Origin of the sequence: Streptomyces argenteolus (genome assembly GCF_042902585.1) — a bacterium.
Lineage (GTDB): Bacteria > Actinomycetota > Actinomycetes > Streptomycetales > Streptomycetaceae > Streptomyces > Streptomyces argenteolus.
Map to the genome: position 1 here is coordinate 571,095 of NZ_JBIBEG010000002.1, position 223,294 is coordinate 794,388.

Annotated in this window: 206 protein-coding genes, 4 tRNA genes, 1 other RNA gene and 6 pseudogenes (1 of these 217 running past the window's edge); 92 read left to right on the forward strand and 125 right to left on the reverse strand. The window is 72.5% G+C overall.

Annotated features, from left to right (window positions below):
• The 3 genes from ppdK to ACFY8O_RS09095 form a co-directional block, all read left to right on the forward strand.
• Positions 1-186 carry the final stretch of a pyruvate, phosphate dikinase gene (gene ppdK, locus ACFY8O_RS09085; protein ID WP_145801636.1) on the forward strand. The gene continues 2,526 nt to the left of window position 1, outside the view, so the window shows 186 of its 2,712 coding nt (coding positions 2,527-2,712); the start codon falls outside the window, past its left edge; the stop codon is at positions 184-186.
• A 476-nt stretch (positions 187-662) separates the two neighbouring features.
• On the forward strand, positions 663-1,679 hold the full coding sequence (locus ACFY8O_RS09090) for an ArsR/SmtB family transcription factor (RefSeq protein ID WP_387900215.1): 1,017 nt from the start codon (positions 663-665) through the stop codon (positions 1,677-1,679).
• 157 nt (positions 1,680-1,836) lie between these two features.
• On the forward strand, positions 1,837-2,253 hold the full coding sequence (locus ACFY8O_RS09095) for a VOC family protein (RefSeq protein ID WP_387900217.1): 417 nt from the start codon (positions 1,837-1,839) through the stop codon (positions 2,251-2,253).
• 58 nt (positions 2,254-2,311) lie between these two features.
• On the opposite strand, the gene ACFY8O_RS09100 is transcribed toward ACFY8O_RS09095, so the two are convergent.
• From ACFY8O_RS09100 to ACFY8O_RS09115, 4 genes are all read right to left on the reverse strand, one after another.
• Positions 2,312-3,478, reverse strand: a complete 1,167-nt coding sequence (locus ACFY8O_RS09100; protein ID WP_145801639.1) for an alkaline phosphatase PhoX — start codon at positions 3,476-3,478, stop codon at positions 2,312-2,314.
• Between the two features lie 116 nt (positions 3,479-3,594).
• Positions 3,595-3,954, reverse strand: a complete 360-nt coding sequence (gene nirD, locus ACFY8O_RS09105; RefSeq protein ID WP_145801641.1) for a nitrite reductase small subunit NirD — start codon at positions 3,952-3,954, stop codon at positions 3,595-3,597.
• Positions 3,954-6,539, reverse strand: a complete 2,586-nt coding sequence (gene nirB / locus ACFY8O_RS09110) for a nitrite reductase large subunit NirB (RefSeq protein ID WP_387900220.1) — start codon at positions 6,537-6,539, stop codon at positions 3,954-3,956. Before nirB ends, nirD begins: the two co-directional genes overlap by 1 nt.
• Positions 6,539-7,804 (reverse strand): NAD(P)/FAD-dependent oxidoreductase, encoded by a 1,266-nt coding sequence (locus ACFY8O_RS09115; protein ID WP_145801643.1) that lies wholly within the window; start codon positions 7,802-7,804, stop codon positions 6,539-6,541. Before ACFY8O_RS09115 ends, nirB begins: the two co-directional genes overlap by 1 nt.
• A gap of 149 nt (positions 7,805-7,953) precedes the next feature.
• On the opposite strand from ACFY8O_RS09115, the gene ACFY8O_RS09120 reads away from it, so the two are divergent.
• A complete protein-coding gene (locus ACFY8O_RS09120) occupies positions 7,954-8,745 on the forward strand; it encodes a sulfite exporter TauE/SafE family protein (RefSeq protein ID WP_387900222.1) in 792 nt (263 codons plus the stop codon).
• Between the two features lie 148 nt (positions 8,746-8,893).
• Here ACFY8O_RS09120 and ACFY8O_RS09125 read toward each other — a convergent pair whose 3' ends face one another.
• The 4 genes from ACFY8O_RS09125 to ACFY8O_RS09140 form a co-directional block, all read right to left on the reverse strand.
• Positions 8,894-9,526, reverse strand: coding sequence for a class F sortase (locus tag ACFY8O_RS09125; protein WP_387900224.1), 633 nt, complete (start codon positions 9,524-9,526; stop codon positions 8,894-8,896).
• 29 nt (positions 9,527-9,555) lie between these two features.
• Positions 9,556-10,284, reverse strand: coding sequence for a hypothetical protein (locus ACFY8O_RS09130; protein WP_387900226.1), 729 nt, complete (start codon positions 10,282-10,284; stop codon positions 9,556-9,558).
• A 452-nt stretch (positions 10,285-10,736) separates the two neighbouring features.
• Complete coding sequence (locus tag ACFY8O_RS09135) at positions 10,737-11,219, reverse strand: DUF5990 family protein (RefSeq protein WP_387900228.1); 483 nt, start codon at positions 11,217-11,219, stop codon at positions 10,737-10,739.
• Positions 11,220-11,251: 32 nt separating this feature from the next.
• Positions 11,252-12,046: an aminotransferase class IV family protein gene (locus ACFY8O_RS09140; RefSeq protein WP_387900230.1), complete on the reverse strand. Its 795-nt coding sequence runs from the start codon at positions 12,044-12,046 to the stop codon at positions 11,252-11,254.
• Positions 12,047-12,107: 61 nt separating this feature from the next.
• On the opposite strand from ACFY8O_RS09140, the gene ACFY8O_RS09145 reads away from it, so the two are divergent.
• The 3 genes from ACFY8O_RS09145 to ACFY8O_RS09155 all read left to right on the forward strand — a co-directional run bounded on the left by ACFY8O_RS09145 (position 12,108) and on the right by ACFY8O_RS09155 (position 13,637).
• Entirely contained in the window at positions 12,108-12,683 is a 576-nt protein-coding gene (locus tag ACFY8O_RS09145; protein WP_387900232.1) for an NADPH-dependent FMN reductase, read from the forward strand.
• Between the two features lie 58 nt (positions 12,684-12,741).
• The gene (cutA, locus tag ACFY8O_RS09150) at positions 12,742-13,080 is read left to right on the forward strand and encodes a divalent-cation tolerance protein CutA (protein ID WP_145801651.1); all 339 of its coding nucleotides are present in this window, start codon (positions 12,742-12,744) and stop codon (positions 13,078-13,080) included.
• Positions 13,081-13,160: 80 nt separating this feature from the next.
• Positions 13,161-13,637, forward strand: a complete 477-nt coding sequence (locus ACFY8O_RS09155) for a gamma-glutamylcyclotransferase family protein (RefSeq protein ID WP_387901065.1) — start codon at positions 13,161-13,163, stop codon at positions 13,635-13,637.
• Here ACFY8O_RS09155 and ACFY8O_RS09160 read toward each other — a convergent pair.
• Positions 13,600-15,675 carry a molybdopterin oxidoreductase family protein gene (locus ACFY8O_RS09160; protein ID WP_145801652.1) on the reverse strand — a complete coding sequence of 692 codons (2,076 nt, stop codon included), beginning with the start codon at positions 15,673-15,675 and terminating at the stop codon, positions 13,600-13,602. The two genes, ACFY8O_RS09155 and ACFY8O_RS09160, sit on opposite strands and share 38 nt — an antisense overlap.
• Positions 15,676-15,742: 67 nt before the next feature.
• Complete coding sequence (locus ACFY8O_RS09165; protein ID WP_387900235.1) at positions 15,743-16,522, reverse strand: SanA/YdcF family protein; 780 nt, start codon at positions 16,520-16,522, stop codon at positions 15,743-15,745.
• A gap of 177 nt (positions 16,523-16,699) precedes the next feature.
• On the opposite strand from ACFY8O_RS09165, the gene ACFY8O_RS09170 reads away from it, so the two are divergent.
• From ACFY8O_RS09170 to ACFY8O_RS09190, 5 genes are all read left to right on the forward strand, one after another.
• A complete protein-coding gene (locus tag ACFY8O_RS09170) occupies positions 16,700-17,605 on the forward strand; it encodes a sirohydrochlorin chelatase (protein WP_387900237.1) in 906 nt (301 codons plus the stop codon).
• Between the two features lie 36 nt (positions 17,606-17,641).
• Positions 17,642-18,952 carry a deoxyguanosinetriphosphate triphosphohydrolase gene (locus ACFY8O_RS09175; protein ID WP_387900238.1) on the forward strand — a complete coding sequence of 437 codons (1,311 nt, stop codon included), beginning with the start codon at positions 17,642-17,644 and terminating at the stop codon, positions 18,950-18,952.
• Between the two features lie 118 nt (positions 18,953-19,070).
• The gene (locus ACFY8O_RS09180) at positions 19,071-20,330 is read left to right on the forward strand and encodes an NAD(P)/FAD-dependent oxidoreductase (protein ID WP_387900240.1); all 1,260 of its coding nucleotides are present in this window, start codon (positions 19,071-19,073) and stop codon (positions 20,328-20,330) included.
• A 288-nt stretch (positions 20,331-20,618) separates the two neighbouring features.
• A complete protein-coding gene (dnaG, locus tag ACFY8O_RS09185; protein ID WP_387900242.1) occupies positions 20,619-22,529 on the forward strand; it encodes a DNA primase in 1,911 nt (636 codons plus the stop codon).
• A gap of 178 nt (positions 22,530-22,707) precedes the next feature.
• Positions 22,708-23,784 carry an RNA polymerase sigma factor gene (locus ACFY8O_RS09190; protein ID WP_387900244.1) on the forward strand — a complete coding sequence of 359 codons (1,077 nt, stop codon included), beginning with the start codon at positions 22,708-22,710 and terminating at the stop codon, positions 23,782-23,784.
• A gap of 1 nt (position 23,785) precedes the next feature.
• Here the strand turns inward: ACFY8O_RS09190 and ACFY8O_RS09195 are convergent, their stop codons facing one another.
• From ACFY8O_RS09195 to ACFY8O_RS09210, 4 genes are all read right to left on the reverse strand, one after another.
• Positions 23,786-25,711: an ABC transporter ATP-binding protein gene (locus tag ACFY8O_RS09195; RefSeq protein ID WP_387900246.1), complete on the reverse strand. Its 1,926-nt coding sequence runs from the start codon at positions 25,709-25,711 to the stop codon at positions 23,786-23,788.
• Positions 25,711-27,444, reverse strand: coding sequence for an ABC transporter ATP-binding protein (locus tag ACFY8O_RS09200; RefSeq protein ID WP_387900249.1), 1,734 nt, complete (start codon positions 27,442-27,444; stop codon positions 25,711-25,713). Before ACFY8O_RS09200 ends, ACFY8O_RS09195 begins: the two co-directional genes overlap by 1 nt.
• A gap of 108 nt (positions 27,445-27,552) precedes the next feature.
• On the reverse strand, positions 27,553-28,998 hold the full coding sequence (locus ACFY8O_RS09205) for an FGGY family carbohydrate kinase (RefSeq protein WP_145801662.1): 1,446 nt from the start codon (positions 28,996-28,998) through the stop codon (positions 27,553-27,555).
• Positions 28,999-29,092: 94 nt separating this feature from the next.
• Positions 29,093-29,395, reverse strand: coding sequence for a YtxH domain-containing protein (locus ACFY8O_RS09210; protein ID WP_145802741.1), 303 nt, complete (start codon positions 29,393-29,395; stop codon positions 29,093-29,095).
• A gap of 182 nt (positions 29,396-29,577) precedes the next feature.
• Here ACFY8O_RS09210 and ACFY8O_RS09215 point away from each other — a divergent pair.
• From ACFY8O_RS09215 to ACFY8O_RS09225, 3 genes are all read left to right on the forward strand, one after another.
• Positions 29,578-29,650: transfer RNA gene (locus ACFY8O_RS09215), tRNA-Asn, on the forward strand.
• Between the two features lie 5 nt (positions 29,651-29,655).
• Positions 29,656-29,728: transfer RNA gene (locus tag ACFY8O_RS09220), tRNA-Asn, on the forward strand.
• A 210-nt stretch (positions 29,729-29,938) separates the two neighbouring features.
• A tRNA-Ile gene (locus tag ACFY8O_RS09225) sits at positions 29,939-30,012 on the forward strand.
• Between the two features lie 144 nt (positions 30,013-30,156).
• Here the strand turns inward: ACFY8O_RS09225 and ACFY8O_RS09230 are convergent.
• A complete protein-coding gene (locus ACFY8O_RS09230) occupies positions 30,157-30,417 on the reverse strand; it encodes a hypothetical protein (RefSeq protein ID WP_387900251.1) in 261 nt (86 codons plus the stop codon).
• A gap of 217 nt (positions 30,418-30,634) precedes the next feature.
• Between ACFY8O_RS09230 and ACFY8O_RS09235 the strand changes: the two genes are divergently transcribed.
• The gene (locus ACFY8O_RS09235; protein WP_387900253.1) at positions 30,635-31,903 is read left to right on the forward strand and encodes an MFS transporter; all 1,269 of its coding nucleotides are present in this window, start codon (positions 30,635-30,637) and stop codon (positions 31,901-31,903) included.
• Positions 31,904-31,910: 7 nt separating this feature from the next.
• Here the strand turns inward: ACFY8O_RS09235 and ACFY8O_RS09240 are convergent.
• The 4 genes and pseudogenes from ACFY8O_RS09240 to ACFY8O_RS09255 all read right to left on the reverse strand — a co-directional run bounded on the left by ACFY8O_RS09240 (position 31,911) and on the right by ACFY8O_RS09255 (position 36,771).
• Positions 31,911-32,707: pseudogene (locus ACFY8O_RS09240) on the reverse strand (VOC family protein).
• 77 nt (positions 32,708-32,784) lie between these two features.
• Positions 32,785-34,116 carry a carboxyl transferase domain-containing protein gene (locus ACFY8O_RS09245; protein WP_387900255.1) on the reverse strand — a complete coding sequence of 444 codons (1,332 nt, stop codon included), beginning with the start codon at positions 34,114-34,116 and terminating at the stop codon, positions 32,785-32,787.
• Between the two features lie 19 nt (positions 34,117-34,135).
• Complete coding sequence (locus ACFY8O_RS09250; protein ID WP_387900257.1) at positions 34,136-35,599, reverse strand: acyl-CoA synthetase; 1,464 nt, start codon at positions 35,597-35,599, stop codon at positions 34,136-34,138.
• 32 nt (positions 35,600-35,631) lie between these two features.
• On the reverse strand, positions 35,632-36,771 hold the full coding sequence (locus ACFY8O_RS09255) for a nitrate/nitrite transporter (protein ID WP_387901068.1): 1,140 nt from the start codon (positions 36,769-36,771) through the stop codon (positions 35,632-35,634).
• A 229-nt stretch (positions 36,772-37,000) separates the two neighbouring features.
• Between ACFY8O_RS09255 and ACFY8O_RS09260 the strand changes: the two genes are divergently transcribed.
• Positions 37,001-37,432: an Lrp/AsnC family transcriptional regulator gene (locus tag ACFY8O_RS09260; protein WP_145801675.1), complete on the forward strand. Its 432-nt coding sequence runs from the start codon at positions 37,001-37,003 to the stop codon at positions 37,430-37,432.
• Here ACFY8O_RS09260 and ACFY8O_RS09265 read toward each other — a convergent pair.
• The 3 genes from ACFY8O_RS09265 to ACFY8O_RS09275 all read right to left on the reverse strand — a co-directional run bounded on the left by ACFY8O_RS09265 (position 37,410) and on the right by ACFY8O_RS09275 (position 40,675).
• A complete protein-coding gene (locus tag ACFY8O_RS09265) occupies positions 37,410-38,915 on the reverse strand; it encodes a sensor histidine kinase (RefSeq protein ID WP_387900259.1) in 1,506 nt (501 codons plus the stop codon). The two genes, ACFY8O_RS09260 and ACFY8O_RS09265, sit on opposite strands and share 23 nt — an antisense overlap.
• 16 nt (positions 38,916-38,931) lie before the next feature.
• Positions 38,932-39,969, reverse strand: a complete 1,038-nt coding sequence (locus tag ACFY8O_RS09270; RefSeq protein WP_145801678.1) for a rod shape-determining protein — start codon at positions 39,967-39,969, stop codon at positions 38,932-38,934.
• A 133-nt stretch (positions 39,970-40,102) separates the two neighbouring features.
• Complete coding sequence (locus ACFY8O_RS09275; protein ID WP_387900261.1) at positions 40,103-40,675, reverse strand: hypothetical protein; 573 nt, start codon at positions 40,673-40,675, stop codon at positions 40,103-40,105.
• 123 nt (positions 40,676-40,798) lie between these two features.
• Here ACFY8O_RS09275 and ACFY8O_RS09280 point away from each other — a divergent pair, with 123 nt between their 5' ends.
• A complete protein-coding gene (locus ACFY8O_RS09280) occupies positions 40,799-41,494 on the forward strand; it encodes an SCO2400 family protein (RefSeq protein WP_387900263.1) in 696 nt (231 codons plus the stop codon).
• A gap of 122 nt (positions 41,495-41,616) precedes the next feature.
• Here ACFY8O_RS09280 and ACFY8O_RS09285 read toward each other — a convergent pair whose 3' ends face one another.
• The gene (locus ACFY8O_RS09285; RefSeq protein WP_387900265.1) at positions 41,617-42,054 is read right to left on the reverse strand and encodes a MarR family winged helix-turn-helix transcriptional regulator; all 438 of its coding nucleotides are present in this window, start codon (positions 42,052-42,054) and stop codon (positions 41,617-41,619) included.
• A 114-nt stretch (positions 42,055-42,168) separates the two neighbouring features.
• On the opposite strand from ACFY8O_RS09285, the gene ACFY8O_RS09290 reads away from it, so the two are divergent.
• The gene (locus tag ACFY8O_RS09290; RefSeq protein ID WP_145801681.1) at positions 42,169-43,191 is read left to right on the forward strand and encodes an NADP-dependent oxidoreductase; all 1,023 of its coding nucleotides are present in this window, start codon (positions 42,169-42,171) and stop codon (positions 43,189-43,191) included.
• Between the two features lie 69 nt (positions 43,192-43,260).
• Here the strand turns inward: ACFY8O_RS09290 and ACFY8O_RS09295 are convergent, their stop codons facing one another.
• Positions 43,261-43,731, reverse strand: a complete 471-nt coding sequence (locus ACFY8O_RS09295) for an MSMEG_6728 family protein (RefSeq protein WP_145801682.1) — start codon at positions 43,729-43,731, stop codon at positions 43,261-43,263.
• Between the two features lie 115 nt (positions 43,732-43,846).
• On the opposite strand from ACFY8O_RS09295, the gene ACFY8O_RS09300 reads away from it, so the two are divergent.
• The 3 genes from ACFY8O_RS09300 to ACFY8O_RS09310 all read left to right on the forward strand — a co-directional run bounded on the left by ACFY8O_RS09300 (position 43,847) and on the right by ACFY8O_RS09310 (position 46,558).
• A complete protein-coding gene (locus tag ACFY8O_RS09300; protein WP_145801683.1) occupies positions 43,847-44,275 on the forward strand; it encodes an organic hydroperoxide resistance protein in 429 nt (142 codons plus the stop codon).
• A gap of 183 nt (positions 44,276-44,458) precedes the next feature.
• Positions 44,459-45,976: an arabinosylfuranosidase ArfA gene (arfA, locus tag ACFY8O_RS09305; protein ID WP_387900268.1), complete on the forward strand. Its 1,518-nt coding sequence runs from the start codon at positions 44,459-44,461 to the stop codon at positions 45,974-45,976.
• 105 nt (positions 45,977-46,081) lie between these two features.
• Entirely contained in the window at positions 46,082-46,558 is a 477-nt protein-coding gene (locus ACFY8O_RS09310; protein ID WP_387900270.1) for a hypothetical protein, read from the forward strand.
• Between the two features lie 171 nt (positions 46,559-46,729).
• Here ACFY8O_RS09310 and ACFY8O_RS09315 read toward each other — a convergent pair whose 3' ends face one another.
• The 7 genes from ACFY8O_RS09315 to ACFY8O_RS09345 all read right to left on the reverse strand — a co-directional run bounded on the left by ACFY8O_RS09315 (position 46,730) and on the right by ACFY8O_RS09345 (position 55,245).
• Entirely contained in the window at positions 46,730-47,887 is a 1,158-nt protein-coding gene (locus tag ACFY8O_RS09315; RefSeq protein ID WP_387900272.1) for an aldose epimerase family protein, read from the reverse strand.
• Positions 47,888-47,915: 28 nt separating this feature from the next.
• Positions 47,916-49,160, reverse strand: coding sequence for a multiple monosaccharide ABC transporter permease (mmsB, locus tag ACFY8O_RS09320; RefSeq protein ID WP_145801688.1), 1,245 nt, complete (start codon positions 49,158-49,160; stop codon positions 47,916-47,918).
• The gene (mmsA, locus tag ACFY8O_RS09325) at positions 49,157-50,707 is read right to left on the reverse strand and encodes a multiple monosaccharide ABC transporter ATP-binding protein (protein ID WP_145801689.1); all 1,551 of its coding nucleotides are present in this window, start codon (positions 50,705-50,707) and stop codon (positions 49,157-49,159) included. The genes mmsB and mmsA overlap by 4 nt, the downstream gene beginning before the upstream one ends.
• A 33-nt stretch (positions 50,708-50,740) precedes the next feature.
• Positions 50,741-51,850, reverse strand: a complete 1,110-nt coding sequence (chvE, locus tag ACFY8O_RS09330; RefSeq protein WP_145801690.1) for a multiple monosaccharide ABC transporter substrate-binding protein — start codon at positions 51,848-51,850, stop codon at positions 50,741-50,743.
• Positions 51,851-51,980: 130 nt separating this feature from the next.
• The gene (locus ACFY8O_RS09335) at positions 51,981-52,964 is read right to left on the reverse strand and encodes a hypothetical protein (RefSeq protein ID WP_145801691.1); all 984 of its coding nucleotides are present in this window, start codon (positions 52,962-52,964) and stop codon (positions 51,981-51,983) included.
• Positions 52,965-53,074: 110 nt separating this feature from the next.
• The gene (locus tag ACFY8O_RS09340; protein ID WP_387900276.1) at positions 53,075-54,094 is read right to left on the reverse strand and encodes a zinc-dependent alcohol dehydrogenase; all 1,020 of its coding nucleotides are present in this window, start codon (positions 54,092-54,094) and stop codon (positions 53,075-53,077) included.
• Positions 54,091-55,245: a mandelate racemase/muconate lactonizing enzyme family protein gene (locus ACFY8O_RS09345; RefSeq protein WP_145801694.1), complete on the reverse strand. Its 1,155-nt coding sequence runs from the start codon at positions 55,243-55,245 to the stop codon at positions 54,091-54,093. The genes ACFY8O_RS09340 and ACFY8O_RS09345 overlap by 4 nt, the downstream gene beginning before the upstream one ends.
• Before the next feature lie 272 nt (positions 55,246-55,517).
• On the opposite strand from ACFY8O_RS09345, the gene ACFY8O_RS09350 reads away from it, so the two are divergent.
• On the forward strand, positions 55,518-56,303 hold the full coding sequence (locus ACFY8O_RS09350; protein ID WP_387900278.1) for an EI24 domain-containing protein: 786 nt from the start codon (positions 55,518-55,520) through the stop codon (positions 56,301-56,303).
• 19 nt (positions 56,304-56,322) lie between these two features.
• Here the strand turns inward: ACFY8O_RS09350 and ACFY8O_RS09355 are convergent, their stop codons facing one another.
• On the reverse strand, positions 56,323-57,321 hold the full coding sequence (locus tag ACFY8O_RS09355; RefSeq protein ID WP_208765919.1) for an aldose epimerase family protein: 999 nt from the start codon (positions 57,319-57,321) through the stop codon (positions 56,323-56,325).
• 5 nt (positions 57,322-57,326) lie between these two features.
• Positions 57,327-58,244, reverse strand: coding sequence for an SGNH/GDSL hydrolase family protein (locus ACFY8O_RS09360; RefSeq protein ID WP_387900281.1), 918 nt, complete (start codon positions 58,242-58,244; stop codon positions 57,327-57,329).
• 361 nt (positions 58,245-58,605) lie between these two features.
• On the opposite strand from ACFY8O_RS09360, the gene ACFY8O_RS09365 reads away from it, so the two are divergent.
• Positions 58,606-59,100, forward strand: coding sequence for a DUF3145 domain-containing protein (locus tag ACFY8O_RS09365; protein WP_145801698.1), 495 nt, complete (start codon positions 58,606-58,608; stop codon positions 59,098-59,100).
• A gap of 336 nt (positions 59,101-59,436) precedes the next feature.
• Here the strand turns inward: ACFY8O_RS09365 and fabF are convergent, their stop codons facing one another.
• The 5 genes from fabF to ACFY8O_RS09390 all read right to left on the reverse strand — a co-directional run bounded on the left by fabF (position 59,437) and on the right by ACFY8O_RS09390 (position 64,339).
• The gene (fabF, locus tag ACFY8O_RS09370; protein ID WP_145801699.1) at positions 59,437-60,699 is read right to left on the reverse strand and encodes a beta-ketoacyl-ACP synthase II; all 1,263 of its coding nucleotides are present in this window, start codon (positions 60,697-60,699) and stop codon (positions 59,437-59,439) included.
• A 79-nt stretch (positions 60,700-60,778) separates the two neighbouring features.
• Positions 60,779-61,027: an acyl carrier protein gene (locus tag ACFY8O_RS09375; protein WP_014045780.1), complete on the reverse strand. Its 249-nt coding sequence runs from the start codon at positions 61,025-61,027 to the stop codon at positions 60,779-60,781.
• Between the two features lie 63 nt (positions 61,028-61,090).
• A complete protein-coding gene (locus tag ACFY8O_RS09380) occupies positions 61,091-62,122 on the reverse strand; it encodes a ketoacyl-ACP synthase III (protein ID WP_145801700.1) in 1,032 nt (343 codons plus the stop codon).
• 13 nt (positions 62,123-62,135) lie between these two features.
• Complete coding sequence (locus ACFY8O_RS09385) at positions 62,136-63,050, reverse strand: ACP S-malonyltransferase (protein WP_387900283.1); 915 nt, start codon at positions 63,048-63,050, stop codon at positions 62,136-62,138.
• Between the two features lie 89 nt (positions 63,051-63,139).
• Entirely contained in the window at positions 63,140-64,339 is a 1,200-nt protein-coding gene (locus ACFY8O_RS09390; RefSeq protein ID WP_167526120.1) for a PucR family transcriptional regulator, read from the reverse strand.
• An 81-nt stretch (positions 64,340-64,420) separates the two neighbouring features.
• On the opposite strand from ACFY8O_RS09390, the gene ACFY8O_RS09395 reads away from it, so the two are divergent.
• The gene (locus ACFY8O_RS09395) at positions 64,421-65,089 is read left to right on the forward strand and encodes a pirin family protein (protein ID WP_145802747.1); all 669 of its coding nucleotides are present in this window, start codon (positions 64,421-64,423) and stop codon (positions 65,087-65,089) included.
• Positions 65,090-65,270: 181 nt separating this feature from the next.
• On the opposite strand, the gene ACFY8O_RS09400 is transcribed toward ACFY8O_RS09395, so the two are convergent.
• Entirely contained in the window at positions 65,271-65,708 is a 438-nt protein-coding gene (locus tag ACFY8O_RS09400) for a hypothetical protein (protein WP_387900286.1), read from the reverse strand.
• 161 nt (positions 65,709-65,869) lie between these two features.
• On the reverse strand, positions 65,870-67,153 hold the full coding sequence (gene eno, locus ACFY8O_RS09405; protein ID WP_387900287.1) for a phosphopyruvate hydratase: 1,284 nt from the start codon (positions 67,151-67,153) through the stop codon (positions 65,870-65,872).
• 142 nt (positions 67,154-67,295) lie between these two features.
• Between eno and ACFY8O_RS09410 the strand changes: the two genes are divergently transcribed.
• Positions 67,296-67,748, forward strand: a complete 453-nt coding sequence (locus tag ACFY8O_RS09410; protein ID WP_387900289.1) for a MarR family winged helix-turn-helix transcriptional regulator — start codon at positions 67,296-67,298, stop codon at positions 67,746-67,748.
• 194 nt (positions 67,749-67,942) lie between these two features.
• Here the strand turns inward: ACFY8O_RS09410 and ACFY8O_RS09415 are convergent, their stop codons facing one another.
• The 6 genes and pseudogenes from ACFY8O_RS09415 to ACFY8O_RS09440 all read right to left on the reverse strand — a co-directional run bounded on the left by ACFY8O_RS09415 (position 67,943) and on the right by ACFY8O_RS09440 (position 71,333).
• Positions 67,943-68,494: an EF-hand domain-containing protein gene (locus tag ACFY8O_RS09415; protein ID WP_145801706.1), complete on the reverse strand. Its 552-nt coding sequence runs from the start codon at positions 68,492-68,494 to the stop codon at positions 67,943-67,945.
• Positions 68,495-68,587: 93 nt separating this feature from the next.
• Positions 68,588-69,085 (reverse strand): GNAT family N-acetyltransferase, encoded by a 498-nt coding sequence (locus tag ACFY8O_RS09420; RefSeq protein ID WP_387900291.1) that lies wholly within the window; start codon positions 69,083-69,085, stop codon positions 68,588-68,590.
• A 141-nt stretch (positions 69,086-69,226) separates the two neighbouring features.
• Positions 69,227-69,628 carry a hypothetical protein gene (locus ACFY8O_RS09425; protein WP_387900293.1) on the reverse strand — a complete coding sequence of 134 codons (402 nt, stop codon included), beginning with the start codon at positions 69,626-69,628 and terminating at the stop codon, positions 69,227-69,229.
• 60 nt (positions 69,629-69,688) lie between these two features.
• Positions 69,689-70,213, reverse strand: a complete 525-nt coding sequence (locus ACFY8O_RS09430) for a hypothetical protein (protein WP_387900295.1) — start codon at positions 70,211-70,213, stop codon at positions 69,689-69,691.
• A gap of 46 nt (positions 70,214-70,259) precedes the next feature.
• Positions 70,260-70,526, reverse strand: a complete 267-nt coding sequence (locus tag ACFY8O_RS09435; RefSeq protein WP_387900297.1) for a DUF397 domain-containing protein — start codon at positions 70,524-70,526, stop codon at positions 70,260-70,262.
• A pseudogene (locus ACFY8O_RS09440) lies at positions 70,486-71,333 on the reverse strand (helix-turn-helix domain-containing protein). The gene ACFY8O_RS09435 and the pseudogene ACFY8O_RS09440 overlap by 41 nt, the downstream one beginning before the upstream one ends.
• A gap of 150 nt (positions 71,334-71,483) precedes the next feature.
• On the opposite strand from ACFY8O_RS09440, the pseudogene ACFY8O_RS09445 reads away from it, so the two are divergent.
• Positions 71,484-71,765: pseudogene (locus ACFY8O_RS09445) on the forward strand (ATP-binding protein); the annotation flags it as partial.
• Between the two features lie 83 nt (positions 71,766-71,848).
• Here the strand turns inward: ACFY8O_RS09445 and ACFY8O_RS09450 are convergent.
• Positions 71,849-72,670 (reverse strand): serine hydrolase domain-containing protein, encoded by an 822-nt coding sequence (locus ACFY8O_RS09450; RefSeq protein ID WP_387900299.1) that lies wholly within the window; start codon positions 72,668-72,670, stop codon positions 71,849-71,851.
• Between the two features lie 87 nt (positions 72,671-72,757).
• Between ACFY8O_RS09450 and ACFY8O_RS09455 the strand changes: the two genes are divergently transcribed.
• Together ACFY8O_RS09455 and ACFY8O_RS09460 are read left to right on the forward strand one after the other, a co-directional pair.
• Positions 72,758-73,219: a MerR family transcriptional regulator gene (locus ACFY8O_RS09455; protein WP_145801714.1), complete on the forward strand. Its 462-nt coding sequence runs from the start codon at positions 72,758-72,760 to the stop codon at positions 73,217-73,219.
• A gap of 4 nt (positions 73,220-73,223) precedes the next feature.
• Positions 73,224-74,240, forward strand: a complete 1,017-nt coding sequence (locus ACFY8O_RS09460; protein WP_387900301.1) for an aldo/keto reductase — start codon at positions 73,224-73,226, stop codon at positions 74,238-74,240.
• A gap of 26 nt (positions 74,241-74,266) precedes the next feature.
• Here ACFY8O_RS09460 and ACFY8O_RS09465 read toward each other — a convergent pair whose 3' ends face one another.
• From ACFY8O_RS09465 to ACFY8O_RS09480, 4 genes are all read right to left on the reverse strand, one after another.
• Positions 74,267-75,076, reverse strand: a complete 810-nt coding sequence (locus ACFY8O_RS09465; RefSeq protein WP_387900303.1) for a MerR family transcriptional regulator — start codon at positions 75,074-75,076, stop codon at positions 74,267-74,269.
• On the reverse strand, positions 75,054-75,614 hold the full coding sequence (locus tag ACFY8O_RS09470; protein ID WP_387900305.1) for a VOC family protein: 561 nt from the start codon (positions 75,612-75,614) through the stop codon (positions 75,054-75,056). The genes ACFY8O_RS09465 and ACFY8O_RS09470 overlap by 23 nt, the downstream gene beginning before the upstream one ends.
• A gap of 118 nt (positions 75,615-75,732) precedes the next feature.
• Positions 75,733-76,941 carry an acyltransferase family protein gene (locus ACFY8O_RS09475; RefSeq protein ID WP_145801719.1) on the reverse strand — a complete coding sequence of 403 codons (1,209 nt, stop codon included), beginning with the start codon at positions 76,939-76,941 and terminating at the stop codon, positions 75,733-75,735.
• On the reverse strand, positions 76,941-77,981 hold the full coding sequence (locus tag ACFY8O_RS09480; protein WP_387900308.1) for an alpha/beta hydrolase: 1,041 nt from the start codon (positions 77,979-77,981) through the stop codon (positions 76,941-76,943). The genes ACFY8O_RS09475 and ACFY8O_RS09480 overlap by 1 nt, the downstream gene beginning before the upstream one ends.
• A 535-nt stretch (positions 77,982-78,516) precedes the next feature.
• Between ACFY8O_RS09480 and ACFY8O_RS09485 the strand changes: the two genes are divergently transcribed.
• A complete protein-coding gene (locus ACFY8O_RS09485; protein ID WP_387900310.1) occupies positions 78,517-78,975 on the forward strand; it encodes a DUF1877 family protein in 459 nt (152 codons plus the stop codon).
• A gap of 185 nt (positions 78,976-79,160) precedes the next feature.
• Here the strand turns inward: ACFY8O_RS09485 and ACFY8O_RS09490 are convergent, their stop codons facing one another.
• From ACFY8O_RS09490 to ACFY8O_RS09510, 5 genes are all read right to left on the reverse strand, one after another.
• The gene (locus tag ACFY8O_RS09490; protein ID WP_145801722.1) at positions 79,161-79,841 is read right to left on the reverse strand and encodes a response regulator; all 681 of its coding nucleotides are present in this window, start codon (positions 79,839-79,841) and stop codon (positions 79,161-79,163) included.
• The gene (locus ACFY8O_RS09495) at positions 79,838-81,190 is read right to left on the reverse strand and encodes a sensor histidine kinase (RefSeq protein ID WP_387900312.1); all 1,353 of its coding nucleotides are present in this window, start codon (positions 81,188-81,190) and stop codon (positions 79,838-79,840) included. The genes ACFY8O_RS09490 and ACFY8O_RS09495 overlap by 4 nt, the downstream gene beginning before the upstream one ends.
• Before the next feature lie 146 nt (positions 81,191-81,336).
• Positions 81,337-82,248 (reverse strand): DUF4429 domain-containing protein, encoded by a 912-nt coding sequence (locus ACFY8O_RS09500; protein ID WP_145801724.1) that lies wholly within the window; start codon positions 82,246-82,248, stop codon positions 81,337-81,339.
• Positions 82,249-82,365: 117 nt separating this feature from the next.
• The gene (locus ACFY8O_RS09505) at positions 82,366-83,577 is read right to left on the reverse strand and encodes an alpha/beta hydrolase (protein ID WP_145801725.1); all 1,212 of its coding nucleotides are present in this window, start codon (positions 83,575-83,577) and stop codon (positions 82,366-82,368) included.
• Positions 83,578-83,813: 236 nt separating this feature from the next.
• Positions 83,814-84,482, reverse strand: coding sequence for a TetR family transcriptional regulator (locus tag ACFY8O_RS09510; protein ID WP_387900315.1), 669 nt, complete (start codon positions 84,480-84,482; stop codon positions 83,814-83,816).
• Between the two features lie 238 nt (positions 84,483-84,720).
• On the opposite strand from ACFY8O_RS09510, the gene ACFY8O_RS09515 reads away from it, so the two are divergent.
• Both ACFY8O_RS09515 and ACFY8O_RS09520 read left to right on the forward strand, forming a co-directional pair.
• A complete protein-coding gene (locus tag ACFY8O_RS09515) occupies positions 84,721-86,208 on the forward strand; it encodes an MFS transporter (protein WP_387901072.1) in 1,488 nt (495 codons plus the stop codon).
• Positions 86,209-86,418: 210 nt separating this feature from the next.
• Positions 86,419-86,844, forward strand: a complete 426-nt coding sequence (locus ACFY8O_RS09520) for a peptidase inhibitor family I36 protein (RefSeq protein ID WP_387900317.1) — start codon at positions 86,419-86,421, stop codon at positions 86,842-86,844.
• Positions 86,845-87,057: 213 nt separating this feature from the next.
• Here ACFY8O_RS09520 and aceE read toward each other — a convergent pair whose 3' ends face one another.
• Complete coding sequence (gene aceE / locus ACFY8O_RS09525; RefSeq protein WP_145801730.1) at positions 87,058-89,790, reverse strand: pyruvate dehydrogenase (acetyl-transferring), homodimeric type; 2,733 nt, start codon at positions 89,788-89,790, stop codon at positions 87,058-87,060.
• 481 nt (positions 89,791-90,271) lie between these two features.
• On the opposite strand from aceE, the gene ACFY8O_RS09530 reads away from it, so the two are divergent.
• The 6 genes from ACFY8O_RS09530 (at position 90,272) to ACFY8O_RS09555 (ending at position 95,010) form a co-directional block, all read left to right on the forward strand.
• Positions 90,272-90,709: a DUF3052 domain-containing protein gene (locus ACFY8O_RS09530; protein ID WP_145801731.1), complete on the forward strand. Its 438-nt coding sequence runs from the start codon at positions 90,272-90,274 to the stop codon at positions 90,707-90,709.
• A gap of 169 nt (positions 90,710-90,878) precedes the next feature.
• Positions 90,879-91,337, forward strand: a complete 459-nt coding sequence (locus tag ACFY8O_RS09535) for a peroxiredoxin (RefSeq protein WP_145801732.1) — start codon at positions 90,879-90,881, stop codon at positions 91,335-91,337.
• 262 nt (positions 91,338-91,599) lie between these two features.
• Positions 91,600-92,175 (forward strand): TerD family protein, encoded by a 576-nt coding sequence (locus ACFY8O_RS09540; protein ID WP_124276684.1) that lies wholly within the window; start codon positions 91,600-91,602, stop codon positions 92,173-92,175.
• 153 nt (positions 92,176-92,328) lie between these two features.
• Positions 92,329-92,904 carry a TerD family protein gene (locus ACFY8O_RS09545; protein ID WP_073747245.1) on the forward strand — a complete coding sequence of 192 codons (576 nt, stop codon included), beginning with the start codon at positions 92,329-92,331 and terminating at the stop codon, positions 92,902-92,904.
• A gap of 70 nt (positions 92,905-92,974) precedes the next feature.
• Positions 92,975-94,111 carry a DUF475 domain-containing protein gene (locus ACFY8O_RS09550; RefSeq protein ID WP_387900320.1) on the forward strand — a complete coding sequence of 379 codons (1,137 nt, stop codon included), beginning with the start codon at positions 92,975-92,977 and terminating at the stop codon, positions 94,109-94,111.
• Between the two features lie 164 nt (positions 94,112-94,275).
• The gene (locus ACFY8O_RS09555) at positions 94,276-95,010 is read left to right on the forward strand and encodes a TerD family protein (RefSeq protein WP_145801734.1); all 735 of its coding nucleotides are present in this window, start codon (positions 94,276-94,278) and stop codon (positions 95,008-95,010) included.
• A 33-nt stretch (positions 95,011-95,043) separates the two neighbouring features.
• On the opposite strand, the gene ACFY8O_RS09560 is transcribed toward ACFY8O_RS09555, so the two are convergent.
• Complete coding sequence (locus ACFY8O_RS09560; protein ID WP_145801735.1) at positions 95,044-95,916, reverse strand: TerD family protein; 873 nt, start codon at positions 95,914-95,916, stop codon at positions 95,044-95,046.
• Positions 95,917-96,127: 211 nt separating this feature from the next.
• Here ACFY8O_RS09560 and ACFY8O_RS09565 point away from each other — a divergent pair, with 211 nt between their 5' ends.
• The 4 genes from ACFY8O_RS09565 to ACFY8O_RS09580 all read left to right on the forward strand — a co-directional run bounded on the left by ACFY8O_RS09565 (position 96,128) and on the right by ACFY8O_RS09580 (position 101,424).
• Entirely contained in the window at positions 96,128-97,288 is a 1,161-nt protein-coding gene (locus ACFY8O_RS09565) for an HpcH/HpaI aldolase/citrate lyase family protein (RefSeq protein ID WP_387900323.1), read from the forward strand.
• A gap of 62 nt (positions 97,289-97,350) precedes the next feature.
• The gene (locus tag ACFY8O_RS09570) at positions 97,351-99,855 is read left to right on the forward strand and encodes a phosphoribosyltransferase (RefSeq protein ID WP_387900324.1); all 2,505 of its coding nucleotides are present in this window, start codon (positions 97,351-97,353) and stop codon (positions 99,853-99,855) included.
• A gap of 86 nt (positions 99,856-99,941) precedes the next feature.
• Complete coding sequence (locus ACFY8O_RS09575; RefSeq protein ID WP_387901075.1) at positions 99,942-100,706, forward strand: HAD family hydrolase; 765 nt, start codon at positions 99,942-99,944, stop codon at positions 100,704-100,706.
• 58 nt (positions 100,707-100,764) lie between these two features.
• A complete protein-coding gene (locus ACFY8O_RS09580) occupies positions 100,765-101,424 on the forward strand; it encodes an O-methyltransferase (protein ID WP_387900326.1) in 660 nt (219 codons plus the stop codon).
• A 33-nt stretch (positions 101,425-101,457) separates the two neighbouring features.
• Here ACFY8O_RS09580 and ACFY8O_RS09585 read toward each other — a convergent pair whose 3' ends face one another.
• From ACFY8O_RS09585 to ACFY8O_RS09600, 4 genes are all read right to left on the reverse strand, one after another.
• Positions 101,458-101,673, reverse strand: coding sequence for an FmdB family zinc ribbon protein (locus tag ACFY8O_RS09585; RefSeq protein ID WP_145801740.1), 216 nt, complete (start codon positions 101,671-101,673; stop codon positions 101,458-101,460).
• A 9-nt stretch (positions 101,674-101,682) separates the two neighbouring features.
• Positions 101,683-102,291 (reverse strand): DUF4383 domain-containing protein, encoded by a 609-nt coding sequence (locus tag ACFY8O_RS09590; protein ID WP_387900328.1) that lies wholly within the window; start codon positions 102,289-102,291, stop codon positions 101,683-101,685.
• Between the two features lie 466 nt (positions 102,292-102,757).
• Positions 102,758-104,125, reverse strand: a complete 1,368-nt coding sequence (locus tag ACFY8O_RS09595) for a hypothetical protein (protein WP_387900330.1) — start codon at positions 104,123-104,125, stop codon at positions 102,758-102,760.
• A gap of 70 nt (positions 104,126-104,195) precedes the next feature.
• The gene (locus ACFY8O_RS09600) at positions 104,196-104,969 is read right to left on the reverse strand and encodes a DUF4097 family beta strand repeat-containing protein (RefSeq protein ID WP_387900331.1); all 774 of its coding nucleotides are present in this window, start codon (positions 104,967-104,969) and stop codon (positions 104,196-104,198) included.
• A 215-nt stretch (positions 104,970-105,184) separates the two neighbouring features.
• Here ACFY8O_RS09600 and ACFY8O_RS09605 point away from each other — a divergent pair.
• Positions 105,185-105,259, forward strand: a tRNA-Val gene (locus tag ACFY8O_RS09605).
• 103 nt (positions 105,260-105,362) lie between these two features.
• Here the strand turns inward: ACFY8O_RS09605 and ACFY8O_RS09610 are convergent.
• A pseudogene (locus ACFY8O_RS09610) lies at positions 105,363-105,578 on the reverse strand (site-specific integrase); the annotation flags it as partial.
• Between the two features lie 796 nt (positions 105,579-106,374).
• On the opposite strand from ACFY8O_RS09610, the gene ACFY8O_RS09615 reads away from it, so the two are divergent.
• Positions 106,375-106,572: a hypothetical protein gene (locus ACFY8O_RS09615; RefSeq protein WP_387900333.1), complete on the forward strand. Its 198-nt coding sequence runs from the start codon at positions 106,375-106,377 to the stop codon at positions 106,570-106,572.
• A 234-nt stretch (positions 106,573-106,806) separates the two neighbouring features.
• Here the strand turns inward: ACFY8O_RS09615 and ACFY8O_RS09620 are convergent, their stop codons facing one another.
• From ACFY8O_RS09620 to ACFY8O_RS09630, 3 genes are all read right to left on the reverse strand, one after another.
• On the reverse strand, positions 106,807-106,974 hold the full coding sequence (locus tag ACFY8O_RS09620) for a hypothetical protein (RefSeq protein ID WP_387900335.1): 168 nt from the start codon (positions 106,972-106,974) through the stop codon (positions 106,807-106,809).
• A 489-nt stretch (positions 106,975-107,463) separates the two neighbouring features.
• Complete coding sequence (locus tag ACFY8O_RS09625; RefSeq protein WP_387900337.1) at positions 107,464-108,090, reverse strand: class I SAM-dependent methyltransferase; 627 nt, start codon at positions 108,088-108,090, stop codon at positions 107,464-107,466.
• A gap of 380 nt (positions 108,091-108,470) precedes the next feature.
• Positions 108,471-109,550, reverse strand: coding sequence for an LUD domain-containing protein (locus ACFY8O_RS09630; protein WP_387900339.1), 1,080 nt, complete (start codon positions 109,548-109,550; stop codon positions 108,471-108,473).
• A 151-nt stretch (positions 109,551-109,701) separates the two neighbouring features.
• On the opposite strand from ACFY8O_RS09630, the gene sigJ reads away from it, so the two are divergent.
• A complete protein-coding gene (gene sigJ / locus ACFY8O_RS09635; RefSeq protein ID WP_387900341.1) occupies positions 109,702-110,640 on the forward strand; it encodes an RNA polymerase sigma factor SigJ in 939 nt (312 codons plus the stop codon).
• Positions 110,641-110,703: 63 nt separating this feature from the next.
• On the opposite strand, the gene ACFY8O_RS09640 is transcribed toward sigJ, so the two are convergent.
• The 4 genes from ACFY8O_RS09640 to ACFY8O_RS09655 form a co-directional block, all read right to left on the reverse strand.
• Positions 110,704-111,294, reverse strand: a complete 591-nt coding sequence (locus ACFY8O_RS09640) for a hypothetical protein (RefSeq protein WP_387900343.1) — start codon at positions 111,292-111,294, stop codon at positions 110,704-110,706.
• 252 nt (positions 111,295-111,546) lie between these two features.
• The gene (locus tag ACFY8O_RS09645) at positions 111,547-112,275 is read right to left on the reverse strand and encodes an SDR family oxidoreductase (protein ID WP_387900345.1); all 729 of its coding nucleotides are present in this window, start codon (positions 112,273-112,275) and stop codon (positions 111,547-111,549) included.
• 61 nt (positions 112,276-112,336) lie between these two features.
• Positions 112,337-112,882 carry an MOSC domain-containing protein gene (locus ACFY8O_RS09650; protein ID WP_387900347.1) on the reverse strand — a complete coding sequence of 182 codons (546 nt, stop codon included), beginning with the start codon at positions 112,880-112,882 and terminating at the stop codon, positions 112,337-112,339.
• A 35-nt stretch (positions 112,883-112,917) separates the two neighbouring features.
• Complete coding sequence (locus ACFY8O_RS09655) at positions 112,918-113,484, reverse strand: flavoprotein (RefSeq protein ID WP_387900349.1); 567 nt, start codon at positions 113,482-113,484, stop codon at positions 112,918-112,920.
• A 315-nt stretch (positions 113,485-113,799) separates the two neighbouring features.
• Between ACFY8O_RS09655 and ACFY8O_RS09660 the strand changes: the two genes are divergently transcribed.
• The 5 genes from ACFY8O_RS09660 (at position 113,800) to ACFY8O_RS09680 (ending at position 116,615) form a co-directional block, all read left to right on the forward strand.
• Positions 113,800-114,015, forward strand: a complete 216-nt coding sequence (locus tag ACFY8O_RS09660) for a hypothetical protein (RefSeq protein ID WP_145801753.1) — start codon at positions 113,800-113,802, stop codon at positions 114,013-114,015.
• Positions 114,016-114,020: 5 nt separating this feature from the next.
• A complete protein-coding gene (locus ACFY8O_RS09665; protein ID WP_387900351.1) occupies positions 114,021-114,365 on the forward strand; it encodes a hypothetical protein in 345 nt (114 codons plus the stop codon).
• Between the two features lie 113 nt (positions 114,366-114,478).
• The gene (locus tag ACFY8O_RS09670; RefSeq protein WP_145801755.1) at positions 114,479-114,910 is read left to right on the forward strand and encodes a DUF7144 family membrane protein; all 432 of its coding nucleotides are present in this window, start codon (positions 114,479-114,481) and stop codon (positions 114,908-114,910) included.
• 1 nt (position 114,911) lies between these two features.
• Entirely contained in the window at positions 114,912-116,279 is a 1,368-nt protein-coding gene (locus ACFY8O_RS09675; RefSeq protein ID WP_387900353.1) for a DUF1254 domain-containing protein, read from the forward strand.
• 111 nt (positions 116,280-116,390) lie between these two features.
• Positions 116,391-116,615: a DUF2277 domain-containing protein gene (locus ACFY8O_RS09680; RefSeq protein ID WP_145801757.1), complete on the forward strand. Its 225-nt coding sequence runs from the start codon at positions 116,391-116,393 to the stop codon at positions 116,613-116,615.
• A gap of 10 nt (positions 116,616-116,625) precedes the next feature.
• On the opposite strand, the gene ACFY8O_RS09685 is transcribed toward ACFY8O_RS09680, so the two are convergent.
• The 4 genes from ACFY8O_RS09685 to ACFY8O_RS09700 form a co-directional block, all read right to left on the reverse strand.
• Positions 116,626-117,273, reverse strand: a complete 648-nt coding sequence (locus ACFY8O_RS09685; RefSeq protein WP_145801758.1) for a DedA family protein — start codon at positions 117,271-117,273, stop codon at positions 116,626-116,628.
• A 195-nt stretch (positions 117,274-117,468) separates the two neighbouring features.
• A complete protein-coding gene (locus tag ACFY8O_RS09690) occupies positions 117,469-117,927 on the reverse strand; it encodes a DoxX family protein (RefSeq protein ID WP_387900355.1) in 459 nt (152 codons plus the stop codon).
• A gap of 110 nt (positions 117,928-118,037) precedes the next feature.
• Positions 118,038-119,714: an alkaline phosphatase D family protein gene (locus ACFY8O_RS09695; protein ID WP_387900357.1), complete on the reverse strand. Its 1,677-nt coding sequence runs from the start codon at positions 119,712-119,714 to the stop codon at positions 118,038-118,040.
• A 121-nt stretch (positions 119,715-119,835) separates the two neighbouring features.
• Entirely contained in the window at positions 119,836-120,480 is a 645-nt protein-coding gene (locus tag ACFY8O_RS09700; RefSeq protein ID WP_145801761.1) for an HNH endonuclease family protein, read from the reverse strand.
• A 234-nt stretch (positions 120,481-120,714) separates the two neighbouring features.
• Here ACFY8O_RS09700 and ACFY8O_RS09705 point away from each other — a divergent pair, with 234 nt between their 5' ends.
• Positions 120,715-121,449: an ABC transporter permease gene (locus tag ACFY8O_RS09705; RefSeq protein ID WP_387900359.1), complete on the forward strand. Its 735-nt coding sequence runs from the start codon at positions 120,715-120,717 to the stop codon at positions 121,447-121,449.
• Positions 121,450-121,879: 430 nt separating this feature from the next.
• On the opposite strand, the gene ACFY8O_RS09710 is transcribed toward ACFY8O_RS09705, so the two are convergent.
• Positions 121,880-122,542 carry an HAD-IA family hydrolase gene (locus ACFY8O_RS09710; protein ID WP_387900361.1) on the reverse strand — a complete coding sequence of 221 codons (663 nt, stop codon included), beginning with the start codon at positions 122,540-122,542 and terminating at the stop codon, positions 121,880-121,882.
• 203 nt (positions 122,543-122,745) lie between these two features.
• Positions 122,746-123,771, reverse strand: a complete 1,026-nt coding sequence (locus ACFY8O_RS09715) for a peptidoglycan-binding domain-containing protein (protein ID WP_387900363.1) — start codon at positions 123,769-123,771, stop codon at positions 122,746-122,748.
• A 132-nt stretch (positions 123,772-123,903) separates the two neighbouring features.
• Here ACFY8O_RS09715 and ACFY8O_RS09720 point away from each other — a divergent pair, with 132 nt between their 5' ends.
• On the forward strand, positions 123,904-125,955 hold the full coding sequence (locus tag ACFY8O_RS09720) for an MDR family MFS transporter (RefSeq protein WP_387900365.1): 2,052 nt from the start codon (positions 123,904-123,906) through the stop codon (positions 125,953-125,955).
• Between the two features lie 16 nt (positions 125,956-125,971).
• Here the strand turns inward: ACFY8O_RS09720 and ACFY8O_RS09725 are convergent, their stop codons facing one another.
• Positions 125,972-126,448, reverse strand: a complete 477-nt coding sequence (locus ACFY8O_RS09725) for a GNAT family N-acetyltransferase (protein ID WP_387900367.1) — start codon at positions 126,446-126,448, stop codon at positions 125,972-125,974.
• Between the two features lie 336 nt (positions 126,449-126,784).
• On the opposite strand from ACFY8O_RS09725, the gene ACFY8O_RS09730 reads away from it, so the two are divergent.
• Positions 126,785-128,950: a bifunctional glycosyltransferase 87/phosphatase PAP2 family protein gene (locus ACFY8O_RS09730; RefSeq protein WP_387900369.1), complete on the forward strand. Its 2,166-nt coding sequence runs from the start codon at positions 126,785-126,787 to the stop codon at positions 128,948-128,950.
• 154 nt (positions 128,951-129,104) lie between these two features.
• On the opposite strand, the gene ACFY8O_RS09735 is transcribed toward ACFY8O_RS09730, so the two are convergent.
• Positions 129,105-130,466, reverse strand: coding sequence for an MFS transporter (locus ACFY8O_RS09735; RefSeq protein WP_387900371.1), 1,362 nt, complete (start codon positions 130,464-130,466; stop codon positions 129,105-129,107).
• Between the two features lie 218 nt (positions 130,467-130,684).
• Complete coding sequence (locus tag ACFY8O_RS09740; protein WP_387900373.1) at positions 130,685-131,344, reverse strand: TetR family transcriptional regulator; 660 nt, start codon at positions 131,342-131,344, stop codon at positions 130,685-130,687.
• Between the two features lie 179 nt (positions 131,345-131,523).
• Between ACFY8O_RS09740 and aroQ the strand changes: the two genes are divergently transcribed.
• From aroQ to ACFY8O_RS09755, 3 genes are read left to right on the forward strand one after another with little or no spacing between them, the layout of a single operon-like run.
• Positions 131,524-131,994 carry a type II 3-dehydroquinate dehydratase gene (gene aroQ / locus ACFY8O_RS09745; protein ID WP_387900375.1) on the forward strand — a complete coding sequence of 157 codons (471 nt, stop codon included), beginning with the start codon at positions 131,524-131,526 and terminating at the stop codon, positions 131,992-131,994.
• Entirely contained in the window at positions 131,991-132,854 is an 864-nt protein-coding gene (locus ACFY8O_RS09750) for a shikimate dehydrogenase (RefSeq protein ID WP_387900377.1), read from the forward strand. The genes aroQ and ACFY8O_RS09750 overlap by 4 nt, the downstream gene beginning before the upstream one ends.
• A gap of 25 nt (positions 132,855-132,879) precedes the next feature.
• On the forward strand, positions 132,880-134,673 hold the full coding sequence (locus ACFY8O_RS09755) for a bifunctional sugar phosphate isomerase/epimerase/4-hydroxyphenylpyruvate dioxygenase family protein (protein WP_387900379.1): 1,794 nt from the start codon (positions 132,880-132,882) through the stop codon (positions 134,671-134,673).
• Between the two features lie 70 nt (positions 134,674-134,743).
• Here the strand turns inward: ACFY8O_RS09755 and ACFY8O_RS09760 are convergent, their stop codons facing one another.
• From ACFY8O_RS09760 to ACFY8O_RS09780, 5 genes are all read right to left on the reverse strand, one after another.
• A complete protein-coding gene (locus ACFY8O_RS09760; RefSeq protein ID WP_387901077.1) occupies positions 134,744-135,517 on the reverse strand; it encodes an ECF transporter S component in 774 nt (257 codons plus the stop codon).
• Positions 135,518-135,768: 251 nt separating this feature from the next.
• On the reverse strand, positions 135,769-137,520 hold the full coding sequence (locus tag ACFY8O_RS09765; protein ID WP_387900381.1) for an ABC transporter ATP-binding protein: 1,752 nt from the start codon (positions 137,518-137,520) through the stop codon (positions 135,769-135,771).
• Positions 137,517-138,662 carry an energy-coupling factor transporter transmembrane protein EcfT gene (locus tag ACFY8O_RS09770; protein ID WP_145801775.1) on the reverse strand — a complete coding sequence of 382 codons (1,146 nt, stop codon included), beginning with the start codon at positions 138,660-138,662 and terminating at the stop codon, positions 137,517-137,519. Before ACFY8O_RS09770 ends, ACFY8O_RS09765 begins: the two co-directional genes overlap by 4 nt.
• Complete coding sequence (locus tag ACFY8O_RS09775) at positions 138,659-139,342, reverse strand: SCO2322 family protein (RefSeq protein WP_387900383.1); 684 nt, start codon at positions 139,340-139,342, stop codon at positions 138,659-138,661. The genes ACFY8O_RS09770 and ACFY8O_RS09775 overlap by 4 nt, the downstream gene beginning before the upstream one ends.
• On the reverse strand, positions 139,339-140,601 hold the full coding sequence (locus ACFY8O_RS09780) for a prenyltransferase/squalene oxidase repeat-containing protein (protein ID WP_145801777.1): 1,263 nt from the start codon (positions 140,599-140,601) through the stop codon (positions 139,339-139,341). The genes ACFY8O_RS09775 and ACFY8O_RS09780 overlap by 4 nt, the downstream gene beginning before the upstream one ends.
• Before the next feature lie 272 nt (positions 140,602-140,873).
• On the opposite strand from ACFY8O_RS09780, the gene ACFY8O_RS09785 reads away from it, so the two are divergent.
• Complete coding sequence (locus ACFY8O_RS09785) at positions 140,874-141,392, forward strand: hypothetical protein (RefSeq protein WP_387900385.1); 519 nt, start codon at positions 140,874-140,876, stop codon at positions 141,390-141,392.
• 262 nt (positions 141,393-141,654) lie between these two features.
• Here ACFY8O_RS09785 and ACFY8O_RS09790 read toward each other — a convergent pair whose 3' ends face one another.
• Positions 141,655-143,136 carry an extracellular catalytic domain type 1 short-chain-length polyhydroxyalkanoate depolymerase gene (locus ACFY8O_RS09790; protein WP_387900387.1) on the reverse strand — a complete coding sequence of 494 codons (1,482 nt, stop codon included), beginning with the start codon at positions 143,134-143,136 and terminating at the stop codon, positions 141,655-141,657.
• Positions 143,137-143,387: 251 nt separating this feature from the next.
• On the opposite strand from ACFY8O_RS09790, the gene ACFY8O_RS09795 reads away from it, so the two are divergent.
• Together ACFY8O_RS09795 and ACFY8O_RS09800 are read left to right on the forward strand one after the other, a co-directional pair.
• Positions 143,388-144,173, forward strand: coding sequence for a 3-hydroxybutyrate dehydrogenase (locus ACFY8O_RS09795; protein WP_145801779.1), 786 nt, complete (start codon positions 143,388-143,390; stop codon positions 144,171-144,173).
• A gap of 42 nt (positions 144,174-144,215) precedes the next feature.
• Positions 144,216-146,192, forward strand: a complete 1,977-nt coding sequence (locus ACFY8O_RS09800; protein WP_387900389.1) for a helix-turn-helix domain-containing protein — start codon at positions 144,216-144,218, stop codon at positions 146,190-146,192.
• 35 nt (positions 146,193-146,227) lie between these two features.
• Here the strand turns inward: ACFY8O_RS09800 and ACFY8O_RS09805 are convergent, their stop codons facing one another.
• The 7 genes from ACFY8O_RS09805 to ACFY8O_RS09835 form a co-directional block, all read right to left on the reverse strand.
• The gene (locus ACFY8O_RS09805; protein WP_387900391.1) at positions 146,228-147,151 is read right to left on the reverse strand and encodes an alpha/beta fold hydrolase; all 924 of its coding nucleotides are present in this window, start codon (positions 147,149-147,151) and stop codon (positions 146,228-146,230) included.
• Positions 147,148-148,242, reverse strand: a complete 1,095-nt coding sequence (locus tag ACFY8O_RS09810; protein WP_387900393.1) for a branched-chain amino acid ABC transporter permease — start codon at positions 148,240-148,242, stop codon at positions 147,148-147,150. The genes ACFY8O_RS09805 and ACFY8O_RS09810 overlap by 4 nt, the downstream gene beginning before the upstream one ends.
• Positions 148,239-149,126 (reverse strand): branched-chain amino acid ABC transporter permease, encoded by an 888-nt coding sequence (locus ACFY8O_RS09815; protein ID WP_145801784.1) that lies wholly within the window; start codon positions 149,124-149,126, stop codon positions 148,239-148,241. Before ACFY8O_RS09815 ends, ACFY8O_RS09810 begins: the two co-directional genes overlap by 4 nt.
• Positions 149,126-149,869 (reverse strand): ABC transporter ATP-binding protein, encoded by a 744-nt coding sequence (locus tag ACFY8O_RS09820; protein WP_387900395.1) that lies wholly within the window; start codon positions 149,867-149,869, stop codon positions 149,126-149,128. Before ACFY8O_RS09820 ends, ACFY8O_RS09815 begins: the two co-directional genes overlap by 1 nt.
• Complete coding sequence (locus tag ACFY8O_RS09825) at positions 149,866-150,657, reverse strand: ABC transporter ATP-binding protein (protein ID WP_387900397.1); 792 nt, start codon at positions 150,655-150,657, stop codon at positions 149,866-149,868. The genes ACFY8O_RS09820 and ACFY8O_RS09825 overlap by 4 nt, the downstream gene beginning before the upstream one ends.
• Positions 150,658-150,660: 3 nt before the next feature.
• Positions 150,661-151,896 carry a substrate-binding domain-containing protein gene (locus tag ACFY8O_RS09830; RefSeq protein WP_387900399.1) on the reverse strand — a complete coding sequence of 412 codons (1,236 nt, stop codon included), beginning with the start codon at positions 151,894-151,896 and terminating at the stop codon, positions 150,661-150,663.
• A 128-nt stretch (positions 151,897-152,024) separates the two neighbouring features.
• Positions 152,025-152,630 carry a TetR family transcriptional regulator gene (locus tag ACFY8O_RS09835; RefSeq protein WP_387900401.1) on the reverse strand — a complete coding sequence of 202 codons (606 nt, stop codon included), beginning with the start codon at positions 152,628-152,630 and terminating at the stop codon, positions 152,025-152,027.
• 233 nt (positions 152,631-152,863) lie between these two features.
• Between ACFY8O_RS09835 and ACFY8O_RS09840 the strand changes: the two genes are divergently transcribed.
• Genes ACFY8O_RS09840 through ACFY8O_RS09850 form a run of 3 tightly spaced genes read left to right on the forward strand, consistent with a single transcriptional unit; the run spans position 152,864 to position 156,031 of the window.
• Positions 152,864-154,177 (forward strand): glycosyltransferase family 4 protein, encoded by a 1,314-nt coding sequence (locus ACFY8O_RS09840; protein WP_387900403.1) that lies wholly within the window; start codon positions 152,864-152,866, stop codon positions 154,175-154,177.
• A gap of 52 nt (positions 154,178-154,229) precedes the next feature.
• Positions 154,230-154,961, forward strand: a complete 732-nt coding sequence (locus tag ACFY8O_RS09845; RefSeq protein ID WP_014156527.1) for a class I SAM-dependent methyltransferase — start codon at positions 154,230-154,232, stop codon at positions 154,959-154,961.
• Positions 154,958-156,031, forward strand: a complete 1,074-nt coding sequence (locus ACFY8O_RS09850; RefSeq protein ID WP_145801791.1) for a prenyltransferase — start codon at positions 154,958-154,960, stop codon at positions 156,029-156,031. Before ACFY8O_RS09845 ends, ACFY8O_RS09850 begins: the two co-directional genes overlap by 4 nt.
• Here the strand turns inward: ACFY8O_RS09850 and ACFY8O_RS09855 are convergent.
• Positions 156,028-156,321 (reverse strand): hypothetical protein, encoded by a 294-nt coding sequence (locus tag ACFY8O_RS09855; RefSeq protein WP_145801792.1) that lies wholly within the window; start codon positions 156,319-156,321, stop codon positions 156,028-156,030. The two genes, ACFY8O_RS09850 and ACFY8O_RS09855, sit on opposite strands and share 4 nt — an antisense overlap.
• A gap of 244 nt (positions 156,322-156,565) precedes the next feature.
• On the opposite strand from ACFY8O_RS09855, the gene ACFY8O_RS09860 reads away from it, so the two are divergent.
• Positions 156,566-157,345: a maleylpyruvate isomerase family mycothiol-dependent enzyme gene (locus ACFY8O_RS09860; RefSeq protein ID WP_387900406.1), complete on the forward strand. Its 780-nt coding sequence runs from the start codon at positions 156,566-156,568 to the stop codon at positions 157,343-157,345.
• 64 nt (positions 157,346-157,409) lie between these two features.
• Here the strand turns inward: ACFY8O_RS09860 and ACFY8O_RS09865 are convergent, their stop codons facing one another.
• From ACFY8O_RS09865 to ACFY8O_RS09890, 6 genes are all read right to left on the reverse strand, one after another.
• The gene (locus ACFY8O_RS09865; protein WP_387900408.1) at positions 157,410-158,219 is read right to left on the reverse strand and encodes a DUF5336 domain-containing protein; all 810 of its coding nucleotides are present in this window, start codon (positions 158,217-158,219) and stop codon (positions 157,410-157,412) included.
• A 185-nt stretch (positions 158,220-158,404) separates the two neighbouring features.
• Positions 158,405-159,334, reverse strand: coding sequence for an N-acetylmuramoyl-L-alanine amidase (locus ACFY8O_RS09870; protein WP_387900410.1), 930 nt, complete (start codon positions 159,332-159,334; stop codon positions 158,405-158,407).
• A gap of 22 nt (positions 159,335-159,356) precedes the next feature.
• Positions 159,357-160,055 carry a class I SAM-dependent methyltransferase gene (locus ACFY8O_RS09875; protein ID WP_387900411.1) on the reverse strand — a complete coding sequence of 233 codons (699 nt, stop codon included), beginning with the start codon at positions 160,053-160,055 and terminating at the stop codon, positions 159,357-159,359.
• A 92-nt stretch (positions 160,056-160,147) separates the two neighbouring features.
• Entirely contained in the window at positions 160,148-161,455 is a 1,308-nt protein-coding gene (locus ACFY8O_RS09880; RefSeq protein WP_387900413.1) for a M20/M25/M40 family metallo-hydrolase, read from the reverse strand.
• Positions 161,452-162,843 carry a cytosine permease gene (locus ACFY8O_RS09885; RefSeq protein WP_387900415.1) on the reverse strand — a complete coding sequence of 464 codons (1,392 nt, stop codon included), beginning with the start codon at positions 162,841-162,843 and terminating at the stop codon, positions 161,452-161,454. The genes ACFY8O_RS09880 and ACFY8O_RS09885 overlap by 4 nt, the downstream gene beginning before the upstream one ends.
• The gene (locus tag ACFY8O_RS09890) at positions 162,843-163,796 is read right to left on the reverse strand and encodes a DUF1177 domain-containing protein (protein WP_387900417.1); all 954 of its coding nucleotides are present in this window, start codon (positions 163,794-163,796) and stop codon (positions 162,843-162,845) included. Before ACFY8O_RS09890 ends, ACFY8O_RS09885 begins: the two co-directional genes overlap by 1 nt.
• A 148-nt stretch (positions 163,797-163,944) precedes the next feature.
• Between ACFY8O_RS09890 and ACFY8O_RS09895 the strand changes: the two genes are divergently transcribed.
• Together ACFY8O_RS09895 and pepE are read left to right on the forward strand one after the other, a co-directional pair.
• Positions 163,945-164,772 carry an IclR family transcriptional regulator gene (locus ACFY8O_RS09895; protein ID WP_145801801.1) on the forward strand — a complete coding sequence of 276 codons (828 nt, stop codon included), beginning with the start codon at positions 163,945-163,947 and terminating at the stop codon, positions 164,770-164,772.
• A gap of 64 nt (positions 164,773-164,836) precedes the next feature.
• On the forward strand, positions 164,837-165,565 hold the full coding sequence (gene pepE, locus ACFY8O_RS09900; RefSeq protein ID WP_145801802.1) for a dipeptidase PepE: 729 nt from the start codon (positions 164,837-164,839) through the stop codon (positions 165,563-165,565).
• On the opposite strand, the gene ACFY8O_RS09905 is transcribed toward pepE, so the two are convergent.
• On the reverse strand, positions 165,531-167,066 hold the full coding sequence (locus ACFY8O_RS09905; RefSeq protein ID WP_387900419.1) for an MFS transporter: 1,536 nt from the start codon (positions 167,064-167,066) through the stop codon (positions 165,531-165,533). The two genes, pepE and ACFY8O_RS09905, sit on opposite strands and share 35 nt — an antisense overlap.
• A gap of 233 nt (positions 167,067-167,299) precedes the next feature.
• Here ACFY8O_RS09905 and ACFY8O_RS09910 point away from each other — a divergent pair, with 233 nt between their 5' ends.
• Entirely contained in the window at positions 167,300-168,739 is a 1,440-nt protein-coding gene (locus ACFY8O_RS09910; protein ID WP_387900421.1) for an MFS transporter, read from the forward strand.
• Between the two features lie 21 nt (positions 168,740-168,760).
• Here ACFY8O_RS09910 and ACFY8O_RS09915 read toward each other — a convergent pair.
• Together ACFY8O_RS09915 and ACFY8O_RS09920 are read right to left on the reverse strand one after the other, a co-directional pair.
• Positions 168,761-169,195, reverse strand: a pseudogene (locus tag ACFY8O_RS09915) (response regulator); the annotation flags it as partial.
• Positions 169,196-169,957: 762 nt separating this feature from the next.
• Entirely contained in the window at positions 169,958-171,844 is a 1,887-nt protein-coding gene (locus tag ACFY8O_RS09920) for a hypothetical protein (RefSeq protein ID WP_387900423.1), read from the reverse strand.
• Positions 171,845-172,100: 256 nt separating this feature from the next.
• Here ACFY8O_RS09920 and ACFY8O_RS09925 point away from each other — a divergent pair, with 256 nt between their 5' ends.
• Genes ACFY8O_RS09925 through ACFY8O_RS09940 form a run of 4 tightly spaced genes read left to right on the forward strand, consistent with a single transcriptional unit; the run spans position 172,101 to position 175,735 of the window.
• The gene (locus ACFY8O_RS09925) at positions 172,101-172,937 is read left to right on the forward strand and encodes a Nif3-like dinuclear metal center hexameric protein (RefSeq protein ID WP_145801805.1); all 837 of its coding nucleotides are present in this window, start codon (positions 172,101-172,103) and stop codon (positions 172,935-172,937) included.
• On the forward strand, positions 172,934-173,677 hold the full coding sequence (locus tag ACFY8O_RS09930; protein ID WP_208765947.1) for a zinc ribbon domain-containing protein: 744 nt from the start codon (positions 172,934-172,936) through the stop codon (positions 173,675-173,677). Before ACFY8O_RS09925 ends, ACFY8O_RS09930 begins: the two co-directional genes overlap by 4 nt.
• Positions 173,677-174,939 carry a bifunctional RNase H/acid phosphatase gene (locus ACFY8O_RS09935; protein ID WP_387900425.1) on the forward strand — a complete coding sequence of 421 codons (1,263 nt, stop codon included), beginning with the start codon at positions 173,677-173,679 and terminating at the stop codon, positions 174,937-174,939. Before ACFY8O_RS09930 ends, ACFY8O_RS09935 begins: the two co-directional genes overlap by 1 nt.
• A 10-nt stretch (positions 174,940-174,949) precedes the next feature.
• On the forward strand, positions 174,950-175,735 hold the full coding sequence (locus ACFY8O_RS09940) for a sulfite exporter TauE/SafE family protein (protein ID WP_145801809.1): 786 nt from the start codon (positions 174,950-174,952) through the stop codon (positions 175,733-175,735).
• A gap of 96 nt (positions 175,736-175,831) precedes the next feature.
• Here ACFY8O_RS09940 and eda read toward each other — a convergent pair whose 3' ends face one another.
• Together eda and yaaA are read right to left on the reverse strand one after the other, a co-directional pair.
• On the reverse strand, positions 175,832-176,482 hold the full coding sequence (eda, locus tag ACFY8O_RS09945) for a bifunctional 4-hydroxy-2-oxoglutarate aldolase/2-dehydro-3-deoxy-phosphogluconate aldolase (RefSeq protein WP_387900427.1): 651 nt from the start codon (positions 176,480-176,482) through the stop codon (positions 175,832-175,834).
• 71 nt (positions 176,483-176,553) lie between these two features.
• A complete protein-coding gene (gene yaaA, locus ACFY8O_RS09950; protein WP_145801811.1) occupies positions 176,554-177,354 on the reverse strand; it encodes a peroxide stress protein YaaA in 801 nt (266 codons plus the stop codon).
• A gap of 221 nt (positions 177,355-177,575) precedes the next feature.
• Here yaaA and ACFY8O_RS09955 point away from each other — a divergent pair, with 221 nt between their 5' ends.
• From ACFY8O_RS09955 to rnpB, 3 genes are all read left to right on the forward strand, one after another.
• On the forward strand, positions 177,576-179,015 hold the full coding sequence (locus tag ACFY8O_RS09955) for an RNB domain-containing ribonuclease (protein WP_387900429.1): 1,440 nt from the start codon (positions 177,576-177,578) through the stop codon (positions 179,013-179,015).
• 158 nt (positions 179,016-179,173) lie between these two features.
• Positions 179,174-179,707 (forward strand): TetR/AcrR family transcriptional regulator, encoded by a 534-nt coding sequence (locus tag ACFY8O_RS09960; protein ID WP_145801813.1) that lies wholly within the window; start codon positions 179,174-179,176, stop codon positions 179,705-179,707.
• Between the two features lie 18 nt (positions 179,708-179,725).
• Positions 179,726-180,125: RNase P RNA component class A (gene rnpB / locus ACFY8O_RS09965), an RNA gene on the forward strand.
• Between the two features lie 44 nt (positions 180,126-180,169).
• Here rnpB and ACFY8O_RS09970 read toward each other — a convergent pair.
• The gene (locus ACFY8O_RS09970; RefSeq protein WP_145801815.1) at positions 180,170-180,598 is read right to left on the reverse strand and encodes a pyridoxamine 5'-phosphate oxidase family protein; all 429 of its coding nucleotides are present in this window, start codon (positions 180,596-180,598) and stop codon (positions 180,170-180,172) included.
• A gap of 91 nt (positions 180,599-180,689) precedes the next feature.
• Here ACFY8O_RS09970 and ACFY8O_RS09975 point away from each other — a divergent pair, with 91 nt between their 5' ends.
• Positions 180,690-181,496 (forward strand): inositol monophosphatase family protein, encoded by an 807-nt coding sequence (locus ACFY8O_RS09975; protein ID WP_387901080.1) that lies wholly within the window; start codon positions 180,690-180,692, stop codon positions 181,494-181,496.
• Positions 181,497-181,570: 74 nt separating this feature from the next.
• Here the strand turns inward: ACFY8O_RS09975 and ACFY8O_RS09980 are convergent, their stop codons facing one another.
• Together ACFY8O_RS09980 and ACFY8O_RS09985 are read right to left on the reverse strand one after the other, a co-directional pair.
• A complete protein-coding gene (locus ACFY8O_RS09980; RefSeq protein ID WP_387900432.1) occupies positions 181,571-182,137 on the reverse strand; it encodes a GNAT family N-acetyltransferase in 567 nt (188 codons plus the stop codon).
• 56 nt (positions 182,138-182,193) lie between these two features.
• Positions 182,194-183,639: an MFS transporter gene (locus tag ACFY8O_RS09985; RefSeq protein ID WP_387900434.1), complete on the reverse strand. Its 1,446-nt coding sequence runs from the start codon at positions 183,637-183,639 to the stop codon at positions 182,194-182,196.
• Between the two features lie 107 nt (positions 183,640-183,746).
• Here ACFY8O_RS09985 and ACFY8O_RS09990 point away from each other — a divergent pair, with 107 nt between their 5' ends.
• Together ACFY8O_RS09990 and ACFY8O_RS09995 are read left to right on the forward strand one after the other, a co-directional pair.
• On the forward strand, positions 183,747-184,358 hold the full coding sequence (locus ACFY8O_RS09990; protein ID WP_145801822.1) for a TetR/AcrR family transcriptional regulator: 612 nt from the start codon (positions 183,747-183,749) through the stop codon (positions 184,356-184,358).
• 63 nt (positions 184,359-184,421) lie between these two features.
• Positions 184,422-185,420 (forward strand): aldo/keto reductase, encoded by a 999-nt coding sequence (locus ACFY8O_RS09995; RefSeq protein WP_387900436.1) that lies wholly within the window; start codon positions 184,422-184,424, stop codon positions 185,418-185,420.
• Between the two features lie 362 nt (positions 185,421-185,782).
• Here ACFY8O_RS09995 and ACFY8O_RS10000 read toward each other — a convergent pair whose 3' ends face one another.
• The 3 genes from ACFY8O_RS10000 to ACFY8O_RS10010 form a co-directional block, all read right to left on the reverse strand.
• Positions 185,783-186,637: a PhzF family phenazine biosynthesis protein gene (locus tag ACFY8O_RS10000; protein WP_387900438.1), complete on the reverse strand. Its 855-nt coding sequence runs from the start codon at positions 186,635-186,637 to the stop codon at positions 185,783-185,785.
• A gap of 150 nt (positions 186,638-186,787) precedes the next feature.
• A complete protein-coding gene (locus ACFY8O_RS10005) occupies positions 186,788-187,252 on the reverse strand; it encodes a lamin tail domain-containing protein (RefSeq protein WP_387900440.1) in 465 nt (154 codons plus the stop codon).
• 241 nt (positions 187,253-187,493) lie between these two features.
• Positions 187,494-188,249 carry an SDR family oxidoreductase gene (locus ACFY8O_RS10010; RefSeq protein WP_387900441.1) on the reverse strand — a complete coding sequence of 252 codons (756 nt, stop codon included), beginning with the start codon at positions 188,247-188,249 and terminating at the stop codon, positions 187,494-187,496.
• Positions 188,250-188,392: 143 nt separating this feature from the next.
• Here ACFY8O_RS10010 and ACFY8O_RS10015 point away from each other — a divergent pair, with 143 nt between their 5' ends.
• Positions 188,393-190,060 (forward strand): alkaline phosphatase D family protein, encoded by a 1,668-nt coding sequence (locus ACFY8O_RS10015; RefSeq protein ID WP_387900443.1) that lies wholly within the window; start codon positions 188,393-188,395, stop codon positions 190,058-190,060.
• A 12-nt stretch (positions 190,061-190,072) separates the two neighbouring features.
• On the opposite strand, the gene ACFY8O_RS10020 is transcribed toward ACFY8O_RS10015, so the two are convergent.
• Entirely contained in the window at positions 190,073-191,080 is a 1,008-nt protein-coding gene (locus tag ACFY8O_RS10020) for a Gfo/Idh/MocA family protein (protein ID WP_387900445.1), read from the reverse strand.
• An 85-nt stretch (positions 191,081-191,165) separates the two neighbouring features.
• Between ACFY8O_RS10020 and ACFY8O_RS10025 the strand changes: the two genes are divergently transcribed.
• Both ACFY8O_RS10025 and ACFY8O_RS10030 read left to right on the forward strand, forming a co-directional pair.
• Complete coding sequence (locus ACFY8O_RS10025; protein ID WP_387900447.1) at positions 191,166-192,548, forward strand: multidrug effflux MFS transporter; 1,383 nt, start codon at positions 191,166-191,168, stop codon at positions 192,546-192,548.
• Positions 192,549-192,636: 88 nt separating this feature from the next.
• Positions 192,637-193,419, forward strand: a complete 783-nt coding sequence (locus ACFY8O_RS10030; RefSeq protein ID WP_145801836.1) for a phosphotransferase enzyme family protein — start codon at positions 192,637-192,639, stop codon at positions 193,417-193,419.
• Positions 193,420-193,469: 50 nt separating this feature from the next.
• Here ACFY8O_RS10030 and ACFY8O_RS10035 read toward each other — a convergent pair whose 3' ends face one another.
• Positions 193,470-194,774 (reverse strand): hypothetical protein, encoded by a 1,305-nt coding sequence (locus tag ACFY8O_RS10035; RefSeq protein ID WP_387900449.1) that lies wholly within the window; start codon positions 194,772-194,774, stop codon positions 193,470-193,472.
• A gap of 168 nt (positions 194,775-194,942) precedes the next feature.
• On the opposite strand from ACFY8O_RS10035, the gene ACFY8O_RS10040 reads away from it, so the two are divergent.
• Positions 194,943-195,941: a small ribosomal subunit Rsm22 family protein gene (locus ACFY8O_RS10040; RefSeq protein WP_387900451.1), complete on the forward strand. Its 999-nt coding sequence runs from the start codon at positions 194,943-194,945 to the stop codon at positions 195,939-195,941.
• Here ACFY8O_RS10040 and ddaH read toward each other — a convergent pair.
• Positions 195,938-196,780, reverse strand: a pseudogene (ddaH, locus tag ACFY8O_RS10045) (dimethylargininase); the annotation flags it as partial. The gene ACFY8O_RS10040 and the pseudogene ddaH sit on opposite strands and share 4 nt — an antisense overlap.
• Positions 196,781-197,046: 266 nt before the next feature.
• Between ddaH and ACFY8O_RS10050 the strand changes: the two are divergent.
• Positions 197,047-197,691, forward strand: coding sequence for a TetR/AcrR family transcriptional regulator (locus ACFY8O_RS10050; RefSeq protein ID WP_145801841.1), 645 nt, complete (start codon positions 197,047-197,049; stop codon positions 197,689-197,691).
• Positions 197,692-197,827: 136 nt separating this feature from the next.
• Complete coding sequence (locus tag ACFY8O_RS10055; RefSeq protein WP_387900453.1) at positions 197,828-198,571, forward strand: bifunctional DNA primase/polymerase; 744 nt, start codon at positions 197,828-197,830, stop codon at positions 198,569-198,571.
• A gap of 15 nt (positions 198,572-198,586) precedes the next feature.
• Here ACFY8O_RS10055 and ACFY8O_RS10060 read toward each other — a convergent pair whose 3' ends face one another.
• The 4 genes from ACFY8O_RS10060 to efeO all read right to left on the reverse strand — a co-directional run bounded on the left by ACFY8O_RS10060 (position 198,587) and on the right by efeO (position 202,917).
• Positions 198,587-199,585: a hypothetical protein gene (locus tag ACFY8O_RS10060; protein ID WP_145801844.1), complete on the reverse strand. Its 999-nt coding sequence runs from the start codon at positions 199,583-199,585 to the stop codon at positions 198,587-198,589.
• Positions 199,497-200,432, reverse strand: a complete 936-nt coding sequence (gene efeU, locus ACFY8O_RS10065; RefSeq protein WP_145801846.1) for an iron uptake transporter permease EfeU — start codon at positions 200,430-200,432, stop codon at positions 199,497-199,499. Before efeU ends, ACFY8O_RS10060 begins: the two co-directional genes overlap by 89 nt.
• A gap of 63 nt (positions 200,433-200,495) precedes the next feature.
• Positions 200,496-201,767, reverse strand: coding sequence for an iron uptake transporter deferrochelatase/peroxidase subunit (gene efeB / locus ACFY8O_RS10070; protein WP_387900456.1), 1,272 nt, complete (start codon positions 201,765-201,767; stop codon positions 200,496-200,498).
• A gap of 13 nt (positions 201,768-201,780) precedes the next feature.
• Positions 201,781-202,917 (reverse strand): iron uptake system protein EfeO, encoded by a 1,137-nt coding sequence (gene efeO, locus ACFY8O_RS10075; protein WP_387900458.1) that lies wholly within the window; start codon positions 202,915-202,917, stop codon positions 201,781-201,783.
• Positions 202,918-203,301: 384 nt separating this feature from the next.
• Between efeO and ACFY8O_RS10080 the strand changes: the two genes are divergently transcribed.
• A complete protein-coding gene (locus tag ACFY8O_RS10080; protein WP_145801848.1) occupies positions 203,302-203,973 on the forward strand; it encodes a PhzF family phenazine biosynthesis protein in 672 nt (223 codons plus the stop codon).
• A gap of 32 nt (positions 203,974-204,005) precedes the next feature.
• Here ACFY8O_RS10080 and ACFY8O_RS10085 read toward each other — a convergent pair whose 3' ends face one another.
• Positions 204,006-204,668 (reverse strand): biliverdin-producing heme oxygenase, encoded by a 663-nt coding sequence (locus tag ACFY8O_RS10085; protein WP_387900460.1) that lies wholly within the window; start codon positions 204,666-204,668, stop codon positions 204,006-204,008.
• A 168-nt stretch (positions 204,669-204,836) separates the two neighbouring features.
• Entirely contained in the window at positions 204,837-205,694 is an 858-nt protein-coding gene (map, locus tag ACFY8O_RS10090; protein WP_145801850.1) for a type I methionyl aminopeptidase, read from the reverse strand.
• Between the two features lie 58 nt (positions 205,695-205,752).
• Between map and ACFY8O_RS10095 the strand changes: the two genes are divergently transcribed.
• Positions 205,753-205,989 carry a hypothetical protein gene (locus tag ACFY8O_RS10095; protein WP_145801851.1) on the forward strand — a complete coding sequence of 79 codons (237 nt, stop codon included), beginning with the start codon at positions 205,753-205,755 and terminating at the stop codon, positions 205,987-205,989.
• On the opposite strand, the gene ACFY8O_RS10100 is transcribed toward ACFY8O_RS10095, so the two are convergent.
• A complete protein-coding gene (locus ACFY8O_RS10100) occupies positions 205,986-207,266 on the reverse strand; it encodes an MFS transporter (RefSeq protein ID WP_145801853.1) in 1,281 nt (426 codons plus the stop codon). The genes ACFY8O_RS10095 and ACFY8O_RS10100 overlap by 4 nt on opposite strands.
• A gap of 70 nt (positions 207,267-207,336) precedes the next feature.
• A complete protein-coding gene (locus tag ACFY8O_RS10105; RefSeq protein ID WP_145801855.1) occupies positions 207,337-207,939 on the reverse strand; it encodes a hypothetical protein in 603 nt (200 codons plus the stop codon).
• A gap of 203 nt (positions 207,940-208,142) precedes the next feature.
• Between ACFY8O_RS10105 and npdG the strand changes: the two genes are divergently transcribed.
• Both npdG and ACFY8O_RS10115 read left to right on the forward strand, forming a co-directional pair.
• The gene (gene npdG / locus ACFY8O_RS10110) at positions 208,143-208,853 is read left to right on the forward strand and encodes an NADPH-dependent F420 reductase (protein WP_145801857.1); all 711 of its coding nucleotides are present in this window, start codon (positions 208,143-208,145) and stop codon (positions 208,851-208,853) included.
• An 82-nt stretch (positions 208,854-208,935) separates the two neighbouring features.
• Positions 208,936-209,124, forward strand: a complete 189-nt coding sequence (locus ACFY8O_RS10115; protein ID WP_145801859.1) for a hypothetical protein — start codon at positions 208,936-208,938, stop codon at positions 209,122-209,124.
• Here ACFY8O_RS10115 and ACFY8O_RS10120 read toward each other — a convergent pair.
• Complete coding sequence (locus tag ACFY8O_RS10120) at positions 209,121-209,933, reverse strand: site-2 protease family protein (protein ID WP_145801860.1); 813 nt, start codon at positions 209,931-209,933, stop codon at positions 209,121-209,123. The genes ACFY8O_RS10115 and ACFY8O_RS10120 overlap by 4 nt on opposite strands.
• 136 nt (positions 209,934-210,069) lie before the next feature.
• Between ACFY8O_RS10120 and ACFY8O_RS10125 the strand changes: the two genes are divergently transcribed.
• Positions 210,070-213,402 carry a BTAD domain-containing putative transcriptional regulator gene (locus ACFY8O_RS10125; protein ID WP_387900464.1) on the forward strand — a complete coding sequence of 1,111 codons (3,333 nt, stop codon included), beginning with the start codon at positions 210,070-210,072 and terminating at the stop codon, positions 213,400-213,402.
• Positions 213,403-213,456: 54 nt separating this feature from the next.
• Here the strand turns inward: ACFY8O_RS10125 and ACFY8O_RS10130 are convergent, their stop codons facing one another.
• The 3 genes from ACFY8O_RS10130 to panB all read right to left on the reverse strand — a co-directional run bounded on the left by ACFY8O_RS10130 (position 213,457) and on the right by panB (position 216,331).
• Positions 213,457-214,314 (reverse strand): ABC transporter permease, encoded by an 858-nt coding sequence (locus tag ACFY8O_RS10130; RefSeq protein ID WP_145801864.1) that lies wholly within the window; start codon positions 214,312-214,314, stop codon positions 213,457-213,459.
• Positions 214,311-215,333: an ATP-binding cassette domain-containing protein gene (locus ACFY8O_RS10135; RefSeq protein ID WP_387901083.1), complete on the reverse strand. Its 1,023-nt coding sequence runs from the start codon at positions 215,331-215,333 to the stop codon at positions 214,311-214,313. Before ACFY8O_RS10135 ends, ACFY8O_RS10130 begins: the two co-directional genes overlap by 4 nt.
• 110 nt (positions 215,334-215,443) lie before the next feature.
• Positions 215,444-216,331 (reverse strand): 3-methyl-2-oxobutanoate hydroxymethyltransferase, encoded by an 888-nt coding sequence (gene panB, locus ACFY8O_RS10140; protein WP_387900467.1) that lies wholly within the window; start codon positions 216,329-216,331, stop codon positions 215,444-215,446.
• A 199-nt stretch (positions 216,332-216,530) separates the two neighbouring features.
• On the opposite strand from panB, the gene ACFY8O_RS10145 reads away from it, so the two are divergent.
• The 5 genes from ACFY8O_RS10145 to ACFY8O_RS10165 all read left to right on the forward strand — a co-directional run bounded on the left by ACFY8O_RS10145 (position 216,531) and on the right by ACFY8O_RS10165 (position 223,129).
• Complete coding sequence (locus ACFY8O_RS10145; protein ID WP_387900469.1) at positions 216,531-218,138, forward strand: MFS transporter; 1,608 nt, start codon at positions 216,531-216,533, stop codon at positions 218,136-218,138.
• A gap of 96 nt (positions 218,139-218,234) precedes the next feature.
• Positions 218,235-218,960 (forward strand): TetR/AcrR family transcriptional regulator, encoded by a 726-nt coding sequence (locus tag ACFY8O_RS10150; RefSeq protein ID WP_387900471.1) that lies wholly within the window; start codon positions 218,235-218,237, stop codon positions 218,958-218,960.
• 156 nt (positions 218,961-219,116) lie between these two features.
• A complete protein-coding gene (locus ACFY8O_RS10155; RefSeq protein ID WP_387900473.1) occupies positions 219,117-220,148 on the forward strand; it encodes an endonuclease/exonuclease/phosphatase family protein in 1,032 nt (343 codons plus the stop codon).
• Positions 220,149-220,543: 395 nt separating this feature from the next.
• On the forward strand, positions 220,544-221,731 hold the full coding sequence (locus tag ACFY8O_RS10160) for a Cmx/CmrA family chloramphenicol efflux MFS transporter (RefSeq protein WP_387900475.1): 1,188 nt from the start codon (positions 220,544-220,546) through the stop codon (positions 221,729-221,731).
• Positions 221,732-221,908: 177 nt separating this feature from the next.
• Positions 221,909-223,129: an MFS transporter gene (locus tag ACFY8O_RS10165; protein WP_387900477.1), complete on the forward strand. Its 1,221-nt coding sequence runs from the start codon at positions 221,909-221,911 to the stop codon at positions 223,127-223,129.
• The last annotated feature ends 165 nt before the right edge of the window (positions 223,130-223,294 follow it).

A 223,294-nucleotide genomic window follows, 5' to 3' on the forward strand; every position in this document is an offset into this window, starting at 1 on the left:
GGCCGGGCCACCCGCCCCGACCTCAAGCTCGGCATCTGCGGTGAGCACGGCGGAGACCCCGAGTCGGTGCACTTCTTCCACGAGGTGGGCCTCGACTACGTCTCCTGCTCGCCGTTCCGCATTCCCGTCGCGCGGCTGGAGGCGGGCAGGGCCGCCGCCGAATCCAGGGGCAGCGACAGCCGCTGAGACCGGGCCCCACGGCCCCGGCACGACTCCGGTGCCGCCGCCGGACGACATCGACCCTCATCGGTCCGACGGCGGAGCCGGATTACCAGGAAGCGGCGGCACCCTGTGCGGGGGTGCCGCCGCTTCGTCAATTGAATGGCGAACCGTTCACGTTTGATTCTTTTCAGCGTTCGGTGCGCAAATCCGGGACGCCTCACAGGGGTGCGGCCCGGGGATCCCCATCCCCGGGCCGCACCCGCTTACCGCCGCCGGGTACGGAGCCGCACCGGCGCTCACCGCCGCCGAACGGGCGAAGCCCCCCACGGCCCTCACCCGCTCATTCGGTGACGCCGGATGCGTACCCGACGTCGTACAGCTTTTCGGGTGGCGCCGATGCGGGCGAGGCATTTCAACTGTGGCCGAAACCCCGTGGTGACCTCCTGTGACGCCCCGCATACCCTTCGACAGGGGGAATTGCGGGTGCAACAGGGGGTTCGGTGCTGCGTATCCATGTGTCCGGGGTGGACCTTTCGCGTGTGCGGATGGCCACGAGGCCGGACGCGATGTGGGAAACCGTTCTCAGTTTCCACCGACTGAGGGACAGGCGGGGTTCCACGGTGTTCGGGAAATGGCGAACGGAATCCCGTGCCCGGTTGAATGGTGAAGCACGTCTGCTGGCCACGGTCGTTCCACCTCGCGGTTATTTCCCCGACTTCCTGACGCCTTCTCGGGGCGGCGCCGAGCCATTCGGTCTCGACGCGGGAATGGAGGCGCTGCGCGACACTCCTGCGGACCGCATCCGCGAGGAAGCCGCCCTCCTGGCCGAACAGGCTCCCCGGGCGCGGCGGGGGTCCGCGGGGGCCCCGTCCGGCGCCGCGCTGCTGGAGGCGCTCGCCGAGGGCCGTGCGGAGCCCCTGGGCCGCCTCATCACCACGCTGCGGGACTACCACCGCGCGGCGGTCGAGCCCTACTGGCCGCACATCCGCGCCTGCGTCGACGCCGACCGGGCCGTCCGGGGACGCGCGCTGCTGGACGGCGGCGCGGACGAGCTGCTCGCCGGCCTGCCCTCCATGATCCGCTGGCGCGCGCCCGTGCTGGAGGCCGACTACCCCGTCGACCGGGAGCTGCGGCTGGACGGACGGGGCCTGCTGCTCCAGCCGTCGTACTTCTGCCGTGGCACGCCCGTCGTCTACCGCGACCCGGGCCTGCCGCCGGTGCTCGTCTACCCCGTCACCCACCCCGGCGCCCCGGTCTTCGCCGAGCCGGGCCCGTGGCTCGGCCGGCTCGTGGGCCACACCCGCTCGACCGTCCTGCGCTCCATAGGCCAGGGCTGTACGACGAGCGAGCTGGCCCGCAGGACCGGGGTGTCCCTCGCCTCGGCGAGCCAGCACGCCTGTGTGCTGCGCGAGGCGGGGCTGGTCCGCACCCTGCGCCACGGCAGCTCGGTCCTGCACACGCTCACCCCGCTGGGCGCGGCCCTGCTCAGGGGCGGGGCGCCGCTCGCCGTGTCCTGACCCGGCGGGCTCGTGAAGTGGCTGGGGGCCGCCCCGGGAGGATCTTCCGCGCCCGGAGCGATGAGTTCTGCGGGCCGCCGCCGTCTACCCCTCGTGAGCGCTCGCAGGGAGCGCCGGGGGAGCACCGCAGGGTGCCGGACGGAAGAGTGGAACGATCATGACTCAGCCTCAGATGATCTTCGTGAACCTGCCGGTCAAGGACCTGGAGGCGTCGAAGAACTTCTTCTCGAAGCTCGGCTTCGGCTTCAACCCGCAGTTCAGCGACGAGACGACGGCGTGCCTGGTCATCAGCGACACGATCTTCTCGATGCTCATCACCGAGCCGCGCTTCAAGGAGTTCACGAAGAAGGAGATCGCCGACGCCGGGAGGACGACCGAGGTCCTTCTCGCCCTGAGCGCCGAGAGCCGCGAGAAGGTCGACGAGATGGCCGACACCGCGCTGGCCAACGGCGGCTCGCCCGCCAACGACCCCATGGACGAGGGCTTCATGTACGGCCGCTCGTTCCAGGACCCCGACGGCCACATCTGGGAGGTCGTGTGGATGGACCAGGCCGCCGTCGAGGGACAGGCCTGAACGCCGGTACGGGGAGGCCGCCGCCGGGTGGAGCCCGTGCCGGCCTCCCCGCCTCCCGTCAGGACCGGAACGGCCCCGTGACCTCGTAGGTGATGCCGCCCGACGAGCTGCCGCTCGTCCCGCGCTGCGAGGAGAAGTAGAGCCGCTTGCCGTCCGGGGAGAAGGCGGGGCCGGTGATCTCCGAGGAGGACTGGCCGTTGATCCGCAGGAACGGGGCGACGGTGTCGTCGGGGGTGATCAGGCAGATCTCCATGCTGCCGCCGTCCTCCGCGACGTACAGGTCGCCGGAGACGGCGCGGGTGACGTTGTCGACACCCGTCAGCGGGGCGCTGCCGCTCGTGACGAGCGAGTCGTCGTAGACGAGCGAGAGGGACGAGGTGTTCGCGTCGTACGCCCACACCCGGTTGTCGCCCTTGGTGGTGAACCAGCAGGTGCCCGCCGCGTAGAAGCAGCCCTCACCACCGTTGAAGACCTTGGCGCCGGAGACCTGGTAGCGCGTCTGCGTGGGGGAGCCGTCCGGGTCGGGGACCGTCGTCCAGGTCACCGGGCCGCTGGTGCCCGTCCCGGCCACCAGCACCTGGAGCGTGCCGCTCGCGAGGTTGCCCCAGGTGGTGGGACGGAAGCGGTAGAAGCGGCCGTCCGTCTCGTCCTCGGTCAGGTAGACGTAACCGTGGTCGGGGTCGGCCGCCGCCGCCTCGTGCTTGAAGCGGCCCAGCGCGGGGCGCTGGACCGCGGCGTTCACGCCCCACGGGTCGGTCTCGTGAACGTAGCCGCGCGTGACCTCCTCGCAGGACAGCCAGGTGTTCCACGGGGTCCTGCCGCCCGCGCAGTTGTTGTTGGTGCCGGACAGGATGCGGTAGGCGGAGGTGACGTTCCCGGAGGAGTCGAAGCGCACCGCGCTCGCCCCGCCGCCGCTGCCCGAGGACACCTCGGCGTTGGAGACGTAGATCCAGCCGCTGCCGTCGGTGAAGGTGGCACCGCCGTCCGGTGCGCTGTGCCAGGTGTACGAGGTCCCGGGGACGGTCTGCCCCGAGCGGGCGATGATCCTGCTGGTGAAGCCGCTCGGCAGGAGGATGCCGTTGCTGTTGGCCGCCTGCAGCGCGCCGTAGGGCCCGGTGGCGGGCTGGGCGGGATCGGCGAAGGCGGCACCCCGCCAGAGGGTGCCGCCGAATGCTGCTGCCGAGCTGCCGATCACGGCCGTGCGCAAGAAGGTCCGACGTTCCACGATCACTCCACGGGTGACGTGCCGGCCCGCCGGTCCGGTCGGCCCGGCGGGTGGAACGTCAGGACAGTAGAGGGACCCAGTTGACGCAGCGTCAACTCCAGGTGAACGGTCCGCAGTCAGTCGGCGCGGACCGCGAAGACCGGCACCGTGACCTCGTCGTCGTCCAGGCAGGCGCCCGTCTCCAGGTCGAAGCGCTGCTTCAGGAGGGGGGACGCGACGAACGGCCGGCCCGCCGCGGAGCCGATCAGGCCCCGGGACAGGACGTACGCCCCGGTGAACGGGTCGCGGTTGTCGATCGCGTACGCGCGCCCCGCCCGGTCCACGAACAGCGCCACCTGCCGGCCGTCCGGGAGGAGCGCCGCCACCCCGCGGCCCGGAGTCAGCAGCGCACGGTCGCAGACCGTGAGCCAGCCGTCCCCGTCCGCGAGCTGGATCGTCCGGGTGTCCTGCGCCGTTTCCATCGTCTGGGTCGTCATCAGGAAGAGGTCCCTTCAAGGGTACGGATGGCGAGCACCGGGCCCGCGAGGATCTCCAGGTCGGGCTTGACCTGGTCGCGCTCCGGGACGAACTTGACCGAGGGGTCGGGGGCGTCCGGGGCGTTGACGAAGGTCACGAAGCGCCGCAGCCGCTCCGGGTCGTCGATGGTCGCGGCCCACTCGTCCCGGTAGCCGGCGACGTGGTCGGCCATCAGCCGCTCCAGCTCGTCGCAGAGGCCGAGCGAGTCGTGGACGACGACGTCCCGCACGTGGTCCAGGCCGCCTTCGATCCGGTCGAGCCAGGTCGAGGTGCGCTCCAGGCGGTCCGCCGTGCGGATGTAGAACATCAGGAACCGGTCGATGAGGCGCACCAGTTCGGCATCGGACAGGTCCTGGGCGAGCAGGTCCGCGTGGCGCGGGGTGGCGCCGCCGTTGCCGCCCACGTAGAGGTTCCAGCCCTGGGCCGTGGCGATGATGCCGAAGTCCTTGCCGCGCGCCTCCGCGCACTCACGGGCGCAGCCCGAGACCGCCGACTTCAGCTTGTGCGGGGAGCGCAGGCCGCGGTAGCGCAGCTCCAGATCGATGGCCATCCTGACCGAGTCCTGCACGCCGTAGCGGCACCAGGTCTCTCCCACGCAGGACTTGACCGTGCGCAGGGACTTCCCGTACGCGTGGCCGGATTCGAACCCGGCGTCCACCAGCCGGGTCCAGATCAGCGGCAGCTGGTCCACCCGGGCGCCGAAGAGGTCGATCCGCTGCCCTCCCGTGATCTTGGTGTAGAGACCGAAGTCGCGGGCCACCTCGCCGATCACGATCAGCTTCTCCGGGGTGATCTCACCGCCGGGGATGCGGGGTACGACGGAGTACGAGCCGTTGCGCTGGAGGTTGGCCAGGAAGTGGTCGTTGGTGTCCTGGAGTGCCGCCTGCTCGCCGTCCAGGACGTAGCCGCTCGCACCGACCGTCGGGGCCAGCGAGGCGATGATCGAACCGACCGTGGGCTTGCAGACCTCGCAGCCGTCACCGCCGCGTGCCGCCTCACGGCCGTGCGAGTCGAGGAGGGAGGCGTACGTCGTGACCCCGAGGGTGCGGACGATCTCGTACAGCTCGCTGCGGGTGTACGCGAAGCAGCCGCACAGCCCCTGGTCCTCGGGCTGCGGCAGGAGCTGTCCGATGACCTTCACGCAGCTGCCGCAGCCGGTACCGGCCTTGGTGCACTTCTTCACCTCGGGCAGCGTGGTGTGCTCGCAGATCGCGCCCTTGGTGACGTTGTGGCAGGAGCAGATCACGGCCTCGTCGGGAAGCGAGGACGGGCCGAGGGTGACCGGGCCGCCCGCGCCGGCCGGGAGCACGAGCTGCTCGGGAGCGACCGGGAGGACCGTGCCGGTCATCGGCCGCAGCGTGCCGTACTGGTCGGCGTCGCCGACCAGGACTCCGCCGAGCAGGGTGCCGTCCTGGCCGATCACCAGCTTCTTGTAGACCCCGGAGCGGGAGTCGGCGTACACCACGTCGAGGCAGCCCTCGGCGGTGCCGTGCGCGTCCCCGAAGGAGGCGACGTCCACCCCGAGCAGCTTCAGCTTGGTCGAGAGGTCGGCGCCGGTGAAGGAGCCCGCGTCGCCCGCGATGACGTCGGCGACCGCCAGCGCCATCTCGTAACCCGGCGCCACCAGTCCGTAGACCCGGCCGTCCGAGGCCAGCGCGCACTCACCGATCGCGAAGACGTGGCTGTCGGAGGTGCGGCACTCCTCGTCGACGACGATGCCGCCGCGCGGACCGACCGCCAGACCGCAGTCGCGGGCCAGCTGGTCCCGGGGGCGCACGCCGGCGGAGAAGACGACGAGGTCGGTCTCCAGCGAGGAGCCGTCCGACAGGGACATGCCGTCGACCCTGCCGTCCTCGCCCGCGGTGACCTCCTGGGTGCCGACACCCGTGTGGACGGTCAGCCCCATGTTCTCGATGGTGCGCAGCAGCGCGGCGCCACCGCCCTCGTCGACCTGGACCGGCATCAGCCGGGGTGCGAACTCCACGACGTGCGTGTCGAGTCCGAGCCCCTTCAGGGCGCCCGCCGCCTCCAGGCCGAGGAGCCCGCCGCCGACGACCGCACCGGTTTTCGCGGTCTTCGCGTACTCCTCGATCGCGAGGAGGTCCTCGATGGTGCGGTAGACGAAGCAGCCCTCGGCGTCCTTGCCGGGGACCGGCGGGACGAAGGGGTACGAGCCGGTGGCCAGCACCAGCGTGTCGTAGGAGAAGGTCTCACCGGAGCGGGCGGTGACGGTGCGCGCCTTACGGTCGACGCTCTCCGCCGGGTCGCCGACGCGCAGCTCGATGCCGTGGCGCTCCATGAAGCCCGCCTCGACCAGCGAGAGGTCCTCCGGAGTCTTCCCGGAGAAGTACGAGGTCAGCTGCACCCGGTCGTACGCGGGGCGGGGCTCCTCGCAGAGCACCACCACCCTCGCGGTGCCCGCGGCGGAGGTCAGGCCGCGGTCGGCGAGCGCTTCCAGGAACCGCTGTCCGACCATGCCGTGCCCGACGACCACGATCGTCGGCACGCCTGCGGTGGGGGCGGTCGGGGGAGTGGACACCGGCATCAGAAGCCTCCGTCGTTGGTGAGCAGGTGGAGCAGGGACATGTCGGCGGGGAGGGGTTCGTCGTCCTGCCAGGTCCGGGCGAGGGTGCCGACCGCGGCGAGATCGCCGAACAGCACCCCGCCCGCCAGCCGGTCGCCCCGGACGACGACCGTGCGGTACGCGCCCCGGGTGGCGTCGGCCAGCCGGATCACGTCGTCGCCGGGCATCGGCCGGGAGTCGCCGAAGGCGGCCAGGTCGAGTCCGCCGGGCGTCCCGGAGACGACGGCGGCTCCGGTGGTTCCGGCAGGGACGGGCGCGGCGGAGGGGGAGCGCAGGGTGAGCCGGGTCAGGGCCCGGGTGCCCCCGTAACGCGCGGGCCGTCCCGCCAGCACCTCGGCCAGCACGTCGGCCTGTTCGAGCGCCGCGCCCGCCAGCCCGTAGACCGTCCCGTCGTGTTCGGCGCAGTCGCCGACCGCGTGGATGTACGGGTCCGAGGTGCGCAGCTCGTCGTCCACGACGACGCCCTTGCGGACATCGAGCCCGGCGGCCTGCGCGAGACCCGTCCGGGGACGGACGCCGCAGGTCAGGACCGTGATCTCGGCCTCCAGCTCGTAGCCGTCGGCGAGTTCCACGGCCCGCACCGCCGGGGTGTCCCCGTCGGTGCAGCGCAGTCCGCGCACCCGGCACTCGGTGTGCACCTCGACCCCGAGGGACTCCAGGTGGTGGCGCAGCATCCCGGCCGCCTCGGCGTCCAGCTGGCGCTCCATGAGGTGCTCGCCCTGCTGGGCCAGCACCACCTGGGCGCCGCACTCCGCCAGTGCGCGTGCGGCCGACACCCCGAGGAGCCCGCCGCCGATCACGACGGCGCGCACTCCGGGGCGTACGGCCGCGCGCAGGGTCAGGCAGTCGTCGAGGGTGCGGAAGGGATGCACCCCGTCCGGCAGCATGTGACCCAGGCCCCGCAGCGGCGGCAGCACCGGGTTGGAGCCGGTGGCCAGCACCAGGTGCTCGTAGCCGACGACACTGCCGTCGTCGCAGAGCACCTGCCGGTCCGCCCGGTCGATCCGCACCACGCGCACCCCGCGCCGCACCTCGGCGGGCGGCAGTGCGATGACGTCCGGCTCGTACCGGCCGGCGAGCACCTCGGCCAGCAGCACCCTGTTGTACGGTGCGTGGGCCTCCTCACCGATGACGGTCACCCCGGGGACCCGGGCGGCGAGCCGTGCGCCCGCCATCCCGGCGCCGATCACCACCACCCGCGCCGCGTTCTCCGTCCGTGTCCTCATACCGACGAGAGTGCGCGGCGGGTGTTACCCGACCGCATCCCTCCTGTTTCCCGGGAGGAACCTTGCGCTCAGCGCGTCCGTACGCGCTCTGTGAGGGCCGGGGCACGGCCGGTTGGACGGTGTACCCACCATCTGTCTAAGGTCCGGGCATGCCTGAGATCACCCTCACCACCCTGATCCTCCTCTGTCTGGCCGCGGCGGCGGCCGGCTGGATCGACGCGGTGGTGGGCGGCGGCGGGCTGCTCCTCCTGCCCGCCCTCCTGCTCGGCCTCCCGCACGTCCCGGCCGCGCACGTCCTGGGCACCAACAAGGCGGTGGCCATCGTCGGCACGTCGGGGGCCGCCGTCACCTACGTACGCAAGGCGCCGGTCCAGGTCGGGACCGCCGTACGCATCGGGCTGATGGCGCTCGCCGGGTCGATGACCGGCGCCTTCTTCGCGGCGGGCATCAGCAGTGACGTGCTCCGCCCGGTGATCATGGTCGTACTGCTCGGCGTCGCGGCGTTCGTGCTGCTGAGGCCGTCCTTCGGCACGGCGGCGGCGGGGGACGGCACCGGCCGGAAGGTCACCAGGGCCCGCACGGTCACCGCGATCGTGCTGGTCGGCGGCGGCATCGGCTTCTACGACGGGTTGTTCGGGCCGGGCACGGGCACCTTCCTGGTGCTCGCCCTGACCGCCGTGCTCCACCTCGACCTGGTCACCGCGTCCGCCACCGCCAAGATCGTGAACGTCTGCACCAACGGCGGCGCGCTGGCGATGTTCGCCTACCAGGGCACCGTCCTGTGGCAGCTGGCCGCGCTGATGGCCGTATTCAATCTGGCGGGCGGGATGTTCGGGGCGCGGATGGCCCTCAGGAAGGGCAGCGACTTCGTCCGGGGTGTCCTGCTGGTCGTGGTGTTCTCGCTCGTGGCCAAGCTCGGCTTCGACCAGTGGACGGCCTGATCACCGTCGCTCCCCCCGCCCGGGCCGATCACGCGCCGACGGGCTGATCCCACGCGCGGACGGGCTGATCCCACGCGCGGACGGGTTGATCACGACAGTGGCCGGGCGCGTCACGCACGCAAGCGCGGTCGGCGCACGGACGGCCCGCTCACCGCACCTCCGTCAGGTGGGCGTACGCCACGACGTTGCCCAGGTAGCCCGTCTCGCGGGTCCAGCCGCCGCCACAGGTGATCAGCCGCAGCGAGGCATGGGGCGTGCTGCCGTAGACCCGCTTGTCCGGGAAGTCGTCGTTCTCGTACACCTCGACCGCGTCCACGGAGAAGACGGCCGTGCGGCCGTCGCGGCGGTCGATCTCGACCCGGGCCCCCTTCTTCAGTGAGCCGAGACCGTAGAAGACGGAGGGCCCCTCGGCGTTGTCGACGTGTCCCGCGACGATCGCCGCGCCCTCCGCGCCCGGGGGAGTGCCGTCCTCGAACCAGCCGGCCAGGTTGCGGTCGTCGGCGGGCGGTGCGTCGAGCCGGCCGTCCGCGCCCAGCGCGAGCCCCGTCATGGGCGCGTCCACTCCGATACGGGGGATGCGGATCCGTACCGGTGCGGCGGGGCGCAGCGGCTCGGCGACCGGTGAGCCCGGACGGAGCTCGGGCCCCGCCGCGAAGGCCTCCGCGGTGGACGGCTGGGGTGCCATGAGCCGGCCGGCCGCACCGTTGTGCACCAGCCAGAGGCCGCACAGTGCGACGATGCCCGCCAGCCAGGCCCTGGCCCTCAGTGCCGTCCTGTCCACGTCGCCGCCTTCCGTGGCTCGGTCTGGTCTCAGTGCCGTGTGCCGTCCGCGCGCCGCCTGCGCAGGAGCAGGACGCCGCCGACGGTCGCAGCCGCGACGAGGCCCGCGCCCGTGGCGAGCTGTGCGGTGTCGGGGGCGGCGCTGCCGCCCACCCCCGTGTCGACGTGCCCGGAGGGGCGGCTCGGCTGCGCCGTCGGCCGGTTCCCCGGCGGGCGGACGGGCGGCTTCGCGGACCCCGGGCCGGTGGGGTCGGCTCCGGGAGGGGTCAGGGGCGCGGGCCGGGTGCCGGGCACCGTGGCACCGGCCTCGTCCCCCGCTCCCGTCTCCGCCGGGGCGGTCGCGGCCTCCTCCTCGCCGGTCTCGGACCAGAGGGAGCCGGGGAGCGCGGAGAGGCTTTCGGCCGTCTCCGGTTCGTCCGCCGCCAGGTCGCCGGGGGCGCCGAGGTCCTCGGGAGCAGGGGCGCTCAGGTCCTCGTCGGCCGGGCTGCCGGGGGCGGTCAGGTCGTCGAGGGCGCCCGTACCGCCGGGTGCTTCCAGGTCCTCCGACGTCTCCCCGGTGCTGTCGCAGGGGGCCGCCGTGTCGCCGTCCACGGCCCCGGGGCCGCACTCCGCCGGTACGGGGGCGGCCGTCGCCGCCACGGCCGGCCCGGATCTGCCGAAACCGTCCGCGTGGGCGGACGGGGCGGCGGTGAGTCCGAGCGCGGCGGCGGTGAGGGCCGCGGCGGCGGTACCGGTCACGAGGCGGGCGGGGCTGCGCATGGGAATCCTCCGGGCAGACGGATGTGTCCTGCCTCCGAGGTAACGGGCCCCGCCCGGCTGCTGCACGTTGACACCTGGTCAGCTTTCACCCGTCCGGCCCCGTGGAGCGCGCCCGGCTCCTCCGTCCCGTGCAGGTCGAGGCGGTGCGGGAGAGCCGCACGGGCCGCCGGTGCCGATCGGGTGACCCCTCCGCCGAGCGGGTGTGACGCAGGTCACGCACATGGATGGTGAGAGGCCGGGCACACGGTCCATGCACCCCCCCACGGGACGGCCCCCCCCCGCCGGCCCCCCGACAACCGCCCTCACCGGTCCACCCCCCCCTGGGACCGGTGAGGGCGGTGTCGCGTCCGGCTCGAGTTCCGGGTGGTGCTCCTCCGCGTCCGGCTCGGGGCTTCGGACGGTGTCCCCGCCTCCGCCTCCGCCTCCGCCTCCGTCCGGCCGTTCCCTCCGCGTCAGGCCGGGCCTTCGCCCGCGCTTCTCCCGTCCGTGGCGGACCAGGTGATGTCCGGTGGGCGCACGCGGGCGCACCGGGGCAGCCCTCTGTCGTCGGTCAGGCGCAACCGTGCGGTGAGGTGTCCGGACAGCGCAGCCGCCTCGACGACCTCGGGTGCGACGTCGCTCAGCATCAGCTTGGCGCGCCGGAACATGGTGAAGGTCCCGGCGGGGTCCACGGTGCCCCAGGACAGATAGACGAAGTGCCCGCCGAGTCTGTTCTGGATGTACGGACCCGAGACCTCGACGCCCTCCGGGGTGCGGGCGGTGACGCAGTCCAGGGTCCAGGCGGCGCGCGCCGCGTCGCCCGGGTGCAGGCCGAGCAGTTCGCCGGGCCGGTCCTTGCGCTGGACACCGACATGGATGTTCCCGAAGTCGGCGAAGGCGGTGCCGGGGGCGCAGGTGCGGCCCGGAAGCGCGGAGGCCTCGATGTGGATCTGCATGAGTCCCATGGTCCCGTACGCGCCCCGGCCGCTCAGACGGTCTCGCCGGGGGCGGCCTCGTACACCTGCTCCAGCAGGTCCATCAGCTCCTCGTCGAGGGCGAAGGTGGTGGAGTCGATGCGGCTCACCGGTGCGATGCCCTGCGAGTTGGTGACGAACGCCGCGCGGTAGGTGCCCACCGCGTCCAGCGTCACCGGGCGCCTCGCCGAGGGGCGCTCCGCCCGTGCGAGTCCGGTCTCCAGCAGCGCCATGGTGATGCCCGTCAGTGCGGGCGCGTCCGGCCAGACCACCGAAGTGCCGTCCCAGAAGCCTATGTTGGTGATCGACCCCTCGGTGACCAGGCCGCCGGGCGCGGTCAGCAGGGCCTCGTCGAAGCCCGAGCGCTCGGCCAGCCGCCCGTAGTACATCTGGCCGAACTCACCGGGGCGTTTGATGTGCGGCACGGAGCGCGCGTACGGCACCGACATCAGGCTCCGGGGCGCACCGGTCATGTGCGCCGGTTCCCGTACGGCCACCATCGGCACCGTCTCCTCGCTGCCCGGCGGCAGGAAGCCGTGCACCCGTACCGACGCGTCCCGCATCCCGGCGCCGTCGAGCGCGTGCCCGATCAGTCCCCGCACCCGTTCCCGGTCCAGGGGCAGCCCGAACAACTCCCGGTTCGCCGCGTCCAGGCGGTCCAGATGCAGGGGCAGGCCGCGCACCGTACGGTCCCTGACCTGCATCGCGGTGAAGTGGCCGTAGCCGGCGAAGGCCGGGATCAGCAGGTCGTCCCCGGTGGCGGGGCGGCCGTCGAACTCGACGTACGGGGCGGGAGCGGAAGGCGTCATGGCACCACGGTAGAACGTGCCAGTTGACCTCAATCATGGTTGAGGTGTGAGTCTGCCGTGCATGGACCTCACCACCTCGCCCCTCCCGTCCGCCGCCCCGCTGAAGATGGCCGTCATCCTCGGCAGCAACCGCGAGGGCCGCTTCGGGCCCGTCGTCGCCGACTGGTTCCTGGCCCGCGCCGCCGGGCACCCCGGCATCGAGACCGAACTGATCGACGTGGCGGAGACCGAACCTCCGGCCGCCCCCACCGCCCGTGCCGTCCCGCACCTGGCCCGCGCGGACGCCTTCGTCGTCCTCACACCCGAGTACAACCATTCCTACCCCGCCCCGCTGAAGAGCCTGATCGACCGCCACTTCGCCGAATGGCAGGCCAAGCCCGTCGCGTTCGTGTCGTACGGCGGGGTCTCCGGCGGTCTGCGGGCCGTCGAGCACCTGCGCCAGGTCTTCGCGGAGCTCCACGCCGTCTCCGTGCGCGACACCGTCTCCTTCCACAACGCGGGCGCCCTCTTCGACGACCGGGGCAGGCACCGGGACCCGGCCCAGGCCGACGGGGCGGCCAAGAGGATGCTCGACCAGCTGGTCTGGTGGGGCCGGGCCCTGCGCGACGCCAGGAACCGGCATCCGTACGGCAGCTGACGCCGCGCTGGCCGACAATCGAGGGGCCGCGCCCGCCCAGAGCACGAGGAGACCGGGAATGACCGAGCCCGCAGGGCTGACCGTACTGACCACGACGGACAGCGAGGAGAAGGCCCGGGCCCTGGCGAGGGGGGCGGTGGACGCCAGGCTGGCCGCCTGTGCCCAGATCTCGGGGCCCGTCACCTCGGTCTACCGGTGGGAGGGCGCCGTCGAGACCGGTGAGGAGTGGCAGGTGCTGTTCAAGACGACCCCGCACCGCTACGACGAGCTGGAGGCCCACCTCGTCGCCGCCCACGACTACGAGACACCCGAGATCATCGCGACCCCGGTGGTCCGCGGCAGCGCACGCTATCTGGCCTGGGTGTCGGCGGAGACGGCCCCCACAGCCGCCCTGTGACCGGCTCGCCGCCCGACGCGCAGGCCGGGTCAGGCCCGGGGACCGGCCCCGGCAGTGTTCGGGCGACCGGCCCCAGGGCCGTGCCGGCGGACGCCCCGGCAGCCGGCTCCCAGCTGCCGTTCTTCGTCTACGGCACGCTGCTCCCCGGCGAGCGCAACCACGACCGCTTCCTGCGCGGCCGTACGCGCGCGGAGCAGCCCGCGGTGCTGCCGGGCGCCCTCCTCTACGAGGGCCCCGGCTATCCGTACGCCGTCGAGGGCCACGGCACGGTCCACGGCTCGCTGGTCACCGCCGACCCCTCGGCGTACGCCGAACTGCTCGGGCTCCTGGACGACCTGGAGCAGTACCTGGGCCCCGGCCACCCGCGCAACCTGTACGAACGGATGGCCCGCCCCGCCCTTCTGGGGCAGGCCGTGTCCGGGACCGCCGTGCCCGTCCGGGCCTGGGTCTACCTCGCGGCCGGTGCCGTCGCCCGCTCGCTGCGCACCGGCGGCACACTCGTGCCCGGCGGCAACTGGCTCACCCGGCGGCCTCCACCCGCACCGCGCACACCTTGAACTCCGGCATCCGCGACACCGGGTCGAGCGCGGGGTTGGTCAGGGAGTTGGCCCGCCCCTCGCCCGGCCAGTGGAACGGCATGAACACCGTGTCCTGCCGGATCGCCGACGTGATCCTGGCCGGTGCCACCGCCCGCCCGCGTCGCGAGGTGACCGCCACGGTGTCGCCCTCCGCCACCCCGATCCGCTCCGCCAGCCGAGGGTGGAGCTCCACGAACGGCCCCGGCGCCGCGGCGTTCAGCTCGGCCACCCGGCGGGTCTGCGCCCCGGACTGGTACTGGGACACGACCCGCCCGGTGGTCAGCACCACCGGGTACTCGGTGTCCGTCTCCTCCGCGGCCGGGCGGTGCGTGACCGGGACGAACCTGGCCCGCCCGTCGTCCGTCGCGAACCGCTCCAGGAACAGCCGCGGCGTCCCGGGGTGGTCCTCGCCGGGACAGGGCCAGAACACCCCGTCCTCCGCCGTGATCCGGGCGTAGGTGATGCCCGCGTAGTCCGCGGCGCCGCCCGCCGAGGCCCTGCGCAGCTCGTCGAAGACCTCCTCGGGGCCGGCCGGGAAACCCTTCCCGTGTCCCAGGAGGGCGGCCAGCGCGTTCAGCACCTCCAGGTCGCTCCGTACCCCCTCCGGAGGCGTGACCGCCCGCTGACGCAGCAGCACCCGGCCCTCCAGGTTGGTCGTCGTCCCCGTCTCCTCGGCCCACTGCGTCACCGGCAGCACCACGTCGGCCAGCGCGGCCGTCTCCGACAGCACCACGTCGGCGACCGCCAGGAAGTCCAGCGACTTCAGCCGCTCCTCGACGTGCCCCGCGTGCGGCGCCGAGACCACCGGGTTGGATCCCATGACCAGCAGCGACCGCACGTCCCGCCCCAGCGCGTCCAGCAGTTCGTACGCGCTGCGTCCCGGCCCCGGGAGGGTGTCGGGGTCGACGCCCCACACGCCGGCCACGTGCCGGCGCGCGGCAGGGTCCGTGAGCTTGCGGTAGCCCGGCAGCTGGTCGGCCTTCTGGCCGTGCTCCCGGCCCCCCTGGCCGTTGCCCTGGCCGGTCAGGCAGCCGTAGCCGGACAGCGGGCGGCCCGCGCGGCCGGTGGCCAGGCAGAAGTTGATCCAGGCCCCCACCGTGTCCGTGCCCTTCGCCTGCTGCTCGGGGCCCCGGGCGGTGAGCACCATCCCGCTCTCCGCGCCGCAGAACAGCTCGACGGCCTCCCGAAGCTGCGGGACGGGCACTCCGGTGAGCCGCTCCACCAGCTCGGGCCAGTGCGCCATGGCGCCCGCCCTGGCCTCGTCCCAGCCGCTCGTCCTGGTGCGTACGAAGTCCTCGTCCACCCGGCCGTCCGCCACGACCAGGTGCAGCATGCCGAGGGCGAGGGCCAGGTCCGTGCCCGGCCGGGGGGCCAGATGCAGATCCGCCTGTTCCGCCGTCCTGGTCCGGCGGGGGTCGATGACGATCAGCCGGCCGCCGTTCTCCCGCAGTTCGGTGAGGTAGCGCAGGGCCGGCGGCATCGTCTCCGCGAGGTTCGAGCCGACCAGGATCACGCACCCGGTCCTCGGGATGTCCTCCAGCGGGAACGGCAGTCCCCGGTCGAGCCCGAAGGCCCGCTGGTGCGCCGCGGCGGCCGAGGACATGCAGAAGCGGCCGTTGTAGTCGATCTGCGAGGTGCCGAGCACCACCCGGGCGAACTTCCCGAGGGCGTACGCCTTCTCGTTGGTGAGCCCGCCGCCGCCGAACACGCCCACGGCGTCCGCGCCGTGCTCCGCCCGTGTCCCGCGCAGCCCGTCGGCGATCCTCTCCAGCGCCTCGTCCCATCCGGCCGGGACCAGCTCACCGCCCTCGTCGCGTACGAGCGGTCCGGTGAGACGCACCCCGGCGGCGAGCACGGCCGGGGCGGTGCGGCCCTTCCCGCAGAGCGCGCCCCGGTTGACGGGGAAGTCCGTACGCTCCACGACCTCGACCACCGCGCCGTCGGTGACCGGTCGCAGCTTCATCCCGCACTGGAGGGCGCAGTACGGGCAGTGGGTGGACGTCTCAAGGCTGGCCATGGTCCCAGCGTGCGAGCCCGGTATTACGGGGACCGGTGCGTCCGGTTACGCACCGGGTACACGCACCTCAGCCCGCCCCGCCCGGCACGGTGAGGTCGGCCGCGAGCGCCTCGGAGACCCCCGTCTCCCGTGGGCCCAGGAAGTGCGGATCAGGCTCGAAGACCGCGTCCAGGAGCGCCTTGCCCGCCGCGAGGACCTCCCGCGTCCCGCCGTAGTACCAGGTCACATCGTGTACGGCGTCGACCCCAACCCCGTACGCGTCGATGCCCGCGGACCGGCACAGGGCGATCGCCCGGCGTATGTGGAAGCCCTGGCTCACCAGGACGGCCCGGTCGACTCCGAAGATCTTCTTCGCCCGGACACAGGAGTCCCAGGTGTCGAACCCCGCGTGGTCGCTGACGATCCGCCCGTCCGGCACCCCGCGTCCGGTCAGATACGTGCGCATGGCGTCCGGCTCGTCGTACTCCACGCGGCTGTTGTCCCCGGTGACGAGGACGACCCGCACCTTCCCCGTCCGGTACAGCTCGGCGGCGGCGTCCAGCCGGTGCGCGAGATACGGCGACGGCCTGCCCTGCCACAGCCCGGCCCCGAACACCACGGCGACCTGCCGCGCCGGTGCGTCGGCGGTCGTGCGCACCCGCGCGTCGGCCGTGGTGTACAGCCAGGCCGCGGGTGCCAGCGCCACCGCGCAGGCGACCATCAGCGCCTGCGCCAGCCGTCGCTGTCCCCGCCGGCTCCGCGGCAGCCGTGCCCGGGCGAGGGCGGGCCTCACCCGGGTCCACGCGGTCGCGAGCAACCCCCCTGCCCGCGCGGACGCGCGTTCCCCCCGTTTTCCCAGCAGCCCCATGCGGCGCCCCCCGCGCTCGTCCCCGATCCTCGAAGAAGGGGACGAACGGCGGACGCAAAAGGTTCGCACCGGTGTGAACAGGTACTGACAGTGAGTGCCCCCCTCCCGTGAGACAGCGGCAAACACCCGTCACCGGTGCGAAACGGCCCGGCAACGTCCGGCCTTCACCATCGGTTCATGACGGAGACGGCATCGGAACACATCGGTGAGCCCCTGTCCCTCGACAGCACGGCGCAACTCCTGACCCGCATCACCTCCCAGCTCGGAAGCCAGCTCAGTCTCGTCTCCCTGAACGGAACCCGCAGGCCCATGCACCTGACCCGCAGCTCAGCCCCCACCCTGGTCGCCGTCGCGCACGGCAGCCGGGACCCGCAGGCCCTGCGCACCGTCCTGGAGCTCCTGGACCGGGTGCGGGAGCTGCGGCCCGGTCTCGACGTCCGCCTCGGTCACATCGAGCTGAACGAGCCCCTGCTGCCGGACACACTGGACGGCATCGGGCGCGGCGACGCCGTCCTCGTCCCGCTGCTGCTCGGCCGGGGCCACCACGTCCGTCACGACCTGCCCCTCGCCGCCTCGGCCGCGCGCCACCTGCGGACCCGCGTCGCGGCGCCGCTCGGACCGCACCCCCTGCTCGTCGAGGTCCTGTACGAGCGGCTCGTCGAGGCCGGGTGGCGCGACGAGGACACCGCGAGCCGCGGCGCGGGCGTCGTGCTCGCCGCCGCCGGGTCCCGCGACCCCGACTCGGACGTCGACGCCCGCCGCACCGCCGCCCTGCTCAGCGACCGCCTCGGCGGCGTACCCGTCGTCCCCGCCTACGCCTCGGCCGCCGCCCCCACCGTGCCGGCCGCCCTCCGGGCCCTCACCGCCCGGGGGTGTCACCGGATCGCCGTCGCCTCCTACTTCACGGCGCCCGGCCGCTTCGCGACCGTCTCGGCCGCCGCCGCACCGGGGATCGCCGCCGAGCCGCTCGGCGCCCACCCGGGCATGGCACGCCTCCTGCTGCACCGCTACGACCAGGCCCTGACCGGCACCGCGTCCGTCCACGGTGCCCTGACCCACACCCCGCTCCTGGCCTCCGCCTGACCCTTCCTGTCAGCCCGGACGATTACTGTCGAGGGCATGGACGGTACGCACGACCCCAGGGCCACGCCCTACGGACCCGCCGACACCGAGCGCTGGGACACCGAGCCCGACAAACGGCCCGGCCGCACCGCGTTCCAGCGCGACCGCGCGCGTGTGCTGCACTCCGCCGCCCTGCGCAGGCTCGCCGGCAAGACCCAGGTCGTCACACCGGGAACCCGCGGACGGGCCTGGGACGCCAGCCCCCGCACCCGGCTCACGCACTCCCTGGAGTGCGCCCAGGTCGGCCGGGAGCTCGGTGCGGCCCTCGGCTGCGACCCCGATCTGGTGGAGACGGCCTGTCTCTCCCACGACATGGGCCACCCTCCCTTCGGTCACAACGGCGAACAGGCGCTCAACGACTTCGCGTCGGACTGCGGCGGCTTCGAGGGCAACGCCCAGTCGCTGCGCCTGCTGACCCGCATCGAACCCAAGCGCTTCGTCCGCGATCCGCGCAGCGGTGAGCTGGTCAGCGTGGGCCTCAACCTGACCCGCGCCGCCCTGGACGCCGCCACCAAGTACCCCTGGTCCAGGGGCGCGCATCCGGTGGACCCCTCCTCCCCGAAGTTCGGGGTGTACGAGGACGACCTGCCGGTCTTCGCCTGGATCCGCAAGGGCGCACCGCAGGACGGCACCTGCTTCGAGGCCCAGGTCATGGACTGGTCCGACGACGTCGCCTACTCCGTGCACGACTTCGAGGACGGACTGCACGCGGGGCACATCGACCCCGGCTGTCTCTTCTCCGCGCCGGAGCGCGCGCAGATCTGGGAGGTCGCCATCGGGCGCTACGTCCCGGCGGACACCGATCCGCAGGAGCTCTCCGACGCCCTGGACCGGCTCACCGCCCAGGAGTGGTGGCCGCGCGGCTACGACGGCAGCGCGGTCGCCCAGGCCCGGCTGAAGGACGCGACGAGCCAGCTCATCGGCAGGTTCTGCCTGGCGGCGGAGGCCGCGACCCACGCCGCGTACGGCCCCGGGCGGCTCGGCAGGTACGGCGCCGCACTCATCGTCCCGCGCGAGGTCCGGCACGAGTGCGCCGTCCTCAAGGCCGTCGCCGACCGTTACGTCATGCAGCGCGCCGAGCAGGAGGCCATCCGCGCCGACCAGCGGATCGTCATCGCCGAACTCGCCGCCGCGCTCACCGCCCGCGCCCCCGAGGGCCTGGAGCCGCAGTTCCGCGCGCTGCACGAGGCGGCGCCCGACGACCGGGCCCGCAAGCGGGTGCTCGTCGACCAGATCGCCGCGCTCACCGACGCCTCCGCCCGGTCCCTCCACAGGACTCTCACGGGGGTTCGGCAGACTGGACCATGACCGGGCCACATGCCAGCGGCTGTGACCTGATCGAGGCACACCCTCTTTCGCCATCACCCTGCGTGCGGGACGCTCGCAGGTGGCGGCGCCGCGCAGCACAGTACCGAGGAGGCATCAAGTGGTCGACGCACATCGGACGTTCGTCATCATCGGCGGGGGACTGGCCGGAGCGAAGGCGGCCGAGACACTCCGGGCGGAAGGCTTCAGCGGCCGGGTCATCCTCATCGGCGACGAGCGCGACTATCCCTACGAACGGCCTCCCCTCTCCAAGGGGTACCTGGCGGGCAAGGACGAGCGGGAGACCGTCTTCGTCCACAGGACCGCCTGGTACGCGGGCGCCGACATCGAGCTCCACCTCGGCCAGGTGGTGACCTCCATCGACCGGGCCGGCCGCTCCGTGCAGCTCGGCGACAACACGGTCGTCCACTACGACAAGCTGCTCCTCGCCACCGGTGCGGAGCCGCGCCGCCTCGACATCCCGGGCACCGACCTGGTGGGAGTGCACCACCTGCGCCGCCTCGCCCACGCCGACCGGCTGCGCAACGTCCTGGCCGCCCTCGGCCGTGACAACGGCCACCTGGTGATCGCCGGAGGCGGCTGGATCGGCCTGGAGGTCGCCGCCGCCGCCCGGGGATACGGCGCGGAGGTCACGGTGGTCGAGCCCTCCGCGACCCCGCTGCACCACGTCATCGGCCCGGAGCTGGGCCAGATCTTCACCGATCTGCACTCCGAGCACGGCGTCCGCTTCCACTTCGGGGCCCGGCTCACCGAGATCACCGGCCAGGACGGCCTGGTTCTGGCGGCCCGCACCGACGACGGCGAGGAACACCCCGCCCACGACGTGCTCGCCGCGATCGGCGCCGCACCGCGCACCACGCTGGCAGAGGCCGCCGGCCTCGACATGGCGGACCGCGCCCAGGGCGGCGGGGTCGCCGTCGACGCCTCCCTGCGCACCTCGGACCCGCACATCTTCGCCGCGGGCGACATCGCGTCCGTCGAGCACCCGCTGTTCGGCGGCCGGCTGCGCGTGGAGCACTGGGCGAACGCCCTGAACAGCGGCCCGGCCGCGGCCAGGGCCATGCTCGGCCAGGACGTGACGTACGACCGGGTCCCGTACTTCTTCTCCGACCAGTACGACCTCGGCCTGGAGTACTCGGGCTGGGCGCCCCCCGGCTCGTACGACCAGGTCGTCATCCGGGGCGACGCGGGCAAGCGCGAGTTCATCGCCTTCTGGCTCAAGGACCGACGGGTCCTCGCCGGGATGAACGTCAATGTGTGGGACGTCACCGAGAGCATCCAGAAGCTGATCAAGGCCGCCCGGCCGGTCGACGTGGACGCGCTGGGCGACCCCTCCGTGCCGCTGGACTCCCTGGCCTGAGCCGGAGGTCCGGGACCGGCCGGCGGCGCCCCGGACCGCCCGCGCCCGGCCGGTCCCGGACCTCCGGCCCCACCCCAGGGCCTTTCGTTCGGATCAGGCCGGGCTCGCGTGCGCGGGCACCGCACCTCGGAGCGTTGCCGTCGATCTTCCCCGAGCTCTCGGCTTCGCTTGAGCAGGGGAGACCCCGACCGCTCCGCCTCGCCTCGATCCTCCGCCGTGCGATGCACGGCACCGGGCCCCGCTCCCCGCTCCGGCCTGCTCCGAAACGAAAGGCCCTAGACTTCACTCGTGGCAGGCAGGATCAATGACGACGACGTGAAGGCGGTACGGGACGCGGTCCCGATCGACGCCGTCGTGTCCGAGTACCTCCAACTGCGCAACGCGGGCGGCGGAAACCTCAAGGGTCTGTGCCCGTTCCACGACGAGAAGTCCCCCTCCTTCCAGGTGAGCCCGAGCAAGGGCCTGTTCCACTGCTTCGGGTGCCAGGAGGGCGGCGACACGATCGCCTTCGTGATGAAGATCGACCACCTCACCTTCTCCGAGACGGTCGAGCGGCTCGCCGCCAAGGCGGGCATCACCCTGCGGTACGAGGAGGGCGGCTACAACCCCTCCCACCAGCGCGGCGAGCGCATCCGCCTGGTCGAGGCACACAAGATCGCCGCCGACTTCTACCGCGAGCAGCTGAACGGCCCCGAGGCCGAGATCGGCCGGAAGTTCCTCGCGGAGCGCGGTTTCGACCAGGACGCGGCGGCCCACTTCGGGGTGGGCTACAGCCCGGCCGGCTGGGACCACCTCACCCGCTATCTGCGCGGCAAGGGCTTCAGCGACAAGGAACTCATCAGCTCCGGCCTCTCCCAGGACGGCCGCCGGGGCCCCATCGACCGCTTCCGCGGCCGGCTGATGTGGCCGATCAGCGACACCTCGGGCGAGATCGTCGGCTTCGGCGCCCGCAAGCTCCGGGACGACGACAACGGCCCGAAGTACCTCAACACCCCCGAGACCTCGATCTACAAGAAGTCCCAGGTGCTCTACGGCATCGACCTGGCCAAGAAGGACATCGCCAAGGCGAGCCGGGCCGTCGTCGTCGAGGGGTACACCGACGTCATGGCCTGCCACCTCGCCGGGGTCACCACCGCCATCGCCACCTGCGGCACCGCGTTCGGCAACGACCACATCAAGATCCTGCGCCGGCTCCTGATGGACAACGGCAGCGCCCGCGTGATCTTCACCTTCGACGGCGACGCCGCGGGCCAGAAGGCCGCTCTGCGCGCCTTCGAGGACGACCAGAAGTTCGCGGCCGAGACGTACATCGCGATCGCGCCCGACAACATGGACCCCTGCGATCTGCGGCTGGCCAAGGGCGACGACGCCGTCCGCGACCTGGTGGAACCCCGCACCCCGCTCTTCGAGTTCGCGCTCCGCCAGATCGTCGGCCGGTACGACCTGGAGACGCCCGCCGGGCGCGCCGCCGCTCTCGACGAGGCCGCCGCCGTCGTGGCGAAGATCAAGACGAGCAGTGTGCAGCGGGAGGTGGCCGTCCAGCTCGCCGGCTTTGTCGGCATCCTCGACCAGGAGTTCGTCGTCCACCGGGTCCACCAGCTCGCCCAGTGGGCCCGGGGCCGGGGCGGCGAGCAGCGCGGACCCGCGCCCGGCTCCTCCCGCGCCGGCGCGCAGCCCGCGCAGGTCAGGGCCCCCGCCGCCCCCTCCGGCCCCGCGCTCAACCTCCGCAGCCCCGCCCACCGCACGGAGCGCGAGCTGCTCAAGCTCGCCCTGCAGAAGCCGGCCCTGGTCTCCCCGGCTTTCGACGCGTACGGCGTGGACGAGTTCACCGCCCCTCCGTACGCCGCGGTGCGCCAGTGCATCGCGGAGGCGGGCGGCGCGGAGCTGGGCGTCTCGGAGGCCCGTGAGTATCTGGTCCAGGTGCTCGACGCGACCCCCGACGACACGGTGCGCAAGCTCGTCACCGAGCTCGCGGTCGAGGTCTTCCACGGCAAGACCATCGACGAGTCGTACGCGGGCCAGCACCTGGTCAAGGTCCGCCTGCGGGCCGTCGACCGCAGGATCGCGGACGTGCAGAGCAGCCTCGCCCGCCTCGGCAGCAACGTCGCCCCGGAACACCTGGCCGCCGCGCAGAACGAGGTCTGGGTCCTCCAGCAGTACGCGCAGTCGCTCCGGAACCACGGCGCCGACGCCCTCTGAGCCGGATCAGCACCCCGTCACCCTCCGGACGCAAAAAGTCACCGCACGCCCCTCGTGGCAGTGATGTGTCGTACCCCACACTGGAGGGCGGTGCCTGAGTCATCGGAGCGCGGCCGGTCCGCCCGGGGCGGATCTCCATCCCCCGCGATCCGGCAGCGATCACCTGGAGGTCGCCCCCGTGCAGACCCGGACCGTGACGATCACGAGCGAGCACGTCCCGGCCGTTCCCGCACAGAACCGGGTCACACGTCACCCGGAGACGGCGGGCGCGGCGGAACCCCTCCTGGAGGAACCGGTGGAGCCCCCGGAGCCGCCGGAGCGGCCGGGCCGCCCGGAGGCGGGCGGCCCGTCCTCCGACCTCTTCCGCCAGTACCTGCGGGAGATCGGGCGCATCCCGCTGCTGAGCGCGGCGGAGGAGGTGGAGCTCGCGCGCCGCGTCGAGGCCGGCCTCTTCGCGGAGGAACGGCTCGCCCGCACCCCCGATCCGGACTCGCGGCTCGCCTTCGACCTCGACCGGCTCGTGGTGATGGGGCGGATGGCGAAACGCAGACTCATCGAGGCCAACCTCCGCCTCGTGGTCTCCGTCGCCAAGCGTTACGTCGGCCGCGGGCTGACCATGCTCGACCTCGTCCAGGAGGGCAATCTCGGACTGATCAGGGCGGTCGAGAAGTTCGACTACGCCCGCGGCTACAAGTTCTCCACGTACGCCACCTGGTGGATCCGCCAGGCGATGTCCCGGGCCCTGGCCGACCAGGCCAGGACCATAAGGGTCCCGGTGCACGTCGTCGAGCTGATCAACCGGGTCGTCCGCGTCCAGCGCCGCATGCTCCAGGAACGCGGATACGAGCCCACCGCCGAGGAGATCGCCGCCCAGCTCGACCTGACGCCCGAACGCGTCGGGGAGGTCCTGCGCCTGGCCCAGGAGCCCGTCTCCCTGCACGCTCCCGTCGGCGAGGAGGACGACGTCGCCTTCGGGGACCTCATCGAGGACGGCGACGCGGCCTCGCCCGTCGAGACCGCTGCCTTCCTGCTGCTGCGCGAACACCTGGAGACCGTCCTGTCCACGCTCGGCGAGCGGGAGAGGAAGGTCGTCCAGCTGCGCTACGGACTGGACGACGGGCGGCCCCGCACCCTGGAGGAGATCGGAAGGATCTTCGGCGTGACACGCGAACGTATCCGCCAGATCGAGTCCAAGACCCTCGCCAGGCTGCGGGACCACGCCTTCGCCGACCAGCTGCGCGGCTACCTCGACTGAGTCAGTCGACCTCCGACAGCGCCTGCGCGAACTGCGCCGCGTACAGCCGGGCGTAGGCCCCCTCGGCCGCCAGCAGCTCCTCGTGCGTGCCCTGTTCGACGATCGAGCCGTTCTCCATCACGAGGATCACGTCCGCGTCCCGGATGGTGGAGAGCCGGTGCGCGATCACGAAGCTCGTGCGCCCGTGGGCCAGCCGCGCCATCGCCTTCTGGATCAGCACCTCGGTCCGGGTGTCCACCGAACTGGTGGCCTCGTCGAGGACCAGGATCACCGGGTCGGACAGGAACGCCCGCGCGATGGTGATCAACTGCTTCTCACCCGCGCTGACGCCGGAGCCCTCGTCGTCGATCACCGTGTCGTAGCCGTCGGGCAGGGTACGGACGAAGCGGTCGGCGTGGGCCGCCCGCGCCGCCTCCTCGATCTCCTCGCGCGTCACCTCACGCGAGGCGCCGTAGGCGATGTTCTCCGCGATCGTCCCGCCGAACAGCCAGGTGTCCTGGAGCACCATGCCTATGCCCGAGCGGAGTTCGTCGCGCGACATCGTCGCCGCGTCGACCCCGTCGAGGGTGATCCGGCCGCCCGTGACCTCGTAGAACCGCATCAGCAGGTTGACCAGCGTCGTCTTGCCGGCGCCGGTCGGGCCCACGATCGCGACCGTGTGGCCGGGCTCCACGCTCAGCGACAGGTCCTCGATGAGCGGCTTCTCCGGGTCGTACCGGAAGGACACGTTCTCCAGCGCCACGCTCCCGCGCAGCTCCTTCGGCCGCTGTGCCGGCTCGGGGTCGGGCGCCTGCTCCTCCGCGTCCAGCAGAGCGAAGACCCGCTCGGCCGACGCGATGCCCGACTGCACCAGGTTGGCCATCGAGGCGACCTGCGTGAGAGGCATCGAGAACTGCCGCGAGTACTGGATGAACGCCTGCACGTCACCGATCGACAGCGAACCGGAGGCCACGCGCAGCCCGCCCACGACCGCGACCAGCACGTAGTTCAGGTTGGAGACGAACATCATCAGCGGCTGCATGATCCCGCTGTTGAACTGCGCCTTGAACCCCGCCTCGTAGAGCGCGTCGTTCTGCTCGGCGAAGTCCCTGGCGGACTCGTCCTGCCGCCCGAAGACCTTCACCAGCGTGTGACCGGTGTACATCTCCTCGATGTGGGCGTTGAGCCGGCCCGTCACCTTCCACTGCGCCACGAAGTGCGGTTGCGAGCGCTTGCCGACCCGCGCCGCGACGAACACCGAAAGCGGGATCGTCACCAGCGCCACCAGGGCCAGCAGCGGCGAGACCCAGAACATCATGATCAGGACGCCGACGATGGTGAGCAGGGAGTTGATGAGCTGCCCCATCGTCTGCTGCATCGTCTGGGAGATGTTGTCGATGTCGTTCGTCGCCCGGCTCAGCACCTCACCGCGCTGCTGCCGGTCGAAATAGGACAGCGGCAGCCGCGACAGCTTCGTCTGGAGGTCCTCGCGCAGCTGGAAGACGACCCGGTTGATCACCCGGATCGACAGCCGGCTCGACACCAGCATCAGCAGCCCCGCACCCACGTACACGGCGAGCGCCACGAGCAGGACGTGGCCCACCGCGTCGAAGTCGATGCCGCTGCCGGGCGTGAAGTCCACCCCGGACAGCATGTCGGCGAGTCCGTCGTCTCCCTGCTCCCGCAGGTTGTCGACGGCCTGCTGCTTGGTCGTGCCATCCGGCAGCTGCCTGCCCACGACACCGGCGAAGATCAGGTCCGTCGCCGCCCCGAGGATCTTCGGCCCCAGCACCGAGAGCGCCACGCTCAGCGTCCCGGCGCCCAGCATCAGGTACAGCGAGGACTTCTCCTGGCTGAACCTCCGCAGCAGCCGCTTCCCGGACCCCTTGAAGTCCATGGACCGCTCCGTGGGGCCCCCGGCCATCATCCGTCCGCCCGGCCCGGCCATCAGGCGGCCTCCGCTTCCGTCAGCTGGGAGAGCACGATCTCCCGGTAGGTTTCGTTGCCGTCCATCAGCTCGTGATGGGTGCCGGTCCCGACGACGCGGCCCTCGTCCAGCACCACGATCCGGTCGGCGTCACGGATCGTGGACACCCGCTGCGCCACGATCACCACGGTCGCCCCCGCCGTCTCGTGGGACAGCGCGGCGCGCAGCGCGGCGTCCGTCGCGTAGTCCAGGGCGGAGAACGAATCGTCGAAGAGGTAGATCTCCGGCTTGCACACGAGCGTCCGCGCGATCGCGAGCCGCTGGCGCTGGCCGCCGGAGACATTGGTGCCGCCCTGTGCGATCGGGGCGTCCAGACCGTGTTCCAGCCGCTCCACGAAGTCCTTGGCCTGCGCCACCTCCAGCGCGTGCCACAGCTCCTCGTCGGTGGCGTCCGGATTGCCGTACCGCAGATTGGTCGCGACCGTCCCCGAGAAGAGGTACGGCTTCTGCGGTACGAGGCTCACCGTGCGGGCCAGCAGGACCGGGTCCAGCGTCCGCACGTCCGTGCCGTCGACGAGCACCTCGCCGTCCGTCGCGTCGAACAGCCGGGGCACCAGCCCCAGCAGCGTCGACTTGCCGCTGCCCGTCGACCCGATGACCGCGGTCGTCTCCCCGGGCCGCGCCACGAGATCCACCGCCCGCAGCACCGGCTCCTCGGCGCCCGGGTAGCGGAACTCCGCGCCCCGTAGCTCCAGATGGCCGTGCTTGAGCAGCTTCGTCACCGGAGCGAGGGGCGGCACGACGCTCGAATCGGTCTCCAGGACCTCCTGGATGCGCTCGGCGCAGACCTCGGCGCGCGGGACCATGATGAACATGAAGGTGGCCATCATCACCGACATGACGATCTGCATCAGATACGCCAGGAACGCGGTCAGCGCTCCGATCTCCATCCCGCCGCTGTCGATGCGGTGCGCGCCGAACCAGACGACGGCGACGGACGACACGCTCACCACCGTCATCACGGTCGGGAACATGAGCGCCATCAGACGGCCCGTCGACAGCGCGACGGCCGTCAGCTCGGTGTTGGCGCTGCGGAAGCGCTTCTCCTCGTAGTCGTCACGGATGAAGGCGCGGATGACCCGGTTGCCGGTGATCTGCTCGCGCAGCACCCGGTTCACCGTGTCCAGCCGCTCCTGCATCGTGCGGAACAGCGGACGCATCCGCCGCACGATGAGACCCACCGAGACGCCGAGCACGGGCAGGACGGCCAGCAGCACCGCGGACAGCGGGACGTCCTGGCCGAGCGCCATGATCACACCGCCGACGCACATGATGGGCGCCGACACCATCAGCGTGAACGCCATCAGGACGAGCATCTGGACCTGTTGCACGTCGTTGGTCGTACGGGTGATCAGAGAGGGGGCGCCGAAGCGTCCGACCTCCCGCGCGGAGAACGACTGCACGCGGCCGAAGACGGACGCCCGCACGTCGCGCCCGAGCGCGGAGGCGGTCCGGGCGCCGTAGTGGACGGCCCCGATGTTGCAGACGATCTGGATGACGCTGACGGCGATCATCACGCCGCCGAACTCGACGATGTAGGCCGTGTCCCCCCGCACTACACCCTTGTCGATGATGTCGGCGTTGAGGCTGGGCAGATACAGGCTGGCGCAGGTCTGCAGGAACTGGAGCACCACCAGCAGGACGATGGGCTGTCTGTACGGACCCAGGTAGGTCCGCAGGAGTTTTATGAGCACACGCGTCTCTCGGAGTCGGCGAACGGCAGAGGCCGGTCCATACTCCGGTACGCCGCACCACGGCGGCCAACCCTTTTGCTCAAGCCCGGGTCAAATCCCGGGCCGCCCTCACTCCGTGGTGCCGAATGCGCCGGGGTGGACCTGGTCGCGCGTCGCCCCGTACTGCTGGCGCACCGCACGGCCCACCGCGAGCTCCTCACCCGGCTCCAGCACCTGCGCGGCGGCACCCCGCCAGGCCGGGGGAGTGCGGGGGTCGAGCGACCCCTGCGAGACGCCGAGCGCCCACGCCGCCTGCCGGGCCGCTCCCAGCGCCGCGTACTGGGCGGGCTGCGGGACGACGACCTGGGTGCCGAACACGGCGGGAGCCAGCGCCTGCACCGCGGGCAGTTCGGCCGCCGCACCCAGCAGGAACACCCGCCGCACCTCGACGCCCCTGCCGCGCAGCACGTCCAGTGCGTCGGCCAGCGAGCACAGCATGCCCTCGAAGGCCGCCCGCGCCAGGTGCTCGGGCTTCATCGACTCGCGCCGCAGCCCGCTCAGCGTGCCCGCGGTGTGCGGCAGGCGCGGGGTGCGCTCCCCCTCCAGATACGGCAGCAGGACGAGCCCGGAGGCGCCGGGGGTGGACTTCAGGGCCAGCGCGGACAGCTCGTCCAGACCGTCGATGCCCAGCATCTCGGCCGTGCCCCGCAGCGCCCGCACCGCGTTCGAGGTGTGGACCACGGGCAGGTGCATCCCGGTCGCGTCGGCGAAGGAGGTGATCATCCCCGTCGGATCGGCCAGTGCCTCGTGGTGGACGGCCATCACCGAGCCCGAGGCCCCCAGCGACACGACGGCGTCCCCGACCGCGACCCCCAGCCCGAAGGCGGCGGCCATCGTCTCGCCGGTGCCCGCGGAGATCAGCAGCCCCTCCGGCGTCGTCCCGGCGGAGTCGGCGGGACCCAGCACCTCGGGCAGGGCGGCCTGGTGGCCGAGCGCCAGCTCCACGAGATCGGGCCGGTAGGACCCGGAGCCCGCCGACCAGTAACCCGTGCCGGACGCGGCACCCCGGTCCGTCGTGCGGCGGGCGGGCCTGCCGAGCAGCTGCCACACCAGCCAGTCGTGGGGCTGGAGGACGGCGGCGATCCGCTGCGCGTTCTCCGGCTCGGTCCGCACCAGCCAGCGCAGCTTCGCCACCGGCTGCGCGGCCTGCGGCACGGCCCCGACGGCCTCGGCCCAGGCCTGCCGCCCGCCGAGCCCGTCGATCAGGTCCGCGGCGGATGCCTGCGCGCGCCGGTCGTTGCCGATGAGCGCAGGCCGGACGAGATTGCCCTGGTGGTCCAGCGGCACCAGCCCGTGCTGCTGCGCGGACACCCCGATGGCCTGCACGCCTTCGAGCAGCCCTCCGGAGGCCGCCTCACCGAGTGAGAGCAGCCATGCCTGCGGATCCACCTCGGAGGCCTTGGCCTCGACGGGGTGAGCGGCGTACCCCTGCCGCAGCACCTCACCGGTGTCCGTGTCGCAGACGACGATGTGCGTGAAGGCGGATGAACTGTCCAAGCCGGCGACTATGCCCATGACACAGATTCTGCCGCACCGGCGAACCTTTCCCGTACCGGACCTCTCCCGCACCGGGGGGAGCCCGATGCGGTGTCCGGTACGAGAAGGGCCCTCAGGTGTTGGTCGTGCCCCAGTCGTCACTGCCGTTGTGGCCGCTGCGCTCCCGCAGCGAGCGCACCCGGTCGGAGACGGACACGGGGACCTTGTCCCCGACCTTCTCGCTCACCGAGTGGTACGCCTTGCCGGCGAAATCCCGGCCGCCGTGCGCGGCGGACTCCGCCGCGTTGCGCACGGCCGGATTCTCGGCGAGCCGCTGCGCGGACTTCTTCAGCTGCTCGTAACGCTCGCGCCCGGCTCGCGTGCCGAGCACGTAACCGAGGGCCAGTCCGGCGATGAACGTGAGCCGGTACCGCATGGCTGCCACCCTTCCTTCGCTCCGTGCGACGTGTGCTGCACCGCCTACCCGCAGACACCCGAGATCACCCCGGGGGATACCGATTGGCGGAGCACCCCCCTGCTTGCGCTAATGTATGTGTCGCAGCGAACGCGCGCCGCTCGGCAGCAGCCAGGCAGGTACGATTCGAGGCACCGCAGCAATCCCCTGTAGCTCAATTGGCAGAGCAGCCGGCTGTTAACCGGCAGGTTACTGGTTCGAGTCCAGTCGGGGGAGCGCGATCCCCTGTAGCTCAATTGGCAGAGCATTCGGCTGTTAACCGGAGGGTTACTGGTTCGAGTCCAGTCGGGGGAGCAGACGGAAGAGGGCCCTTCGGGGCCCTTTTTCGTGTGCCCGCGAGAGGGCGTCCATGACTCTTTCGGGGTGATTCCGTGGAGCCCGGAACCGGGCAGCACGCAGCGAGGTCTTCATGGTCACGCGAAGGCGGCCATCCGAAGCAGGAGATCGTATGACCGGCTATGCTGCGGCAGACGGCGCGCACACATGTACGCGCCACGCCGTGACGGGGCGGTAGCTCAGCCGGTTAGAGCAGCGGACTCATAATCCGTCGGCCGTGGGTTCGAGTCCCACCCGCCCCACCTCTGCGTCCCGCAGGAGAACCGTTTCTACCTGTGGATACGTGATGACGGGGGTCGCCACTCCAGGGTGGCGGCCCCCGTTCACGCGTGCGGGCCACGATCCGGTGGGGCGCGTGCCGGGCGGGCCCGGCACCGCGGGGTCCGTCAGGTCCGCCCGATGCCGCGGGGGGCCGCGAAGCCGGCGGCCGTGGAGAGGGGCGAGCCGGGCCGTGTGACGTGTTCGGTGCCGTGGTACCCGGCACGCGGCCCGTGGTGGGAGCCCTGCGGCGTGGTGGAGCCCCGCTGTGCGGGGTGCTGGTTCACGCGCGGGTTGACGCCCTCGGTCAGCCGGTTGACGCCGATCTGGTCCGTGGCCGCGCCGTCCTTCCCTGAACTGATCGAGGTACCGGCGCGGTCGGTGGCCACGACCGGCGAAGCGGGGGCGTCGACGTCGAGCGGCAGGGCGGCGGGTGAGGGCCGGCCGGAACCGCCCCGGAGCCGCGCCTGATGACGAGCGGTCAGCCCGCCGCCGCATCCGCCGGGGCCTGCGGGCGGGCGCGGTGCGGGTACCGGCGCCGAGGGCTTCCCCGCCCCTCGCGGCGGCTGACGGAGGGGCGGCCGGGCCCGGTCGGTACCATCCCCTGTGACCGAAACAGCCGAACAAGGTGTATCCCGCACACGCATACTCGCCGACCTGACGCCCCTGCGTGCCTCGCCCGACTACCGGCGGCTCTGGTTCGGGAACACGGTGACCTGGATCGGTCAGGGCATGACGGCGCTGGCCGTGTCGCTCCAGGTCTACGACATCACCGGGTCCGCCTTCTCCGTCGGGCTGACGGGCTTCTGCTCCCTCGTGCCCCTGGTGCTCCTCGGGCTGTACAGCGGGGCCGTCGCCGACAGGGTCGACCGGCGCAAGCTGGGCCTCTTCAGCGCGGCCGGGTCGTTCCTGCTCTCCGTGGTGCTGGCCGCCGCGACCTTCGCCGGGGTCGAGAGCGTGGCGCTGCTCTACGCCGTCGTCGCGCTCCAGGCCGTGTGCTTCGCGCTCAACTCACCGGCCCGCAGTTCGATGATCGCCCGGCTGCTGCCCGCCGAGCAGCTGCCCGCCGCCAACGCGCTCAACGCCATGACCTCCACCACGGGCGGCCTGGCCGGGCCGATGCTCGGCGGGCTGATCGTCGGCTGGTGGGGCTACGAGGCGGCGTACACCGTGGACGCCGTCACCTTCACCGCCTCGCTGTACGCGATGTGGCGGCTGCCGTCGATACTCCCCGGCCGGGGCGAGGGGGAGAAGGCCGCCAGGAGGGCTTCCGTACGGGACGGACTGCGCTTCCTCGGCTCCAGGCCCACTCTGCGGATGACCTTCTTCAGCGACCTGTGCGCCATGGTCCTCGCACACCCGCGCGCCCTGTTCCCCGTGGTCGCCGTGGTCTGGTTCGGCGGGGACGCCAGGACCACCGGACTGCTGGTCGCCGCCCCGGCGCTGGGCGCACTGCTCGGCAGCGTGTTCTCCGGGTGGCTCGGCCGCGTCCACCGGCACGGGCTCGCGGTGCTGGTCGCCGTGGCCTGCTGGGGCGGCGCCGTCGCGGTGTTCGGCCTCACCCGGCAGCTCTGGCTGGGCCTGGTCATGCTCGCGCTCGCCGGGTGCGCGGACTCCGTCTCGATGGTCTTCCGCAACACCATGCTCCAGGCGGCGGTGCCCGACGAGATGCGCGGCCGGCTCCAGGGGGTGTTCATCGTCGTCGTGGCGGGCGGCCCCCGGCTCGGCGATCTCGTGGCCGGCTCCGTCGCCGACCTCACGTCCCCCGCCGTGGCCGTGACCGGCGGGGGCCTCGCCTGCGTCCTGGCGGTGTGCCTGCTCGCGGTGTGGCGGCGCGGGTTCGCGCGCTACGACGCGCGCGACCCGCAGCCGTAGGCGGCCGTCACGGCTGCTCGGTGAACTCCGGCATCCGACCGCCGGTCGTGCCGGGGTCGATCACCGAGAAGGCCGCACCCTGAGGGTCCCTCAGGTAGGCGAACCGGCCGAAGGGGATGGTCAGAGGGCCGAAACCGAGGGTCCCCCCGAGGGACGTGGCCTTCGCCACCGCCGCGTCGCAGTCCGGGACCGTGAAGTACACGTTCAGGTGCGCCGGGACCTCGGACGGGAAGTCGGTCATCCTCATGCGGCCGAGCACCGGATCCGCGCCCAGGTCGTAGAGCGAGAAGTCGATCGCGTCGTCCTTCAGGTGCTTCACCCCGTAACCGAACACGGCCGGGAAGAAGGCGTCCGCCTTCTCCGGGTCCCGGGTGTAGATCTCGGCCCAGGTGTAGGCGCCGGGCACCGAGTGCGCCTCGAAGCCCTCGTGGCTGCCGGCCTGCCACACCCCGAAGGCCGTCCCACCGGGGTCGCGGGCCAGCACCATCGTGCCGAAGCCGCCGACCCGCGCATGGGTTCGACCAGCACCTCACCGCCGTGCTCGCGGATCTTCGTGGCCGTGGCGGCGGCGTCCGGCGACGCGAGGTACAGGCACCAGGCGGAGGGGGCGTCCTGACCAGGTGGGGGAGGCGAGAGCGCGGCGACCGCCTTGCCGTCCACGTGCGCCTGCGTGTAACCGCCGTACTCGGGCATCGACTCGCCGAACGTCCAGCCCAGGAGCTCGCCGTAGAAACGCTTCGCCCCTTCCGGATCGCCGAACGTCCCGTCGGCCCAGCACGGAGTTCCCTCGGATGGTGCGGCCATGGTCCGGCCCCCTTCCTGTCGCGAAGGCTCTCTGCCACGCTAGCCAAAGGCCGCCGCCCCGGCGCGCCGAACGCCCCTCACCCGGGCCCGGCGTGTCCGACGACCGAGCGCGCCACGCCGAGCTCCACCAGGTCCTGCGGGCGCAGCCGCAGCTGGCCGGCGGTGGCCCGTACCTCGTCGGGGCCGCGCTTGAGGATCGCCGCAGCCAGTTCGGGTGCGATCACCGAGAAGTAACTGTCCGCCGTCACATGCGTATTGTCCGGGGCGGCGAGGGCCAGCGCCCCGCCCGAGCCGCCCTCGCCGATCACCAGGGTGGTCACCGGGACCCGGGCGGCGGCGACCGCCGCGAACACCTCGGCGATGGCCGCCCCCGCCCCCGCCCGCTCGGCCTCCGCGTCGTTGGCCGCTCCGGGGGTGTCGATCAGCGTCAGTACGGGGATGCCGAGCCGGTCGGCGAGCCGGATGACACGGGCCGCCGTGCGATAGCCCGCGGGCCGGGTCGCGGTGCCGCACTGAGCGGCGTACGCCACCGGCCGGCCGTCCCGGATGCCCGCTCCACAGAGCATCCCGGGGTCCGTTCCCCCGCAGCGGTCGCCGTTCAGCGGCAGCCGGTAGGTGAAGTAGGCGTCCAGATAGGCCTCGGCCCGGGGCCGCTCCGGGGAGCGGGCCTGCTCCACGGCGTCCCAGCCGGTGGCGGGCAGCCCCGCGCCGGACAGCGCCTCCGGCACCGGCGCGGGGCCGGCGGGGCCTGAGGCCGTCAGCACCGTCAGCCAGCGGGCCAGGGTCCGGGGCAGCTCCTGCGGGGTGACGACCGCGTCGACCTGCCCCGCCGCCCACTGACCCTCGGCGGTGTACGCGTACGGATCGGCGTCCGCGGGCCGCACACGGGAGCCGGCGAAGCCGATCTGCGCCCCGGGCAGCGCGAGCACCACATCGGCGCCCGCCCCCAGGGTGGCCCAGCCGCCGCCGGTCGTCGGATCCCTTGCCACCGCGATCTGCGGCAGCCCGGCCGCCCTCAGCAGGGCGGACGCGCGCGCCACCCGCTGGAGCTGTATCAGCGCGATCATGCCCTCCTGCATCCGGCTGCCCCCGGTGGCGACGAGCGAGACGAAGGGCAGCCGCCGCTCCCGCGCCAGGGCGTACGCGGCCTCCAGCCGGTCCCCGGTCCGGCCGCCCAGCGAGCCGCCCAGGAAGCCGAACTCGAAGGAGACCAGCACGCACTCCCGGTCCCCGACGACGGCCGTCCCGTACACGACCGACTCGTCCTCACCCGTACGCGCCGCGGCACGCGCCCTCGACTCCGCGTAACCGCTCCAGCCGAGCGGTCCGTCCGCGGGATCCGGACGCGCGGCGGGGCGGTGTTCCGTGAAGCTCCCGGTGACGGCGGCCACGGCCTCCCGCGCCGACATGCGGCCACTCCCGTGCGTCTCAGGCACCGAGCGACCTCTTCATGATCTTGCCCAGCTCGTTGCGGGGCAGTGCGTCGAGATGACGCACCACGCGCGGGCGCTTGTGCGGGGCCAGCAGCTCCGCCACATGGTCCGCCAGCTCCTGCCCGGAGGGCGGTGACGCCGGATCGGCCGGTACGACCCAGGCGACGATCCGCTCGCCGAGGTCCTCGTCCGGCTCGCCCGTGACGGCGGCCTCGAGGACGCCGGGGTGCTCCAGCAGCGCGTTCTCGATCTCTCCCGCGCCGATCTTGTAGCCACCGCTCTTGATCAGGTCGGTGGCCTTGCGCCCGACGATCCGGACGTAACCGTCGGGGTCGATCGTGGCCATGTCGCCGGTGCGGAAGAAGCCGTCCCCGGTGAAGGCGGCGGCCGTGGCGTCCGGCCGGTTCAGATAACCGGTGAAGAGGTTCGGGCCGCGCACCTGGATCTCGCCGATGGCCGCGGTGTCCCGGAGCACGCTGCCGTCCTCCTCGACGAGCCTCAGCTCCACGCCGGACAGCGGTGGCCCGACCGTCCCGGCACGCGGGGCGCCGTCGGCCCGTACGCCCGTGTTCATCAGGGTCTCCGTCATCCCGTACCGCTCGATGACCCGGCAGCCGGTCGCCGCCGCGATCCGCTCGTGGTCGTGGACGGGCAGCGCCGCCGAGCCGGAGACCAGGAGCCGGGCGCCCGCCAGGGCCTTCGTGAGGTTGCCGGAGGTGGCGGGATCGTCCAGGGCGTCCGCCAGCCGGTGGTACATGGTGGGCACGCCGAACAGCATCGTGCCCCCGGAGAGCAGTTCGCGGGCCACCGCCTCGGTCGAGAACCTGCCCAGGTGGCGCACGGAACCGCCCCGGCGCAGCGGGCCGAGGACGCCCAGGATCAGCCCGTGCACATGGAACAGGGGAAGCGCGTGGACGAGGACGTCCCCGGCGGTCCACCCCCACGCGTCCTCCAGCGCGTCCAGTGACGCGGCGACCGCCCGGCGGGGGAGGACCGCACCCTTGGGCGGGCCCGTCGTGCCGGAGGTGTAGACGACCAGGGCGGGAGCCTCGTCCGGCGGCTCGGGGAAGGCGGATTCCGAGGCCCGGCCCGTGGTGGCCGTGGAGACGTCGATCCGCTCCAGGCCGCCGAGCGCGGACGGCAGGGTGTCGTCCGGGCCGGCCAGCACCGCCGAGGGCGCGCTGTCGGCCACGATGTGCGCGAGTTCGCGGCCACCGGTCTTCGGGTTGAGGGGCACGGCGGGCACCCCGGCGCGCAGCGCGGCCACGACCGCGACGACCGTCCCGGGGGTGGACGTCGCCCAGACGGCGACCCGCCCCGCCCCCGCGATCCGGGCCGCGAGCGAGGCGGACGCCTCGTCCAGCTGGGAGTAGGTCAGGACGTGGTCGCCGAACCGGACGGCCTCGGGGGAGTCCGTCCGGCGGGACGCGCCGCTCAGCGCGGGCAGAAGAGAGGTCACCCGGGCACCCTAAGGGCTCTCCCGGCGCCCGGTCAGCCGTCCCGCCGGACGTTCCGCATCCGGCCGTAGGCGTAGACACTGCCCGCCAGCGCCAGGTCGGAGAGCAGCATGAAACCGATCGAGTACGAGCCCTTCGCGCTGTAGATCGCGCCCATCACCAGGGGAGGTACGAAGCCGCCGAGCCCGCCCATCGCGCCGACGATGCCGGTCACGCTGCCCACCTTGGCCTGCGGCGTCACCTGGGACACCAGCGCGAAGACGCTGCCGCTCGCGGTGCCGAGACCGGCCGCCATGCAGAGCAGCGCGATCGTGCCGAGCGGGTCCAGCTCCGGGTCGAAGGCCTGGAGGATGGCCATCAGCGCGGCCAGCAGAAGCGCCCCGGCGGTGACCAGGGCGGGGTGCACACGGTCCGAGAGCCAGCCGCCGATCGGCCGGAAGACGACCGTGACCAGCGCGAATCCCGCCGCCTTGGTGCCCGCCTCGGTCGGGGACATCTCGTACCAGGTCTTCAGATACGTCGGCAGGTACACCCCGAACGCCACGATCCCGCCGAAACCGATCGCGTACAGCGCGGAGAGCTCCCAGGTGACCCGCAGCCGGCCCGCCTGGCCCAGCCGGCGGGCCAGAGATTCCGCCGGGACCTTCCGGTCCGGGTGGTCGGTGATCAGCACCGCCGCGAGCAGCGAGTACACCACGAGCGCACCGGCGACGATCCAGAACGGCAGGTTCTCGCTGTGCTTGGCGATCCGCGGCGTGAAGTAGCCGGACAGGGCGACCCCGCCCATGCCCATCCCGAAGATGCCGAGCGCGAGGCCCCTCTTGGCGGGCGGGAACCACGAGTTGACCAGCGGGATACCGATCGCGAACGTCGTGCCGCCGAGGCCGAGCAGGAAGCCGACCGCGAGCATCGCCCCGTAGGAGTCCCTCGCCGGGATCAGCAGCAGCACCGGGAGGATCGTGAGCGCGGAGACGGCGGGAAACATCAGCTTCGCGCCGAACCTGTCGGTCAGCGCGCCCGCCGGGATACGGCCGAGGGACCCCACGAGCACGGGCACCGCCACCAGGAGGGACTGCTGGAAGGAGCTCAGGCCCAGCTGTTCCTTGAAGTCCCCCGACAGCGGGGAGATCAGGTTCCACGCCCAGAAGGTGAGCGTGAATCCGATCGTGGCCATGATCAGATTCCGGTAGGCGGCGAACGCGTTCCGGTCCTGGGCGGGTCCCTGCTCGACGGTTGCTTCCACACCGCAAGTCAAGGGCGGACGGCCGTACGGGGCACGGCGGACTGCGCCATCCGGGTAGGCCCCCCTTCGGCAGACGCCCCATGGGCCGGGGCCCTCTCCTGGCCCCCGGCGCCCGCCGCTCGCCCGCCGTTCACGGCCCCGGGCTGCGACAATCGCAGGTATGGACCGGCTGGACAGAGAAATCCTCGGCATCCTCCAGGAGGACGCCCGGATCTCGTACCGCGACCTGGGCGTGCGTGTGGGACTCAGCGCCAACGCCGCGGGCGACCGCGTGCGCCGCATGCGCCGTGACGGGGTGATCCGTGGCTTCACGGTGATCGTCGATCCGGCCGCCGACACCCGCTCGGGTCTCGTCGTCTTCATCGACGTGTCCCTGCGCCTGGACACGACGAACGAGCAGTTCGAACGCGCGGTGCTCACCCTCCCCGGCGTCACCGAGGTGGTGCACGTGACCGGCAGCCACGACTACCTCGTACGGGCCACCGCCGCCGACCCCGCCTCGCTGGACGCGCTGCTGCGCCGGCTGAAGAAGGACGCGGGCGTCGCGCACTCCACCACCCGGATCGCGCTCAGAGCGGCGCCTGCCAGATGACCGTCGGCGACCGGCTGCCGTCCTCGGCGCGCCCGTCGTCCGCGACCACCAGCCGCACCGCCGCACGCCCGTCGGGCAGCCGGGCGGTCGCGTCCACCTCCACCTCGACCACCGACACGCCGGTCCGGCGGGGCACGGCGGCCAGCGCCCCGCGCAGCGCGTCGAGCAGCCGGCCGCCCACCGGCTCCGTGACCAGGGCGTCCACCGCCCCGGCGAAGTGCACCGACGGCGGGAAGCCGAGCGCCGCCGTCGCGCTCCCCGTCTCCCGCAGCACCCTGCCGCGGAAGGTCGTGGGGGCCTCGGCCGGCGGCTGCTGGAGCGCGAAGATGGCCGTCCTGACCTCCTGGATCGTGGAGTCCAGCTCGTCGACCGCCTTCGCCAGCAGTTCGGCTGTCCCGGAGTCCCCCGCGAGGTCCTTGCGGCGGGTCGATTCCAGCATCATCTCCGTGGCGAACAGCCGCTGGACCACCAGGTCGTGCAGGTCGCGGGCGATGCGGTCGCGGTCCTCGTAGACGGCGAGCTGTTCGCGGTAGTGCTGCGCGTCGGCCATCACCAGCGCCATCGCGGCCTGGGAGGCGAACTGCGAGGCCAGTCGCCGGTCCAACTCCGTGTACGGCTCGCCGCCGCGCCGCCTGGGCAGCGCGAGCGTGCCGATGAGCCGCCCTCCGCTCTGGAGGGGCAGCATCATGCTGGGACCGAAGCGGGAACGCACCGGCGTCGTCATCCGCGGATCCGTCGCGGAGTCGTCGATGAAGACCTCCTCTCCGCCCAGCAGCTGCACGAGGACGGGGGAGCCCGGTTCGATGGCGGTGCCGACGAGGCCCGCCGGATCGTCCAGGGTGGAGGCGGCGACGATCTCCATCCCGCCGTCGGCGGTCGGCTGGAGGATCACTCCGGCCGCCGCGCCTGCCAGCACCCGCGCCCGCTCGGCGACGGTCATCAGGGCGTCGGTCGTGCCCGCCCCGGTCAGCAGTGCCCGGGTGACGGCGGCGGCCCCTTCGATCCAGTGCTCCCGCTGCCGCGCCGCCTCGTACAGATGCGCGCCGCCGATCGCGGCGGCGGCCTGGGAGGCGAGCAGCCGCAGCAGCGCCAGATCCGTGTCGTCGAACCGGCCGGGCTCCGGCGCCGTCAGGGAGAGACTGCCCAGCACCTCGGTGTGCATCCGCACGGGCGCCCCGACGAAGGAACGCGCCAGGAGCCGCCCGGAGGGCTGCGTCCCGGGGTGCGGGCGGGCCGTCAGATCGTCGACGCGCACCGCCTGCGCGTCGTCCACCAGGGCGCCCAGCGATCCCGTACGCCCGTTCAGGAGCTCGGCGGCGTCACGGTGTTCGTCCTCGCTCATGCCGGACGTGAACAGGTCGGTGACGCGGCGGTCCTCGCTGTCCAGGAGGGCCAGGGCGCCGTGGTGCGCCCCGGCCAGCGCCCTCGCGGTGTCCACGATGTGCTGGAGGGTGGTCCGCAGGTCGAGGCCCGGCCCGGACACCTGTGAGCCGCGCCTCTCAGCCGGCGAGCGGGGCGAGGACCAGCGGCTGGACCGTGCCGTCCAGCATCGCGCCGAGCCCCAGCACCGCGCACACGTCCGGGCGCTCGGCGATGTGCACGGGCACGTCCGTCGCGTCGCGCAGCATCTGGTCGAGTCCGGGCAGCAGGGCGCTGCCGCCGACCATCATGATCCCGGAGTCCGCGATGTCGGCCACCAGGTCGGGCGGGCAGTCGCGCAGCACCTTGCCGAGCCCGTCGAGCACCGCCGTGAGCGGAGCGTGGATCGCCTGGCGTACGGCGGCGGTGTCGACCTGCACCGAACGGGCGAGACCGGTGGCCACGTCCCGGCCGTGGATCTCCGTCATCGCGGGGCCGTTGAGCGTCAGGCCGTTGCCCCGCAGCGCCAGTTGGAGAGGGCGCACCGACTGGCTGGGCAGCATCAGCTCGTGGTGCTGGCGCAGATGCTGGATCACCGCGTGGTCGATGGCCTCGCCGCCGACCGGGATGCGTACAGCGGTCACGATCGACCCGAGCGAGAGCACCGCGATCTGGGTGGTGGCGGCCCCGCACACCATGATCATGGAGGCGGTCGGCTGCTCGACCGGCAGCCCGCAGCCGACGGCCGCGGCGATCAGCGTGTCGACCAGCTCCACGCGCCGGGCGCCGAGCCCCACCAGGGTCTCCACCGCCGCCCGCTGCGCCAGCGGATCGGCCTCGTGCGGGACGCAGGCGGCGGCCCGGAGCCGGGGCTTGCGGCGCAGCTGGCGCCGGAGCTTCTCGCCGAGCAGATGGCGCAGCATGCGCTGGGCCATGTCGATGTCGACGACGGTTCCGCCGGAGACCGGGCGGGCCACCCGGATGTACCCCGGTGTCCGGCCGGTCATCTGCTCGGCGAGCGCGCCGACGGCGATGAGCGAGCCGGTACGCGTGTTCACGGCGGCGACGCTGGGCTCGTCCACGACGAGTCCCACTCCCTTGATGTACACACGGGTCCTCGCGGCCCCGAGATCGACGGCGACATGGCAACGGCGCAACTGATCGAGACTGACGGTCACGGCAGGGTCTCCCGAGAGCGCTGGCGGCGGGCACCGGCGGCAGCCGGCTCTCCTGGCATCGTCGCGCCGGGCCGGGAGCGGCGCGCGCTGGGTGAGCCGTAGGGGGGACCCGCAGCTGACGGCGCGACAGATCTCAGCCCCGGCCGGGCAGCAGCCGCTGGAACAGCCCCCAGGTGAACTCCGCGACGTGCGGCTCCCCGCTCCCCGGGTCGGTGAAGGCCAGCGCCCAGCGGGTCGGCGCGCTGCCCTCCATGGGCCGTACCGGCTCGAAGGCCCTGGCCGCCTCGTCCACGGTGCAGGACCAGGGCAGGAGGTCCGCGGCGGTCCGCAGCCCGGGGCCCGCTTCGCCCGGGGCGCGGACCAGCCATTCGTTCCACACGGCGCCGCCGGGGCCCGCCATCACCTCGAACCGCAGGTCCGGCCAGAGCGGCAGCCGCCAGAACAGCGCGTCGCACTCCAGGTCCCCGACCGTGCGGCGTACGGACGCCTCGGGCTCGCCGAGCACCGAGCGGTAACGGCGCAGCGCTCCCCGGCCGCGCGGGGCGCGCAGCATGGCCTGCCAGCGCCGGTTCGCCTCGCGCATCTCGGCGAGGGAGGCCCCCAAGGCGTGGCGGGCGTCCTCGACGAGGTCCGGCTGGTGGTCGGCCATCCGGCGCAGCAGGACGAGCTGGAACTGCGGCGGACCGAACGGGGCGGGAGAGGTCATGGGACCCATCCTGCCGTTTGTCGCACCTATCGGACGGCCTGCCGTGGAGTCCCGGATTCCACACAGGATCCTCACCTGCGCGGCTTCCTGTGGTGTTCCGCGCATGTCTACTCTTCGGGCGCCATGGATTACTGCCACCCGTGCCAACGGCACCTCAACGGGGCGCTGGCCTGCGCCGGTTGCGGAACCCCCGCCGACGCGCTGAGCCCCTATGCCGTCCTCGACCTCTCCGGAGGTGAGCCGGAGCGCGCGGCCGAGATCCTGGAGCCGTCAGGGCCCACGGCGGGCCGGCGCCGCGCAGCCGCCCGGCGTGGCCGCCGCGCGCACCGGCGCCGGGGCCGCGCGCTGCTGCTGACCGGCGCGGGGGTCGTGCTGGCGCTGGGCGCCCTGAGCCTGGCCGAGCTGGCGATGGAGCCCGAGGGTGACAGCGGCGCCGCGGACTACGTGAGCGGGGCGACGTCCTCCGCGACCGAAGCCGCGCCGTCCGCCTCCACGGGCGCGCGGCCCGAGGGGCCGGGGCCCGTGGAGGCGCCCACCGTCGTCCCGGTGACCGATTCCCACTCGGCCGCGGCCACGGACGGCCCCGCCCGGACCACCGCCCCCGGGGAGACCTCGCGGGCTCCCGCTCCCGGGGACGTCACGTCCTCCGCCCCGGCTCCTCAGGACCCGGGCGCCACCGGGAGCGCCCCGCCCGGGCCCTCGGCCTCCGGCTCCGGCGAGCCGACGGCGGAGCCGACGCGTCCGGAGCCGTCGGAGACGCCCGAGCCCACCCCGTCGCCCTCCGAGACCTGCGAGAAGTGGCTCTGGTTCTGCGTGTGAGGGGCCCCGGCCGGCCGAGCGCGGCCTGAGCCGTCCGGGCGGCGTTCCAGACCTCCCGGCCGTCGTCGCGGGGGAGCTCCCGGGCCTCACGAGCCGTCGTCCCGGACGCGGCCCTCAGTGCCTCAGCGGCCGTCGTCCTCGCCGAGCATCCTGCGCAGCAGGTCGCGCAGCACCGTCCGCTCCGCCTCCGACAGCTCGGCGAGCGGCTCCCGGGCGAAGTCCAGGGCGTCCCGCAGCTGCCGGGCGGTCCGGATGCCCTCCTCGGTCGGTGCGGCCAGCTTCACCCGCCGGTCGGCCGGGTCCAGGCGGCGTTCCACCAGGCCGCGGAGCTCCAGCCGGTCGACTATCCCGGTGATGTTGGACGGTTCGCACTTCAGCTTCTTGGCGACCTTCCGCATGGGCATCGGCTCCAGGGACAGGAGACCCAGGACGCGGGCCTGTGCGCCGGTCAGCGCGTGCGTGGCGGCGGCCCGGTCGTACTCCTCGTGGTAGCGCGCCACGACGCCGCCGATGAGCTGGATGACGTCGAGGGTGAGCGGGTCGGTGCGCGAGGTGGCCATGACACCCAGGATAGCGAATTACTTGACAAGGTGAAATATCTGCGCGCATGGTTGTTTCATGTCCTGAAGCTTTTCCGCTTCCCGCCCGTACGACATCGAGGAGAACCCGAGCCCATGTCTGCAGCACTTCCCACGACCAGCCGCGAATGGCACCTCGTCGCCCGCCCGCACGGCTGGCCCGAGGCCACGGACTTCGCGCTGCGTGAGGCGCCGGTGACCGCCCCCGGTGAGGGCCGCGTCCTCGTCCGCAACCTCCACTTCTCGGTCGACCCCTACATGCGGGGCCGGATGAACGACGTGAAGTCGTACACCCCCCCCTTCAAGCTCGACCACCCCATGGACGGCGGAGCGGTCGGCGAGGTCGTCGCGTCGAACGCCGAGGGCTTCGCGGTCGGCGACCACGTCCTGCACGGCCTGGGCTGGCGCGAGTACGCCGACGTCCCCGCCAAGCACGCGGTCAAGGTCGACGCCTCCCTGGCTCCCCTGTCCGCCTACCTCGGTGTGCTCGGCATGCCGGGGCTCACCGCTTACGCCGGCCTGTTCGAGGTCGCCTCCTTCAAGGAGGGCGACGCCGTCTTCGTGTCCGGCGCGGCCGGCGCGGTCGGCAGCCAGGTCGGACAGCTGGCGAAGATCAAGGGCGCCTCCCGGGTCATCGGCTCCGCGGGCTCCGACGAGAAGGTCAAGCTCCTGGTCGAGGAGTACGGCTTCGACGCGGCCTTCAACTACAAGAACGGGCCCGTCAAGCAGCAGCTCGCCGAGGCCGCTCCCGACGGCATCGACGTCTACTTCGACAACGTCGGCGGTGAGCACCTGGAGGCGGCGATCTCCTCGCTCAACGTCCATGGCCGCGCCACCATCTGCGGCATGATCGCCCAGTACAACGCGACCGAGCCGTCCCCGGCCCCCCGTAACCTCGCCCTCGTCATCGGCAAGCGCCTGCGCCTCCAGGGCATGCTGGTCGGCGACCACTCCGCGCTCCAGCCGAAGTTCGTCGAGGACGTGGCGGGCTGGATCGCCTCCGGCCGGCTCAAGTACAACGAGACCGCGGTCCACGGCATCGAGAACGGCTTCGAGGCCTTCCTCGGTCTGCTGCGCGGCGAGAACACCGGCAAGATGATCGTCTCGCTGGACGCCTGACCGGTACGGACGCGGCGGCGGCCCCGTGACCACGGGCCCGCCGCCGGTGTCCTCGCCGCGCTCCGCCCGTCACCGCCCGTCGCGGTCCGAGGCCGGCCACACGTACGGCAGGTCCGCCGGTACCTCGGGGAACAGCGGGCGGTAGTACGCCGGGTCCTTCTGCACGAGGGCGGAGCGGTGGCTCCGGTGGAACGCCTCGTCGCCCAGCCACGGCGGCAGCTCCCCCGCCGCCGCCAGCTCCTCGCTCGGCCGGACGGTGGTTCGCCGCAGCGCCCCCGCGAGGTCCCTGCGCAGCGTCGCCGCGCAGGTGTCCGCCCTGCCCCCGGCGGTCCACGCGGCGCACATGTCCAGGCCGTAGCGGACGAGCGCTTCCTCGTAGCCGGTCCACATGCGGACCGCGGGGTGGTGCCGCCATCCGTAGCCGGGGACGACGAGTCCCCGCAGGACCTGGATCGCCTCGACCCGCTGCTTGCCCAGTCGTCGCGGGTCCAGCGTCAGGGCACTTCGGGTGAAATCGGCGTACGGCAGGAAAGTCTGCATGTTTCATGCATACCGCGTCCGCCCGCCGTGACCCCGGCGCTCACCCGCTAGGCTCGGCGCAGGCCGTCGCGGTCGTGGGCGCGAGTCGCGGCGCATCAGCAGGAGGAACCACCGCATGACCATCCAGCACATAGACGTGGCCTACACCGCCGTCGCCACCGCGGAGAACGGCCGTGACGGCCGCGTCGCCACGGACGACGGCCGGCTCGACGTCGTCGTCAACCCGCCGAAGGAGATGGGCGGCAGCGGCGCCGGCACCAACCCCGAGCAGCTCTTCGCGGCGGGCTACAGCGCCTGCTTCCAGGGAGCCCTCGGTGTGGTGGCCCGTCAGGAGAAGGCCGACATCAGCGGTTCGCTCGTGACCGCGTCGGTGTCCATCGGCAAGACCGAGGCCGGCGGCTTCGGACTGGAGGTGGCGATCAGCGCCTCCATTCCGAACGTCGACAGGGCGACCGCCCAGGCGCTCGTCGAGAAGGCGCACCAGGTGTGCCCGTACTCGAGCGCCACCCGCGGCAACATCAAGGTCGAGGTCTCGGCCGGCTGAGCCGCAGCTCCTCACGCACGCCCGAGGGCCGCATCCCGTACCAGGGGATGCGGCCCTCGGCCGTGTGCGGCCGTCCTCATCCGCGGGAGCGCGCGCAAGGGCATTGACGGGTGCGGAGGTTGAACTTTACGGTCCGTTCGAGGTTACGAGCAGCATTCGAAATATCGAACGAGTAAGGAAGCCATGACCCGCACCGCGCGCTTCACCCTCGACCCGGCCTTCACCGTCGGCGACGTCGATCCCCGGCTCTTCGGCTCCTTCGTCGAGCACCTCGGCCGCTGCGTCTACGACGGCATATTCGAGCCCGGCCACCCGTCGGCGGACGAGGCCGGACTACGCACCGACGTCCTGGATCTCGTCCGGGAGCTCGGTGTCACCGCCATCCGCTACCCCGGCGGCAACTTCGTCTCCGGCTACCGCTGGGAGGACAGCGTCGGCCCCGCCGACGAGCGCCCCCGCCGTCTCGACCTCGCCTGGCGCTCCACCGAGACGAATCGTTTCGGCCTCTCCGAGTACATCGACTTCCTCCGCAAGGTGGGCCCGCAGGCCGAACCCATGCTCGCGGTCAACCTCGGCACCCGCGGCGTCCAGGAGGCCATCCAGCTCCAGGAGTACGCCAACCACCCCTCGGGCACCGAACTCTCCGACCGCCGCGTCGCCCACGGCGACAAGGACCCCTTCGGCATCAAGCTGTGGTGTCTGGGCAACGAGATGGACGGGCCCTGGCAGACCGGCCACAAGACCGCCGAGGAGTACGGCCGGATCGCCGCCGAGACCGCCCGCGCGATGCGGCAGATCGATCCGTCCGTCGAGCTGGTGGCCTGCGGTTCCTCCAGCCGCGCCATGCCGACCTTCGCCGCCTGGGAGGCGACGGTCCTCGCCGAAACCTACGACCTCGTCGACTACGTCTCGCTGCACGCCTACTACGAGGAGACCGACGGCGACCGCGACTCCTTCCTGGCCTCGGCCGTGGACATGGAGTCCTTCATCGAGAGCGTCGTCGCGACCTGCGACCACGTCGGGGCGCGCCTCAAGTCGACGAAGAAGATCAACCTCTCCTTCGACGAGTGGAACGTCTGGTACATGAACCGCTTCCAGAAGGAGGCGCAGGAGAACCCGCTCGACTGGCCCGAGGCGCCGCGACTGCTGGAGGACAACTACAGCGTCACCGACGCCGTCGTCTTCGGCAGCCTGCTCATCGCCCTGCTGCGCCACGCCGACCGGGTCACCGTCGCCTGTCTCGCCCAGCTGGTCAACGTGATCGCGCCCATCATGACCGAGCCCGGCGGACCGGCCTGGCGGCAGACCACCTTCTTCCCCTTCGCCCAGGCCGCGCGCCACGGGCGGGGCCAGGTCCTCGACGTACGGGTGGACTCGCCCACCTACGGGACGGCGAAGTACGGCGAGACGGACCTGCTGCATGCCACCGCCGTGCGCGACCCGGAGACGGGGGCCGTCACCGTCTTCGCCGTCAACCGCAGCCAGGACGCCGCGCTGCCGCTCGAAGTGGCCCTGCAGGGACTGGAGCTGACGGAGGTCGCCGAACACCAGGTCGTCGCGGACGCCGACCCGGAGGCCCGTAACACCCTGGCCGAGCCCGAGCGGGTCGTTCCGCACGCCGCCGAGGGCACCGAGCTGGCCGGCGGGACGCTCACCGCCGTGCTGGAGCCGCTGTCCTGGAACATGATCCGGCTGGTCTGAGCGCCGGACGCCGCGCCGCCCCCGGCCCGTGACGGGGGCGGCGCGGCGGATACGCTCCTGCGGCGCCGGGCCCGCGGGGCCGCAGGCCTGGACCGAGGGGGAGACATGGCGAGCGGTGAGGGACGGACGGACGGCGGTGCGCGGTACGCCGACGAGCTGACCACCGGCCAGGTGGAGGAGGTCGGCGACTTCCTGCTGTCCCGGCTGGAGCGGGCGGCAGGTGCGCACCCGCCGGGCAGCGAGGAGCGGATCACCGCCTCGGCACTGGAGGAGGCGGTGGCCGCGCTGGTCCTCACCCTGTGCTCCACCGCCACCGGCCGGCCCCCCGGCCGTGTCCGCGTCCGTGCCGGGGCGCCGCCGGCCCCCGTGCCGGGCGACGAGGAGCGCAGGGTGCGGGCCGAACTGCGGCTGGAGCGGATCCGGGAGGACTGGAACCGCCTCTGCGACCTGGCGGCGCAGTGGAGTTCCGTGCCCGGGTACCCGGGTTCCCACTGGCGCAGGATCGACTTCCGCGACGCCGCCCACGAGCGGTGGTACGACGAGCGGCGCCGGCAGGCCGCTGGGCCGCCCGGGCAGGACTGACGCCCGCCACGACCACGGACGGGGGCCCGCCCCCGGGGGGGGGGGGGGGGCGGCGGGGCGCCCGGGGGGGGGGGGGGGCGGGGGGGGGGGGGCCCGCCCCCCCCCCCCCCCCCGGCCGGGCCCCCCCCCCGGGGGGGGGGGGGGCCCCCGTCCGTGCGCCGGGGAGGCGGGTCAGCGGGCCGAGAAGGCGTGCACCGTTGTCGAGCGGTAGGTGTCGCCCGGGCGCAGCACCGTCGAGGGGAACGACGGCTGGTTGGGGGAGTCCGGGAAGTGCTGGGACTCCAGGCAGAAGGCGTCGCCCTGGCGGTAGACCCGCCCGGACGTACCCGTCAGCGTGCCGTCCAGGAAGTTCCCCGTGTAGACCTGCATGCCGGGCTCGGTCGTGTACATCTTCATCACCCGGCCCGAGCCGGGCTCCGTCACGGTCAGGGCGTACTCCGGACGGGCCGTGCTCCCCTTGTCCAGCACGTAGTTGTGGTCGATCCCCTTCCCGAACCCGATCTGCTCGTGCGGGGTGCGCACCGCCTCGCCGATGGCCCGCGCACGCCGGAAGTCGAACGGCGTACGCGCGACCGGGGCGAGCTCGCCCGTGGGGATCAGCGTGGCGCCGACCGGGGTGTAGCGCGCCGCCGCCAGCTCCAGCAGATGGCCGTCGACGCTTCCGCTGCCCTCACCCGCCAGGTTGAAGTAGGTGTGGCTGGTCAGGTTGAGCACCGTGGCGCGGTCGGTGGTCGCCGAGTAGTCGATGCGCCACTCGCCCCGCGAGGTCAGCGTGTAGACGACCCGGACGGCGAGCGTGCCCGGGTAGCCGGCCTCACCGTCCGGACTGGTCCGGGTGAGGACCAGCCCGACGTCGCCCCGCGAGGTGAACGGCTCGACGTCCCAGACCCGCTTGTCGAAGCCCTGGTCGCCACCGTGCAGGCTGTTCGTGTCGTCGTTGAGGGGCAGTTGGTGCGTCACACCGTCGAGCGTGAAGCGCCCCCCGGCTATGCGGTTGCCGTACCGCCCGATCAGCCCGCCGAAGTACGGCGACTTCGCCACGTAGTCCGCGAGGTTGCCGAAGCCGAGCGAGACGTTGGTCGTCCGGCCCCTGCGGTCCGGGACCTCCAGGGACTGGACGACGCCGCCCCAGGAGAGCACCCTCAGCCGGGTGCCGCCGTTGACGAGGCTCCAGCGGTGCACCTTCGTCCCGTCGGCGAGCCTGCCGAAGAGTTCCTTGGAGGGGGTGCGCCCGTCGCCCGCGGCGTGCGCGGCGGGGGCACCCGCCGCCACGGCCAGCCCGGCCGCGGCCGTGGCCGCCAGGACGGTGCGTCTGCTGGTTCCGGTCATGAAACAACTCCTGTCGTGAGAAGGGGTGTTACGAGCCGACCTTGCGCTTGTTCCAGACGTCGAAGCCGACGGCGGCCAGCAGCACCGCTCCCTTGATGACCTGCTGCCAGTCGGTGCCGATGCCGACGAGGTTCATACCGTTGTTCAGCACGCCCAGGACCAGGCCACCGATGATCGCGCCGAGGACCGTGCCGACGCCGCCGCTCATCGACGCGCCGCCGATGAACGAGGCGGCGATGGCCTCCAGCTCGAAGTTGAGGCCCGCCTTGGGCGAGGCCGCGTTGAAGCGGGCGGCGAAGACCAGACCCGCCAGGGCCGCGAGCATGCCCATGTTCAGGAAGACCAGGAAGGTGACCTTCTTGTCCTTCACGCCCGACAGCTTGGCCGCGGGCAGGTTGCCGCCGATGGCGTAGATGTGGCGGCCGATGATGGCGTTGCGCATCAGGTAGCCGAAGCCGACGACGAGCACGCCGAGGATGAGCAGCACGACCGGGGCGCCCTTGTAGCTGGCGAGCAGCATCGTGACGACGAGGACGGCCGATACCAGCGCGACCAGCTTCAGCAGGAACAGCTTGACCGGCACCACGTCGAGCGCGAACTCCTGCTGGCGCCTGCGGTCGCGGACCTCCTGGAAGACCACGAAGGCGATCAGGGCGAAGCCCAGCAGCAGCGTCAGGTTGTGGTAGTTGGTCTCCGGTCCCACCTCGGGCAGGAAGCCGTTGGCGATCTTCTGGAGGTCCTTCGGGAAGGGGCCGAGGGTCTGGCCCTTCAGGAAGATCTCCGTCAGACCGCGGAAGAGCAGCATCCCCGCCAGGGTCACGATGAAGGAGGGTATGCCGAGGTAGGCGATGAAGAAGCCCTGCACCGCGCCGGCGACGGCGCCGATGGCCAGGCAGAGCACCACGGCGAGCGGCCAGGCGAGGGAGTGCTCGACCATCAGTACGGCGGCCATCGCGCCGATGAACGCGGTCAGCGAGCCGACCGAGAGGTCGATGTGACCCGCGATGATGACGAGCATCATGCCGATCGCGAGGATCAGGATGTAGCTGTTCTGCAGTACCAGGTTGGAGACGTTGCGCGGCAGCAGCAGGTCGCCGTCCGACCACACCGCGAACAGCACCACGATCAGGCCGAGCGCCATCAGCATGCCGTACTGGCGCATGTTGCGGCGCATGCCGGCGAGCATCAGCTGCAGCAGGCCCTCGCCGGAGGCGGACCCGCCCTTGCCGGGCGGCGCGGGGGCCGGGGTCTTGGCAGTCACGTCCGTGCTCATCGGGTTACCTCTTTGTCCTTCGTCATCTGACGCATCAGCGCTTCCTGCGAGGCCTCGGCCCGGGTGAACTCACCCGTCAGCCGTCCCGCGGCCATCGTGTAGATGCGGTCGCACATGCCGAGCAGCTCCGGCAGTTCGGAGGAAATGAAGACGACCGCCTTGCCCTGGGCGGCCAGCCGGTCGATGACCGTGTAGATCTCGTACTTGGCGCCCACGTCGATCCCGCGCGTCGGCTCGTCCAGGATCAGCACCTCGGGACCCGCGAAGATCCACTTGCTGAGGACGACCTTCTGCTGGTTGCCGCCGGACAGCTTGCCCACCGGCTCGAAGACCGTCGGCGCCTTGATGTTCATGGAGGTGCGGAAGCCCTCGGCGACCTGCCGTTCGCCGTGCTCGTCGACCACACCCCGCTTGGCGACCTTGCCCAGCGCCGTCAGCGAGATGTTCCGGTTGATGGTGTCGATGAGGTTGAGGCCGTAGTGCTTGCGGTCCTCGGTGGCGTACGCGATGCCGTGGCCGACCGCCTCCGGAACGGTCTTGGTGCGGACCTCGGTGCCGTCCCGCAGGACGGTGCCGCCCGCGTACCGGCCGTACGAGCGGCCGAAGACGCTCATCGCCAGTTCGGTGCGGCCGGCGCCCATCAGCCCGGCGATACCGACGATCTCGCCGCGCCTGACCTCGATCGAGACGTCGTCGACGACCTTGCGCTGCTGGTCGATGGGGTGGTGCACCGTCCAGTTGCGGATCTCCAGGGCGGGGGCGGTCCCCTCCTCCGGGTGGTGCGGGGTCCGCTCCGGGAAGCGGTGCTCCAGGTCGCGGCCGACCATGCCGCTGATGATCCGGTCCTCGGTCGTCTCCGCCGCCTTCACGTCGAGCGTCTCGATGGAGCGCCCGTCGCGGATGATCGTGACCGAGTCGGCGACCCGGCGGATCTCGTTCAGCTTGTGCGAGATGATGATCGAGGTGATGCCCTGGTCCTTCAGCGAAAGGATCAGGTCGAGGAGTTTTCCGCTGTCCTCGTCGTTGAGCGCCGCGGTCGGCTCGTCGAGGATGAGCAGCTTCACCTTCTTCGACAGGGCCTTGGCGATCTCCACCAGCTGCTGCTTGCCCACGCCGATGTCGGCGACGCGGGTCTCCGGGTGCTCGTCGAGGCCGACCCGGCGCAGCAGTTCACCGGCGTGCCTGAGGGTGTCGTTCCAGTTGATCAGCCCGCGCCGTGCGTGCTCGTTGCCGAGGAAGATGTTCTCCGCGATGGAGAGATACGGCACCAGCGCCAGCTCCTGGTGGATGATCACGATGCCGTGCTGCTCGCTCGCCCGGATGTCCTTGAACCGGCAGGTCTCGCTCTCGAAGAGGACGTCCCCCTCGTAGCTGCCGTGCGGATGGACGCCGGAAAGCACCTTCATCAGGGTGGACTTGCCGGCGCCGTTCTCACCGCAGATGGCGTGGACCTCGCCCTGACGGACGGTCAGTGTGACGTCCGACAGCGCTTTGACACCGGGAAAGGTCTTGACGATCGAGCGCATTTCCAGGACGGGTCCCGCCATGGTCTTGCCTTCCAATCCTTGAGGGGAGCCCGGTTACTTGAGGTCGTTCGCGGTGTAGTACCCGCCGTCGACGAGGACCTTCTCGTAGTTGGCCTTGTCGACGCTGACCGGCTGGAGCAGGAAGGCGGGGACGACCTTGGCACCGTTGTCGTAGGACTTGGTGTCGTTCGTCTCGGGCTTCTTGTCGTTCAGGACCGCGTCGACCATGTTCGAGGCGACCTTGGCCAGCTGGCGGAGGTCCTTGTAGACCGTCTGCGTCTGCTCGCCCGCGATGATCGACTTCACGGACGCCACCTCGGCGTCCTGGCCCGTGACGACCGGCAGCGGCTTGGCCTTGGTGCCGTAACCGTCCGACTTCAGGGCGGAGAGGATGCCGATGGAGATGCCGTCGTACGGGGAGAGGACGGCGTCCACCCGGGTGCTGCGGTAGCTGGACGTCAGCAGGTCGTCCATGCGCTTCTGCGCGGTGCCGCCGTCCCAGCGGAGGGTGGTGACCTGGTTGAGGGCGGTCTGCTTGGACCTGACGACCAGCTCACCCTTGTCCACGTACGGCTGCAGGACGTTCATCGCGCCCTGGAAGAAGTACTTGGTGTTGTTGTCGTCGTTGGAGCCGGCGAACAGCTCGATGCTGAAGGGGCCCTTCTTGCCGTCCTCCAGGCCGAGCTTGTCCACGATGTACGTGCCCTGGAGCTCGCCGACCTTCTCGTTGTCGAACGAGGCGTAGTAGTCGACGTTCTCCGTGCCGAGGATCAGCCGGTCGTAGGAGATCACCGGGATGTCGGCGTCCTTGGCCTGCTGAAGCACGTTGTCGAGCGACTTGTTGTCGATCGCGGCCACGATCAGGGCGTCCACACCCTGCGTGATCATGTTCTCGATCTGCGAGACCTGCTGGTCCGGGTCGTCCTCACCGTAGACGAGCTTGGTCTCGTACCCCTTGGCCTTCAGTTCCTTCACGACGTTGGCCCCGTCGGAGATCCAGCGCTCCGAGGACTTGGTCGGCATCGCGACGCCGATGGTGGCGCTGTCGGAACCGCCCTTCTTCTCCTCGCTGCCACCCTCGCTGTTCTGACCGCAGGCGGTCAGCGCCAGGGCGAGGGAGGCGGCGGAGGCTATGGCGGCACATGCGGCTCTGCTGTTGCGCATAGTCATCATCCTTGATGTGGGTCAGGGCTCGGTCCGGTGCTGAAATCGCCGACGGCTGATCGACCGAGAAACAGGTGTGTGGGATTGTGCGCGGCTGTGTCTTCTTTTGGGGAGTGAAGTTTCCGGAACGTTATGACGAGATGGCGAACCGGTTGAGCGGGCCCGGCAGTCGGCTCCCGAGAGCGGCCATGTCCCCGTCCGCCCCGTGCCGGGCGAGCAGGTCCAGCGCGAGCCGGCCACGCCGCACCCGCTCCTTGGCCGTGGACAGCGCCAGCTCGCGCAGGTGCTGGCCGTAGGGGTAGATGCCGGGGGACTTGGAGAGGCCGAACTTCAGGTACAGCGGGGCGCCGCGCCGGATCAGCTCGGCGACCTCGTACATCCGCACATAGCCGCCGAGGTCGTCCGGGGCCTCGATGTAGAGGTCCATGGGAGCTCTCGACACCCTCCGGATCTCGGTGAACTGAGCGAGCGTCAGGTCCGAGGGGATGTTGATCGAGTCGGCGCCGAGCTGCTCGAACACGGCGAACGAGGCCGGGTTCACCGGCCCGATGAGCGCCGACACCTTGAAGGTGGTGTCCGCGGGCAGGACCCCCTGCTCGCGCAGCCGGTGCAGCGTCCACAGCACCCCCTCGTCGGCCACCAGCAGGCACTTCACGCCCAGCTCGGTGGCCCGCAGGGCGTCCTCGACGCAGCCGGCCAGCGCGTCGTGGCCCCGGGAGCGCAGGCCGGCGCCGCCGGAGTCCGTGCGGACCGAGGCGCCGGTGTCCCAGGTGCCGCGCGGTCCGGTGAACAGGCAGAGCTCGATGTCGCGTTCGGCGCAGCCCTCCACCATCTCGGTGATCTCCGCGTCGGTCAGCATCCAGATGCCGCTGCCCTGGCTGATGCGGTGGACGGGGACGCCGAGCCTGGCGGACTCCTTCAGTACGACGCCGAGGGCCTCCGGGCCTTCCACGGACGGCACCTCGGTGCGCCAGCTCCCGCCCCCCGGGAAGGAGTGCGCGGAGGCGTCGGCCGGGGACAGGGGTGCCGGGCCGAGGCCGAGCGCGGTGAGCGCGGCGTCGCCGGGGCGGCGAGGGCCGGCGGCACCGGGGGAAGAGACAGGGGCGTCTTTCACGACAGGTCCTTCACGTTCGGTATTTCGGACGACATTCGGATCTTTGGGTGTACGCCGGTACGGAGGCGGTCAGGGCGCCCCGTACCGGCGTACGGATCAGGGCGGGCCCGTCACGGCCGCAGCAGCACCTTCCCGGTCTCCGGGTCCCCGGACCCCACCAGCGCGACCGCCTCGGCGAACCGCTCCAGCGGGAACTCGTGGGTGATCAGGGGTGCCGGGTCGAGCAGTCCGGCCGTGAACGCCCGCACCGCGTACGACCAGGCCGAGGAAGGGGCCCCGAACACGCTGCGCACGGTGAGCTGGCTCAGGGACAGATGGACCGGGTCGATCCCCAGGGCGCCCGGGGTGAACATCCCGGTGAGCACGACGCGCCCGCCGCGCCGCGCCAGCAGGCACGCGTCGGCCGCGGTGGAAGGGGCTCCGGCCGTCTCCACGACCAGGTCGTACCGGCCCCGCACCTCCTCGGCCTCCTCGGGGACCCGGGCCTCGTCCGCCCCGAAGCCCCGTGCGAGGGAGGCCCGCTCCCGCCTCGGGTCGATCACGGTGAGCTCCGCGGGCGAGAGGGCCGCCAGCAGTTGCACCGCGAGCAGCCCGAGCGTGCCCGCCCCCAGCACGGCGATCCGCTCACCCGGCTCCGGTGCCCCGGCCCGTACGGCAGCCGCGATCACCGCCGCCGGCTCCAGCAGGGCCGCGGCCCGCAGATCGGCGTCGTCGGCCAGTGGGTGCAGCAGCCGCGCGGGGACCACCAGGTGGTCGGCGAACGCGCCGGGCCGGGTGAAGCCCGTCTCGTCGTACCCCGCCGTGCACAGGGAGGTCTCCCCGTACCGGCACCGCTCGCAGCGACCGCAGGCCCGGAAGCCCTCGGCGACCGTGCGCCGCCCGGTGAGGGACGGATCGACGCCCTCGCCCACGGCGTCCACGGTCCCCGACCACTCGTGACCCGGGACCACGGGGTAGCGCACGTAGGCCGCGTCACGATGGCCGTCGTACACCTCGCGGTCGCTCATGCAGATCCCCGCGGCGGCGACGCGCACCCTGACCTCGCCGGGGCCCGGCTCCGGGAGCGGCCCCTCGGTCAGCACATGGCTGCCGGGCCGGTCCACGGTCAACGAGCGGGAGAGGGACGTCACTTGGGCTGCCTCTTCTCCCAGCCGTCCGCCCACAGGTCGAACCGGGCCTGCTGCTGCGGGAACTCGGCCGCCGCGTCCACGTCCAGCTCCACGCCGAGCCCGGGAGCGTCGGAGAGCTCGAAGCAGCCGGTGGCGGGGTCGACCGTCGGAGCGCCCTTGACGACCTTCTTGATGTCGGCGTCCGCGAAGTCGTTGAAGTGTTCCAGGATCTTGAAGTTGGGGGTGCAGCCGGCGACCTGGAGGCTGGCCGCGGTCAGCACCGAACCGCCCACGTTGTGCGGCGCGATCAGCATGTAGTGGGTCTCCGCGGTCGCCGCGAGCTTGCGGGTCTCCAGGATGCCGCCGATGTGGCCCACGTCCGGCTGGATGATGTCGACGGCCTGCGACTCGAAGAGCTCGCGGAACTCGATCCGGTCGTGGATGCGCTCGCCCGTCGCGATCGGCATGTCGACCTTCTCCGCGACCTTGCTCAGCGCCTTGAGGTTCTCCGGCGGCACCGGCTCCTCCAGCCACGCGGGCCTGAACGGCGCCATCTCATGGGCGATCCGCACCGCCGTCGAGGGGCTGAACCGGCCGTGCATCTCCAGCATCAGCTCGGTGTCGGGGCCGATGGCGTCCCGCACCGCCTCGATGAGGGAGACGGCGTAACGGGTCTCCTCCTGGCCCAGCTCGAAGTGGCCCGTGCCGAAGGGGTCGATCTTGAGCGCGCGGTAACCGCGCTCGACGACTCCCTGCGCCGCCTTGTGGTACGCCTCGGGGGTGCGCTCGGTGGTGTACCAGCCGTTGGCGTACGCCTTGACCCGGTCGGTGACCTTCCCGCCGAGCAGCTGCCAGACGGGGACACCGAGCGCCTTGCCCTTGATGTCCCAGCACGCCATCTCGATGACCGCGATGCCGGACATCACGATCTCACCGGCCCGCCCGTAGTCGCCGTACTTCATGCGCTTGACGAGGTCCTCGACGGCGAACGGGTCGCTGCCGGTGATGTGGTTGGCCGACGCCTCGCGCAGATAGCCGAGCAGTGCGTCCGTGCGGCCCAGCATCCGGGTCTCGCCGACCCCGGTGAGGCCCTCATCGGTGTGAACCTGGACGTAGGTGAGGTTGCGCCACGGCGTGCCGACGACATGCGTGCTGATTCCGGTGATGCGCACGTGTGTTGCCTCTCAACGTGTTCGGTATTTCGTCGCTCGTTCGAAATGCTGGCGTGACGGTAATGACGGGCCAGGGCAGGTGTCAATGGTTCGCGTAAGACCGGTCGGCACATGAGGGGTGGGAGAAGGAGCGGGACTGGGTGCGTGCACCTGCAAGGCGGAGGATCGAGGCATGGCGGAGCCATGGTGATTGACGACAACGCCGCGGGTGTGCGTGCCCAGGCCCGCGACGCCGCTCCTCATGTGCCGACCGGTCTGGGTACGCTGGCGTCATGAGCGATCTCGGGGCGGGTCTCGGTTACTTGATCAAGGGCCAGCGCTGGGCCTTCGGGCACGGCCGCTGGTTCGGATTCGGCCTGCTCCCGGCCCTGATCACCCTCGTCGTCTACACGGGCGCGCTGACCGGACTCGGTTACGGCGCCGACGACTTCGTCGCCTGGGCCACCCCGTTCGCCGACGACTGGTCGTCACCCTGGCTGGGGCTCCTGCGCAACACCCTCGTGGCCCTGGTCTTCATCCTCGGGATATTCCTCGCGGTCATCACCTTCACCGCGGTCACCCTGCTGATCGGCCAGCCCTTCTACGAGTCGCTGTCCGAGGCGGTCGACCGCAGCGAGGGCGGCGAGGTCCCCGAGTCCGGCCTGCCGCTCTGGCGCGAACTGTGGATCTCCGCCCGCGACTCCGTCCGCATCCTGCTGCGCGTCGCGGTCTACGGCGTGCTGCTCTTCGCCCTCGGGTTCGTCCCCGTCCTCGGGCAGACCGTCGTCCCCGCCCTCGGCTTCTGCGTCTCCGGCTACTTCCTCTCCCAGGAGCTGACCTCCGTGGCCCTCCAGCGCCGCGGCATGGTCCTCAAGGACCGGCTCGCGCTGCTGCGCGGCCGGCGCGCGATGGCGCTCGGCTTCGGCGTGCCGCTCGCGCTCGCCTTCCTCGTGCCCTTCGTCGCCGTCCTGCTGATGCCGGGAGCCGTCGCCGGCGCCACCCTCCTGGTCCGCGACCTCACGGCGGCCCCGGAGGACCCGGAGCCGGCCGGCGAGCCGCCCGCGCTGCGCAAGTCCTGAACCGGGGCCACGCGGGGGCTCAGCGCAGCGAGAAGCCGTACACCGTCGTCGAGGTGAACTCCTCGCCGGGCCGCAGCACCGTGCTCGGGAACTCCGGGCGGTTCGGGGAGTCGGGGAAGTGCTGCGTCTCCAGCGCGATCCCCGCGCACGGCTCGAACGGGCCCTCGCCGAGGTGGTCCGCGGTGTAGAGCTGCAGACCCGGCTCCGTCGTACGGACCGTCAGCACGCGCCCCGACGCAGGGTCGTGGAGTTCGGCGACCGGCCCGCCGGCCGTGTCGTCCAGCACGTAGTTGGTGTCGTAGCCCGGGCCCAGCGGCCTCGCCGTCCGGAAGTCGAAGCGGGTTCCCTCCACCGGGGTGAGCGCGCCCGTCGGGATCGACTCCTCGTCGGACGGGGTGATCCGCCCGGCCGCGAGCCGCAGTTCGTGCCCGAGCGCGCTCCCGCCGGCCGCCCCGGCGAGGTTCCAGTACGTGTGGTTCGTCAGGTTCACCACGGTCGGCGCGTCCGTCGTCGCCCGGTAGCCGATCCGCAGCGCCCCGTCCTCGTCCAGGGTGTACGCCACCGAGACCTCCAGCCGCCCCGGGAAGCCCTCCTCACCGTCCTCGGCGACCAGGGAGAGCCGCACGCCGTCCGGCAGCTCCTCGGCGTCCCACACGCGCTTGTCGAAGCCGCGCTCCCCGCCGTGCAGCGTGTTGCGGCCCTCGTTGCGCGTCAGCTCGTGCCGGCGGCCGTCCAGCACGAAGGAGCCGCCGCCGATCCGGTTGGCGTACCGGCCGACCACGGCGCCGAAATAGGGGCCCGTGTACGTCTCGTAGTCCCGGACGTCCGGCAGCCCGAGGGCGATCTCGGCGCGGGTACCGTCCCGGCCGGGCACCTCCACCGACTGCACCACCGCGCCGTACGTCAGTACCCGCACCCGTGTGCCCCCGCGCTCCAGGGTCCAGCGGCTGACCGCGGTGCCGTCCGTGAGGGGGGAGAAGTCTTCGCTGCGTACCGCTGTACCCGTCGTCACGATCAAGAACTTTACGCCGGTGGGGCCGCCGCGGTGACATGACGGTAGGCGATCTCCGCCAGTCTGGCCTGGCCGTCGCGCCCCGGATGGAACCAGTCCCACTCGCTGAGCTGCTTGCCGGTGAACCGGTAGTCGAAGACCGCCCCGCCGTCGTAGCGGCAGCGCTCGTCCCGCGCGCAGACCTCCCGCAGCACCTCGTTGTACGCGACGACCCGCTCACGCACCGCGTCGCGCCGGGCGACGGCCGCCGCTCCCATGTCGTCCGCGTCCGCCAGCATCGACCGGCAGATCCCCAGCTTCCAGATCTGCTTGCCCAGCGGGTTCTCACGCCCCGTCGACCAGAGCCGCTTGAGGTCCGGCACGCTCGACACGTACACCTGCGCCTTCGGGGCGGTGGCGCGCAGCTGCCGCATCGACGCCTCGAAGGAGGCCCGGAAGCCGGCCACCGGGGTCATCAGGCCGACCGAGTCCCGGCAGGCGTCGTTCGCGCCGATCATCACCGTGACCAGTTCCGGCTTCTCCTGCGCGGCCAGCGCCATCTGCTCCGGCAGCTGGGCCATCCTGGCCCCCGACACGGCATGGTTCGAGCTGCGGGTCGCGGCCTTCGACGTCCCCAGGAGCCGCACGGCCAGGCTCCGCACGCTCGCGTCCGACCCCGTCGCCCACGACACCTCAGGGCAGTCCGCCAGGATCGAGCAGGCGTCGAAGCCCCGCGTGATGGAGTCCCCGACGGCGGCCAGCGAGGCGGGACTCGCGTCCCACGAGAAGGCCGGGGAGGGGGAGGGGCTCCGGGGTGCCGCCGCGCCCGGCGCGGCCCCGCCCTCGTCCGTGGTGCAGCCGCCCGTGAGTGCGACGGTGGCGACCGACACGACCGCCGTCAGAGTGGCTGCCGCCCTGCGGGCGCGACGACGTGACGAACGCTCAGGCATCCCTGGTTCCCCTCCGGTCACACGGGTGATTGTGCCCCTGGCACCGGCGGACAGCCCCAGGTGGCGGGCCTCCGCGCCCTCGCGGGTGAATGGTGTGCGAATCATGGGCCCAGGACCGACCGTACGTCACACACCCGGCCCCGGCGCACGGTAGCTTTTCCCCGTCGAACCAGAGGCGCCCGGCCGGTCCGCGAAGCGACAGCGGGTCCGGTAAGTTCTCTCACGTCACATACTGTCCCTTTTCAGGAGATTCACTCCCGATGCTGTTTACTGATGACGACCTCGGGAGCCGTCCGGGAAGAGACGGTACGGGCGCGAGGCCGCTGGGGAAGGCGAACCTCGTCCCACACTGGAGGTCCCGGTGACGACACGTGGAGTTCTGTACGTTCACTCCGCACCGCGCGCGCTGTGCCCGCATGTCGAATGGGCGGTGGCGGGTGTACTCGGTGTGCGGGTCCAGCTCGACTGGATCAGACAGCCGGCCGCGCCCAGCACCTGGCGGTCGGAATTCTCCTGGAAGGGCCGTGCCGGCACGGCTTCGGAGCTGGCCTCGGCCCTCCGTGGCTGGGACCTGCTGCGCTTCGAGGTGACGGCCGAGCCGTGCCCCACGGCGGAGGGCGAGCGCTACAGCTCGACGCCCGGACTCGGCATCTTCCACGCCGTGACCGGCATGCACGGCGACATCCTGGTGCCCGAGGACCGTCTGAGGGCGGCGCTGGCGCGATCGATGCGCGGCGAGAGCGACCTGGAGGCCGAGGTCGCCAAGCTGCTGGGCAAGCCGTGGGACGACGAGCTGGAGTCCTTCCGCCACGCCGGCGAGGGCGCGCCCGTGCGGTGGCTCCACCAGGTGGTGTGAGGGCGCCCGGCGTGGGCCTGATCGCCGCTGCTTCCTGAGCAGAAACGTTCTGCTTGGGGTCGGGGCACGCCGGAGGGCGCTGAGCCACAGCACTGTGCGGCCGTCCGCCTCCGCCGTCCGCCTCCGCCGTGCCCCCGTGCCCCGTGCCCCGTGGCCCCCGGGCGCCCGAGGAAGCCCTGCCCGTCCAGGAAGCAGCGGCTCCGGACTGGACCACGGCCCAGAGGCCGATGAGCCTCGCGAAGCCCGCCCGCACCCGCAGCCACCCCGCGCACACCCGCACATGCGGGAGGCCCGCCTCCCGGAGCGGGAAGCGGGCCTCTCGGCGGAGTGTCCGGGTCAGACCGAACGGAACGCCAGTACGACGTTGTGGCCGCCGAAGCCGAACGAGTTGTTGATCGCGGCGATCGAACCTTCCGGCAGCGCACGCGGCTCACCGCGCACGACGTCGGCCTCGATCGCCTCGTCGAGGTCGTCGACGTTGATGGTCGGCGGGGCCGTCCGGTGGTGCAGGGCCAGCACGGTCGCCACGGTCTCGATGCCGCCCGCGCCACCGAGGAGGTGACCCGTCATCGACTTCGTGGCGGAGATCGCGACGTGGTCGAGGTCGTCGCCCAGCACCGCACGCAGCGCCTTGATCTCCGCGATGTCGCCCTGCGGGGTGGACGTGGCGTGCGCGTTGAGGTGCACGACCTCCGACGGCTTGAGGTCCGTGGAGTCCAGCAGGTTCTGCATCGCGGCGGCGATGCCGCGCCCCGTGGGCTCGGGCTGCGCGATGTGGTGGGCGTCGGCGGACAGGCCCTGGCCCAGCACTTCGCAGTAGACCTTGGCGCCCCGGGCGGCGGCGTGCTCGGCCGACTCCAGGATCACGACGCCCGCGCCCTCACCGAGGACGAAGCCGTCACGGCCGGTGTCGTACGGACGCGAGGCCTTCTCGGGCTCGTCGTTGCTCTTGGACATCGCCATCATGTTGGCGAAGGCGGCGATCGGCAGCGGGTGGATGGCCGCCTCGGTGCCACCGGCGACGACCACGTCGGCACGGCCGGTGCGGATCATCTCGACGGCGTAACCGATGGCCTCCGCGCCCGACGCGCAGGCGGAGACGGGGGTGTGGACACCGGCCTGGGCGTTGACCTCCAGGCCGACGTTGGCCGCCGGGCCGTTGGGCATGAGCATGGGAACGGTGTGCGGGGAGACGCGGCGTACGCCCTTCTCCTTCAGCACGTCGTACTGGTCGAGCAGGGTGATCACGCCGCCGATGCCGGAGGCGATGACCGAGCCCAGACGCTCGGGCTGGATCTTGTCGTCCTCACCGGCCTTGCCGGTGAAGCCCGCGTCGGCCCAGGCCTCGCGAGCGGCGATCAGCGCGAACTGCGCCGAGCGGTCCAGCTTGCGGGCGAGCGGACGGGGGAGGACCTCGCCGGGGTCGACAGCCGCGAGGGCGGCGATCCGGACGGGCAGTTCGGCGAAACGTTCGCCCTCGAGAGGCTTGACGCCGGACCTGCCGGCCATCAGACCTTCCCAGGTCGATGCGGAGTCGCCACCCAGCGGAGTGGTTGCGCCGATACCGGTGACGACCACGGTGCGATTGGTCGGGCTCACTGGAAAATCTTCTCCACGTGTAGAGGGTCGTGAATCAGCGGCGCCACCGCCGGGTGGCGACACACGGGACGGGCTGGGATCAGCCCTGGTGCTTCAGGATGTAGTCGGCGGCGTCGCCGACCGTCTTGAGGTTCTTGACGTCCTCGTCGGGGATCTTGACGTCGAAGCGCTCTTCGGCGGCGACGACGACCTCGACCATGGACAGCGAGTCGACGTCCAGGTCGTCGGTGAAGGACTTGTCCAGCTGGACGTCCTCGACCGGGATACCGGCGATCTCGTTGACGATCTCGGCGAGACCGGTGACGATCTCTTCCTGAGTGGCGGCCATGTTGGCGCTCCTTCGATGTGTTTCTGCAGGGTTCGGGCGTGCGGACCGAAAGGTCCGGTGTGCCTAGGGGAGGGTAACGACCGTCGCGGCGTAGACGAGACCCGCCCCGAAGCCGATGATGAGCGCCGTGTCGCCGCTCTTGGCCTGGCCGGTCGCCAGGAGCCGCTCCATTGCGAGCGGAATCGAGGCGGCCGACGTGTTGCCGGTGGTTTCCACGTCACGGGCGACCGTGACGTGCTCCGGCAGCTTGAGCGTCTTCACCATCGAGTCGATGATCCGCATGTTGGCCTGGTGCGGAATGAAGACATCCAGGTCTTCCGGGGCGATCCCGGCCGCTTCCAGCGCCTGCTGGGCGACCTTCGCCATCTCGAAGACGGCCCAGCGGAAGACCGCCTGGCCCTCCTGCGTGATGGCCGGGAACTTGACCTCGCCCCGCTCGTTGAGCGGCAGGTTCGAGACGTCGCCGATGTGGAAGTCGTTCCACGCGACGGTCTGCTTGATCGTCTCGGACTTGTCGCCCTCGGAGCCCCAGACGGTGGGGCCGATGGCCGGCTCCTGGGACGGGCCGACCACGACCGCGCCCGCGCCGTCGCCGAACAGGAAGGCCGTCGCGCGGTCCTCCAGGTCGGTGAGGTCGCTGAGCCGCTCGACACCGATGACGAGTACGTACTCCGCCGAGCCCTCGACGATCATGCCCTTGGCGAGCGTGAGGCCGTAGCCGAAGCCCGCGCAGCCGGCCGAGATGTCGAAGGCGGCGGGCTTGCCCGCGCCGATCCGGTGCGCGATGTCCGTCGCCACGGCGGGGGTCTGCTTGAAGTGCGAGACGGTGGAGACGATGACTCCGCCGATCTGCTCAGGAGTGATCCCGGCGTCCGCGATCGCCTTGCCGGAGGCCTCCACCGACATCATGGACACGGTCTCCTCGTCGGAGGCCCAGTGCCGGGTGGCGATACCGGAGCGGGAGCGGATCCACTCGTCGGACGAGTCGATCGTCTCGAGGATCACCTCGTTGGGCACGACCCGGGTCGGGCGGTAGCCGCCGACACCGATGATCCGTGCGTACGGGGCGCCCTTGCTGGGCTTGATCTTCGACATGCTCTCGGGCTCCTCAGGCGCTCGCGTGCTCGGAGATGAGCGCGCGGGCCGCGTCTAGGTCGTCGGGGGTCTTGAGCGCGAGGGTCCGTACACCGGGCATCGCGCGCTTGGCGAGCCCGACGAGGGTGCCACCGGGCGCGGCCTCGATGAGGGCCGTGACGCCGAGCTCCTTGAAGGTCTCCATGCACAGGTCCCAGCGGACCGGGTTGGCGACCTGGCCGACGAGCCGGGAGATGACCTCGCTGCCGTCGGAGACCGTCTTCCCGTCGGCGTTGGACACGTACGTCACCTTCGGGTCGGTGACGGTCAGCGCGGTGGCGGCGGCACGCAGCTTCTCCACGGCCGGGGCCATGTGGTGCGTGTGGAAGGCACCGGCGACCTTGAGCGGCACCACGCGGCGCACACCCTCGGGCATGTCCTCCGTCAGCGCCGTGATCTGCGCGGCGGTGCCGGCGGCGACGATCTGGCCGCTTCCGTTGACGTTGGCCGGGGTGAGCCCCAGCTTCTCCAGGTGCGGGACGGTGACCTCGGGGTCTCCGCCGAGCAGCGCGGCCATGCCCGTCTCCGTGACCGCGGCGGCCTCGGCCATGCCGAGCCCCCGGGTGCGGACGAAGCTGAGCGCGGCCTCGTGGCCGATGACGCCGGCGAGCGCGGCGGCGGTGATCTCACCGACGCTGTGGCCCGCGACGACGGCGGGCGAGGCGTCCAGCGCGGTGGCCGAGAGGAGACCGGCGGCCACCAGCAGCGGCTGTGCCACCGCCGTGTCGCGGATCTCGTCGGCGTCGGCCTTCGTGCCGTAGTGGGCAAGGTCGAGTCCGATGGCGTCGGACCATCCCGCGACGAGGTCTGCGGCGCCGGGGAGTTCGAGCCAGGGAGTCAGGAAGCCGGGCGTCTGAGCGCCTTGGCCGGGAGCGACGAGTACGAGCACCCTCACACTCTCTCTTGTGGACGGCCCTGAACGCCCGTGGGGACAGGGACGAAGAACCGTCAGGGGAATTGTTGAAGTTCGACAAAAGTCTAGGACTGGGTGTCACCCGCGGCCAAGCGCCCCAGGATGAGGGCGATCCGCAGCGTGAACGCGGAACGGACGTCGGAAGGTGACCATCCGGTGACGTCGGTCACACGTCGCAGCCGGTAGCGCACGGTATTGGGGTGCACGAAAAGCATCCGCGCCGCGCCTTCGAGGCTGCTCGCTTGCTCCAGATACACACTCAGCGTCTCCAGAAGTGCCGAACCCGCTTCTTCGAGCGGTCTGTAGATCTCCTCCACCAGCTGATCGCGTGCGGCGGGGTCGCCGGCCATCGCGCGCTCAGGAAGGAGATCGTCCGACAGTACGGGGCGCGGAGCGTCCTGCCACGCCGAGCACGCCCGCAGACCGGCCGCCGCGGCCTGCGCGGACCGGGTGGCCGCCAGCAGGTCGGGGACCACCGGGCCGGCCACGACGGGGCCGGCCGCATACGGGCCGATCAGCGACTTCGCGACGTTCAGGGGGTTGTCGCTGCCGCCCGCGATCACCACCAGACGGTGGCCGAGCACCCCGGTCAGCACCTGGAGTTTGGCGTGTCTGGCCGCCCGCCGGATGGCCTCCACGGTGAGCTCGCTGTCTCCGTCGGGAGCCGTGCCGAGCACGACGCACACATGCTCGGGAGAGTTCCAGCCGAGCGCGGCGGCCCGGGACACGGCGCCCTCGTCGGCCTCGCCCGAGAGCACGGCGTTGACGACGAGCGACTCCAGACGGGCGTCCCACGCGCCGCGGGCCTCGGCGGCCTGGGCGTAGACCTGCGCGGTCGCGAAGGCGATCTCGCGCGCGTAGACGAGCAGCGCCTCGCGCAGCACCGACTCGTCGCCCGGCGCCGCGACCTCCTCGATCGCGGTCTCCATGACCTCGATCGTCGTACGCACCATCTCGACGGTCTGCCGCAGGGTGATGGCCCTCGTGAGCTCGCGCGGAGCCGTGCCGAACACGTCGGTGGAGATGGCCTGCGGGGTCTCCGGATACCGGAACCATTCGGTGAACGCGGCGATACCGGCCTGGGCGACCAGGCCGATCCAGGACCGGTTCTCCGGTGGCATGGCCCGGTACCACGGCAGAGTCTCGTCCATGCGGGCGATGGCGTTGGCGGCCAGCCGGCCGGAGGACTGCTCCAGCCGTTTCAGGGTGGCGGCGTGGAGGTGGGCGTCATGCGAGGCGGGCTGCTCAGGATCGGGTCGGGGCACGGACACAAGACTGCCTTATCCGGGCAGGTGCCCGGAGGGGCGGGGCGGCAGGTCGGCCGACGGGGATACCGTGGGTACGTGATGGACGTACGCCGCTCCGGCGACCGCTTCCGCGGCGGGGACCCGGCCACGGGTGACTCCGCGGGCATCGAGACGCTGCACGCCTTCTCCTTCGGACGGTTCTACGACCCGGACAATCTGCGCTTCGGGCCGATCCTCGCCTGCAACGAGGAGCACCTCGCTCCCGGCGCCGGTTTCGACGAGCATCCGCACAGCCACACCGAGATCGTCACCTGGGTGGTGGAGGGCGAGCTCACCCACCGCGACTCGGCGGGCCACGCCACCGTGGTGCGCGCCGGTGACGTCCAGCACCTCAGTTCGGCTGCCGGGGTACGGCACGTCGAGCGCAACGACGGGGACCGCCCGCTCACCTTCGTGCAGATGTGGCTGGCCCCGCTGGAACCCGGCGGTGAGCCCTCGTACACGCATGTCGCGGGGATAGCCGACTCCACGCCGTACGCCCTGCCCGAGGCGGGGGCGATGCTGCACGTGCGCCGCCGGCCCGAAGGCGAGCGCATCGGCGTTCCGGACGCGGCGGGCGTCTACGTCCACGTCGTGCGCGGCGAGGTGCGGCTCGGAGGGGAGCGGCTGGGGGAGGGGGACTCGGCGCGGATCACGGACGCCGACGGCCTGGAGCTCCTGGTGCTGCGGGACACCGAGGTGCTGATGTGGGAGCTCGGCGCGGTGTGAGGTGTGTGGCGGGGCAGGGTCCACCGGCGGCGGCGCACTTCATCCGCGCCTCGAAGCCTGGCCGGAGAGGGGACTCGGGCGGCACGCCCGGCCGGTTGAACCTCTTGTCCACCGGCCGGTGGACAAGAGGGGTGGGGCTACCGGCCGGGAAAGCCGCCTGACGACGGCCTTCCCGGCCGGTTCACTCGGCTTTCAGGTCGCCCGCGATCATGGACGTGGTGGAAGACAGACGGCCGATGCCTTTCTGTACCTCGCGTATGCCGGCGGAGGCCCGGGGCTGGTCATCCGCCTCGGCTCCGGCGACGCATTCGTTGCCGCCGTCCTCGAAGAGTGTCAGGGCTTCCTTCCAGAATCCCTCGGCGTTCTCACTCGGGATGGCGTCGAGCTCCTCGGCCTCTGCCACCTCGGTCAGCAGCTCCTTGCAGGCAGCGCCCCAGGTGTCCATCGGGCGCACACTCACCTCGTTGACCCTGCTCGAGGCTTCGGAGAGTGCCTTGATGCTCTTCTCGCCCCCGGAGGAATACCAGTCCTCCAGACTCTCGCCCGAGGACGAGCCACAGCCGACGAGCAGCGCCCCGGTGGCGACGACGGTGCTGAGTAAACGGACATGGATACGCATGTAGCCCCCTTGTTCGGTCGTGGGGATGCTGCCAGGAATCACCTGACCAGGCACGGCAAACGAGGGAACTGCGGGCCGCCGCCCAGGATCCGCACGCGCCCTTCCCGTCCGTCCGTGTCCGCCTGTCCGGATGCTCCGTCCGGAGCCTTCGGCCGGAGGCCTCAGGAGCGGCGGCGCAGCGTCTCGGAACCCGCGTACCGGGCGCCGGCGCCCAGTTCCTCCTCGATGCGGATGAGCTGGTTGTACTTGGCGGTGCGGTCGGAGCGGGAGAGCGACCCGGTCTTGATCTGGCCGCAGCCCGTGGCCACGGCCAGGTCCGCGATCGTGGTGTCCTCGGTCTCGCCCGAGCGGTGGGACATGACGACGGTCCAGCCGGCCCGGTGGGCGGTGTCCACGGTGGCCAGGGCCTCCGTCAGGGTGCCGATCTGATTGACCTTCACCAGGACCGAGTTGGCGACGTCGGAGCGGATCCCCTCCCGCAGGATGGCTTCGTTCGTGCAGAACACGTCGTCGCCGGTGAGCTGGCAGCGCGCACCGACCCGGGCGGTCAGGTCCCGCCACCCCTCCAGGTCGTCCTCGGCCATCGGGTCCTCGATCGAGACGATCGGGTACGCGTCGATCAGCTTGACCAGGTAGTCGGCCTGTTCGGCGGAGGTGCGCCGGACGCCCTCCCCGGTGTAGTCGTAGACGCCGTCGCGGAAGAACTCGGACGTGGCCGGGTCCATGACCAGGCCGATGTCCGTGCCCGGCCGGTACCCCGTGCGTTCGACGGCGGCCATGACGAAGTCGAGGGCCTCCTCGGCGGTGCCGAGGGCGGGGGCGAAGCCGCCCTCGTCGCCCACGCCCGTGGAGTGCCCGGCGGCCAGCAGGTCGCGGCGCAGGGTGTGGAAGATCTCCGAGCCCATCCGCACGGCCTCGGCGAAGGTCTCCGCACCGATCGGGGCGATCATGAACTCCTGGAAGTCCAGCGGGTTGTCGGCGTGCGCGCCCCCGTTGACGATGTTCATCATCGGTACGGGCAGCAGCCGGGCGCCGGAGCCGCCGAGGTAGCGGTAGAGCGGCAGCCGGTGGGCGGCTGCCGCGGCCTTCGCGGAGGCCAGCGAGACCCCGAGGATCGCGTTGGCTCCGAGCCTGGACTTGGTGGGGGTGCCGTCCGTGGCGACGAGGACGGCGTCGAGGCCGGCCTGGTCCTCGGCCTCGCGGCCGATGACGGCCGACGCGAGTTCCGTGTTGACGTGGCGTACCGCCTGGTCGACGCCCTTGCCGTGCCAGCGGGCCGGGTCGCCGTCGCGGAGTTCGACGGCCTCGCGGGCTCCGGTCGAGGCGCCGGAGGGGACCGCGGCGCGGCCGACGGATCCGTCCGCGAGCCGCACGTCCACCTCGACGGTGGGGTTGCCCCTGCTGTCGAGGACGCGGCGGCCGGTGACGGAGGTGATGGCGGTCATGGGAGACCTTCCCGTTCGCATACGTGCCGGGGTCCGGCTGCGGCGACGGTGGCGCTGAACCCGGCATCAAAAACTCTACAGCATTGCTGTTCAGTTGTGCTGTACAGCTCTGCTGTAGAACTGTGCTGCGTTAAAGTTCGGTATGCCCCTTCCGGAATCCGCCACCGTCGCGGCCGAGCTGCGTACCGCGATGGGAAAGCTCACCCGGCGCGTGAAGCTGGAGGACCAGATGCCCCTGGGGCAGGTGGCCGTCCTCGGTGCGCTGGACCGCAGTGGTGCGATGACGACCAGCGACCTGGCGGCCGACCAGCGGGTGCGCCCCCAGTCCATGGCCCGGGCCGTCGGCCTGCTCATGGAACAGGGGCTGATCACGCGTCGCGCGCATCCGACCGACGGCCGCAAGAGCCTGGTCGAGCTCTCCTCCGCGGGGCGCGCGCTCCTGGAGGAGGAGCGGGAGCGCAGGGCGGACTGGCTCGCGCGGGCGATCGAGGCGGAACTGACCGAAGAGGAACGGGAGTTGCTGGCGCGGGCGATCGGCCTGGTGGAGCGGCTCGCGGCGCACCAGGCACCTTCGGCGGACGTAGCCCTCGGATAGCTGCCGGACGCCGCCACTGTGCCGATCGGGCCGCCCGTGACGCCGTCGGCCTCCTGTCCGAGCCGGTCCGTACCCGCGCTGCCCTTCCGGGGCCGGGGCCGACCGTGCGTACAGGAGCGGCCGCCCGCTGGAAGTGAATCCAGGAGCGGCCGCGGGAGGCTGATCGAGCCCGGCGGGTACTGCGCGGCGGTGGGTCAGATGTGGCCGAAGAAGATGCTGCCCGGGGCTTCGGGGTCGTTGGACAGGAAGTGCTCGCGGACCGCGCGGATGAACTCGTGGCGGGAGATCGCCCCGTCTCCATCGGTGTCGAGCCTGGTGAACAGCTCCATCGTCTCCGGCGAAGCGTCCTTCCAGATGTCCCGCATCAGACGGACGAACTCGTCCTTGCTGATCTCGTTGTCGCCGTCGGTGTCGATGACGTCGAAGATCGCGTGGCCGCCACCCTCGGTCACGTTGAGGCGGCTGGTGTCGATGACCGCGAGACGGTTGGCGGTGACGAACTGGTCCTTGGTGAGCCGATCCCCGTCCACGCCCGAGTGGCGCAGCAGCTCCAGCCAGTAGATCTGGCTGAAGGTCTGCAATGCCCTGGCCCGCCGGTCGTCCTTGGAGAGGCGGTAACCCTGGATGTAGCGGTCGGCGAGCTTCTGGTAGTCCGACCAGTCGAGGTAGCCGTCCTGGTTGGAGTCCATCTGGTCGAAGGTGCGCTCAAGCTTGACGGTGATGATGTCCTGCGCCGCAGTGGTCATGGGGTGCCCCTTTACGTGATCAGATCTGCTGACCCGTTCAGGTTGGCCCGCGGCTGTCCAGCAGGGGGCGAAATGCCTAGTTGATCACCCGATTCAGTGATCACTTTCTGTCCGGCTCACGGGCCCGGCCTGGCCGCCCGTTGCGCGCTCGCCGGCAGCCCGATCGGGGCGGCGCGGCTGTGCGGGAGGTCCGCAGGTCAGGATCTTCTCCCAGAACACCTCGTCACGCCATGCGCCGTCGGCGTAGAAGTGGTCATGGGCGATGCCCCAGGAGCTGAATCCGTGCCTGCGGAGGATCGCCTGGGACGCGAGGTTCTCCAGCTGGGTGTGCGCCTCCAGCCGGTGCAGCTTCAGCTCGTCCTCGGCGACCCGCACCGCGAGGCCGACGGCACGGCTCGTGTGCCCGAGCCCTTGGTGGAGCGAGGAGACCCAGTAGCCGAGGAACCCCTTCTGGAACGGGCCGCGCAGGATCGAACTGATGGTGACCTGCCCGATGACTTCCTTGTCCGAGACCACGACTCCGGGCCATGTCAGCCCTCTGTCGTGGGCGATCAGCAGGCCGTCGATCACCGAGGCCTGCCCGTCGGGCATGTAGTACTCCTTACGGCCTCTCGGGCAGCCAGCGTGCGTACGCCTGCCTGTCCCGATGCAGCAGGCCGGCGAGCACGGGGGCGTCGGAGAGCTCGCCCAAGCGGATCGACGTGGAGCTCACGGGTGTCCAGCCCTCCCGTCTCAGCCCTGCGCGGTGTCCGCGAGCTTGTCCAGTTCGCGCATCGCCTGGGCGTGCGCGCTCATCCGGCGGGTCACGGTGCCGATGGTGAACAGGGACCCGCCGGCGACCGAGACCGGTACGGACAGTCCGAGCACACCCAGGACCTCCGGCCAGTCGCGCTCCTGCTGGCAGTAATCCCCGTGCCTCGTGCCGTCGTTGGCGGTGCCCCACTCGGTGAAGAGCCGGGACTCGCACTCGTCGGGGTACTTGTCGTCCGGCTTCCGGTCCGCCGTGTACGGCGTCAGCAGCAGGACGCCCACCCAGACCCACAGGACCGCCGCCAGGGACAGCAGCACCAGTCCCCACGTACGTGTCCTTCCCGCCCGCTCGCGGAAGTCGAGGTCGAACTCACGTGATCGCATAGCGGCCGAATCTAGCGGAGCTCAGCCACGGGCGGCTCGCCGGGCGGCGCGGGGGAACGATCAGTTCGAGCGGCTCCGCAGCCAGTCGTCCAGGGTCGCGAAGTCCGCCTCGGTCAGGCCCCGCCATGCCTCGACCCGGTGCAGCAGTGCCTGGCCGGGGTGGTGCGCCACCACCCAGGACCGGTCGATGTCCGTGATCTCGTCGTCGACCCAGACGAAGGGGCGCCCATCCGCCCACGCCACGAGCCCCGGAGTCTTCCAGTGCAGCCCGGACGGCCCTTCGTCGAAGGGTGGATCCGGCCAGTTCACCACGGGCAGTTCCGGCAGCCCGAGCCACGGCGTGAGGTACGTGTTCGCGTCCGCCATCCATGTCGTGGCCCACACCAGCTCGCAGGGCAGGGCCAGCAACCGGGAGCCCTGGCCTGGATCGACCCGGTTGACCAGCGGATTCGCGGCGGCTTCCCCGAGGCCGCGCCCCGCGTCGAAGACGGGATAGCCGTCCGGGAGCTGAGCCCGGGTCGCCCCGAAGGGGATGAGCGGGCCGTCGACGTCGAGGAAGAGGAGAGGCAGCCTGGTGCGGGTCACGCCTGCACGGTAGCTGCCTGTGTCTGTCCTCAAGGGCTCCGGCGGCTCAGCGGAGGCCGTCCACGAACGCCTGCCAGGCGTCGGCACCCACGACGACCACGGGCCCGGACGGGTTCTTGCTGTCACGGACGGGGACGGATGCGGCGCAGCCGTCGGCTACCTCGACGCATTCGCCGCCGGTACTTCCGCTGTACGAGGACTTCCGCCAGGCGGCGCCGCCGGTGACGGTGCACTCGACGCAGTCGCCGCCGGTGCTCCCGCTGTAGCTGGACTTACGCCACGGCGCGCTCTTCGAGTTCGGGCCGGTTGCCATAACGCTCCTCCATCACACGGGCGATCAGTGCCGCGGAGTCCTCGATAGAGAGGGCTGCGGCCTGCAAGTGAGCGTAACGGCGCGCGGCCTCTCTGACGGTCTCGGGGCTGGCGGTCATGTGGCCGGAGATCAGGTCTTCCGTGTAGATCAGATCCGGGTCGCCGTCGAAGCGCAAGAGGTTAAACGCCCCGTCCAGACTTGTGTGTTCACCCGCATCGAAGGGCAGCACCTGAATCCTCATCCACCGGTGCCGGGAGAAGTCCAACAAGCGGGCCAGTTGGTTCCGCATGACCACGCGGCCACCGATCGGCCGGTGCAGCACCGCCTCGTCCAGAACCGCCCAGGCCAGCGGCGGCTGTTCGCGTTCCAGGATGCGCTGGCGCTCCATCCTGGCCGCGACCTGTCCGCTCAAGTCGTCGGGCATGCCGGTGGCCAGTACCGCCCGCGCGTACTCCTCCGTCTGCAACAGCCCGTAGACCAACTGCGCCTGATACGTGGAGATGTACGTAGCCCGCGCCTCCATCTCCGCGTACGGCTGGAACCAGGTCGGCAGTTGGCTCCGCAGGACCAGGCCGACCAGGCGCGAGAACACCCCGTCCGTGCCGAGCGCGGCGTCCAGGCGCTCGGAGAAGTCGCGGGGGGGACCTTCTTCGTCGTCTCGATCTGGCCGATCAGCGAGCCCGTACAGAAGATGATCTCGCCGAGCTGGCCCTGCCGCAGCCCGTGGGCCTCCCGTTGACGGCGTAGCTCCCAGCCGTAGTAGTCCAGCGGGGACGCGCTCGGGTCGAGTGACTGCACGTTGGCCACGGCGGGATGCCTCTCCGTCCAACGCCTGGCGGCGTTCGTTTCAGGCCGTAGCCGAGAGTAGTCAACGCACTGCACGCTGGTGACATGAATCACGTATCCGATACCCGGACCGGTGACCCCGAGGACGCGGTCTACCGTGCCGACCTCGCGATGGGCGAGCACTCCGCCCGCCACCTCCGCCGCATCCTGCGGCTGTACCTCACCGTCTGGCGCCTGCTCGACGTGGCGGACGCGGCGGAGCTCGCGCTCACCGAGCTCATCGCCAACGTCGTCCGGCACGTCCCGGGGCGTCGCTGCCAGACCCTGATCTACCACCTCCAGGAGGAAGGAGGGGTGCGGGTGGAGGTCGCGGACGCCTCGCCCCTGCTGCCCCGCGCCGTCGCCGGGGCCCTGCTGGACGAGGGCGGGCGGGGGCTGCTGCTGGTCGACGCCGTCACCGACGCCTGGGGCGTGGAGGAGCGGCGCGACGGATGCGGGAAGACCGTGTGGTTCGAGTGCTTCGGGGCGAGGGCGGCTCAGCGGGAGGCGCGGAGCTCCGCGAGGACCGCGTCGGTGAAGGGTGTCCAGACCTCCGCCGCCCACGGGCCGAACGCCCGGTCCGTCAGGGCGACGCAGGCCGCGCCCGCCGCCGGGTCGATCCAGAGGAACGTGCCGGACTGGCCGAAGTGGCCGAAGGCGGCCGGCGAGGAGGAGAGCCCCGTCCAGTGCGGCGCCTTGGAGTCGCGGATCTCGAAGCCGAGGCCCCAGTCGTTGGGATTCTGATGGCCGTAGCCGGGGAGCACGCCCTTGAGGCCGGGGTGCACCACGGTCTGCGCCTCCAGCACCGTACGCGGGTCGAGCAGGCGCGGGGCCTGCACCTCGGCGGCGAAGCGGACCAGGTCGTCCACGGTCGAGACGCCGTCCTTGGCCGGGGAGCCCTCCACCGTCGTCGAGGTCATGCCCAGGGGCTCCAGGACCGCCTGGCGCACGTACTCGGCGAAGGGAATCTCCGTGGCCTTCGCGATGTGGTCCCCGAGCACCTCGAAGCCGGCGTTCGAGTACAGCCTGCGGGTGCCGGGAGGCGCGGTCACCCGGTGCTCGTCGAAGGCCAGTCCGCTGGTGTGGGCGAGGAGATGGCGGACGGTCGAGCCCTCGGGGCCGGCCGGTTCGTCCAGCTCGACGGCGCCCTCCTCGTAGGCCACCAGCGCCGCGTAGGCCGCGAGCGGCTTGGTGACGGAGGCCAGCGGAAAGCGGTGCGCGGTGGGACCATGGGTAGCCAGGAGTGTGCCGTCCGAGGTGACGACGGCGGCTGCCGCGGTGGGGACGGGCCAGTTCTCGATCATCGCCAGGCTCTGCATGCGTACGAGCCTAACGGGAACCCGAAAGCGAGATCGCCCCTGATATTGCTTGCTTGGAGTGCACTCCAACGTTCTAGCGTGGAGGACATGACGGTGATGGAGAGCATTTCCGCACGTACGGACACCTGCGCTTCGGCCCCGGAGGCGCACCCGCGCCCCGAGGGCCAGGACCACTACACCATCAGCGAGGTCGTCGCCTTCAGCGGACTCACCGCCCACACGCTGCGGTGGTACGAGCGGATCGGGCTCATGCCGCACATCGACCGCTCGCACACCGGGCAGCGCCGTTTCAGCAACCGGGACCTGGACTGGCTGGCCTTCATCGGCAAGCTCAGGCTGACCGGGATGCCGGTCGCCGACATGGTCCGGTACGCGGAGCTGGTCCGCGAGGGCGACCACACCTTCGCCGAACGGCAGGGGCTGCTGGAGTCGACGCGGCGCGACGTGAAGACCCGGATCGCGGAACTCCAGGGCACCCTCGCCGTACTCGACTACAAGATCGATTTCTATGGCGGCGCCCGCACGGCGCCGGAACCGGAAAGGGTCTGACCACATGAGCGACACCGCAAAGATCGCGACCGCACAGCTCGGCAGCGGAGGCCCGCAGGTCGGTGTGCAAGGACTCGGGTGCATGGGCATCAGCGAGTTCTATGGCGACACCGACGAGGCGGCGGCCCGGGACACCCTGGAGGCGGCGCTCGAAGCGGGCGTCACGCTCTTCGACACGGCGGACATCTACGGGCGGGGGGCGAACGAGACGTTCCTCGCGCCGTTCGTCGGGGCGCACCGCGACGAGATCACGCTGGCCACGAAGTTCGCCATCGAGCGGACCGACGACCCGCACTACCGGGGTGTGCGCAACGACCCCGCGTACATCCGTGAGGCCGTCGAGGGCAGCCTGCGGCGGCTGAACACCGACGTCATCGACCTCTACTACATGCACCGCCGTGACCCGCTCGTGCCGTTCGCCGAGTCGGTGGGCGCCATGGCCGAGCTGGTCCGCGAGGGCAAGGTCAGGCAGCTCGGGCTGAGCGAGGTGACCGGGGCCGAGCTCCGCGAGGCGCACGCCGTGCACCCGATAGCCGCCCTCCAGTCGGAGTGGTCGCTCTTCAGCCGGGACGTGGAGCTCAGCGCCGTGCCCGCGGCCGTCGAGCTCGGGGTGACGCTCGTGCCGTACTCGCCGCTCGGCCGGGGCTTCCTGACCGGGGCGTTCGCGGACGCGGCCAAGGACCTTGCGGCCGACGACTTCCGCAAGCACCAGCCGCGCTTCACCGGCGAGAACGCGAAGACGAACTCCGCTCTGCTCGAACCCGTCCACAAGATCGCGGCGGCCCACGGGGCGACGGCCGCACAGGTCGCGCTGGCCTGGGTGCACCAGCGGGCGCAGGTACACGGTCTGCCCGTGGTGCCGATCCCGGGCACCCGCAAGCGCAGCCGCCTCCTGGAGAACCTCGGGGCGACCCGGCTCACCCTGTCCGAGCAGGAGCTGGAGCAGCTGGAGCCCATCGCGGGCCAGGTGGCGGGCGACCGCTACCCGGACATGAGCAACACGGCCACCGCGCGCGAGTAGCGGTCGGGCCATCCGGCTGCCGGGAGCTACTCCCAGGTCGCGGTGTCGGGGTCGATGCCGTGGGCGCGCGCGGCGGCGTCGACGATGCGGCGGAACCACGCGGCGAGGCCGTTCCGGATGCCGTCGTAGTGGGCGGCGAACCCCGGATCGGCCTCGTACCTGCGGGCGAGACAGACCTGCATCGGCCGGGTGAGCGGAAAGAACGAGGAGAAGACCTCGCGGTGCCGCTCGACGAGCCGGTCCGCTTCGGGGGCACCGGGTTCCACGCCTGCGTCCATCGCGTCGGCGAGGGCGCGGTCGAGCTCCGCGACGGCGTCGGCGACGGTCTGCCAGTCGTCCACGTCGCGGGAGGCCGAGCGTTCGGCGTACTGCTGCCACTGCGTCGTGTCCCCGTACGCCTCCCTGGCCCGCGTCGGCCAGTCAGGGTCCCATCCGGGGCCGAAGACCGTGGCCTGCTGCCCGGCCGTCAGCAGCAGACCGCGCTCGTGCGCCTCGATCATCCGGTCCAGCCCGGCGCCGAGCCCTTGGAGGCGTTCGATCCGTTCGGCGACCTGGGCGCGCTGGGCGCGCAACGCGCCGGGCACGTCCACGGCCGAGTCGTCCAGGACGGCCCGGATCCTGTCCAGACCGAGACCGGTCTCGCGGTACACGACGATGCGGTGCAGTCGTTCCAGGTCGGTGGCGGTGTAGAGCCGGTAACCGGCAACCGTGCGCAGCGACGGCCGCGCCAGACCGATCTCGTCCCAGTGGTGCAGCGCGCGGACCGTCACGCCCAGACGTGCCGACACCTGACCGACGGTCAGGCCGTCGGCGTCAGAGGGCGCGGGGCTGCTCACCCTGGGCGTCCCCGCCGACGTCCGGTGCGGTGATCCCGATCGATTCAAGGTTCCGGGCCTCCTGGCTCGCGGGGTCGTAGGGTTTCGCCGCGGTGAAGACGATCCGTGCGTTCTCAGGGGTGACGACCGTGACGTCGCGGGTGTTCCAGAAGGTATCCCGTGGGCCGTCGACCGAGTCAGGGCGCAGGGCCCGGCACGCCTCGGCCACGGACCCGACCTCGCTCAGCACGCACGCGAAACTGAAGCTGATCGCCGGTGCCTGCTCCGGGAGGCGCGGCGCGGGGACGCCCGTCTCCGGGACGAGCAGGACGTCCTGGAAGGCCCACCGGCGCAGATGCACGATCGCGCCTGGGCTGCTGAACAGCTCGAAGAACCCGAGTCCGCGCACCCAGAAGTCCACGGACGCCGCCAGATCGCTCGTGGGGATCGTCACGAACGCGGGCATCCCGTAGATGCCGTGGAACGGCTCGGGCGGAACCGCGTCGGGGCCGGGAGTGGGCACGGGGCTGATCTCGAACGCGTTGTAGTAGTCGCTCATGCGCACCACCCTCCGGCCTCACGCCGCGTGAGGGTCAAGCCGTGTCGGCGCACGACGCCGCTCCCACGACGCCGCTCGCGCGGCGGCGCCCGTCAGGCAGGCAGGAGCGCGCCGCCCGTCAGGCCAGCCGGAGCGCGAAGACCGCGAAGCCCGCCGCGAGGAGGCCCGCCGCCGCCCGGCGAGCTCGCGCGCCGTGCGTGCCCGCCTCCCAGGGCTCCTCGAACCGTCGGGCGTAGCGGGCGATCAGGACGAGGAGGGCGGCGAACAGCGGCATCCAGGCCGGCCGGGCGAGGAGCCAGCCGGCCGTGTCCGGGCTCGTGGTCAGCCCCTGCACCGCCCCGGCGAACGACGCGGGGACGGCGGCGGCCAGCATCGCCGTCTGGTGCCAGCACAGGATCGTCATCGCCGACAGATTGATCACGACCACCGGGGCCCACAGCGCGGGACGGCGCAGCGCCCTGCCGATGCGGCCGTGCAGGAGGAGGGCCGCGCCGCTCTGCGCCGCCGCCAGGGCGAGGACCAGCAGCGACGGAGGATGCGAATTGGTCCGCGCCTCGCCCGGTACGCCGACCATCGACGCCGGGTAGTGGAAGACGAGCAGCAGCGCCGCGAACAGCACCGTGCCGCCGACGAGCAGCACGCGGGCCCCGCGCCGGGTCAGGCGGCCCAGCCCCCACGAGACGCCGAGCTGATAGGCGAAGAGCCAGCCGGGCAGGATGTTCAGCACGCCCAGCCAGGACGGCACGGCGTCCGCGTACGGCCCGTAGCGCAGGAGATCGACCGCCGCGACCGAGCCGATCAGCGGCGCCGCCGCCCACCCGCCGAGCTTTCCGGCCAGCCGCACGCACTGCGGCGTGAGCGCCGTGACGACGGCGTAGACCCCGACGAACCACAGCGGCTGGATCACCAGCTTCGCGCCCGTACGCAGCGTGGCCTCGGGCACTCCGGCCGCGTACAGCACCGGGATCATCAGCGCCCAGACGGCGGTCACCCCGAGCACCGGCCGGCCCAGCCTGACCATCCGGCCGCGCAGCCAGGCGCGGGTGGTGGAGGGCCTGCGCCCGTACGAGAGCACCGAGGCGTAACCGCCGACCAGGAAGAACACGCCCAGCATCTGGAGCACCCAGCTCACCGGGGCGAACACCGCGAAGGTGGAGAGCGGGCTGGCGTTGTGCAGCGCGCCCTCGCCGTCCAGGGTGAAGCCGCCCAGCAGCCAGTGACCGGTGGGCACGGCCAGCAGGGCGAGGGCGCGCAGTCCGTCGACCGCGCGGTCGCGGTGCTCCGGGGTCCGGGCGTCGATCCGGGAGACCAGCTGCCGCACGCTCATCACACGGTCCCCTCGGCGATCGCGGCGAAGGCGCGCAGCGAATCCGTGCCGGGGGCGAAGTAGCCGGTGTGGCCCTTCGCGTCCCGGGCCGGCACCCGCCTCGCCCCGAACTCCGCATCGGCCGGATCGGGGCCGTGCCCGAGCCCGGCCACCTCCACGTGCGGCACGTCGTCGATCCAGTCGGTGGCGTTCCTGGCCGCCCAGACCCGGGCGCCCGTGCGCAGGCCGGCCACGTCGTCCGCGCGCATCCCGGGGGAGCCGAGCACCACCAGGTCCGTGGCGCCGAGCCGGGACGCCGCGAGCCCGCACACCACCGAGCCGTAGCTGTGGCAGAACACGACCGGCGCGGGCAGTCCGTCGGCCGCCAGCCCCGCCGTGAAGCGGGTCAGCCGCTGCGCACCCGCCTCGGCCAGCGCTCCCGTCGCCGCGTCCAGCCCGAGACCGACCGGAGTGGTGTAACCGGCCCAGGCGATGACGGCGCCGCCCCGGCCCGTCTCGGCGTACAGCGACTTCGCCATGCCCGAGGGCGTGCCGTACACATCGCCGCGCCGGTCGAAACTCCCGGCGTCGATGTCCGACCCGGGGACCACCACGGACACATGACGGGCGGAGCGCAGATCCCCGAACACCTCGGCGACCTGACCACGTCCCCGGGGGTCGAAGGCGAGGATCTGCCGGCCCGGCGCGGCCAGCCGGAGGTACCGGGGGTCGGAGGAGGTGCGCAGCGCGAGGGAGTTGGCGCGGTAGCGGAGCTCCAGCGGCGCCCCGTCCAGATTGCCCACCACCGACGGGTGGCGCTCCAGCAGGTCCTGCCGCTCGCTCGCGCTCAACCCCTGGAAGAACCGGTGGACTTGCTTCGGGGTCGCCCGAGCGGGGTCGGGCAGCTGCCGCCCCAGGACGCCGTCGGCGCGCCAGGCGTCACTGCCGGGCGGCGGCCCGGTCACCGCCCTTTGGGCGTTCCCGGACGCCCAGCCGGCCGTTCCCGTCACCACGGCGGTCGCCAGTGCGACCGCGGCCAGCGTCCTCGCGAATCGGCGCATCGTGTCCTCCCCTTACGGCGTGCGCACACCGGACGGTGTGCCGGGAGGAAGGTAGGAGGACGGCCGGTGACAGGGCGTCACCCTGCGGAGCCAACTGCCCGGTGGTACCGGGGTAGGGGGCGTACGGGGGGACAGCCCCCCACCGCGCCGGGGGCCACCGGGGTGCGTACGGGCCCACGCGTCCGGGGGGCGGCCCGGTGCGGGCCCGCGCGGCCGGGATATTCCGGGCGGGCTTCGCGCCTGCGCCTCCGGGACCGCCGATGGTGAGCGTCGGGGCGTGGCGTGGGGGACTGCGGGGGTGGGGCGCGCGTGGCGTGCGGGGCGAGCGCTCCCGCACCCCGTTCACCAGGTCCTCGGAGCGGCCTTCCGCGAGAACCTTCAGGGGGTGTCGCGAAGGTCCTGCCGGGTGGCTCGAGTCGACCTCGGGGACGCGGCTGTCGGTGTCCTCACGTAGGTTCTGTCCGTCGGCCCGGCAGGCGGGGCCGACGGAGCTGAGGGGCGTGTCGTAGTGAGCATCTATCTGCACTTTCGCGCGGTGGCTGAGTCCGAGATCCGGGACGACCACAGCTGGCTGACCGCGTTCATGTCCGCGGCTTGGGACGACGGCCCCGCCGAGTACGCGGCGGGCATCGCCCACTCGATCAACAAGTGCTGGGACCTCGTCAACGACCTCTATGCCGCTGCCGATGCCCTTGACGCAGACGCCGACGAGTCCTGGACACTGCCGATCTACGGAGGCCGCCCCGTGCCGAACAGCACGGACGCCGACCTCGGGGACCCCCCGCTGATGCTGCTGGAGCCGCCGGCGGTGTCACAGGCCGCGCGTTTCCTCGCGGACGTCCCTTTCGAGGCGCTGTGGAACGTGGTCGGTGCCGGCTTCGGTGACCTCGGCTGGACCGAGCAGGAACTCCTCGGACACCACCGGGACCTCCAGCAGTTCTACGGGCAGGCGGCTTCGGCAGGTCACGCCGTGGTCAAAGCGGTGTGGGCGTGAGACGGGACCACGTGCTGGTCACCGGCGCCCGCCGACGGCTGCGGCCGGACGACCGCAGCCGTCGGCGGACGCCGAGCGTGTCGTATCGCGTGGGCACAGTGGGGTGGCCTGGCAGGTACCTTTCGGCAGCAAGAGCTCCGACGCGGCCCACTGCTCGTCCGAGGGCCGCGCGGGGCGGTCCGGGTCTACGCCTCGCCGGGTGCCACCAGGCCGGACTCGTACGCGAAGATCACCGCCTGGGCCCGGTCCCGCAGGCCGAGCTTGGCCAGCACCCGGCCGATGTGCGTCTTCACGGTCTGCTCCGCCAGGACCAGCCGTGCCGCGATCTCCTGGTTCGACAGACCCCGGGCGATGAGCTCCAGCACCTCCGTCTCACGGGGCGTCAGCGCGTTCAGCCGCAGCGCCGGGCCACCGGTGGGCGCCGCCGGCCGCTGACGCGCGAAGTCCGCGATGAGCCGACGGGTCACCGAGGGGGCGAGCAGCGCGTCCCCCGCCGCCACGACCCGTACGGCGGAGATCAGATCCGCCGGAGGGGCGTCCTTCAGCAGGAATCCGGAGGCCCCCGCCCGCAGGGCCTCGTAGACGTAGTCGTCGACGTCGAAGGTCGTGAGCATCAGGACCTTCGGCCGGTGCACCACCCCCGCGGGAGGGCTCAACAGCTCGCGGGCGGCGGCCAGTCCGTCCATCTCCGGCATCCGGACGTCCATCAGGACCACATCCGGATGCACCGTCCTGCTGACCTCCACCCCCCGGCGCCCGTCCGGTGCCTCTCCCACCACGTCGATGTCGCTCTGCGCAGCCAGCAGCGCGGCGAACCCGGCCCTGACCATGGCCTGGTCGTCGACGATGATCACGCGGATGGTCACGGTTCCTCCGGGGTCAGGGGTGCCGGGGGCGGCTCGGACGGCGGCAGCGGCAGCCGCGCGGCCACCCGGAAGCCCCCGTCCGGCAGCGGGCCGGTGTCGAGCGTGCCGCCGGTCAACCGTACGCGCTCCCGCATGCCCACCAGCCCGTGTCCCGTCCCCGACACCTCCAGGGGCGAACCGGGTTCGCTGGGCGGTTCGTTGACCACCAGCACCGTCAGATGACCGTCGCGCGCGGTGACCGACACCCGCGTCCGTGCGCCCGGCGCGTGGCGGACCACGTTGGCCAGCGCCTCCTGCACGATGCGGTACGCCGACAGATCCACGGTCTGCGGCACGGCGCCCCGCTCCACCGCCTCCCGCACCTCCGACCCCAGCGACAGCTCGGCCGGGAGTCCCGCCCGCACCGTCGCCTCCACGAGCTGCTGCACCCGGTCGAGACCGGGCTGCGGGGCGAGCTCGCCCCGGCTTCCGTCGCTGCGCAGCACCGACAGCAGCCGCCGCATCTCGGACAACGACTCCCGGGCCGCCGCCGCGATCGACGCGAACTCCGCCTGCGCCTCCTCGGACAGCCCACCGATCCGGTACGGAGCCGAGTCGGCCTGCACCGTGATCACCGACATGTGGTGCGCGACCACGTCGTGGAGCTCACGCGCGATCCGGGTGCGCTCCTCCAGCAGCGTCCGCTGCGCCCGCTCGGCCTCGCTGATCGTCTCCTGCTCGGCCAGCATGCGCCGGGCCTCGCTCCGTTCCCGTACGACGGCCCCGATGACCAGTACCACCCCGCCGAGGACGAACAGCAGCAGCGCGCTGTCGTCGCTCCGCTCGGGAGCCACCGGACGGAAGGCGAGTCCGGCCGCGCCGGTGGCCAGCCAGACGCCGATCAGGGTCTGCCGTCTCTCCCGCAGGCCGACGGCCAGCAGCACGAAGAGACAGCCGATGACCGCCGGCGGGGGCCACGGCCAGAGGGTGCCCGGAGCCGGCCCCTGCCCCAGCAGCACCAGGGCACCCACCACGTCCGCGGCGAAGACGATCCACCAGGCCTGTAGCGGCCGGTGCGCCAGCATCAGCAACGGCGCGGCCTGACCGACGGCCAGGGCACCGGCGACCCCGCCGGGTACGCCGTAGTCGCCGGTCAGCACCTGGATCGTGACGGGAACGAAGACGGCGGCCAGGGCCAGTACGACCGCGTAGGGCAGCAGCCGCAGCCAGAGCCTCGGTGACCCGGCGAGCAGCGGGGCCGGGGGATGCGAGGGGTGGGACAGCCCCTGGGCGAGCTCACGCAGATTGCGGCGGGCGGCGCTCAGCAGACCGTCGGAGGGCGGCGGAGGCCCGGAGGGAGATGTCGTCATGATCGGGTCAGGGTAGGCGCGGAGCGCGCCGGACGGCGTCATACCGGGGGGCCGAACCCGGGGCCGCTGCCCCGTACCCGGGTAGGGGGCGGCGGAGTCCGCCCGGCCCCGCAGGACCCGACGCCCGCGCGGCCGGGGCGCTCCGGCTACAGCTCGGCGAGCAGTTCCGCCTTCTTCGCGCTGTACTCCGCTTCCGTGACCAGTCCGGCCTGATGCAGATCCCCGAGGTGGCGTATGCGCTCCGCGATGTCCGCGGGATCGCGCCGCGCGCCGCCCACCGGGCCGGGAACGGTCGCGACGGGCACGGACTGCGTCCGGCGGACGGACTCCAGGACGGCCGCGGCGAACGGCAGCGACTCGTGCACCGGCCCGTAGCCCAGGCCGAACGTCACCGCCGCAGGGTCCTGGTCGGGCTGGACCCGGTGGGTGACGCCCTGGGGGTCGGGGCCCGGGCCGTCCTCCCCGGACTCGGCCCCGGCGCCGCGGGGCAGCAGCCGGAGGTACCCCTCGAAGGCGTCGGGCGAACGCCATTCGATTCCGGCCAGTTCCGCCACGGGGAAGGACTGGTCGCCCGCCTTCCACTTGGCACTGGAGGCACCCGTCCAGAACCACCGGAACGAGACCAGTTTCCCGTCGAAGGCGGCCCGGCCGTCGTAGGCCTTGAAGTGCATCGGAGGCTCGGGAGCCGTCACCATGAAGCGGTCGGCGGGCAGCGAGGCCTCGTCCCCGAGGAGGGCGCGCATCTCGTCGGCGTAGTACTCCGCGAGCGTCTCGCTCTCGGCGGGCAGCACCAGGCGGTAGGGGTCGCCGCTCTCCTTCAGCTGCCCGGCCGCGGCCTCCAGCAGCGGATCCGCCCCGGGTCTCGGCACGGCGTGCAGGACCACCGTGCCCCGCTTGCCGGGGGTCAGCGTCACCGACGACAGCGCCGCGTACGGAACGCGGCGTTCGCGCAGACTCTGGTAAAGCCTCGGCGCGCGGATCCCCCGTTCGAAGCGGATGAGCACGGAGTCGGTGTCGAACTCCCAGGTGGCATGAATTCCGGCCAGCACATCACCCATGTGCCTCATCGTATGCGGCACAGGCTCGCACGTCCCCCTTCGGTACAGGCAGAATCACGGCCGGGCAGGGAGGCCGTTCGCCGTTCTCCACGCGCGTCACACGCGTCTCTACGCGCGTCAGGTCTCCGGCTCGCCGGAAATCTCCCGGTGGCACGCGGCATCGCTGCTCGCGCAGGTGACCGAGTCGTAGGCGCCCACGCCGATCGCGGCGAAGTTGTCGAGACTCTGCGTCCCGGGCTCGAAATAGCCGCTGTGCCCGACCGCGCCGCTCGCCGACACGATCCGGGCCCCGAAGGCCGGGTCGACCGGATCGGCGCCGTGGCCGAGCCCTCCGACCGCCATGTTCGGCACCTCCGCGATCCAGTCGTCGCGGTCCCGCATGGCCCACACCCGGGCCCGGGTGTGCAGGGCGCCGGCGTGGTCCGCACGCATACCGGGACTGCCCGCGACCGCGATGTCGGACACCCGGTCCGGCAGCTCGTGCGCGGCCACGCCACACAGCACGGAGCCGTAGCTGTGGCAGAACAACGAGACGTCCGAGGTGCCGGGCAGCGCCTTGAGCAGCGCGTTCAGCCGCACCGCGCCCTCCGAGGCCAGACCGCCCAGCGCGGCGTCCATGCCGATGCCCGCCGGCGCGGTGTAGTCGGCCCATGCGATGACCGCCGTGTGTGAACCCGGGCGCGCCGAGCGCTCCGCGGCGTACAGCGACCGGGCCATGCCCACCGGCGCCGCGTTCTCCTTGACGCCGGTGCGCTCCAGGGTCAGCAGATTCGTGTCGACCCCGGGTACGACCACCGAGACCCGGTCCGCCCGGTCCAGATCGCCGAAGACCTCGGCCGCCCGGCCGCGGCCCGACGGGTCGAACGTGAGGATCTGCCGGTCCCCGGCGAGCAGGGAGCGGAAGCGGGCGAGCCGGAGGGCGGCCTGGTGGCGTCCGTCCGGCGACAGACGGGTGTCCAGCGTCCGCTGTTCCTCGGAGGCCTCGGCCTGCGCGAGGGCGTGCCGGTTCGCGCGGTACCGCAGGCCGACCGGCGCACCGTTCAGATTCCCCACCACCAGCGGGTACTTGTCGGCGAGCGCGACCTGCTGGCCCGCCGTGAGCGTCGCGAAGAAGTGGGCCAGCCGGTAGGCGGGCGAGCTCACGTCCGGGAGTGCGTGACCGGCTATCCGGTCCTTCGCCCAGGCAGCGAGCGCGATCTCGCGCGGCGCGGCGGAGTGCTGGTTGCGCACGGCGGTCCACCCGGTGGTCGCCAGCATCACGAACACCACCGCGACGGCGAGCAGCGCGCGCCATGCGGTGAGCGTGGGGGAGGAGTCGAAGGAAGTCACTGCGCCCCACCCTAGGAGACGCGCGCGTGCCCTCACCGCAGGGGTGACGCGGATCACTCGACCGCAGGGAATTGACCGCTCTTCTCTTACGCTCCGTGCGCGCCGAGTTCACGCTCCGGCGCACGGAAGCCCCGGCGCGCGCCCGAAATGCCCGTATGTGCGCGCGCCTTGTGATGTCGGCCATGGGGGAGGCGTGAGGAGTGCGGCACACCTGTGCGGTTCGCGTAAGCGTGTGCCTACGCGGCCCGCCAGTTGGCGGAGAGTGCAGGTCCGAGGTGGTCCAGGTGGCGTTCGGTCATCTCCCTGAGCGCTTCGACGCCCGCGTCCTGGCGCCGGCCCCACAGTTGCCCGGTCAGCCGCATCACCCCGGAGAAGGCGGCCACGGCCACCCGGGGGCGCGGGTCCGCCTCCACGTCGATCCCCTCACGCTCCGCGATCAGCGCGGCGGCCTGTTGCTCCAGTCCGATGGTGCGCCGGATGTGTGCGGCGAGCAGTGCCGGAGTCGATTCGATCATCCGATAGGTGCGGATCCGGAGTTCGAGCATGGCCTCGTCCTCGACGTCCTCCGCGATGCCGTCCCAGGCGTTGCCGACCGCCCTGCGCATGGCCTCGAAGGGGGGCTCCGAGGCGGGGCGTTGACGCAGCTCCGTGAGGAAGCGGGCGTCCACCGCGTCCTGGACGGCGAACGCGATGGCCTCCTTGTTCGCGAAGTAGCGGAAGAAGGTGCGCTGGGAGACGTCCACCGCTTCGACGATCTCGTCGACGGTGGTCCGGTCGTAGCCCTGTGTGGTGAAGAGCTGGAGGGCGGCGTGCAGCAGGGCCTCGCGGGTGCGCTGTTTCTTCCGCTCGCGCAATCCGGCCGGGGCTTCGGTGACCAGAGCCCCGGATGTCTGCCTGCGTGTCACGTGCCGGACCTCTTTCCGCCGTTTTTACCTGCTGAGCCTACCTGCGAGCTACGTGTCAGTTACTGTCTCGTGAAATGGTTTGTCAACTGTCAGCCACTGCCATAATGTCCGGTGCATGACTAGTCAGACCACTGTCGAAAAGGCGCCGCGGGAGCCTGAAGACACCCTTGTTCCCGCACCGGTGAAGGGGCTGCGCGGCCACCCCTGGCTGACGCTCTTCGCCGTGGCCATCGGCGTGATGATGGTGGCGCTCGACGGCACGATCGTCGCGATCGCCAACCCCGCCATCCAGCAGGACCTTGGCGCCTCGCTCGCCGACGTCCAGTGGATCACCAACGGCTACATGCTCGCCCTCGCCGTCTCGCTGATCACGGCGGGCAAGCTGGGTGACCGCTTCGGGCACCGCCAGACCTTCCTGATAGGCATCGCGGGCTTCGCCGCCGCCTCGGCGGCCATCGGCCTTTCCGACAGTGTGACCCTGGTGATCGTCTTCCGCGTGCTTCAGGGCCTCTTCGGCGCCCTGCTGATGCCGGCGGCGCTCGGGCTGCTGCGCGCCACCTTCCCGGCCGAGAAGCTGAACATGGCGATCGGCATCTGGGGCATGGTGATCGGTGCCTCGACGGCCGGCGGGCCCATCCTCGGCGGCGTGCTCGTGGAGCACGTCAGCTGGCAGTCGGTCTTCTTCATCAACGTGCCCGTCGGCGTGCTCGCGCTCCTGTTCGGCCTGGTGATCCTCCGGGACCACCGCGCCGAGAACGCGCCGAAGTCCTTCGACATCGGCGGCATCGTGCTGCTGTCGCAGGCGATGTTCTGCCTGATCTGGGCGCTGATCAAGGGTGCGGAGTGGGGCTGGGGCGACTGGAAGACGCTCGGCTTCCTGGGCGCCGCGCTCGTCCTGTTCCTCGTGTTCGCCCTCTCGCAGAAGAACGTCCGCGAACCGCTGATCCCGCTCGCCATGTTCCGCTCCGTGCCGCTGTCGGCCGGCGTGGTCCTGATGGTGCTGATGGCGTTCGCCTTCATGGGCGGGCTGTTCTTCGTGACCTTCTACCTGCAGAACGTCCACGGCATGAGCCCGGTCGACAGCGGTCTGCACCTGCTGCCGCTCACCGGGATGATGATCGTCGGCTCGCCGCTCGCCGGGGTCGCGATCACCCGGTTCGGCCCGCGCGTACCGCTGGTCGGCGGCATGGTGTCCGTCGCGATCGCCATGTTCGGCATGTCGCAGCTGAGCGTCAGCACCGGCACGCTGACCATGTCGCTCTGGTTCGGTCTGCTCGGATTCGGTCTCGCGCCGGTCATGGTCGGAGCCACCGAGGTCATCGTCGGCAACGCCCCCATGGAGCTCTCCGGTGTCGCGGGCGGGCTCCAGCAGGCCGCCATGCAGGTCGGCGGAAGCCTGGGCACGGCCGTTCTGGGTGCCGTGATGGCCGCGCGGGTCGACGCGAAGCTCGAGGGCAACTGGAAGGCCGCCGAGCTCCCGCCGGTCGACCCGGCGCAGCTCGACCAGGCGTCGGCGGCGATCAAGGTGGGCATGCCCCCGATCGCCCCCGGCACCCCGCCGGAGATCGCGGCGAAGATCACGGACGTCGCCCATGACACGTTCGTGTCCGGGATGAGCGCGGCCTTCCTGGTCGCCGGCATCGTCGCCGTGGTCGCGGCCCTGGTCGCCACAGTGACCAAGCGGGGTGCGAACGCCGAGGCAGGGATGGGCGCAGGCCACATCTGACCCCTGGCACACCCCCGTGCCGTCCCCGGCAACCCGCCGGGGACGGGGCGTCAACACAGCACACCCGACAGCCCCGCCGGACCCGTCCGGCGGGGCTGTCGCCTATCAGGGTGGTCCACCGCCCGGCCCCTTCCCGCGCCTCTCCGGCGCAGGTCAGAGTGCGGTCATGGCGAGTCGTCCGGCTCGCCCGACCACGGGGGTTGATCCACCATGCGTACGACCGTCCTCGCCGCCGCCCTGGCGGCCACCGCACTCGTCCCTGCCGCGGCCCTGGCCGCCGGCGCCGAGACCGGCGCCCACCGGGCGCCCGCCACCGAGCGCTCCCGCCCTGCCCCGCAGGCCGCACCCGCGGGGCTCGCCCCGTGCGGGGCGGGGCAGCTCTGTCTCTGGCCCAGGCCCGACTTCACCGGAGCGGCCCAGGTCCACGAACTGTCCACCGTCGACATCGAGAGCTGCGTCCCCCTGCCCGCGGGACGGCACGCCCAGGCGCTCGTGAACCGCACGGGCCGGCCCGTGACCACCTTCCAGTCGGCGGAGTGCGCGGAGACCGGGGAGTTCGAGACGTACCCGGGAGGCGGCACCTGGGTCCCCCGCTCGCCGTACACGGTGCGGGCCTTCAAGATCTGGGAGAGCTGAGCCGGGCCCCGGGTCTGCGTCTGCCGGGCATCTGGGTGAGCTGAGCCGGGCCCCGGGCCTGTGTCCGCCGGGCATCTGGGTGAGCTGAGCCGGGCCCCGGGCCTGCGTCCGCCCGGCGCGCGGCCCCCACCGGACCGCCCGTCCGGTGGGGGGACACGCCGAAGGGCGGCGGGACAGGTGCCCCGCCGCCCTTCTTCCGGGACGGAGTGTCCCTTACGCGTCCCCGCCGGCCGGGCCGGGACCCGCGGCGGCCACGTCCAGCAGCTCGTAGCGGTCGAGCGCCGTCTTCAGCGCCGAACGATCGATCTTGCCTTCCTTCGCCAGCTCGGTGAGCACCGCCAGCACGATCGACTGCGCGTCGATGTGGAAGAAGCGGCGCGCCGCACCCCGGGTGTCGGCGAAGCCGAAGCCGTCGGCACCCAGCGACTGGTAGGCGCCCGGGACCCAGCGAGCGATCTGGTCCGGGACGGAACGCATCCAGTCCGAGACCGCCACGAACGGGCCCTCGGAGCCGGAGAGCTTCCGCGTCACGTACGGGACGCGCTGCTCCTCCTCGGGGTGGAGGAGGTTGTGGCGCTCGACCTCGACGGCCTCACGGCGCAGCTCGTTCCAGGAGGTCGCCGACCAGACGTCCGCCTTCACGTTCCACTCGTCGGCGAGGATCCGCTGGGCCTCGACCGCCCACGGGACCGCCACGCCGGAGGCGAGGATCTGGGCCGGGATCTGGCCCTTCTCGCCCGCGCGGTAGCGGTGCACGCCCTTGAGGATGCCCTCGACGTCCACGTCGGCGGGCTCGGCCGGGTGCTGGATCGGCTCGTTGTAGACGGTGAGGTAGTAGAAGACGTCCTCGTCGGCCTCGCCGTACATCCGGCGGAGCCCGTCCTTCACGATGTGCGCGATCTCGTACCCGAACGCCGGGTCGTAGGAGACGCAGGCGGGGTTCGTCGACGCGAGCAGCTGCGAGTGCCCGTCCGCGTGCTGGAGACCTTCACCGGTCAGGGTCGTACGTCCGGCGGTCGCGCCCAGTACGAAGCCGCGCGAGAGCTGGTCGGCCATCTGCCAGAACTGGTCACCGGTGCGCTGGAAACCGAACATCGAGTAGAAGACGTACACCGGGATCAGCGGCTCGCCGTGCGTGGCGTAGGCCGAGCCCGCCGCGATCAGCGACGCCGTGCACCCGGCCTCCGAGATGCCGTCGTGCAGCATCTGACCGGTCGGCGACTCCTTGTAGGCGAGGAGGAGCTCGCGGTCCACCGACTCGTACTGCTGACCGAGCGGGTTGTAGATCTTCGCGCTCGGGAAGAACGCGTCCATGCCGAAGGTGCGGTACTCGTCGGGGGCGATCAGCACGAAACGCTTGCCGATCTCCTTGTCCCGCATGAGGTCCTTCAGGATGCGGACGAACGCCATGGTCGTGGCGATCGACTGCTGACCCGAGCCCTTCTTCGCGGTCGCGTACGCCTTCTCGTCCGGAAGGGGCAGCGGCTTCGCCCGCACCACCCGGGTCGGGACGTAACCGCCCAGACCCTTGCGGCGGTCGTGCATGTACTGGATCTCTTCCGAGTCGCGGCCCGGGTGGTAGTACGGCGGGTTGCCGTCCTCCAGCTGCTTGTCCGCGATCGGGATGTGCAGCCGGTCCCGGAAGCGCTTCAGGTCGTCGGCCGTGAGCTTCTTCATCTGGTGGGTCGCGTTGCGGCCCTCGAAGTTCGGGCCGAGCGTCCAGCCCTTGACCGTCTGCGCCAGGATCACCGTCGGCTGGCCCTTGTGGGCCTTGGCCGCCGCGTACGCCGCGTAGACCTTGCGGTGGTCGTGGCCACCGCGGCCCAGGTGCAGGATCTGGTCGTCGGACATGTCCTTGACCATGTCGCGCAGCCGCGGGTCGTCACCGAAGAAGTGCTCGCGGATGTACGCGCCGGTCTCGGTGGCGTACGTCTGGAACTGGCCGTCCGGGGTGGTGTTCAGCTTGTTCACCAGGATGCCCGTGCGGTCCTGCGCGAGCAGCGGGTCCCAGGTGCGGTCCCAGACCAGCTTGATCACATTCCAGCCGGCGCCCCGGAACTGGGACTCCAGCTCCTGGATGATCTTGCCGTTGCCGCGGACCGGGCCGTCCAGGCGCTGGAGGTTGCAGTTGACCACGAAGGTGAGGTTGTCCAGCCCCTCGCGGGCGGCGATGGAGAGCTGGCCGAGCGACTCCGGCTCGTCCATCTCGCCGTCGCCCAGATAGGCCCAGACGTGCGACTTGGAGGTGTCGGCGATGCCGCGCGCCTCCATGTAGCGGTTCATCCGCGCCTGGTAGATCGCGCCGAGGGGGCCGAGGCCCATCGAGACCGTCGGGAACTCCCAGAAGTCCGGCATCGACCGCGGGTGCGGGTAGCTGGACAGGGCGTGGCCGGCCTTCGACTTCTCCTGACGGAAGCCGTCCAGCTGGGCCTCGCTCAGCCGGTCCAGCAGGAAGGCGCGGGCGTAGATGCCGGGGGACGCGTGCCCCTGGAAGAAGATCTGGTCCCCGCCCAGGCCGTCGTCCTTGCCCCGGAAGAAGTGGTTGAAGCCGACGTCGTACAGCGAGGCGGAGGAGGCGAAGGTGGCGATGTGGCCGCCGACCCCGATCCCCGGGCGCTGCGCGCGGGAGACCATCACCGCGGCGTTCCACCGGGTCGCGTTGAGGACCTTGCGCTCGATCTCCTCGTCGCCGGGGAAGAACGGCTCGTCCTTCGTGGCGATCGTGTTGACGTAGTCGGTGCTGCGCATCTCCGGCACGGCGACGCGCTTCTCGCGCGCACGCTCGATGAGCCGGAGCATCAGGTAGCGGGCCCGCTCACGGCCACGCTCGTCGACGGCGGCGTCGAGGGAGTCGAGCCATTCCTGGGTCTCTTCAGGATCGAAGTCCGGGACCTGGCTCGGAAGGCCGCCAATGATGATCGGGTTGCGATCGGATCCGGAAGCCACGCTGTTCCTTCGCTGTTCGGTGGTGCTCTTCGGGGCCTGGTTGCGGGGAACGTACCCCCGGGTGGCCGCATGTACGCCGCCACCATCGTCCATCGCGAGGACCTAAACGTCATCTCTACTGTGGGGTAACACAAGGTTCCCGGGCGAGGTGTCCGGGCACGAGTATCAACGGTGCGAGGGCGGTCCTGCCCAAACCGCAACCATACGCCCAACCCGGCCAAGCGTTCCCAAAGCCCGTTCGAATCCGAATGGCGGAGCGAAACGGCATAAGCTGAGGAAGGACGTAAAGGGTCCGGACACCATTCCCGGCCCCGCAGGAGACATGCCGGAAGTTGCGGCGACGTGGCAGGGAACGTCACCGTTTAGGCGGTCTCGGACGCCGGGTACTTGCGCGATTCGCCGAGCCCGTGTGGACTACGGCCAATGCCCCGCGCACGCGCGTGGCTGAAGCATTTTCCGAAACATGATCAGGAGGCAACCCGTGAGCGCGACCGCGGACCACGCGGAGGAACGGACCAACACGGCCGCGAGGCTTGGGTTCGAACCCGGACAGGTGGTCCAGGAGATCGGCTACGACGACGACGTCGAGCAGGAGCTCCGTGAGGGCATTGAGGCCACAATCGGCCAGGATCTCGTCGACGAGGACTACGACGACGTCGCTGACGTCGTCCTGCTCTGGTTCCGGGACGAGGACGGCGACCTTACGGACGCGCTGGTGGATGCCATTGGTCTGATCGAGGACGGCGGGGCCGTCTGGCTGCTGACGCCCAAGACCGGACGAGACGGATACGTCGAGCCGAGCGACATCAACGAGGCCGCCCAGACAGCGGGTCTTGCCCAGACCAAGAGCATCAGCGCGGGCAAGGACTGGACGGGCAGCCGTCTGGTCACTCCCAAGGGAGCCAAGTCCAAGCGCTGAGCACTTCCGACACCACCCGGGGCCCCCGGACGGCATCGCGCCGTCCGGGGGCCTTCGTGCGCGCCGGGACGGGCCTGCCCGGGCTTTCCGCGAGCCGCTGCGTAGGGTGGGTGTCACCCGGACGGCCCAGGCCGGGAAGTGATGACGTCTGCGAAGGGACGCGTTCCACATGGCGATCGAGGTCGGCACGAAGGCCCCGGATTTCGAGCTGAAGGACAACCACGGGCGGACCGTGAGGCTGTCCGACTTCCGTGGCGAGAAGAACGTGGTGCTGCTCTTCTACCCCTTCGCCTTCACCGGCGTCTGCACGGGGGAGCTGTGCGCGCTCCGTGACGAGCTGCCGCAGTTCGAGAACGACGACACCCAGCTCCTCGCGGTGTCCAACGACTCGATCCACACCCTGCGCGTCTTCGCCGAGCAGGAGGGCCTCGAGTACCCCCTGCTCTCGGACTTCTGGCCGCACGGCGCCACCTCGCGTGCGTACGGCGTCTTCGACGAGGAGAAGGGCTGCGCGGTGCGCGGCACCTTCATCATCGACAAGGAGGGCGTCGTCCGCTGGACCGTCGTCAACGGGCTGCCGGACGCGCGTGACCTGAACGACTACGTCAAGGCCCTCGGCGCGCTCTGATCCGTGCACCCGCCTCCGGAGCCCTCGGACCCGTCCGGGGCCGGGGGCGGGTGGACCGCAGGACCGTCTGAGGGACCGGTGGCCGGTGAACCGGAGATTCCGGGGTTTGTGGGCCACCGGATCCGGGGATCCCCCCGGCGGTTGCCTGCCAAAAGCCTGTTTTGGCAGGGAACCGGTCACTAGGATCCAATCGTTGATCCGATGCCATCGCACGACGGGGGCGCTGGTGTCTGCCGGCCCTCTCAAAACTTTTGGAGGACTCGTGGGAGTCAGCCTCAGCAAGGGCGGCAACGTCTCGCTGACCAAGGCCGCGCCGAACCTGACGGCGGTCATCGTCGGTCTGGGCTGGGATGCCCGTACGACCACCGGCGGTGACTTCGACCTCGACGCCAGCGCGCTGCTGACGAACGCCGAGGGCAAGGTCGGGAGCGACGGGAATTTCGTCTTCTTCAACAACCTCAAGAGCCCCGACGGCTCGGTCGAGCACACCGGTGACAACCTCACCGGTGAGGGCGAGGGCGACGACGAGGTCATCAAGGTCAACCTCGCCGGTGTCCCGGCCGACGTCGACAAGATCGTCTTCCCGGTCTCGATCTACGAGGCCGAGAGCCGTCAGCAGAGCTTCGGCCAGGTGCGCAACGCCTACATCCGCGTGGTCAACCAGGCGGACAACAGCGAGCTCGCGCGCTACGACCTGAGCGAGGACGCCTCGACGGAGACCGCCATGGTCTTCGGCGAGCTGTACCGCAACGGCGCGGAGTGGAAGTTCCGTGCCATCGGCCAGGGGTATGCCTCGGGTCTGCGCGGCATCGCGCAGGACTTCGGCGTCAACGTCTGAGCCGGTTCGGGGGATCCTCCGGACAACCGCAGTTCCACCGCGCCCGGCGCCGCACCCTCCGTGCGGCGCCGGACGCGCTCGGCAGGGCGCCCCGCGTCCGGAAGGCGTCCTGTCGGCAGGAAAGACCGTCCACAGACTCGGGGAGGACACACCATGGGCGTCACGCTCGCCAAGGGAGGCAATGTCTCCCTCTCCAAGGCCGCACCCAATCTCACGCAGGTGCTGGTCGGGCTCGGCTGGGACGCACGATCCACGACGGGAGCCGACTTCGACCTCGACGCCAGCGCGCTGCTGTGCCAGTCGGGCCGGGTCCTCGGCGACGAGTGGTTCGTGTTCTACAACAACCTCACCAGCCCCGACGGTTCCGTCGAGCACACCGGCGACAACCTCACGGGTGAGGGCGACGGCGACGACGAGTCCGTCATCGTGAACCTCACGCAGGTGCCCGCGCACTGCGACAAGATTCTTTTCCCCGTCTCCATCCATGAAGCCGACAATCGTGGGCAGACATTCGGTCAGGTCAGCAACGCCTTCATCCGGGTCGTCAACCAGGCGGACGGTCAGGAGCTCGCGCGTTACGACCTCAGCGAGGACGCGTCGACGGAGACGGCGATGATCTTCGGTGAGCTGTACCGGTACGGCGGGGAGTGGAAATTCCGTGCGGTCGGGCAGGGGTACGCGTCAGGGCTCCGAGGCATCGCTCTAGACTTCGGGGTCAACGTTTCGTAAAGCCGCGCACGGCGCGGGGGAGCCCCGTACTCGACGGGGGAGACCCGTTACTTACATGATGGGGTAGCCAGTGGTTCTGAAAACCTTCGGCTGGTCGTTCGCGGTCACCGCGATCGGCCTGGTCGCAGCGGTGTTCTACGGGGGGTGGCAGGCATTCGGCATCGTCGCGATCCTGTCGGTCCTGGAGATCTCGCTGTCCTTCGACAACGCGGTGATCAACGCCGGAATCCTGAAGAAGATGAATGCCTTCTGGCAGAAGATCTTCCTCACCGTCGGTGTGCTCATCGCGGTCTTCGGTATGCGGCTGGTCTTCCCCGTCGTGATCGTGGCCGTCAGCGCGCAACTGGGGCCGATCGAGGCGATCGACCTCTCGTTCAACGACCCTGACCGGTACAAGGAACTCGTGACGGACGCCCATCCGTCGATCGCCGCCTTCGGTGGCATGTTCCTGCTCATGATCTTCCTCGACTTCATCTTCGAGGACCGGGACATCCAGTGGCTGCGCTGGATCGAGCGCCCGCTCGCCAAGCTCGGCAAGGTCGACATGCTGTCGGTCTGCGTCGCCCTGATCGTCCTGCTGATCTCGGCCATGACCTTCGCGACCCACGCCCACCAGCACGGCGGCGGACACGCCGACAAGGCTTCGACCGTCATGCTCTCCGGCATCGCGGGCCTGATCACCTACCTCGTGGTCGGCGGCCTCTCCGGATTCTTCGAGAACAAGCTCGAAGAGGAGGAGGAGCGGGAGCAGGAGGCCGAGGAAGAGGCCAAGAAGGCCGGCAAGCCGGTCTCCGGCGTGCTCCTGGCGGGCAAGGCCGCGTTCTTCATGTTCCTCTACCTCGAGGTCCTCGACGCGTCCTTCTCCTTCGACGGCGTCATCGGCGCCTTCGCCATCACCAACGAGATCGTCCTGATGGCCCTGGGTCTGGGTATCGGCGCCATGTACGTCCGTTCGCTCACCGTGTACCTGGTCCGCCAGGGCACCCTGGACGACTACGTCTACCTGGAGCACGGCGCCCACTACGCGATCGGCGCCCTCGCGGTCATCCTCCTCGTCACCATCCAGTACGAGATCAACGAGCTGATCACCGGTTCCGTCGGGGTCATCCTCATCGGCTGGTCCTTCTGGTCCTCGGTCCGCCGCAACAAGGCCCTCGCGGCTGCGGGCGGCGGCGATTCCAAGGCGGAAGTCTCCTCCGGGGTGTGACCCGGTAGGGATTGAGGAACGCTCTCTCTGCGGGGCGGCCCATGGCGGCGGTTCTCCGGGAACACCCGGACCCGGCCCGGTGGCCGCCCCGCAGTGACGTGCGTGGCGTGTGGGCCGTGTGTGGGGTCGGGCGATGGAACTACCGGATACATGTGGGGGTTGGGATGGCCTTCTGGGACGGCCTGTTCGCGGGGCGGGCGGCACAGTTCGAGTCGGGTAACTCCGCGACGAACTCCATCGTGCTCTCCCGGCGCAACGCGACGGTCTCGCTGAACAAGCAGGGCGCGCTGTCGGGAAATCTGCGTGTCAACCTGTCGTGGCGGATGCGCACCTCGGACATCGGGGGCAGGGCGCGGCAGAGCGGCCGGCTGCTGCGTCCGCTGAAGCTCTTCCAGCCCGAGGTCGTCCAGGCGCACACCCAGGGCATGGTCAACGTCGACCTCGACCTGGGCTGCATGTACGAGCTCAAGGACGGCACCAAGGGGGTCGTGCAGCCGCTGGGCAACCTCATCGGCGACCTCCAGGGGCCGCCGTACATCCGGTTGAGCGGCGACGACCGGTTCGGGGCGCCGTCCGGCGAGACGGTCTATGTGAACCTCGACCACCGGGACGACATCAAGCGCCTGCTCTTCTTCGTGTACATCTACGACCAGACCCCGGCCTTCGACCGTACGCACGCCAAGGTGACGCTCTACCCGGGCAACGGCCCGCGCATCGAGATCGAGCTGGACGAGCGCGCCCCGCAGGCCCGCTCCTGCGCGGTGTTCACCGTGGACAACACCAAGGGCGAGCTGGTCGTGCGGCGCGAGGTGAAGTTCGTGTACGGCTTCCAGTCGGAGCTGGACCGGATGTACGGCTTCGGCATGCAGTGGGGACGCGGCTACAAGACGCGGGCCTGAGTGCGCGCCGTCAAGGGCTGCGGCGCCTCCGGTTCAGGACCGGAGGAACTGCGGGCCCTGCGGGGGGAGCACGAAATTCGGGTCGGCGGCGGGCGCCGCCGCCGCTGCGGGCTGCGGGTAGCCGTAGCCGGGCCGGTCCGCGGCGGGCTGAGGGTAGCCGTACGCGGGCTGGGAGGCCCCGGCGGGCTGCGGGTAGCCGTAGGCGGGCGCGGTGGCCGCAGACGGCTGGGGGTAGCCGTACGCGGGCTGCTGGTGCTGCACCGTCGCCTGGCTGTCGGCCGAGGCAGCGGGCGGGAAGGACGGCTGGGCATCCGGCGCGGGCACGGCCGCGGGGCCGGGCTCGGAGGCCGCCTCCGCCTCGTCCACCGAGATCCCGAAGGCGGTGGCCAGGCCGACGAGGCCCGTGGGGTAGCCCTGGCCCACCGCACGGAACTTCCAGCCGTCGCCGCGCCGGTACAGCTCGCCGCAGATGACCGCCGTCTCCTCGCCGGTCTCCGCCCGCACGTCGAAGACCGCCAGCGGCTCACCGTCCGCCGACGCGGCGTCGTACAGAGATATCCGCAGGTCCCGGACCCGCTCGAACGCCTCTTCGTCGCAGGACGCGGCGATGACCACCTGGTCCACGGAGGGGTCGAGGGCGGCGAGGTCCGCCTCGATCGTGTCCGTGAGACCCTCAGGGCCGCTCCGCTTGGGCAGCCGGCGCACGAGACCCGACGGGTGGCGCGGCTGGTTGTAGAAGACGAAGTCCTCGTCCGAACGCACCCGTCCGGAGGCGCCGATCAGCAGGGCGGAGGCGTCCACATCCGGGACCCCGGGGCCCGGGGTCCAGCGCAGCACGGCCCGTACGGCCATGGCGTCGAGAGGGACGTTCGAGCCCTTCAGCATCGCGTGCGTCATGGCGGTCATCCTGCCTGCTCGTGGGGCACCCGGACAACGTGGGGGTGTGAACCGGTAGGCCGGGGCGTGTTCCCGCGGGGCGCGCGGGCGCGCCGCGGGGCAGGCGGGACACGCCGGGGTTACCCGAAGTTCATATGGGCGGGGAACCTACGACACCTGTCCGAACGTACTATTACCGGCCACACGTTGTCCGGTCTATCAGGCAGTACGGGGGAATCACATGCGTCATTTCGGGCACATCTCGCCCGCTGTCCGGGAGGGCTTGTTCTTCAGGGAGCCGTGCGAATTCAGCGCGGGTTCCTCCTCCCACACCCTTTCGGCGGCGCTCGGCGCCACCCTCTACAGCCCCGCGACCCGGCCCAGGCTGGCGGACGACGTGATCAAGCAGGCCGGGCGGGGAGTCGTCTCCATGGTCCTCTGCCTGGAGGATTCGATCGACGACGGGGAAGTGGTCGGCGCCGAGGCCAACCTGGTCCGGCAGTTCGCCGAACTCGAGGCGCGCGTCAGCGACGTGCCCCTGCTCTTCATCAGGGTGCGTGAACCGGAGCAGATTTCCGACCTCGTCCGGCGTCTCGGAAGCTCCGTCCGATTGTTGTCCGGATTCGTACTTCCCAAATTCACCGAAGAGCGGGGAGAGCTGTTTCTGGAAGCCCTCACCGCGGCCGAGGCGGACAGCGGGCACCGGCTGTTCGCGATGCCCGTCCTGGAGTCCCCCGAGCTGCTCCACCTGGAGACCAGGGGCGAGACGCTCCGGGGAATCGCCCGGACCGTCGACAAGTACCGCGAGCGGGTCCTCGCGCTGCGCCTCGGTGTCACCGACTTCTGCTCCGTCTACGGCCTGCGCCGGGCGCCCGACATGACGGCGTACGACGTGCAGATCGTCGGCGCCGTCATCGGGGACGTCGTCAACGTGCTGGGCCGGGCGGACGGCACGGGCTTCACCATCACCGGACCCGTCTGGGAGTACTTCCGCCTCCAGGAGCGGATGTTCAAGCCCCAGCTGCGCCGCAGCCCCTTCATGGGCCAGGCCGAGGAGCTGCGCACCACCCTCATCGAGCACGACCTCGACGGCCTCCTGCGCGAGATCGAGCTCGACCGGGCCAACGGACTGCTCGGCAAGACCTGCATCCACCCGTCCCACGTCCTGCCCGTGCACGCCCTGTCGGTCGTCAGCCACGAGGAGTACAGCGACGCGCAGGACATCCTGCGGCCGGAGCGGGGCGGCGGCGGAGTGCTGCGCTCCGCCTACACGAACAAGATGAACGAAGTGAAGCCGCACCGCGCCTGGGCCGAGCGGACCCTTCAGCGGGCCGAGGTCTTCGGCGTGGCGCGGGCGGACGTCGGCTTCGTGGAGCTGCTGGCCGCGGGCGTGGCCGACTGAGCGCGAACCCGGCCGGGCACCCGGCCGGGCACATACCGGAAGCCGAGCGGGAAGAAGAGGCAGTGGACGTGGAGTGGTCGGGTAACTGGGTGGCGGAGCGGCTCGGGGTCGAGCTCACCGGTGACGGCGAACTCCGGGAGCTGCTGGGCCTCGCCCTGCGCCGCAACCCGAAGCGGGCGCATCTGCTCGTGTCGAACGTCCTGGGCAAGCATGTGCCCCAGCGCCCCTCCGTCGTCCACGGCGCGGGACGCGAGCTCGGCGAACGGGTGCGGCACCTGCTGGGCGAGGCGGACGCCGCCCGCGCGGTCGTCCTCGGATACGCGGAGACGGCCACGGGGCTCGGTCACGCCGTCGCGGACGGTCTGGGGGTGGCCCCGTACCTCCACTCGACCCGCCGTCCCGTCGCGGGAGTGGCCCAGGCGGGCGGCTTCGAGGAGTCGCACTCGCACGCCACCTCCCATCTGCTGCTTCCCGAGGACCCGGACCTGCTGAGGACCACCGAGGAGGGCGGGCCGCTGGTCCTGGTCGACGACGAGTTCTCCACCGGCAACACCGTGCTCAACACCGTCCGGGCCCTCCACGCGCGCTACCCCCGGGACCGGTACGTCATCGTGGCCCTCGTGGACATGCGGTCCGAGGCCGACCGCGGGCGGCTCGCCGAATTCGCCGAGGAGATCGGCGCCCGCGTCGACCTGGTGGCCCGCGCCCGGGGCACCGTGCTCCTGCGGGACGGGGTCCTGGAGAAGGGGCGCGGCCTGGTCGCCGCGCACGAGGCGGCAGCCACCGAGGCCGCACCTCCCGCCCCGAGATCCGCCCCCGTCCGCGTCCCCCTCGACTGGCCGGCCGGCGTCCCCGACGGCGGGCGCCACGGTTTCACGCCCGTCCACCGCGCGGCCCTCGACGCCGCCCTGCCCGGCATGGCCGCCCAGGTCGCCGACGCCCTGGGCGACGCCCGCAGGGTGCTCGTCCTCGGCTTCGAGGAGCTGATGTACGCACCGCTGCGGCTCGGCACGGCCCTGGAGGACGCCACCACCGCCGACGTGCGCTTCTCCACCACCACCCGTTCTCCCGTGCTCGCCGTCGACGATCCCGGCTACGCGATACGCAGCCGCCTCGTCTTCCCCGCCCACGACGACCCCGCCGACGGCCCGGGCGACCGGTACGCCTACAACGTCGCCGGCGGCGGATTCGACGCCGTGGTCGCCGTCGTGGACTCCGTGGCCGACACCCCGGCCCTGCACGCCCCCGACGGCCTGCTGGCCCGTCTCGCCGGGCACACCGACCGGGTCCTGCTCGCGGTCGTCCCCTCGTACGTACCCCCGGCCGCCACCCGGACGGCCCCGTCGCCGGGCCCGGGCGAAGCAGCCGCATCGCCCGTCACCCGCACGGGCCCTTCGCCGCACCCCGACAGGCAGGAAGCCGCCATGCTGCCCGAACCCCTCCGGGGCCCCGCCTTCTCCTCCTACGCCCCGGACGACGTCGGCTGGCTGCTCCAGGACCTCTCGGACACGCCCCTGGAGGCGCCCACCGAGGAACGCGAGGAAGCGATCCAGAGCGGCGGCGCGCACTACGCCGAATCGCTGCCCGTCGAGTACCAGCCCACCCCGCAGTACCAGGAGCTGTTCCGGGCGGCCCTGGAGACCTCCGCCGCGCGTATCGCCCGCGCCGTCGGCACGGTCACCGAGACGGTCATCGCGGAGCGGGGACCCCGCCCCGTCCTGGCCTCGCTGGCACGGGCCGGCACGCCCGTCGGGGTCCTGATGCGCCGCTGGGCGCTGCACCGCCACGGACTCGACCTGCCGCACTACGCCGTCTCCATCGTCCGGGGCCGTGGCATCGACGCCAACGCCCTGCGCCTGCTGGCCGCCCGCCACGACCCCGCGGACGTCGTCTTCGTCGACGGCTGGACCGGCAAGGGCGCCATCACCCGCGAACTCGCCACGGCCCTGGAGGAGTTCGACGGCTTCAACCCGGAGATCGCCGTGCTGGCCGACCCGGGCGGCTGCGTACGGACCTACGGGACCCGGGAGGACTTCCTCATCCCGTCCGCCTGCCTCAACTCCACGGTCTCCGGGCTGATCTCCCGCACGGTCCTGCGCTCGGACCTGGTCGGCCCGAACGACTTCCACGGAGCGAAATTCTACCGAGAGCTGGCCGGCGCCGACGTCTCGGGCCTGTTCGTCGACTCGGTCGTCGCACACTTCGACGAGGTCGCCGACGCCGTGGACGCCGAGGCCAAGGAACTCCTCGCCGCGGACCGCGCCCCCACCTGGGAGGGCTGGGCCGCCGTCGAGCGGATCAGCGAGGAGTACGGCATCCACGACGTGAACCTGGTCAAGCCCGGTGTCGGCGAGACCACCCGGGTGCTGCTGCGCCGGGTCCCCTGGAAGATCCTGGCCAAGCGAGGCGCGGGTGCGGACCTCGACCACGTACGGCTGCTGGCCGAGCAGCGCGGCGTACCGGTCGAGGAGGTCGAGGAACTCCCCTACACCTGCGTCGGGTTGATCCACCCCAAGTACACCCGTGGCGCCACCGGCGCCGACGGCACGGCGGTGACGGCGAAGTGAGCGACGCAGCGACCGCACCCGTGGACGCCCCCGTCACGCTGGTGGCCAGCGACCTCGACCGCACCCTCATCTACTCGGCCGCGTCCATGCAGCTGACGATGCCGGACGAGCAGGCCCCGCGGCTGCTCTGCGTGGAGGTCTACGGCCGGGCGCCCCTCTGCTACATGACGGAGACGGCTGCCGCCCTGCTCGGCGAACTGGCCCGCACGACGGTGTTCGTACCGACCACCACCCGGACCCGGGAGCAGTACGGCCGCATCCACCTCCCGGGCCCGGCCTCCCGCTACGCCATCTGCGCCAACGGCGGCCACATCCTGGTCGACGGTGTCTCCGACCCGGACTGGCAGGCGCGGGTGGCCCGCCGGATCGCCGACGAGTGCGTCTCCCTCGACCAGGTCCGTTCCCACGTCCTGGCCACGGCAGACCCCGCCTGGCTGCTGAAGGAACGGGTCGCCGAGGACCTCTTCACCTACGTCGTCGTCGACCGCGCGGCCCTGCCCGACGGCTGGGTGAAGGAACTGGCGGCCTGGGCCGACCCGCGGGGGTGGACGGTGTCACTCCAGGGGCGGAAGATCTACGCCGTGCCCAAGCCGCTCACCAAGAGCGCCGCGATGGCGGAGGTGGCCCGCCGCACGGGCGCCACCCGAACGCTCGCCGCAGGCGACTCGCTCCTGGACGCCGACCTGCTGGTGGCCGCCGACCGCGCCTGGCGCCCGGGCCACGGCGAACTCGCCGACAGCGGCTGGGGAGCACCCAACACCGAGGTGCTCAGGGAGCGGGGCGTGGCCGCCGGCGAGGAGATCCTGCGCCGCTTCCTGCGCGCCGCCGAGGCGCGTCCGGCGGGTCTCTGAGCGTCCCCGGGCGGACTCCGGGAGGCTGGGTGCGCCGCCGCGACAGGAGGAGACACAGATGACCAAGGGCAACACCACCAAGATCACCGAAGAGCTGTACGCGTACGTACTCGCCCACAACCCGCCGCTGGACCCGGTGCAGCGCGCGCTCGTCGAGACCACGTACGCGCGGCTCCCCGACCGCGCGGGCATGCAGTCGGCCGAGGAACAGGGGCCGCTGCTGGCCTTCCTCGCCCGGCTGACGGGGGCCAGGCACATCGTGGAGGTCGGCACCTTCACCGGCTTCTCCGCGCTGTCGATGGCCCAGGCACTTCCCGCGGACGGGGTGCTGATCGCCTGCGACATCTCCGAGGAGTGGACGGCGTACGGCTGCGAGGCATGGGAGAAGGCCGGGGTCGCCGACCGGATCGACCTGCGGATCGCACCCGCGCTGGACACCCTGCGCGCGATGCCGGGCGAACCGCACATCGACATGGCCTACCTGGACGCGGACAAGGAGAACTACATCCCCTACTGGGAGGAACTGGTCCCGCGCATGCGCCCCGGCGGGCTCGTCGTCACGGACAACGTCCTCTTCCACGGGAGCGTCGTCGACCCGGCGGCCACCGGGGCGGCGGCGGCCGTCAAGGAGTTCAACGCGCACGTGGCGGCCGATCCCCGGATGGAGAGCGTCCTGCTGACCGTGGCGGACGGGCTGACGCTCTCCCGCCGGATCTGACCCGCATCCGCGCGGGTGCCCGGTGCCCGGCCGTCAGCCGCAGCAGCCGCCCCCGCAGCAGCCTCCGCCGCCACCTGACGACGGGGCGGGGGCGGAGGCGGCAGAGCCGCCCACGGCTACGGCGGAGAGCAGCTTCACGGTGTCCTCGTGCCCGGCGGGACAGGAGGCGGGAGCGGAGGACTCGGCCATGGGGCGGCTGACTTCGAACGTCTCGCCGCAGGAGCGGCAGCGGTACTCGTAACGAGGCATGGCCCCAGATTAGAGCCTCTTCTGCGCGGGACGGGGCGTCTTCCCTCTCGCCACCTCGGGCATCGGGGCGGGGGCGAGGCGCTCCTCCCTCGCCACCTGCTCGGGGTGGCGGGCACGCCAGTACGGATTGTCGTGGGGCAGTCCGCCGCTGACCCTCCCGTACATGCCGAACATCATCAGCAACAGGCCGACCACGAAGCTGAACAGCACGTTCTGCATGTGGAAGGCCAGCACGTTCATGTCGCTGTCCAGCAGGGCCAGATTCACGAACCCGCTGACGATGAAGGCGATCCCCAGGACCATGTTCAGGGTGGAGGCGAAGTTTCCCCCGATGACCATCCCGACGAAGAGCAGCAGCCCGACACAGATGGACAGGATGCTCAGGGCGCCGTTGGTGTTGAGGCCCGCGACGGTGTCACCGCCGGTGTCGAAGAAGCCGATACGGTCGATGAGCCCGAGGATGCCGAAGGCGACGAGCAGGAGCCCCATGAGGCCCGCTCCCACCCGGTAGACCTTGCTGAGGCGGTGGTCCACGGGCAGGTGTTCGTCGAGCCGGGGAACCTTGGGCCCGTCCGTCTTGCGGCGGCGGCCTGTGGGGTGCAGGACATGTATGGCCATGTGTCGGCCTCCTTCGGCCACGTACGGGCCTGGGGGCGGGCCGCGTACGACCCGGGAAGGACCGCCGGTACGGCCCCAAGGTGCGCCGGGTGCTGTGATCCGGCGATCCGGGGAGGACCGCTGTCCGGCCCGGGGCGGGCCGCGTACGGCCCGTGCGCCTCGGCGGAAGCCGCTGCGTACTTCCAGCATCGGCCCGGCGGCGGCCGGGGACAAGTCAGCCCGCCCCGGCCCCGCTCGCGGACGTCCGGCGCGGGTCGAGCCGGGCCGGAGGTGGGGCACCGGCACCTCAGGCGCCCGGGTGCGGCGGTCAGGAAGCGGGCGTGGTGATCCCCGGGTGCGGCGGTCAGGAAGTGGGCATGGTGGAGCCCGGGTGCTGGCGGTCAGGAAACCGGCTGTGGCGTTCCAGACACCGGGCGTGGCGGCCAGCAGACCGGGCCGGGGCGGTCAGAAGCCCAGGGCGTGGCGGTCAGGCGCCGGCGCCCAGCTCCTCGCGGATGGCCGACACCACCCGCGTCGCGGTCTGCCGGACCGCCTCGGTCTCGGTGAGGAAGTGCCAGTAGTCGGGATGGCGCCCCTCGAGCCCGGCGACCGCCCGGTCCAGCCGCGCCACCGCGTCGTCCAGCGGGCGGGCGTGGCGCGGATCGGGCGTGTTCCGCCCGGCCATGGCGAGGCGCTGGGCGTCACGGATGGCGAAGCGGGTGCGGTCGATCTCCGCCTGCGGATTCTTGGCGACCGCGTCCAGCTGCCGCAAGCGGTCACCGGCGGCCGACACCGCCTCGTCCGTCGTGTTGAGCAGCGCCCGGACCGTGCTCAGCCGGGAGGTCGCGTCGGCCCACCGCTGCTCGGACCGCGCCTCGGCGGCCTCCGCCAGCTTCGCCTCGGCCTGCCGCACGTTGACGGCCGCCTGCTCGGGCACCGGCTGGAGGTCCTGCCAGCAGGCCGCCGAGAAGCGCCGCCGGAGCTCGCTGAGGACCGGCTCCACCTGCCCGGCGCGCGTCGTCAGCGCCTGGGCCCGGGTGCGCAGCGACACCAGCCTGCGGTCGATCTCCGTAGCCCGCTCGGGCAGCCGGTCCGCTTCCGTCCGCACCGCCTCGGCGTCACGCAGCACCTGATCGGCGCGCTGCAGGGTCTCGGTGACGCCGTGCCGCCCCGCGCCCTGGTTGAGCTTGGTCAGTTCCGGGGCGAGCGCCGCCAGCCGGGCCGCGAGATCGTCCGCCCGCAACCCGGAGGCCCGTACGGCGTCCAAGGCGTTGCTCGCCGCGAGCAACGCCTGCCGGGCCCGCTCCACGGCGGGCGCGAGGCGCGCGAGCTGGGTCTCCGCGCTGCCGAGCAGTGGCCCGAGCCCTTGGGCGAACCGGTCCAGCTCGCCCTTCACCCGCACGAGGTCGTCCCTGGCCCGGGTCAGCTGGGTCCGCGCTCCGGCCGCGGCCGAGGGCTCCAGATCGTCCCGGTCGAGGTCGTGCGCGTCGACGGCGGTGATGTACGCGTGGCTGACCTCGTCGATCCGCCGCCCCAGCTCCGCGAAGTCCTCCGCGGCCTTGCGAGCAGGGGGCGAACTGTCCACAGCCGTGATCGTCTCGATGGAGATCTGCAGGTCACGCTGCGCCGTGTCCAGCTCGTAGAACGCCTCGGCGGCGGCGTCCTTCGCCGCCTGTGCGTCGGCCCGCTGACTCTCGCCACGGCCCCCGAACCACCGGCGTGTACCGCCGCCGGCGAAGGCGGCAGGAAGCACGGCGCCGACGAGAGGCACCGGCAGCAGCATCAGCACCAGGACGTCCCTGACGGCACAACCAACACTCGCTTTCGCCTGAGGCCGCGTGTGTGTCGCCGTCACATCCCTCTCCCGTGCCGATCCGCCCTGCCCGGTTCATTCTCCCACCAGTTAGGACGAACACACGGGCCGGTTAGTTCGCACTTCGGACGGTGACTTCCCCGTTGTCGCTGCGCGCCTTCACCACGTGACCGCTCCCGGCGCTGCGGGGCACGTCGACGCGCACGTCACCGTTGTCCGCCTCGGCCGCGACCGCGTACGCACTCTTCCCGGCCGGCAGGGTGATGGAGATGTGCCCGTTGTCACTGACCGTGTCCACGAGATCCGGCACGGTGGCGAATCCGAGTGAGATCGAGCCGTTGTCCGCACGGGCGATCACCGAGGTCCCGGAGACGCGCTGGGCCTCGACCGTCCCGTTGTCGCTCTGCAGATCCAGCGGCCCGGACACGTCGCGCACCTCCACCCCGCCGTTGTCGGCGGAGATCTTGAGCGGACCTGCGAAGCCGGCGGCGGTCACCTTCCCGTTGTCACCCCGGACGGTGAGGGGCAGCCCCTTGGGCACCTTCACCTCGTGGTGCGCCTCGCAGTTGCTGATCATGGCCCGGCACTTCACGTGGAGCGTGAGCTTGTCCCCTTCCAGCTTCCACACGGGGTCCGGCCCACTGCCCAGCACGACCCACCCGTCGACCCGGCGGCTGACCTCGATGTGGTCGACATCGGCGGGCACGAGGTCGAGGGACGAGTTGTCGGCGTCGATGGTGAGCGCCTTCCCGTCGAAGGCGAACGACTTGTGCTCGACGGGCGCCCCCTCCGCGTTCGCACCACCACAACCACTGAGCGCGGCGACGAGAAGCACGGTCCCGCCGGCAGCGAGGAGTCCGCCGGTGCGTCGTGTACGGATGGTCATGATGTCGAGTCCCCCTGAGAGCGCTGCCGATGTGCCCCCACCGTATGTACGGGCCCACTCCCGCAACGATCCGGACGGCTACCGTCTCCGGGGTGGGGATATCCCCCGTACCCCCACCCCGGCGGACGCTCGGGCGCTCGGGCCGGGGCACGCGGCGGCGGGCCACCGGATTGCGGCGGGGGGCTGTGGGCCATGTAACCTGTTGCTTCATCCACGGGTGCGTAGCTCAGGGGTAGAGCGCTGCTCTTACAAAGCAGATGTCGGCGGTTCGAAACCGTCCGCGCCCACCAGTACTAAGCACGACGAAGGCCCAGGTCACCGGTACCAGACCGGGAGCCTGGGCCTTGTTCGTTCCTCAGTCGCGAAGGCGGGGGAGAGGCGTCGTGCCAGGCACGTGCCAGATGCGTCGTCGGGCTCTGCCGGCCGGGCCTTTCTGATTTGCTCGTCGACGTGCGCGGCGATCGCGTGGTCACGGCCGTTCACCAGGTGCTGGTAGATCAGCGCGGCACGTACCGACGAGTGGCCCATGCGTTGCATCAGCTCGCGGGTAGTCGCACCGCCGGTCGCGGCGAGGGTGTTCCCGGTATGGCGCAGATCGTGGAAGTGGACGTGCCGAGACGACCATCAAGCCGACCGACCACGGCCAAGCGGCACAAGCTCACACGTGCGGTAAGACTTTCTCTACTCATCAAGGCACCCGGCTGCGCTCCGCTTCCAAGCGATCGAGCTCGCGATCTGCTGCGTTTCGCCTGGCCTGCATCAACGTGAAGGCACCAGCAACGACGACGCGCCCAAGTGCGCCAGCAGCCCTGATCGCGGCAGCTATGAGTTGAGACATAGTTACTAGTACAGCGGGTGCCATCGGTGAGGTTGAGGGACAGCAGCGTTGCGGTACAGCAGTGCAGTACCGCAACCACAGCAACCGCCCCCGTCCGCTACCGTCTCTCCGGGGCCTCGTAGCGGCCGGTATGGCCGTCGCTGACCGTTCTGGCTAAAGCTACGGATCAGGTGGCCACCCCAAGGGAAGGTGGTGCGCGGTCGGCTCTGGCAGGTCATCCGCTGGCCATCAACGAGGCCCGACCGTCGGTTAGGTCCCGGACGATTCTCCGGGCCGCCCCCAGACAGGCCGGGGATGCAACCATTCTCTCCAGAGCTGGAACCCCCGGAAGCCGACCGCGCGTTTGAGACCCTAGACGCCAGCACTGACAACCGACTCGCCGACGATCAACCGTCGACCGCTGAGTGTCCAACTGCGTGACAACGCCGACGAACAACGGCGGACGAGCGCGGACGTCAGCGGACCATCAGCGCAGTGAGAGCCGCGCTTGACCAAGGCAAGACCAGCATCCGAGTTGCTTCGGGACGAAGAGGCCCTGTCGCCAAGGCCGGCTGTAGCGTGCGGGGCGTGCGAAACGACCGACACGACGAACCTCTCTGCGAGGAGGAACTGGAACTCTTCTTGCAGTACCTCCATCGCTTCGCCAAGCACGACGTCGATCAGTTCGTGGTCATGGAAGTAGGCGACCCTGGCCACCCGTGCTACCTGGACCTCTCCCGGGCTCCGGCACCCGGAACCGACCCGGCTATCTACCGTCGCCCGTAGCCGCACAGGGCGGCACCTGACATCCACGGCTGGGATCAACAGCACCGGACGCCAACGACTTCGAGCGGCCGTAGGTGTTAGCCCAAGCTGCGTGGCAGCCGACTTCTGAGGACGTCGGGTCGAACTTACGAAGCAGATGTCGGCGGTTCGAAACCGTCCCCGCCACCAGTCAGAACGCCCCCGCAGCGAGCCGTTGCGGGGGCGTTGACGGAGGCAGGTGACTGACGGCCGAGCTCAGGACCAGGACCCTGTGTTCTGGCCCTTGGTGTTCGCCGCGCCCAGACCTTGTGCGAGACCCTGGTCCGCTGCCCCACGCTCCAGTGCCCCGCGTTCTCCCGAGCCGCCTCTGCGTCGCAGTGCGACCAGGCACGCCACGATCGCGGCAGCAGATACGACTGCCATGGAAATGATGAAGATCATGTTTCCCCCGTGGTGTCTGGCGGAACCGCCCTGTGGTCCCTTGCCGCTCCGCATTGTCGTGGGCCGCCTGTTCCCAGGGACGCCCAGTCCTTGTTCGGGCTCCGCAAATACGCCTCATGCGTGTCGCGTCGCGCCTTACCCAGAGAGGCGTCCCGAGAAATGTGCTCATGACCGGAGCCGGACGCCGAGGCTGCCTTTGTCGTCGGCTGCTGAAGCCTCAGCGACCGCCGTGCCCGTAGGTGACGTAAGAACTATGTGGGGCGTCAGCGCGTCCACAGCGCTTTGCCGGCTTCTGGCCGAACAGTCGCTGGGCACTGCGCACGTGCAGTTCCGCTGTCGTTACGACGCCTGGGCGCAGGCTCTGTCGTGCCTGTCGTCGTCCTCGTTCATCCTGGGGCAGCAGCAAAGGGGACTTCTCCGGCCGGTCCGGCGCGGAAGGAGCGGCGGTGCCGAAGTGCCGTCCGGGCGGGCTCAGGTGGTGGGGAGACCGTGCACGCTGACGGCGTAGCCGCAGCCTTCGGTGTAGGGGTCTCCGCTCCAGGTGGCGTAGCGCTCCCGCAGGGTGAGTCCGGCCTCGGTGCACCATCGGTCGAACTCGGGCAGGGTCACCGTCGGTTCCGGCAGCGGAAGGTGGGCCGCGTCCAAACCCATGCCCGTGACCAGCAGACCACCGGGCCGCAGGGCGGCGGCCAGGTGGCGGACGACCGTCGCTTCCGTGCCGGGCGCCAGCAGCGGAATCACGTTTCCGGCGGCGAGCACCAGGTCGAAGTCCGGTTCCAGGCCGAGGGAGTCCAGACGGGCCAGGTCTGCCAGGAGCCACTCCTGCGTGGGCGCCTCGCGGCGGGCGACGGCGAGCATGGAGGCGTCGACGTCCACGCCGGTGCAGCGGTAGCCCAGCTCGGTCAGCCGGATCGCGATCCGGCCGGTGCCGCAGCCCGCGTCCAGCACTTTGGAGGAGGGCGTCAGCAGCGCGGTGCAGAAGGAGGCCTCGCCGTGGACGTCGTGCCCGGATTCGGCGAGCCGGGCGAAGCGCTGGGCGTAGTCCTCGCCGGCCTGTCCGCCGGTCAGTTCCGCCCAACGGTCGCTGTGCCCGGTCATGTTCGTGGTGCCTTCCGGTCGGCCTCGTCCAGGAGAGACGCGGCGGTGTCGTCGCACGTCCGCGCCCACGGGGGCCGTGCCGTCCCCTGCTCGGTCCGTCCGCAAGAGGGAGACGGAGACGGGGCGCCGGCGGGCGTGAAGTCCGACGTGTGACTATGGCACACCCCGTCGAAGGACCGGTTGTGCGGGCGCGCGGGCGGGGCATGGCCGCGCGACGGTTGCCTCCGGGACGGGCCCGGCCCGCCCGGCCGGGCCCTACTGCGCAGGCCCGCCCCGCGCCGTACGGCCCACCCCGCCTGCATGCCCCGCCCCCGTGCCGCCCGCCCCGCCCCATACGCCCCGTAACGCCGTCCTCGTACCGATTCCGCTCGTCCCCCGGCTCAGTACCCGATCGCCTCCCGGAGCAGCAGCACCGTGCCGCGCCCGGGGTGGGGTTCCGCGTTGAGGATGAGTATGCGGTTGACGGCGCTGGGCCGTCCGTACGCCGCCTGGGCGCGGATGTTCTCCAGAGGGAGGGCGTGCTCCTCGATGCGGCGCAGTGCCGTGCTCAGGTCGGGTACCACCTTCTGCGCGCCGACGACCCACACCGCGTGGGCCGCTCCACCCGCGTTCGCCGGGAGCTGGCTGCCGCTGCCCGAGGCCAGGACGAGCGAGCCGGTCTCGGTGACCGCGGCGACGCTGTTGACGACGTAGTCGGGATTCGCGGTCAGCCGCCGGATCTCGTCGGCGCCCGTGGCACGGTCGACGGCCAGGACGCGCGGCCTGACGGCGTCATACCGTTCGCCCGTGTTGATGTCCTCCTCGATGCCCGACAGCCGCAGGGTCTCGCTGGCCCCGGTGAAGACGCGGGCGCCCGCGGGGAGGAGGTCCTCGACGCGGGCGCGGGCGGCTGCGGCGTCGTCGAGGACCTCGACCGTGAAGCCGTTGGCGCGCAGGGCGGCGGCCGTCCGCTCCACCTGCTCGGCAGGTGCCGGGGCGGCGAAGGCCGTGGCCGCTGCCGGGGCGGCGTTGCCCTCGTACGCGGAGGAGGGGGCCGTTCCCGTCAGCGGGGTGGTGTCGAGGTACCTGACCTCGTACACCCGTTCGGCGAACTTCCAGCCCTCCTCCGTGCGCTGGTAACGGTCGTGATACACCGCGTAGTTCAGGCCCTGCCGCCCGTCCAGGGTGCGGGCGAGCTCCTGGATGTAGGCGCGGCCGGTCGCGGTGTCACCGTCGAGCAGGATCGTGCCGGGGTGCGTGGTCTGCACGAAGAAGTCCCACTGCGCCTGCAGCCGTTCGCCGCCGGCGCGTATCTCCTCGCGGCCGGTCAGCTCGACCGGGATATTGGGCATGCGCAGGACACCGTCCGGCGTGAACAGGGATGCCAGGCGGGGCCGGTCGCGCATCATCGCCGAGTCGGTGAACTCGCCGCGCAGCGCCTCGATCTCGACGCGGTCCGCGACGGCCTGGAAGTCGTTCATCGGAGTTCCCTCTCTATCGTCTCGTCGTTCTCACCCCTTTACGACAGAGCGGCCCTGTGGAATGTGAGGCGGCGCGTCGGCCTCACATTTCGGGGGGCTGTCCTGTCGTAAGGGGCGGAGGCGCAGAAGCGGAACGGAAGAGGGCCACACCATGACCACCGGAGCAGAGCCCGTCGGCGAACAGAGCGATCCGGGCCTCAGCGCGATCATGGGCGAGCGGCGTCGGCTGATCAATCTCGGCTATCGGCTTCTCGGCTCCCTTACGGACGCCGAGGACGTCGTGCAGGAGACCTACGCCCGCTGGTACGCCATGTCCCCGCAGGAGCAGCGGGCCATCGAGGTGCCAGGGGCCTGGCTCATGACGGTCGCCGGCCGCATCTGCCTGAACCTGCTCGGCTCGGCGCGGGTCAGGAGGGAGACGTACGTCGGCGAGTGGATCCCCGAACCGCTGCCCGAGCCCACGGAGTGGATCACCGGCCGCCCCGGCGTCGGCGGGATCGACCCGGCCGACCGGGTCACCCTCGACGAGTCGGTGACGATGGCCTTCCTCGTCGTCCTCGACGCGATGACCCCGGCCGAGCGGGTCGCGTTCGTCCTGCACGACGTCTTCAGCTACCCCTTCGGCGAGGTCGCCGAGATCGTCGGCCGCACTCCGGCGGCGTGCCGCCAGCTGGCCTCGTCCGCCCGCCGTCGTGTCCGTACCGCGCGGACGCCTGCGGGGCCGGGTGCCGGGCAGGCCGACGTCGTCCGGCGATTCAGGACGGCGTGGGAGGCCCAGGACGTCGGCGCCCTGATCGGCCTGCTCGACCCGGCCGCCACCGCAACCGCCGACGGGGGCGGGCTGGCCGTCACCCACCTGCATCCGATCGTGGGCGGCGAGCGGATCGCCCGTGCCTACGTCAGGATCGCGCGTCTGGCGGGCCACCGTACGACCTACGCGGAGTGCACGGTCAACGGCCTGCCCGGCTTGGTCGCGCGGCAGGGGGGCGACGTCGCGACGGTGTTCGCGTTCAGTGTCGTGGGGGAGCGGATCGAGCGGATCTGGGCGGTGCGCAACCCCGAGAAGCTCCGCCCCTGGCAGACCATCTGAGGGTCGAGCCCGCGCCACTTGGTGATCGGACGACGACCTGCCCGGGGCGTAGGGCCGACGCGGTCAACACCCCTCGTTCTCCCCCAGTTCCACCTCCACGACGCCCGGCACTTCCATGATCCGATTCGCCAGCTCCGCGCGCCGGTCCTCCGGAAGATCCTCGGCGAAATCGACGTCGAGGTAGAAGTGCTCGCAGCTCTCGTACCCGATGACACGCGTCGCCCCGGACTTCAGGAGCTGGTCACGCCAGGCCGCGAAGTCCTGGTGGTGGAGGCGGCTGCCGGAGTCGAGCTCCGCCTGGTAACTGTGGGATTCGGGCTCGCCCGCGTCGTACGTCAGCAAGGGAACGAACATGGCCCCTGCCACCAGGAGGGCGCTGGGCACGGCCCTGTCCCTCAGGCCCAGCCTGGTGCTCCGGTCCGCGAAGGCGGCCACCAGCAGCAGTACGGCTGTCGGGATGAACAGGAACATGCCCAGGAGGAAACCGGCCAGGGACCAGGCCAGCATGCCGCTCCCGATCACCAGGCAGGCGCGGACGAAGCTGCGCCGCCGGTGCAGCAAGTAGAGGGGGCATAACGCCGGAAGGGCGGTCACGAGGAAGTGCGAGGCCAAGGGGGTCGAGAGCGCGACGCCGAGGCCTGGCACCATTGCCATCGCCGCAGCCACGGCAAGTACCTTCTGCCGCCGGAGCACCCGCGCTTCAGCTTCGGTCTCCTTCATGGGACGCCCCCGTCTTGAACGCGTTCAACTTGAACGTGTTCAACTTAGCGGATCGGTGGAGACGCCGCAGAGCTGAGGGCTTCGTCGTGCGCGGTGGTGGCGTCACGCCCCCTCGGTCGGGGGCAGCCGGGACCACTCCTCGTCGGCGAGGCCTGGTTCCGGTCGGCAGCGACGGCCCCGCTTCGCTCAGGCCTGCTCGAAGTGGAACGACTTGATGAAGCAGTCGCGGGGCTGGGCGACCGCGAAGAGGACACACTCCACGAGCGAATGCGCCGTGAGCGTGCTCCCGGACTCGCGCGGGGTGGTGTCCCACTGGGCGGAGAGCGGGTCGGGGTTGTCGAAGTCCGGCGGGTAGAGCGAGATCACGCGGACTCCCCGCGGGCGCAGGCGAGCGGAGAGGATCTCGGCGAAGCCCGCCTGGGCGCTCTTGGCGGCGTAGAACGCGTCGTGGGCGTCCGAACGCCGGTGGCCCGCCGTCCCGCAGGCGGAGACCATGGTGACGATGTCCGGCTGCGCCGATTCGAGCAGCAGCGGAAGGAAGTGCTTCACCGTCAGGACGGTGCCGGTGGCGCCGGACGCCAGCGTGTCCGTGATGTCCTCGTCCGTCGCGGACAGCAGGTCCGGGCCGTGCAGATAGCGGGAGCCGTTGTTGACGAGCAGGTCGATGTGGCCGGTGTGCCGCGCGACATCGGCCGCGAACGCGCGGACGGAGGTGGCGTCCGTGAGGTCGCAGGCGAAGGCGTGCACCCGCTGACGGCCCCGACCACGGATCTCGTCGCGTACGCGCTCCGCGGCGTCGAGCCGGCGGGCGGAGAGGAAGACCTCGGCCCCCAGGTCCGCGAGCCGGATGGCCAGGGTCCGGCCGAAGTCGCGGCCTGCGGCCGTGACGACCACCCGGCGGTCGTCGAGTCTCATGAGCTCGCTCCGGTTCGACGGGCCGAGGTGCCGGCGGAGGCGGTGCACCGGCCGCCGCCGCTCACACGCGCTCCAGCGGGCGGTGCGGCGGCGCGGGCAGTTCGATCCCGACCGGGTCGTCCGGGCGGACCGGGCCGCCGTGGCGGACCACGGCCATGACCCCGGACTTGAACGTGAAGTCCCCCGACACGGGGTCGAGGGCGAAGACCTCCCCGAGCAGGCCCTGACGGAAGTCGTTGATCTTCGCGCACGGGTTGCGCAGGCCCGTCACCTCCACCACCGCCTGCTCACCGAGGTGCAGGAGCGTGCCCGTGGGGAGGCCGAGCAGGTCGACACCGCGGGTCGTGATGTTCTCGCCGAGTTGGCCCGCGGCGACGGCGTACCCCTTGAGGGCGAGTTCGTCGAAGAGCTCCTCGTGCATCAGGTGCACCTGGCGCAGGTTGGGCAGGTCGGGTTCGTACGTCATGCGGAACTGATGGCGGATCGTCTCGCCCGCGTGGACGTCACCCTCGACGCCCAGGCCGGCGAGCAGCGTGACGGACTCGCGATTGGGTTTGCTGAACGAGTACGTCCCGTTGCTGCTCACCGCTGTGATCCTGCCTGCCATGCCCACCCCGCCCGGTCCCGTGTACAGCGGCCATCCTAGGCAGGCGCCCCGCCGGGCAGCTCCGCCAGTACCGCCTGCCAGGGGAGTTCACGGTCCGCCGGCCCTTCGCGCGGTTCGAGCAGGGGCCAGACGTGGGGTCCGTACACGAGTCGGACGCCCGCCGCGCGCAGGGCGGCGATGTGTCCCGACCACGCCGGATGGCGCGCGTGAGCCGCGTTGACCCCGGGGAAGAGAACCACCGGCACACCGATGGTTCCGATGGCCTCGCCCACCTGCGTCAGCGCCTGATTGTCGGCGATGCCCGTCGCGAGCTTCGCGACGTAGTCGGCGCTGGCCGGGGCGACCACGTGGCAGTCGGCGACGGGGTGCGGCCGGGGTTCGGAGGGCAGGCGAGGGGTGTCCCGCACCGGGAGACCGGTCAGCGACTCCAGACGGTCCAGCTCGCCGTCGGCCCGCAGCCACCGGCCGGCGGTCGGCGTGAGCGTCACGGCCACCTGCCAGCCCAGGGCGACGGCCGGCTCGACCAGTCCGGTACGCAGCTTCTCGACCCCGTCGGCCGCCGTACCGACGACCCCCAGCACTCCGCGGCTGCCCGCACCCATCGTTCCTCCACCCTTGGCCGCCCGTCGTCTCTCCCGCGCCATTGTGCTGCCAGGGCCGCACGCGCGGACCCGGCCCGGAGATCTCCCCGGGCCGGGCGGGCACGGTGCACCCGCCGGTCAGCTCTCCAGGACGGCGGGCACGGCGGAGTCGTACGAACCTGCTCGTGTGCGCGTGACCACGGCAGCGAGCAGCCACCGTGCCCGGCCCCAGCGCGGTGGCGGCCTCGGGGGGCGGGCAGCCGCTCGTGGAGCCCTCGCCGGGGGTGCCCATGGCTCCGGGATGCGCTGCGGCGGAGCACGGGGGACCGTGGAGGCATGTCCGGACATCCACCTGTGATCGTGCATCCGCCCTCACCGACCGGTGGGCGGCGGGTGACCGTACGCGGGCAGATCGTCGGTCTCGCGCACGGGCGCGGGGAAGTGGCCTCGTTCCTGCGGCGGGCCGGGCTCGCCGAAGGGGCCGAGGAGATCGATCTGGACCAGCCGGAGTTGATCGAATGGCGGGGCGGAGACCTCGACACCTGGAGGTGAGCCCCGTGAGGCGTCGTCGAGCACACCGGCGCGAGGCGTCGCTCGAACCTCCCCCCGGCTACTACGGGGCGAGCGGGGCGGTGCCGGACGCCGCCCAGCGGGGCCTGATCCTCGACTGGGTGGTGAGCCAGCGGGTGGCGGCGGGGTGGCGCGTGGAGTCCCGGTCGGGGAGCCAGGCCGTCCTGGTGCGCGGGCAGCCGGTCGACCACGTGCTGCACGCCTTCCTCACGGTCTTCTCGTGCGGCGTGTGGGGTGGGGTGTGGGCGGTCCTGGCCCTGACGAACAAGGTCGAACGCGTCGTCCTCACTGTCGACGCGCAGGGGCAGGTCGTCACCGTGGGGGCGCACTGAAAGGGCGACGGCCGGCACCCGAACGGATGCGTCCGAGTCGTGGCCGGTGAGGTCGTCGCACAGGGTCGGATCTGCCCGCAGCGGTGCGGGCCGTCCGTCGAGTGGAGGAACCCATGGCCCAGTCATCACCCGCACCCGGCTCCCCGCGATCCTCCGCCCCCGACGGCGACCCCTGGGCGGCCGGCGGGGTGATGTTCGCGGGGGTCGTGCTGATCGTCGACGGCATCCTCGGCGTCGTGAAGGGCATCGCGGGCATCGCGTCCGACGACGTGTACAGGCGCGTCAACAACTACACGTTCACGTTCGACGTCACCTCGTGGGGCTGGATCCACCTGATCCTCGGAGTGGTCCTGGCGTTCGTCGGATGGAGCATCCTCAAGGGCTCCGCCTGGGCCTGGGCGGTGGGCATCGTGCTCGCCGCGCTGAACCTCGTCGCCAACTTCGTCTGGCTGCCCTACCAGCCGGTGTGGGCGGTCATCTCCGTCGCGCTGGACGCCTTCGTGATCTGGGCCCTCTGCGCCCACCGGGCGAAGCCGGTCATCTGACATGACTCCGGGGCGGGACGGCCTGGGACGGGACGCGCTGACGGCGCTGGCCGCCGACGCGTACGTCTACGGCTCGCCGCTCGTCCGCCGGCTGTCGGGCGTCCAGGCCTGCCTCCAGGAGGGCTGCGGGACCCTGGCCCCCGCGCCCTTCAACGCGTTCGCCCACGCGGACGGGCCGGCCACCCCCGGCACGCACGTGCCGTACGCCCCGGCCGACCTCGTCGACGCGCTCGCACAGCTCGACCTGTCCGGAGGGCCGGTCAGGCTGCACGTGCCGGACACCGCCGGAGCCTATTACGTGCTCCAGTTCGTGGACGCCTGGAGCAACCCCTTCGCCTATCTCGGGGTGCGGAGCACCGGGAGCGGAGAGGGCGACTGGATGATCGTGCCGCCCGGCTGGGCCGGGACCGTCCCCGACGTGGTGTCGGGGGTGATCGACGCCCCCACCTCCATCGTCTCGGTCCTCGGCCGCCTCGCCTGCGACGGGCCGGGGGACATGCCCCGTGTCCGGGCGCTCCAGCAGGAGCTGACACTGACGCACCTGGGCGACCGCGCCCATCGGACCGGGCTTCCCGCGACCGAGCCGGGGGTCCCCGGCGAACTGAGGTTCTTCGAGGAGCTGCGGGTGTGGATGGGCGACTTCCCGCCCGCCGCGGCCGACCGCGCCTACCAGGACCGCTTCCAGCCCCTCGGGCTTCTGGAGGAAGGGGTCTCGCCGTACGTGTCGGCCGCCCCCGGCCTCGTGCGCGCGCTCACGCGAGGGCTCGCGCTGGGCAGGCTGCGGGTGGAGGAGGCGGCCCGCCGCCCGGCCGCCGGGGGCGGGCCGGGCGTCTGGCAGACCGATCCGCACCTGCGCGACTACAACCTGGACCACGCCGGCGTCGGCACGATCGGCTCACCGGAGTGGCGGCTCCCGGACCGGGAGGCGTCCTACCTGATCAGGGCGGTGGCGGCCCGGCGGGGGCGCTGGATCCCGCACGGGTACGAGGCGGTGTACGCGCACACCGCGCGCGACTCCCGGGGACGGCCGCTCGACGGGGCCCACCGCTACGTCCTGCGCCTCGCACAGCCGCCCCCGGTCCGGGCCTTCTGGTCCGTGACCGTGTACGACCTGCCCGGGGGCCACCTGGTCACGCACGCGGGGGAGCGCTGCGCCGTCGGGGACCGCACGCCGGGGCTCGTGCCCGGAGCGGACGGCTCGGTGACGCTCCAGCTCTCCCCGGAACGGCCGACGGACCCGGCCGGAGCGGCGAACTGGGTGCCGGTGCCGGCCGGGCGCTTCCGGCCCGTGATGCGGCTCCACCTTCCTGGCCAGGATGTTCTCGACGGGAGTTACGTCATCCCGCCGGTCGAGCGACTGGAGGCGTAGCGCTCGGCGCGCGGTGCCGGGAACCGGGGGACGCGGCTCCCGGACGCGGTGCCGGGGGCGGAGGCGTCGTTCTCAGGGCGCGGTGTCAGTGGCGCGTCGCACACTGGAGACATGTGCCGCAGTATCAAGACCCTTCGCCCGCCAGCCATCCCCGAAGAGGCCACCGAGGAGGAGATGCGAGCCGCCGCCCTGCAGTACGTGCGCAAGGTGTCGGGCTTCCGCGCGCCCGCCGCGCACAACCAGGAGGTCTTCGACCAGGCCGTGGCCGAGATCGCCGAGGCGACCCACCGGCTGCTGGACGGGCTGGAGGTGAGAGGCGCCGCCGCCCGGGTGTGAGCGGGCCGGTTCAGTGCCCCGCGGGGACCGCGTGCGCCGCCCGGGGCGGCCGGCGCACGACGAGCGCCGCGAGGGCGCCCGCCAGGAACAGGGCGAGGACCGAGACGGCCGTGCCGAGCCAGCTCGCGCCCAGCCACTGCCCGCCGAAGTAACCGAGGCCCACGCTGTACGCCGCCCAGGCCACCCCGGCCACGGCCGACCAGGGCAGGAACTCCTTCACCTTGCGGTGGGCCGCGCCCGCGCCCAGGGAGACGACGGAACGTCCGGCCGGTGCGAACCGGGCGATGACGACGAGGGCGCCTCCACCACGGCTCAGCGCCGTCCCGAGGCGTTCCTGCGCGGAGGTGAGGCGGCGGGACCTGGCGATGGCCCGGTCGAGACGGTCGCCGCCGCGCCAGGCGAGGCGGTAGGCGACGAGGTCGCCGAGGACCGAGGCGGTGGCGGCGCAGAGGATCAGGGCGAGGAGCGAGGGCACCTGCCGGGTGGCCTCGCCGGCCGCCGCAGTGACGGTCGTCGTGCTCGCGGCAGCGGCCGTGGCGGCGGTGATCACCAGCACACCGCTGGGGAGGACGGGCAGGAAGACGTCCAGGAGCACCGAGAGGCCGACCACCGCGTAGATCCATGGGCTGCCTGTCAGCGCACCCACACTCTCCAGCACTTCTACTCCCCGTTCCGTGTTCCGTCTCAACGCCGCGACGTCGCAGGGGAGCGGCAGGAGCGGCAGGGCCGGCTGTACAGCGTACGCCTGCGGCTGACCAGCTGTTCGCCGCCGGGTCGGGGATGTCGTGGAGGTCACGTGCGCCCCGGCCCGCCTCGTAGGGAAGGGGGACCGGGGCGTACGGGGACGGGAGGGTCAGACCGAGACGGCCGGGGTCTGTTCGCGGGCGGGCTCGTCCTTGTGCGCGGAGCCCGCGCGCGAGGAGAACAGCCGGTCCGCGGCCACGGCGCCGGGGCCGGTGAAGACCAGAAGCAGGAAGGCCCAGCAGAAGACGGCCGAGGGCTCGCCGCCGTTCTGCAGGGGGAAGAGCGCCTCGGGCTGGTGCACCTTGAAGTAGGCGTAGGCCATGGAGCCCGAGGAGATGAGGGCGGCGACACGGGTGCCGAGTCCGAGGGCGACGAGCGTGCCGCCGACGAGCTGGATCACTGCCGCGTACCAGCCGGGCCAGGTGCCGGCGGGGACGGTGCCGCCGCCCATGGAGCCGCCGAGCACTCCGAAGAGCGAGGCGGCGCCGTGGCAGGCGAAGAGGAAGCCGATGACGACCCGGAAGAGTCCGAGTGCGTAGGGCTGGGCCCGGTTCAGACGTATGGACATGGGGGGTGGGGCTCCTTCGGTCTGGGGACGTGAACCGATCGGACCCCACAGGTTAGGTTGGCCTCATTTATGCTTGCAAGTTCAACATTTTCTAATTGGCTGAAACTCGGTCAGTCGTTCGACGTCAGGGAGCGCTCCATGACGGTGTCCAGCTGGGCCCCTGCCGCACCGGCTCTGGCCTGAACCAATGTCAGCGAAGCTTTTCGGCCGCGCAGGGTGAGCGTCATCAGCTGATTGCCGAACCAGGGCCCGCCCGACCGGCGCCAGCGCATCGGAGGGGTCTCCGTGCGCCCGTGGAGGGCCAGCGCGCGCCCCATCCACCTCCCCGCCCGGCTCCAGCCGAACCGGAAGCCCGCACGCATGTACGCGGGAACGGAGTTGTGGACGGGAGAGCAGGTCAGTTGCAGGACGCGTGCGGCGGGAGTGTCCTGCGGGGTGACGTCGGGCCACCGGGGTTCGGCGACGTACGCATGGTGCACATCGCCCGAGAGGACGCAAATCGTCGCCGGGGCGTCCGGGCCGCGTCCCGCCTCCCTCAGCAGCTCCGTCAGCCGGCGGAAGGAATCCGGGAACGCGGCCCAATGCTCCAGGTCACCGGCCCGCCGGATCTTCTCCCCGAGGCGGGCCCAGCGCTCGCCCCGCTCGCCTCGGCACAGCGCGGCGTTCCAGGACTCGGCGTCGTGTATGAGGGGCGGCAGGAGCCAGGGGAGGGAGGTGCCGATGAGCAGATGGTCGTACGCAGCGGGGTCGGTGAGCGCCTCGTCGCGCAGCCACTTCTCCTCGCTGTCACGGAGCATCGACCGCTCCTGCTCGCCGAGGACGCGGGCGGCGCGGGTGTCGACCATGAGCACCCGTACTCGGCCGAAAACACGTCGGTAGCTCCACCGGGTGAGGGTGGGGTCGGCGTCGGCCGCCGCCGCGTGGGTGCGCAGGGTCTCGGTGGCGTCGGGGACGGCCCGGACGGCCGCGTAGAGCGGATCCGCCTCCAGGGCGTCGGGGGAGAGGTTCCCGATGTGCTGGTAGACCCAGTACGACATGAGTCCGCTGACGATCCGCTCGTGCCACCAGGGGGTGTCGCGCATGTCCTGGACCCATGACGCGCTGGTGTTCCAGTCGTCCACCACGTCGTGGTCGTCGAAGATCATGCAGCTGGGGACGGTGGAGAGCAGCCAGCGCACGTCCGGGTCGCGCCAGGACTCGTCGTAGAGGTGGGTGTACTCCTCGTAGTCCGCGACCTCGGCGCCGGGCGCCTCCTCCAGGTCCCGGCGTGCCGCCAGCCTGCGCTGGGTGGCCTGGGAGGTCTCGTCCGCGTACACCTGGTCCCCGAGCAGCAGGAGGACGTCCGGGCGGGCGGCCTCGGGGTCGGCGGCGAGGCGGGTGGCCAGCGCGTCGAGGGCGTCGGGCCCGATGGCGTCGTGCCCGTGGGCCGGCGGGGCCGCCCAGCGGCAGGAGCCGAAGGCGATCCGGACCGGGCCCGCCGCCTCCGGCTGCGGCAGGACGGGGGTCGAGATCGTGCTCGGCGGGAAGGACGAGTCCTCGGGCGGCCAGACCGTGCGGCCGTCGAGCAGGACCTCGTAGGGCGTGGTCGAGCCGGGGGTCAGGCCGGTCACCACCACCAGGGCGTAGTGGTGCCCCTGGACGGCGAACGTGGGCGAGCTGCCGGCCGCCCCGTCCGCGCAGCGGACCTCGGCGGTGCAAGGCCTGCTCGCCTCCACCCAGACCGTCGCCCGGGAGCCGGTCTCCCAGTCGACGTACCTCAGCAGCGGTCCCAGGCGTAGCCCGGCCATGTGTGCCCTCCTCGCGTCGCGGTGCACGATGGCTCCGTAGGGTACGGAACGACGGAGGAGGGCGGGTCGGTTCCGCCCCGCGCCCGGGCTCTCAGGACTCAGGTGCGGGGGCGGACACGGGTCAGCAGCCGTTCAGCACGGACTGCAGGGCGCTCTTCTCGGTGGAGTCGACGCTGAGGTCGTAGTAGTGCTTCACGTGCACCCAGGCGCGCGCGTAGGTGCAGCGGTAGGCCGTGCGCGAGGGCAGCCACTCGCCCGGGTCCTGGTCGCTCTTGGACTGGTTGACGTTGTCCGTCACCGCGATGAGCTGAGGGCGGGTCAGGTCGTTGGCGAAGGACTGGCGCTGGGCGGTGGTCCAGCCGCTGGCCCCCGAGCGCCAGGCCTCGGCGAGCGGGACCATGTGGTCGATGTCCAGGTCGGACGCCGCGGTCCAGGTCGCGCCGTCGTACTGCGAGTACCAGCTACCGCTGGTCGCGGCGCAGGAGGAGTCCTGGACGACGCCGGTGCCGTCGCGCTTCAGTACGACCTCGCGGGTGTTGCAGGTGCCCGACTGGGTGATCCAGTGCGGGAACTTGTCGCGGCTGTAGCCGGTCGACGAACCCTCGGTGGAGACGGTGAGTTCGCCCAGGTAGGTGCGGGCGGTCGAGGCGGAGACCGGGGTGGGCATCGCGGCCTGGGCGGTCGGGGCCGTGAGCAGACCGGTGGTGGCGGCGAGCGCGGCCGATGCGGCGAGGACGGCTATGCGACGCGCGTAGATACCGGACATTCGAACTCCCTTGATGTGGGGGGACGTCGGGCTGGCGACCTGTGAAGCCAGGCCATCGTGGCGGCGCCGGGTTTCGGTGGGGTGGTCACCAGGTAACAGCGTGACGACATGCGCACGTCACATCAAGAGGTGGGACGGTAGATCTGACGTCCCGTCCGAAGAGTGTTCGACAGGGCGAACTGACGGGCCCACGGATCGGCCCGGTGTTCGCGCGGCCGGTCGTAGGGTGGCCGCGTGCTGCTACCGGTCACACCCACGCTCGGTGTCGTGCTCGCCGTCCTGCTGGTGTCCGCCGCCGCCGTCGCGGCGTGGGCCTCGCTCGGCAGGTCCCGCGAGATCGCCGTCGCCGGGCTGCGTGCAGCCGTGCAACTGGCGGCTGTCTCCCTGCTCATCGGCTGGGTGGTGCGTTCCCTGGGGCCCCTGCTCGGCTTCCTGGCGCTCATGTTCGCGGTGGCGGTGCGCACCGCCGGGCGGCGCATCACGGGCAACCGCACCTGGTGGTGGGCGGCGCTCCCGATCGCCGCCGGGGTCGTCCCCGTGGTCGTCGCGCTGCTCCTCACCGGGCTCCTGCCGGCGCGCGGTATCGCGCTGATCCCGGTGACGGGCATCCTCATCGGGGGCGCGCTCACCGCGACCGTGCTCGGCGGACGGCGCGCGCTGGACGAGCTCACGACCCGGCGGGGCGAGGTGGAGGCGGGGATGGCGCTGGGCATGCTCGACCGGGACGCCCGGCTGGAGATCGCCCGCCCCGCCGCGTCGGACGCGCTGCTGCCCGGGCTGGACCAGACCCGGACGGTGGGGCTCGTCACCCTGCCGGGGGCCTTCGTGGGCATGCTGCTGGGCGGCGCCACGCCGGTGGAGGCGGGAGCGGTGCAGCTGTTCGTCCTGGTTGCCCTGCTCGCCGTGCAGGCCGTGGCCGTCGCCCTGGTCCTGGAACTGATCGCGCGGGGGGTCCTGCACCGGGAGTGAGCGCACGCGCGGCGTCACGGCGCCGTGCGGTGCGTCGCCGTGCGGGCGGGAGTCTCACGGCTCAGGCGTGACCGGGCGGCGCCGGGTGCCACCGGGCGGGTGCGGCGGGGTGCGGTGTTGCCGGGCCCCGTAGCGCGCGGGTGGCCCGCGCGGTGCTGGGTGACGGCGTGGGGGCGGCAGGGCGCGGTGGGGCCGCCACACGGGCGGGCGTCCATCGGGGGCCGCGCCCCCGATGGAGGGGTCACCGCGCGGGGGCGGCGTCACAGGGGCAGGCGCGGAGTCGCGGCGCTGGGCGTCATCGCGCGCCCGGCAGGGTGCGGCGGTGCGGGGCGCTGGATCGGTCCCGTACGGACGGGGAGCGGTGACGGTGCTGCGTACGCGCACACGTGCGCACCGGAGCCGTGCCGTCCGGTGCGGGCTTCCGCAAGGGCTAGCGAGCGTCCACGTGCAGGCGGATCGAGCCGTCCGCGACCGCCTCGACCCGGAGTCGCGTCAGGTCCTCGACGAGGACGTCGGGGGCGAACGCCGCCGCGCGCGGTCCGACGCCGACGACGCGCATGCCCGCCGCCCGCCCTGCCGCGATGCCCGCCTCGGAGTCCTCGAACACGACGCAGTCCGCCGGGTCGAAGCCCAGCTCGGCCGCGCCCTTGAGGAAGCCCTCGGGGTCCGGCTTGCTCGCACCGACCATCTCCGCGGTCACGCGGGTCTCGGGCATCGGCAGGGCCGCGGCCGTCATCCGGGCCTGGGCGAGCGCCTCGTCGGCCGAGGTCACGAGCGCGTGCGGAAGGGCGGCGATCGCGGCCATGAAGGCGGGGGCGCCGACGACGGGGACGACGCCCTCGGTGTCGGCGGTCTCCTCGGCGAGCATGATCCGGTTCTCCGCGTAGTTCTGCTCCATGGGGCGGTCCGGCAGCAGGGCGGCCATCGTGGCGTATCCCTGGCGGCCGTGGACCACCTTGAGCGCCGCCACGGGGTCCAGGCCCTGCGCGATCGCCCAGCGGCGCCAGCAGCGCTCCACCACCGCGTCGGAGTTGACGAGGGTGCCGTCCATGTCCAGCAGGAGGGCGCGGGCTTCGAGGACGGTGGCCTGCATCGGCATGCTCCAGAGCGCGGGGGGACAGCTCACAGCTGCGGTGAAGAAGACAAGCAGCCCCGCCCGCCGGTCAGGGAGAACGGGCGGAGGCTACTTTGTTCCACCACGGTACAAAAAGCGGCGCCGAAACGCCAATCCGGCGATGCGTGAGCCCCGGGAAGCCCTGCGGGGGAGCCTCCTGGCCGGCCCCTCGTCCAGGCCCTTCAGGAGCGCCGTCCCGAGCCGCTCGTCTGCGCCTCCAGGGCGCGGCGGGTCTCCGGCCCGTACACGCCCGAGGGGTCGCCCTGGACCGACACCCACCGCTGGAAGTCCGCGACCGCCTGCTCCACCCGTGCCGAGTAGTCGCCGTCGTCCGGCCCCCGGTAGACCCAGATCTCCTGCAACCTGCGCTGGAGCTCGACGACCTCCGCCCCCTCGTCCCCGCGGCGCAGGGTGGGGCCGGACGCCTCGGCCGGCGGCGCCGCGGCCGTCGTGGCGGGTGCCGTCGTGCCGGACGCCGAGGGCGACGGAGTCGCCGAGGGGGTGGCCGAAGGGGACGCCGACGGGCTCCGCGATGCCGAGGGGGACGCCGAGGGTGACGCGGACGTGGAACGGGAGGGCGTCGCCGACGTGGACGCCGACGGGGACGCGGAGACCGACTCGGCGGGTCCCGCCGTCGCGTCCGGCACGCTCGTCGTCGTCACCACGGGCAGCACCGCGTCCCGGCTGTCCTTGCTGTCGAACAGGCCTCCGGCGAACGCCGCCGTGCCCACCACCGCCACCACGGCGGCACCCACGGCCGCCACGGCGAAGGGCCGCCGGCGGCGTGGCTGTACGGGGTCGGGACCCTCGCCCGCGTAGGTGGCGGGCGCGGGCCGGTGCGGCGCGCCGCCCGCGGTGACGGCCTCCGGCAGCGGGCCGGGCAGATCCTCCGGTACGGGGCCCGGCGCACTGCCCAGGAACAGCGGCATCGTGGTGGCGGCGGCGGGGGTGTCCCGCTCCCGCATGCCGTCGCCGTCGTCGTCGCTGTTCAGGGTCACGTAAGGCCGGATGCGCAGCGGGTCGAAGTCCTCGGCCGCGGCGATCTCGGCCGCCCGCGCGTCCCGCGCCGCCTGCCCGGCCGCCCGGCCGTGGCCGGACGGGCGGCCGTACCCGGCAGGCCCTCCCGGCGTGACGGCCCCACAGGCGCACCCCGCCCCGGGTCTCGCGCTCTGCTCGCCGCCGCACTCCGGGCACATGTGTCCGGTCATCGTGGGTTCCCCTCCCCTTCGAACTGCCTGCGATTATGCAGGCCGCCACGGGGAAGCCCAACGCCCGTACAGCCGCTCGGCAGGCCATAACGGCACAGACCATCCAGGATGGGGTGAAGCGGACCCGAGGAGATGCTCATGGCCCAGCAGTTGAGCCCGCCACCCCTGGAAGCGGGGGAGGGGCGGTCCAGGCGGAACGTCCTCGTGTCCATCGGCGCGCTGCTCCTCGGCATGCTGCTCGCCGCACTCGATCAGACCATCGTCTCCACCGCGCTGCCCACGATCGTCAGCGAACTCGGAGGGCTGGACCACCTGTCCTGGGTGGTCACCGCCTACATGCTGGCGGCCACCGCGGCCACCCCGCTCTGGGGCAAGCTCGGTGACCAGTACGGTCGCAAGAGGCTCTTCCAGACGGCCATCGTCATCTTCCTCATCGGCTCCGCCCTCTGCGGCATGGCTCAGGACATGCCGCAGCTGATCGGTTTCCGCGCCCTCCAGGGGCTGGGCGGCGGCGGGCTGATGGTGCTGTCGATGGCGATCGTCGGCGACATCGTCAGCCCACGCGAACGCGGCAAGTACCAGGGCCTGTTCGGCGCGGTCTTCGGTGTCACCAGCGTCCTGGGACCGCTGCTCGGAGGCTTCTTCACCGAGCACCTCAGCTGGCGCTGGGTCTTCTACATCAACCTGCCCGTCGGGGTCGTCGCGCTCATCGTCATCGCCGCGGCCCTGCACATCCCCGTACGCCGCACCAAGCACACGATCGACTACCTGGGCACCTTCCTGATCGCCTCGGTCGCCACCTGCCTGGTCCTCGTCGCCTCCCTCGGCGGCACCACCTGGGCCTGGGCCTCCGCGCAGATCATCGTGCTCGCGGTCCTCGCCGTGGTGCTGCTCGTCGCCTTCGTCGCCGCCGAACGCAGGGCCGCCGAACCCGTGCTGCCGCTGAAGCTCTTCCGGATGCGGACCTTCAGCCTCGTCGCCGTGATCAGCTTCGTCATCGGCTTCGCGATGTTCGGCGCGATGACCTACCTGCCGACCTTCCTCCAGGTCGTGCACGGCATCACCCCGACCATGTCCGGGGTGCACATGCTGCCGATGGTCCTCGGGCTGCTGATCACCTCGACGGGCTCCGGGCAGATCGTCAGCCGTACGGGCCGCTGGAAGGTCTTCCCGATCGCCGGTACCGCTCTCACCGTCGTCGGGCTGCTGCTGCTCCACCTGCTCTCGGAGGACAGCTCCACCTGGACGATGAGCCTCTGCTTCTTCGTCTTCGGCGCCGGACTCGGCCTCGTGATGCAGGTCCTCGTGCTCATCGTGCAGAACTCCGTCGGCTACGAGGACCTCGGCGTCGCCACCTCCGGCGCGACCTTCTTCCGGTCCATCGGCGCCTCGTTCGGTGTGGCCGTCTTCGGCACGATCTTCACCAACCGGCTGACCGGCAAGCTGGAGGACGCGCTCAGCGGCCGGTCCCTGCCGGCCGGCGTGGACGCCGACGCCCTGGCGGCCGACCCCCGGGCCATCGGCCGGCTGCCCGCCGACCTGCGTCCCTCGGTCCTCAGCGCCTACTCGACCGCGATCACCGACGTCTTCCTGTACGCGGCCCCCGTCGTCCTGATCGCGTTCGTCCTCGCCTGGTTCCTCAAGGAGGAACCCCTGCGCGGGTCCGTGACGGCTCCCGACCCCAGCGAGACCCTGGCCTCCAACCCGGTCCAGCGGTCCTCGTACGACGAGTGCGCCCGCGCGCTCTCGGTGCTCGCCACCCGTGAGGGGCGCCGGGAGATCTACGAGAAGATCACCGCCCGGGCGGGCTACGACCTGCAGCCGGCCGCCAGCTGGCTGCTGCTGCGCATCAAGCGGCACGGCACCGTCGAACCCGGCCTGCTCGCCGACGTCGCCCCGGTGCCGCTGAGGGTGATCACCTCGGCCGCCCGTCAGGTGGAGGAGCGCGGACTCGCCCGGCGCGAGGGCATGCAGCTGGTGCTCACCGAGCAGGGAGCGGAGGCCGTGGTCCGGCTGTCGCAGGCCCGCGAGGAGTCCCTGGCCGAGCTGCTGGGCGACTGGTGGACCCCCGACCGGCCCACCGACCTGGTCCGCCTCGTGACGGAGCTGACGGCCGAGGTGAGCGGGTCGAGCAAGGAACGGCCGCACATGCCCGACCCGCGCCGCGACCACTCGGTCGGGTGAGAGCCGGGCCGGGGACTCAGAGCTCCTTGGCCAGCCAGTGCTCCGCGTAAGGGCCCTGGTTGAACGCGGGGACCGCCCGGTACCCGCGCTTGGCGTACAGCCCGCGCGCCTCGACCAGGTCGTCACGGGTGTCGAGCCGGATCCGGCGCACCCCGGACGCCCGCGCCGAGTCCTCGATGCCCGCGAGCAGCAGGCCGCCGCCGCCCGTGCCGCGGAAGCGGGGGCGTACGAAGACCCGGGTCAGCTCCGCGGTCGCCCCGTCGACCAGCAGCAGGCCCGCGCAGCCCGCCGGCTCGCCGCCGTACCGCCCCACCAGGAACTGACCGGTGGGCGGGGCGAGGCGGTCGGCGCCGTCGTCGTGCAGACCCTCGTCGATCTCGGCCGTGGTCGCCGGGCGGCCCCAGTAGCGGCTCGCCACCTCGTCGTAGTAGTCCCGGCGCAGCAGGGTCGCGTCGGGGGTGGCGACGTGTTCGGGGGTCACGGTCCAGGTCATCGGGCCATTCTGTCCAAGGTGTGTTCGTATGACGAACCCTTTTGCGGTGGCCCTGGACGCACCCCGAAGACCGTCGTCCGGTGTCCCCCGCACGTGCCTGCCGCCGTGTTCACCCTGCGGACACACATCCTGGTCACCGCCCGGCCGGCGCCCGGACCCGGCAGCCCCGGCCACCGGGGTTTCCGGGGGCCCTTCGGCCGTCTGCCGTGAGGGGGACCCACCGGAGCGCGCGGGCTGATCCGGCCCCGGGACCGGTCGGCATTCGGTCATTCTTTCTGCAAATGAGTGGTGACAGTCAGGCTAAGTGGGGGTTGATTGTGTCTACCTCATAGGGCAATGCGAGGCTTCATCCGCACAAACCCGGGCCGAGGGGACAAGTGCGTGAAACGGGAGGGTCGGCGCAGCGTGGCAGATGCGGAGAGCGGTGTGCGGGGGAACGTGGCGGCGGATCCCGGGGCGAGGGCCGCGGCGGCGAGGGCCGTCCTCTGGCTGCTCGTCGCCGTCCTGGCGGTGCGGCAGATGGCGGTGGTGCTGAGCAGACCGGCCGGTGAACGCCTCACCGATCTGGAGACCTGGACCGGCGCGACCGGGGTCCTGCACATGGCGGGCTCCCTGTACGACCCCGGCCGGTTCACCGGCACGCCGTTCGCGGGGCTGGTGCTGAAGCCGCTGACGGTCTCCGCCGAACAGGCCCTCGGCGTCGTATGGACCTTCGGCACCCTGCTGCTCGTCGTGGCGCTCGGCTTCGTCGCCGTACGCGCCCTGCCCGCACCGGTGAGCCGGCGTACGGCGTTCCTGGCGGCCCCGTTCGCGATCACCCTGCTGATGGTGTCGCTGCCCGTGCGCAACACCCTGTTCCTGGGGCAGACCAGCATCCTGCCGGTCCTGCTGGTGCTCCTCGCCTGGTTCGTGGCGCGTGGTGAGCGGCTCCCGGGAGTGCTGGCCGGGCTCGCCGCCGCCCTCCAGCCGGTCGTGCTCCTCTTCGCCGTCCTGTTCTGGCTCACCGGCAGGCGCCGGGCGGCCGTGACCGGGGGCGCCGTCTTCGCCGTCTGCACCGCGCTGGCCTGGGCCGTCATGCCGCAGGACTCGTGGGCGTACTGGGTGCACCATCTGGCCGGCGCGGGGCTCGGCGAGCGGCCCGACAGCCTGGCGAACCAGTCCCTGCACGGCGCGCTCCTGCGGTTCGGGCTCCAGGGTCCTGCGGAGATCGCCCTGTTCCTCGTGCTGGCCGCCGCCGTGGTCCTCGTCGGCCTGCGCCGCGCGGTCCGCTACGCCCGGGACGGGCAGCCGCTCCTGGCCGTCGCCGTCACGGGCTGTGTGGCCGTCGCGGTCTCGCCCACCGCCTGGCAGCACCAGCTGCTCTGGGTGCTGCTCGCCGTCGTGGGCCGGGTCGGCACCCGGGCCTCCGACCGGCTGGTCTGGCCGGCGGTCGTGGTGCTCGTCCTCACGCTGCCGGGGAAGATGCTGCTGCCGAACGTCGGGGTGATCATTCCCGTACGCGACAACATCCTGCTCGTCACGGCGCTCGGTGCGGCCTGCGTGGCGCCGTTCCTGTCCCGCACCTCACCGCACTGGCAGCGGCCCGTCCCTACGGAGCACGCCCGGCCGGTACCGTCCCGGGCCGCGTGGGTGCCGCTGCTGCCGTTCTGGCGGCGGGTGCTCAGCCGCCCCAACCTGCTGCTGGAACTGCTGCTCATCCGGGTCGTGTACTCCGCGTACGCACAGGTCCGCCTGGCGGCGACCGCCGGGCGTTCCACCGCCGAGGAGCACGGCCGGCAGATCCACTCCGCCGAGCAGTGGCTGCACATCGACATCGAGCACTGGGCCAACCACGCCGTCGTCGGCATCCCCTGGCTGCGCAACTTCTTCGACTACTACTACTCGACCTTCCACTTCATCGTGCCGCTCGCAATCCTCGGCGTGCTGTACGTGCGCAGGCCATCGGACTACCGCTGGGCCCGCACCACCATCGGCTTCGCCACGGTGCTCGCCCTGTTCGGGTTCTGGCTCTACCCGCTGGCGCCCCCGCGTCTCATGCCGGGGCTCGGTTTCATCGACACGGTCCACGGCGTACAGGACCTCGACAGCCCTGACTTCGGGGCGCTGACCGCCATGACGAACCAGTACGCGGCGATGCCGTCGCTGCACTTCGGCTGGTCGCTGTGGTGCGGCCTGGTGATCGTGCTGCTCGCGCCGAGGGCCTGGATGAAGGCCCTCGGCCTGCTGCACCCGGTCTTCACCGTCTCCGCCATCGTCGCCACCGGCAACCACTGGGTGCTGGACGCGGTCGGGGGCGCGGCCGTGGTGGCCGCGGGCTTCGGACTGACGTACGTCCTCTCCGGGCCGCGGAGGCTGGAGGCGAGGACCGGGGCGGACACCGGCACCGGCCCGGGTACCGGGGGCGGTGCGGCGACCGGGACGGCCGCAGAGGCGGCGCCCGGCGGCGAGGGCGCCGGCGGGCAGCGGGTCGTGCCCGCGGAACCCGCGGGCAGCACGGCGTAGGAACCGCCCCGCACATGCCGAAGGGGTGGGGCCGGTTCGGGAGAACCGGCCCCACCCCTTCGGCATGGATCGCCGCGTCCTCCAGCATCCGCCCCCGACGGGGCCACGGCCACTCGAACGGCCGAGTGGAGGGGCGCCCGGCTCCGTCGGGCCGTCAGGCGCCGACGGAGACCCCGGTCCTCTCCGCCGTGGCGGGCCGCTCCCCGAGCAGTTCCGTCCTCACGTGCGCCGTCTCGCGGGCGGTGAGGGCGGCCACCGCCGGCGGCACACAGAGCGCGGCGGCGAAGAGCGCGACACCCGCCCAGTTGTCCCCGTCGGGGCCCGCGATCTGCGAGGCGAAGGCCACCGCGAAGCCGGCGACGGCGAAACCGGTCTGCGTGCCGATCGCCATGCCCGACAGCCTGACGCGGGTGGGGAACATCTCGGCGTAGAAGGCGGGCCAGATGCCGTTCGCCGCGCTGTAGACGACGCCGAAGACCAGCACGCCGAGGATCAGCACCAGCGGGAAGCTGCCGGTGGAGATCGCCCACAGGTACAGCGGCATCGCCACGGCGCTGCCGACGGCCCCCACCAGGAAGACCGGCCGGCGGCCGATGCGGTCGGAGAGCCGGGCCCACAGCGGGATGGTGAACAGCGCGACCAGGTTGGCCAGTGCGCCGACCCACAGCATGCCGGTGCGGCTCAGGCCCACGGCGTCGCTGGTCGCGTACGACAGTGCCCAGACGGTGAAGATCGTGCTGACCGTGGCGATCACGGCCGCGGCCACGACCCGCAGCACATCGGCCCAGTGGTCGCGCAGCAGCACGGCCAGCGGCATCTTCGCCACGCCCTCGGTCTCCGCCTGCCTGGTGAAGACCGGGGTCTCCTCCAGCGTGCGCCGGATGACGTATCCGGTGACCGCCACGGCGACGCTCAGCCAGAACGGGATGCGCCAGCCCCAGGACAGGAGCTGCTCCTCGGGGAGCGCGGCGACCGGGATGAAGGCGAGGGTCGCGATCAGCTGGCCGGCCTGCGTGCCGTTGATGGTGAAGCTGGTGAAGTAGCCGCGCCGGTGCTGCGGTGAGTGTTCCAGGCTCATCGAATTGGCGCTGGCCTGCTCGCCGGCCGCGGATATGCCCTGCAGGATCCGCAGGAGGACGAGCAGGGCGGGCGCCGCCCCGCCGATCTGCTCCCGGGTGGGCAGACAGCCGATGAGGAACGTCGACAGGCCCATCAGCATCAGCGTGAAGACCATGATCTTCTTGCGGCCGAGACGGTCCCCGACATGGCCGAGGAAGAGCGCGCCGACCGGGCGGGCCGCGTACGCGACGCCGAAGGTGGCCAGCGACAGCAGGGTCGCGTTCGCCGGGTCGGACTCGTCGAAGAAGACCTTGGGGAAGACCAGCGCCGCCGCACTGCCGTAGATGAAGAAGTCGTAGTACTCCAGCGCACTGCCGATCCATGCGGCGAGCGCGGCCTTGCGGGGCTGGGCCTGTGGTGGGGACGGGGGGCCGGAGGCAGGGTCGTGAGCGGTCACGTCGGGCTCCTTCGGGGGACGTTCCGTGCGGGGAGGGGTGAGCGGACCCGGCTAATTAACGCACTAGGTAGTTAGTTGCGGATGGCTAGGGATGTTGCGAGCAGTTGTCGTCCCTGTCAAGAGTCCGCACGGAAACCGATGCGCCGGGCCCGTGCGGAATCCGGTCCCGTCTCCTCGGAGAGCCCCCGCCGGGACCGGCGTGACCCGGACGGGAGGCCCTAGTGCCGCTCGGCCGTGAGGTACGCGATGATCATGTCGCCCAGCATGGTCCGGTAGTGCTCGCGCCGGCCGCCGTCCACCAGGTCGCGGCCGAAGAGCGCGCCGAAGGTGTGCCGGTTGGCGATGCGGAAGAAGCAGAACGAGCTGATCATCGCGTGCAGGTCCACCGCGTCGACGTCCGCCGTGAACAGCCCCGACGCGCGTCCGGTGTCGAGGATGCGCCGCAGCACCTCGATCGCCGGTGAGCTGATCCGGCTCAACTCGGCGGATGCGGCGATGTGTTCGGCCTCGTGTATGTTCTCGATGCTCACCAGGCGGATGAAGTCCGGGTGCTCCTCGTGGTGGTCGAAGGTCAGCTCGGCCAGCCGGCGGACCGCGGCCACGGGGTCCAGGTGCTCGACGTCCAGCAGCTGTTCGGCCTCGCGTATCCGGGTGTACGCCCGCTCCAGCACCGCGGTGAACAGCTGTTCCTTGCCGCCGAAGTAGTAATAGATCATCCGCTTCGTGGTGGCGGTGCTGGCCGCGATCTCGTCGACCCGGGCGCCCGCGTAGCCGAGGCGGGCGAACTCCCGCGTCGCGACGGCCAGGATCTCGGCCTTGGTGCGCGCCGCGTCGCGGGTGCGCGCGGCCGGCCGGGCGGGTCCTTCGGTGCTGGTCATCCGGATCCTTCGCGGGAGTCGGTGCGTGCACGCGATTCTAGATCGGCGCGCCGGGCGGCCGATTCGGTGCGGGGTCTTCCCAGCGCGCCCGACTTTCGGTATGACTAACTAACCAGTCCGTACATTAGAGTCAGGTGTGCCGCCGGATCCCCGGCCCGCGCATCCATGGGAAGTGACCGATGCCGAACCCCCCAGCCCCGCCCCCAGGCGTCCCCGTCCTCGTGCTGAACGGACCCAACCTCGATCTGCTCGGCCTGCGCGAGCCCGCGGTGTACGGCAAGGACACCCTCGCCGACGTGGACGAGCTCTGCCGGGCCACCGCGGAGGCCCACGGGCTGCGTGCCGACTGCCGGCAGAGCAACCACGAGGGCGTGCTCATCGACGCCGTCCACGAGGCCCGCACCGCCCACCGGGGCATCGTGATCAACCCCGCCGGGTACAGCCACACCTCGGTCGCCCTGCGGGACGCGCTCGCCGCCGTGGAGCTGCCGGTCGTGGAGGTGCACCTGTCGAACATCCACCGGCGTGAGGCCTTCCGCCACCACAGTTACGTCTCGGCCGTCGCCGAGACCGTCATCTGCGGGGCGGGTGCCCATGGTTACGCCATGGCGCTGACCCACCTCGCCCGCCTCCTGGAGGAGAACCCTTGAGCCGGGACTCGTATCTCGTCGGCCTCATCGGCACGGGCATCGGCCCCTCGCTCACCCCCGCCCTCCACGAACGGGAGGCGGACCGGCAGGGGCTGCGCTACCTCTACCGCCTCATCGACATCGGCGCGCTGGGCGTCGCGCCCGAGCACACCGGTGAACTCGTGCGGTCCGCACGGGACATGGGATACGACGGGCTCAACGTCACCCACCCCTGCAAGCAGCAGGTCCTCGCCCACCTCGACGGTCTCTCGCCGCATGCCGAGGCGCTCGGCGCGGTCAACACCGTCGTCTTCGACGGGGACAGGGCGATCGGTCACAACACCGACACCACCGGCTTCGCCGCGTCCTTCGCCCGGGGGCTGCCCGACGCGCCCCTGGACCGGGTCGTGCAGCTCGGCGCCGGCGGAGCCGGGGCCGCCGTGGCGCACGCCCTGCTCGCCCTGGGCGCCGGCCGGCTCACGGTGCTCGACGCCCGGCCCGAACGGGCGGCGGCGCTGGTGGACTCCCTCGACCAGCACTTCGGCCCGGGCCGGGCCGCCACCGCCGGCCTCCTGGACATCGCGCACCAACTCGCCGACACCGACGGCCTGGTCAACGCCACGCCCATCGGGATGGCCGCCCACCCGGGTCTCCCGCTCCCCGCCGACCTGCTGCACCCCGGGCTGTGGGTCGCCGAGATCGTCTACCGGCCGCTGGAGACCGCGCTCGTGCGCACCGCCCGGGCCCTGGGCTGCCCCACCCTCGACGGGGCGGGCATGGCCGCCTACCAGGCGGCCGACGCCTTCCGGCTCTTCACCGGCCGCGAACCCGACACCGCGCGCATGCTCGCGGACATCGCCGCTCTCACGTCCGCGCGCTGAAGCCCAGCCCCGCAGGAGGACCGACATGCGTACGTCCATCGCCACCGTCTCGCTCAGCGGAACGCTCACCGAGAAGCTCACCGCGGCAGCGCGCGCGGGCTTCGACGGCGTCGAGATCTTCGAGAACGACCTGATCGGCAGCCCGCTCTCCCCGGAGGAGATCCGGGACCAGGCCGCGGATCTCGGTCTGAAGATCGACCTGTTCCAGCCGATGCGTGACATCGAGGCCGTCCCCGAGGACGCCTTCGCCCGCAACCTGCGCAGGGCCGAACACAAATTCCGGCTGATGCGACGGCTGGGCGCGGACACCGTCCTGGTCTGCTCCAGTGTCTCGCCGCACGCGCTCGACGACGACGCGCTCGCCGCCGCACAGCTGCGGCGGCTCGCCGACCTCGCGGGCGAGTCGGGCATCCGGGTCGCGTACGAGGCGCTCGCGTGGGGCCGCCATGTCAGCACGTACGACCACGCCTGGCGCATCGTCGAGGCCGCGGACCATCCCGCCCTGGGGGTCTGCCTGGACAGCTTCCACATCCTGGCCCGGGGCTCCGACGTGACGGGGATCGAGGCCATCCCCGGTGACAGGATCTTCTTCCTCCAGCTCGCCGACGCCCCGCAGATGGCCCTGGACGTCCTCCAGTGGAGCCGCCACCACCGCTGCTTCCCGGGGCAGGGCGACCTCGACGTCGCCGGACTGGTCCGGGCCGCCGTCCGCGCCGGATACGAGGGGCCCCTCTCCCTGGAGGTGTTCAACGACGTCTTCCGTCAGGCGGACGCCGGCCGTACCGCGGTGGACGCACGGCGCTCGCTGACGCTGCTCCAGGAGGCGGCCGGGCTGGCCGCGCCCCCGGAGCCCGTCGTCCCCACCGGCTTCGCGTTCGTCGAGATCGCCACGGCCGACACGGCCAGGATCACCCCGCTGCTGACCGCGCTCGGCTTCTCCCGTACGGCCCGGCACTCCGGAAAGCCGGTGGACCTCTGGGAGCAGGGCGAGGCCGGCATCCTGGTCAACACCGACACCGGCAGCCACCGGCCGGAGCCCTCGCTCACCGCCGTGGGCCTGGAGAGCCCGGATCCCGCAGGGGCCTGTGCCCGCGCCGAGTCGCTGCTCGCCCCCGTGCTGCCCAGGCGCCGCGCGCCCGAGGACGCGCCGCTGGACGCGGTGGCCGCGCCGGACGGCACCGAGTTCTTCTTCTGCGCCACCGACCGTTCCGGGCGCACGGGCTGGACCGGCGACTTCGCGCCCGCTCCGCACCGCCCGGCCCCCGCGGGGATCACGCGCGTCGACCACGTCGCGCTGACCCAGCCCTGGCACCACTTCGACGAGGCGACCCTCTTCCACCGAGGTGTGCTCGGCCTGCGCCCGCACGCGAGCGTCGACCTGGCCGACCCCTACGGTCTGCTCCGCAGCCGCGCCGTCAGCAACGAGGCGGGCACCGTGCGCATCGCACTCGGCGTCGGGGCGTCCCCCACGGACGACCCCGCCCGCGGCGGACGGCCCCAGCACGTGGCGCTCCTCACCGAGGACCTGGTGGCCACCGTCCGGCGGGTCCGTGCGGCGGGAGCCCGGCTGCTGCCCGTGCCCACCAACTACTACGACGACCTGGCCGCGCACCACACGTTCGCCCCCGGCGAGCTGGAGACCTACCGGGAGCTCGGCATCCTCTACGACCGTGACGAGAAGGGGGAGTTCAGGCACTGCTACACCGTGACGACCGGCCGGGTCTTCTTCGAACTCGTCGAGCGCGTCGGCGGGTACGACGGATACGGCGCCCGGAACGCCGCCGTCAGGCTCGCCGCCCAGCACGCCGTGGCCGAATGACCGGTCGGCACCCGCAGGCGGAGCACCGGAGGCGCCGGGCGCCGCACGGCCGGCCGGAGCGGCCCCGCCCTCACGCCTTCGGGGCCTCGAAGGCCGCCCTGGCGTCGAAGGCCGCGCGCCGGGTGGCCCGGCGCAGCGCCCGCAGCAGGGTGGGGCCGATGGAGAGGGTCAGGGCCACGGTCAGGGCGGCCCGGCCCAGGTCCCAGCCGAGCGAGGTGGCGGCGCAGTAGGCGAGGAAGCGGACCAGGTTCTCGTGCAGCGCGTCGCCGGCGACGAAGGAGATACCGGGGGCGAGATCCCGCAGGATCGTCCAGCCGTACAGATTCATGACCGTGCCGTACGCGAACGCCGCCAGGAAGCCGTACACCGCCAGCATCAGCAGCTCGCCCCGGCCGCGCAGCCGGTCCACCCCCGGGAGCAGGCCCGCGCCCATGGTGAACCAGCCCATCGACAGCATCTGGAACGGCATCCACGGCCCGACCCCGCCCGTCAGCAGGGCCGAGGCGAACATGGTGACCGAGCCGAGGACGAATCCGAAGCCGGGACCCAGGACCCGCCCGCTCAGCACCATCAGGAAGAACATGGGCTCCAGGCCCGCCGTCCCCGCGCCCAGCGGGCGCAGCGCCGCGCCGACCGCGGCGAGGACCCCCAGCATCGCCACGGCCTTCGCGTCCAGCCCGGAGTCCGCGACCGTCGCGAGGACGACGCCGACGAGCAGCGCCAGCAGTACGGCGAACAGCCACGGTGCGTCCTCGGCGTGGGCGAGGCCCGAGTCCGGCCCGGCCAGCAGCGGCCAGCCGAAGCCGGCCAGCCCGACCACGCTGATCAGGACGAGCGCGGCCACGGCACGCGGGCCGAGCCGGACCGGGCGGGCGGCCCGGACCGCCGCGCGGGAGCCTTCGGGGTGGTGCGTATCCGTGCCACGGGCTGTCGTGCCGGGGGCTGCGTCGTGGTGCGTATCCGTGCCGAGGGCTTCGTGCTCGTGCGTATCCGTACCACGGGCTGTCGTGCCGGGGGCCGCGTCGTCGTGCGTATCCGTGCCGGGGCCGGTGGTGCCGTGTTCCTCCGGGCGCTGAGCGCCCGCGCCGCGGTCCGTCATGCGGGAGCCTCCAGGGCGGTGCGTACCTGCGCCACGGTCAGCCACTGTCCCGGCGCGAGGATCTTCGCGGTCTGCGGGGCGAAGGCGGGGGAGGAGACCACGACCTGGCGGGTGGGCCCGTCGGCGACGACCTCGCCGTCCGCGAGGATCACCACCCGGTGTGCCAGCTCCGCCGCCAGCTCCACGTCGTGCGTGGCCAGGACGAGGGCGCGCCCCTCGGCGGCCAGCCGTCGCAGCACACCGACGAGCCGGGCCTTCGCCGCGTAGTCCAGGCCACGCGTCGGCTCGTCCAGCAGCAGGAGCGGAGGCCGGGCGGTGAGCACCAGCGCCAGTGCCAGCGCGAGCCGCTGCCCCTCGGAGAGATCACGGGGGTGGGCGTCGTCCGGCACGCCCGGCAGCAGCTCCGACACCAGCGCCCGGCAACTGCCCCCGGGAGCCCCCGCGTCCGCGTCCGCGGCGACGCACTCGGCGGCGACCGTGTCGGCGTACAGCAGATCGCGCGGTTCCTGGGGCACGAGCCCCACGCGACGCACCATGTCACGGGGCGGGGTACGCGACGGCCGGAGCCCGCCGACGAGGACGGAGCCCGTGGACGGTTCGGTCGTCCCGATGAGGGTGGTCAGCAGGGTCGACTTGCCCGCGCCGTTGCGGCCCATCAGCGCCACGGTCTCGCCCGGCGCCACCGACAGCGACACCCCGCGCAGCGCCTCGATCCGCCCGTGGCGCACCCCCAGGCCCTCCACCCGGGCGACCGGAGCGTCCGCGTCGCCGGGCGTCGCGAGCGGCACCGCCGGGGCCGTGCGCCGCGTACGGCCCCGGCCGAGCACGCGGTCCAGCAAGCCGGGGCGGGCGGCGGGCTGAGCGGGCAGCGGGGTCTCGGGGGCGTACGCCGGGACCTCGTGCGGCGGCTGACCGGGTGCCGGCGGCTCCACGTCCGCCAGCCGTTCCCGCAGGCCGGCCGCCCGGCGGCGGGCGTCGCGCACCGACAGCGGCAGCGGGTCCCAGCCCACCAGCCGGCCCAGATCCACCACGGGCGGCCGGACCGGCGAGAGGGCCATGATCTCCGCGGGCGCGCCCAGCACCGGAGGGGCTCCCGGCGCGGGCAGCAGGAGCACCTGGTCCGCATACTGCACCACACGCTCCAGCCGGTGCTCGGCCATCAGCACCGTCGTCCCCAGGTCGTGCACGAGTCGCTGGAGCACCGCGAGGACGTCCTCGGCCGCCGCCGGGTCGAGCGCGGAGGTCGGCTCGTCCAGGACCAGGACCCTCGGGTGCGGGGTGAGGACCGAGCCGATCGCGACGCGCTGGCGCTGGCCCCCGGAGAGCGTGGCGATCGGACGGTCGCGCAGCTCCGCGAGCCCGAGCAGGTCGAGGGTCTCCTCCACCCGGCGGCGCATGACGTCAGAGGCGAGGCCGAGCGACTCCATGCCGTAGGCGAGCTCGTCCTCCACGGTGTCCGTCACGAAGTGGGCCAGCGGATCCTGCCCCACCGTGCCGACCAGATCGGCGAGTTCACGCGGCTTGTGGGTGCGGGTGTCACGGCCGCCGACCGTGACCCGGCCGGTCAGGACCCCGCCGGTGAAGTGCGGTACGAGACCCGACACGGCACCCAGCAGGGTCGACTTCCCGACGCCGGACGGGCCCACGACGAGCACCATCTCCCCCTCCGGGACCGTGAGGTCGACCCCGGACAGCGTGGGACGCGCGAGGCCCTCGTAGCGCACCGAGACCTGTTCGAACCGGATCATGCGCGCTCCTTGGATTCCGAGAGGGACGGGGGCAGCGGCGCCACGGCGGCGGGCAGCAGCCCGATCAGCACGGCCACCGCCGGCCACAGCGGCAGCAGGGGAGCGGTGAGCGGGACGACGCCCGGGCTCAGGGCCTCCGGATCGGCGGTCCCCGCCCAGATCATCGCCCCCGCCACGGCCACGCCCGAGGCCGCGACGAGCCAGGCCCGCACCCCCCAGCGGTCGGGCCGGTAGCGGGTGCGGACCGAGCGGCGCCCGCCGAGCCGGAGTCCCGCCACCGCCGCGAGCAGCCCGGCCAGCACCAGCGGCAGCCCGTACACGGCGCCCTCCGCGGCCAGCAGCCCGTAGGTCCCCGCGCACACGCCCAGCAGTCCGCCGAGCGTGAGGACATGGGTGGTGCGGCGCACGGCCGGCGGAACCTGCGCGGTGCGTCCGTAGCCCCGCGCGTCCATGGACGCCGCCACCGCCACCGAACGCTCCAGGGCGCCTTCGAGCACCGGCAGCCCGATCTGGAGCACCGCACCGATCCCCCCGGTGGGACGCCCGCGCAGCCGGCGCGCCGTCCGCAGCCGTGCCACGTCGGCGACCATGTTCGGCGCGAAGGTCATCGCCACGACGACGGCCACCCCCACCTCGTACAGGGCGCCGGGGAGCGACTTCAGCAGCCGCGCCGGGTTGGCCAGCGAGTTCGCCGCGCCGACGCAGATCAGCAGCGCGGCCAGTTTCGCCCCCTGGTACAGCGCGAACACCAGCTGCTCGGCGGTGACCCGGCCGCCGAGCCGGATTCCCTGCGCCCAGCCGGGCAGGGGCAGTTCGGGGAGCGCGAACAGGGTGTGCGTGCCGGGCACGGACGAGCCGAGGAGGACGGAGAACACCAGCCGCACGGCGACGACGAACAGCCCCAGCCTGAGGAACGCCCCGTACGAACGGGCCCAGGGCGCGTCCGTGCGGCGCGCCGCGACGACATAGCCCGCCACCCCCACCAGCAGCCCGAGCAGCAGCGGGTTGGACGTACGCGACGCCGCGGTGGCCAGGCCCAGCGCCCACACCCACCAGGCCCCGGCCGGCAGCGCGTTGGCGCGGCTCGCCGCCGGGGCGCGCAGGGCATGGCGGAGCCGGGACGATCCGGCGGAGCGGGTCATCGGCGGCGGCGGGCCCGCAGTACCGCGGCGACACCCAGGGCCAGCACCGCGCCGACGCCGGTCAGCACACCGGCCGAGGGGCCACCGCCCTGTCCGTCGTCGGCGGCCCGGTCCTGGTCCTCGCTTTTGGCCTGGTCCTGCGACTGCTCCGGGGCGGCGCCGGACGAGCCGTCCGTCTGCTCGCCGCAGCCCGCACGCGGGTAGCCCGAGATCGCGCAGAGCATCGCGGAGTCGTCGTACCGCAGCGGCTTCGCCACCGAGGCGAGGGCTTCCGCCGCGCTCGCGTCCGGAGCGACCTGCGCGCAGGCGGTGCGCAGAGCCGGCGGCGTCTCGCCGTCCGGCGCGTCCGCCGCCGTGCCCGGGTCGATGACCAGCGCGATCCTTTTACGGCCGTCCTTCGCCGGAGTGTCCGCGCAGACGGCCCCGAAGTCCGGTGCGCGACGCGGCTGCGCCGAGTCCTGGGAGTCCTCGCTCACCGAGAACCGGAAACCCTGCACGGCGCCGTCGTCCGGCCTGACCACGGAAGGCCCCTGGGTGGCGTACGTCCAGCTCTTCCCGCCGTCGCCCTCCCAGAAGGACCAGTAGCGGTAACCGGCCGCCTGCGCGGTTCCCGCGCCGAGCACGGCCAGGACGGCGCCGGCGAGGAGCAGCAGCGCCGCCGTGCCCGACGCGCGCCTCACAGCTGCTGGTTCTTCCGGCGTCCGCTCAGCAGGAAGCCGATGCCCGCGCCGAAGGCGAGCCCGATGCCGATGATCCACCAGAGGCCGAGCCCCCCGTCGTCGCTGCTCGTGTCCGCGGGCTTCCCCGGGGCCGAGGAGGTCGGCGAGGGCACGGCGGTGGCGGCGGGCGCGGGACCCGTCGCGTTCAGCTGCCTGACCAGGTCGGTGCCGCCGAAGTCACGGGCGTCGGCGCCGGTCGCGTGGGCCGCGAGCACCAGCTGCGCGGTCGCGGCGGGGCCGCCCTTCTTCGCCCAGTCCTGCGCGTGCTTCTCCAGGTAGGCCACCGCTCCGGCCGCCTTGTCCTTGTGGCCCGACGCCGCCAGGGCCACGACCGCGTCCGCGGTGTTGCCGAAGTCGGGCTGCGGCTCGGACTCCTCGGCGCCCGGCATCGGCGGCAGGTCCAGATGACCCGAACCGGCCAGCGTCCTCGCCAGGTAGGAGGCGCCGTTCTGCGCGGTCTGCTCGGCCGTGAGGTCGGTGCCGGTGTGGCAGACCGGGGCCTTCACGGCGTTGGAGTTCCCCGCGGCCATGCCCTTGCCCATCGCGCCGATCACGGCGGCTGCCGTGGCGTCCGCGTTGGCGACGAGCTTGCCGTCCTTGTCCGGCTGGTAGGCGAACGCGCCCGCGTCCGCGCCGTCCCCGCAGGGCAGCGCGAAGCTCTGCAGCGCGGTGTACGGGGTCCTGCCGTCCTTCGTGGTGACGTCGGCCAGCGGCACCCCGGCCCGGCCCAGCGCGCCGGTCACGACGGCGGTGGAGTTGGCGTCGCTGGGGCTGCCCGGGTTGTAGCCCCAGCCGCCGTCCGGGTTCTGCACGGACTTCAGCCAGCTGACCCCGTTGTCCACGACCTCACGGTGCACGGCCAGCTCCACCATGGCCTGGACAGCCGCAGCCGTGGCGTTGGTGTCGGCCACCGTCTTCGCGTCGCAGGGCCGGGACGCGTCACGGTAGGAGGCGAAGGCCCCGCTCGCGCACTGCTGGCCCACGAGCCAGTCCACCGCCTTCGTGGCGGGGGTGACCAGCTCGATCTTCTGCGCGAGGAAGGCCAGCGACTGCCGCCACACCCCGTCGTACGTCGGGTCCCCGGTGCCGTACAGCCCGGCGGGCAGAGCCTTCGCCGAGGGGGACGGGGACGGACTCGGCGCGGCGACCGCCGCCGGGGCGGCCGTTCCACAGAGCACGGCGGTGATCGCGAGCGCTGCCGCGCGGCGGCGTACGGACATGACGGGCTGGGCCTCTCGAATGGGGTTTCCCCGGCTCGAGCGGAGCCGAGCGCGCGGGGAAGGGTCGGCGCCGGATTCGCACCGGCTTCCCCCTGTACGGGCATGATGACGACCCGCTCACTCTACCGGGGGGCCCGCGACGCCCTCCGGGCGGAGTGCCGCCATCCCGTGGGGGCAGGGCCTTCCCAGCAGGTCAGAGCCCGTGCGAGACTCCGGCGGGGGTCACACGGGCGCGCGCCCGTGGGGAGGAACGACCGGGTGGGAAGCATCCAGTGCGCGGGAGCAGAAGAGGTACGGCGGCGGCGACCGCCGTGGTGGCCGGCTTGATGACGGTGACGGCGGGCTGCGGCCTCGGGGACGAGAGCGGGAGCGCGCCGGCGCCCTCCCCGGAACCCACCGTGCCGTTCACCAAGGAGACGGTGACGGCGGAGATAGAGGCGGTGGCCCGCAACGGCGGGCTCCCTGCGGGGCACACCTCCATGGCGGGACTGCCGACGGGCGCCTGGCACACGTGCGTCGTGCCCTGGTGGGGCGACGCGCCGGCGGCGGAGGCCGAGGGCGCCTTCGAGACGGCGGTGCGCAAGCTGCGGCAGCAGGACTGGGAGATCGTCTCCAGCCACGCCGAACAGGACGTCACCTACCGCACCCTGGCCAAGCGGAACTGGAAGCTCTACGCCCGGCACTACACGCTGACGGACTCGGGCCCGGAACAGCTCGTGTCGCTCACGGCCGTCGAGGACGGCTGTGAACTGCCCGAGGACATCCGGGGCGGCTACGAGGACCCGGCCTGACGCCAGGTGCAGGCCGAGAGGGACCGGCCCGGCGGCGGGGATGCCAGGTGCGGGCCCGGCAGGGACCGGCCTGACGGCGGGGGAGGGCTCAGCGGGTCCCGGCTCGGCGGGCGCGGGTTCCGAGGGTCCGGCCCGTTGTCAGGCGCGGGCGCAGCATGCCCGGCCGGCGTAGGTCCGGCGGCCGGAGCCCGCGACGGGGCACAGGCCCGGCAGCCGGGTCCGAGGCGGGCTCGGGCCCGGTGGCCGGAGTCAGCGGCCGGGCTCAGGCCTGGCAGCCCGAGTCGGCGATCACGAAGTGACCGGCCGGCGACTCCCGGAGCGTGTGGGTCACGAAGACGTTGTACAGCCCCATGTCCTGCTCCGACCCGTTCGCGTAGGCGTGCCCGCCCGAGGTGTGCGCCCGGCCGGCCGTGACATGGGCGTAGTTCGACGCCGTGAAGCACCGCGCCGGAGCCGTACCGCCCGAGGTGGTCGCCGTGACCGCGGCGGACGCCGTCCCCGCGGTGCCCGACGCGCCGGCCGCGGCCACCGTCCAGCGGTAGGTGGTGCCGGGCGTCAGCCCGCTGTCCGTGTAGGACGTCGAGGGCGTCGTGGCCACCTTCGCGCCGTCGCGGTACACCGCGTAGGAGGCGGCGCCCACCACCGCGTCCCACGCCAGCGAGGCGCCGGTGTCGGTGACCCCGCCGACCTTCAGCCCGGTGGGGGCGGGGAGCCCTTGTTCTTCACCGCCCGGGCCGTCCTCGTCCAGCCCCCAGAACAGACCCGTGTGGTAGGCCGAGCAGACGGTGTTCAGGAAGTACGCGGCCGTCGCCCCGCACTGCTCGGTGCCCGACCCCGGGCTCACCGGCAGGCCGTGCCCCATGCCCGCCACTGAGTACGTCTCCACGGCGGGCTTCCCTGCCGCGTCGGCATAGACGCTCCGCGTGGTGCTGCCGGGCAGGCTCGTGGTGCTCGACGGGGTCTGGCCGATGCCCCAGACGTCGGTCCACTGGTCGCGCAGCGCCGTGGCGTTGGCGGGCTGGACCGTGTAGTCCGCGGTGCCCTGCCAGATGGCGACCCGGGGCCAGGGGCCGGTCCAGCCCGGGTAGGAGGCGCGCACCTTGTCGCCCCACTGGGCGGGGGAGAGTTTCTGCGGGCCCGACTGGCAGCCCGACGCGGCGGCCTGGGTGGTGGCGCACTGGGCGGGCAGACCGGAGGCCACGGAACCGCCCGCGAAGACGTCCGGGTAGGCGGCCAGCAGATCGGCCGTCATCCCGCCGCCCGCGGAGAGCCCGGTCACGTAGACCCGGCGGCCGTCGGAGCCGTACGTCTTCTTCGCGTACTCGACCATCTGGACGACCGACGCCGCCTCGCCCTTGCCCCTGGTGCTCTCGTTCTGGTCGAACCAGCCGAAGCAGGAGAGCGCGTTGTTCGCCGAGGTGGTCTGCGGGAAGACGACGTCGAAGCCCCACAGGTCGGCGTACTTGGGCCAGCCCGAGTTGCTGTAGTAGGCGCCGGCCGACTGGGTGCAGCCGTGCAGGGCGACGACGAGCGGCGCTCCGGCCGCCAGGCCGTCCGGGGTGTAGGCGAACATCTGCAGATTGCCGGGGTTCGAGCCGAAGCCGGTGACCTGCACCAGACTCGCGGCGGCCGGGGCCGCGGGGGCGGCGACGGCGGACACGGGCTGTGCGGTGAGCAGGGCGAGCACACCGGCCACGGTGGGGGCGACGCGCCGGACCAGGCGTCGCAGGATCGTTGGGCGCACGAGGGGGGCCTCCTTCGACGGACGTGCGGATGCTGCCGGAACCTATGAGCCGGGGCGCCGGCCGCCCATGTGGCAGAAGGACACCCGCCGCCCTCCGCTGTGTGCGGCGCTCCCCTTGCGCCGGTTCGTGGCCCCCGGCCGCCCGCCCGGACCGCCGGCGGCCACCATGTACGCCGCCACCATGCGGGCGGCCCAGGGTGTGTGCACCGACCCCGTGTGATGCGGGCGGTCACGTCCTTACGGTGACGGCCATGCAGACTTCCAGGACGCCTCGACACGATCCCCCCGCCCCCTCCGCCCTCGCCGGCCGCACCGCCCTGGTCACCGGGGCGGCCAGCGGCATCGGACTGGCCTGCGCCGAGGCGCTCGCCGCCGCGGGCGCCCATGTGCACGTGGTGGACAAGGCGGGTGACGCGGCCAAGAGCCTGGCCGAACGCATCGGCGGCACGGCCTGGGTGGTGGACCTCTCGGTGGCCGAAGCGGTCGACTCGCTGCCCGGCGACGCGGACATCGTGGTCAACAACGCGGGGTTCCAGCACGTGGCGCCCGTGCACGAGTTCCCGCCGGACCGCTTCGCGCTGATCCACCGCGTCATGGTGGAAGCGCCGTTCCGCATCTTGCGCCGCACACTGCCCGCCATGTACGAACGCGGCTGGGGCCGCGTGGTCAACATCTCGTCCGTCCACGGGCTGCGCGCGAGCCCCTACAAGTCGGCCTACGTCTCGGCCAAGCACGCACTGGAAGGGCTCAGCAAAGTGGTCGCACTCGAAGCGGCGCCGCACGGGGTGACGAGCAACTGCGTCAGTCCCGGCTACGTCCGCACGCCCCTGGTCGAGAACCAGATCGCGGACCAGGCCCGCAGCCACGGCATCTCGGAGCAGGACGTGGTCGGCCAGGTGTTCCTGGAGCGCAGTGCGATCAAGTCACTGATCGAGCCCGGCGACGTGGCCGGGGCCGTCCTGTGGCTGTGCGGCCCCGGCGCCGCCCACATCACGGGCAGTTCCGTAGCGATGGACGGCGGCTGGACCGCACACTGACCCCGCCCGACCGTCCGCCCCTCGAAGAAACGCCGGCCGCCCATGTCTGAACCGTCCCCGTCCGCCGCGCCCCTCCTGGCACGCCTGCTCGACCTGCTGGCCGACGACGCCCCCGCCGAGGACCTGGGAGCCGTCACCTCGGAGGCCAGGGCGGCGGGGGTGCCCGCCGCCGAACTGGCCGAGGTGGAGCGGGCGGCTGCCACCGCACTGCGGATCAGGGGTGTCCTGCGCCAGCACCGGCGCAGGGAACTCCAGCTGACCGCGCTCTTCGACACCGCCGGCGACCTGGCGGCCTCCCGGGACCTGGACGACGTGCTGAAGGCGATCGTGCGGCGGGCCAGGATGCTGCTGGGCACGGACACCGCGTATCTCACGCTCCCCGACGAGGAGGCCGGGGACACCTACATGCGGGTGACCGACGGGTCGGTGTCCGTGCTGTTCCAGCGGCTCAGGCTCGAACTGGGCGAAGGGCTCGGCGGGCTGGTGGCCCAGACCGCCAGCCCGTACGCGACCCCCGACTACCGCACCGACGAGCGCTTCCGTCACACCCGCAACATCAACGCCGGTGTGCTGGACGAGGGGCTCGTCGCCATCCTGGGCGTCCCCCTGCTGCTCGGCTCCAGCCGCGGCGGCACGGGGAAGGTCATCGGTGTCCTCTTCGCAGCCGACCGCGCCGCACGGGTCTTCAGCCCCGACGAGGTCGCCCTGCTCTGCTCGCTCGCCGCGCACGCCGCGATCGCGATCGACACCGCCCGCGCGCTCGACGACACCCGGAGCGCCCTCGCCGAACTCGCCGCGGCGAACGAGGAACTGGCCGAGGCCAACGCCGCCGTACGCGCGCACTCGGCCGCCATGCAACGCGCCGAGGAGGCGCACGACAGGCTCACCGACCTGGTGCTGCGCGGCGGGGACGTGAAGGACGTCGCCGTGTCCGTCGCCGGGCTGCTCGACAGCCCTCTGACGATCCACGACCCGGGCGGGCGACCGCTGGCGGCCGTACGGCCCGACGGCTCCGCCTTCGCCGCCGACAGCATGGACGCCGGATGGCTGGCCGGTACCGCCGACGAGTCCCGGCTCGGCGGGCGCGCCGTGCACCGCGACGGCCGGTGGATCTGCGCCGTGCTCGCCGGACAGGAACTCCTCGCCAGCCTGGTCCTGCACCGGCCGGATCGGCTCGACGACTCCGACCGCCGGCTCTTCGAACGCGCGGCCGTCGTCACCGGCCTGCTCCTGCTGCTGCGCCGCACGGTCGCCGAGACGGAGAACCGGATACGGGGGGAGCTGATCAGCGACCTGCTCGGAGACCCGGAACGCGATCCGGCGGGGCTCGCCGAGCGAGGCCGGAGACTCGGCATCGACCTCGACCGGCCGCACCTGCTGCTGGTGGCGGAGGCCGCCGCCAGGGAGAAGCTCGGCGGCGCCGCCATGCGGTACCTGTTCGGCGGGGACATCCACGGGGTGAGCGCCGAACACGCCGGCACCATCGTGCTGCTGATCGGATGCGACGCGGGGGCCACGCCCGCCGGAGCGGCTGCCCGGGCGGCGGCGGCGCAGCTCGGGCACCTCGTCCAGGCGCCCGTCACCGTCGCCGGCACGGGTCCGGCGTCCGGCACCCGCGAACTCGCCGCCGCCTACGCGGAGGCCACGCGCTGTCTGCGCGCCATGCGGGTGCTGGGGCGCGAGGGCGAGGGTGCCTGCGTCGACGAACTCGGCTTCCTGGGCGTCGTCCTCGGCAACGCCAAGGACGTGGACGGCTTCGTGACGACCGTGCTGGGACCGCTGCTGCGCTACGACGAGCGGCGCGGTACCCAGCTCGTGCGGACCCTGCGGGCGTACTTCGGCGCGGGCGGCAGCCTGATCCGGGCCAAGGACGAGCTGCACGTCCACGTGAACACGGTCGTGCAGCGCCTGGACCGCATCCAGGTGCTGCTGGGCCGTGACTGGAACGAGCCCGACCGCGCCCTGGAACTGCAACTCGCCCTGCGCCTGCACCTGCTGTCCGGGGGGCGGGAGGGCTGAACCCTCCCGCCGCCCTCAGCGGGTGACCGCCCCCCTCAGCGGGTGACCGCCCCTCGGCGGGACCTGTCACCCCCGGCCGGAACCGCGGCCAGCAGCGCGTCGGCGACCTGGCCGGCACCCTTCTCACCCGTCAGGACCGTGTAGTGGTTGACGTCGTCGACGCGCACCGCCCTGACCCGTGTGCCGGGCTGCCCCGCCGCCGCCAGCCGGGACTTGTCGTACAGCCCCTGCTCCTCGTTCATCAGGCCCCGCTGCGCCCACAACAGCGTCGCGGGCCCCGGGACGGCGTGCACCGCCGAGAGCACCTCCTCCTGGAACAGGTCCACTCCGTCCGTGCGGACCGCCTCCAGCAGGCAGCCGGAGCGCATCGCCGGCTCCTCGCCCGTCAGGTCGCGCTGGATGTACGCGTCGACCTCGGGCGACCAGGCCTTGCCCCCGAACGCCGGATGGGCCCGCCAGAACGACCGGTAGGCGTCCCGGTCGGGAAAGGTCATCGACAGCCGGTCCATGGCCGGGCCGATCACCGCGGTGATCAGCTCGTCCGCCGACAGATGGGTGGGCGCCGGGAAGCCGAACCCCCCGTCGACGAGCACCGGCGGCCCGAACCGCTCGGGGTGCCGTACGGCCGCGAGCGCCGCCACGAAGGCCCCCATCGAATGGCCCGCGAGCGCCACCCGCTCCCCGCCGAGCGCCTCGGCGAGCGCCGCCGCGTCGTCCGCGTGCGCGGCGATGCCGTACGGGCCGGGCAGCCCGGCGCTGGCCCCCCGGCCCCGCAGGTCCGGGGCGACCAGGGTGATCCGGCCGTCCAGCAGGCGGGCCACCGCGCCCCAGGAGAGCGCGTTCGCGGTGATGCCGTGCAGGGCGACAGCCACCGGGGCGCCCGGCTCGCGGGCCGGCCAGCGCAGCGCGGCCAGTTCCCCTCCGGCGACGGGGACGCGTATCTCCTCGTACGGGGTCATCGCTTCTCCTCACGGGTCCGGCGCACTCGGGACGGCAGCCGGGCCAGGCCGCCGGGCAGCAGGTGTACCACGGCCACGAACAGCACCCCCAGCAGGAACAGCGGCTGCGAGAGCGGCACCCGCAGGACCGCGGGCAGATCGGCGACCGCGCCCGACCCCGCGAGGTCTCCGAGCCGGTGGTCGGCCCAGGTGTAGAGGATGCCGCCGACCATCGGGCCCCAGCGGGTGCCCGATCCGCCCAGCACCACCATCACCAGCAGCGAGAGGGTGAAGTCCGAGGTCGTCGTCTGAGGGGTGGAGCCGCCGGTCAGCAGCAGGTGGACGAGACCGCCTGCCGCCGCCAGCGCCCCCGCGAGGACGAAGGCCGTCAGCTTGAATCCGTACGGCTTCAGGCCCAGCACCTCCACCCGGCGCTCGTTCTCCTTGATGCCCTCCCAGACCCGGCCGGTGGGGGAGCGCACCGCCCGGTGGACGACGCCGAGCGTGAGGACGAGATAGGCGAGCGTGATCCAGTACAGATTCGCGGTGTGGTCGATGCCGACCAGCCAGGACGGCAGCAGCTCCGCCGGGGCCGCGCGGCCCTCCTCCCCTCCGGTGAGACCGCCCGGGTTGCGGGAGACGAGGATCGAGCCGGCCTGCGCGAAGGCGAGCGTCACCATCGAGAAGCCGATGCCCGTGACCCGCAGGCTCACCGAGCCCAGCACGAGGGCCAGGACCGTGCCGGAGCACAGCCCGAGGACGGCGGCGACGGCGAACGGCAGCCCCGCCTCCAGCAGGAACATGTTCGTGGCGTAGCTGCCCGCGGCGAAGTACAGGGCGTGCCCGAAGGACAGCAGTCCCGTACGTCCCAGCAGCAGGTCGTAGCCCGTGGCGAGGGCGCCGAACAGCAGGCAGGTGGCCAGGAGCTGGAGGCTGCCCGGGCTGCCGACCGGTCCGTCCAGCAGACCGGGCAGCGGCAGCGCGCTGTACGGCGCGACGATCAGGAGCACGAGGACGGCGGCCGGCCACCACCGCAGCAGCCGGGGCCGGTCGCGGACCGGCGCCGTGGCCGTGGCGGCGGGGACGGGTGCGGGTGTCGTGGCGGTGCTCACGCGAGCCTCCCGGTCAGTCCGCGCGGCCGGACGAGCAGCAGCGCGGCGAGCAGGACGACGACGGCCAGGTCGCCGAGGCCCGCTGCGGTGTAGTAGTTGGCGAACTGCTGGACCAGGCCGATGACGACGGCCGCCACCGCGGCACCGGTCACCGAGCCCATGCCGCCCGTGACCACGACGACGAACGCGAAGATCAGCAGTGAGGTGCCCTGCCGGGGGTCGACCGAGCCGAAGTAGAGCCCGCCGAGCGCCCCGCCCAGCGCGGCGGCGCAACCGCCGATCGCGAAGACCAGGGTGAAGGCCTTGCGGACGTCGATGCCCAGGGCCGTCACCATGGCCCGGTCCTCGACACCGGCCCGTACGACCAGGCCGTGCCGGGTCCGGCCGAGGAAGAGCCGGAGCGCGACCAGGACGGCGACCGCCGCCGCGACCAGCACCAGCCGGTTGACCGGCACCTCGGCACCCAGCAGCCCGAAGGTGCCCGACAGGGCCTTCGGACCCGGGAAGGTCAGGGCGTCCGAGCCCCAGATGCCCGACAGCAGGGCGGGCACGGCGAGCCCCACCCCCACCGTGGCGAGCACCTGTTCGCGGGGCCGGGTGTACAGGGGCCGTACGACGGCCAGTTCCAGCACCACGGCGGCCACCGTGCCCACCGCCGTACCGAACAGGACCGCCAGGGCGAAGCCCCAGCCGCCGGGTCCGGCGCCCGGCAGGTGGCCGGAGGCCGCCCACCAGGTGCCGTACGCGCCGATGGAGAGCAGCGCCCCGTGGGCGAAGTTGAGCACGTCCATCAGGCCGAAGATCAGCGAGAGCCCCGACGCGACGAGGAAGTAGAGCGCCCCCAGACCGAGTCCGGTCATGGTGAGCAGCACGAGGGTGGACATCAGGAATCCGCCTCCACGGTGTGAGGGGCGAGCGGGCCGCGCCCCACGCCGAGCAGCCTGCGGGTGGCCTCCGCGTCGCCCAGCAGCGCGGCGGCCTCGCCCTGATGGGCCGTCCGTCCGTCGGCGAGCACCACGCAGCGCTCGGCGAGCCGGCGCACCACGGCGAGGTTCTGCTCGACGAGCAGCACGGGCACCGCCTCCGCGGCGCGCTCCAGCACCTGGGCCACCTCGGTGACGACCTTGGGGGCCAGGCCCTTGGTGGGCTCGTCGGCGATGATCAGCCGGTTGCCGTTGAGCAGGGTGCGCCCGATGGCCACCATCTGCTGCTGGCCACCGGACAGGGTCCCGGCCAACTGCCGCTCGCGCACTTTGAGTTCGGGAAAGAGTTCATGGACGAGGCCGTACGCGGGCCCGTCCGCGCCGCGGCGCTCGGCCAGACGCAGGTTCTCGCCGACGGTGAGGCCCGCGAAGACGCCCCGGTCCTCGGGGGCGTAACCGATGCCCCGGCGCACCAGGGTGTGCGTGGGCAGGCCCACCACCTCCTCACCGTCGAGGCGTACGCTCCCGGCGCGCGGCACCAGTCCCAGTACCCCGCGCACGGTCGTCGTCTTGCCTGCGCCGTTGCGGCCCAGCAGCGCGGTCACACCGTGGCGTGCCACGTCGAGGTCCACGCCGTGCAGGATGTGCCGGCCGCCGATCAGGACACGCAGGTCCCGTACGGCGAGCAGTGCGGGGGCGGTCACAGCCCCTCCCCGAGATAGGCCTGCTGGACGACGGGGTCGGCGGTCACCGCGCCCGGGGTGTCCAGGGCGAGGAGGCGGCCGTGGTGCATCACGGCCAGCCGGTCCGCGAGGCCCAGCAGGACGTCCATGTGGTGCTCGACCATGAGGACGGTGCGGCCCTCGTCGACGTGCAGGGTGCGGATCAGTTCGGTGAGGGCCGGGACCTCCTCGGCGCTCACCCCGGCCATCGGCTCGTCCAGCAGCATGATCCGGGGCTCGCCGACCAGCAGCACGGCGAGTTCCAGCTTGCGCTTCTCGCCGTGCGAGAGCTCGGCCGCGCTCGCCCCGGCACGGTGGCCGAGACCGGTGCGCTCCAGGACGCCGGTCACCTCGGTGGCGTACGCGGAAGCCCGCCGCCAGAGCCGGTGCGAGCCGCCCTGGCGGGCCTGGGCGGCCAGCCGGACGTGCTCGGCCACGGTCATCCGCGGCCAGAGGCTGGAGGTCTGGAACGTCCGGCCGATCCCGCGCCGCGCCCGCGTGTGCACGGGCAGGTCCGTCAGATCCGTGCCGTCCAGCGTCAGGGAGCCCGAGGTGGGCCGGACGATCCCGCTGATCAGGTTGAACAGGGAGGTCTTGCCGGCCCCGTTGGGCCCGATGAAGGCGAGGAACTCGCCCTCCCGGACATCGACCGTGACGTCCTCGACGATGGCCGCCCCGCCGACCCGCCAGCCCACCCCGGCCAGCCGGAGCACGGGCGCGGCCACGCGTGCTCCCTCGTCCCGCACCGTGGCGGTACCGGATGCCGTCACCGGTCAGCCCGCCGAGGGCTTCGCGGGCGGGGCCACCGTCCCGCTCGGCTGCGTGCTCACCAGCTCGGGCTCGGCGGCGGCGCCCACCCCGTCGAGCCTGGCCACGAACATCGGCTGCACCAGCGCGTGGTCACCGGCACGGATCTGCTCCCGGCCCTTCACCCCGTCGAAGCTCCAGCCCTCCAGCGCCTTCACCATGGCGGCGGTGTCCGTGGCGCTGCCCTCCTCGACGGCCCGCACGATCATCTGCGCCGCGGTGAACCCGTCGGGGGTGAACAGGTCGGGAGTGCCGCCCGCCTTCTCGACCCCGGCGAGCATGGCCTTCTCCACGGCGTTGCCGCCGCCCGCCCCGGGGAAGTAGTGCGCGAGGAAGGAGACCTTCGCGCCGGCGGCCCCGAAGACCGGGTACGACGCCGTTCCCGCCAGACCCGTGACGACCTTGGCCGCCGTCAGCACTCCCTGCTGGTCCAGCGCGGTCCACAGGGCGGGGGCGGTCGCGCCGGCCCAGGCGACGAAGACCAGGTCGGGGCCGCCCGCCTTCACCTGCCGGGCGAAGGGGGTCAGGTCCGTGGCGCTGGGCGGGGCCAGCACGGAGCCGACCTTCGCCCCCTTGGCGCCCAGGACCGCCTTGACGGCGGCGACGTTGGCCTGGCCGAAGGTGGAGTCCTGCGCCAGGACGGTCACCTTCTTGCCCTCGGCGTCCCCGAGCATGGTGCCCGCGGTGAGGATGTCCTGGTACGACTGCCGGCCGGACCGGAAGGTGTACGAGTTGACCCCGGTCACCGCGTCCGTGGCGGCCGGGCCGTTGACGTACAGCACCTTGTTCTGGGCAGCCAGCGGGGCCATCTGGAGGGCGACCCCGGAGTCGGTGGTGCCGGCCAGCACCTTGTAGCCCTTGCCGATCAGGTTCTTCGCGGCGGAGACCGCCTTGCCGGGGTCACCCGCGTCGTCCTGCTCGGTGACCTCGATGCGGTGGCCGCCCGCCTTGCCGGTCCCCTTGGTCGCGTAGTCCAGGCCCGCCATGAAGCCGTCGCGGTACTGCTTGCCGTACGCGGCGAGCAGTCCCGTACGGGAGTAGACGAGACCCACCTTGACCGCCTCGTCCTCGCCCTTGCCGGACCCGGAGCCGCTGCCCGCCTGCCCGGCGGCGGTGCAGCCGGCCAGCAGGAGACCGGCGGCGCCGAGCGCCACCGTGGTCAGGGTTCTTCTGTGGACGGTGCCAACGGCTCTGCGACGCATGGTGACCGGCTCCTCGGCGTGGTTCGGGTGATGTGCGCCGAACCGTACGAACACCGTGGCGCCCTCGACATGGTGCAGGGCACCTCACCTCGGCGGGTGCCCGTGTGGGCACCGCACATGGCTGCGTCTCAGCGCGTGTCCGCCGGGAGGTCGATCAGCCCGCACACCGTCTCGATGTCCCGCTTCACCTGAGCGATCGACTCCCGCCCCGAGAGCCAGGTGATCAGCGCGGAGTGCCAGGTGTGCCCGATGACGCGGACCACGGACAGCTGTTCCTGCGTGGGCTTCTCCACCCTCATCGCGTCCAGGACGATCGCCGTCGTCAGCCGGGACACGGCGTCCACCTCGGCGCTCACCCCACGGTCCGCGAAGGTCAGCGCCCGCACCATGGCGTCCGCCAGATGGGGATCGCGCTGGAGCGCCCGGAAGGCCCGCATCAGGGTCTCGGCGACCCGCTGGGCGGCGTCGTCCCCGGCGGGCGGCTGCCTGCGCAGCGTGATGTGCAGCTGCTGGAGCTGGTCCTGCATGACCGCGACCAGCAGGTGGATCTTCGAGGGGAAGTAGCGGTACAGCGTGCCCAGGGCGACGCCGGCGGCGTCCGCCACCTCGCGCATCTGCACCGCCTCGAAGCCGCCCCGCCCGGCGAGCTGGACGCCGGCCTGCAGAATGCTGCGGCGGCGGGCCTCCTGGCGTTCCGTCAGGGGCGGCGCTGCCGGCCTGGCTTCCGCTGTCATCTGTCCCCATCCAAGAAGGGAGAACCGGTTCCCCGTCCGGCCGGGCGGCCGGCGCCGGGCGCGCACACCCTGCCAGGGCGCCCGCCGTGGCGCGAATCACCTGATCCGGCCGTCATGCCGACGCTACCTGCCGGTAGATTCGGTGCGGGTTGAACGAACGAGTCTGAAACTTGTTCTAGATTAGCGCGACCGGTTACGCTCCGGCGAAAACGCAGTGACGAAGGGGGCCGAGTGTGACCGCTGAGGCCATAGAGACGGGCCCCTTCGAGGGCGGCAGCGCGTCGGGCACCGACGGTGACCGGCCGTTGCGCATCGCGCTCCTGACCTACAAGGGCAACCCCTTCTGCGGTGGCCAGGGCGTCTACGTGCGCCACCTCGGCCGCGAGCTGGCCCGGCTGGGCCACAGCGTCGAGGTGATCGGCTCACAGCCCTACCCCGTGCTCGACGAGGGTGTCCCGCTCACCGAGCTGCCGAGCCTGGACCTCTACCGCCAGCCCGACCCGTTCCGCACCCCCGGGCGCGGCGAGTACCGCGACTGGATCGACCTCGCCGAGGTCGCCACCATGTGGACCGGCGGATTCCCCGAGCCCCTCACCTTCAGCTTGCGGGCCAGGCGTCATCTCCTGTCCAGGCGCGGCGACTTCGACGTGGTGCACGACAACCAGACGCTCGGCTACGGCCTGCTCGGTGACCTCGGCGCGCCCCTGGTCACCACGATCCACCACCCGATCACCGTCGACCGCCGACTGGACCTGGACGCCGCAGGATCGCTGCGCCGCCGCCTCTCCGTGCGCCGGTGGTACGGCTTCACCCGCATGCAGAAGCGCGTCGCGCGCCGGCTGCCGTCCGTCCTCACCGTCTCCGGCTCCTCGCAGGCGGAGATCACCGAGCACCTCGGGGTGCGGCCGGACCGTATCCAGGTCGTGCACATCGGCGCCGACACCGACCTCTGGTCGCCGGACCCGTCGGTCGCCGAGGTGCCCGGCCGGATCGTCACCACCTCCAGCGCCGACGTGCCCCTCAAGGGCCTCGTCCACCTCGTGGAGGCGCTCGCCAAGCTCCGCACCGAGAACCCCGCCGCGCACCTCGTGGTCGTCGGCAAGCGGGCCGAGGACGGGCCGGTCGCCCGGGCGATCGAACGCTACGGGCTCCAGGACGCCGTCGAGTTCGTCAAGGGCATCAGCGACGCCGAACTCGTCGACCTGGTCCGCAGCGCCCAGGTCTCCTGCGTCCCCTCCCTGTACGAGGGCTTCTCGCTGCCCGCCGCCGAGGCCATGGCCACCGGGACCCCGCTGGTGGCCACCACCGGCGGAGCCATCCCGGAGGTCGCGGGGCCCGACGGGGAGACCTGCCTCGCCGTCCCGCCCGGCGACGCGGGCGCCCTGGCCGCCGCTCTCGGCCGGCTGCTCGGCGACCGCGAACTGCGCGCCCGTCTCGGTGAGGCCGGCCGCGCCCGGGTCCTGGCCAACTTCACCTGGGCCAGGGCCGCTCTCGGTACCGTCGAGCTGTACCGTCAGTCGATCGCCGCCCGGGCGGCCCGCAGGTGACCGCCCCCCTGGCTCCCGGAACCCGTACCTCCGACCTCGAAGGCAGGCCCCTGTGCTGACCGTCGACTTCACCCGCTTCCCGCTCGCCGCAGGCGACCGGGTGCTCGATCTGGGCTGCGGCGCCGGCCGGCACGCCTTCGAGTGCTACCGGCGCGGCGCCCAGGTGGTGGCCCTCGACCAGAACGCCGAGGAGATCCGCGAGGTCGCGAAGTGGTTCGCCGCGATGAAGGAGGCCGGGGAGGCGCCCGCGGGCGCCACGGCCACCGCCATGGAAGGCGACGCGCTCAACCTGCCCTTCCCCGACGCCTCGTTCGACGTCGTGATCATCTCCGAGGTGATGGAGCACATTCCCGACGACAAGGGCGTGCTCGCCGAGATGGTCCGCGTGCTGAAGCCCGGCGGCCGGATCGCGATCACCGTGCCCCGCTACGGGCCGGAGAAGGTCTGCTGGACGCTCTCCGACGCGTACCACGAGGTCGAGGGCGGGCACATCCGCATCTACAAGGCCGACGAACTCCTCGGCAAGATCCGTGAGGCCGGACTCAAGCCCTACGGCACCCACCACGCGCACGCCCTGCACAGCCCCTACTGGTGGCTGAAGTGCGCCTTCGGCGTGGACAACGAGAAGGCGCTCCCGGTGCGGGCGTACCACAAGCTGCTGGTCTGGGACATCATGAAGAAGCCACTGGCCACCCGGGTCGCCGAGCAGCTGCTCAATCCCGTCGTCGGCAAGAGCTTCGTGGCGTACGCGACCAAGCCGCACCTGCCGAAGGCCGAGGCGTGAGCACGCCGGAGCAGACCGAACACCTGGTCCTGCCGGGCGTCCTGACCGCCGAACAGGCCACCGAGACCGTGGCCGCGCTGCTCGCCGTGCAGCGCGAGGACGGGGCGCTGCCCTGGTTCCGCGGCCACCACCTCGACCCGTGGGACCACACCGAGGCCGCGATGGCCCTGGACGCGGCCGGTGAACACGAGGCCGCGGCGCGGGCGTACGCCTGGCTGGCCCGCCACCAGAACGAGGACGGTTCCTGGTACGCCGCCTACCACGACGGCGAGGCGGACCGGCCGACCGACCTGGGCCGGGAGACCAACTTCTGCGCCTACGTGGCCGTGGGCGTCTGGCACCACTACCTCGCCACCGGCGACGACGCGTTCGCCGACCGGATGTGGCCGACGGTCTACGCGGCGGTGGAGTTCGTGCTGCGGCTCCAGCAGCCCGGCGGCCAGATCGGCTGGAAGCGCGAGCCCGACGGGACCCCCGTCACCGACGCGCTGCTGACCGGCTGTTCCTCCGTCTACCAGGCCCTGCGCTGCGCGCTGGCCCTGGCGGAGGAGCGCGAGGAGCCGCAGCCCGACTGGGAACTGGCCGCGGGAGCACTCGGCCACGCGATCCGCAGCCATCCCGAGCGCTTCCTGGACAAGAACCGCTACTCGATGGACTGGTACTACCCGGTCCTCGGCGGCGCCGTCACCGGTGCCGAGGCGACGCGGCGGATCGAGGAGGGCTGGGACGACTTCGTGGTCCCGGGGCTCGGCGTGCGCTGCGTGCTCCCCAACCCGTGGGTGACGGGCGGCGAGAGCTGCGAACTCGCCCTGGCGCTCTGGGTGACGGGGGAGTCGGACCGTGCCCTGGAGATCCTCCAGTCCGTCCAGCACCTGCGCGCCGAGGGCGGCCTCTACTGGACGGGCTACGTCTTCGAGGGTGAGCGGGCCGTCTGGCCCGAGGAACTCACCACCTGGACGGCGGGATCCCTGCTGCTCGCGGTGGCCGCGCTCGGGGGGGACGAGGCGACCACCGCGGTCTTCGGCGGCGAACGGCTGCCGACGGGGCTGGAACCGGACTGCTGCCGCTAGAAGCGGCGGACCCGGCCCGCCACCGCGTGACCGATGAACAGATAGACGACGGCGGCCAGACCGTAACCGGTGACGACGCGTGCCCACGCCTCGTCGAAGGTGAACAGGTCGTACGACCAGCCGGCCAGCCAGTGGGCGGAGTCCTGGACCCATTGGACCAGGTCGTTACCCCGGTTGGCGTCGAGCAGGTACATCAGGATCCACAGAATGATGATGAATGCCATGATGTCCGCGACGACGGCTATGACGCGTGCGGCGGTACTGCTTCCTGTGCCTGTTCTGGGAGACATGCTCTCCGGATTGCCGCTTTACCGTGAGTGAAACCCCCGCGGATCGCGCCGGGTGGCGGCCGGGCCCCGCCCGGGTGAGCCCGACCACGGGTTCCGTCGCTCGTCACTCACCGTGAAGCCCGTCGCCGGGGCCGGGGAGGCGGGAGGGGCGCCGGCGCCGAGGCGACGGACAGGGCACCTCCCGCTGCCGGCTCGGCGGGTACACGGGACGAGGGGCGCTGTGCGGGCCGCGTAGGGTGCCGGGATGACTCTCCTCGGACACACCCGCTACTGCGACGAAATACTCGCCCAGACCGCCCTGTTGGCGGACCTCGTCACGGACGCGGACCTGACCCGCCGGGTGCCCACCTGCCCCGACTGGAGTCTGCGCGAGCTCGTCGTCCACGTCGGCGGCGCACACCGCTGGGCCGGCGAGATCGTCCGCCGCAGGGCGACCGAGGACGTCCCCGAGGACGGGGTGCGGGGCGCCGCGGGGCCGGAGGGGGGCGACGCGGGCGCGTTGCGGGCCTGGCTGGTGGAGGGCGCCGCCGAGACGGTGGACGCGCTGCGCGAGGCCGGTCCCGACACCCCCGTCTGGACCTGGGCATGGGACCACCGCACGGCCTTCTGGGCCCGGCGCATGGCCCATGAGACGGCGGTCCACCGGGCGGACGCCGCCCTCGCCACGGGGGCGGCCTACGCGGTGGCGCCCGACCTGGCAGCGGACACCATCACGGAGTGGCTGCGGATCGTCGCCTTCGCGCAGGCCGAGGGAGACCCGGAAGCGGCCGAACTGCGCGGCGGCGGGCGGTCCTTGCACCTGCACGCCACGGACGTGCCGGATGCCGAGTGGCTGATCGAGTTCGGTGAGGACGGCTTCACCTGGCGCCGTGACCACGCGAAGGCGACCGTGGCGCTCCGGGGCCCGCTGACCGAACTGATGCTGGCCTTCAACCGCAGGCAGAAGCCGGACGAGGGCGGCCTGGAGGTCCTGGGCGACCGGGCACTGCTCGACTTCTGGCTGGAGCGGTCGTCCTTCGGCTGACGCTCGGGCAGGACACGCCGACGGCCCCCGCCCATGCGGGCGGGGGCCGTTCGTGTGCGAGGGGTCAGCCGCGCTGGATGCCCGTGGTGTCCTGCAGCACACCGCGGCGGCCGTCCTGCGTCTGGGCGACGAGGGCGGAGCCGCGCTGCTCGACCGCGAGATACCACGTGCCGGGCGCCAGCTCGGCGATCGGGTTGGGGGTGCCGTCCTCGCCGTACAGCGGACGGGCCACCGGTACCGCGAACCAGAACGGCGTGAAGTCGCCCGCCGGTGCGCCGCCGCCCTGGGAGGCCTGCTGCGCCTGCTGCGGCTCCGGCGTGCCCGGCTGCGCGCCGTACGGCTGGGGCTGGCCCGGCTGGGCGCCGAAGGTCTGCTGGGCGCCCGGGTAGCCGTAACCCTGGCCGGGCTGCTGGCCGTAGGCGGCCTGTACACCCTGCGCGGGGCGCGGCGCGCCCACGAGCGGGGCCTTGAGGGCGGGCACCAGCGGGGTGGCCACCGCACCGCCGGCCAGCGCGATGGTGGCCAGCAGGCCGAGGATGAGACCGGCGCCCGCGTCACCCGCGTCGATGATCGTCCAGAACATGGCCCACAGGGAGAACACGGTGAACGCGGCGCCGAACTGGCCGAGTTCGAAACCGAGGACCTTGCGGCCCGGCACGGCGCGGCTCACGATCAGCAGCGCGGCACCGATGATGCCGGCCAGATAGATGCTCATCAGGACGGACAGTGAGTCCCAGGCGTTCGCGCTGTAGCTGGAGCAGTCCACGCCCGAGGGGCAGTCGTAGCCGGAGAGGTCGAGGAAAGAGGCGATGAACAGCACGACCGCTGCTCCGATCACCACGCCGTCGCCTCGAGTGAGGGAGCGGATATTCACGTGAAGGTCCTTAGTCGGTCGTCTCGTCGGGGCGGTCGTCGCTGCCGCCTGAACGGCGGGTACGGCGCGAAGCTCGGGACGGCTCCCCATCGTACGGATGAATCTATCGTCTGCCCGGGCGGGTTGTGGTGCCGCCCGGACCTCGGACTCACTGTCCCCCCAATGTCGCCACTGTCACCGCAGGACTACCTCTTCAGGTAGCTGCCGATGCCGTCCGCGATACCGAGAGCGGCTTTCTGGCGCCAGCTCGCAGCGGTGAGCAGAGCGGCGTCCCGCGGATCACGCATATTGCCGCATTCGATGAACACTTTGGGCACGGTCGACAGATTCAGTCCGCCGAGATCGTCGCGGGTGTCGAGCCCGGTGCCCCCGCCGATGTAATTGGAAGGCGCGCTTCCGGTGACGCGTACGAAATTCCCCGCGATCCGTTCCCCCAGTTCCCGTGAAGGCGCGACGATCTTCGTGGTGTCGGCGCCGCCTTCGCTCACCGCTGCGGGAAGGATGACGTGGAAACCCCGGTTCCCGGTTGCGGATCCGTCCGCGTGGACCGAGACGACCGCGTCGGCCCCCGCCGCGTTGCCGATCCGGGCCCGCTCGTCCACGCACGGGCCGAAGGGGCGGTCGTCGTCCTGGGTGAGGACGACCCTCGCGCCCTTCTCCTCCAGGAGGGTGCGCAGGCGACGGGAGACGTCGAGGGTGAACAGGGCCTCCGCGTAACCGGCGTCCGTCGCGGTGCCGGTGGTGTCGCACTCCTTGCGCCCGTTGCCGATGGCGACCTGGCGGTTGATCTCCCGCGTGTGCTCGCGGTTGCCCGGGTTGTGCCCCGGGTCGATCACCACCGTGCGGCCCGTGAGCGGCCCGCGCGCCGCGGGCTCCGGCCGTGCGGAGGTGGACGCGGCGGACGGGCCGGTGGTCCCGGGCGACGAAGGCCGGGGGGAGGGGGTCCCGGGGGAGGCGGGCGCCGGCGGCCGGGAGGTACCGCCCTTGGGGTCACCGGGGAGCGGCCCGCCGCCGCACCCCGCGACGGTCAGGCAGACGCCGGCCAGCGCCACTGCGGCGAGCACGGGCCGGCGGCCCGTGCGCGAGGTGGGGGGAACGAAGTCGTCGTAGCGCACGCCGCGATGCTATCCGTGCCCCTCAGATCCCCGGCCCCGTACGTCGCAGCACGCGCAGCGAGTCCGTCACCGAGATCTCGGTGAACGCCCCCGATTCCAGGGCGCGTCGGTAGACGCGGTACGGAGCCTGGCCGCCGTCGGCCGGGTCGGGGAACACGTCGTGGATCACGAGCAGCCCGCCGTCGGCGACCTTCGGGGCCCAGCCCTCGTAGTCGCCGTTCGCGTGCTCGTCGGTGTGCCCGCCGTCGATGAAGACCAGGCCGAGCGAACCGGCCCACACGGCCGCCACCTGAGGGGACCGCCCGACGAGCGCCACCACGTGCTCCTCCAGCCCCGCCCGGTGGAGGGTGCGCCGGAAGGTCGGCAGCGTGTCCATCAGGCCGATCTCCGGGTCCACCACCGAGGGGTCGTGGTACTCCCAGCCCGGCTGCTGTTCCTCGCTGCCCCGGTGGTGGTCGACGGTCAGCGCCGTCACCCCGGCCGCGCGGGCGGCGTCCGCCAGCAGGATCGCCGACCGCCCGCAGTACGTGCCGACCTCCAGCAGCGGGAGCCCGAGCGCGGCGGCTTCCACGGCGGCGGCGTACAGGGTGAGCCCTTCGTGGACCGGCATGAAGCCCTTGGCGGCCTCGAAGGCGGCGACGACCTCCGGCTCGGGACGGGCGGCGGACTCGGCGGCCACGGGGTTCCTCCTGGTGGGGCGGTGGTTCGGACGGCGTCCCATCGTGCCGTACGCCCCCGCCGCGGGGAGCGGCGGGGGCGTACGGGTGGGGTGGGCCCGGCCGGGTGGGCCCCTGGCGGCACTGCCGGGTCAGGTCAGCAGCTCTGCCAGAGCCGCGTCATGACGCGTACGCCGAAGCGCAGGCCCTCCAGCGGGACGCGCTCGTCCACGCCGTGGAAGAGCCGGCCGTAGTCCAGGTCGTGCGGGAGCTTCAGCCCCTTGAAGCCGAAGCAGCGGATGCCCAGGTGGGTGAAGGCCTTGGCATCCGTGCCGCCGGGGTTGCAGTACGGGACGGGGTGGCCGTCCGGGTCCTCCGCGCGGACCGCGTCGCACATCGCGTCGACCAGGGGGCCGTCGAACGTCGTCTCCAGCGCGATGTCGTGGTTGACCCACTCCCGGCTGACGGAGGGGAGCAGCAGCCGGTCGATCGTGTCGATCAGCTCCTGCTCGTGGCCGGGCAGGAAGCGGCCGTCGACCCGGGCGGTGGCCTTCCCCGGGATCACGTTGGTCTGGTAACCCGCCGTGAACATCGTGGGGTTGGCGGAGTTGCGCAGCACCACCTGCATGAAGTCGGCGACCGGTCCCAGCCGGGACAGCGTGCCCTCGATGTCGTCCTCGTCGAACGCGACGCCGTAGAGGCGCGCGGCCTCCTCCAGCAGGGCGCGGACCGGTTCGATCAGCCGGATCGGGAACGTCTCGCGGCCGATGCGGGTGAGGGACTCGGCGAGGTCGGTGACCGCGTTCTCGTCGTTGGGGGACGAGCCGTGGCCCGCCCTGCCGGTGGCGGTGAGCTCCATCCAGGCCATACCGCGCTGGGCGTTCTCGATCGGGTAGAGCCGCCGGGTGCCGTCGATCGCGAAGGAGAAGCCGCCCCCTTCGCCGATCGCCTCGGTGGCCCCGGCGAAGAGCTCGGGGCGGTGCTCGACCAGCCAGTGCGCGCCGAACCTCCCTCCCGCCTCCTCGTCGGCGAGGAAGGCGAGGACCAGGTCGCGGGCCGGCCGTGTGCCGGTCCGGGCGAAGTGCCGGGCGGTGGCCAGCATGACCGCGACCGTGTCCTTCATGTCGATCGCACCGCGCCCCCAGAGGTAACCGTCCCGGATCTCCCCGGAGAACGGCGGCACCTGCCACTCGGAGGGGTCGGCGGGTACGACGTCGAGGTGGCCGTGGACCAGCAGGGCGCCCCGGGACGGGTCGGCGCCCTCGATGCGCGCGACGACGTTGGCCCGGCCGGGCGCCGACTCGACCAGCACGGAGTCGATGCCGACCTCGGCGAGCCGGGCGACCACCCAGTCCGCCGCGGCCCGTTCGTCAGCGGTGGGGTTGGAGGTGTCGAAGCGGATCAGCTCGGCGCAGAGGCCGACGACCTCCTCCTGGGCCTGTCCGGAGGCGGGGACCATGCTCATGCTGCTCCTGCCGGGGTGGTGACGCGGGCGGCGGTGGCGGGGGTGTGCGCGTCGTCGTCCAGGGTGGAGGTGCCGTACGGCCTGATCCAGCCCAGCAGGCCGAGCGCGCAGTACAGCAGGAAGGCGGTGGCCAGCGAGTTGAGGGCCGGGATGCCGCCGTCGTAGAACTTGCCGACACAGAACGCCACCAGCCAGATGGCCAGCGACATCGGCACCCAGGTGGGAGAGGTCGCGGGCAGGGTCTCGGCCTCGCGGGTCTCGTCCAGGGGCCGCCGCATCCGCTTCACGACCCAGTACTCCGCGACGACGATGCCGCCGATCGGAGGGATCATCACGCCCAGCAGCGAGAGGAACTCCGTGAAGTGGGTCATGATCCCGACCGCGGAGAGGAGCGTGCCGGCGACGCCGAGGGCGACGGTGACCACGCCGCGGTGCAGACGCCTGCCGAAGACGACCTGGAAGAAGTTGACGACGCCGAGCGAGGAGCCGTACAGGTTCCAGTCGTTGATCTTGGCGGTGGACATCAGGACCACGATCACGCCGAACGCGCCCGAGGTGGAGAGCACGATGTGCGAGACCTCGCTGGACTTCACCAGGTGCCCGAGGAGCACGCCGACCATGCCGACGATGTACTCGGAGAGGATCATCGAGGAGGCGCTCTGCACGAAGACGTGCGAGCCCTTCCTGTTGTAGCGGGTCATCTCCGGGGAGACGATCGCGCCCGTCATGTAGCCGCCCGCGATCGCGGTGGCGGCCACCGCCAGCGGGATCGCCTCACCGGGCGGGGGCGAGCTGATCAGGTCGCCGAGCGAGTGGTCGTTCAGCGTGGTGATCACCGACCAGGCGACCATCCCGAAGAAGAGCGGGGTGACGATCTTCGCGAACAGCGCCATCCAGCGGAAGCCGAAGATCACCAGGGCGGTGATCGCGACTCCCGCGGCGACGCACCACATCCACGACGGTCCGCCCACCAGCGCCGAGACGCTGTTGCCGAAGATCGTGTTCTGGACGCCGAACCAGCCGACCAGGCTGACCGCGATGACGAAGCTGACCAGGGCCGAGCCGTTGCGGCCGAAGCCCACCCAGCGCGTCAGCATCGGGGTCGCGAGGCCCTCGCGCATCCCCGCCAGGCCGATCGCGAAGATCACGATCTCCAGGATCACCGCGCCGAGCGTGAAGGCGAGGAACGCGTCCCCGAAGGTCATCCCCACGCCGATGGTGGCGCCCAGCGTGAACTGGGAGATCGACCCGGACTGGGCCAGCCACTGCAGGAGCATCGACCAGAAACCGAAACGCTTGTCGCGCGGCACCCGTGAGAGCGAGTAGTCGTCGCTGCCGATGCTCTTGGTCTCGGGGGCCGTCGAGGCGGCCCGGCTCTCGGATGCCATCAGGACTCCTGGGGTGTGCGGCCGAAGGTCTGCAGGTGAGCCAGCGACCCGTAGCGGTTGACGAGGTTGTCGAACTCCACCGCGTCGTGGAAGTCCAGGGTTCCGGCGCCGAAGGCCTTGGCGACCTCGACGGCGTACCGGGCGGCGGAGGCGATGTCGCTCTCGTGGCTCGCGCCCGTCTGGCAGCCCGGCACCGCGGCGGCCGAGGTGACCGCGAGACCGACGACCGGAGCGGCGGTCGCGGTGGAGGGCTGGAGGATCGAATTGATGTGGTGTGCACCGTTACCGTACGGCGTGATGTCCTGCGTGGTCACCGGGTACGTGACCAACGGCTCACCGGTCACCACCGCGAGCAGCTCGCCGAGCTGTTCGGACACCCGGAGCACCCAGCCCTCCTTGACGGTGGGCGAGAGGGCCAGGCCCTTGTGGTTGATGATCCGGTTGCCCTTGGTGGTGTCGATGGAGAGCACGGCCTCCATCTCGCCGGTGACCTCGTGCCGGTTCATCGTCGCGATGTCCACCGGGGACCCCATGAAGGGCACCGGGTCGTGCGGCTCGGTCGGGGCGCTCGGGCAGATGTGCGTCGCGACGATCACGTCACCGGGCAGCGTGTCGCCCCTGCGGCGCATGTCCAGCAGCTTGGCGGCGGTGGCGAGCGCCGAGACCGCGCCGTCGGCGTCGGACACGAGCCCGGTCACCTCCGGCCGCGCCCCGACGCCCCCCAGACGGCCGACCACGCCGAGTGTCCGGGCGCTGCCGCCCGAGGTGCGCCCCCGGGTGCCGGGGATGCGGACGACGACGAAGTCCGTCGTCCCCCGGTCCCCGGTGACCGTCGTGACCTGCGCGGACGAGCCCTCGGCCCCGGCGACGGCGTCGAGGTGCCCGACGACCGCCTCGCCACTGACCTGCGGGTCGTCCAGCAGCTCGACGATGTCCAGTACGTACTTCAGCATGGGGGGCCTTTCTCCGGTGCGGGACACCCGCCCGGCGCTCCTGCGGGGAAGCGCGGGGCGGGGTGCTGGAGCAACATTCGGGATCGGCTACCGTGGAACGCAACTCTTTCCCGTTATCTGCAATTCAGGTCTGAATGGTGAGATGCTGATGGCCGACTTCGATCTGGACCGGCGCACCCCTGCCGGAGCCCTGCAAACCGTCGACCGGGCGCTCCTGGTGCTGCTCGCCTTCGAGCGGACCCGGCCCGACTGGGGTGTCACCGAGGTCGCCGAGGAGTTCGGCTGGGACACCTCGGTCGCCCAGCGCCTGCTGGCGACGCTCGCCGGGCGCGGCTTCCTGGTGTCCGACCCGGTCACCCGTCGCTACCGCATCGGGCCTGCGGTGCTGCGGCTCGGCCGGCTCTGGGAGCGCTCGGGGTCGCTGGAGCTGCTGGCCGCACCGGTGCTGGAGGAACTGCGCCGGGCCACCGGCGACACCGTCCTGTTCTGCCTGCCCGACAGTTTCCACATGCGGTGCGTGGCCGCCGAGGAGGGGGAGACCGGCCCGCTGCGCTACTACCCGCTGGTCGGCGAGCTCTACCCGGCGCACGCCGGGGCCACCAGCAAGTCCTTCTACGCCTACCTGCCCGACGACCAGCGCCACCGGCTCTTCCGGGGCCGCCCCATGGCCCGCTTCACCGACCGCACGGTCACCGACGCGGACCTGCTGGAGCAGGAGTTCCTGAAGATCCGCGCCCAGGGGTACGCGTGGACCGTCGGCGAGTACGACACCGGTGTCGCCACCGTGGCCGTCCCGGTCTTCCTGGGGCGCGAGCCGTACGGCAGCCTCAGCCTCGGCGGGGGAGAGGACCGCTTCCGGGGTGCGCCGGAGGACCGGCTCGACGCCCTGCGCCACGCCGCCCGTCTGCTGGAGCAGCGGCTCACCCACCCGCCCCAGCGGCCGAAGTCCCGCGCGGGCCGCCCCCGTAGCACCTGACCCTGCCCGTACCCCGCCCGGCAGGCGTCTGATGCCGCCGGTCCGACCCGCACGAGGAACACCCGTGAATCTGCTGCTGCTCTCCAACTCCACCCAGTACGGCCGCGGTTATCTGGAACACGCGCGGGACACCGTCACCGCGTTCCTCCCGGCGGACGCCCGGCTGGCGTTCGTGCCCTACGCGCTGGCCGACCACGACGCCTACACCGCGCGCGTCCGCGCGGCCCTGGAACCGTCCGGCATCAGCGTGCGCGGTGTCCACGAGAACGCCGACCCCCTGGCGGAACTCGCCGCCTGCGACGCCGTGTTCATCGGCGGCGGCAACTCCTTCCGGCTGCTGGACGCCCTGTACCGCACCGGCCTGCGCGAGGCGGTGCGCGACGCCGCGCGGAACGGGCTGCCGTACATGGGTGCCAGTGCGGGCACCAACATGGCCGCGCCGACCCTCCGCACCTCCAACGACATGCCCATCGTGCAGCCGCCGTCCTTCGAGGCGCTGGGGCTGGTGCCGTTCCAGATCAACCCGCACTACCTGGACCCGGACCCGGCCAGCACCCACAAGGGGGAGACCCGCGAGGAGCGGCTCACCGAATTCCTGGAGGAGAACGACGTCCCCGTGCTCGGGCTGCGCGAGGGCTCCTGGCTCCGTGTCCGCGAGGGCGCGGCGACGGTCCAGGGAGCCCGTCCCGCGCGGCTGTTCAGCCGTGGTGCCCGGCCGCAGGAGCTCGCGGCCGGGACCGACGTGTCCCGGCTGCTGGCTACGGAGCCGAGGTTCGACGCTCCGGAGCGCTGACCGGCACCGTCGCGGCGGCTGCCTCCGCGGCGGCGAGCGCGTCCCCGGCACTGCTGGCCAGCAGCACCGGGGACGCGGGCTGCCGCTTCGGCAGGAACGCGGCGAGTGCCAGGCCGATCAGCACCGCCCCGGTGGCGATCACGAACGAGGTCCGGAAACCCTCCATGGTGGGGATGTCCACCCCGCCCGCGCGCACCGAGGTGTTCGCCAGCACCATGCCGATGACCGCACTCGACAGCGAGGTGCCGATCGAGCGCATCAGCGTGTTCAGCCCGTTGGCCGCGCCGGTCTCGGACGCGTCGACCGCCCCGATGATCAGCGCGGGCAGTGAGGAGTACGCGAGACCGATGCCGGCTCCGAGGACCACCGCGATCACCACGGTCTGCCAGGCGGCGCTCATCAGGCCGAGCCCGGCGCCGTAACCGACGGCGATGACCAGCATGCCCAGCACCAGGGACGCCTTGGGGCCGCGCCGGGCGGAGAGCCGGGCGTACAGCGGGGCCACGAACATCATCGTCAGACCCAGCGGCGCCACGCACAGCCCCGCCACCACCATCGACTGCCCGAGTCCGTAACCCGTCGAGGTGGGCAGCTGGAGGAGTTGCGGCAGCACCAGCGACACGGCGTAGAAGGCGACCCCGACCATGATCGAGACCAGGTTGGTGAGCAGCACCTCACGCCGGGCGCTGGTCCGCAGATCGACCAGCGGCGCCGGGCTGCGCAGCTCGAAGAGTCCCCACAGCACCAGGATCACCAGGGACGCGGCGATCAGGCCGAGTGTCGGTGCGGAGGTCCAGCCCCAGTCGCCGCCCTTGGTGACGGGCAGCAGCAGGCAGACCAGGCCGAGGGAGAGCCCCAGCGCGCCCGGCAGGTCGAAGCGGCCGGGAGCGCGCAGCGGCGGTTCCGGCACGACGAGGACGGTGAGCGTCATGGCGAGCACGCCCAGTGCCGCCGAGCCGAGGAAGAGCGCGTGCCAGTCGGCGTGCTGGGCCATGAGCGCGGCTGCGGGCAGCGCGAGTCCGCCGCCCACGCCTATGGAGGAACTCATCAGGGCCATCGCCGAGCCGAGCTTCTCCGGCGGCAGCACGTCGCGCATGATGCCGATGCCCAGAGGGATGGCGCCCATGGCGAAGCCCTGGAGCGCCCGGCCCACGATCATGATCACGAGATCGTCGGTGGAGGCGCAGATCAGCGAGCCGACCACCATCACGACGAGGCTCGCGAGCAGCATCCGCCGCTTGCCGTACAGATCGCCGAGGCGGCCCATGATCGGGGTGGCGACCGCCCCGGCGAGCAGGGTGGCCGTCATCACCCAGGTCGCGTCGGCCGGTTCGGTGCCGAGCAGGGACGGCAGGTCCTTGATGACGGGGACGAGCAGGGTCTGCATCACCGCGACGGTGATCCCCGCGAACGCGAGGACGGGGACGACGCCGCCGCTCCCGCGCCGGCGCGGGTCGGGAAGCGCCTCCCCGGCGTGCCGTTCGTTCGTCGTCCGTTGCATACGTATGGCCTCCGGGCAGGGAAGGGTGAGGAAGGAAGAGCGGGTGGAGCACGGGGCGGTGGCCGACGGACTGCGCCGGCACCAAGTGTGTGCATGCTGAACGTTTCCGTAGGCACGCGGTATTCCGGTGAACGGGGCGTGAAAACAGGGCAGTCCGTAAAAAGTCCTACGCCCCGGGACCGGGCCCGCGTGGGCCCGGAAACCGATGTACGGGGCGCGGGCAGCCTGCGAGTATGACACGCATGGTTGACGTCTCCACGCCCACGCGGCTGCCCGCCCGGTCGAGAACCCGCACCTGGGCCGTGGTCGCCGCCGCGTGCACCGGCCAGTTCCTGGTCGTCCTCGACGTGTCCGTGGTCAACGTCGCGCTGCCGTCGATGCGTGCCGACCTCGGCCTGAGCGGGCCCGGTCTGCAATGGGTCGTCAACGCCTACTCCATCGCCTTCGCCGGGTTCATGCTCCTCGGCGGACGGGCCGCGGACATCTACGGCCGCAAGAGGATGTTCCTGACCGGGCTCGGCCTCTTCACCGCGGCCTCGCTGGCCGGCGGCTTCGCCCAGGAGGAGTGGCACCTGCTCGCCGCCCGCGCGGGACAGGGCCTCGGCGCCGCCGTGCTGTCCCCGGCGACGCTCACCATCCTCACCTCCGCCGTTCCCGAGGGGCCCGCCCGTACCAGGGCGATCGGCACCTGGATGGCGGTCGGCGCGGGCGGCGGGGCGGCCGGCGGGCTGGTCGGGGGAGTGCTCACCGACTTCCTCTCCTGGCGGTGGGTCCTGCTCATCAACGTGCCGGTCGGGGCCCTCGTCCTGGCGGGCGCAGCCGTGTGGCTGGCCGAGAGCCGGGCGGGTGACCGGCGCCGCATCGACCTGCTGGGGGCGGTTCTCGTCACGGCGGGGCTGGCGACGACGGCGTACGGCATCGTGCAGACCGAGGCCGAGGGCTGGGCCGCCGCCGCGACCCTGGTGCCCCTGCTGGCCGGACTCGCGTTGCTCGGGCTCTTCGTCCTGGTGGAGGCGAGGACGGCGGCGCCGCTGATGCCGCTGCGCATCCTGGGTGTCCGCACCGTCTCGGCCGCCAACGTCTCGATGCTGCTGCTCGGTTCGGCGTCCTTCGGCATGTGGTACTTCATGACGGTCTACGCCCAGAACGTGCTCGGCTACACCCCCCTGGAGGCCGGATTCGCCCTCGTGCCGAGCTCCGCCGCCATCTTCATCGGCGCGAAGGCCGCCCCCAGGATCATGGCCAGGACCGGTGCCAGGACCCTGGCCGTGGCGGGCGCCCTCGTCGCCGCAGCCGGCTTCGGCTGGCAGTCCACGATGGGGGTGCACGGCGACTACCTCACGGCGGTCTGCCTCCCCGGCGTCCTGATGATGGCCGGGGCCGGACTGGCTTCCACCCCGCTGGCCGCGCTCGCCACCTCCGGCGCGGCACCCGGCGACGCCGGACTGGTCTCCGGCCTGGTCAACACCTCCCGCACGATGGGCGGCGCGCTGGGCCTCGCCGTGCTCTCCACCGTCGCGGCGGCCCGCACCGGAGGCTCCACGGGGGCGGCCGAGATCACGGCCGGCTACGCCCTGGCCTTCCGTACGTCGGCCGTGGTGCTGGTGGCCGGGGCTCTGATGATGCTCCTCTGGCTGCCGGGGACGGCCGAGCGGAAAGGCCCGGTCGCCTGAGGACCCCGGAGCGGAGGCTCAGAGCGGCTCGGGGGCGGCGGCCAGTGCGGGGTCGATCACGGTCTCCCCGGTCAGCACCCGCCGCACCGCCTTCGCGAGTTCCCCGACCGGGCCGTCCTTCACGAGGAAGCCCACCGCCCCGGCCTCCATCGCCCGGCGCAGATTCCCCGGGCCGGCGGACGACGCGAGGATCAGCACGCGGCAGTCCGGCACCTCGTCGCGCAGCAGGGCCGCGGCGTCCAGGCCGCTGAGGCCGGGGAGCCCCACCTCCAGCAGCGCCACGTCCGGGCGGGCGGTCAGGGCCGCGTCCACCACCCGGTCCCCGTCGGCGACCTCGGCCACCACGTCGAAGCCCGGCTCCATGCCGAGCAGCAGCGCGAGCGCGCTCCGCGCCGTGCCCCGGTCCTCGGCGAGCAGGATGCGTACGGACCTGGCCGGCCGGGTCTCCCGGGGCATCTCGTTCACAGCGTCAGACTAGGCCGCGCAGGGTGACCCGGCGCGCTGGAACACCCGTGCGGCGCCGCCGCCGGCCCAGGGGTGCGCCTCGGGGACGCGGGGGCCGTGCGGACGGGGTGCGGGACGGGCACGGCGGCAGGGTGGTCGGAGTCCGAGGGCTGCGACGGCCCGCGGACATGGACCGGGGGCGCGGCGGCAGGGTGGTCGCGGTCCCCAAGGGGTGCCGGGGACGTGGTGGCCGGGCGGTCGTGGCCCGGGAGGGCGCCGGTCGGCGGACATCGCCCGGAGCGACCCGCGGGCGGGCGGTCGCGCGCGGTCCGGGGAGGTCCCGGAGGGCGGAGACGGCTCCCGCCCGGGCGGCGTGCCGGCCGGTGGAGCACGGTCCGGACGCGCCGAGGGCCCTTCGGCAGCTCGGGAGCTGTCGAAGGGCCCTCGGCCTCGTACGGCGCGGTTCTCAGGCCGCGGCGCTGCCACCCCCCTCGGAGGGGCGGCGGTGGCGGCCGTGCGGCTGCACGGCGGAGTTCTCCGCCGACGCGCCCCCTCGGTGTTTTCCGGCGCCGCCGGCCTCGGCCCGGTCCCTGTCCGCCCCCGGCGGAGGCAGCTGGGTCGCGTCGATTCGGGCTTCAGACATCTGGGAAAGTCACCCCGTAAAAATCGCTTACCTGTACGTCGCAAGCCCCACGGCCGTCGCTCGGTCACCCTCGGCACCGTGCGAACCGCCGCGCGGCCCGGGGGCAGAGTGTACGACCCGGCCCACAGCTGTCAGCCGACCGCCGCGCTGCCCGTGAGAGGCGCCTGGCCCAGCGGCACCGGCCTGCACACACCAGGAGTGCCGGAGGCCGCGGACGGTTCCGTTCCGTTCGTGCCGGACCGGTGCGCCTCCTCGGCCTCGGCATCCGACTCCGCCGGGGCCTCGACGACGGCCAGGGCGCAGGGTGCGCCGGGCTGCGCGTACGGCAGGTGCAGCGTGCCCTCCCTGCTCCAGAACGCCGCACCCGTCAGCCAGCCGTCCGGTGCCGCGACCTGGTGCAGCCGCCGCCCGGCCGGCCGCCACAGCCCCACCCAGCTGCCCGAGGCCCCGTCGAGCCGCAGGGCGACCGCGCAGCTCTCCGGCATGAGCATCTGGCCGGGCTGGACGGCGATGGGGGTGATGGCCAGGTCCGCCGGCCGCAGGCACTCGGGGAAACGCACCGGAAGGCAGCTGCCGAGGACGCCCCAGCCGAGGCGCTCGTGCCCCGGTGCGTCCGAGCGGATCAGCAGCAGGCCGCTGTCGGCGTCGGCGAGCAGCAGCCGGTCGTCGCTCCCGGGAGCGATTTGCAGGAGCGGTGTCACCTCGCCGCCCCGCTCGAGATCGACGGCGACGGCCTTCACCGGGCCGCCGCCGGGCAGTTGCCGGTCCAGGGCGAGGAGACGACCCTCGCGGTCGAGCCACGCCCCGCCCGAGCAGAGTCCGGGCACGTCCGCGACGTGCTCGGGCCCGAAGGCGCCGCCCGCCACCAGCCAGACGCCGGTGGAGCGTTCTCCGGGGACCAGCGCGAAGGCGCTCATGCCGTCCGGCGGCGGGGGCAGCAGGGTGAGGTCCGCGCATTCCAGGGAGCCCAGGGGGAGTTCACCGGTGCCGGGGCCCGTGGGGTAGAGCAGCGAGAAGGCGTGCCGGTCGGCCACCCGGCGCCGGATCAGGACCCGGCCGTCCGAGAGCGGCAGCACGTCGGAGTCGGCCGTCTCCGGCTGTCCGAGGGGGAGCGGCACGGCGTACGGCTCGGGGCCGTCCAGGGTCCAGCGCTCGGGGAACCAGGCCGGCTCGGCCGCCTCCCGGTCGCTCGCGGTGAGGCGGGCGGCGTAGGACCGGTCGGCGGCGATGGTGAGCGCGGGCGGCACGAGGCGCGGGCGGGCGGCGGGACGCGCGGGTGCGCTCGGGGCCGGGCCCCGGACCGAGCCGACGGACGCGCTCGCCTTCGCGGGCGGGGGTGCGCTCGGCATCGTCGTGGTGGGCGCGCTCCGCGCCGGGGCGCCCGGCTGCGGGGCGGCGGGCGCCTCGGGCGCCGGGGCGCTCGGCGCCCGGTGGGCCGGCGGCGCGGTGGCGGGTGCGCCCGGCATCAGGATGGTGGGCGCGCCGGGCACCAGGGGCGGGACCGACGGCATGGGCGGGATGAGCGGCAGGGAGGTGACGCTACTGCCCTGGGACGGGACGATCCCCTGGAACACGACGCCGCCCCGGGTCGCCCCGGGTGCGCTCGGCGCCGCCACCGGGGTGGCGGGCGGTGCCACCGGTGTGTGCGGGGATGCCGTGGTCCTCGGCCCGGCGTCGGCCCCGGCGGCCGTGCCCCGGTCCGTGCCGCCCGCGGAGGCCCTCACCGTGTCCGGCGCAGCGGTTCGGCCGGGGGCGGTGCGCACAGGGGTGCCGGGCTCCGTCGGCAGGTGCGTTCCGGTCCCGTACGCCGGTGTCGCGGCCTGCTCCTCACCCGCACCGGGCGGCGGCGTGCCCCTCTCCCGGTCCGCGTCCGCGGCGGGCCCGTCCATGGCATCCACGGCTGGGGGTTTCTCGGGCTCGGCCGGCTCGTCCGCGTCCGCGGGAGCGGGCACGGGTTCCGTCGTCGTGGCGCTTCCGGCGACCCCGGCGATCGTGTTCTCGATGACACAGGCAGTCATGGTGCGGTCACCTCCGGGCACCGAAGCTAGGTTTCGCACTCCCCACCGGACAACACGAGCCACACCACTTCACACATAAGGGTGCCCATGTCCGGATTCGCCTGCGGAGGAGGGGGCAACTGTGCTGCCGGAAGGCGGCAGGGCGGCGCGCCGCGGCGGCCCCCGCACGTAACGATTCGCACCGGCCGCCGGTCCGCCCTCCTGGGCTCCGGCCGCCAGGGGCGGTGGGGCACGGCGGACAGGTAGCCTTTCCTCCGTGCCCCGTCTGTCTGAAGTCATCGCCGAGCTCGACGCCCTCTGGCCCCCCGAGCGGGCCGAAGGATGGGACGCCGTCGGCACGGTCTGCGGTGATCCCGGGGCGGAGGTCAGCCGCGTCCTCTTCGCCGTGGACCCCGTGGAGCAGATCGCCGACGAGGCCCGCGAGCTCGGCGCCCAGCTGATCGTCACCCACCACCCGCTCTATCTGCGGGGTACGACGACGGTCGCCGCCTCCACCTTCAAGGGCCGGGTCGTGCACGGGCTCATCAAGCACGACATCGCCCTGCACGTGGCGCACACCAACGCCGACACCGCCGACCCCGGGGTCTCCGACGCGCTCGCCGCCGCCCTGGACCTGCGGGTCACCGGCCCGCTCGTGCCCGACCCCACCGACACCGGTGGCCGCCGCGGTCTGGGACGGATCTGCGAACTGGACCACCCCGAGTCCCTCCGCGACTTCGCGGCCCGTGCCGCCGCCCGGCTGCCCGCCACCGCGCAGGGCGTCCGGCTGGCAGGCGACCCGGACGCCGTCGTGCGGCGGGTCGCGGTGAGCGGCGGGTCGGGCGACAGCCTCTTCGACGCCGTACGCGCGTCGGGCGTGGACGCCTTCCTCACGGCGGACCTGCGCCACCACCCGGCCTCCGAGGCCGTCCAGCACTCGCCGCTCGGCCTGGTCGACGCCGCGCACTGGGCCACCGAATGGCCCTGGTGCGAGCAGGCCGCCGCGCAGCTCGAAGCGATTTCCGACCGCCACGGATGGGGCCTGCGGGTCCACGTCTCGAAGCAGGTCACCGACCCCTGGACCACCCACCACTCTTCTGGAGCCCCCAACTGAACGCCGCGCCCGCCGACCAGATCCGACTCCTCGAAGTCCAGGCCCTCGACGTACGTCTGTCGCAGCTCTCCCACAAGCGCACGTCCCTGCCCGAGCACGCCGAGATCGACGCGCTCACCAGCGACCTCGCCCAGCTGCGCGACCTGCTCGTCGCCTCGCAGACCGAGGAGAGCGACACCACCCGCGAGCAGACCAAGGCGGAACAGGACGTCGACCAGGTGCGCCAGCGCGCGGTCCGCGACCAGCAGCGGCTCGACTCCGGCGCGGTCTCCTCGCCGAAGGACCTGGAGAGCCTGCAGCGCGAGATCACCTCGCTCGCCAAGCGCCAGGGCGACCTGGAGGACGTCGTCCTCGAGATCATGGAGCGCCGCGAGTCCGCCCAGGAGCGCGTCGCCGAGCTGACCGAGCGCGTCAGCGCCGTACAGGCCAAGGTCGACGACGCGATCGTCCGCCGGGACACCGCCACCCGGGAGCTCGACGCCGAGGCCGCGACCGTGGCCAAGGACCGCGAGGTCGTGGCGGGCGCCGTCCCCGCCGACCTGCTCAAGCTCTACGACAAGCTCCGCGCCCAGCAGGGCGGCGTCGGCGCGGCCCGGCTCCACCAGCGCCGCTGCGAGGGCTGCCGCCTGGAGCTGAACATCACGGAGGTCAACGACGTGAAGGCCGCGTCCCCCGACACCGTGCTGCGCTGCGAGAACTGCCACCGCATCCTGGTCCGCACCCCGGACTCGGGACTGTAATGCCCGCTCCCCGCCAGCTGGTCGTCGAGGCCGACGGGGGCTCCCGGGGCAACCCGGGGCCCGCGGGGTACGGCGCGGTCGTCCTCGACCCGCACGACGCGACGACCCTCGCCGAGGCCGCCGAGTACATCGGCGTCGCGACGAACAACGTCGCCGAGTACCGGGGCCTGATCGCCGGGCTGAAGGCGGTCAGGGAGCTCTTCCCGGACACGGACGTACAGGTCCGCGTCCGGATGGACTCCAAGCTGGTGGTCGAGCAGATGTCGGGGCGCTGGAAGATCAAGCACCCCGACATGAAGCCGCTCGCCGCGGAGGCCGCGAGCATCCTGCCCGCCTCCTCGGTCACGTACGAGTGGATCCCGCGCGAGCGGAACAAGCACGCCGACCGCCTCGCCAACGAGGCGATGGACGCGGGCGGGCGGGGCGAGCAGTGGGACGCGGCGTCGTCGACGGCCGACAGGGGGACGGCGCGCACGGCGGCCCTCCCGGAGCCGGCGCCTCCGGCCGGCCCGCCCGGCGACGCGGTGGCGGGCGCGGCGAAGGTCCGCGCCGCGATGGCCGCCGCCCGCCCGGCCCAGGCGGCCCCGCGGGCCACCTCGGCCACGCCGCAGATGGGCTGGGGGAGCGCACCGGATCTGGGCGCGCCCGCCACCTTCGTCCTGCTGCGGCACGGCGAGACGGCCCTGACACCGGAGAAGCGGTTCTCGGGCAGCGGCGGCAGCGACCCCGCGCTCTCGGAGACCGGCCGCCACCAGGCCGCCTGCGCGGCCGAAGCGTTCGCCGCGCGCGGCACCGTCGAGGAGATCGTCAGCTCGCCGCTGCGTCGCTGCCGCGAGACCGCGCAGGCCGTCGCCGACCGGCTCGGCCTGGAGGTCGCCGTCGACGAGGGACTGCGGGAGACCGACTTCGGGGCCTGGGAGGGCCTGACCTTCGCCGAGGTGCGTGAGCGGCACGGCGCCGACCTCACCGCCTGGCTGGCGTCGCCGGACGCCGCGCCCACGGGCGGAGGTGAGAGCTTCGCCGAGGTCGCCGAGCGGATCTCGGTCACGCGCGACCGGCTGGTCGCCCGCCACAAGGGCCGCACGGCGCTCCTCGTCACCCACGTCACGCCCATCAAGACCCTGGTACGTCTCGCGCTCGGCGCCCCGCCGGAGTCGCTGTTCCGCATGGAGCTCTCGCCCGCGTCCGTCTCGACGGTGGCGTACTACGCGGACGGGAACCCCTCGGTGCGGCTCCTCAACGACACCTCGCACCTGCGGTGACGACCCCGAGGTGAGCTGGCCGACGGGAATCCTGGGCTTCGTCGCGGGGCTGCTGATCTCGCTGGCCACCGCACCGGTCGGGGTGTCCGGGGCGGTGTTCCTGCTGCCGGTCCAGGTCAGCGTCCTCGGCGTGCCCAGCCCCGCAGTGACGCCCACCAACCTGCTGTACAACGTGGTGTCGTGCCCCGGGGCGCTGCTGCGCTACCGCAGCAGCGGACAGCTGCGGGGTCCGCTGACCCGGCTGCTCGTCGCGGGCGCGGTACCGGGCGTGGTGGCGGGCGCCGTGATCAGGGTCTTCGCCGTGCCCGGGCCCACCGTCTTCCGCGCGTTCATCGCCGTCCTGCTGCTCCCGCTGGGGGCCTGGCTGTGCGCCCGTACGCTGAGGCCCGCCCGGGGTGCTCATGCCGTCCGGCCGCCCTCGCCCCGCGCGACCGCCGGGCTCGCCCTGGCCGTCGGCGCCGCCGGTGGCGTCTACGGCATCGGCGGTGGTTCTCTGCTCGGCCCGATCCTCGTCGGCCGCGGGGTCCCCGTCGCCAGGGTCGCGCCCGCCGCGCTGGCCTGCACCTTCGTCACGTCCCTTGCGGGGGCGGGCACCTACGCGCTGCTGTCCCTCACCGCGACGGGCGACATCGCGCCGGACTGGCCCCTCGGTCTGGTCTGCGGCCTCGGCGGACTCTGCGGAGGCTACCTCGGCGCCCGGCTGCAACCGCGCCTTCCCGAGAAGGGGCTGCGCCTCCTGCTCGGCGTCCTCGCGCTGGGCGTCGGACTCCTGTACGCGGTCCAGGCGGTGCGCTGAGACGGGGCCCGGCACCGCTCGGGCCCACCGCACGGTGGTGTCAGGGCCGATGCGATGCGACGGCGCCGAGCCGTGTACTCCGGGCCCTGCACCGCGTCAGGCCGTGCGCCCCAGCTCCGCGGCCTGCGCCGCCAGCCGCTCCACGCGCGCCCAGTCCTTGGACGCCACCGCGTCGCCGGGAACCATCCAGCTGCCGCCCACGCAGCCGACGTTGGGCAGGGCGAGGTAGGACGGCGCCGAGGCGAGCGAGATGCCGCCCGTCGGGCAGAAACGGGCCTGCGGAAGGGGGGAGGAGAGCGCCTTCAGATAGGCGGTGCCCCCGGCCGCCTCGGCCGGGAAGAACTTCATCTCGGTGACGCCGCGCTCCAGCAGGGCGACCACCTCGGACGTCGTCGAGACGCCCGGCAGGAACGGCACCCCCGAGGCCTTCATCGCGTCCAGCAGCCCGTCGGTCCAGCCCGGGCTGACGAGGAAGCGCGCCCCCGCGGCCACGGTCTCGGTCACGTGGGCCGGGGAGATCACCGTGCCGGCGCCCACCACGGCATCCGGCACCTCCGCGGCGATCGCCCGGATCGTGTCCAGGGCGGCGGCCGTCCGCAGCGTGACCTCGATGGCGGGCAGTCCGCCGGCGACGAGGGCGCGGGCCAGCGGCACCGCGTCGGCCGCGTCCTCCAGGACGACGACGGGCACGACAGGGGCGAGATCCAGTACGGAAGCGGACACGGCGGCGGGCGCGGAGGAGGTCATGGACTCATCCTGCCGCGCGGACAGCACACTGCGCAACGAGCGTTGCGTATGCTGCAACGCCGATCGACGGGTCAGTGGATCTCGGTGACCACCACGTCGAGGGTCCAGGCCCGGCCCGCCCGCGCCGGGGCCTGCGCCTCCACGACGTATCCGAGGTCGCGCAGCACCTCCACCAGCTCCGCCGGACCCGCGGGCCGGGCCCCGGCCGTCAGGAGATCGCGGACCATCCGGCCCTTGGTCGCCTTGTTGAAGTGGCTGACCACGGAACGCTTCTCCACCCCGTCCACCATCCGCGACTGGAGGACCCGCACGCTCGCCGTGCGCTCGGCCACCGCACCCGCCGGCTTCCAGGCCCCGGCGTACGCCGAGGAGCGCAGGTCCAGGACCAGCCCGTCCCCGGCGGCCTCCGGCATGACCGACGCCATGGGGGCACGCCAGTGCGCGTTCAGGGCGCCCAGGCCCGGCAGCTTCACCCCCATCGAGCAGCGGTACGACGGGATCCGGTCGTCCACCCGCACCGCGCCCCACAGCCCGGAGAAGACCAGCAGCGAGGCCCTGGCGCGGCGCCGGGCCGCCGCGTCCAGCGTGGCCAGGCCGAGGGCGTCGTACAGGACCCCCGTGTAGATCTCCCCGGCGGGCCGGGTGCCGGCCGTGCGCAGCGCGGCGTTCTTGGCGATCTCGCCCCGCAGGCCCACGCTCAGCCCGAGCACCTCGCGCGCCTTCTCCTCGTCCGCCAGGCACAGCTCGACCAGCTCGTCGAGGATCGCGGCCCGCGCCCCGGCGAGGCCCGGCAGGGACAGGGACTCCGGCTTGAGCGGTGCCCCGCGCCCCGAGGCGGCCTTACCTTCGGAGGGCGGCAACAGCACGAGCACGAGAGTTCTCCTTCATACGCGGCACAGGGTCCCGTCGCGCACGGGAGCCCCCGGCAAGGGTACGGGCCGTGGCCCCACCGGCCGCCCGGGACGCCGGCGTCACGCCCCTGTCGCGGAGCCCGGAGACCGGTGCCGCCGCCCGTCCGCGCGGCCGGACCCGGGGCCCCGGCGGGGCCGGAGGCCGGGATGCCGACGCCCCCACCCCGGCCTACGCTCGGTGCATGCCCCGTCGCCAGATTCGCGTGACCGGTACGGACGGCACTCCGCTGCGGGCGGCCCTGGGCGCCCTGCGCACCGAGCTGGGTCTGCCCGCCGGCTTCCCGCCCGCCGTCCTCGCCGAGGCCGCGGAGTCGGCGAGGTCGCCGGATCTGTCGGGCCACGAGGACGCCACGGACCTGCCGTTCCTCACCATCGACCCGCCCGCGTCGACGGACCTCGACCAGGCGATGTTCCTGGAGCGGCGTCCGCACGGCTTCCGGGTGCACTACGCCATCGCCGATGTCGCCGCGTTCGTGCGGCCCGGTGGTGCGCTGGACGCGGAGGCCCACCGGCGGGTGACGACCCTGTACCTGCCCGACGGCAGGATCCCGCTGCACCCCGAGGTCCTCTCCGAGGGCGCGGCGAGCCTCCTCCCCGGCGAGACCCGCCCCGCCGCTCTCTGGCGGATCGACCTCGACCCGGAGGGCCGTACCGTCTCCGCCGAGGTGCGCAGGGCCCTCGTACGCAGCCGCGCGAAGCTCGACCACGCGGGTGTCCAGCGGCAGATCGACACGGGAACGGCCGAGGAACCCCTCGCCCTGCTCCGGGACATCGGCCTGCTGCGTGAACAGCAGGAGATCGCCCGGGGCGGCATCTCGCTCGGCGTACCCGAGCAGGAGGTCGTCGAACGCGACGGCCGCTACGACCTCGTCCACCGCGCGCTCCTGCCCGCCGACGGCTGGAACGCCCAGATCTCCCTCCTCACCGGCATGGCAGCCGCCGGGATCATGCGGGACTCGGGCACCGGCATCCTGCGCACGCTGCCGGTCGCCCCCGACGGAGCCGCCGCCCGGCTCCGCCGCTCGGCCGAGGCCCTGCACATCGAGTGGCCGCACCACGTCCCGTACGCCGAGGTGGTGCGCTCGCTCGACCCGGCGCAGGGCAACCACGCCGCGTTCCTCCAGGACTGCACCACGCTCCTGCGGGGTGCCGGCTACAGCGTGTTCGAGCACGGCCACCTCCCCACTCCCGCCGTGCACGCGGCGGTCGCCGAGCTCTACACGCACTGCACCGCACCGCTGCGGCGCCTCGTCGACCGTTACGCCGCCGAGCTCTGCCTCGCCGCGACCGCCGGTCACGAGCCCCCGGAGTGGGTGCTCCAGGCGCTGCCCGCCCTGCCCGAGGAGATGGCCACCGGTACCCGTCGCGCCGGCACCGTCGAACGCGGGTGCGTCGACCTGGTCGAGGCGGCCCTGGTCGAGGGCCGCGTCGGCGAGGTCTTCGACGGCTTTGTGATCGACGTCAAGGACGGTGACCCGGCTGTCGGCACCGTCCACATCGAGGACCCCGCGATCGTCGCCCGGATCGAGTCCGGCACCCCTCTCCCGCTGGGCGAACGACTGAGAGTCAGGCTCACCCAGGCAGGCCCCCGCACACCGAAGCTCCTGTTCGCCCCCGCGTGAGGCCGCGCTCCGCCCCGCGTGCGCCGTGCCTTCCTCGTGCGTCCCCCACCCGTGGGCGCCGTTCCGAGTCCCCCGGCGACCGGCTTGTCCGTATCTCGTACGATCACGTCTTCGGCTACGGACTGCGTACCGACTCCGTACCAGGGAAGGTCTTACGCGTGAGTGACCTCGCCGCCGCCACCGTGGCCAGCAGGCCCCGGCAGATCATCGCCGCCGCACGCGTCCTCCTGGAGTCGGAGGGCCCCGAGGCGCTGACCATGCGACGGCTCGCCGACCGGGTGGGCGTGAAGGCCTCCTCCCTCTACAAGCACTTCCCCGACAAGTCGTCCGTGGTGGCGGCGCTGGCCACGGAGACGCTCCGGGAGACGGCGGGGGTGCTGGCGACCGCCGAGGCCGCCGCCCCCGGCTCCTTCTCCGCGCTCGCCACCGCCTACCGCGCCTACGCGCTGGCCCACCCGCACCTCTACCTCCTCACCATGGGGCGCGCCCTCCCCGCCACGGCGGCGGCCGACGCGGCGGCGGCCCCGTTGTTCCGCGCTGCCGGGGGCGACATCGACCGGGCGCGGGCGGCCTGGGCCTTCGCCCACGGCATGGTGGTCCTGGAGCTCGACGGCCGCTTTCCGCCGGGTGCCGACCTCTCGGCGGCCTGGGAGGCGGGCATCGCGGCCTTCACCGCCCGGCCCGCCGGGTAGCATGGTCGGCACGGCAGACGAGCCGGGCGGACGGCCGCGTGAGGATCTCCGGATCCTCCCGAGGAACGTCCGGGCTCCACAGGGCAGGGTGATGGCTAACGGCCACCCGGGGTGACCCGCGGGACAGTGCCACAGAAAACAGACCGCCCGGGACTCCGGTCCTGGGTAAGGGTGAAACGGTGGTGTAAGAGACCACCAGCGTCCGGGGCGACTCGGACGGCTAGGTAAACCCCACCCGGAGCAAGGTCAAGAGGGAGCGCCCCGGTGCTCCTGCGCGAACGTTCGAGGGCGGCCCGCCCGAGTTCGCGGGTAGACCGCACGAGACCGGCAGCAATGCCGGTCCTAGATGGATGGCCGTCTCCCCGGCCGCCGCGAGGCGACCGGGCGACAGAACCCGGCGTACAGCCCGACTCGTCTGCCTTCGGCTTCGCCGGCCGCGCCCCGACCCGGGGCGCGGTTCGGTCAGACGGCGCCCAGGTCGGAGCTCAGCCAGCGCTGCGGGCGCATGTGGATGACCACCTGCTCACCGTGCGCCTTCCACGCGAAGTCGACGTAGCCCTCGACCTTCTCGGCCGGGAGGTAGCGCGACGAGATCTCCACCAGCTGCTCGCGGGTGGCGGGCAGGGTCGCGACGACCGGGCCCTCCACGGAGACGTAACGGACGGTCGGCGAGACACGGTCGACCATGAGGGTGAAGCGGCCCGCCCTGGCGATCGAGGTCCCCTTGCGGGAGTCGCGGCCGGTCATGATCCAGAGGTCGCCGCCGGGCTCGTACTGGTACCAGATGGGCACCGTGAGCGGGGCCCGGCCCTCCTCCCCGGCGTCCACGGCGAGGGCGGCGACGTGCGGTTCGGCCAGGAACTGTTCGCGTTCTGCTCGGGACAAGGCCACGGAAGGACTCCTTCGTGCGCGGGCAGGCGTCGTTCAGGCTGAGATTATGCACCGTCAGCCGCCGGCGACCGGGCGTGTCGCCTCCGGTAGCCTGCGCGGCGTGATCGACGACCGTACGGCCACCGGCGACGCCGAGGTGGCGACAGCCGCCGCGCGGGCCGGCGCCGACGTGGTGCGCGCCAAGTACGGCGGCCACCTCGCCCGCATGGACAAGGGCGGAGGGGACTTCGCCACCGACGCCGATGTGGAGGCCGAGGAGGCGATCGTCGGTGTCATCCGGGCGGCCCGGCCCGCCGACGCGCTGCTCGGCGAGGAGGGCGGACAGCGGGGCGCCGCCGGCACGGAGCGCCGGTGGCTGGTCGACCCCCTGTGCGGCACGCTCAACTACGCGGTCGGCCACATGCTGGTGGCCGTCAACGTGGCGCTGCGCGGCGGACCTGCGGCGGTGGCCGACCCCTTCACCCATGAGGTGTTCTCCACCGACGGCCGGACGGCCTGGCTGAGGCACGAGGGCGCCGACACCCCGCTGGTGCCCACCTCGGCCACCCGGCTCGTGGACGTCAACCTGGATCCACCGTTCCCGGGGGCGCCGGCTTTCCGCGCCACCGACCTGCTGGCACACCCCACGTTCGTCGCGCGATTCCGGCCGCGCGTCGTGTCCACGACGCTCGCGCTGGCCTGGGTGGCCGCCGGCAGGCGTGCCGCCTATGTCACCGACGGTGGGGACCTCTCCGAGAACGTGCACTTCGCCGCCGGTATCGCCCTGTGCCGGGCGGCGGGCTGCGTGGTCACCGGGATCGACGGCAGGCCCGTCGGCCGGGGAGCCCGCGGACTGGTGGCCGCCGCCGACGCCGCGACCCACGAGGTCCTGATGTCGGTGATCCGCAGCGGTGGCTGACCCGGCGCGGTGCGGCCCGGCAGGAGGGCGGTCGGGGCCGATCCCACGGCCGCCGTCCGCGGGAACCCCGCCGCTCACCCGCCGCCGGGGAACCGGTCGTCGCTCAGCCGTGCGTACATCAGCATGTCCCGCCGTTGTCCGCCGATCTCCTGCCAGCCCCGCAGCAGCCCTTCGCGCAGGTACCCCGCGCTCTCGGCGGTCCGGACCGAGGCGGTGTTCCACGGCTCGACGAGGAGCTGGACCCTGGGGATGCGCAGTTCGTGCAGGGCCCAGGTGGTGACCGTGCGCAGCGCGGCGCCCGCGACCCCCTGGCCGCGCGCCGACGCCGTCATCCAGAAGCCGAGCGTCGCCCGGCCCTCGGCGGAGTCCCAGAGGTGGAGCCCGATGGAGCCGACCGGCCGCCTGTCCCGGGTGCGGGCGATGGTGAAGGGGTAGCCGGTCCCGGTGGCCGCGCGGTTCCACTGGCGCCGGACGAACGCCTGCGCCGCCGCGTCGGAGTAGGGCGAGGGGATGGTCGTGATCAGGGGGATGTAGTCGTCCTCCGCCGCCTCGCGCACGAGCGGCAGGTCGCTCATCTCCCAGGGGCGCAGGACGAAATCGGCTCCTGCGGTGAGGCTGGGGACGGTCAGCGGGTGTGCCATGCGCGTCATCCTGCCGCCGATCCGTCCGCCGCCCCTGCCCGACTCACCCGCGTGGATCACCCGGCGGTCGCCTGCTTGCCGGGCCGGCCGAGGAACGCCCCGGCGAGGAGCGCGCCCGCCAGGACCAGCGCCGCGTTGACGAGCACCGCCGTGGAGACTCCGGACAGCACCGCGCCGGGCCCGGTGGCCGTACCCATCCGGGCGGTGACGATCGCGCTCATGACCGGGATGCCCAGGGTGATGCCCACCTGCTGCGTCATGGTGGCCAGTCCGGTGGCGAGTCCCTGCTCCTCGTCGGGGAGCCCCGAGGTGGCGGTGACCATGAATCCCACGATCATCAGCATGTTGCCGACGCCGCCGACGAAGGTGGCGGCCAGCAGGAGAAGGATCCAGCCGCCCGAGGTGCCGAGCGCGACCAGGGAGAGGGTGGCGACGGCCTGGACGACGCCGCCGAGGACGATCGTGCGCCGGTTGCCGAAGCGGCCCACCGCGCGGCCTCCGAGCATGCCGCCGGCCACGGTGCCGATCCCGAGGACACCGAAGGCGAGACCGGTCGCGAGCGGGGAGTAGCCCAGCACCTCCTGGAGGTAGAGCGTCAGCAGGAAGACCAGCGAGGTCTCGGTGACGAAGGCGATCAGCCCGGTGGCGTTGCCCCAGATGACGCTGCGGCGCCGGAGGATGCGCACGGGCACCAGCGGCGCCGCCGCCCGCTTCTCCACGAACCAGAAGGCGGCCAGCAGGGCGGCACCGGCGAGGAGGGCGGCCAGGGTGGTGGGGGTGGTCCAGCCGGACTCGCCGGCCTGTGTCAGCCCGAACACGAGCAGCAGCAGGCCGCCGGTGACGGTCGCGGCGCCCGGCACGTCGAGCTTCGGCCGCTCGGCGGGCCGCGAGTCGGTGATCACGGAGGGGGCGAGAGCGACGACCAGCGCGGCGACGGGAACGTTGACGAAGAAGGCCCAGCGCCAGGACAGCAGATCGGTCAGCAGCCCGCCCAGGATCGCTCCCGCGGTGAAACCTGCGGACATCAGGGCGCCGTTGAGCCCGAGCGCCCGCTCGCGCAGCGGCCCCTCCTTGAACGCCGTGGTGAGCAGGGCGAGTCCGGCCGGGGTGACGGCCGCGGTCGCCAGGCCCTGGAGCACACGCGCGGCGAGCAGGACCTCGGGGGAGGTGGCGAGTCCGCCGAGCACGGAGGACAGGCCGAGGACGACCATGCCGCCCATGAACAGGCGCTTACGGCCGACGAGATCGGCGACGCGCCCGAACAGCAGGGTGAATCCGGCCGCCGCGAGGGCGAAGGACGTCGCGATCCACTGGAGGTGGGAGAGGGAGAATCCGAGCCCTTCCCCGACGGCGGGCAGTGCCACGTTCAGGATCGAGAAGTCCACCGCGATCATGAACTGGGCGCCGAGGAGGAGGACGAGGACGAGCTTCTGCCGCCCTGTCATCCGTACGGCGGGAGCCTGCGGAGGCGCGGCGGCGGGGGCTGTGCTGGATGTGGACATGAGGTGCCCTTTCCGGGAGCATCAGGAGCCCTAACGGTTCTGCGGTTCCGTTAAGGTGGATGCCACCGTAGCAGGGTGCGGTCAACTAATGGAACTGGAGACCCGTTATGAATGCTGGTGAAGTGGAGCCGGGCACGGTACGGCCGGGCGGCCGGACGGCGCGGGTACGGGAGTCCGTCCTGCGTGCGGCCGGAGACGCCCTGGTCGAGCAGGGCTTCGACCGGCTCGACCTGGCCGATGTCGCGCGCCGCGCCGAGGTGGGCAAGACGACGGTCTACCGGCGCTGGTCCACCACCGCGGGGCTCGTCGCCGATCTGCTTTCCGACATGGCGGAGCAGTCCGTGCCGCGCACGGACACCGGCTCCCTGGACGAGGACCTCAAGGCCAACGCGCGGCTGGTCGTGCGGACGCTGACCGATGCCCGCCAGGGCCCGCTCTTCGCCGCGGTGATCGCGGCGGCCACGTGCGACGCCCGTACGGCCGAGGCGCTCCACCGCTTCTACCAGGTGCGCGTCGCCGAGTGGGCGGGCTGTGTCGACGCGGCGGTCGAGCGCGGTGAGCTGCCGGCCGGCACCGACGCCCACGAGGTGATCCGGGCCGTCTCGGCCCCCCTCTACTACCGGCTGCTGGCCAGCGGTGACCCGCTCGACGAGAGCGTGGCCGACCGTGCCGCCGAGACGGCCGCGGTGGCGGCCAGGGCGGGCGTGTACGTGAACTGACGGGGAGGCGGGGGTCCGCGGTGCTTGACCTCTCGTGCACTCCAACCCGTAGCTTCTGCGGTCATGCGGACAGAGACGGATCGGCAGACACGGGTACTGGGGCGCAGCGGGATCGAGGTCGGCGCGCTCGGCCTCGGGTGCTGGGCGATCGGCGGTGAGTGGGTGACGCCCGACGGCAGCCCGCTCGGCTGGGGCAAGGTCGACGACGACGAGTCGGTGGCGGCGGTCCGACGGGCGCTCGAACTGGGCGTGCGGTTCTTCGACACCGCGGACGTGTACGGTGCCGGGCACAGCGAACGCGTCCTCGGGAAGGCGCTCGCGGGCCGGTGGGACGAGGCCGTCGTCGCCACCAAGTGGGGCAACCTCTTCGACGAGCGGACCCGGACCATGGACGGGCGCGACACCTCGCCCGCCTACGCCCGTGCCGCGCTCCAGGCGTCCCTGCGCAGACTGGGAACCGACCGGATCGACCTCTTCCAGTTGCATATCGGTGACACGCCCTCCGACGAGGCGGCCGTGCTGCGCGAGGCCTGCGAGGGGTTCGTGGCCGAGGGGCTGATCGGGGCGTACGCGTGGAGCACCGACGACCCGGAGCGCGCGGCGCTGTTCGCCGAGGGGGAGCACTGCGCGGCTGTCCAGCACGCCTGCAACGTGCTGGAGGACGCCCCCCGGATGCTCGGTCTCAGCGAGGAGCGGGGGCTGCTCAGCATCATCCGCAGCCCGTTGGCCATGGGCCTTCTGGCGGGGAGGCGTGAGCCCGGCCGGCGGGCGGAAGCCGGGGACATCCGGTCGACGCCGCCCGAGTGGCTGCACTGGTTCGAGGAGGGCGGGGTGCCCTCCGCGCACTGGGCGCGGCGGGTCGAGGCGATCCGGGAGGTGCTGACGGCGGACGGCAGGACCCTCGCCCAGGGCGCCATCGGCTGGCTCTGGGGCCGCAGCGCCCGGGCCGTGCCGATCCCCGGTTTCCGGACGGTGGCCCAGGTCGAGGAGAACGCGGCGGCCCTCACGTACGGACCTCTGCGGCCCGAGCAGCTGGAGGAGATCGACGGCCTCCTCGTGTGATGCCGGGCGGGACTCGCGGGGCCGGTACGGGACCGTCCCGGACGGCACGTCAGGTCCGCCGAACGGCACGGAACACGTCCGTCCGTGCCGTTCGGCGGACCTGGCTCCCGGGCCGGCCGGGACGGCGGTCCGGATGGGACGCACCCCGCGGAGGCCGGAGCGGCGACGCCCGGCCGCCGGGACTGCCCCTGCGCGGGTCGAAGCGGCGGCGCGGACGGGACGGGCAGCGCCCGGGCGAGGCGACACCCCCGGGGCCCGTCGAAGCGGTGGCCCGGTCGGTCGGGACCGGACGCGACCCGGGCACGTCGAGGTGGCGCCCTGTCGGGTGGCGCGCCTCGGCCGCCCGGGCTGTTGCTGCCCCCTCAGCCGATGCGCGTGCCCGTGCCGCTGACCCTGATCCGCGCGTCGCCCGCGTGCAGCGCCACGGTGAGCGTGCCGGGGCGGCCCATGTCGGCGCCCTGGTGCAGGGTGAGGACGGCGTCGGCCGGGACCAGGCCCAGCTCGCGCGCGTACGCTCCGAACGCGGCTGCCGCGGCGCCCGTCGCCGGGTCCTCGACCACGCCCCCGACCGGGAACGGGTCGCGGACGTGGAAGACAGTCTCGGACTCGCGCCACACCAGCTGGAGGGTCGTCAGGTCCAGCCGGTGCATGAGGGCTTCCAGCCGGGCGAAGTCGTACGCGAGGTCCGCCAGGCGTTCCCGGGTCGCGGCGGCCAGCACCAGGTGGCGGGCGCCCGCGTACGCGATCCTGGGCGGGAGGGCGGGGTCCAGGTCGGCGGCCGGCCAGTCCAGCGCGGCCAGAGCCTCCGTCAGGTCGTCCGCCGCGACGCCGGTGGTGTGGGGCTCGACGCTCGTCAGCGTGGCGCGGAGCTCGTCGCCCTCGCGGGTGACCGTGACCGGGACCGTGCCGGCTGCGGTGGAGAACACCAGCTCGCCGGGGCCGTCCCGCTCGGCGAGCGCGATGGCGGTGGCGATCGTGGCGTGGCCGCAGAAGGGGACTTCGGCCTTCGGGCTGAAGTAGCGGATGGTGTGACCCCCGCGGCCGTCCGGTGCGGAGAGGAACGCCGACTCGCTGTATCCCAGTTCGGCGGCGACGGCGAGCATCGCCGCGTCGTCGAGCGCGGAGGCGTCCAGGACGACACCTGCGGGATTGCCGCCTTCCGGATCGGCGGAGAACGCGGTGTAACGCAGGACCTCGGGGCCGGAGAGAGAGCTCATGCCGGAGGACAACCGGCGGGCGGGTGCCCGCATTCCCGGTGGGTGCGTGATCCCCTCCGCGGGCGTGGTCCGGGGTCCTGACCCCCCGGACCACGCCGTTCGGCCGTTCCCCGCGGACCCCCCTTGGCCGCGGCGGCCTGTTCACTGCGGTCAGTGGCAGACCTTGACGCCCGTCCCCTTGCTCCACGAGCAGGAGTCCAGGAGCGCCCCGCTCGGCTTGATCAGCCGGGCCTTGTCGCCGGTGTTGTTCCAGACGTACGAACCGCGGTTCCAGTACACGTGGGCACCGGAGCTCGTGCCCTTGCCGGTGTGGACCCGGACCGTCTTGCCCGCGGCCACGGTGACCGAGGGGAAGGTGTACGTGTAGCCGGTGTCGTCCTTGAGCCTGTACCCCTTCAGTTGCAGCTTCGACGTGCCGTTGTTGTGGATGTCCACGTACTCGGCGTTGAGCGAGGTGTTGCTGCGGGTGTCCGTGCCGGGGCTGTCGTACTGGATCTTGCCGAGGTGCAGCCCGCCCTGGTGGGAGGCCGCCGAGGCCGGGGCCGTGGCGAGGAGCGAGCCGGCCAGTGCGGTGGCGGCGGCCAGGGCGAGGGGCGCGGCGGTGCGTATGCGCATGCGTTGTGGTCCTTCTGTGTGCATCTGGTGAAGGTCAGCAGCATACGGGCAGCACGCGCTTGCCCGGGCCCTTGGTCGGAAATTCGCAAACTCCGTCAGTCGAGGGCGAGTTCCAGGCGGATCCGGTCGCGATCGCGGGCAGGCCGGGCGGCTGCCGGGGTGGGCGCGGACCGACGGCATCGCCTCGCCCCCGACGTCCCTTCGGGGCGGCTGCGGGGCTGCGCGCGGACCGGCCGGGGGATCAGCCTCGGCCCACGTACGGCATGGCCGTCGCCAGCACCGTCGCGAACTGCACGTTGGCCTCCAGGGGCAGCTCCGCCATGTGCAGGACCGTGCGCGCCACGTCGGCCGCGTCCATCACCGGCTCGGCGGCCACCTCGCCGTTCGCCTGGAGGATTCCCGTGCTCATCCGCTCCGTCATGTCGGTCGCCGCGTTGCCGATGTCGATCTGGCCGCAGGCGATCCGGTACGGCCGCCCGTCCAGCGACAGGGACTTCGTCAGGCCGGTGACCGCGTGCTTCGTCGCCGTGTACGCGATCGAGTGCGGGCGCGGCGCGTGCGCCGAGATCGAACCGTTGTTGATGATCCGGCCGCCCTGGGGGTCCTGCTCCTTCATCAGGCGGTAGGCCGCCTGCGCGCACAGGAACGTCCCCGTCAGGTTGACGTCCACCACCGTCCGCCAGTCCTCGTACGCGAGGTCCTCGACCGGCACCGCACGCGGTCCGAAGGTCCCCGCGTTGTTGAAGAGCAGGTCGAGCCGGCCGAAGCGGTCCCGTACGGCCGCGAAGAGGGCGGCCACCCCGTCCGGGGTGCTCACGTCGGTGGGCAGGCACACCGTGGTGCCCGGGGCCGCGGCGGCTGCCGTCTCCTCCAGGGCCGAGGCCCGCCGCCCCGCCAGGGCCACCGTCCAGCCCGCGCCCGCGAGAGTGACGGCCACGGCCCTGCCGATGCCCGATCCCGCACCTGTGACGACAGCGATTCTCTGCTCAGCGTTCATGGCCCGGCAGCGTACGGGAGGCGTGCCGACGGGCCGGCACCCGGTGCTCATCACACCGCCATAAGGATGTTGTGTACCCGCCAACGGCAGGTCTTCGCCCCGCATTCCAATGCCTCTGACAGCATCCGGCAGGGGAGGGGCATATGACACCCGCACAGATCAGCACAGGGCAGGGCCGGAACGGCCATTCCGAGGAGCTCCGCATCGCCGCCCGGCGGCTCGGAGCCGGAGTGGGCCGCCGCCGTTTCCTCACCGTCACCGGTGCGGCCGCCGCACTCGCCTTCGCGGTCAACCTGCCTGGAGCGGGCACGGCCGCCGCCGCCGAGCTGGACGCCCGCAGGATCACCGAGGACCCCTTCACCCTGGGTGTCGCGTCCGGGGACCCGCTGCCGGACTCCGTCCTGCTGTGGACCAGACTCGCGCCCCACCCCTACGAGGCCGACGGCGGCCTGCCCGCCGAGCGGGTCCAGGTCCGCTGGGAGATCGCCCGGGACGAGCGCTTCAGCCGGATCGTCCGGCGCGGATCGACGACCGCGCACCCGGAGTTCGGCCACAGCGTCCACGTGGACGTGGACGGCCTCGGCTCCGACCGCACCTTCTACTACCGCTTCCGCGCGGGCGACTGGATCAGCCCCGTGGGGCGTACCCGCACCGCCCCGGCACCCGGGGCGCGCAACAGCTCCCTGAGCCTGGCGGCCGTCTCCTGCCAGGCGTACCACGACGGCTACTTCACCGCCTACCAGCACCTCGCGGCCGAGGACGTCGACGTGGTCTTCCACCTCGGCGACTACCTGTACGAGTACGCGGTGACCGCCGTCGGCGGCGCGCGCGCGTACACCGACCGCGTCCTGCCGGCCCACTTCAACCGGGAGACGCTGACGCTGGAGGACTACCGCATGCGGTACGGCCTCTACAAGTCCGACCCGGACCTGCGCGCCGCGCACGCCGCGCACCCCTTCGTCGTCACCTGGGACGACCACGAGACGGAGAACAACTACGCGGGCGACACCCCGGAGAACAGCGTCCCGCCGGAGGAGTTCCTGCTGCGCAGGGCCGCCGCCTACCGCGCGTACTGGGAGAACCAGCCGCTGCGCACCCCGCAGCGTCCCACCGGCCCCGACATGCGCCTCTACCGGCGCCTGCGGTTCGGCCGGCTCGCACAGTTCGACATCCTCGACACCCGCCAGTACCGCAGCAACCAGGCCTACGGCGACGGATGGAAGGTGCCCGGACCGGAGTCCGAGGACCCCTCGCGCACCATGACGGGCGCCGCCCAGGAGCGCTGGCTGCTCGACGGCTGGAAGCACTCCCGTGCCCGGTGGAACGTCGTGCCGCAGCAGGTCACCTTCGCCCAGCGGCGCGACGTGCCGACCGACGCCTACAAGCTCTCCATGGACTCGTGGGACGGCTACCCGGCCTCCCGCCGGCGGATCATGGACGGGGCCGAGGCGGCGGGCATCGAGAACCTCATGGTCCTCACCGGCGACGTGCACGTCGGCTACGCCTTCGACCTGAAGAAGGACTTCGACGACCCGTCCTCCCGCACCGTCGGCACCGAGATCGTGGCCACCTCGATCGCCAGCGGCAAGGACGGGTCCGACAAGCCGGCCAGCTGGAACAACCAGACGCAGGCCAACCCGCACATGAAGTTCTACAACGGCCGCCGCGGGTACGCCCTCGTCACCCTCGGCACGGAGCAGGCGCGCGCCGACTTCCGCACGGTGTCCGCGGTCACCACGCCCGGCGCTCCCGTCAGCACGGCCGGCTCCTTCGTGACCGAGGCCGGGAACCCGGGGCTCACCCCCGCCTGACCCGGCTCCGGGTCAGGCGCGGTCGTCCGCCGGATAGCGGACGCCGACACGGGCGCGTACCGCGTCGAGCGTCCGCATCACGGCGAGCGAACCCTCCAGCGGCACCAGCGGGGACTCCTTCTCGCCCGCCAGGAGCGCACGGGTCACCTCGGCCGCCTCGTACTGCATGCCCGTCAGGCCCTGCGGGCCGGGACCGGTGACGACCTTCTCGGGCTCCCGGCCCGGCCGGTGGAGGAGGAAGTGCTCCGGGTGGAAGAAGCCCTGCGGGAAGTCGATCCGCCCCGCCGTGCCCGTGACCGACGCGATGGTGGGCAGGTCCCCGACGATCGAACAGCTCAGCAGCGCGGTGGCACCGGAGTCCCAGCCCAGCAGCATGCCGGTGTTCAGGTCCACGCCCTCCGGGGAGAGCAGCGCGTCCGCCTGCACGCGGTCCGGCTCGCCGAGCAGCAGCTGGGCGAAGGACACCGGGTAGACCCCGAGGTCCAGCAGCGCGCCGCCGCCGAGCGCGGGATCACGCAGCCGGTGCTCGGCCCCGAAGCTGCCCGCGAAGCCGAAGTCGGCCTGCACCGTGCGGATCTCGCCGATCGCGCCGTCCCGCACCAGCTCGGTCATCCGCCGGATGAGCGGGTTGCAGTACGTCCACATGGCCTCCATCAGGAACAGGCCGCGCTCCCGGGCGAGGTCCACCAGTTCCCGCGCCTCGCGGGCGTTGAGCGTGAACGCCTTCTCGCACAGCACGTGCTTGCCGGCCTCCAGCGCGAGCGCGGCCGCCTCCCGGTGCGCGGAGTGCGGAGTGGCGACGTACACGACGTCGACCGTCTCGTCGGCCACGAGCTCCGCCCAGCTGCCGTACGCCCGCTCGATCCCGAACCGGTCGGCGAACGCCTTCGCGGAGGCCTCGGAGCGCGACGCCACCGCCACGACCTCCGCCCCGGAGCCCTTCATCGCCAGCAGGTCCGCCGTGAACGTCGCGGCTATGCCGCCCGTCGCCAGTACACCCCAACGCACAGTCCCGCTCATGCCCGCCCGCTCTCACACAAAAAGGTATCGACCACTACGACTGACCTGAGAGCATAGATGCGGATTCAACGAAGCGGAGAAGAGGATGCCGGACAACGGCGCGAGCCGGGCCCAGCAAGAACACGCACACATACCCACGAACCTCACCGGCGCCGCACTCGGCGCCCCGGCCACCGCCACCCCCACCGCTGCGGGTGCCCCGGCCGTCCCCCCGACCCCCGCACCGAGCCCCCCGGCCACCACCGCACGGCGGGCCGGCCTCCTGGTCACCCTGGTGCTGGGCGGACTCACCGCACTGCCGCCCCTGTCGATGGACATGTACCTCCCGGCGCTCCCGGAGGTCACCGACTCCCTGCACGCCCCCGCGTCCACCGTCCAGCTGACCCTGACCGCCTGCCTCACCGGCATGGCCCTCGGACAGCTCGTCGTCGGGCCCATGAGCGACCGCTGGGGCCGGCGCACGCCGCTGCTCCTCGGCATGGTCGTCTACGTGATCGCCACCGCGATCTGTGCCGTCGCCCCCACCGCGGAACTCCTCATCGGCTTCCGCCTCCTCCAGGGACTGGCCGGTGCGGCCGGCATCGTGATCGCCCGGGCCGTCGTACGCGACCTCTACGACGGCGACGAGATGGCCCGGTTCTTCTCCACCCTGATGCTGATCTCGGGAGTCGCTCCCGTGATCGCGCCCGTGATCGGCGGGCAGGTGCTCCAGTTCACCGACTGGCGCGGCATCTTCGTCGTCCTCACCGTCATCGGCGCGCTGCTCACACTCGTCGTCTGGAAGTGGCTCCACGAGACCCTGCCGGCGAGCGGCCGTCACACGGGTGGCATCGGCGACGCGCTGCGCACCATGCGCGGACTGCTGGCGGACCGGGTCTTCACCGGCTACATGATCGCGGGCAGCCTCGCCTTCGCCGCGCTCTTCGCCTACGTGAGCGCCTCCCCGTTCGTGGTCCAGGAGATCTACGGCGCGTCGCCGCAGACCTTCAGCCTGCTCTTCGGGATCAATTCCGTCGGCCTCATCGCCGTCGGCCAGATCAACGGCAAGCTGCTCGTCGGGAGGGTCAGCCTGGACAAGGCGCTGGGCCTCGGCCTCGCCGTCATCTCCGTCGCCGCGATCGCCCTGCTGCTGATGACCTCCGGGGTCTTCGGCGAGGTCGGCCTGCTGCCGGTGGCCGCCGGGCTGTTCGTGCTCATGTCGGCGATGGGCCTGGCGATGCCCAACACCAACACCCAGGCGCTGATGCGCACCAGGCACGCGGCGGGCTCCGCCTCCGCCCTGCTGGGGACGTCGCAGTTCCTCATCGGCGCCATCGCCTCGCCCCTGGTCGGGATCGCGGGCGAACGGACCGCCGTGCCCATGGCCGTGGTCCAGGTCGTCTGCGCCCTCGCCGCGACGGCGTGCTTCCTGCTGCTGTGCAGGCCGTGGCGGAGCACCGGCGGGACGCGGCAGCCGGTCAAGGGCTGAGCGGTGCACCGGCGCGACGGGGCGGGCCCTGGCCCCAGGGCCGCCGGCTCCGTTGCGCCCGGTGCGGTCCACCGGGCAGACTGCGGCGATGGGCGCCGAAGAGGAACTGCCGTTGACCGGTGGGAACGTCAGCGAAGGGGTCGTCCGGGCCGGTGACACCGTCCGCCGCCCCGCCGGGCCGTGGACACCGGCGGTGCACGCGCTGCTCACCCATCTCCACGAGGCCGGCTTCCGGGCTGCTCCCCGCCCCCTGGGCATCGACGACCGGGGCAGGGAGGTCCTGACCTTCGTGCCGGGCGAGGTGATCTGGCCGGACCGGTTCGCCCTGGTGGACCCCTCGGCCGGGCTGGCACGCGTCGCGCGTACGGTCCGGGACTTCCACGACGCCGTGGCCGGTTTCACGCCTCCGCCGGACGCCCGGTGGAACGCGCTCGTGCCGGCGGACGGAGCCGACATCATCGCCCACCACGACCTGGCCCCCTGGAACCTCGTCGCCGACGGCGACAGGGGATGGGCCTTCATCGACTGGGACAACGCCGCCCCCGGCACACGCCTCTGGGACCTGGCCTACGCCGCACGGGGCTTCGTACCCCTGTCCGGGCACCCTCACTGGCAGCGCACCGACGCACCGGAGCGGCTTCGCCTCTTCGTCGACGCGTACGGCCTCGACGAGACCGGGCGGCGCGCGCTGGTGCCCCTGCTCGGCCGCCGTACGCGCGCCATGCACGACTTCCTCCGCGACCAGGCCGCCGAGGGCAACCAGCCCTGGGCGAGGCACTGGGCACAGGGCCACGGGGACGCCTGGCGGACCGACGCCGCATACGTCGAGCAGCGCGAGGAGTGCTGGCTCCGGGCCCTGCTCGACGGCTGACGACGGGCCCCCGGACGAAGGGAAGCGCAGCCCTCCCGCGCGCGGCCGGGTCAGCCCACGCGCGGGTAACCCAGCAGGTGCAGACGGTCCTTGCGGTCCGTCCAGCGGAACACCCCGAAGCCGAACGCCTCCGTCTCCGGCAGCCGGGTGTTCGGCGGCAGCGGCTCCACGCTCCAGGTCGTGAAGCTCACCGCGACCGGGCCGCCCCCGCCGTCCAGCGCCTCGGCCGCGTCGCGCGCGGTCCTCGCGCCGTACGCCGTGCCCCCGTCGGTCACGGACGCGAGCGTCAGCTGCGGCGAACCGTCCTCGTCCTCGAAGCAGAAGCCCTTCTTCGCGTCCAGGTCGAAGGCGAGGTTCCCCGCCACCAGGTAGCCGCCCGAGGACGACACGACGGCCTGCGGATAGCGCCCCGGCTCTATGGCGGGCTTGTGGCACTCCACCGACGCGACCGGCCTTCCGCTCGCCGCGTCGTGGACCGTCCACATCTGGTGGGTGGCCGCACGCTTCGCGCCCTTGACCGGCTGCCACTTCGCCAGGACCAGCCCCGGGACCACCGAGGTGGGCGTCCCGGAGAGCGGATCGGCGCCCTTCGGCGCGTTCTGCCTGCTGAACCAGCCGCCCCGCACCCAGAATTCGCGTACGCCGCTCAGCAGCAGTCCCTTCGCCGTCTGCCCGCGCACCTCGGTGAGCTGCTTGCAGGCCGCGCAGCCACGCGGATAGGTGACGGCCGACGCCGCGATCTCCGACACCTCGCCGTCGATCGGGTCCACGACCGCGCTGTTCGCCCGTCCGTCGCTGATCAGGATGCCCGGCCCGGTCGCGGTGACGGTGGGCGTACCGGTCCACGGCACCTCGACACGCCGCCGTTCGCCCTCCACCACGTCGTACACGTCCAGGGCGACGAACGTCTCCGTGGGGCTGAGCGCGTCGGAGGGCCTGCCGGCCGACCAGGTCACGAAGAACTCCCGGTCGTCCTTGACGACGGTGAGCAGCTTCGGGAAGCGCGACGGGTCCGCCGGCCGCCCTGCCTCGCCGCTCCAGTTGGCCTTGCCGCTCTCCGCGTCGAGGGTCCGCAGCCGGTACCGGCCGCCGGGCTCGCGCACCAGGTAGGCCAGCAGCCCTGTCGTCTGCGACACGGCGTAGTCGGGCCCCGCGCCGACGACCTCCCAGCCGCGGCCCGTCGAGTAACCGGAGGGGACGGGCAGCCGTGTCGCCGGGCCGGTGCTCCTCTTCGCGGGCTTCTTCGGCTCCTCGCCGTCCTCGGAGCCCTCGCCCCCGCAGGTCGCCAGCAGGAGCAGCAGCGCCAGGACGAGCACCCCGCCGGCCAGGGCCAGGCGCACGATTCTCTGTCTCATCGGTCCCCCCGACCAGCCGATTCCCCGGGCCGCTCCCCGACGCGGCGGCGATCAGCGTAGCAACGGGCCGGGGGCGAAGAGCAGTTCGGTTCCGTAGCCGTTCCGTCCCGATCGTGTGCCGGACCGCGGGGCTGCGGCGAGGGGTTCCGCTGCGCCTACAATTCGGCGGTGAACGCCACCCTCCCCACCGCGGAAGCCCTGCGCGCCGCACTGGCCGCCCTGCTCGACGGGCTGCCCCCGAAGCAGGCCGCGCAGGCCGTCGACCGGCTCATCGCCAGCTACCGCGGGACCACCCCCACCGACACCCCGGTCCTGCGCGACCGCTCGGACGTCGCCGCGTACGCCGCATACCGGATGCCCGCGACCTTCGAGGCCGTACGCTCCTGCCTCGCCGCACTCCGCGAGGCCGCGCCGGACTGGGTGCCGCTCACGCACACCGACGTCGGCGGCGGTACGGGCGCGGCGAGCTGGGCGGTGGCCGGTGCCTGGGAGGAGGGGCCGCGGACCACCGTCCTGGACTGGGCGGAACCCGCCCTCGCCCTCGGCCGTGAGCTGGCCCGGTCCTCCGCCCTGCCCGGGCTGCGGGCCGCCACCTGGGAGCGGGCGAGGATCGGTACGTCGCTGGAGCTCGGGCCCACGGACCTGGTGACCGTGTCGTACGTCCTCAAGGAGCTCACCCCCGCGGACCGGGTCGCCCTGGTGGACGCCGCGGCGGGCGCGGCGCAGGCCGTGGTGATCGTGGAACCCGGCACCCCCGACGGCTACGAACGCGTCATCGAGGCCCGCGACCGGCTGATCGCCGCCGGGATGGGTGTCGCGGCCCCCTGCCCGCACGACGGTGCCTGCCCCGTCGAACGCGGCACGGACTGGTGCCACTTCTCGGCCCGGGTCAGCCGCTCGTCCCTGCACCGCCAGGTCAAGGGGGGATCCCTGAGCCACGAGGACGAGAAGTTCAGCTACGTGGTGGCGACCCGGTTCCCGGTCGTGCCGGCCGCCGCCCGGGTCGTCCGCAGGCCGCAGATCCGCAAGGGCCAGGTGCTGCTGGAGCTCTGCACCCGCGACGAGGGCCTGCGGCGCGCCACGGTCACCAAGCGGCACGGCGAGCTCTACCGTGCCGCCCGGGACACCGCGTGGGGCGACCCCTGGCCGCCGCCCGAAGGTGACTAGGCCCGCAGCTCCTGCGTGCAGCACTTCACGCTGCCGCCGCCCTTGAGCAGCTCGCCCAGATCCATCGGGACCGGCTCGAAGCCCCGGTCCCGCAGCGGGTCGAAGAGCCCCGTCGCGGCCTGCGGGAGCAGCACGTGGCGCCCGTCGCTGACCGCGTTGAGGCCCAGCGCGGCGGCGTCCGCCTCGCCGGCGAGCAGGGCGTCGGGGAAGAGCCGCGCCAGCACGGACCGGCTGCCGGGGGAGAAGGCCCCGGGGTAGTACATGATCTCGTCAGCCGCCTCGTCGAGCACGCAGAGCGCGGTGTCCAGGTGGTAGTAGCGCGGGTCCACGAGGTCGAGGCCGATCACGGGGCGCCCGAAGAACTCCTGCGCCTCGTCGTGGGAGAGCGGGCTGGACCGGAAGCCCCGCCCGGCCAGGAGGTACGTCGAGGTCACCGCGAAGTCACCCTCGCCCTCGTTCACGTGGGCCGGCTCGTGGATCTCCGTGAAGCCGTGGGACCGGAACCACTCCCGGTGGGCCTCGGCCTCCGCGTACCGCTCGCGGTAGGCGAACAGGGCGCCGAGCACCCGGCCGTCGACGACGGTGGCCCCGTTCGCGGCGAACACCATGTCGGGCAGTTCGGGGCGGGGGGTGAGGAGCTCCACGGTGTGGCCGAGCGACCGGTAGCGGTCGCGCAGGTCCTCCCACTGGGTGGTGGCCAGCGGCAGGTCCACGGGCTTGGACGGGTCCATCCACGGGTTGATGGAGTACGTGACCTGGAAGTGGGCCGGTGGGCACATCAGGTAGCGACGAGGGGTGGCGTCACGGGTCAATGCAGGCTCCTCACGAACGGCGGCCGTAACCGCGGCACGGTGGGATGCGCACGGGGTGTGTGCGTGTGTTCATGGTGCGCCGTGCCGGGCCTGCGCGCTGTGATCCGTTCGGGTGGTTCACGCGGGGCCCGCCGGGGCACGGGGCGGTGTCCGCGGGGGCGGCCGGGGTGTGCCGGAAGGACCGCCGGGCGCCCGGTGCCGGGCGGTGCTCGCGGGGGCGCCGGTTCGCCGGACGGGCTCCCGAGTCCGGCAAGACGATACGTATCGGGCCGTGGTCCCTCTAGGCTGGCCGGATGGCACCTCACAAGGCTCCCGACTCCACCCGCCGCAGCGACCGCTCACGCCGCGCGATCCATGACGCCGCGCTGGCCCTCGTGGGGGAGGTGGGATACGCGCGGACGACGATCGAGGGCATTGCCGCCCGCGCCGGGGTGGGCAAGCAGACGATCTACCGCTGGTGGCCGTCGAAGGCGGCCGTGCTCATGGACGCCTTCCTCGAGACCGCGGCACGCCAGGCGGCGGAGGCTGCGGGGGCGGGCGGTGCCGAGACGGGCGGCACGTACGAGATCCCCGACACCGGGGACCTGGCGGCCGACCTGAAGCTGGTCCTGCGGGCCACCGTCGACGAGCTGAACGACGCGGCGACCGAGGCGCCCATGCGGGCCCTGGCCGCCGAAGGCATCGTCGACCCCGCCCTCGGAGCCCAATTCGTCGAAAACCTGCTCGAACCGCAACTTCAGTTGTATGTCACACGGCTCCGGGCCGCCCAGGACGCCGGCCAGGTGCGCGCGGACATCGACCCGCGCGTCGCGCTGGAGCTCCTGATCGCCCCGCTCACCCACCGCTGGCTGCTGAGGACCCTTCCCCTCACCCACGCCTACGCGGACGCGGTCGTCGACCACGCCCTGGGAGGGCTCCTGCCGCGGGCCGGAGCGTGACCGCCCATTCCGTGACATTCCGCACGAGCGCGACGGCCTCCGCGCGACCGCCCGGGCACCCCGCTTGGGAACTCTGGCCACCCGAGGCGCAGGATGGTGGGACCATGGAGAGGTAACCGCTGAGGTGAGGGGATAGATGGGCGCCGATTCCGGCCGCTATCGCGGCACAGAGGGCAGGATTTCCCAGTGGCTGCGCAGGCGGCCCAAACCGCAGCCGGAAGCCGACGACGCGACCCGGCTGGGGCTGCTCCTGGCCGTCGCCGAGGCAGGAATGCCGATCTCCCCGGCCGCGCACCCGTCCGGCTACCGATGTTCGTGCGAGCGCATCGGCTGTCCCACTCCCGCCCGGCACCCCGTCTCGTTCGCCTGGCAGACGCAGTCCACGACGGACCGCGCCCAGATCGAGCGCTGGGCGGCCGGCCAGCCGCTGGCCAACTTCATCACCGCGACGGGCATGATCCACGACGTCCTCGACGTCCCCCTGGCCGCAGGGCAGGACGCCCTGGACCGGCTCATCGCGGCAGGCGTCGACGTCGGCCCCGTGGCCCAGTCCGGCAGTGACCGGATGCTCTTCTTCACCGCCACCCGCGGCACCCCCGACGACGAGGACGAGTGGTGGCCCTGCGAGCTGGACTGCCACCCCGAGACCATGGACGAGCATCCGGGGCTGCGCTGGCACTGCCGCGGCAGTTATGTCCTGCTGCCGCCCGCACGCCTCCCCGGTGACCTCGACGTCCACTGGATCCGAGGTCCGGAGCACCCGCTGCCCGACCCGCTGACCCTGCTGGAGACGCTCACCGACGCCTGTGCGCAGTACGCGGACACCGCCGACGAGAGCGACCTCGACCACGGTTCGGTGGCCTGGCCGCTCAGCCGCTGAGGCAGGGCCGCCCGGTCAGGAGCCCTGCGCCGCCACCAGGCCGGGGAGCCGGTTCAGCACGCGCGCCTTGGCGTCCGTACCTCCGGCGTCCTTCTTCGGCACGTAGACCAGCTGGCTGGAGACCCGCTCCTTGGTGAGGGTGCTCTTCACCTCGCCGGTCAGCAGCGCCTGCACGTCCGCCGTGACCGTCGGCCGCAGCCCCTGCGCGGCCGTCTGACGCTCGAAGTGCTTGCTGCTGAAGAACACCAGGGCCCCGCCGTCCTCCGTCCGCAGTCCCAGCGGCGCGAACGTCCCCGAATCCAGCGGCTGGTCGGCGAACTGGTAGGAGAAGCCCGCCCTGCGGGTGTTCTTCCGCGCGTCGCGCCAGCCCGAGGTCGTCGCCCCCGGGGCGAAGACGTCCGGTGCGCCCTCCTGCAGGTAGTCGGTGTACGTGGTGCTCAGGTCCGCCGGTGCGGTGGCCAGCGTGGAGTCCGTCTCCTCCGAGGGCACGGGCTGGGCCCAGCCGTCGGCGTCCTTGCCGAACTCCGGTATCACGGACGGGGCGACGACCGCCAGATAGGCGACCTTCCAGGGCGCGTCCGGGCCGGTGCGGACGAACGCGAGCAGCCAGCGGGTGTCCTGCTTCCCGGCGTCCGCGTCGCGGTTGGAGTCGGTGTCCGCGAGGAACCAGCGCGGCCAGCCCGCCTTCTTGGGAATGGTGTACGAGGCGTCGGTCAACTCCAGCGGCTTGTGCGCCGCGTTGCCCTCCGGGCTGGTCTTCTGCCGCGCGGCGAGCCCTGCCTGGTTGATCGCGCCGAGCGAGCCGGTCACCCGGTCCGCGTCCAGCGCCGGATCGTACGCCTCGTCCGCCTTGTTGTACGCGACGGTGAAATCCTCCAGGGCCTTCGCGGCCTCGGCCCTCGTCGCCCCCGGGACTACTTCCAGCTCACCGTGTACCGTCACGCAGCCGCTCGCCGTCACGACCAGTACCGTCGTCGTCGCGAGCCCCGCCGCCAGTCGACCCAGCCTTCTCATCCGTTGTCTTCTGCGCCTTCTGATCCGTCGTCCGCACTGACCGCCTGAACCCTACCGGGGCGAGGAACAGCGCGAGTGTGGGGATGAGATACAGCGCCCACACCGTGACCTGGAGAACGGTCGGATCGGCCTGGAAGTTGAAGACCCCCTTGAGCAGGGTGCCGTACCAGCTGTCCGGCGGAATCGTGCTCGTGACGTCGAACGCCTTGTTCCCCAGACCGCCGAGGAACCGGGCCTCCTGGAGGTCGTGCACGCCGTAGGCCAGCACACCCGCCGCCACCACCACGAGCATGCCGCCCGTCCAGGTGAAGAACTTCGACAGGTTGATCCGCAGCGCGCCCCGGTAGAACAGCCAGCTCAGCAGGATCGCGGTCGCGATGCCCAGCAGCACCCCCACCAGGGGCGCGGAGGAACCCTCGCCGCTGGCCCGCACCGACGCCCACACGAACAGCGCGGTCTCCAGTCCCTCACGGCCCACCGCCAGGAACGCGGTGGCGACCAGGGCGCCCGTCCCCATCGCGAGCGCCGTGTCCAGCCTGCCGTGCAGCTCCGTCCTCAGATGCCGCGCGGTACGCCGCATCCAGAACACCATCCACGTGACGAGCCCGACGGCGATGATCGACAGCGATCCGCCGAGCATCTCCTGCGCCTCGAACGTCAGCTCCTGGGAACCGAATTCGAGTGCGGCGCCGAACGCCAGGGAAAGGGCGCAGGCGATGGCGATACCGGTCCAGACCGGGCGCAGCGCGTCACGGCGACCGGTCTTGACCAGGTAGGCCACGAGGATGCAGACGACCAGGCCGGCTTCGAGCCCTTCGCGCAGGCCGATCAGATAGTTGCCGAACATGCCGGTCCTTCCACGGTGCGGGTCATGAGAACCACGGTGCAGGTCGTGAGAGCCACGCCCAGGTCATGCGAACAGCGCCCGGCCCCACCAGTCGTCCGTGTCACGGACGCCCGGCGGCACGGCGAAGACCGCCGAACCCACGTGCTGGATGTACTCGTTGAGGGCGTCCGACGCCGCCAGGCCGCGCTGGACCGGGATGAAGCCCTTGCGGACGTCCCGCTGGTAGGCCAGGAAGAACAGACCCGCGTCGAGCCGGCCCAGACCGTCCGTACCGTCGGTGAAGGAGTAGCCGCGGCGCAGCATCCTCGCCCCGCCGTTGCTGTCCGGGTGCGCCAGGCGCACGTGCGCGGTCGGCAGCATCGCCTTCAGGAACGGCTCGTCGCGCTCCTTCGCCTTGCCGACCGGGGCACCCTCGCCCTTGTCGCGGCCGAAGATGTCCTCCTGCTCCTGCAACGGGGCGCGGTCCCAGGTCTCGATGTGCATGCGGATGCGCCGGGCCACCAGGTACGACCCGCCGGCCATCCATCCGGTGCCGTCGGTCGCGCCGGCCCACACGTGCTTCGTCAGGGCCGCCTCGTCCGTGCCCGAGATGTTCCGGGTGCCGTCCTTGAACCCCATCATGTTGCGCGGGGTCTGGGAGTGCGGCGTCGTCGATGACGTCTTGCCGAACCCCAGCTGGGACCAGCGGACGGCGGTGCGGCCCATCCCGATCCTGGCGAGGTTCCGGATGGCGTGCACGGCGACCTGCGGGTCGTCCGCGCAGGCCTGCACGCACAGGTCGCCGCCGCTGCGGGAGGCGTCCAGGTTGTCGCCGGGGAACTTCGGCAGGTCCACCAGTGCCTCGGGCCGCCGGTCGGCCAGGCCGAAGCGGTCCTCGGCGAACAGGGACGGGCCGACGCCGAAGGTGAGCGTCAGCCGCGAAGGCCTGAGGCCCAGGGCCTCGCCCGTGTCGTCCGGCGGGGCCTCGGCCGGCCCTCCGTACGCCCCCTCGCCGACGGTCCGTCCCGCCGTCATCCGCTCGGCGGCCCGGGTCCACTCCTTCAGGAGGGCGATCAGCTCGGCCCTGTCCTTCGTGGTCACGTCGAACGCGGCGAAGTGCAGCCGGTCCTGGACGGGGGTCGCGATCCCCGCCTGGTGCGCCCCGTGGAAGGGAACCGCCGCCCCGGTGTCCGCCGCCGGTTCCGCGTCGCCGCCGGAGCGCACGGCGGCCACCGTGCCGCCCGCGGCGGCGGCGCCGAGCGCCAGCCCGGCACCGCCCCAGCCCAGGAGGGCACGGCGCGAAGGGGCGGGGGAGCCGGCCGGCTCCCCGTTCTCCTCGGTCAGGGGTTCGGTCATGATCGGGCCTCCGTCACTTCGTGACCGCGGCGGCCAGCTTGGACAGCGGCTCCGCGAGGGCGTTGACCGCGTCGGAGAGCTCCTTGCGGTCCGCCTTGCCGACCTTGTCGTACGGGGTGAAGTCGTAGGAGGTCTTGTCCGCGCGGTACGTGTCCAGGAGGGTGTCCAGCGCCGCGAACTGCTTGTCGAGGGAGGCGGTCAGCGCGGGGTCGTTCTTCGACGCGATCGGCTTGAGGAGCTCGTACGACCGCTCCGCGCCCTCGACGTTCGCCTTGAAGTCGACGAGGTCGGTGTGGCTGTAGCGCTCCTCCTCGCCGGTGACCTTGCCGGTGGCCACCTCGTCGAGGAGCTCCTTGGCGCCGTTCGCCATGGACGTCGGGGTGATGTCCGCCCGGCCGACCCGCTTCTGCCAGTCCAGCAGGTCCTTGTAGAGGGTGGGTGCGAGCGCCTTCTCCTCGGCGCCCAGCTTCTCGTCCTGCCACAGCGCCTTCTCCAGGCGGTGCCAGCCGGTCCACTCCTGGCCGTCCTCCAGGCCGTCCTCGCGGACGTCGACCTTCGGGTCGATGTCGCCGAAGGACTCGGCGACCGGCTCGGTCCGCTCCCAGCCGATGCGGGAACCGGCGTACGCCTTCTTCGCAGCCTCGATGTCACCCGCGGCGACGGCGTCCGTGAAGACCTTCACCTTGGGCAGCGTCTCGTCGGCCTGCGCCTGCACATAGGTGCGGTAACCCGCCACGGCCTTGTCCATCTCGGGGCTCCGCTCGGCGGCCTTGCCTCCGGTGACCTCGACCGTCTGCCGGATGCCCTCGCCCTTCATGCCCGGCTTGCAGGCGATCTCGTACGTGCCGGCCTTGATCTCGGCCGTGATCCTCGCCTTGGTGCCCGGGCCGATGTTCTCGCGCTCGGTGACGATCCGGTCGTCCGGGAAGAGGACGTAGACCTCGGTGACCTTCGATCCCTTGTTCTCCACGGCCAGTTCGACGTGGCCGGCCGGGATCTTCTTCGACGACACCTCGCAGGAGCTGTCCTTGGCGATCACCTCGACGGCGCCGTCACCCTTGCCGTCGCTCTTCTCGGCGCAGCCCGTGACGACGGTCAGGGCGGCCACCGCGGCGACAGCGGTGACGACGGAGGGACGAAGGGCTCGCATGAGGGCTCCACAAGGGTGAAAGAGCGGGGACGGTACGGACGGACAGCAGGTGAGGCTGGCCTAACTTAACCGTGCCTCACCGCGCCATCACCCGTCCGTGAAGTGATTCGGATCTCACTCGGCCGCTCCGGAAACGACCTGGTCACGGGTGGTTCATGGGGAACCCGCAGAAAGGTCAAACGAGGGTCAAGCAAGCCTTTTCGGTGCGGCGGGCGGAATCCCCGTACGGGGGAGTGGGGCGACCTCGGCTCGCGGCGTGCCGGAGCCGCACCGCCCGGCCCCTCCCCGGCCCTGAGCCGGGGGTCCGGACGACGGCCCGCCGGCGTACGTCGCCGGTGCCGCCCAGGGGCGTCGAGATGCCCGCGCGGGTGCTTGAATGCGGACGTGAACGACTTCGACGTACCCGCCGGCATCGACGTACTGCGTGTGTTCTGCGCCCCCGACGGCAGTCACGGCAACGCCCTCGGCGTCGTACGCGACGGACGGGGCTATCCCGACGACGCGTCCCGGCAGGCGCTCGCCCGCAAGCTCGGCTTCAGCGAGACGGTCTTCGTGGACGACCCGGAGCGCGGCACCGTCGACATCCGCACACCCGGGCTGCGGCTGCCCTTCGCCGGGCACCCGCTCGTCGGCACGGCCTGGCTGCTCGACCTGGACCTGCTGGAGCTGCCCGTCGGGGACGTGACGGCCCGTCAGGACGGGGAGTTCACCTGGATCACCGCCCGCCCCGAGTGGGCGCCGCCGAGGACGCTGGAGCAGTACGGATCGGTCGCCGAGGTCGAGGCGCTGACGGGGCCGCCGCCCGGCGAGGGCTGGGTCTACGTCTGGGCCTGGGAGGACGAGGCGGCGGGCCGCGTGCGGGCCCGGGCCTTCCCGCGGCGCGACGACGGCATCGCGGAGGACGAGGCGACCGGAGCGGCGGCCATGCTGCTGAGCGCCGCGCTCGGCCGCGCCCTGAACATCAGGCAGGGGCGCGGCTCCCAGATCCTCACCGCGCCCGCTCCGGACGGCACGATGGAGGTGGGGGGCCGCGTCCTTCTGGTGCTCGCCTCCTGACCCTGTGAGTCCGTGACTCCGGAGTCACCCGGTCACGAGGCGAGCGGGAAGACCTCGCCGAGCTCGTGGAAGACGGCGGTGTTCAGCGCGAAGGCGCGCTTGCACTCGTCGACGATGCGCTGCTTCTCCAGATCGTCGGCGTTCACCGCGTCCAGCAGCTCGCGGTACTCCCGCTTGAAGGCGGCCGGGTTGGCGATCTGCTCGAACACGTAGAAGCGCACCCCGTCGCCCTTGCGCGCGAACCCCCAGGTCTTCTCCGCGGTGCCCCGGATGATCTGGCCGCCCGAGAGGTCCCCGAGGTAGCGGGTGTAGTGGTGGGCGACGTATCCGGCCGGCCACGCACGGGCGCACTCGGCGACCCGCTCGGCGTACGCGGCGGTGGCGGGCAGCGGCTCCAGCCCTTCGCGCCAGCCCGCGCCGCGCAGATGGCCGAGGTCGCGCTCCAGTTCGGCGCGGCGCATCAGCTCCGGCCGTATGAAGGGCCCCGCCACCGGGTCCTCGCGCAGGCGCTCCGCCCCGTCCTCCAGCGCCCGGTAGACGAACCACAGCTGCTCGGTGTAGCGCGTGTACGCCTCCACCCCGAGCCGCCCCCCGAGCATGTCGCTCATGAAGGTCGAGGACTCGGCCTCCGTGTGCTGCTCGTGCGAGGCGGTGCGGATGAGCGTGGAGAAGGGGGTGGTGGCGGTTGCGTTCAAAACGGGCCTCCGGGGACCTGGGGGACGGGAAGTCCGGACAGAAACGTACATGTGGATGCGCCGCGTGCGTGCTGCCGTGCACCAGTACGCCGATCCTCCTGCTTAGGCTTACCTAAGTCAACAGGTTCCCGACTGCCTGTCGGTAAGTCCGCCCGCGCGGAACGCGCCCTACGGGAGGGTGAGGATGTCCGCCCCCGTCTCCGTCACCACCAGTGTGTGCTCGAACTGGGCGGTCCGCCTGCGGTCCTTCGTCACCACGGTCCAGCCGTCGTCCCACATGTCGTAGTCGTGGGTGCCGAGCGTGAGCATGGGCTCGATGGTGAACGTCATCCCGGGCTGCATCACGGTCGTCGCGTGCGGGCTGTCGTAGTGGGGGATGATCAGCCCGGAGTGGAACGACGAGTTGATCCCGTGCCCCGTGAAGTCGCGCACCACCCCGTAGCCGAAACGCTTGGCGTACGACTCGATGACGCGGCCGATCACGTTGATCTGCCGGCCGGGCCGGACCGCCTTGATGGCGCGGTTCAGCGACTCCCGGGTGCGCTCCACGAGGAGCCGGGACTCCTCGTCGACGTCGCCGCAGAGGTAGGTGGCGTTGTTGTCGCCGTGCACACCGTTGATGTACGCCGTGACGTCGAGGTTCACGATGTCACCGTCCCGCAGCACCGTGGAGTCGGGGATGCCGTGGCAGATGACCTCGTTGACCGAGGTGCAGAGCGACTTCGGGAAGCCCCGGTAGCCGAGGGTCGACGGATACGCCCCGTGGTCCACCATGAACGCGTGGGCCACGCGGTCGAGTTCGTCGGTGGTGACGCCCGGGGCGATGTGCTTGGCGGCCTCCTCCATCGCCTGCGCCGCGATGCGGCCCGCGATCCGCATGCGCTCCACGGTGTCGGAGTCCTGGATCTCCGGCCCGGTGTACGGCGTGGGAGCGGGCTTCCCGACGTACTCGGGGCGCCGGATGTTTCCGGGAACGGAACGGACGGGAGTGATCTCCCCTGGTACGAGCAGTGACTGGCCAGACATGTCGGCGAGTCTAACCAGCGCACTCGGGGCACCATGGCAACGAGGAAAGGATCCCGCAATGGCCCTGTTCAAGAAGCGCACGGTGGGCAAACCGGGCGAGTGGTACTACTGCCTGGAGCACAAGAAGGTCGAGGAAGGGCCCGAGTGCCCGGCGAAGGACCGCTTCGGTCCGTACACCACCCGGGAGGAGGCGCAGCGCGCGATGGACACGGCGCGCGAGCGGAATCTGGAGTGGGAGAACGACCCGAAGTGGCACGACCGCACGGACCGGCCGACGGACGAGGCGCCGGACTAGACCGCCGGAGTCTCCTCGGGGTGGACGCCCACGGCACGCCGCCGTGCGGCGTCCTCGTCCGTCTCGGAGTCGTACGTGAGGAGCTTCGGCAGCGCCACGGCCAGCAGCGCGACGGACGCGACACACGCCACCCCGCCCGACCAGACCGCGGTCCGCGTCCCCGTCCAGCCCGCCATCGCGCCGGCCCTGACCTGGCCGAGCTGGGGGCCGACGCTGTACGAGAGGACCTCGATCCCGGCGAGTCTGCCCCGCAGCGCGTCGGGGACGGTCTGGTTCCAGATCGTGGAGCGCCCGAGTCCGCTCAGCATGTCGCCGGCGCCCGCGACCCCCAGGCAGCACAGCACCAGCCAGACGTTCCCGAACCACCCCGCCGCCGCGACGGCCAGGCCCCACACCGCCGCGCCGCCGACGACGAACAGTCCGTGCCGGCGCACCCGTGAGGTCCAGCCACTGGTCAGCCCCAGCAGCAACGACCCCACCGACCCCGCCGCGTACATCAGGCCCAGCGACCACTCCGCGTCCAGCTCGTCCGCCAGGAACGGGAAGATCGCGTTCGGGAAGGCGAAGAACATCGCGGCGAGGTCGATCGCGTACGTGCCCAGCAGCACCGGGCGGCTCCAGGCGTACCGCGCACCCTCGGCGATCCCGCGCAGCGACGGCTTCTCGGCGTCACGGGCGGGCGGCGCCGAGGACAGCCGCAGGCACAGCAGGACCGAGACGGCGAAGGTGACGACGGTGACCCCGTAGGCGGTGGCGTGCCCCGCGTAGGCCACCACCACACCGGCCAGCGAGGGCCCGGCGATCGCACCGACCTGCCAGCGCAGGGAGTTCAGCGCGGCGGCGGCGGTCTGCTGGCCGTGCGGGACGATCCGGGCCATCAGCGAGTCGAGCGCCGGCCGCTGGAGCCCGGCCAGTGCGGAAACCCCGCCCGCCACCACGTACAGCGGCCAGAGCGCGGGCTCGGGGGCGAGGGCGTTCGCCAGCAGGACGACGGCCAGCAGGCCGAGCCCGGCCTCCGTGCCGAGGATGACCTTGCGCCGGTCGGCGGAGTCGGCGAGCGCACCTCCGTACAGCCCGAAGACCACCAGGGGCACGAGCTCCACGGCGCCCATGGCTCCGACGGCGAGCGGTGAGCCCGTGAGGTCCTTGATCTGGAGCGGCAGCGCGATCAGGGCCATGAAGCTGCCGAAATAGGTGATCAGCCCCTGGACCCAGAGCAGCCGGAAGTCGGCGGACGAACGCCAGGGGGAGAGATCGGGCAGCAGACGAGAGGTCACGGGGAGTCATGCTCGGCCGCCTCGCCGCTCCCGGCAACCCATTTGTGCCGGGGTGGGTGGCCCCGGCACCTCACCAGCGGGCCGGCGGCGGGGCCGTCAGCTGGTCGGCGAGGCGGGAGAGCCGGTCGCGGAACGTCCGGCGGCCCCGGGGGGCCGGGGCGCCGTTCTCGCCGGCCGCCGCGCTGACGAGGTGCTGGACGGTGTCCAGATCCACCTCGTCGTCGGCGGTCACCGTCAGCGCCTCGTGCGCGAGGCCCCGCACCTCCGGATCGCCGCCGTCCAGCGACAGCACGGTCGCCCCCGCCCGGCGTGCGTCGTGCACGCGCTCCAGCAGCCCGCCGTCCGGCCGCTCCGGCGCGACCACCAGCAGCGTCTCGCCGCGCCCGGCCGCCTCGATGCGGCCCAGGCCGACGGCCAGGTGCACCGGGTCGTCCGGCTCCACCCGGTGGCGTACGAGCGTGGGCCGCAGCTGCGGGAGTCCCGACCAGGTGGACTCGTCGACCAGGTGGGCGGCCATGTGCCACGGCTCGTAGACCTCGGTCCCCACCAGCAGCAGCCCTCCGCCCCGCGGGACCACCGACGACCGCAGGGTCCGGGCGAAGCCCCTGGCCGCGGCGGGCCACTCCGTCCCCGCGAGGACCTCACGCAGCAGGGCGACTCGTACGGCATCCATGGCCCGGCATCATGCCCCGGCCGTGCCCCCGCGGCTGCCCGATCGCCGTAATCCACCCGAACGGGAAGTACGGCGACGGGGCTTGCGCGGCACGCACGGTTCGCACGCCGGCGGGCTCCGCGGGGGTGCCGGCCGCCGTGACGCTCGTCGCACCGTGCTCGGCTTCGGGGACGCGTTCTTTACCTGGCAGTAGGGTCGGCGCCATGACTACGAATGACAGTGGCAGCGCGCCCAAGCCCCCCGCCAAGGACCCGTGGGACCTGCCCGACGTGTCCGGCCTGACCGTCGGCGTGCTCGGCGGAACCGGTCCCCAGGGCCGGGGTCTCGCCTACCGCTTCGCCCGCGCCGGGCAGAAGGTCGTCATCGGCTCCCGCGCCGCGGACCGGGCCGAGGCCGCGGCGGCCGAACTCGGCCACGGCGTCGAGGGCGCGGACAACGCCGAGTGCGCGCGCCGCAGCGACATCGTGATCGTCGCGGTGCCGTGGGACGGACACGCCAAGACGCTGGAGTCCCTGCGCGAGGAGCTCGCGGGCAAGCTCGTCGTCGACTGCGTCAACCCGCTCGGCTTCGACAAGAAGGGCGCCTACGCCCTGAAGCCCGAGGAGGGCAGCGCCGCCGAGCAGGCCGCGGCCCTGCTCCCGGACTCACGCGTGACCGCCGCCTTCCACCACCTGTCGGCGGTGCTGCTCCAGGACGAGTCCATCGAGGAGATCGACACCGACGTCATGGTGCTCGGAGAGGCGCGTGCCGACACGGACACCGTGCAGGCGCTCGCGAGCCGCATCCCCGGCATGCGCGGCGTCTTCGCCGGCCGGCTGCGCAACGCGCACCAGGTCGAGTCGCTGGTGGCGAACCTGATCTCCGTCAACCGCCGCTACAAGGCACACGCGGGGCTGCGCACCACCGACGTGTGAGGAGCCCGTCCCGGAGCCGAATCGGGCATGAGGGACACTGGGGAGGACCGCGCACCATCCCCGGACAGGAGCACCCGCCCTCATGCCCCGCCTCGCTCTCTACTCCCTCGTCGTCTGCGTCCTCGCCGTCGCCGCGGCCGTGGTCTCGTTCGTCCAGGGCAGCTTCCTCGGCATCGTGTGGGTGCTGCTCGCCGGGCTCTCCTCGAACATGGCCTGGTTCTACCTGCGCCGGCACAAGGCGGAGGCCCGCGCCGAGGCCGCAGCCCGCTAGCGGATCAGGGCGCAGCCCGGGTCCTGGTCGCCGAACCACTCCTGCCAGAAGCGGTAGGTGTCGAGCCCGCAGTACGTCTCGACCTCACTGACGCCCAGGCCCCGCAGCAGTGCGTCAACGGCGTCGAAGAACACGCCGTTGACCTCGGGGATCCACAGCAGCCCGAAGACCGCGAGCAGCCCGAACGGCGCGAACGGCTCCACCTGGCGGCGGATCCTGTACGAGAGCCAGGGCTCGATCACCCCGTAGCCGTCGAGGCCGGGGACCGGCAGGAAGTTCAGGATCGCCGCAGTCACCTGGAGCAGCGCCAGGAAGGCGAGCGCGAGCCGGAACGAGATCGGGACACCGTCCAGCGCGCCCAGCCAGAACGGCGCCGTGCAGACGACGGCGAACAGCACGTTCGTCAGGGGCCCGGCCGCGGAGATCAGGCTGTGCTTCCAGCGCCCCCTGATGCGGCCCCGCTCGATGTAGACGGCCCCGCCCGGCAGACCGATACCGCCCATGATCACGAACAGCACGGGCAGCACGATGCTCAGCAGGGCGTGGGTGTACTTGAGCGGGTTGAGGGTCAGATAGCCCTTCGCCTCGATCGAGATGTCGCCGCTGTGCAGTGCGGTGCGCGCGTGCGCGTACTCGTGGAGACAGAGCGAGACGATCCAGGCCGCCGTGACGAAGAGGAAGACGGCGAAGCCGGTCTGCTCGGCGAAGTCCGTCCACACCGCCCAGCCCGAGACGGCCATGACGGCGGCGATCCCCAGGAAGATCGGACTGACCCGCCGGTCGCTGGGACGGCGGAACGCGGTGGTCATCGAGGGAACTCCTGAGGACTGGACGGTGGCCGGCGGATCGCGACGAGCCCCCGAGGCTACGGGGTGGCACGGCGAGAACGTCTCGTGGGCGGGTGGTAGTTCCACGGCGCCGCGAGCCGTCACGGACAATGGGCGCGTGCACTACGGCATCCTCGGTACCACCCGCGCCCTCCGCGCCGACGGCACGCCCGTCGCCCTCGGCGGGGCGCGGCTGCGCGCCCTGCTCACCGTGCTTGCCCTGCGGCCGGGGCGCACGGTCCCGGCCGGGGTGCTCGTCGACGAGGTGTGGGACGGCGACCCGCCCGCGGACGCCCCCGGCGCCCTCCAGGCACTGGTGGGCCGGCTCAGGCGCGCACTCGGGCGGGAGGCCGTGGTGTCGGCGGAGAACGGCTACCGCCTCGACGCCGACCCGGACACCGTGGACCTGCACCGCTTCGAGCGTCTGGCGGGCGAGGGCGTGCGGGCGATGGCCGGGGGTGACGCGGTGAAGGCCGCCCCCCTCCTGGACGAGGCGCTCGCCCTGTGGCGGGGGCCCGCCCTCGCCGACCTGCCCGACCGCGCCGTGGCCGCGGCCCGCTGGGAGGCGCTGCGCCTGGACGCGCGCCGCGCCAGGATCGAGGCCGTCCTCGCGCACGGCCGTGCCGAGGAGGCACTGCCCGAACTGGCGGGGCTCTGCGCGGACCACCCGCTGGACGAGCCCCTCCAGGCCCTGCGGATCAGAGCGCTGCGAGACGCCGGCCGCACCGCCCAGGCGCTCGCCGCCTACGACGAGGTCCGCACCGTCCTCGCCGAGCGGCTGGGAGCCGATCCCGGCTCCGCCCTGCGCGCCCTGCACGAGGAACTGCTCCACGAGGACGGGCCCGGCCCGGCGGCCCCCGGCCCCGCCCCACGCCCGGCGCCCCAGGGCAACCTGCGGGCCAGGCTCACGAGCTTCGTCGGGCGCGAGGCCGACATCGCCGCCCTGGGGGAGGACCTGACCCGGGCGCGGCTGGTCACCCTGCTCGGTCCGGGTGGCGCGGGCAAGACCCGGCTGTCGCAGGAGGCCGCCGAGACCGTCTCCGCCTCCTGGCCGGACGGCGTCTGGCTGGCGGAGCTCGCCCCCGTCGACGACCCGGACGCGGTCCCCGAGGCCGTGCTCAGCGCGCTCGGCGCGCGCGAGACGGTGCTGCGGGGCGCCGGGGCCGAAGGGCTCCGCGCCGTGGAGCGCATCTCCGAGGGCGGGGCGGACGACGCGGTCGCCCGGCTCACCGAGCACTGCTCGCGACGGCGCATGCTCCTGCTGCTCGACAACTGCGAGCACGTCATCGGCTCGGCCGCCCGGCTCGCCGACCACCTCCTCACCCGCTGCCCCGGCCTCACCGTCCTGGCGACCAGCCGCGAACCGCTCGGCGTCCCCGGTGAACTGGTGCGCCCCGTCGACCCGCTGCCCGCCCCCGTGGCCCTGCGCCTGCTGGCCGACCGGGGTGCCGCGGCCCGGCCCGGTTTCCGGGTGGACGGTGACGAGGACACCGCGGCGGCCTGCGCCGAGATCTGCCGGCGGCTCGACGGACTGCCGCTCGCCATCGAGCTCGCCGCCGCCCGGCTGCGGATGCTCGGCCCGCGCCAGATCGCCGACCGCCTCGACGACCGCTTCCGCCTGCTGTCCGGCGGAAGCCGCACCCTGCTCCCGCGCCAGCAGGCACTGCGCGCGGTCGTCGACTGGTCGTGGGACCTCCTGGACGAGGACGAACGCGCCGTACTGCGCCGCCTGTCGGTGTTCGCCGGCGGCTGTGCCATCGCCGCCGCCGAGGAGGTCTGCTCCCTGCCCGGTGCCACCCCGGTCGACGCCCGCGACGTGGCGCCCCTGCTCGGCTCCCTGGTCGACAAGTCCCTGGTCGTGGCGGCCCCCGAGGCCGACGGGGACATGCGCTACCGACTCCTCGAAACCGTCGCCGAGTACGCCGCGGAACGCCTCGACGAGGCGGGGGAGCGGTCGGCGGCCGAACGGCAGCACCTGGTGTACCACCGGGAGTTCGCCCGTACCACCGACCCCGAACTCCGTGGTGCGGGGCAGTTCGCCGCCCTCCAGCGGTTCGAGCGCGAGTACGAGAACCTGCGCACCGCCCTGCGCCGGGCGACGGCCGCCCGGGACGAGCACGAGGCGCTCTGTCTCGTGCTGTCCCTGGCCTGGTACTGGCACATGCGCGACCTCCGCGCGGAGGCGAGGCACTGGGCCGGGGCCACGGCCTCCCTGGGCCCCGACCCGTTCGCCGGGCCGGCCGGGCCCGTCCCCTCCCTGCTCGAACGGTGCACCGACCGGCCGCCGCCGATGGAGCCCGAGCTGCTCCAGGAGGCACGGCGCGGGGTGCGCCTGATCCAGCTGGCCAACCTGGACCACGGGGCGGACGACTGGATCACCGAACGGGGGATGGCGCGGCTGCGCACGATCGCCGCCACGTACCGGGCGGGCCAGCCGCAGACCTGCCGCATGCCCGGTTCCCTCTGGCTGTTCGCCATCATCTTCACCGGTGACGCCGCGCAGCTGTACGAGCTCACGGCCGAGACGGTCCGCACCTGCCGGGACCTCGGCTACGCGTGGGAGCTCGCCTCCGCCCTCCAGATGCGGGCCAACCTGCTGGCCAACAGCTCCATCTCGACGGGAGAGGCCCTGCGGGACGCCGACGAGAGCCTGGAGATCTTCGTCCGGCTCGGCGACGCGTGGGGCATCGCGGAGGCGTACTCCTCCCGGGGCGAGGCGAACGAGCGCGCCGGTGACAGCGCGGCGGCAGCCGAGGACTTCCGTGCCGCCGTCGCGTACGCGGAACGGCTGGGCGCCCAGGCGCAGGTCATGCTGCTGCGCGCCCGCTACGCCTCGGCGCTCTGCGAGATCGACCGTGGCGAGGAGGGGGAGCGCATCCTGCGCGAGGTGCTGGCCGAGGGCAGAAAGACAGGGAACGAGGCCCGGCCCGCGGCCCGGCTCTACCTCGCCCAGTGGCTGGGCCGGACCGGCCGCACCGCCGAGGCGCGGCAGCATCTGGACGACATGCTGGAGGACTTCGGGTCCGAGACCCTGGCGATCTTCGCGGGTTTCGTCCAGGGCATGCTGGCCTGGCTGGACAACGCCGACGGGCGCCACGCCGACGCCGTGGTCCGTGCCCGCACCGCGCTGGAGAGGTCCCAGGACCGGATGGCGCTGATGGTGGCGCCCCAGATGGCCTCCGCCCATCTGGTCACGCTCGCCAGGGCCGTGGCCGGACTGGGCGGCGAACGCTCCGGCAGGGACGCGGCGATGCTCCTCGGCCTGCACGGGGCGCTGGTCCCGGCCGGGCACGTGCCGACCGCGCTGGAGCGCGAGAACCTCGCGGCGACCGTGGACGTTGTGCGGGCGAAGGTGGCCGACGACGACGTGTACGGAGCCGCGTACGCCGAAGGCGGTGGCCTCACCCTGGGGGAGGCCACCGCCCTGACGGACCCGTACACGCCCGCCTAGGGCCTCCGGTCCGGGCCGTCGGCCGGCCCGGTCCCGGGGGAAGCGGCCGGGACGTCAGGACTTCTTGCGGAACTTGGCCACCGCGAGCGGGGCCATCACCCCGGTGATGACCACGGTCCAGCCGAGCGTCACCCAGACCGAGTGGGCGAGCGGGCCGCCCATCATCAGGGCGCGGGCGGCGTCGGCCAGGTTGGACAGCGGGTTGTAGTCGGTGAACGTCTGGAGCCACCCGGGCATGGTCTGCGTCGGCGCGAAGATGGACGAACCGAACTGGAGCGGCATCAGCACGAGCATCCCCATCCCCTGGACGGCCTGGGCCGTCTTCATGGTCAGTCCGAGCAGGATGAAGATCCACATGATGGCGGCGCCGAACGCGGCCGACAGTGCTATGGCGGCGACCAGCCCGAGCACCGGCTCCTGCAGCTCCATACCGAGCCCGAAGCCCATGGCCAGCAGGATCAGCGTGGCGACCATCATCCGGCCGAGCTCGACCACGATCTTCGCGATGAGCACCGAGGAGCGGGCGATCGGCATCGTGCGGAACCGGTCCATGACCCCCTTGCGGAAGTCGTCGTTGACGCCGGAACCGACCGCCATGGCGATGTTCATGCCCATCATCGCCATCAGACCGGGGATCAGGTAGTTGAGGTACTCCTGCCGGCCGCCTCCCATGCTGCCGCCCACCGAGCCGCCGAAGACGTACACGAAGAGCAGCGTGAAGATGACCGGCATCAGGAGCGCGTCGAACATCGACTCCGGATCCTTCTTGATCTGGAGCAGGTTGCGCCGTACGAGTGCCCCGATGTGGCGCAGGTTGTTCCGCAGCCCGATCCGGCCCTCGTCGTGGAGCTTCGCGGAGGGGACGGGCGTGCCCGCGCCGGTGGGGGTGGGCGTCAGAGTCGTCGTGCTCATGCCGCGACCTCCTGGGGGTTCGTGTCGGTGACGGTGGCCTTGTCGCCCGTGATGGCGAGGAACACCTCGTCCAGGCTGGGCAGCGCGGTGGCGACGTGGGCGAGGGAGAAGCCCCTGGTGCCGAGCAGCCCGATGACCGCGGTCAGCTGCTCGTCGCTGAGGATCGGTACGTGGAGCAGACCCTCGTCCGGGACCGCCTGGGCGCCCGCGACGCCGTCGAGACCTGCCTCGCGCAGCGCCTGTGCCATCGCGGCCAGCTCGGCCGGGTCCGAGGGGCGGATCTGCAGGGTGCGTCCGCCGACCTTGGCCTTGAGCTCCTCGACCCCGCCCCGGGCGATGATCTTGCCCTGGTCGATGACGGTGAGCTCGCTCGCGAGCTGTTCCGCCTCCTCCATGTACTGGGTGGTGAGCAGCACGGTCGCCCCCTCCGCGACCATCCGCTGCACCTCGTCCCAGACCTCGTTGCGGGTGCGGGGGTCGAGCCCCGTGGTCGGCTCGTCCAGGTAGAGGACGGCCGGGCTGCCGATCATGGACGCGGCGAGGTCCAGCCGGCGCCGCATGCCGCCGGAGTACTCCATCGCGGCCTTCTTCGCCGCGCCGGTGAGCGAGAAGCGCTCCAGCAGCTCGTCGGCGCGGGCCCTGGCCTTCTTGCGCGGCAGGTCGAGCAGGCGCCCGATCATGTAGAGGTTCTCCCAGCCGGAGAGCTTCTCGTCGACCGAGGCGTACTGCCCGGTCAGGCCGATGGTGCGGCGCAGCTGGCGCGGCTGCCTCACCACGTCGTAGCCCGCCACGACCGCGTGCCCGGCGTCGGGCTGGATCAGGGTGGACAGGCAGCGTACGAGCGTGGTCTTTCCGGCGCCGTTGGGACCGAGCACGCCGAGGACGGTCCCCTCGCGTACGTCGAGGTCCACGCCGTCCAGTGCCTTGGTCGTGCCGTAGTGCTTGACCAGCCCCCGTACCTCGACGGCGTTGGTGCCGCCCCTGATGAGGTTCTTGTCGTTTCGCGTCATGGACCCCATCAGACCAGCGCTCACCGACAAGTCACCGACATGTCGGTGACAGCAGGCGACAGCCCGCCGATGGGGGAAGTCGGCGGGCTGTCGGTGGTGCGGCAGTGGTCAGCGGTGCGTCAGTGGAAGGTGTGCTCCGCCGCGGGGAACGTGCCGCCGACGACCTCTTCGGCGTACGCCCTGGCGGCGTCGGTCATCACCTGACGCAGGTTCGTGTACTGCTTGGTGAAGCGCGGCACCTTGCCGCCGGTCAGCCCGACCATGTCGGTGTAGACGAGCACCTGGGCGTCCGTCTCCGGCCCGGCGCCGATGCCGACGGTCGGGATGTGCAGGGTGCGGGTCACCTCGGCGGCCAGTTCGGCCGGTACGAGCTCCAGGACGACGGCGAACGCGCCCGCGTCCTGCACCGCCTTCGCGTCGCGCAGCAGCTGCTGCGCGGCCTCCTCGCCACGGCCCTGCACCCGGTACCCCATCGCGTTGACGGACTGCGGGGTCAGGCCGATGTGGCCCATGACCGGGATGCCCGCCTCCACCAGCAGCCTGATCTGCTCGTGCGAACGCTCCCCGCCCTCCAGCTTGACCGCGCCGACGCCGGCGTCCTTGATCAGCCGGGTGGCGTTGCGCAGCGCCTGGACCGGGCCCTCCTGGTACGCCCCGAAGGGCAGGTCGGCCACGATGAGGGCGCGCTTGGTGCCCCGTACGACGGCGGCCGAGAGCACGGTCATCTCGTCCATCGTGACGGGCACGGTGGTCTCGTATCCGAGGTGGCAGTTGCCCATCGAGTCGCCGACGAGCATGACCGGGATGCCGGCCTCGTCGAAGACGGACGCGGTCATCGCGTCGTAGGCGGTCAGCATGGGCCACTTCTCGCCGCGCTCGGTGGCGGCGGCGATGTCGTGGACGCTGATGCGACGGGTGCTCTTGCCCCCGTACAGGGCCTTGCCCGTACCGGGAGTGGGGCCCGCGGGGGGAGTGGCGGACTGGTTCTGCGCAGCCTGAAGCGACATGGCCAACGGCTCCTTCGTCATCTCGAGGCGCCCTGACGGCGTCCCCGGATCCCTTCCATGGTGGCATCCCGCGGCCGTTCCCGTGAAGTGGGCCCACCGGCGGCGGGCGAACGGCGTCCGGTGAACGGTGGAGGGCGACCGGGTAAAGTCTTTCCAATACGAGACGGTCTCGTATTGGAAGGCGTCTAGAGTTGTCGCCATGTCCATACCGTCCGGCGCTCCCGCCGCCGCGCCACGCGTCCCGGAGGCGGTCCACCGCCGCCGCTGGGCCATCCTCGGCGTCCTCATGTTCAGCCTGCTCATCGTCGTCCTGGACAACTCGATCCTGAACGTCGCGGTCAAGACGATCGCCAGCCCCGCGCCGACGGGTATCGGCGCCACCCAGAGCGAGCTCGAGTGGGCGATCAACTCCTACACGCTCGTCTTCGCCGGGCTGCTGTTCACCGCGGGACTGCTGGGCGACCGCATCGGCCGCAAGAAGGTCCTGCTGGCCGGCATCCTCGTCTTCGGTGTCGGCTCCGGCCTCGCCGCGCTCTCCACCACGCCCGGTGAACTCATCACCTGGCGCGCGCTGATGGGCTTCGGTGCGGCGTTCGTGATGCCCGCCACCCTCGCGGTCCTCATGAACGTCTTCGAGCGCGACGAGCAGCCCAAGGCGATCGGCATCTGGGCCGGCAGCGTCGGCCTCGGCATCGCGATCGGCCCGATCACCGGCGGGGTGCTCCTCGAACACTTCTGGTGGGGCTCGATCTTCCTGGTCAACGTGCCCGTGGTGGTCGTCGCCCTCGTCGCCATGGCCGTGCTGGTGCCCGACTCCAAGGACCCCGCACCCGGCCGGGTCGACCCGCTCGGCGTCGTCCTGTCCATCGTCGGCCTGGTCCTGCTGGTCTACGGCATCATCCGCGGCGGCGAACTCGCCTCCTTCACCGACGTCACCGTCCTGGCACCGCTGATCGGCGGCCTGCTGGTCCTGACCGCCTTCGTCTGGCACGAGAAGCGCAGCACCCACCCGTCGATCGACATCTCCTACTTCAGGAAGCCGGCCTTCTCCGCCGCCGTCGCGGCCATCGCGCTGGTCTTCTTCGCGCTGATGGGTGTCACGTTCTTCTCCGCCTTCTACCTCCAGAGCGTGCGGGGTTACACCGCACTGGAGTCGGGGCTGCTGATCCTGCCGCTCGCCGCCGCCCAGATGATCTTCGCGCCCCGCGCCCGCCTGGTCGTGGACCGCTTCGGCGCCCGCGCGGTGTGCACCGTCGGCATGCTGCTCGTCGCCGCGGGCCTCGCCGCCTTCGCCCTGTTCGACGTGGACACCCCGCTGTGGGTGCTGTGCCTGGTCTTCTTCGTCCAGGGCACCGGCATGGCGCACATCATGCCGCCGGTCACCGTCGCCGTGATGCAGGCCCTTCCCCGCGAGCGGGCCGGCTCGGGCTCCGCGATCAACAACACGTTCCGCCAGGTGGGCGGGGCGCTCGGCATCGCCGTGCTCGGCTCGGTGCTCTCCACGGTCTACCGGGGCGACATCGAGGGCCACCTCGGCGCCGTACCGGCCGGTGCGCGGGACGTCGCGGGCGAGTCCATCGAAGCCACCCTCGGCGTCGCGGAGAAGCTGGGCGCGGCGGGCAGGCCGCTGGTCGCGGCGGCGAACGACGCCTTCATCGGCGCGATGCACGTCACCGCGCTCGGCTCGGCCGCGGTCGCCCTGATCGGCGCCGCGGTGGTGGCCGCCTTCCTCCCGGGCCGGCAACCGGAACGGCCCGGACCGGTGCCCGGCGGGGCCCCGGCCGAGGAGCCGGTGCACCAGAGCTGACCCGGACCCGCCGTTCGCCCCGGCCCCCACCGGTCGGCGAGAATCGGAGGGACGGCGAACGACGAACGGCGGAGAGCGCAGCGAGAGGCGGCCCACGTGCGGCAGGCGGCACAGAACCCGGCGCGGGACGAGGCCGGGGGCCCGGCACCGGACCCGGCCGGGGGTCCGGCGGCCCCGCCCTGCCACGACGCGGAGCCCCGCCGGGGGCGCCCCCGCAGCGCGGCCGTGGAACGGGCGATCCTGGACGCCGTCGTCCAGCTGCTGGAGGCGGGGGAGACCCTCGACGGGCTCTCCATCGAGCGGATCGCCCGTACCGCGGGGGTGGGCAAGGCCACCATCTACCGCCGCTGGAGCGGCAAGGAGGAGCTCTTCGTCGACGTCCTGCGCGCCATCGAGCCCGCCGACCCGACCGTCTCCGGCAGCGCGGGCCTGGACGACCTGCGCGTGCTGCTGGAGTCCATGCGCACGCGCGGCCTCGCGCAGCGGTCCTCCGCCCTGCTGCACAACGTCTTCGTGCAGATGAAGAAGCACCCCCGGCTGTGGACCGAGTACCAGGCCACCGTCATCGCACCCCGCCGTGTCGCGATGCTGGCCGCCGTCCGGCGGGCGGTGGAGGCGGGCGAGCTCCGCGACGACCTCGACGTCGAGCTCATGGACGACCTGTTCCTCGGGCCGATGCTCGTGCGCACCGTCCACCGTCCCGAGGCGCCCCTGCCGGAGGACCTCGCCGACCGCATCATCGGGACCCTCCTCCAGGGCCTCGCGCCCCGGCCCGCGGAACAGCCGGTCACGGCCGAGGGGCCGGCCGCCACCCCCGTGTGATCGTTCTGTTACAAGGCTCACCCTCCGGAACCCGCCACGCCCCTTCCTTCGTCCTGATGGCAGTACGGCCGTCGTCGACGGCGGGAATGACGTCACCCATCGCCTAGGGTCGTGAGGCGCGGTGATGTGTACGGCAAGGCAGTGAGGACGAGCGCAATGGTGCAGGCGTACAGGGCGGACACCGAGAACGCCGGCGTGGGTCCGCGGCCGGACACCCGTCTCCAGGCCCTGCGCCGCAGACTGACCTCGGACCGGGGCATCTGGCGGCGCGGGATCATCCTCGCCCTCTGCTCGGTCCTGCTGACCCTCGTGATGGTCTTCCACGCGGAGATCCCGAACGCCATCGGCAACCTGGGCAGCCTCATCGAGACCTTCCTGCCCTGGTTCGGTGTCCTCCTCCCGCTGCTCCTGGTCCTGGGGCTGGTACGGCGCTCCGCCACCGCGCTGATCGCCCTGACCCTCCCGGTCGCGGTCTGGCTCAACCTCTTCGGCGGACTCCTGTTCGCCGACAAGTCGGGCACCGGTGGCGACTTCACCGTCGCCACCCACAACGTCAACGCGGGCAACCCCGACCCCGCGGGCACCGCGCAGCAGGTCGCGGGCTCCGACGCGGACGTCGTGGCCCTCCAGGAGCTCCCGAGCGGCAAGGTCGCGGCGTACGAGGACGCCCTCGCCGACCGCTACCCGCACCACTCGGTGCAGGGCACCGTGGGCCTGTGGAGCAAGTACCCGGTGACGGACTCCCACCCCGTCGACATCAAGCTGGGCTGGACCCGTGCGATGCGCGCCACGGTCACCACCCCCGAGGGCCCGGTGAAGGTGTACGTCGCCCATCTCCCGTCGGTGCGGGTCAAGCTGAACGCGGGCTTCACCGCCAACCAGCGGGACGACAGCGCGGACGCGCTGGGCGAGGCCATCGCGGACGAACCGCTGGAGCGGGTGGTCCTGCTCGGCGACCTGAACGGCACCATGAACGACCGCTCGCTGAACGCCGTCACCGCCCAGATGCGCTCCACCCAGGGTGCGGCGGGCGACGGCTTCGGCTTCAGCTGGCCCGCGTCGTCCCCGATGGCGCGGATCGACCAGATCATGGTCAGGGGCGTCGAGCCCATGGCCTCCTGGACCCTCCCCGCCACCGACAGCGACCACCTCCCGGTCGCGGCCCGCGTACGGCTCGGAGCCGGGTGACCAAGCGCACGGATCGGCAAGCGCCGGTCCGCGTACGGCTCGGAGCCGGGTGCCCCGCGCACGGCCGGTAATCGAGTTGCCGCGTGCGGGACCGCACCGGATAGGCTCGCGCCATGTCCAGCCCCGAGTCCGACAGACTCAGGCCGCCGGTCCGCCGGTGGCCGCTCCGTGACGCCGAAAGCCTCTGACCCCAGCGGTCACCCGGCTTCCCCCGTCGCGCCGTCGGCACCGCCGGATCCTCCCCGGCGGTGTGGGCCGACCCTCATGTCCCGTGAGCACACCGGGCGTTCCCCCGTGTCGCCGTCCGCGCGCTCCGGCGCGTGACGACGGGCCGCGGCCCGCATCCCCTGCACACCGCTCGCTCACCGACGGTTCCGTACAAGGGGTTCCTTCTCATGCCATTCGCTGTGTACGTGCTCGGGCTGGCCGTCTTCGCCCAGGGCACATCGGAGTTCATGCTGTCCGGCCTGCTCTCGGGCATCGCCGGAGACCTTCACGTCTCACTGGGCGCCGCCGGGCTGCTCACCTCGGCCTTCGCCGTCGGGATGGTGATCGGCGCGCCGCTCACCGCCCTGGCGGGCCGCGCCTGGCCCCGCCGCCGGGCGCTGCTCCTCCTCCTCGGCGTCTTCGTCGCCGTGCACGTCGCCGGAGCCCTGACCGACAGTTACGGGGTGCTGCTCGCCACCCGGGTGGCCGGGGCGCTGGCCAACGCCGGCTTCTGGGCGGTCGCACTCGTCACCGCGCTGGACCTGGCCGGCCCGCAGCGACGCGCACGCGCCACCGCCGTCGTCGTCGGCGGGGTCACCGTGGCCTGTGTGGTGGGCGTCCCGGCCGGTGCCGCGCTCGGTGAACTCTGGGGCTGGCGCTCGGCGTTCTGGGCCGTCGCCCTCGTCTCCGTGCCGGCGGCGCTCGCGCTCTCGGCCGCGGTCCCGGGCGGCCGGGCCGACGGCGTGCCGCAGGTGAGCGCGAGGAGCGAACTGCGCGCCCTGGCCCGGCCCCGGCTGCTGCTGACCCTGCTGGTCATGGCGCTCGTACAGGGCGCGACGTTCTGCACCTTCTCCTATCTGGAACCGCTCGTCACCCGGGTCACCGGGTTCGGCCCGGGGTGGGTACCCCTGGTGCTCGCGCTGTTCGGCGCCGGTTCGTTCGCGGGCGTCACCCTGGCCGGACGCCTGGCCGACGCCCGCCCGGACGTGGTCGCCGCCCTCGGCACGGCCGCGCTGGCCCTCGGCTGGGCGGCCCTCGCCCTGACCGCCGCCCACCCGGTCGCCGCCCTCGCCCTGGTCCTGCTTCAGGGGGCATTGGCCTTCGGTACGGGGACGACGCTCATCACGCGGGTCTTCCACCTCGCCCCCGACGCCCCCACGATGGCGGGTTCCTACGCCACGGCCGCCTTCAACGTCGGTGCGGCGGCGGGACCTTGGCTGGGCGGTCTGGCCCTCGGCGCGGGACTCGGCTTCCGTGCCCCGGTCTGGGTGAGCGCCGTGCTGATGTGCGCCGCCCTCGCGGGCGCGTGGATGCTCTCGCTCTCCTCGCGACCTGCCCCCGCCGCCCGCCCCGGGGCGGGCGCAGCCGCCGAGTGACGCCCACATCACACCCCCGCGCAACGGCATGTTCACGTCCGGGCATAAAACGTCTGAGAGACTTTGTTCCGACGGGATACATAACCCGTCCCGGCAATGAAGCCGACGCTCCCGCACATGAACCCACCGCCGCCCGGCCCCTTCGGCCCGGGAGGCCCCTGCCCGAAAGGTCCTTCCATGCCCCTGGCCCTGCTCGCCCTCGCTGTGAGCGCCTTCGGCATCGGCACCACCGAGTTCGTGATGATGGGCCTGCTGCCCAACGTCGCGGACGATCTGGGAACGTCCGTGCCCACCGCCGGTTATCTCGTCTCGGCGTACGCGATCGGCGTCGTCCTCGGTGCCCCGCTGCTCACCGGTCTCGGCTCCAGGATTCCGCGCAAGCGGATGCTCCTCCTGCTGATGGCCCTCTTCACCGTCGGCAACCTCGCCTCCGCCTTCGCGCCCGACTTCGGCTGGCTGCTCGCCGGCCGTGTCCTGGCCGGTCTGCCGCACGGCGCGTTCTTCGGCGTCGGCGCGGTCGTCGCCGCCCGCCTCGTGCCGGACGGGCGCCAGGCCCGGGCCGTCGCCACGATGTTCCTCGGCCTGACCGTCGCCAACATCGTCGGTGTACCGGCGGCCACCCTGCTCGGCCAGCACCTCGGCTGGCGCGCCACGTTCATGGTGGTCGCGGTGATCGGGCTGTTCGCGATGGCCGCGCTCGCCCGCCTCGTGCCGCAGATTCCCGTCGAGGCGCACCAGAACGTCCGCCGCGAGCTGGGCGCCCTCGGAAACCGGCAGGTCGTCCTCGGCCTGCTCACCGCCGTCCTCGGCTTCGCGGGTGTCTTCGCTGTCTACTCCTACCTCTCCTCCATGACGACCGAGGCGATGGGCTTCGGTGAGTCCTCCGTGACGCTCGTCCTGGCGCTCTTCGGTATCGGGATGACGCTCGGCGCGCTGGCCGCGGGACCGCTGACCGACCGGGCGCTGCGCCCCACCCTCTACGGGTCCCTCGGGGCCCTGGCGATCGTCCTCGTGATCTTCCCGTTCACCGCGCACGTGCAGTGGGCGGCCCTGGTCATGGTCGTGCTGCTCGGCGGCATCGGCTTCATGACGACGACGCCGCTCCAGATGCTCGTGATGCAGAAGGCCAAGGACGCGCCCACGCTGGCGTCCGCCTCCAACCACTCCGCCTTCAACCTCGCCAACGCCGGCGGGGCCTGGCTCGGCGGGGTCGCCATCGCGGCCGGCTGGGGCTGGACGTCCCCGGCCCTGGTCGGCGCGGTGCTGGCCGTGGCCGGCCTCGCCGTGGCGGTCACGGCGGGTGCCCTGGACCGGAGCCCGGGCGTCTCGCGGGTCGTGGCGTCCGGCACCGGGGCCGAGACGCGCGAGTACGCGCAGGCACGCACCTCCCAGGCCTGAACCGTCCGGTCCGGCGGGCCCCGGATCAGGACGGCGGGCGGGTGGGGGGGCGCGCCCCGCGCCCCCCCCCCCCCCCCCCCCCCCCGGCCCCCCGGGGCCCCCCCCCCCCCGCCCCCCCCCGCCCCCCCCCCCCGGCCCCGGCCCCCCCCCCCCGCCCCCCCCCCC

Excerpts from the sequence above, each read along its gene's own strand:
- ACFY8O_RS09095 (WP_387900217.1), top strand. The coding sequence starts at position 1,837 with ATGACTCAGCCTCAGATGATCTTCGTGAACCTGCCGGTCAAGGACCTG.
- nirD (WP_145801641.1), bottom strand. The coding sequence starts at position 3,954 with ATGACGACCCAGACGATGGAAACGGCGCAGGACACCCGGACGATCCAG.
- nirB (WP_387900220.1), bottom strand. The coding sequence starts at position 6,539 with ATGCCGGTGTCCACTCCCCCGACCGCCCCCACCGCAGGCGTGCCGACG.
- ACFY8O_RS09115 (WP_145801643.1), bottom strand. The coding sequence starts at position 7,804 with ATGAGGACACGGACGGAGAACGCGGCGCGGGTGGTGGTGATCGGCGCC.
- ACFY8O_RS09120 (WP_387900222.1), top strand. The coding sequence starts at position 7,954 with ATGCCTGAGATCACCCTCACCACCCTGATCCTCCTCTGTCTGGCCGCG.
- ACFY8O_RS09130 (WP_387900226.1), bottom strand. The coding sequence starts at position 10,284 with ATGCGCAGCCCCGCCCGCCTCGTGACCGGTACCGCCGCCGCGGCCCTC.
- ACFY8O_RS09135 (WP_387900228.1), bottom strand. The coding sequence starts at position 11,219 with ATGCAGATCCACATCGAGGCCTCCGCGCTTCCGGGCCGCACCTGCGCC.
- ACFY8O_RS09140 (WP_387900230.1), bottom strand. The coding sequence starts at position 12,046 with ATGACGCCTTCCGCTCCCGCCCCGTACGTCGAGTTCGACGGCCGCCCC.
- ACFY8O_RS09145 (WP_387900232.1), top strand. The coding sequence starts at position 12,108 with ATGGACCTCACCACCTCGCCCCTCCCGTCCGCCGCCCCGCTGAAGATG.
- cutA (WP_145801651.1), top strand. The coding sequence starts at position 12,742 with ATGACCGAGCCCGCAGGGCTGACCGTACTGACCACGACGGACAGCGAG.
- ACFY8O_RS09160 (WP_145801652.1), bottom strand. The coding sequence starts at position 15,675 with ATGGCCAGCCTTGAGACGTCCACCCACTGCCCGTACTGCGCCCTCCAG.
- ACFY8O_RS09165 (WP_387900235.1), bottom strand. The coding sequence starts at position 16,522 with ATGGGGCTGCTGGGAAAACGGGGGGAACGCGCGTCCGCGCGGGCAGGG.
- ACFY8O_RS09170 (WP_387900237.1), top strand. The coding sequence starts at position 16,700 with ATGACGGAGACGGCATCGGAACACATCGGTGAGCCCCTGTCCCTCGAC.
- ACFY8O_RS09175 (WP_387900238.1), top strand. The coding sequence starts at position 17,642 with ATGGACGGTACGCACGACCCCAGGGCCACGCCCTACGGACCCGCCGAC.
- ACFY8O_RS09195 (WP_387900246.1), bottom strand. The coding sequence starts at position 25,711 with ATGGCCGGGCCGGGCGGACGGATGATGGCCGGGGGCCCCACGGAGCGG.
- ACFY8O_RS09205 (WP_145801662.1), bottom strand. The coding sequence starts at position 28,998 with ATGGGCATAGTCGCCGGCTTGGACAGTTCATCCGCCTTCACGCACATC.
- ACFY8O_RS09210 (WP_145802741.1), bottom strand. The coding sequence starts at position 29,395 with ATGCGGTACCGGCTCACGTTCATCGCCGGACTGGCCCTCGGTTACGTG.
- ACFY8O_RS09245 (WP_387900255.1), bottom strand. The coding sequence starts at position 34,116 with ATGTCGGCGCGGGAGGCCGTGGCCGCCGTCACCGGGAGCTTCACGGAA.
- ACFY8O_RS09255 (WP_387901068.1), bottom strand. The coding sequence starts at position 36,771 with ATGGCCACGATCGGATTCACGCTCACCTTCTGGGCGTGGAACCTGATC.
- ACFY8O_RS09260 (WP_145801675.1), top strand. The coding sequence starts at position 37,001 with ATGGACCGGCTGGACAGAGAAATCCTCGGCATCCTCCAGGAGGACGCC.
- ACFY8O_RS09275 (WP_387900261.1), bottom strand. The coding sequence starts at position 40,675 with ATGACCTCTCCCGCCCCGTTCGGTCCGCCGCAGTTCCAGCTCGTCCTG.
- ACFY8O_RS09280 (WP_387900263.1), top strand. The coding sequence starts at position 40,799 with ATGGATTACTGCCACCCGTGCCAACGGCACCTCAACGGGGCGCTGGCC.
- ACFY8O_RS09285 (WP_387900265.1), bottom strand. The coding sequence starts at position 42,054 with ATGGCCACCTCGCGCACCGACCCGCTCACCCTCGACGTCATCCAGCTC.
- ACFY8O_RS09290 (WP_145801681.1), top strand. The coding sequence starts at position 42,169 with ATGTCTGCAGCACTTCCCACGACCAGCCGCGAATGGCACCTCGTCGCC.
- ACFY8O_RS09295 (WP_145801682.1), bottom strand. The coding sequence starts at position 43,731 with ATGCAGACTTTCCTGCCGTACGCCGATTTCACCCGAAGTGCCCTGACG.
- ACFY8O_RS09300 (WP_145801683.1), top strand. The coding sequence starts at position 43,847 with ATGACCATCCAGCACATAGACGTGGCCTACACCGCCGTCGCCACCGCG.
- arfA (WP_387900268.1), top strand. The coding sequence starts at position 44,459 with ATGACCCGCACCGCGCGCTTCACCCTCGACCCGGCCTTCACCGTCGGC.
- ACFY8O_RS09310 (WP_387900270.1), top strand. The coding sequence starts at position 46,082 with ATGGCGAGCGGTGAGGGACGGACGGACGGCGGTGCGCGGTACGCCGAC.
- ACFY8O_RS09315 (WP_387900272.1), bottom strand. The coding sequence starts at position 47,887 with ATGACCGGAACCAGCAGACGCACCGTCCTGGCGGCCACGGCCGCGGCC.
- mmsB (WP_145801688.1), bottom strand. The coding sequence starts at position 49,160 with ATGAGCACGGACGTGACTGCCAAGACCCCGGCCCCCGCGCCGCCCGGC.
- mmsA (WP_145801689.1), bottom strand. The coding sequence starts at position 50,707 with ATGGCGGGACCCGTCCTGGAAATGCGCTCGATCGTCAAGACCTTTCCC.
- chvE (WP_145801690.1), bottom strand. The coding sequence starts at position 51,850 with ATGCGCAACAGCAGAGCCGCATGTGCCGCCATAGCCTCCGCCGCCTCC.
- ACFY8O_RS09350 (WP_387900278.1), top strand. The coding sequence starts at position 55,518 with ATGAGCGATCTCGGGGCGGGTCTCGGTTACTTGATCAAGGGCCAGCGC.
- ACFY8O_RS09360 (WP_387900281.1), bottom strand. The coding sequence starts at position 58,244 with ATGCCTGAGCGTTCGTCACGTCGTCGCGCCCGCAGGGCGGCAGCCACT.
- ACFY8O_RS09375 (WP_014045780.1), bottom strand. The coding sequence starts at position 61,027 with ATGGCCGCCACTCAGGAAGAGATCGTCACCGGTCTCGCCGAGATCGTC.
- ACFY8O_RS09380 (WP_145801700.1), bottom strand. The coding sequence starts at position 62,122 with ATGTCGAAGATCAAGCCCAGCAAGGGCGCCCCGTACGCACGGATCATC.
- ACFY8O_RS09395 (WP_145802747.1), top strand. The coding sequence starts at position 64,421 with ATGGACGTACGCCGCTCCGGCGACCGCTTCCGCGGCGGGGACCCGGCC.
- ACFY8O_RS09400 (WP_387900286.1), bottom strand. The coding sequence starts at position 65,708 with ATGCGTATCCATGTCCGTTTACTCAGCACCGTCGTCGCCACCGGGGCG.
- eno (WP_387900287.1), bottom strand. The coding sequence starts at position 67,153 with ATGACCGCCATCACCTCCGTCACCGGCCGCCGCGTCCTCGACAGCAGG.
- ACFY8O_RS09410 (WP_387900289.1), top strand. The coding sequence starts at position 67,296 with ATGCCCCTTCCGGAATCCGCCACCGTCGCGGCCGAGCTGCGTACCGCG.
- ACFY8O_RS09415 (WP_145801706.1), bottom strand. The coding sequence starts at position 68,494 with ATGACCACTGCGGCGCAGGACATCATCACCGTCAAGCTTGAGCGCACC.
- ACFY8O_RS09420 (WP_387900291.1), bottom strand. The coding sequence starts at position 69,085 with ATGCCCGACGGGCAGGCCTCGGTGATCGACGGCCTGCTGATCGCCCAC.
- ACFY8O_RS09425 (WP_387900293.1), bottom strand. The coding sequence starts at position 69,628 with ATGCGATCACGTGAGTTCGACCTCGACTTCCGCGAGCGGGCGGGAAGG.
- ACFY8O_RS09435 (WP_387900297.1), bottom strand. The coding sequence starts at position 70,526 with ATGGCAACCGGCCCGAACTCGAAGAGCGCGCCGTGGCGTAAGTCCAGC.
- ACFY8O_RS09450 (WP_387900299.1), bottom strand. The coding sequence starts at position 72,670 with ATGCAGAGCCTGGCGATGATCGAGAACTGGCCCGTCCCCACCGCGGCA.
- ACFY8O_RS09455 (WP_145801714.1), top strand. The coding sequence starts at position 72,758 with ATGACGGTGATGGAGAGCATTTCCGCACGTACGGACACCTGCGCTTCG.
- ACFY8O_RS09460 (WP_387900301.1), top strand. The coding sequence starts at position 73,224 with ATGAGCGACACCGCAAAGATCGCGACCGCACAGCTCGGCAGCGGAGGC.
- ACFY8O_RS09470 (WP_387900305.1), bottom strand. The coding sequence starts at position 75,614 with ATGAGCGACTACTACAACGCGTTCGAGATCAGCCCCGTGCCCACTCCC.
- ACFY8O_RS09475 (WP_145801719.1), bottom strand. The coding sequence starts at position 76,941 with ATGAGCGTGCGGCAGCTGGTCTCCCGGATCGACGCCCGGACCCCGGAG.
- ACFY8O_RS09480 (WP_387900308.1), bottom strand. The coding sequence starts at position 77,981 with ATGCGCCGATTCGCGAGGACGCTGGCCGCGGTCGCACTGGCGACCGCC.
- ACFY8O_RS09495 (WP_387900312.1), bottom strand. The coding sequence starts at position 81,190 with ATGACGACATCTCCCTCCGGGCCTCCGCCGCCCTCCGACGGTCTGCTG.
- ACFY8O_RS09500 (WP_145801724.1), bottom strand. The coding sequence starts at position 82,248 with ATGGGTGATGTGCTGGCCGGAATTCATGCCACCTGGGAGTTCGACACC.
- ACFY8O_RS09515 (WP_387901072.1), top strand. The coding sequence starts at position 84,721 with ATGATGGTGGCGCTCGACGGCACGATCGTCGCGATCGCCAACCCCGCC.
- ACFY8O_RS09520 (WP_387900317.1), top strand. The coding sequence starts at position 86,419 with ATGCGTACGACCGTCCTCGCCGCCGCCCTGGCGGCCACCGCACTCGTC.
- ACFY8O_RS09535 (WP_145801732.1), top strand. The coding sequence starts at position 90,879 with ATGGCGATCGAGGTCGGCACGAAGGCCCCGGATTTCGAGCTGAAGGAC.
- ACFY8O_RS09545 (WP_073747245.1), top strand. The coding sequence starts at position 92,329 with ATGGGCGTCACGCTCGCCAAGGGAGGCAATGTCTCCCTCTCCAAGGCC.
- ACFY8O_RS09555 (WP_145801734.1), top strand. The coding sequence starts at position 94,276 with ATGGCCTTCTGGGACGGCCTGTTCGCGGGGCGGGCGGCACAGTTCGAG.
- ACFY8O_RS09560 (WP_145801735.1), bottom strand. The coding sequence starts at position 95,916 with ATGACCGCCATGACGCACGCGATGCTGAAGGGCTCGAACGTCCCTCTC.
- ACFY8O_RS09565 (WP_387900323.1), top strand. The coding sequence starts at position 96,128 with ATGCGTCATTTCGGGCACATCTCGCCCGCTGTCCGGGAGGGCTTGTTC.
- ACFY8O_RS09575 (WP_387901075.1), top strand. The coding sequence starts at position 99,942 with ATGCAGCTGACGATGCCGGACGAGCAGGCCCCGCGGCTGCTCTGCGTG.
- ACFY8O_RS09580 (WP_387900326.1), top strand. The coding sequence starts at position 100,765 with ATGACCAAGGGCAACACCACCAAGATCACCGAAGAGCTGTACGCGTAC.
- ACFY8O_RS09585 (WP_145801740.1), bottom strand. The coding sequence starts at position 101,673 with ATGCCTCGTTACGAGTACCGCTGCCGCTCCTGCGGCGAGACGTTCGAA.
- ACFY8O_RS09590 (WP_387900328.1), bottom strand. The coding sequence starts at position 102,291 with ATGGCCATACATGTCCTGCACCCCACAGGCCGCCGCCGCAAGACGGAC.
- ACFY8O_RS09600 (WP_387900331.1), bottom strand. The coding sequence starts at position 104,969 with ATGACCATCCGTACACGACGCACCGGCGGACTCCTCGCTGCCGGCGGG.
- ACFY8O_RS09620 (WP_387900335.1), bottom strand. The coding sequence starts at position 106,974 with ATGGCAGTCGTATCTGCTGCCGCGATCGTGGCGTGCCTGGTCGCACTG.
- ACFY8O_RS09625 (WP_387900337.1), bottom strand. The coding sequence starts at position 108,090 with ATGACCGGGCACAGCGACCGTTGGGCGGAACTGACCGGCGGACAGGCC.
- ACFY8O_RS09630 (WP_387900339.1), bottom strand. The coding sequence starts at position 109,550 with ATGAACGACTTCCAGGCCGTCGCGGACCGCGTCGAGATCGAGGCGCTG.
- sigJ (WP_387900341.1), top strand. The coding sequence starts at position 109,702 with ATGACCACCGGAGCAGAGCCCGTCGGCGAACAGAGCGATCCGGGCCTC.
- ACFY8O_RS09640 (WP_387900343.1), bottom strand. The coding sequence starts at position 111,294 with ATGGCAATGGTGCCAGGCCTCGGCGTCGCGCTCTCGACCCCCTTGGCC.
- ACFY8O_RS09645 (WP_387900345.1), bottom strand. The coding sequence starts at position 112,275 with ATGAGACTCGACGACCGCCGGGTGGTCGTCACGGCCGCAGGCCGCGAC.
- ACFY8O_RS09650 (WP_387900347.1), bottom strand. The coding sequence starts at position 112,882 with ATGGCAGGCAGGATCACAGCGGTGAGCAGCAACGGGACGTACTCGTTC.
- ACFY8O_RS09655 (WP_387900349.1), bottom strand. The coding sequence starts at position 113,484 with ATGGGTGCGGGCAGCCGCGGAGTGCTGGGGGTCGTCGGTACGGCGGCC.
- ACFY8O_RS09660 (WP_145801753.1), top strand. The coding sequence starts at position 113,800 with ATGTCCGGACATCCACCTGTGATCGTGCATCCGCCCTCACCGACCGGT.
- ACFY8O_RS09670 (WP_145801755.1), top strand. The coding sequence starts at position 114,479 with ATGGCCCAGTCATCACCCGCACCCGGCTCCCCGCGATCCTCCGCCCCC.
- ACFY8O_RS09675 (WP_387900353.1), top strand. The coding sequence starts at position 114,912 with ATGACTCCGGGGCGGGACGGCCTGGGACGGGACGCGCTGACGGCGCTG.
- ACFY8O_RS09680 (WP_145801757.1), top strand. The coding sequence starts at position 116,391 with ATGTGCCGCAGTATCAAGACCCTTCGCCCGCCAGCCATCCCCGAAGAG.
- ACFY8O_RS09690 (WP_387900355.1), bottom strand. The coding sequence starts at position 117,927 with ATGTCCATACGTCTGAACCGGGCCCAGCCCTACGCACTCGGACTCTTC.
- ACFY8O_RS09695 (WP_387900357.1), bottom strand. The coding sequence starts at position 119,714 with ATGGCCGGGCTACGCCTGGGACCGCTGCTGAGGTACGTCGACTGGGAG.
- ACFY8O_RS09700 (WP_145801761.1), bottom strand. The coding sequence starts at position 120,480 with ATGTCCGGTATCTACGCGCGTCGCATAGCCGTCCTCGCCGCATCGGCC.
- ACFY8O_RS09710 (WP_387900361.1), bottom strand. The coding sequence starts at position 122,542 with ATGCAGGCCACCGTCCTCGAAGCCCGCGCCCTCCTGCTGGACATGGAC.
- ACFY8O_RS09715 (WP_387900363.1), bottom strand. The coding sequence starts at position 123,771 with ATGACCGGACACATGTGCCCGGAGTGCGGCGGCGAGCAGAGCGCGAGA.
- ACFY8O_RS09720 (WP_387900365.1), top strand. The coding sequence starts at position 123,904 with ATGCTCATGGCCCAGCAGTTGAGCCCGCCACCCCTGGAAGCGGGGGAG.
- ACFY8O_RS09725 (WP_387900367.1), bottom strand. The coding sequence starts at position 126,448 with ATGACCTGGACCGTGACCCCCGAACACGTCGCCACCCCCGACGCGACC.
- ACFY8O_RS09730 (WP_387900369.1), top strand. The coding sequence starts at position 126,785 with ATGCGAGGCTTCATCCGCACAAACCCGGGCCGAGGGGACAAGTGCGTG.
- ACFY8O_RS09740 (WP_387900373.1), bottom strand. The coding sequence starts at position 131,344 with ATGACCAGCACCGAAGGACCCGCCCGGCCGGCCGCGCGCACCCGCGAC.
- aroQ (WP_387900375.1), top strand. The coding sequence starts at position 131,524 with ATGCCGAACCCCCCAGCCCCGCCCCCAGGCGTCCCCGTCCTCGTGCTG.
- ACFY8O_RS09755 (WP_387900379.1), top strand. The coding sequence starts at position 132,880 with ATGCGTACGTCCATCGCCACCGTCTCGCTCAGCGGAACGCTCACCGAG.
- ACFY8O_RS09765 (WP_387900381.1), bottom strand. The coding sequence starts at position 137,520 with ATGATCCGGTTCGAACAGGTCTCGGTGCGCTACGAGGGCCTCGCGCGT.
- ACFY8O_RS09770 (WP_145801775.1), bottom strand. The coding sequence starts at position 138,662 with ATGACCCGCTCCGCCGGATCGTCCCGGCTCCGCCATGCCCTGCGCGCC.
- ACFY8O_RS09780 (WP_145801777.1), bottom strand. The coding sequence starts at position 140,601 with ATGTCCGTACGCCGCCGCGCGGCAGCGCTCGCGATCACCGCCGTGCTC.
- ACFY8O_RS09795 (WP_145801779.1), top strand. The coding sequence starts at position 143,388 with ATGCAGACTTCCAGGACGCCTCGACACGATCCCCCCGCCCCCTCCGCC.
- ACFY8O_RS09800 (WP_387900389.1), top strand. The coding sequence starts at position 144,216 with ATGTCTGAACCGTCCCCGTCCGCCGCGCCCCTCCTGGCACGCCTGCTC.
- ACFY8O_RS09805 (WP_387900391.1), bottom strand. The coding sequence starts at position 147,151 with ATGACCCCGTACGAGGAGATACGCGTCCCCGTCGCCGGAGGGGAACTG.
- ACFY8O_RS09815 (WP_145801784.1), bottom strand. The coding sequence starts at position 149,126 with ATGTCCACCCTCGTGCTGCTCACCATGACCGGACTCGGTCTGGGGGCG.
- ACFY8O_RS09830 (WP_387900399.1), bottom strand. The coding sequence starts at position 151,896 with ATGCGTCGCAGAGCCGTTGGCACCGTCCACAGAAGAACCCTGACCACG.
- ACFY8O_RS09835 (WP_387900401.1), bottom strand. The coding sequence starts at position 152,630 with ATGACAGCGGAAGCCAGGCCGGCAGCGCCGCCCCTGACGGAACGCCAG.
- ACFY8O_RS09855 (WP_145801792.1), bottom strand. The coding sequence starts at position 156,321 with ATGTCTCCCAGAACAGGCACAGGAAGCAGTACCGCCGCACGCGTCATA.
- ACFY8O_RS09860 (WP_387900406.1), top strand. The coding sequence starts at position 156,566 with ATGACTCTCCTCGGACACACCCGCTACTGCGACGAAATACTCGCCCAG.
- ACFY8O_RS09875 (WP_387900411.1), bottom strand. The coding sequence starts at position 160,055 with ATGGGACGCCGTCCGAACCACCGCCCCACCAGGAGGAACCCCGTGGCC.
- ACFY8O_RS09880 (WP_387900413.1), bottom strand. The coding sequence starts at position 161,455 with ATGAGCATGGTCCCCGCCTCCGGACAGGCCCAGGAGGAGGTCGTCGGC.
- ACFY8O_RS09885 (WP_387900415.1), bottom strand. The coding sequence starts at position 162,843 with ATGGCATCCGAGAGCCGGGCCGCCTCGACGGCCCCCGAGACCAAGAGC.
- ACFY8O_RS09890 (WP_387900417.1), bottom strand. The coding sequence starts at position 163,796 with ATGCTGAAGTACGTACTGGACATCGTCGAGCTGCTGGACGACCCGCAG.
- ACFY8O_RS09895 (WP_145801801.1), top strand. The coding sequence starts at position 163,945 with ATGGCCGACTTCGATCTGGACCGGCGCACCCCTGCCGGAGCCCTGCAA.
- ACFY8O_RS09905 (WP_387900419.1), bottom strand. The coding sequence starts at position 167,066 with ATGCAACGGACGACGAACGAACGGCACGCCGGGGAGGCGCTTCCCGAC.
- ACFY8O_RS09910 (WP_387900421.1), top strand. The coding sequence starts at position 167,300 with ATGACACGCATGGTTGACGTCTCCACGCCCACGCGGCTGCCCGCCCGG.
- ACFY8O_RS09920 (WP_387900423.1), bottom strand. The coding sequence starts at position 171,844 with ATGACTGCCTGTGTCATCGAGAACACGATCGCCGGGGTCGCCGGAAGC.
- ACFY8O_RS09935 (WP_387900425.1), top strand. The coding sequence starts at position 173,677 with ATGCCCGCTCCCCGCCAGCTGGTCGTCGAGGCCGACGGGGGCTCCCGG.
- eda (WP_387900427.1), bottom strand. The coding sequence starts at position 176,482 with ATGACCTCCTCCGCGCCCGCCGCCGTGTCCGCTTCCGTACTGGATCTC.
- ACFY8O_RS09955 (WP_387900429.1), top strand. The coding sequence starts at position 177,576 with ATGCCCCGTCGCCAGATTCGCGTGACCGGTACGGACGGCACTCCGCTG.
- ACFY8O_RS09980 (WP_387900432.1), bottom strand. The coding sequence starts at position 182,137 with ATGGCACACCCGCTGACCGTCCCCAGCCTCACCGCAGGAGCCGATTTC.
- ACFY8O_RS09985 (WP_387900434.1), bottom strand. The coding sequence starts at position 183,639 with ATGTCCACATCCAGCACAGCCCCCGCCGCCGCGCCTCCGCAGGCTCCC.
- ACFY8O_RS09990 (WP_145801822.1), top strand. The coding sequence starts at position 183,747 with ATGAATGCTGGTGAAGTGGAGCCGGGCACGGTACGGCCGGGCGGCCGG.
- ACFY8O_RS09995 (WP_387900436.1), top strand. The coding sequence starts at position 184,422 with ATGCGGACAGAGACGGATCGGCAGACACGGGTACTGGGGCGCAGCGGG.
- ACFY8O_RS10000 (WP_387900438.1), bottom strand. The coding sequence starts at position 186,637 with ATGAGCTCTCTCTCCGGCCCCGAGGTCCTGCGTTACACCGCGTTCTCC.
- ACFY8O_RS10005 (WP_387900440.1), bottom strand. The coding sequence starts at position 187,252 with ATGCGCATACGCACCGCCGCGCCCCTCGCCCTGGCCGCCGCCACCGCA.
- ACFY8O_RS10010 (WP_387900441.1), bottom strand. The coding sequence starts at position 188,249 with ATGAACGCTGAGCAGAGAATCGCTGTCGTCACAGGTGCGGGATCGGGC.
- ACFY8O_RS10015 (WP_387900443.1), top strand. The coding sequence starts at position 188,393 with ATGACACCCGCACAGATCAGCACAGGGCAGGGCCGGAACGGCCATTCC.
- ACFY8O_RS10020 (WP_387900445.1), bottom strand. The coding sequence starts at position 191,080 with ATGAGCGGGACTGTGCGTTGGGGTGTACTGGCGACGGGCGGCATAGCC.
- ACFY8O_RS10025 (WP_387900447.1), top strand. The coding sequence starts at position 191,166 with ATGCCGGACAACGGCGCGAGCCGGGCCCAGCAAGAACACGCACACATA.
- ACFY8O_RS10030 (WP_145801836.1), top strand. The coding sequence starts at position 192,637 with ATGGGCGCCGAAGAGGAACTGCCGTTGACCGGTGGGAACGTCAGCGAA.
- ACFY8O_RS10035 (WP_387900449.1), bottom strand. The coding sequence starts at position 194,774 with ATGAGACAGAGAATCGTGCGCCTGGCCCTGGCCGGCGGGGTGCTCGTC.
- ACFY8O_RS10050 (WP_145801841.1), top strand. The coding sequence starts at position 197,047 with ATGGCACCTCACAAGGCTCCCGACTCCACCCGCCGCAGCGACCGCTCA.
- ACFY8O_RS10055 (WP_387900453.1), top strand. The coding sequence starts at position 197,828 with ATGGGCGCCGATTCCGGCCGCTATCGCGGCACAGAGGGCAGGATTTCC.
- ACFY8O_RS10060 (WP_145801844.1), bottom strand. The coding sequence starts at position 199,585 with ATGAGAAGGCTGGGTCGACTGGCGGCGGGGCTCGCGACGACGACGGTA.
- efeU (WP_145801846.1), bottom strand. The coding sequence starts at position 200,432 with ATGTTCGGCAACTATCTGATCGGCCTGCGCGAAGGGCTCGAAGCCGGC.
- efeB (WP_387900456.1), bottom strand. The coding sequence starts at position 201,767 with ATGACCGAACCCCTGACCGAGGAGAACGGGGAGCCGGCCGGCTCCCCC.
- efeO (WP_387900458.1), bottom strand. The coding sequence starts at position 202,917 with ATGCGAGCCCTTCGTCCCTCCGTCGTCACCGCTGTCGCCGCGGTGGCC.
- map (WP_145801850.1), bottom strand. The coding sequence starts at position 205,694 with ATGTCTGGCCAGTCACTGCTCGTACCAGGGGAGATCACTCCCGTCCGT.
- ACFY8O_RS10095 (WP_145801851.1), top strand. The coding sequence starts at position 205,753 with ATGGCCCTGTTCAAGAAGCGCACGGTGGGCAAACCGGGCGAGTGGTAC.
- ACFY8O_RS10105 (WP_145801855.1), bottom strand. The coding sequence starts at position 207,939 with ATGGATGCCGTACGAGTCGCCCTGCTGCGTGAGGTCCTCGCGGGGACG.
- npdG (WP_145801857.1), top strand. The coding sequence starts at position 208,143 with ATGACTACGAATGACAGTGGCAGCGCGCCCAAGCCCCCCGCCAAGGAC.
- ACFY8O_RS10115 (WP_145801859.1), top strand. The coding sequence starts at position 208,936 with ATGCCCCGCCTCGCTCTCTACTCCCTCGTCGTCTGCGTCCTCGCCGTC.
- ACFY8O_RS10120 (WP_145801860.1), bottom strand. The coding sequence starts at position 209,933 with ATGACCACCGCGTTCCGCCGTCCCAGCGACCGGCGGGTCAGTCCGATC.
- ACFY8O_RS10130 (WP_145801864.1), bottom strand. The coding sequence starts at position 214,314 with ATGAGCACGACGACTCTGACGCCCACCCCCACCGGCGCGGGCACGCCC.
- ACFY8O_RS10135 (WP_387901083.1), bottom strand. The coding sequence starts at position 215,333 with ATGGGGTCCATGACGCGAAACGACAAGAACCTCATCAGGGGCGGCACC.
- panB (WP_387900467.1), bottom strand. The coding sequence starts at position 216,331 with ATGTCGCTTCAGGCTGCGCAGAACCAGTCCGCCACTCCCCCCGCGGGC.
- ACFY8O_RS10145 (WP_387900469.1), top strand. The coding sequence starts at position 216,531 with ATGTCCATACCGTCCGGCGCTCCCGCCGCCGCGCCACGCGTCCCGGAG.
- ACFY8O_RS10155 (WP_387900473.1), top strand. The coding sequence starts at position 219,117 with ATGGTGCAGGCGTACAGGGCGGACACCGAGAACGCCGGCGTGGGTCCG.
- ACFY8O_RS10160 (WP_387900475.1), top strand. The coding sequence starts at position 220,544 with ATGCCATTCGCTGTGTACGTGCTCGGGCTGGCCGTCTTCGCCCAGGGC.
- ACFY8O_RS10165 (WP_387900477.1), top strand. The coding sequence starts at position 221,909 with ATGCCCCTGGCCCTGCTCGCCCTCGCTGTGAGCGCCTTCGGCATCGGC.